General features: G+C 44.2%; 190 protein-coding genes, 7 tRNA genes and 1 pseudogene (2 of these 198 running past the window's edge). 85 read left to right on the top strand and 113 right to left on the bottom strand.

All coding sequences use genetic code 11. From position 1 onward, the window contains the following. On the top strand, positions 1-3,788 hold the 3' portion of the coding sequence (locus IP510_RS04600) for an Rne/Rng family ribonuclease (protein ID WP_194363594.1). 499 nt of this gene lie to the left of the window's left edge; only the last 3,788 of its 4,287 coding nucleotides appear in the window; its start codon lies beyond the left edge, outside the window; it ends in the stop codon at positions 3,786-3,788. A gap of 116 nt (positions 3,789-3,904) precedes the next feature. Here the strand turns inward: IP510_RS04600 and IP510_RS04595 are convergent, their stop codons facing one another. After that, positions 3,905-4,834 carry a DUF808 domain-containing protein gene (locus IP510_RS04595; protein ID WP_194363593.1) on the bottom strand — a complete coding sequence of 310 codons (930 nt, stop codon included), beginning with the start codon at positions 4,832-4,834 and terminating at the stop codon, positions 3,905-3,907. Positions 4,835-5,240: 406 nt separating this feature from the next. Here IP510_RS04595 and IP510_RS04590 point away from each other — a divergent pair, with 406 nt between their 5' ends. The 5 genes from IP510_RS04590 (at position 5,241) to IP510_RS04570 (ending at position 11,462) form a co-directional block, all read left to right on the top strand. Next, positions 5,241-6,095 (top strand): DsbC family protein, encoded by an 855-nt coding sequence (locus IP510_RS04590; protein WP_194363592.1) that lies wholly within the window; start codon positions 5,241-5,243, stop codon positions 6,093-6,095. A gap of 374 nt (positions 6,096-6,469) precedes the next feature. Further along, complete coding sequence (locus IP510_RS04585) at positions 6,470-7,828, top strand: homoserine dehydrogenase (RefSeq protein WP_194363591.1); 1,359 nt, start codon at positions 6,470-6,472, stop codon at positions 7,826-7,828. A gap of 354 nt (positions 7,829-8,182) precedes the next feature. Continuing rightward, positions 8,183-9,364 (top strand): thiolase family protein, encoded by a 1,182-nt coding sequence (locus IP510_RS04580; RefSeq protein ID WP_194363590.1) that lies wholly within the window; start codon positions 8,183-8,185, stop codon positions 9,362-9,364. 412 nt (positions 9,365-9,776) lie between these two features. Then, positions 9,777-10,625: a DUF2382 domain-containing protein gene (locus IP510_RS04575; RefSeq protein WP_194363589.1), complete on the top strand. Its 849-nt coding sequence runs from the start codon at positions 9,777-9,779 to the stop codon at positions 10,623-10,625. 261 nt (positions 10,626-10,886) lie between these two features. After that, the gene (locus tag IP510_RS04570) at positions 10,887-11,462 is read left to right on the top strand and encodes a YsnF/AvaK domain-containing protein (RefSeq protein WP_194363588.1); all 576 of its coding nucleotides are present in this window, start codon (positions 10,887-10,889) and stop codon (positions 11,460-11,462) included. Between the two features lie 264 nt (positions 11,463-11,726). On the opposite strand, the gene IP510_RS04565 is transcribed toward IP510_RS04570, so the two are convergent. Both IP510_RS04565 and secA read right to left on the bottom strand, forming a co-directional pair. Next, the gene (locus tag IP510_RS04565; protein ID WP_194363587.1) at positions 11,727-12,008 is read right to left on the bottom strand and encodes a hypothetical protein; all 282 of its coding nucleotides are present in this window, start codon (positions 12,006-12,008) and stop codon (positions 11,727-11,729) included. 325 nt (positions 12,009-12,333) lie between these two features. After that, positions 12,334-15,141: a preprotein translocase subunit SecA gene (gene secA / locus IP510_RS04560; protein WP_194363586.1), complete on the bottom strand. Its 2,808-nt coding sequence runs from the start codon at positions 15,139-15,141 to the stop codon at positions 12,334-12,336. A gap of 432 nt (positions 15,142-15,573) precedes the next feature. Here secA and mutS point away from each other — a divergent pair, with 432 nt between their 5' ends. Beyond that, positions 15,574-18,552: a DNA mismatch repair protein MutS gene (gene mutS, locus IP510_RS04555; protein WP_413786458.1), complete on the top strand. Its 2,979-nt coding sequence runs from the start codon at positions 15,574-15,576 to the stop codon at positions 18,550-18,552. 92 nt (positions 18,553-18,644) lie between these two features. Further along, positions 18,645-18,968, top strand: coding sequence for a ferredoxin FdxA (fdxA, locus tag IP510_RS04550; protein WP_194363584.1), 324 nt, complete (start codon positions 18,645-18,647; stop codon positions 18,966-18,968). A gap of 287 nt (positions 18,969-19,255) precedes the next feature. Here the strand turns inward: fdxA and IP510_RS04545 are convergent, their stop codons facing one another. The 22 genes from IP510_RS04545 to IP510_RS04440 form a co-directional block, all read right to left on the bottom strand. After that, positions 19,256-20,770, bottom strand: a complete 1,515-nt coding sequence (locus IP510_RS04545) for a PglL family O-oligosaccharyltransferase (RefSeq protein WP_227669503.1) — start codon at positions 20,768-20,770, stop codon at positions 19,256-19,258. 69 nt (positions 20,771-20,839) lie between these two features. Next, positions 20,840-21,268, bottom strand: a complete 429-nt coding sequence (locus tag IP510_RS04540) for a pilin (protein WP_194363582.1) — start codon at positions 21,266-21,268, stop codon at positions 20,840-20,842. Between the two features lie 631 nt (positions 21,269-21,899). Then, complete coding sequence (locus tag IP510_RS04535; RefSeq protein WP_413786450.1) at positions 21,900-22,337, bottom strand: type IV pilin protein; 438 nt, start codon at positions 22,335-22,337, stop codon at positions 21,900-21,902. A gap of 22 nt (positions 22,338-22,359) precedes the next feature. Further along, entirely contained in the window at positions 22,360-22,923 is a 564-nt protein-coding gene (locus IP510_RS04530; protein ID WP_194363581.1) for a type IV pilin protein, read from the bottom strand. A 29-nt stretch (positions 22,924-22,952) separates the two neighbouring features. Beyond that, a complete protein-coding gene (locus tag IP510_RS04525; RefSeq protein ID WP_194363580.1) occupies positions 22,953-27,023 on the bottom strand; it encodes a PilC/PilY family type IV pilus protein in 4,071 nt (1,356 codons plus the stop codon). 41 nt (positions 27,024-27,064) lie between these two features. Then, positions 27,065-27,922 carry a PilX N-terminal domain-containing pilus assembly protein gene (locus IP510_RS04520; RefSeq protein ID WP_194363579.1) on the bottom strand — a complete coding sequence of 286 codons (858 nt, stop codon included), beginning with the start codon at positions 27,920-27,922 and terminating at the stop codon, positions 27,065-27,067. 12 nt (positions 27,923-27,934) lie between these two features. After that, positions 27,935-28,930, bottom strand: coding sequence for a PilW family protein (locus IP510_RS04515; protein ID WP_227669469.1), 996 nt, complete (start codon positions 28,928-28,930; stop codon positions 27,935-27,937). Further along, positions 28,930-29,613 (bottom strand): type IV pilus modification protein PilV, encoded by a 684-nt coding sequence (gene pilV, locus IP510_RS04510; RefSeq protein ID WP_194363578.1) that lies wholly within the window; start codon positions 29,611-29,613, stop codon positions 28,930-28,932. The genes IP510_RS04515 and pilV overlap by 1 nt, the downstream gene beginning before the upstream one ends. Then, positions 29,613-30,110: a GspH/FimT family pseudopilin gene (locus IP510_RS04505; RefSeq protein ID WP_194363577.1), complete on the bottom strand. Its 498-nt coding sequence runs from the start codon at positions 30,108-30,110 to the stop codon at positions 29,613-29,615. The genes pilV and IP510_RS04505 overlap by 1 nt, the downstream gene beginning before the upstream one ends. Before the next feature lie 341 nt (positions 30,111-30,451). Next, positions 30,452-31,285 carry a ComF family protein gene (locus tag IP510_RS04500; RefSeq protein WP_194363576.1) on the bottom strand — a complete coding sequence of 278 codons (834 nt, stop codon included), beginning with the start codon at positions 31,283-31,285 and terminating at the stop codon, positions 30,452-30,454. 34 nt (positions 31,286-31,319) lie between these two features. Then, positions 31,320-32,798 carry a phospholipase A gene (locus tag IP510_RS04495; RefSeq protein ID WP_194363575.1) on the bottom strand — a complete coding sequence of 493 codons (1,479 nt, stop codon included), beginning with the start codon at positions 32,796-32,798 and terminating at the stop codon, positions 31,320-31,322. A gap of 372 nt (positions 32,799-33,170) precedes the next feature. Continuing rightward, complete coding sequence (dsbD, locus tag IP510_RS04490; protein WP_194363574.1) at positions 33,171-35,315, bottom strand: protein-disulfide reductase DsbD; 2,145 nt, start codon at positions 35,313-35,315, stop codon at positions 33,171-33,173. A gap of 47 nt (positions 35,316-35,362) precedes the next feature. Beyond that, positions 35,363-35,929 carry a protein-disulfide reductase DsbD N-terminal domain-containing protein gene (locus IP510_RS04485; RefSeq protein WP_227669468.1) on the bottom strand — a complete coding sequence of 189 codons (567 nt, stop codon included), beginning with the start codon at positions 35,927-35,929 and terminating at the stop codon, positions 35,363-35,365. A gap of 325 nt (positions 35,930-36,254) precedes the next feature. After that, a complete protein-coding gene (gene gspG / locus IP510_RS04480) occupies positions 36,255-36,692 on the bottom strand; it encodes a type II secretion system major pseudopilin GspG (protein WP_194363753.1) in 438 nt (145 codons plus the stop codon). A 493-nt stretch (positions 36,693-37,185) separates the two neighbouring features. After that, the gene (gspF, locus tag IP510_RS04475) at positions 37,186-38,388 is read right to left on the bottom strand and encodes a type II secretion system inner membrane protein GspF (protein WP_194363573.1); all 1,203 of its coding nucleotides are present in this window, start codon (positions 38,386-38,388) and stop codon (positions 37,186-37,188) included. Between the two features lie 167 nt (positions 38,389-38,555). Beyond that, positions 38,556-39,620 (bottom strand): hypothetical protein, encoded by a 1,065-nt coding sequence (locus IP510_RS04470; RefSeq protein WP_194363572.1) that lies wholly within the window; start codon positions 39,618-39,620, stop codon positions 38,556-38,558. 276 nt (positions 39,621-39,896) lie between these two features. Then, complete coding sequence (locus IP510_RS04465) at positions 39,897-40,832, bottom strand: AraC family transcriptional regulator (RefSeq protein WP_194363571.1); 936 nt, start codon at positions 40,830-40,832, stop codon at positions 39,897-39,899. A gap of 687 nt (positions 40,833-41,519) precedes the next feature. Next, positions 41,520-41,595 (bottom strand) — tRNA-His (locus IP510_RS04460). A gap of 41 nt (positions 41,596-41,636) precedes the next feature. Further along, positions 41,637-41,713 (bottom strand) — tRNA-Arg (locus IP510_RS04455). 107 nt (positions 41,714-41,820) lie between these two features. After that, positions 41,821-41,897 (bottom strand) — tRNA-Pro (locus tag IP510_RS04450). Positions 41,898-42,128: 231 nt separating this feature from the next. Further along, positions 42,129-43,607: an McrC family protein gene (locus tag IP510_RS04445; RefSeq protein ID WP_194363570.1), complete on the bottom strand. Its 1,479-nt coding sequence runs from the start codon at positions 43,605-43,607 to the stop codon at positions 42,129-42,131. 79 nt (positions 43,608-43,686) lie between these two features. After that, positions 43,687-45,189 carry an McrB family protein gene (locus IP510_RS04440; protein ID WP_194363569.1) on the bottom strand — a complete coding sequence of 501 codons (1,503 nt, stop codon included), beginning with the start codon at positions 45,187-45,189 and terminating at the stop codon, positions 43,687-43,689. Between the two features lie 262 nt (positions 45,190-45,451). Between IP510_RS04440 and IP510_RS04435 the strand changes: the two genes are divergently transcribed. Both IP510_RS04435 and IP510_RS04430 read left to right on the top strand, forming a co-directional pair. Next, entirely contained in the window at positions 45,452-46,234 is a 783-nt protein-coding gene (locus IP510_RS04435; RefSeq protein WP_194363568.1) for a DUF4442 domain-containing protein, read from the top strand. A gap of 142 nt (positions 46,235-46,376) precedes the next feature. Beyond that, a complete protein-coding gene (locus IP510_RS04430) occupies positions 46,377-46,841 on the top strand; it encodes a RidA family protein (RefSeq protein WP_194363567.1) in 465 nt (154 codons plus the stop codon). A 33-nt stretch (positions 46,842-46,874) separates the two neighbouring features. Here IP510_RS04430 and gspE read toward each other — a convergent pair whose 3' ends face one another. Then, positions 46,875-48,422 carry a type II secretion system ATPase GspE gene (gene gspE, locus IP510_RS04425; RefSeq protein ID WP_413786457.1) on the bottom strand — a complete coding sequence of 516 codons (1,548 nt, stop codon included), beginning with the start codon at positions 48,420-48,422 and terminating at the stop codon, positions 46,875-46,877. A 420-nt stretch (positions 48,423-48,842) separates the two neighbouring features. On the opposite strand from gspE, the gene IP510_RS04420 reads away from it, so the two are divergent. Then, entirely contained in the window at positions 48,843-49,664 is an 822-nt protein-coding gene (locus IP510_RS04420; RefSeq protein WP_194363565.1) for a thiazole synthase, read from the top strand. Positions 49,665-49,803: 139 nt separating this feature from the next. After that, positions 49,804-51,231: a WS/DGAT/MGAT family O-acyltransferase gene (locus IP510_RS04415; protein WP_194363564.1), complete on the top strand. Its 1,428-nt coding sequence runs from the start codon at positions 49,804-49,806 to the stop codon at positions 51,229-51,231. Positions 51,232-51,301: 70 nt separating this feature from the next. Here IP510_RS04415 and IP510_RS04410 read toward each other — a convergent pair whose 3' ends face one another. Together IP510_RS04410 and dxs are read right to left on the bottom strand one after the other, a co-directional pair. Further along, on the bottom strand, positions 51,302-52,129 hold the full coding sequence (locus tag IP510_RS04410; RefSeq protein WP_194363563.1) for an inositol monophosphatase family protein: 828 nt from the start codon (positions 52,127-52,129) through the stop codon (positions 51,302-51,304). A 363-nt stretch (positions 52,130-52,492) separates the two neighbouring features. After that, entirely contained in the window at positions 52,493-54,562 is a 2,070-nt protein-coding gene (gene dxs, locus IP510_RS04405; protein ID WP_194363562.1) for a 1-deoxy-D-xylulose-5-phosphate synthase, read from the bottom strand. Between the two features lie 728 nt (positions 54,563-55,290). Here dxs and ribA point away from each other — a divergent pair. The 3 genes from ribA (at position 55,291) to IP510_RS04390 (ending at position 57,870) form a co-directional block, all read left to right on the top strand. Then, on the top strand, positions 55,291-56,022 hold the full coding sequence (ribA, locus tag IP510_RS04400) for a GTP cyclohydrolase II (RefSeq protein ID WP_194363561.1): 732 nt from the start codon (positions 55,291-55,293) through the stop codon (positions 56,020-56,022). A 7-nt stretch (positions 56,023-56,029) separates the two neighbouring features. Then, positions 56,030-57,022 (top strand): oxygen-dependent coproporphyrinogen oxidase, encoded by a 993-nt coding sequence (hemF, locus tag IP510_RS04395; protein ID WP_413786449.1) that lies wholly within the window; start codon positions 56,030-56,032, stop codon positions 57,020-57,022. Between the two features lie 365 nt (positions 57,023-57,387). Further along, positions 57,388-57,870, top strand: a complete 483-nt coding sequence (locus IP510_RS04390; protein WP_194363560.1) for a c-type cytochrome — start codon at positions 57,388-57,390, stop codon at positions 57,868-57,870. A 124-nt stretch (positions 57,871-57,994) separates the two neighbouring features. Here IP510_RS04390 and IP510_RS04385 read toward each other — a convergent pair whose 3' ends face one another. From IP510_RS04385 to IP510_RS04375, 3 genes are all read right to left on the bottom strand, one after another. Then, positions 57,995-58,951, bottom strand: coding sequence for a mechanosensitive ion channel family protein (locus IP510_RS04385; protein WP_194363559.1), 957 nt, complete (start codon positions 58,949-58,951; stop codon positions 57,995-57,997). 94 nt (positions 58,952-59,045) lie between these two features. Next, positions 59,046-59,615, bottom strand: a complete 570-nt coding sequence (gloA, locus tag IP510_RS04380) for a lactoylglutathione lyase (RefSeq protein WP_194363558.1) — start codon at positions 59,613-59,615, stop codon at positions 59,046-59,048. A gap of 221 nt (positions 59,616-59,836) precedes the next feature. Continuing rightward, entirely contained in the window at positions 59,837-60,475 is a 639-nt protein-coding gene (locus IP510_RS04375; protein ID WP_194363557.1) for a carbonic anhydrase, read from the bottom strand. 401 nt (positions 60,476-60,876) lie between these two features. Here IP510_RS04375 and potA point away from each other — a divergent pair, with 401 nt between their 5' ends. The 4 genes from potA to IP510_RS04355 all read left to right on the top strand — a co-directional run bounded on the left by potA (position 60,877) and on the right by IP510_RS04355 (position 64,797). Next, positions 60,877-62,118 carry a spermidine/putrescine ABC transporter ATP-binding protein PotA gene (potA, locus tag IP510_RS04370; RefSeq protein WP_194363556.1) on the top strand — a complete coding sequence of 414 codons (1,242 nt, stop codon included), beginning with the start codon at positions 60,877-60,879 and terminating at the stop codon, positions 62,116-62,118. Continuing rightward, positions 62,118-62,996: a spermidine/putrescine ABC transporter permease PotB gene (potB, locus tag IP510_RS04365; protein WP_194363555.1), complete on the top strand. Its 879-nt coding sequence runs from the start codon at positions 62,118-62,120 to the stop codon at positions 62,994-62,996. Before potA ends, potB begins: the two co-directional genes overlap by 1 nt. Beyond that, positions 62,996-63,802, top strand: coding sequence for a spermidine/putrescine ABC transporter permease PotC (gene potC, locus IP510_RS04360; protein ID WP_194363554.1), 807 nt, complete (start codon positions 62,996-62,998; stop codon positions 63,800-63,802). The genes potB and potC overlap by 1 nt, the downstream gene beginning before the upstream one ends. 104 nt (positions 63,803-63,906) lie before the next feature. Continuing rightward, positions 63,907-64,797: a LysR family transcriptional regulator gene (locus IP510_RS04355; protein WP_194363553.1), complete on the top strand. Its 891-nt coding sequence runs from the start codon at positions 63,907-63,909 to the stop codon at positions 64,795-64,797. A 205-nt stretch (positions 64,798-65,002) separates the two neighbouring features. On the opposite strand, the gene IP510_RS04350 is transcribed toward IP510_RS04355, so the two are convergent. Beyond that, positions 65,003-65,371 carry a hypothetical protein gene (locus tag IP510_RS04350; protein ID WP_194363552.1) on the bottom strand — a complete coding sequence of 123 codons (369 nt, stop codon included), beginning with the start codon at positions 65,369-65,371 and terminating at the stop codon, positions 65,003-65,005. Positions 65,372-65,577: 206 nt separating this feature from the next. On the opposite strand from IP510_RS04350, the gene IP510_RS04345 reads away from it, so the two are divergent. Further along, positions 65,578-66,108, top strand: a complete 531-nt coding sequence (locus IP510_RS04345) for an ankyrin repeat domain-containing protein (protein WP_194363551.1) — start codon at positions 65,578-65,580, stop codon at positions 66,106-66,108. 149 nt (positions 66,109-66,257) lie between these two features. Here IP510_RS04345 and crcB read toward each other — a convergent pair whose 3' ends face one another. From crcB to IP510_RS04325, 4 genes are all read right to left on the bottom strand, one after another. After that, on the bottom strand, positions 66,258-66,629 hold the full coding sequence (gene crcB, locus IP510_RS04340) for a fluoride efflux transporter CrcB (RefSeq protein WP_194363550.1): 372 nt from the start codon (positions 66,627-66,629) through the stop codon (positions 66,258-66,260). A 43-nt stretch (positions 66,630-66,672) separates the two neighbouring features. Next, the gene (gene tsaD, locus IP510_RS04335) at positions 66,673-67,731 is read right to left on the bottom strand and encodes a tRNA (adenosine(37)-N6)-threonylcarbamoyltransferase complex transferase subunit TsaD (RefSeq protein ID WP_194363549.1); all 1,059 of its coding nucleotides are present in this window, start codon (positions 67,729-67,731) and stop codon (positions 66,673-66,675) included. 168 nt (positions 67,732-67,899) lie between these two features. Further along, positions 67,900-68,403 (bottom strand): c-type cytochrome, encoded by a 504-nt coding sequence (locus tag IP510_RS04330; protein ID WP_194363548.1) that lies wholly within the window; start codon positions 68,401-68,403, stop codon positions 67,900-67,902. A 21-nt stretch (positions 68,404-68,424) separates the two neighbouring features. Continuing rightward, positions 68,425-68,793 carry a hypothetical protein gene (locus IP510_RS04325; RefSeq protein WP_194363547.1) on the bottom strand — a complete coding sequence of 123 codons (369 nt, stop codon included), beginning with the start codon at positions 68,791-68,793 and terminating at the stop codon, positions 68,425-68,427. 372 nt (positions 68,794-69,165) lie between these two features. Here IP510_RS04325 and rpsU point away from each other — a divergent pair, with 372 nt between their 5' ends. Together rpsU and IP510_RS04315 are read left to right on the top strand one after the other, a co-directional pair. Next, complete coding sequence (rpsU, locus tag IP510_RS04320) at positions 69,166-69,381, top strand: 30S ribosomal protein S21 (RefSeq protein WP_010195908.1); 216 nt, start codon at positions 69,166-69,168, stop codon at positions 69,379-69,381. Between the two features lie 141 nt (positions 69,382-69,522). Next, positions 69,523-69,975 (top strand): GatB/YqeY domain-containing protein, encoded by a 453-nt coding sequence (locus tag IP510_RS04315; RefSeq protein WP_194363546.1) that lies wholly within the window; start codon positions 69,523-69,525, stop codon positions 69,973-69,975. A gap of 101 nt (positions 69,976-70,076) precedes the next feature. Here IP510_RS04315 and IP510_RS04310 read toward each other — a convergent pair whose 3' ends face one another. Further along, the gene (locus IP510_RS04310; protein WP_227669467.1) at positions 70,077-71,774 is read right to left on the bottom strand and encodes a M48 family metalloprotease; all 1,698 of its coding nucleotides are present in this window, start codon (positions 71,772-71,774) and stop codon (positions 70,077-70,079) included. A 383-nt stretch (positions 71,775-72,157) separates the two neighbouring features. On the opposite strand from IP510_RS04310, the gene IP510_RS04305 reads away from it, so the two are divergent. The 4 genes from IP510_RS04305 (at position 72,158) to thiS (ending at position 74,438) form a co-directional block, all read left to right on the top strand. Next, on the top strand, positions 72,158-72,619 hold the full coding sequence (locus IP510_RS04305) for a sulfurtransferase TusA family protein (RefSeq protein WP_194363545.1): 462 nt from the start codon (positions 72,158-72,160) through the stop codon (positions 72,617-72,619). Positions 72,620-72,860: 241 nt separating this feature from the next. Next, positions 72,861-73,724, top strand: a complete 864-nt coding sequence (rpoH, locus tag IP510_RS04300; RefSeq protein WP_197175000.1) for an RNA polymerase sigma factor RpoH — start codon at positions 72,861-72,863, stop codon at positions 73,722-73,724. A 45-nt stretch (positions 73,725-73,769) separates the two neighbouring features. Next, the gene (locus tag IP510_RS04295) at positions 73,770-74,144 is read left to right on the top strand and encodes a DUF423 domain-containing protein (protein WP_194363543.1); all 375 of its coding nucleotides are present in this window, start codon (positions 73,770-73,772) and stop codon (positions 74,142-74,144) included. Positions 74,145-74,237: 93 nt separating this feature from the next. Further along, entirely contained in the window at positions 74,238-74,438 is a 201-nt protein-coding gene (thiS, locus tag IP510_RS04290; RefSeq protein ID WP_194363542.1) for a sulfur carrier protein ThiS, read from the top strand. Between the two features lie 223 nt (positions 74,439-74,661). Here the strand turns inward: thiS and hpf are convergent, their stop codons facing one another. Next, entirely contained in the window at positions 74,662-75,042 is a 381-nt protein-coding gene (hpf, locus tag IP510_RS04285) for a ribosome hibernation-promoting factor, HPF/YfiA family (RefSeq protein ID WP_194363541.1), read from the bottom strand. A 384-nt stretch (positions 75,043-75,426) separates the two neighbouring features. Next, positions 75,427-77,094: an RNA polymerase factor sigma-54 gene (rpoN, locus tag IP510_RS04280; protein ID WP_194363540.1), complete on the bottom strand. Its 1,668-nt coding sequence runs from the start codon at positions 77,092-77,094 to the stop codon at positions 75,427-75,429. Positions 77,095-77,381: 287 nt separating this feature from the next. On the opposite strand from rpoN, the gene IP510_RS04275 reads away from it, so the two are divergent. Beyond that, positions 77,382-78,281: a carbon-nitrogen hydrolase family protein gene (locus IP510_RS04275; RefSeq protein WP_194363539.1), complete on the top strand. Its 900-nt coding sequence runs from the start codon at positions 77,382-77,384 to the stop codon at positions 78,279-78,281. Between the two features lie 36 nt (positions 78,282-78,317). On the opposite strand, the gene IP510_RS04270 is transcribed toward IP510_RS04275, so the two are convergent. From IP510_RS04270 to lptM, 4 genes are all read right to left on the bottom strand, one after another. Continuing rightward, entirely contained in the window at positions 78,318-79,337 is a 1,020-nt protein-coding gene (locus IP510_RS04270) for a tyrosine recombinase XerC (RefSeq protein WP_413786456.1), read from the bottom strand. Between the two features lie 52 nt (positions 79,338-79,389). Next, positions 79,390-80,277, bottom strand: coding sequence for a diaminopimelate epimerase (gene dapF, locus IP510_RS04265; RefSeq protein ID WP_194363537.1), 888 nt, complete (start codon positions 80,275-80,277; stop codon positions 79,390-79,392). A gap of 198 nt (positions 80,278-80,475) precedes the next feature. Beyond that, a complete protein-coding gene (gene lysA, locus IP510_RS04260) occupies positions 80,476-81,852 on the bottom strand; it encodes a diaminopimelate decarboxylase (RefSeq protein ID WP_227669466.1) in 1,377 nt (458 codons plus the stop codon). 186 nt (positions 81,853-82,038) lie between these two features. Continuing rightward, entirely contained in the window at positions 82,039-82,338 is a 300-nt protein-coding gene (gene lptM / locus IP510_RS04255; RefSeq protein ID WP_194363536.1) for an LPS translocon maturation chaperone LptM, read from the bottom strand. Positions 82,339-83,024: 686 nt separating this feature from the next. Here lptM and IP510_RS04250 point away from each other — a divergent pair. The 13 genes from IP510_RS04250 to IP510_RS13700 all read left to right on the top strand — a co-directional run bounded on the left by IP510_RS04250 (position 83,025) and on the right by IP510_RS13700 (position 98,466). Beyond that, a complete protein-coding gene (locus IP510_RS04250) occupies positions 83,025-84,257 on the top strand; it encodes an acetate/propionate family kinase (protein ID WP_194363535.1) in 1,233 nt (410 codons plus the stop codon). Between the two features lie 132 nt (positions 84,258-84,389). Next, a complete protein-coding gene (pta, locus tag IP510_RS04245; RefSeq protein WP_194363534.1) occupies positions 84,390-86,537 on the top strand; it encodes a phosphate acetyltransferase in 2,148 nt (715 codons plus the stop codon). A gap of 177 nt (positions 86,538-86,714) precedes the next feature. Next, positions 86,715-87,656, top strand: a complete 942-nt coding sequence (locus tag IP510_RS04240) for a nicotinate-nicotinamide nucleotide adenylyltransferase (RefSeq protein WP_194363533.1) — start codon at positions 86,715-86,717, stop codon at positions 87,654-87,656. Between the two features lie 131 nt (positions 87,657-87,787). Next, positions 87,788-88,201: a ribosome silencing factor gene (gene rsfS, locus IP510_RS04235; RefSeq protein WP_194363532.1), complete on the top strand. Its 414-nt coding sequence runs from the start codon at positions 87,788-87,790 to the stop codon at positions 88,199-88,201. 175 nt (positions 88,202-88,376) lie between these two features. After that, entirely contained in the window at positions 88,377-89,156 is a 780-nt protein-coding gene (locus tag IP510_RS04230; protein ID WP_194363531.1) for an MOSC domain-containing protein, read from the top strand. A 157-nt stretch (positions 89,157-89,313) separates the two neighbouring features. Further along, the gene (locus tag IP510_RS04225) at positions 89,314-90,669 is read left to right on the top strand and encodes an APC family permease (protein ID WP_194363530.1); all 1,356 of its coding nucleotides are present in this window, start codon (positions 89,314-89,316) and stop codon (positions 90,667-90,669) included. Positions 90,670-90,713: 44 nt separating this feature from the next. Further along, on the top strand, positions 90,714-91,610 hold the full coding sequence (locus IP510_RS04220) for an N-acetylmuramoyl-L-alanine amidase (protein WP_194363529.1): 897 nt from the start codon (positions 90,714-90,716) through the stop codon (positions 91,608-91,610). Positions 91,611-91,660: 50 nt separating this feature from the next. Continuing rightward, positions 91,661-92,401, top strand: coding sequence for a pyridoxine 5'-phosphate synthase (locus tag IP510_RS04215; RefSeq protein ID WP_194363528.1), 741 nt, complete (start codon positions 91,661-91,663; stop codon positions 92,399-92,401). 234 nt (positions 92,402-92,635) lie between these two features. Beyond that, a complete protein-coding gene (kbl, locus tag IP510_RS04210) occupies positions 92,636-93,826 on the top strand; it encodes a glycine C-acetyltransferase (RefSeq protein WP_194363527.1) in 1,191 nt (396 codons plus the stop codon). Positions 93,827-93,903: 77 nt separating this feature from the next. Continuing rightward, the gene (gene tdh / locus IP510_RS04205; protein ID WP_194363526.1) at positions 93,904-94,929 is read left to right on the top strand and encodes an L-threonine 3-dehydrogenase; all 1,026 of its coding nucleotides are present in this window, start codon (positions 93,904-93,906) and stop codon (positions 94,927-94,929) included. A 117-nt stretch (positions 94,930-95,046) separates the two neighbouring features. Then, positions 95,047-95,238 (top strand): hypothetical protein, encoded by a 192-nt coding sequence (locus IP510_RS04200; protein WP_194363525.1) that lies wholly within the window; start codon positions 95,047-95,049, stop codon positions 95,236-95,238. Positions 95,239-95,379: 141 nt separating this feature from the next. Further along, positions 95,380-97,182: a DEAD/DEAH box helicase gene (locus tag IP510_RS13705; protein WP_227669465.1), complete on the top strand. Its 1,803-nt coding sequence runs from the start codon at positions 95,380-95,382 to the stop codon at positions 97,180-97,182. 39 nt (positions 97,183-97,221) lie between these two features. After that, on the top strand, positions 97,222-98,466 hold the full coding sequence (locus IP510_RS13700; protein ID WP_227669464.1) for a hypothetical protein: 1,245 nt from the start codon (positions 97,222-97,224) through the stop codon (positions 98,464-98,466). Positions 98,467-98,665: 199 nt separating this feature from the next. Here the strand turns inward: IP510_RS13700 and IP510_RS04190 are convergent, their stop codons facing one another. Both IP510_RS04190 and purL read right to left on the bottom strand, forming a co-directional pair. Then, positions 98,666-99,064 carry an ACT domain-containing protein gene (locus IP510_RS04190; protein ID WP_194363524.1) on the bottom strand — a complete coding sequence of 133 codons (399 nt, stop codon included), beginning with the start codon at positions 99,062-99,064 and terminating at the stop codon, positions 98,666-98,668. A gap of 290 nt (positions 99,065-99,354) precedes the next feature. After that, on the bottom strand, positions 99,355-103,353 hold the full coding sequence (purL, locus tag IP510_RS04185) for a phosphoribosylformylglycinamidine synthase (protein WP_194363523.1): 3,999 nt from the start codon (positions 103,351-103,353) through the stop codon (positions 99,355-99,357). Between the two features lie 433 nt (positions 103,354-103,786). On the opposite strand from purL, the gene IP510_RS04180 reads away from it, so the two are divergent. Next, positions 103,787-104,281: a pyridoxamine 5'-phosphate oxidase family protein gene (locus IP510_RS04180; RefSeq protein ID WP_010195997.1), complete on the top strand. Its 495-nt coding sequence runs from the start codon at positions 103,787-103,789 to the stop codon at positions 104,279-104,281. Positions 104,282-104,380: 99 nt separating this feature from the next. Here the strand turns inward: IP510_RS04180 and IP510_RS04175 are convergent, their stop codons facing one another. From IP510_RS04175 to IP510_RS04130, 10 genes are all read right to left on the bottom strand, one after another. After that, positions 104,381-105,154, bottom strand: a complete 774-nt coding sequence (locus IP510_RS04175; RefSeq protein ID WP_194363522.1) for a hypothetical protein — start codon at positions 105,152-105,154, stop codon at positions 104,381-104,383. 225 nt (positions 105,155-105,379) lie between these two features. After that, positions 105,380-106,060 carry a CDP-diacylglycerol--glycerol-3-phosphate 3-phosphatidyltransferase gene (gene pgsA, locus IP510_RS04170; protein WP_194363521.1) on the bottom strand — a complete coding sequence of 227 codons (681 nt, stop codon included), beginning with the start codon at positions 106,058-106,060 and terminating at the stop codon, positions 105,380-105,382. A 695-nt stretch (positions 106,061-106,755) separates the two neighbouring features. After that, positions 106,756-107,958, bottom strand: coding sequence for an NAD(P)/FAD-dependent oxidoreductase (locus tag IP510_RS04165; protein WP_194363520.1), 1,203 nt, complete (start codon positions 107,956-107,958; stop codon positions 106,756-106,758). A 288-nt stretch (positions 107,959-108,246) separates the two neighbouring features. Further along, on the bottom strand, positions 108,247-110,208 hold the full coding sequence (gene acs, locus IP510_RS04160) for an acetate--CoA ligase (protein ID WP_194363519.1): 1,962 nt from the start codon (positions 110,206-110,208) through the stop codon (positions 108,247-108,249). Positions 110,209-110,707: 499 nt separating this feature from the next. After that, positions 110,708-111,940, bottom strand: a complete 1,233-nt coding sequence (locus IP510_RS04155; RefSeq protein ID WP_194363518.1) for an ABC transporter substrate-binding protein — start codon at positions 111,938-111,940, stop codon at positions 110,708-110,710. Positions 111,941-112,070: 130 nt separating this feature from the next. Further along, positions 112,071-114,041: an AMP-dependent synthetase/ligase gene (locus IP510_RS04150; protein ID WP_194363517.1), complete on the bottom strand. Its 1,971-nt coding sequence runs from the start codon at positions 114,039-114,041 to the stop codon at positions 112,071-112,073. Positions 114,042-114,046: 5 nt separating this feature from the next. Then, complete coding sequence (locus IP510_RS04145; protein ID WP_037032897.1) at positions 114,047-114,841, bottom strand: ABC transporter ATP-binding protein; 795 nt, start codon at positions 114,839-114,841, stop codon at positions 114,047-114,049. Between the two features lie 47 nt (positions 114,842-114,888). Further along, positions 114,889-115,656, bottom strand: coding sequence for an ABC transporter ATP-binding protein (locus IP510_RS04140; protein WP_194363516.1), 768 nt, complete (start codon positions 115,654-115,656; stop codon positions 114,889-114,891). After that, positions 115,653-116,750 carry a branched-chain amino acid ABC transporter permease gene (locus IP510_RS04135; protein ID WP_194363515.1) on the bottom strand — a complete coding sequence of 366 codons (1,098 nt, stop codon included), beginning with the start codon at positions 116,748-116,750 and terminating at the stop codon, positions 115,653-115,655. The genes IP510_RS04140 and IP510_RS04135 overlap by 4 nt, the downstream gene beginning before the upstream one ends. A gap of 60 nt (positions 116,751-116,810) precedes the next feature. Then, complete coding sequence (locus IP510_RS04130; RefSeq protein WP_194363514.1) at positions 116,811-117,689, bottom strand: branched-chain amino acid ABC transporter permease; 879 nt, start codon at positions 117,687-117,689, stop codon at positions 116,811-116,813. A 348-nt stretch (positions 117,690-118,037) separates the two neighbouring features. On the opposite strand from IP510_RS04130, the gene IP510_RS04125 reads away from it, so the two are divergent. Both IP510_RS04125 and IP510_RS04120 read left to right on the top strand, forming a co-directional pair. Next, a complete protein-coding gene (locus IP510_RS04125) occupies positions 118,038-119,396 on the top strand; it encodes an NAD(P)/FAD-dependent oxidoreductase (protein ID WP_227669463.1) in 1,359 nt (452 codons plus the stop codon). Positions 119,397-119,510: 114 nt separating this feature from the next. After that, a complete protein-coding gene (locus IP510_RS04120; protein WP_194363513.1) occupies positions 119,511-120,470 on the top strand; it encodes a pirin family protein in 960 nt (319 codons plus the stop codon). Between the two features lie 146 nt (positions 120,471-120,616). On the opposite strand, the gene IP510_RS04115 is transcribed toward IP510_RS04120, so the two are convergent. Further along, complete coding sequence (locus IP510_RS04115; protein WP_194363512.1) at positions 120,617-121,723, bottom strand: alkene reductase; 1,107 nt, start codon at positions 121,721-121,723, stop codon at positions 120,617-120,619. 223 nt (positions 121,724-121,946) lie between these two features. After that, entirely contained in the window at positions 121,947-122,876 is a 930-nt protein-coding gene (locus tag IP510_RS04110) for a DMT family transporter (RefSeq protein WP_194363511.1), read from the bottom strand. 451 nt (positions 122,877-123,327) lie between these two features. On the opposite strand from IP510_RS04110, the gene IP510_RS04105 reads away from it, so the two are divergent. Next, positions 123,328-123,744: a hypothetical protein gene (locus tag IP510_RS04105; protein ID WP_194363510.1), complete on the top strand. Its 417-nt coding sequence runs from the start codon at positions 123,328-123,330 to the stop codon at positions 123,742-123,744. Between the two features lie 53 nt (positions 123,745-123,797). Here IP510_RS04105 and IP510_RS04100 read toward each other — a convergent pair whose 3' ends face one another. Further along, positions 123,798-124,388, bottom strand: a complete 591-nt coding sequence (locus IP510_RS04100; protein WP_194363509.1) for a hypothetical protein — start codon at positions 124,386-124,388, stop codon at positions 123,798-123,800. A 230-nt stretch (positions 124,389-124,618) separates the two neighbouring features. Here IP510_RS04100 and IP510_RS04095 point away from each other — a divergent pair, with 230 nt between their 5' ends. Then, entirely contained in the window at positions 124,619-125,653 is a 1,035-nt protein-coding gene (locus tag IP510_RS04095; protein ID WP_194363508.1) for a lipoate--protein ligase, read from the top strand. 223 nt (positions 125,654-125,876) lie between these two features. Here the strand turns inward: IP510_RS04095 and IP510_RS13695 are convergent, their stop codons facing one another. Together IP510_RS13695 and IP510_RS04090 are read right to left on the bottom strand one after the other, a co-directional pair. Then, positions 125,877-126,101, bottom strand: coding sequence for a hypothetical protein (locus IP510_RS13695; protein WP_227669462.1), 225 nt, complete (start codon positions 126,099-126,101; stop codon positions 125,877-125,879). After that, on the bottom strand, positions 126,059-127,093 hold the full coding sequence (locus IP510_RS04090) for a serine hydrolase domain-containing protein (RefSeq protein ID WP_227669461.1): 1,035 nt from the start codon (positions 127,091-127,093) through the stop codon (positions 126,059-126,061). The genes IP510_RS13695 and IP510_RS04090 overlap by 43 nt, the downstream gene beginning before the upstream one ends. A 591-nt stretch (positions 127,094-127,684) precedes the next feature. Between IP510_RS04090 and IP510_RS04085 the strand changes: the two genes are divergently transcribed. Continuing rightward, positions 127,685-128,101, top strand: a complete 417-nt coding sequence (locus IP510_RS04085; protein ID WP_194363507.1) for a VOC family protein — start codon at positions 127,685-127,687, stop codon at positions 128,099-128,101. A 129-nt stretch (positions 128,102-128,230) separates the two neighbouring features. Next, entirely contained in the window at positions 128,231-129,004 is a 774-nt protein-coding gene (locus IP510_RS04080; protein ID WP_194363506.1) for a lysozyme inhibitor LprI family protein, read from the top strand. Between the two features lie 401 nt (positions 129,005-129,405). Here the strand turns inward: IP510_RS04080 and IP510_RS04075 are convergent, their stop codons facing one another. Further along, positions 129,406-131,541 (bottom strand): NADPH-dependent 2,4-dienoyl-CoA reductase, encoded by a 2,136-nt coding sequence (locus IP510_RS04075; RefSeq protein WP_194363505.1) that lies wholly within the window; start codon positions 131,539-131,541, stop codon positions 129,406-129,408. Between the two features lie 461 nt (positions 131,542-132,002). Between IP510_RS04075 and IP510_RS04070 the strand changes: the two genes are divergently transcribed. After that, positions 132,003-133,667 (top strand): AMP-binding protein, encoded by a 1,665-nt coding sequence (locus tag IP510_RS04070; RefSeq protein ID WP_194363504.1) that lies wholly within the window; start codon positions 132,003-132,005, stop codon positions 133,665-133,667. 214 nt (positions 133,668-133,881) lie between these two features. On the opposite strand, the gene IP510_RS04065 is transcribed toward IP510_RS04070, so the two are convergent. From IP510_RS04065 to hemA, 4 genes are all read right to left on the bottom strand, one after another. Beyond that, on the bottom strand, positions 133,882-134,301 hold the full coding sequence (locus tag IP510_RS04065; RefSeq protein WP_194363503.1) for a DUF6691 family protein: 420 nt from the start codon (positions 134,299-134,301) through the stop codon (positions 133,882-133,884). A 95-nt stretch (positions 134,302-134,396) separates the two neighbouring features. Beyond that, positions 134,397-134,834 (bottom strand): YeeE/YedE family protein, encoded by a 438-nt coding sequence (locus tag IP510_RS04060; protein WP_194363502.1) that lies wholly within the window; start codon positions 134,832-134,834, stop codon positions 134,397-134,399. Between the two features lie 224 nt (positions 134,835-135,058). Then, positions 135,059-136,192 carry an aminotransferase class V-fold PLP-dependent enzyme gene (locus tag IP510_RS04055; protein ID WP_194363501.1) on the bottom strand — a complete coding sequence of 378 codons (1,134 nt, stop codon included), beginning with the start codon at positions 136,190-136,192 and terminating at the stop codon, positions 135,059-135,061. A gap of 485 nt (positions 136,193-136,677) precedes the next feature. Then, positions 136,678-138,099: a glutamyl-tRNA reductase gene (hemA, locus tag IP510_RS04050; RefSeq protein ID WP_194363500.1), complete on the bottom strand. Its 1,422-nt coding sequence runs from the start codon at positions 138,097-138,099 to the stop codon at positions 136,678-136,680. 590 nt (positions 138,100-138,689) lie between these two features. On the opposite strand from hemA, the gene IP510_RS04045 reads away from it, so the two are divergent. The 10 genes from IP510_RS04045 to IP510_RS04000 all read left to right on the top strand — a co-directional run bounded on the left by IP510_RS04045 (position 138,690) and on the right by IP510_RS04000 (position 147,631). Continuing rightward, entirely contained in the window at positions 138,690-140,618 is a 1,929-nt protein-coding gene (locus IP510_RS04045; RefSeq protein ID WP_194363499.1) for a tetratricopeptide repeat protein, read from the top strand. Between the two features lie 144 nt (positions 140,619-140,762). After that, positions 140,763-141,395: a lipoprotein insertase outer membrane protein LolB gene (gene lolB / locus IP510_RS04040; protein WP_194363498.1), complete on the top strand. Its 633-nt coding sequence runs from the start codon at positions 140,763-140,765 to the stop codon at positions 141,393-141,395. 72 nt (positions 141,396-141,467) lie between these two features. Next, on the top strand, positions 141,468-142,433 hold the full coding sequence (ispE, locus tag IP510_RS04035; RefSeq protein ID WP_194363497.1) for a 4-(cytidine 5'-diphospho)-2-C-methyl-D-erythritol kinase: 966 nt from the start codon (positions 141,468-141,470) through the stop codon (positions 142,431-142,433). A gap of 166 nt (positions 142,434-142,599) precedes the next feature. Beyond that, positions 142,600-142,675: transfer RNA gene (locus IP510_RS04030), tRNA-Gln, on the top strand. A 244-nt stretch (positions 142,676-142,919) separates the two neighbouring features. Further along, positions 142,920-142,995: transfer RNA gene (locus IP510_RS04025), tRNA-Gln, on the top strand. Positions 142,996-143,105: 110 nt separating this feature from the next. Then, complete coding sequence (locus IP510_RS04020) at positions 143,106-144,053, top strand: ribose-phosphate pyrophosphokinase (protein WP_194363496.1); 948 nt, start codon at positions 143,106-143,108, stop codon at positions 144,051-144,053. Between the two features lie 449 nt (positions 144,054-144,502). Next, entirely contained in the window at positions 144,503-145,183 is a 681-nt protein-coding gene (locus IP510_RS04015) for a 50S ribosomal protein L25/general stress protein Ctc (RefSeq protein ID WP_194363495.1), read from the top strand. 170 nt (positions 145,184-145,353) lie between these two features. Then, entirely contained in the window at positions 145,354-145,935 is a 582-nt protein-coding gene (pth, locus tag IP510_RS04010; RefSeq protein WP_194363494.1) for an aminoacyl-tRNA hydrolase, read from the top strand. A gap of 100 nt (positions 145,936-146,035) precedes the next feature. Continuing rightward, on the top strand, positions 146,036-146,416 hold the full coding sequence (gene panD / locus IP510_RS04005) for an aspartate 1-decarboxylase (RefSeq protein WP_010196068.1): 381 nt from the start codon (positions 146,036-146,038) through the stop codon (positions 146,414-146,416). Between the two features lie 234 nt (positions 146,417-146,650). Then, entirely contained in the window at positions 146,651-147,631 is a 981-nt protein-coding gene (locus tag IP510_RS04000; RefSeq protein WP_194363493.1) for a calcium/sodium antiporter, read from the top strand. 57 nt (positions 147,632-147,688) lie between these two features. Here IP510_RS04000 and IP510_RS03995 read toward each other — a convergent pair whose 3' ends face one another. The 3 genes from IP510_RS03995 to IP510_RS03985 all read right to left on the bottom strand — a co-directional run bounded on the left by IP510_RS03995 (position 147,689) and on the right by IP510_RS03985 (position 149,022). Then, positions 147,689-148,342, bottom strand: a complete 654-nt coding sequence (locus tag IP510_RS03995) for an RDD family protein (RefSeq protein ID WP_194363492.1) — start codon at positions 148,340-148,342, stop codon at positions 147,689-147,691. Between the two features lie 327 nt (positions 148,343-148,669). Then, positions 148,670-148,746, bottom strand: a tRNA-Arg gene (locus IP510_RS03990). 186 nt (positions 148,747-148,932) lie between these two features. Further along, a tRNA-Ser gene (locus IP510_RS03985) sits at positions 148,933-149,022 on the bottom strand. 365 nt (positions 149,023-149,387) lie between these two features. Between IP510_RS03985 and IP510_RS03980 the strand changes: the two genes are divergently transcribed. Further along, positions 149,388-150,182 carry a hydroxymethylpyrimidine/phosphomethylpyrimidine kinase gene (locus IP510_RS03980; protein WP_194363491.1) on the top strand — a complete coding sequence of 265 codons (795 nt, stop codon included), beginning with the start codon at positions 149,388-149,390 and terminating at the stop codon, positions 150,180-150,182. Between the two features lie 87 nt (positions 150,183-150,269). Here IP510_RS03980 and IP510_RS03975 read toward each other — a convergent pair whose 3' ends face one another. From IP510_RS03975 to ppx, 5 genes and pseudogenes are all read right to left on the bottom strand, one after another. Then, a complete protein-coding gene (locus IP510_RS03975; protein WP_194363490.1) occupies positions 150,270-150,839 on the bottom strand; it encodes a YggT family protein in 570 nt (189 codons plus the stop codon). A 162-nt stretch (positions 150,840-151,001) separates the two neighbouring features. After that, positions 151,002-151,835, bottom strand: coding sequence for a pyrroline-5-carboxylate reductase (proC, locus tag IP510_RS03970; protein ID WP_194363489.1), 834 nt, complete (start codon positions 151,833-151,835; stop codon positions 151,002-151,004). Positions 151,836-151,983: 148 nt separating this feature from the next. Continuing rightward, on the bottom strand, positions 151,984-153,597 hold the full coding sequence (gene tilS / locus IP510_RS03965) for a tRNA lysidine(34) synthetase TilS (RefSeq protein ID WP_194363488.1): 1,614 nt from the start codon (positions 153,595-153,597) through the stop codon (positions 151,984-151,986). A 167-nt stretch (positions 153,598-153,764) separates the two neighbouring features. Next, positions 153,765-154,568 carry an acetyl-CoA carboxylase carboxyltransferase subunit alpha gene (locus tag IP510_RS03960; RefSeq protein WP_057758024.1) on the bottom strand — a complete coding sequence of 268 codons (804 nt, stop codon included), beginning with the start codon at positions 154,566-154,568 and terminating at the stop codon, positions 153,765-153,767. 288 nt (positions 154,569-154,856) lie between these two features. Then, a pseudogene (gene ppx / locus IP510_RS03955) lies at positions 154,857-156,371 on the bottom strand (exopolyphosphatase); the annotation flags it as partial. 460 nt (positions 156,372-156,831) lie between these two features. Here ppx and IP510_RS03950 point away from each other — a divergent pair. Then, on the top strand, positions 156,832-157,167 hold the full coding sequence (locus tag IP510_RS03950) for a DUF962 domain-containing protein (RefSeq protein WP_227669498.1): 336 nt from the start codon (positions 156,832-156,834) through the stop codon (positions 157,165-157,167). A gap of 109 nt (positions 157,168-157,276) precedes the next feature. On the opposite strand, the gene IP510_RS03945 is transcribed toward IP510_RS03950, so the two are convergent. Then, a complete protein-coding gene (locus IP510_RS03945) occupies positions 157,277-159,040 on the bottom strand; it encodes an AMP-binding protein (protein WP_194363485.1) in 1,764 nt (587 codons plus the stop codon). A gap of 283 nt (positions 159,041-159,323) precedes the next feature. Between IP510_RS03945 and IP510_RS03940 the strand changes: the two genes are divergently transcribed. Continuing rightward, the gene (locus tag IP510_RS03940) at positions 159,324-159,722 is read left to right on the top strand and encodes a lysozyme inhibitor LprI family protein (protein ID WP_194363484.1); all 399 of its coding nucleotides are present in this window, start codon (positions 159,324-159,326) and stop codon (positions 159,720-159,722) included. 119 nt (positions 159,723-159,841) lie between these two features. Here the strand turns inward: IP510_RS03940 and hemL are convergent, their stop codons facing one another. Beyond that, positions 159,842-161,143, bottom strand: coding sequence for a glutamate-1-semialdehyde 2,1-aminomutase (gene hemL / locus IP510_RS03935; RefSeq protein ID WP_194363483.1), 1,302 nt, complete (start codon positions 161,141-161,143; stop codon positions 159,842-159,844). A 115-nt stretch (positions 161,144-161,258) separates the two neighbouring features. After that, positions 161,259-161,612, bottom strand: a complete 354-nt coding sequence (locus IP510_RS03930) for a zinc ribbon domain-containing protein YjdM (protein ID WP_227669460.1) — start codon at positions 161,610-161,612, stop codon at positions 161,259-161,261. Between the two features lie 299 nt (positions 161,613-161,911). Between IP510_RS03930 and IP510_RS03925 the strand changes: the two genes are divergently transcribed. Further along, positions 161,912-162,664 (top strand): YgfZ/GcvT domain-containing protein, encoded by a 753-nt coding sequence (locus tag IP510_RS03925; protein ID WP_194363482.1) that lies wholly within the window; start codon positions 161,912-161,914, stop codon positions 162,662-162,664. A gap of 91 nt (positions 162,665-162,755) precedes the next feature. After that, the gene (locus IP510_RS03920; protein ID WP_194363481.1) at positions 162,756-164,081 is read left to right on the top strand and encodes a D-amino acid dehydrogenase; all 1,326 of its coding nucleotides are present in this window, start codon (positions 162,756-162,758) and stop codon (positions 164,079-164,081) included. A 112-nt stretch (positions 164,082-164,193) separates the two neighbouring features. Here the strand turns inward: IP510_RS03920 and IP510_RS03915 are convergent, their stop codons facing one another. Next, entirely contained in the window at positions 164,194-166,368 is a 2,175-nt protein-coding gene (locus tag IP510_RS03915) for a molybdopterin oxidoreductase family protein (protein WP_227669459.1), read from the bottom strand. 157 nt (positions 166,369-166,525) lie between these two features. Continuing rightward, positions 166,526-167,224, bottom strand: coding sequence for a TetR/AcrR family transcriptional regulator (locus IP510_RS03910; protein ID WP_194363480.1), 699 nt, complete (start codon positions 167,222-167,224; stop codon positions 166,526-166,528). A gap of 210 nt (positions 167,225-167,434) precedes the next feature. Between IP510_RS03910 and IP510_RS03905 the strand changes: the two genes are divergently transcribed. The 5 genes from IP510_RS03905 (at position 167,435) to IP510_RS03890 (ending at position 171,339) form a co-directional block, all read left to right on the top strand. Next, positions 167,435-168,673, top strand: coding sequence for an NADH:flavin oxidoreductase/NADH oxidase family protein (locus IP510_RS03905; protein ID WP_194363479.1), 1,239 nt, complete (start codon positions 167,435-167,437; stop codon positions 168,671-168,673). 478 nt (positions 168,674-169,151) lie between these two features. Beyond that, positions 169,152-169,355: a CsbD family protein gene (locus IP510_RS03900; protein WP_194363478.1), complete on the top strand. Its 204-nt coding sequence runs from the start codon at positions 169,152-169,154 to the stop codon at positions 169,353-169,355. Between the two features lie 780 nt (positions 169,356-170,135). After that, entirely contained in the window at positions 170,136-170,381 is a 246-nt protein-coding gene (locus IP510_RS13690) for a hypothetical protein (RefSeq protein ID WP_227669457.1), read from the top strand. A 279-nt stretch (positions 170,382-170,660) separates the two neighbouring features. Then, complete coding sequence (locus IP510_RS13685; RefSeq protein ID WP_227669456.1) at positions 170,661-170,804, top strand: hypothetical protein; 144 nt, start codon at positions 170,661-170,663, stop codon at positions 170,802-170,804. Positions 170,805-170,958: 154 nt separating this feature from the next. After that, positions 170,959-171,339 carry a hypothetical protein gene (locus tag IP510_RS03890; protein WP_194363477.1) on the top strand — a complete coding sequence of 127 codons (381 nt, stop codon included), beginning with the start codon at positions 170,959-170,961 and terminating at the stop codon, positions 171,337-171,339. Between the two features lie 143 nt (positions 171,340-171,482). On the opposite strand, the gene IP510_RS03885 is transcribed toward IP510_RS03890, so the two are convergent. From IP510_RS03885 to IP510_RS03850, 8 genes are all read right to left on the bottom strand, one after another. After that, positions 171,483-171,794, bottom strand: a complete 312-nt coding sequence (locus IP510_RS03885; protein ID WP_194363476.1) for an NGG1p interacting factor NIF3 — start codon at positions 171,792-171,794, stop codon at positions 171,483-171,485. A 54-nt stretch (positions 171,795-171,848) separates the two neighbouring features. Continuing rightward, positions 171,849-172,481 carry a DNA-3-methyladenine glycosylase gene (locus IP510_RS03880; protein ID WP_194363475.1) on the bottom strand — a complete coding sequence of 211 codons (633 nt, stop codon included), beginning with the start codon at positions 172,479-172,481 and terminating at the stop codon, positions 171,849-171,851. A 546-nt stretch (positions 172,482-173,027) separates the two neighbouring features. Further along, on the bottom strand, positions 173,028-173,942 hold the full coding sequence (locus IP510_RS03875; RefSeq protein WP_194363474.1) for a lantibiotic ABC transporter permease: 915 nt from the start codon (positions 173,940-173,942) through the stop codon (positions 173,028-173,030). Positions 173,943-174,104: 162 nt separating this feature from the next. Continuing rightward, the gene (gene purC / locus IP510_RS03870) at positions 174,105-174,818 is read right to left on the bottom strand and encodes a phosphoribosylaminoimidazolesuccinocarboxamide synthase (RefSeq protein WP_194363473.1); all 714 of its coding nucleotides are present in this window, start codon (positions 174,816-174,818) and stop codon (positions 174,105-174,107) included. 133 nt (positions 174,819-174,951) lie between these two features. Then, the gene (locus IP510_RS03865; protein WP_227669454.1) at positions 174,952-175,260 is read right to left on the bottom strand and encodes a hypothetical protein; all 309 of its coding nucleotides are present in this window, start codon (positions 175,258-175,260) and stop codon (positions 174,952-174,954) included. Positions 175,261-175,386: 126 nt separating this feature from the next. After that, the gene (gene dapA, locus IP510_RS03860) at positions 175,387-176,292 is read right to left on the bottom strand and encodes a 4-hydroxy-tetrahydrodipicolinate synthase (protein ID WP_194363472.1); all 906 of its coding nucleotides are present in this window, start codon (positions 176,290-176,292) and stop codon (positions 175,387-175,389) included. Positions 176,293-176,743: 451 nt separating this feature from the next. After that, a complete protein-coding gene (locus tag IP510_RS03855) occupies positions 176,744-177,946 on the bottom strand; it encodes a hypothetical protein (RefSeq protein ID WP_194363471.1) in 1,203 nt (400 codons plus the stop codon). A gap of 229 nt (positions 177,947-178,175) precedes the next feature. Further along, positions 178,176-179,567 carry a Do family serine endopeptidase gene (locus IP510_RS03850; RefSeq protein WP_194363745.1) on the bottom strand — a complete coding sequence of 464 codons (1,392 nt, stop codon included), beginning with the start codon at positions 179,565-179,567 and terminating at the stop codon, positions 178,176-178,178. A gap of 848 nt (positions 179,568-180,415) precedes the next feature. Here IP510_RS03850 and IP510_RS03845 point away from each other — a divergent pair. Continuing rightward, a complete protein-coding gene (locus IP510_RS03845; RefSeq protein ID WP_194363470.1) occupies positions 180,416-182,710 on the top strand; it encodes a cation:proton antiporter in 2,295 nt (764 codons plus the stop codon). A 174-nt stretch (positions 182,711-182,884) separates the two neighbouring features. On the opposite strand, the gene tmk is transcribed toward IP510_RS03845, so the two are convergent. Together tmk and mltG are read right to left on the bottom strand one after the other, a co-directional pair. Continuing rightward, positions 182,885-183,595, bottom strand: coding sequence for a dTMP kinase (tmk, locus tag IP510_RS03840; RefSeq protein ID WP_194363469.1), 711 nt, complete (start codon positions 183,593-183,595; stop codon positions 182,885-182,887). A gap of 111 nt (positions 183,596-183,706) precedes the next feature. After that, positions 183,707-184,996, bottom strand: a complete 1,290-nt coding sequence (gene mltG / locus IP510_RS03835; protein ID WP_194363468.1) for an endolytic transglycosylase MltG — start codon at positions 184,994-184,996, stop codon at positions 183,707-183,709. A gap of 169 nt (positions 184,997-185,165) precedes the next feature. Between mltG and IP510_RS03830 the strand changes: the two genes are divergently transcribed. Then, positions 185,166-185,930, top strand: a complete 765-nt coding sequence (locus tag IP510_RS03830) for a DpnI domain-containing protein (RefSeq protein ID WP_194363467.1) — start codon at positions 185,166-185,168, stop codon at positions 185,928-185,930. Here the strand turns inward: IP510_RS03830 and IP510_RS03825 are convergent. Further along, positions 185,927-186,421: a hypothetical protein gene (locus IP510_RS03825; RefSeq protein ID WP_194363466.1), complete on the bottom strand. Its 495-nt coding sequence runs from the start codon at positions 186,419-186,421 to the stop codon at positions 185,927-185,929. The genes IP510_RS03830 and IP510_RS03825 overlap by 4 nt on opposite strands. Before the next feature lie 195 nt (positions 186,422-186,616). Here IP510_RS03825 and IP510_RS03820 point away from each other — a divergent pair, with 195 nt between their 5' ends. Both IP510_RS03820 and IP510_RS03815 read left to right on the top strand, forming a co-directional pair. Next, positions 186,617-186,790: a DpnD/PcfM family protein gene (locus tag IP510_RS03820; RefSeq protein ID WP_194363465.1), complete on the top strand. Its 174-nt coding sequence runs from the start codon at positions 186,617-186,619 to the stop codon at positions 186,788-186,790. Positions 186,791-186,873: 83 nt separating this feature from the next. Then, positions 186,874-187,587, top strand: a complete 714-nt coding sequence (locus IP510_RS03815) for a DNA-methyltransferase (protein WP_227669453.1) — start codon at positions 186,874-186,876, stop codon at positions 187,585-187,587. Between the two features lie 5 nt (positions 187,588-187,592). On the opposite strand, the gene IP510_RS03810 is transcribed toward IP510_RS03815, so the two are convergent. Together IP510_RS03810 and IP510_RS03805 are read right to left on the bottom strand one after the other, a co-directional pair. Further along, positions 187,593-188,576, bottom strand: coding sequence for an aminotransferase class IV (locus tag IP510_RS03810; protein ID WP_320154171.1), 984 nt, complete (start codon positions 188,574-188,576; stop codon positions 187,593-187,595). A gap of 3 nt (positions 188,577-188,579) precedes the next feature. Then, on the bottom strand, positions 188,580-189,251 hold the full coding sequence (locus tag IP510_RS03805; protein ID WP_194363464.1) for a hypothetical protein: 672 nt from the start codon (positions 189,249-189,251) through the stop codon (positions 188,580-188,582). Between the two features lie 323 nt (positions 189,252-189,574). Here IP510_RS03805 and aroE point away from each other — a divergent pair, with 323 nt between their 5' ends. Further along, positions 189,575-190,438: a shikimate dehydrogenase gene (aroE, locus tag IP510_RS03800; RefSeq protein ID WP_194363463.1), complete on the top strand. Its 864-nt coding sequence runs from the start codon at positions 189,575-189,577 to the stop codon at positions 190,436-190,438. A 57-nt stretch (positions 190,439-190,495) separates the two neighbouring features. On the opposite strand, the gene IP510_RS03795 is transcribed toward aroE, so the two are convergent. After that, positions 190,496-191,617 carry an FUSC family protein gene (locus tag IP510_RS03795; RefSeq protein ID WP_194363462.1) on the bottom strand — a complete coding sequence of 374 codons (1,122 nt, stop codon included), beginning with the start codon at positions 191,615-191,617 and terminating at the stop codon, positions 190,496-190,498. Between the two features lie 393 nt (positions 191,618-192,010). Between IP510_RS03795 and IP510_RS03790 the strand changes: the two genes are divergently transcribed. Further along, entirely contained in the window at positions 192,011-193,831 is a 1,821-nt protein-coding gene (locus IP510_RS03790; protein ID WP_194363461.1) for an acyl-CoA dehydrogenase C-terminal domain-containing protein, read from the top strand. A gap of 152 nt (positions 193,832-193,983) precedes the next feature. On the opposite strand, the gene IP510_RS03785 is transcribed toward IP510_RS03790, so the two are convergent. Further along, complete coding sequence (locus IP510_RS03785) at positions 193,984-194,352, bottom strand: 5-carboxymethyl-2-hydroxymuconate Delta-isomerase (RefSeq protein WP_194363460.1); 369 nt, start codon at positions 194,350-194,352, stop codon at positions 193,984-193,986. Positions 194,353-194,435: 83 nt separating this feature from the next. After that, positions 194,436-194,924 carry a Cys-tRNA(Pro) deacylase gene (gene ybaK / locus IP510_RS03780; protein ID WP_194363459.1) on the bottom strand — a complete coding sequence of 163 codons (489 nt, stop codon included), beginning with the start codon at positions 194,922-194,924 and terminating at the stop codon, positions 194,436-194,438. Between the two features lie 247 nt (positions 194,925-195,171). Here ybaK and plsB point away from each other — a divergent pair, with 247 nt between their 5' ends. Then, the gene (gene plsB / locus IP510_RS03775) at positions 195,172-197,943 is read left to right on the top strand and encodes a glycerol-3-phosphate 1-O-acyltransferase PlsB (protein WP_194363458.1); all 2,772 of its coding nucleotides are present in this window, start codon (positions 195,172-195,174) and stop codon (positions 197,941-197,943) included. A gap of 113 nt (positions 197,944-198,056) precedes the next feature. On the opposite strand, the gene ettA is transcribed toward plsB, so the two are convergent. Then, positions 198,057-199,718, bottom strand: a complete 1,662-nt coding sequence (ettA, locus tag IP510_RS03770) for an energy-dependent translational throttle protein EttA (RefSeq protein ID WP_194363457.1) — start codon at positions 199,716-199,718, stop codon at positions 198,057-198,059. A gap of 447 nt (positions 199,719-200,165) precedes the next feature. Here ettA and IP510_RS03765 point away from each other — a divergent pair, with 447 nt between their 5' ends. The 4 genes from IP510_RS03765 to IP510_RS03750 all read left to right on the top strand — a co-directional run bounded on the left by IP510_RS03765 (position 200,166) and on the right by IP510_RS03750 (position 203,930). Next, positions 200,166-201,398: a flavin reductase family protein gene (locus IP510_RS03765; RefSeq protein WP_194363456.1), complete on the top strand. Its 1,233-nt coding sequence runs from the start codon at positions 200,166-200,168 to the stop codon at positions 201,396-201,398. Positions 201,399-201,557: 159 nt separating this feature from the next. Then, positions 201,558-202,985 (top strand): fatty acid desaturase family protein, encoded by a 1,428-nt coding sequence (locus IP510_RS03760; protein ID WP_227669452.1) that lies wholly within the window; start codon positions 201,558-201,560, stop codon positions 202,983-202,985. 203 nt (positions 202,986-203,188) lie between these two features. Next, entirely contained in the window at positions 203,189-203,482 is a 294-nt protein-coding gene (locus tag IP510_RS03755; protein WP_194363455.1) for a GNAT family N-acetyltransferase, read from the top strand. Between the two features lie 154 nt (positions 203,483-203,636). Further along, the gene (locus IP510_RS03750; protein WP_194363454.1) at positions 203,637-203,930 is read left to right on the top strand and encodes a 4a-hydroxytetrahydrobiopterin dehydratase; all 294 of its coding nucleotides are present in this window, start codon (positions 203,637-203,639) and stop codon (positions 203,928-203,930) included. 79 nt (positions 203,931-204,009) lie between these two features. Here IP510_RS03750 and IP510_RS03745 read toward each other — a convergent pair whose 3' ends face one another. Continuing rightward, positions 204,010-204,165, bottom strand: a complete 156-nt coding sequence (locus IP510_RS03745; RefSeq protein ID WP_194363453.1) for a DUF1328 domain-containing protein — start codon at positions 204,163-204,165, stop codon at positions 204,010-204,012. Positions 204,166-204,628: 463 nt separating this feature from the next. Here IP510_RS03745 and IP510_RS03740 point away from each other — a divergent pair, with 463 nt between their 5' ends. Together IP510_RS03740 and IP510_RS03735 are read left to right on the top strand one after the other, a co-directional pair. Next, positions 204,629-205,915, top strand: a complete 1,287-nt coding sequence (locus IP510_RS03740) for a saccharopine dehydrogenase family protein (RefSeq protein WP_194363452.1) — start codon at positions 204,629-204,631, stop codon at positions 205,913-205,915. Between the two features lie 603 nt (positions 205,916-206,518). Continuing rightward, positions 206,519-207,115 (top strand): hypothetical protein, encoded by a 597-nt coding sequence (locus IP510_RS03735; RefSeq protein ID WP_194363451.1) that lies wholly within the window; start codon positions 206,519-206,521, stop codon positions 207,113-207,115. Between the two features lie 106 nt (positions 207,116-207,221). Here IP510_RS03735 and IP510_RS03730 read toward each other — a convergent pair whose 3' ends face one another. Beyond that, on the bottom strand, positions 207,222-209,759 hold the full coding sequence (locus IP510_RS03730) for a Tex family protein (protein WP_194363450.1): 2,538 nt from the start codon (positions 209,757-209,759) through the stop codon (positions 207,222-207,224). Between the two features lie 396 nt (positions 209,760-210,155). Between IP510_RS03730 and ompR the strand changes: the two genes are divergently transcribed. Further along, positions 210,156-210,914 (top strand): two-component system response regulator OmpR, encoded by a 759-nt coding sequence (gene ompR, locus IP510_RS03725; RefSeq protein WP_194363449.1) that lies wholly within the window; start codon positions 210,156-210,158, stop codon positions 210,912-210,914. A gap of 76 nt (positions 210,915-210,990) precedes the next feature. Continuing rightward, the gene (locus IP510_RS03720) at positions 210,991-212,214 is read left to right on the top strand and encodes a CobW family GTP-binding protein (RefSeq protein WP_194363741.1); all 1,224 of its coding nucleotides are present in this window, start codon (positions 210,991-210,993) and stop codon (positions 212,212-212,214) included. A gap of 181 nt (positions 212,215-212,395) precedes the next feature. Here the strand turns inward: IP510_RS03720 and IP510_RS03715 are convergent, their stop codons facing one another. The 4 genes from IP510_RS03715 to ubiG all read right to left on the bottom strand — a co-directional run bounded on the left by IP510_RS03715 (position 212,396) and on the right by ubiG (position 215,438). Beyond that, positions 212,396-212,662 carry a DksA/TraR family C4-type zinc finger protein gene (locus IP510_RS03715; protein WP_194363448.1) on the bottom strand — a complete coding sequence of 89 codons (267 nt, stop codon included), beginning with the start codon at positions 212,660-212,662 and terminating at the stop codon, positions 212,396-212,398. Positions 212,663-212,847: 185 nt separating this feature from the next. Then, positions 212,848-213,684, bottom strand: coding sequence for a YciK family oxidoreductase (locus IP510_RS03710; protein WP_194363447.1), 837 nt, complete (start codon positions 213,682-213,684; stop codon positions 212,848-212,850). 106 nt (positions 213,685-213,790) lie between these two features. Further along, positions 213,791-214,501 (bottom strand): HAD family hydrolase, encoded by a 711-nt coding sequence (locus tag IP510_RS03705; protein ID WP_194363446.1) that lies wholly within the window; start codon positions 214,499-214,501, stop codon positions 213,791-213,793. 88 nt (positions 214,502-214,589) lie between these two features. Then, on the bottom strand, positions 214,590-215,438 hold the full coding sequence (gene ubiG / locus IP510_RS03700; RefSeq protein ID WP_194363445.1) for a bifunctional 2-polyprenyl-6-hydroxyphenol methylase/3-demethylubiquinol 3-O-methyltransferase UbiG: 849 nt from the start codon (positions 215,436-215,438) through the stop codon (positions 214,590-214,592). Between the two features lie 491 nt (positions 215,439-215,929). Between ubiG and IP510_RS03695 the strand changes: the two genes are divergently transcribed. Beyond that, on the top strand, positions 215,930-216,550 hold the full coding sequence (locus IP510_RS03695; RefSeq protein WP_194363444.1) for a thiol:disulfide interchange protein DsbA/DsbL: 621 nt from the start codon (positions 215,930-215,932) through the stop codon (positions 216,548-216,550). 100 nt (positions 216,551-216,650) lie between these two features. On the opposite strand, the gene yjgA is transcribed toward IP510_RS03695, so the two are convergent. The 8 genes from yjgA to mazG all read right to left on the bottom strand — a co-directional run bounded on the left by yjgA (position 216,651) and on the right by mazG (position 224,423). Next, positions 216,651-217,163: a ribosome biogenesis factor YjgA gene (yjgA, locus tag IP510_RS03690; protein ID WP_194363443.1), complete on the bottom strand. Its 513-nt coding sequence runs from the start codon at positions 217,161-217,163 to the stop codon at positions 216,651-216,653. A 46-nt stretch (positions 217,164-217,209) separates the two neighbouring features. Then, positions 217,210-218,133, bottom strand: coding sequence for an RNase adapter RapZ (rapZ, locus tag IP510_RS03685; RefSeq protein ID WP_194363740.1), 924 nt, complete (start codon positions 218,131-218,133; stop codon positions 217,210-217,212). Between the two features lie 206 nt (positions 218,134-218,339). Beyond that, positions 218,340-219,245: a pantoate--beta-alanine ligase gene (gene panC / locus IP510_RS03680; RefSeq protein ID WP_194363442.1), complete on the bottom strand. Its 906-nt coding sequence runs from the start codon at positions 219,243-219,245 to the stop codon at positions 218,340-218,342. A 49-nt stretch (positions 219,246-219,294) separates the two neighbouring features. Continuing rightward, positions 219,295-220,095: a 3-methyl-2-oxobutanoate hydroxymethyltransferase gene (panB, locus tag IP510_RS03675; RefSeq protein ID WP_194363441.1), complete on the bottom strand. Its 801-nt coding sequence runs from the start codon at positions 220,093-220,095 to the stop codon at positions 219,295-219,297. Positions 220,096-220,187: 92 nt separating this feature from the next. After that, complete coding sequence (gene folK / locus IP510_RS03670) at positions 220,188-220,700, bottom strand: 2-amino-4-hydroxy-6-hydroxymethyldihydropteridine diphosphokinase (RefSeq protein WP_194363440.1); 513 nt, start codon at positions 220,698-220,700, stop codon at positions 220,188-220,190. 31 nt (positions 220,701-220,731) lie between these two features. Beyond that, complete coding sequence (pcnB, locus tag IP510_RS03665; protein WP_194363439.1) at positions 220,732-222,999, bottom strand: polynucleotide adenylyltransferase PcnB; 2,268 nt, start codon at positions 222,997-222,999, stop codon at positions 220,732-220,734. 166 nt (positions 223,000-223,165) lie between these two features. Beyond that, positions 223,166-223,558 (bottom strand): ComEA family DNA-binding protein, encoded by a 393-nt coding sequence (locus IP510_RS03660; RefSeq protein ID WP_320154170.1) that lies wholly within the window; start codon positions 223,556-223,558, stop codon positions 223,166-223,168. After that, complete coding sequence (gene mazG, locus IP510_RS03655) at positions 223,542-224,423, bottom strand: nucleoside triphosphate pyrophosphohydrolase (RefSeq protein ID WP_194363438.1); 882 nt, start codon at positions 224,421-224,423, stop codon at positions 223,542-223,544. The genes IP510_RS03660 and mazG overlap by 17 nt, the downstream gene beginning before the upstream one ends. Before the next feature lie 187 nt (positions 224,424-224,610). On the opposite strand from mazG, the gene IP510_RS03650 reads away from it, so the two are divergent. Beyond that, a complete protein-coding gene (locus IP510_RS03650; protein WP_194363437.1) occupies positions 224,611-226,095 on the top strand; it encodes a phosphomannomutase CpsG in 1,485 nt (494 codons plus the stop codon). Positions 226,096-226,210: 115 nt separating this feature from the next. Here the strand turns inward: IP510_RS03650 and IP510_RS03645 are convergent, their stop codons facing one another. From IP510_RS03645 to galE, 4 genes are all read right to left on the bottom strand, one after another. Beyond that, entirely contained in the window at positions 226,211-227,608 is a 1,398-nt protein-coding gene (locus tag IP510_RS03645; RefSeq protein WP_194363436.1) for a UDP-glucose/GDP-mannose dehydrogenase family protein, read from the bottom strand. Between the two features lie 40 nt (positions 227,609-227,648). Continuing rightward, on the bottom strand, positions 227,649-229,370 hold the full coding sequence (gene pgi, locus IP510_RS03640; RefSeq protein ID WP_194363738.1) for a glucose-6-phosphate isomerase: 1,722 nt from the start codon (positions 229,368-229,370) through the stop codon (positions 227,649-227,651). Then, positions 229,363-230,235 (bottom strand): UTP--glucose-1-phosphate uridylyltransferase, encoded by an 873-nt coding sequence (locus IP510_RS03635; RefSeq protein WP_194363435.1) that lies wholly within the window; start codon positions 230,233-230,235, stop codon positions 229,363-229,365. The genes pgi and IP510_RS03635 overlap by 8 nt, the downstream gene beginning before the upstream one ends. 80 nt (positions 230,236-230,315) lie before the next feature. Then, positions 230,316-230,686 carry the 3' portion of a UDP-glucose 4-epimerase GalE gene (gene galE, locus IP510_RS03630; RefSeq protein ID WP_194363434.1) on the bottom strand. 718 nt of this gene lie beyond the right edge of the window, so only the last 371 of its 1,089 coding nucleotides appear in the window; its start codon lies beyond the right edge, outside the window; it ends in the stop codon at positions 230,316-230,318.

Below are 230,686 nucleotides of genomic sequence, written 5' to 3'. Positions count from 1 at the left end.
CCGCTGGTATTGGTAAAACTCAAGAAGACTTACAACACGATTTGAACCACTTGCTTAACATCTGGCAGGCCATCCAAGAACAAAACCAAAAATATCCATCGCCGCGCTTGGTTCATCAAGAAGCGGGCGTTGTCACACGTGCTGTTCGTGATTACCTGCGTGATGATATCGCTGAGATTTGGATCGACAACGAAAACGCTTATATCGAAGCCGCTGGCTTTATCGATGCTGTGATGCCAAAGCAAGCAGAAAAATTGCGCAAATACACCGATTACGAGCCGATGTTTTCGCGCTTTAACATCGAAAAACAAATCGAAACCGCCTATCAGCGTGAAGTTCGTCTGCCATCAGGTGGTTCAATCGTTATTGACCAAACAGAAGCATTGGTATCTATCGACATCAACTCAGCCAAATCGACTAAAGGCTCAGACGTTGCTGAGACCGCTTATCACACCAACCTAGAAGCTGCTGACGAGATTGCCCGTCAATTGCGTCTACGTGATATGGGTGGTTTGATCGTTATTGATTTCATCGACATGAATGATAATAAGCATCAAAAAGAAGTCGAAAAACGTCTAATTGATGCCACCAAATATGACCGTGCACGTGTGCAGTTTGGTGATATTTCTAAATTCGGCTTGATGGAGATGAGCCGTCAGCGTCTACGTCCTTCACTAGAAGAGTCAACGGGTTATATCTGCCCACGTTGCCACGGCAATGGCATGATTCGTGACTTGCGCTCTTTGTCGCTATCGATTATGCGTCAGATTGAGCAAATCGCCTTAAAAGAGCGTCAAGGTGAAGTACAAGCAGAAGTTCCAACCGACATCGCAGCCTTCTTGTTAAATGAAAAGCGTGACAGCTTGGTTTATCTTGAGCAGGACAGTGGCACTCGTATTACCATTTTGCCGCATGCTCATTTAGAGTCGCCAAACTTTAAGCTTCACTTTAACCGTGATGGCTTTGCCCCATCAAGCTATGAGCGTATCACTGATGCTCAGGAACAAGAGCACAGCGATCTTGGCTACAATGTTGACTGGCAAACGGCTGAAAAAGAGCGCCCAGAACAGCAGCCTACTCGCCAACCACGCCAGCAGTCGAGTGACAATAGTAGCAAACCAAACAGCCCTGCAAACGCGCAGCAGAGCACCGCAGCGACCTCGCAAAACAGCACTGTCAATCATAGCAATGATCGTCGCACTCATAACAATCATAAAAGCGCCGCTGCAGCAGCGCCTGTGCAAGCACCGCAAGTAAATAACACTCAGAGTGTTGTTGCACCAGTAGCGACGCAACCACAAAGCGCTCCAGCGCCTGCCCAGCCGCAAGCTGTCGCTTGGTTGTCTAATCTGTTTGCGCAAGCACCGCAAGCCACAACGACACCTAACGTTAGTAGTCGTGATGCCGCAGAAGCGATTGAAGCACTGGTAAATACTGGCGCGCAAAGCCTAGGCTCATTCGGTCAAGTGGATAGCAATGCGCTCAATAACGCAGGCTCAAGTAATGCAGCCACAAACAATGAAAGCCCTACCCAATCAACTGGCAATCAAAAAAATGACAGCCAGCAGTCAGACAATCAGAACAATCGCCAACAGGCCCGTCGTAATAACGATGGCGATGCTGATGAGGGTAGCAGTGATGACAGAAGAAGACGCAAACCGCGTAAATCTAGATCTTCTAAACCGCGCCCAAGAAAAGACGCAACTGATGAGATAAGTAATACTGTTGATGACAGTGCCACTAGCAATAGCAGCACCTCAAACACTACTGATGACAAACCGTCTGACACGCAAGACCAACGTCAGCAAGACAAGCGTCAACAGGATAATAGACGCACAAACGATCGCAATCGCAACAACCGTCAAGACACCAATCGTCAGGATAGCAGTCGCAACACAAGCGAGCGTAATGAAGCTGACAACGAAGACAGCGCTAAAACCGATGAGCAAACGCGTGCTAAGCGTAAATCGCATAGCCAACGTGGCTCACGTGGCAAGCTAGAGCGCGGTGAGACGCTGACAGCAGACAGTGTCAAGCAAGGCAAGCAGCAGCAAGCTAGAAGCCATGATGCAGCCAATAGCAAAAACCAATCTAGCTCGCGCCGTAGTCAAGACCCTAACGAAGTCGTGCTTCAGGTCAATGAAGCACCGACTCAGCTAAAGCCGTCCGAAGTTGTGCACTTGTCTTTAGATGATAGCAAGTCTACGCAGGCAAAACCGCAGGCGACTGAAAAGCAGAGTACAGCAAACGATGTGGCAAAAAACGAGCGCTCGAAAGATCGCCCTGCGCCGCATCCTGCTCAAAAGACCAATGTTGACGAGCAAAGCGCTGACCAACAGGTTGAGCAGGAAAAAAGTGCTGTAAAAACTCCTGATGTGAAAACTAGCGAAATAAAAGCCAGTGAAGCCAAAGGTGATGCAAACCAGCCCGTGCAGAACGAGGCACCTAAGCGTGAGCAAAACACTGCTGACGAAAAACCATCGGTAGACGCGCCAGCAGCCTTTATGAACAGTGCTGACCTTGATGCAGACAAGCCTCTAGATAACGTACCATCAGTAGCGACTGATACAAGCGTGACCACTGCTGCGACAGCGCAACAGCCGGAAGTGGCAACTGCAGAGGAAAGCAGTTCAAACGAAGGCATTGCCAGTCAGAGCGTAGAGGAAAGCAGTCCAGACCAAGCTAGTAAAGTCAGTGATGCTGTCAGTGCTCAGGCCGATGACAGTAACGCCAAGGCTGTTGATGCCAGCAATACCAGTAGCTCAGCACTTAAGCTGACACACGAGGCATTGTTTGGCACACGCTACGTAACTGCAGAAAAGTTCGGTCAAGCCAGCAACGATCCACGCGTGATTCGTAGTCAGCAATTGCAGACAAAGCAAGCGTCTAAAGTTGAATCACAACCGGCTGTGAAAATGGCAGCCATTGGCAGTAGTGTTGGTACGTTTATCCGCGCAACGTTGCCAGACGCGCAAAATCGCTTGGAAACTGAGGGCGTTATTAATTGCTTCATCGCGGCGATTGCCTTGCATAAAGACCAAGCGCAAACGACTGATGATACTCAAAGCATGGTCAGTGACAACAACGATGATGCTGCGAGTGAGAGCTTTGACTTTAGCAACTATGGCTATCAGCCATTGGCGGCAGATTACTTGACACGCTTTGAAACGATGACGCAAGCCGTCAGTCAGTTCGCAGCGGCTCAAGGTAAAACAGACGTTGAATTACCTACTGTCAGTAAGCGTGCTGCCAATGATCCGCGTGGCCAGCATCCTGACTATCAGGAACCAGCAGTCTTGAGCGTACCTGCAATACAAGATGCTGAAATGAGTGCAGAATCAGCAGTGGATTCTGAGCCAGCCGATAGTGAACTAGACGCTCATGTTATTGAAGCCAGTGCACTGGTCAATAAAGCACAAACAGACGATGTCAGTGCTGACAGCGAGCAATTGCTAGAAGTTGAGCAAGCGCAATCAGCTGCCAAGCAGGTAGACGTTGAGGCTAGTGACATGCCACAGGCGAATGTAGAAGAGGCTGAGCCAGCAATTGATTCTACCTTAGAGCAACCGACTAAGGAAGAGAGTCAGGCAGCAAAATCAAAGACTACCATCGCCAGTTATAAGAACATGATCGAAAATGTGGCTGAGCAACTGCTGCCGCAAACTGGTATGTTTAATTTGACTACGCCAAAAGTGCCTAAGGCTCGCAGCCGTAAACCTAAGACAGAGCACAAAAAACCCACCCAAGCTGAAAAGCTAGCCTCTGATGAGTCAGACAGCGAAAGCTAGTCATTAAGAGTGCAAACAAAAACCCCAAAGCTGCTAGCAGCTTTGGGGTTTTTATGTTGAGACAGATAGAATTAGCGTTTTATTCGTCAAGCAAATAGTGCTCAGAAACTATCATTTTAATGTGCAGAAGAGGCTGTATCATCTTTGCCACGCATTTTATTGATAACAGTCAAAAGTGCTACGACTGCTGCCCCAATAACAAAACCAATAACACCATTAAGCAAAGTCGTCGTCAGACTTTCAAATATACCTGTCAAACCTGCTAAGTCCTCGACACCATGATGCAAGAAGCCAATGCCGTGTACTAAAATACCACCACCTACCAAGAACATTGCCAACGTACCCGCAATGGATAAAAACTTCATTAGCTTAGGTGCAGCAGCAAACATAAACTTGCCCAGTTTTTGTTTAAAGGCGCCGTCCTGCTCCATCAAATGCAAACCTGCATCATCGATCTTTACGATGCCCGCGACCAAACCATAAATACCAATCGTGATACCAATCGCTAGGATAGATAGTACCAGACTGCGTTCTAGTAGTGTCGCCCCTGCGGTTGCCCCTAAGGCAATCACAATGATCTCAGCGGATAAGATGAAATCAGTACGTATCGCGCCTCTAATTTTTTCTTTTTCAAAGGCAACCAAATCTACTGTTTCATCCGCATTGGCTTTTCGGCGTGCGTTCTGCTCTTCATCGTGTGGCAATGCATGCGGCCAAAAACGATGTATGACTTTTTCGGCACCTTCATAAACCAAGAACAAACCACCACACATCAGTAGAAAAGTAACGAGTGGCGGATAGATTGCACTGATCAGCAGTGCGGCTGGCACTAGAATGAGCTTATTGACGAACGAGCCTTTGGCAACCGCCCAAACGACTGGCAGCTCTCGATTGGCTTTAACACCAGTCACTTGCTCAGCATTTAGCGCCAAATCATCGCCCAATACACCAGCGGTTTTTTTAGCAGCGACTTTGGTCATGACGGATACGTCATCCAATATCACACTGATATCATCAAGTAGAGTTAATAAACTGGCACCTGCCATGTGTGCTCCTTAAAGCAAATTTGTTAAAGTAAGTCGTTATCAAATAATCAAAACAAAGCATTTTATTCAAATTGTTATAAAAAATATGCTGTTAGCGATAGATTACAAGGGCAAGCCTATATATTACATAGTACAAATGTATCTTATTTTCTGAATTTGTATTGATAGCTATTCTTTAAAGTTGGTAGTATCTGCATTTATTGGATGATGTACTTGAGCTGTCAGTTGACATAAATATGGTAATATAGAGAAGATGACTCTTCACCTTTTATTATCAATAAGTTATACAAACATCTTCATTGTTAGACCTTTAAAACGCTGCCAAGACACATTACTATATATAAAAGTTTCTAGCGCTTTTATATAACGAACTCATGATTAGGCGCGATGCCTATAGGAAACCCGTATGCCGTTCCCCACGATCAAAAATACCACCTTGCGTAACCCTCTTTCACGTACTGTTTTATCTCGTTTTATGATGAGTGCGCTACTGGTTGGTATCGCTGCTGGCTGCTCAAACAATGCCGCTGATGCAACCAGCAATACCAGTGTTGTCAACGCAGCCCAGACTAAAACCACTCCTACTAAGACCTCAGCTGGTAATGATGCAACCGTGGTGAAGGACTTACAGGCGAATCTAAAGGCCTCTGGTATCGAGGAAACCATTATTTCGGCCGTACCGACAGATATGGATGGCATTTATTGGGTGACCGCTGAAGGTCTGCCTTCTTTCTTTACGGATAAAGCTGGTAAGCATATTATTCAAGGTCAGATCATCGCTGTGGGTGATGCCGCCCCAGTTGATATCAGTGCCGCATTGGTTGCTAGTACAGCACAAGAAGCGCTAAAGGCCGTCGATAAAAAAGACATGGTGATTTATCCAGCAAAAGGTGAAACCAAAGCCGTCATATATGCGTTTACAGATGCTGACTGTGGTTACTGCCGCAAACTACATTCAGAAATGGATGATATTAATGCACGCGGTATCGAGGTTCGTTATCTGGCATGGCCACGTAGCCAAGAGTCTGTACCAAAGATGGAAGCTATCTGGTGTAGTCAGGATCGTAAAGCTGCGATGGATCAAGCAAAAATCGGTGCCAATGTACAAGCGCCTAGCTGTGCCAACCCTGTCCAAGAACATATGGCTCTAGGCTCAAGACTTGGTGTGCGCGGTACGCCTGCGGTCTTTACAGAAGCTGGACAGCAAGTTGGCGGCTATCTACCTGCAGCAGAATTGGCACAAGCAGTAGGCGCTAATTAATAATTTGAGTTATCAATATTAGTGACTCATATCAGCAACCAAGCATAAATGACATATGCATATGCCAAACAAGATTGAAGCTACCGCTTTTCTATCATCGTAAGCTGATATAACCTTGATGATGTTGTCTTTATAGCATTGGCCTTTATGACATTGTGTAGACGCCACAACGCCTTATCGGTATGATACGATAAAGCGCAATGCAACATGAGCAATACCCCTTTTATTTGAGCTTTTTTTATTCAACTATGATGAAGCAGATAAGCAGGCAGGACCAGACAATGCGCACAGATATTATGTTTGATGCCGCAGACTCATGTCACACTGTCACAGCATTTTACTGGCTTCATTATATTTAACCTCTTGAGGATACTGTGAGTAATTCCATCAAACTAGCGATACTTGGTCTGGGCACCGTCGGAACGGGCGTGATCAATCTGATCAATGACAATTTAGATGAGCTAAAACGCCGTAGCGGACGCGACATTATTATTACCGAAGTGGGTACGCGTCGTCAGCGTGATGATATTGATGCCAATATCATGCAAAACAGCGATCTGATGGCAATTGCCGCAAGTGATAATGTCGATATTGTTATCGAAGTGATTGGTGGTACCACCTTAGCCAAAGACATCATTATGCAGGCCATTAAAAACGGCAAGCATGTGGTCACGGCAAACAAAGCTCTACTCGCTGAGCATGGTAATGAGATCTTTGCATTCGCTGAAAAAAACAACGTCCATGTTGCTTATGAAGCAGCGGTAGCAGGCGGCATTCCAATTATTAAAGTCATGCGTGAAGCACTGGCTGCCAACAAAATCGACTGGCTGGCTGGTATCATCAACGGTACTGGTAACTTTATCATGACCGAAATGCGTGACAAAGGTCGCCCATTTGCCGATGTATTAAGCGAAGCGCAAGAGTTAGGTTATGCAGAGGCAGATCCTACTTTTGATGTTGAAGGTATCGATGCTGCTCATAAACTGGCACTACTTGCCTCGATCGCATTTGGCATTCCGCTACAGTTTGATAAAGTATACTGTGAAGGTATCACGGGCATTACACTACAAGACGTCAACTATGCCGAAGAGCTTGGTTACCGTATCAAGCACCTAGGGTTTGCCGTACGCCGTGATGGTCAAGGCAATGCTGATGATGCTGGTATCGAGCTGCGCGTACATCCGACGCTGATTCCGCAAGACGCGTTGCTTGCTAACGTCAATGGCGTAAAGAATGCGGTATTGGTTAACTCACACCCACTTGGACAAACGCTGTATTGCGGCGATGGTGCAGGCGCTGGTGCAACTGCTTCTGCGGTGATGGCTGATGTCATGGATTTGGTCCGCGTCCTAGGCAATACCGACTGTGACGATCAAGGCAACAGCAATAAAAACAACCATGGTCATCATGTGCCGCATCTTGCGTTTATTCCTGAACAGCTATCAGATACGCCGATATTGCGTGCTGAGCAGATGATCACTGGATACTATTTACGGGTACATGCTAGTGACAATCCAGGTGTACTCGCGGATATCACTCGTATCTTGAGCGATGCTGGCATCAATATCGATGCGATTTTACAAAAACCTGCTCATAAAGTAGGTCAAGTACCTGTCATTATATTGACGCTACCTGTGGTCGAAAGCCAGATGAATCTGGCGATTGAAAAAATCGAAAAACTAGAGACTATTACTGATAAAGTAGTACGCATTCGCTTAGATGAGCTGGCATAGATAACACAAGCTTGGCGGCCAACGAGCGTTTGACCTTAGGGCCTGTTGAACATTCAAATATTAGGGCTGCTGATCGCTAAAATTGCACCCAACTAGGCGCAAACCGACGATAATGTCGAGACCTTAGCTAGGCTTGCAACAACGTTTGGGGTGATTTTAGCATCAGCCTTTCATGGCAGTACTATTTTTTGCCAATATATGGCGAAATTGTTTAACCTAGAATGACTAGGCATCAAAAATTTCACTGCATATTGTCTAAAAAATAGTGACTGCCAGCACCACATTTGAATGTTCAACACGCCCTAATCAAAATAAAACACTTTTATTTAAAATACGTGAAAAGGAATAATAACGATGTCAAATGATGCAATTGTAATCTTAAACAGCGCTCGTACACCAATGGGCGGTTTTCAAGGTGTCCTAAAAGACATGAGTGCCACCGATCTTGGTGCTGCTGCCATCAAAGCCGCGGTTGAGCGTTCTGGCGTTAGCGCTGATAACATTGATGAAGTCATCATGGGTTGTATCTTGACCGCAGGTTTGGGTCAAGGCCCTGCCCGTCAAGCGATGCGTAAAGCAGGTCTGTCTGACGCAACTGGTGCTGTGACGATCAATAAGCTGTGCGGCTCAGGTCTGAAAGCAGTCATGCAAGCACATGACGGTATCAAAGCGGGTAGCTTCAATGTGGCTGTCGCAGGTGGTATGGAATCAATGACCAACGCGCCTTATCTCATGCCAGGGTCACGTGGCGGCTACCGCATGGGTCACAAAGAAGTCAAAGATCATATGTTCTTAGATGGTCTAGAAGATGCAGAAACTGGTAAACTCATGGGCATGTTTGCGCAAGAAATGGCAGATGAAAAAGGCTATACCCGTGAGCAAATGGATGAGTTCGCCATTGAGTCATTGAACCGTGCTCTCACTGCTATCAAAGATGGTCACTTCGCAGACGAGATCGAAGCTGTTACCTTTAAAACTCGTAAAGGTGAGCAAACGGTTGATACTGATGAGCAGCCAGCACTTGCCAATGCCGATCGCATCCCTACTCTACGTCCTGCCTTTGCAAAAGAGGGTACGATTACGGCAGCAAATGCCAGCTCAATCTCTGATGGTGCCGCTGCTGTTGTCGTGATGAAAGAATCACAAGCGAAAGCGGAAGGTTTGGATTATCAAGCTCGCATCATCGCGACTGCTTCAAACTCACGTCACCCAAGCGAGTTCACCATTGCCCCAATTGGCGCAATCGAAAAAGTACTAGCAGGTGCAGGTTGGTCTGTAGCAGATGTTGATCTATGGGAAATCAATGAAGCATTTGCAATGGTCACAATGGCCGCTATGGACGAGCTTAAAATCGATCATGCCAAAGTAAACGTCGAAGGCGGTGCTTGTGCGCTTGGTCACCCAGTTGGCTGCTCTGGTGCTCGTATTCTTATCACACTCATCAACTCTCTCAAACGTACTGGTGGCAAAAAAGGCGTCGCCACGCTATGTATCGGTGGTGGTGAAGCGGTAGCAGTCGCTATTGAATTGCCTTAAATATCTATAGATTTTGAGCGTATTGTTTTAAGACAATATAACGTGCAAAATATTTGATGATAACCTAATAGTTAGTATGTATTTAAAAACCGCATGGCTTTTTGCTTTGCGGTTTTTTTGTGTCTAATCATAGGAAACAATCGTTCAATATTTCTCTTTGTAAAGCTGCGTCAACTTATACCCCCCTCTCTGTTATAGCGCTTACAGCCTATTACACGCAATTACGCCAAGTGCACACTTCGCTACCTTGCTCATATATATCACTCAGAATCATGATGTTAGGATAGCCACAAGTTGATGCAAAGACTGTCTACATCGTTTAGCACTCGATTTACTTTATTTTCAGAAATCCAAAAACAACTACTAAATATTATAATTAAAAGCAATTAACTCACAAAAAAGGAAGACAATAATGAGCCAACTAATCCGTTTAAAAGATATCCAAGCAACACACCATGACCTAATCGGTGATGACTATTATGATCCAACAAATAAAACAGCTTACGGTGTCAATGAAGAAAAAATCGGTAAAATTGAAGGGGCTTTGGTAGAAGATACTACTGGTCGCATTCGTTACCTCATCGTTGATGCAGGTGGCTGGTTTAGTTCAAAAGAAGTATTGGTACCAGCAGGATTAGCACGTATTGTTGGTGATGATGTTTTCTTTGATAGTTTGACTAAAGGACAGGTCGAAGCTATGGAAGTCTACGATCATGATTATCAATACAGCTACAAAGATCAGTATGAAAAAGACCGTCAAGCATTCTCATCTGATATCGTTCCTGCCACAGAGCGTATGGAAATTGCAGATCATGCCTATGATGCACCGAACACGTTAGAGCTATTAGAAGAGCGTCTAACTGTTAATAAAGATCGTATCGTAGCAGGACTAGTCAAAGTCGGTAAGCATGTAGTCACTGAAGAGCGCAACGTCGATGTTGAGCTTGAAGAAGAACATGCCAATATCCAGCGTACCAATGTAGATCGTCCAACAGATCGTCGTATCGGTGATGTGAACGGTAACGAAGCGATTGAAGTTGAATTACAAGCTGAACGCGCCCGTGTCGGTAAAGAAACCTACGTATCAGAAGAAGTCAATGTTGGCAAAACAACTGAACGCCATACTGAGACCATTATTGAAACGATCCAACGTGAAGAATTAGATGTCAACGATGATGGTCACGTAGTTGATCGCGAAGGCAACATCGTAGACCGCGATGATATCACTGCTGAAGATGTACGCCACGCTCGTGGTATGTAACATGCTCATACGTCACATTTCTAATAAGAGATATTTTTTAGACCATTAGCGTAAGATTATTAGCAAGTGTGACAGTATTTATTAGCTAGTTGATATTTAGCTAAACGCATTTATTAGATTAAGATCAGGGCATGTCTCTGGTCTTTTTTGTATGAGTAGTTTGAGTAAATGGTCTATAGTAGAGATAGAGAATCAGACATCTAGCTGTATGACATTTTTAGCTTTCATGATCCAATATTTTATAACTATAAGGAGATAACCATGAGCATTAATAAAGAAAATAACCTACCTCAAAATAGCTTAATTAATGAACAAGACGCATCACGTAACCAAACGAAAAACATGGTCAATATTGGCCATCTCGAGCTATTAGAAGAGCGTCCCGTCATCAATAAGGAAAGATTGGATGTTGGTAAAGTGACGGTCACCAAACATGCCCGTACTAAGACCATAAATGTCCCAATTGAGCTTGTCGAAGAATACATCACCATTCGCACCGACTATCATGATGCGGAGAGTCAAGACTTACTCTCTGGTGATTACGACGAAAAAGACATATTACGCCATGTTGAGCCATCACTAGATAGCAAAGCCGTCGTGACCATCAATGGCAAACAAATAGAAGTCGGCGATGATCCTATCGAAATCGTGGTATCGCGCCAAGTAGCCACCATCACCAAAGACACTTATGTCATTCAAGAAATTGATATTGATAAAAGCACGCACGTACATACGGATAGCATACAAGTAGAACTCAAGCACGAGGAGTTAGATGTGACTGAAGAAGGGTTTCTAGCGCATGGGTCGCGCGGTAAAGACGTGACTCCATCAGAGTAGATGAGAGGTTGGTTAAACTGAACACATGGCTATTCCCATGATTATGAGAAAATGCTGAGCTATTGGATATTTCATCATGGTATAGATATCAGATGGCACTGATGTAGAATGGCGCTGATATAAAATAGTACAGATATAAAAAAGCAACGCGAGTATCACGTTGCTTTTTTTGCTCATCGCATGGTCATTACTTTTTATTGGTTTAAGTGGCGCTGACCTTTACTTCAGGAGTGCATAGATAAGACCTTTGCGTCTCGCTACCATCTACTGAGCCATTGTCTCACTCTCTAATTCATCACTCGCTACTTCATCGCTTACTACTTCATCGTCCGCTACTTCACTGACTGTCGTGTCTTCAGTATTGACGATGATATCATTGGGTTCAGCCGGTTCAGCTGACATTGGTACAACCTCTTCAGTATTAGCCCCCTCTTCTGACCCTGACTCCGTTTCTGACTGCTGACAAGCGCTGAGCGTTAACGCACCAGCAAGCAACCCTACCAACGATACGGAGGTACGTAGCTGTTTTAACGACACTAAACTCATAACACTCTCCAAAATAAATATGTTGAACACTATAGCCTGTCCATAAATTCACGCCTATGCTGAATTTGTAAGCAATCAATACAACAGGTTTGCAGGTTTTATAAGCGTATAGTCAATCTTCTATAAAAGAGTGACAGCGTTAACCTCGCTTGAAGTATCTCATATACATCTACACTCGGTTGCCTTGTCTCTCTATTAAACCAAATCAACTATATATTCTGTTTCTAGAAAGATCGTTCGATGAAGGTAAAAAGCCCTTATCTAAAATAGACAAGGGCTTTCTTATACTTCTCAGCTTATGAGTACAAACTGATGGCAATAAAAACTAGATTTTACCATGGCATTGTTTGTATTTGAGACCCGATCCACAAGGACACGCGGCGTTGCGACTGATATTCATACCTGCATATGGATTAGGCTCACTAGCACTAGCATTGTCACCACTACCTGATACACCTGTACTCACGCCAGCTGCGGCGATACCGCTATTGATACCTCGATTCTGTGGGTTTGGCTGAGCAGCTGTACGGTTCGCACCACTGTCCAAATTATCCACATCATCATGTTCAAACTGCATTTGCATATGTGCTGCATTCTCACGCTGCTGGATTTCCAACGCTTCTAGCTCTTCTTTGGTTGGAATATGCACACGTGACAGATCTTGCACGGTCTCAGACTTAATCGCACCAAGCATCATCTGAAACAATTCAAATGACTCACGCTTGTACTCTTGTTCAGGGTTTTTCTGTGCATAGCCGCGCAGATGAATACCTTTACGCAGCTGATCCATCTGAGTCAAATGCTCTTTCCAGTGCTTGTCTAGGCTTTGGAGCATAAAGTGACGCTCAAGCTGTGCAGCATCTTTTTCACCCATTTGTTCACGGCGCTCATGATAACGAGCGACAGCGGTTTGGATGATTTTTTCGCGCAATCCCTCTTCATCTAGACGACGATCTTCATCTAGCCAATCATTGATCGGCATCGGTATCTTAAACTCATCTTCTAGCTCATCCTCTAACCCATCGACATTCCATTGGTCATCGATAGAACCTGGCGGAATAAACTGGTTGATCAGGGCAGTATAGATTTCATGATGCATAGTCTCAATGGCTTTTAGTAAATCCATCTCAGCCAGTAGGTCATCACGCTGTCCATAGATGACTTTACGCTGCTCGTTGGCAACATCATCATATTTGAGCAGATTTTTACGGGCATCAAAATCGCGACTCTCTACTTTACCTTGAGCGTTCTCAATAGATTTGGAAACCATCTTATGCTCAATGGCTTCGTCTTCTTTTAGACCCATAGCACGCATCATGTTGACCACACGATCGCCTGCGAAAATACGCATCAAGTCGTCTTCAAGCGATAAGAAAAAGCGCGACATACCAGGGTCACCTTGACGACCAGCACGACCACGTAACTGGTTATCGATACGGCGTGATTCATGACGCTCAGAGCCAATGATATGTAGACCACCAGCCGCCACGACTTGGTCATGCTTGATTTGCCATTGGGCTTTTAGGCGCTGCATCTCTTCTGGACTGACTGAGTCAATATCTTCGATAAATGACTGCCAGTTACCACCTAGGATAATATCCGTACCACGACCTGCCATGTTGGTGGCAATGGTGACAGACTTAGGGCTACCTGCCTGTGCGATAATTTCGGCTTCACGCTCATGCTGCTTGGCATTTAGAACATTATGCTTAACGCCTTCTTGATCGAGCAGATAAGACAGCTCTTCACTGGCTTCAATTGTTGCTGTACCAACCAGTACTGGCGCACCTTTGGCTTGAATGTCTTTGATCTCGCGGATGATGCCTTTGTATTTTCCTAACTTGGTCAAGAAAATCTGGTCATCCATATCGATACGAGCAATCGGCTCATGCGTTGGAATAACAATGACATCCAAATCATAAGTCGATTTGAATTCTGCCGCTTCAGTATCAGCCGTACCGGTCATACCAGACAATTTGTCATACAGACGGAAAAAATTCTGGAATGTCGTTGTCGCAAGCGTTTGGTTTTCTGCTTGAATCTCGACATTTTCTTTGGCTTCGACTGCTTGATGTAGCCCTTCTGACCAGCGACGACCCGGCATGGTACGACCAGTGTTTTCATCAACGATGACCACTTCGCCTTCATCGACAATATAGTGAACGTTTTTGACAAAAACGTGATGCGCACGAATGGCCGCTTGAACGTGTGCCAATAGTGGCAAACGACTTGGGCTGTACAAGCTTTCGTTTTCGCCCAGCTCGCCCACTTCGATTAGGAAGCGCTCAATTTTTTCATAGCCTTTTTCGCTGATCTCAATCTGGCGATTTTTTTCATCAATCCAGAAATCTTCTTCTTCATTGTTCTTGTTTGCTTCTTCGTCCTTTGAACGTATCAGCACAGGAATAATGGTGTTGATAAGCGCATACATGCGTGATGAATCTTCAGCTTGACCTGAAATAATCAGTGGTGTACGAGCTTCATCAATCAAGATTGAGTCAATCTCATCAATAATACAGAAGTTTAGCGGACGCTGTTTTTTCTCTTTTAGACTAAAAACCATGTTGTCGCGCAGATAATCAAAGCCGTACTCATTGTTGGTACCATAAGTGATGTCTGCTTGATAGGCTGCGATTTTCTCTAATGGTGGCTGCTGTGAGTAAATCACCCCAACAGTCATACCCAAAAATCCAAATAATGGACGGTTCAATTCAGCATCACGCGCTGCCAAATAATCATTGACCGTGACCAAATGCACGCCTTTACCACTGATCGCGTTCAGATACATGGCCAAGGTTCCCATCAGGGTTTTACCTTCACCAGTTTTCATCTCAGCGATTTTGCCTTCGTGCAGAGTGATACCACCGATCAGCTGCACATCATAGTGACGCATACCATTGACACGTAATGATGCTTCGCGGCAGACGGCAAACGCCTCTGGCAATAGCGCATCTAAGCTTTCGCCTTTTTGATGACGTGCTTTAAATTCTTCAGTTTTTTGTTGTAGTTGCTCATCAGACAGGGCTTGTATTTCAGCCTCTCGTGCGTTGATCTTGCTGACCACTTTACGCATGCGTTTTAATTCGCGGTCATTTTTGGTGCCAACCACACTGCCTATAATCTTTGATAACATAATTTTTTGACCTATGGAATATTCGATAATTAGTGCGCATTAGCCAAAGCGTAGCTCTTTGCCTTGTCATCACCCGACTAAGTACTACCTAATTTAGTATCGCCCAATTAAGTGTGCCGTCATTATATATGGTTATGGCGCTGATGGATACAAGGGCAGCGAGTAGATATTTGTCGCCCTAAAAACGCTGTAAGACGTGTTAAAATAGTGCAGTTAATCTCAAGATATTATATTGATAAAACCCTATCTAAGTACCAAAAGAGACTCTGCATGACCGTAAAGCCGTCCATTCAAAATAGCAACGCTAATCCTGCGCCATCAAACGATACTGTTTCAAACGGTACTTTTTTAAACAATGCTGTGTCAAAACAAGACAGCGATAATCGCTTAAATGTCGGCGATACCGTCTATCACTTAGCAGATCATACGCCAATGATGGTGCAATATCTGACCATGAAAGCCAACTATCCACAAGCACTGCTGCTGTACAGGATGGGCGATTTTTATGAGCTGTTTTTTGATGATGCCAAACGCGCCGCACAGATATTAGATATCACCTTGACTCGCCGTGGTACGGATAAAGCGGGCAATACTATTGCTATGGCAGGTGTGCCTTTTCATGCTGCTGATAGTTACATGGCACGCCTGATTGCTGCTGGGCAAACGGTGGTCGTCTGTGAGCAGATAGATGAATCAACCACTGGTAATAATACCAATGACAATACATCCAGTCTGCCAAATATGGGTGACAAACAAAAAAAGAATAAGGGCAAATCGGCAGCTGGCAGTATCATGCGCCGCGAAGTGGTCAAAACGCTTACAGCAGGAACCATCACCGATGATGCATTGATTGCGCCCAATCATACGCCTACGGTCGTCGCCATTGATATTGCTATGCCTAAGGCAAATAGCAAACAACCCATACAAGCGGCTGTCAGTCAACTGGACTTGGCAGCTGGCACGCTGACGACACAGACTTTTCTTGCCAGCAGTGATGATACTAAAGAGCTGCAAGCCCAAATGCTCACCGTGTTGGCGCGCTTTGCTCCCAGTGAATGCATCATTAGTGAAGCGCTCAGCGATAGTATCAGTGATATTGGCGGTACTGATGCAGAGTGGATAGTGTGGCTGCGTCAAAACCTTGATTGCCCTATCATAGAAGTCGCGGCAAATGACTTTCATCGCGAGCATGCCAGCGACACCCTTTGCCAACAGTTCGAGGTACAGCGACTCGATGGACTAGGTATCCACGAGGCTCTACTTGCGCAGACCAGTTGTGCCGCGCTCATTCACTATGCGCGCCAAACCCAGCAGCGCCATGTGCCACAGGTCAATCAGCTCATCGTCGAATACAGTGACGATTACCTCATTATCGATGCCAATAGTCAGCAAAACCTTGAACTATTCACCCCTGTGAGTAGCAGCGGCACCTCATTGATATCTGTGCTCAATCACTGTCAGACACCAATGGGCAAGCGACTACTGGTGCAGCAAATGAAGCGCCCACTGCGCCAACATGCACGTATCAATATGCGCTTGGATGCGATTAACCATCTATTACATACAGAACAGTCGGCAATCGAAGCGGATGCAGACTTAACACACAGCTCATTAGTCACAAATCTACGCGACACCCTAAATACCATTGGTGACATCGAGCGTATTAGTAGTCGCATTGGTCTGATGAGCGCCAAACCTCGTGACTTACGTAAGCTCGCCGACGGTATCGCCAGTAGCGCGCAGCTTACTACCCTACTCATTGCGTCAGGCATCAGCCATGAACAGGCTGGATTATTGCCAATGCTCATGCAGCAATTACCCGCTCAGCTATCTGCCGTCCAATCGGTAGCCGAGTTGATTGAGCGCGCCATTATCATTGAACCGCCAGCACATATTCGTGATGGCGGTATGTTAGCCGCAGGCTATGATGATGAGTTTGATCGTCTTACTCACTTGCATGACAATATCCAATCGACGCTAGATGAGATGGTCGAACGCGCCCGTCAAGATAGCCAACTGCCCAGTTTAAAAGTAGGCTTTAATAAAGTCAGCGGCTTTTATTTTGAACTGCCCAAGATGCAAGCAAAAAATGCCCCTGCTCATTTTATCCGTCGGCAAACGCTCAAAAGTAGTGAGCGTTTCATCACTGATGAGTTAAAAGACGTCGAGACAGAGTACCTAAGTGCACAGTCTTTGGCATTGGCTCGTGAGAAGCAGCTGTATCAAGAGCTATTGAACCAGTTAAACGAACACTTGGCTGAACTACAACAGCTGAGTGCTGCTATCGCCCAAATAGACGTCTTAAGCAATTGGGCACAGCTTGCGACGACCTATCATTGGCAACGTCCAATCATGGGTCATGAGGCAAAAGATCAGAATGAGGCGATAACTACTGAAACCAGCATTGATATTCGTCAAGGTCGTCACGTCGTGGTCGAGGCGGCACTGAATCCTGCTAATACGAATACCAAAACTGTAAATAACGCACATAAGAGCCACTTTGTCGCTAATGACTGTGCGCTAGGCAGCCTCGAAAATCCTGAAAGACTATTGATGATTACTGGCCCTAACATGGGTGGCAAATCCACCTATATGCGCCAAACGGCGCTGATAGTCTTGCTTGCTCATTGCGGCAGCTTTGTGCCAGCTGAGCATGCGTATATCGGTGATATCGATCGTATCTTTACACGCATTGGCTCAGCCGATGATTTGGCAGGTGGCAAATCGACCTTTATGGTGGAGATGATCGAGACTGCCAACATCTTGAATCAAGCAACTAATAAGTCATTGGTACTGATGGATGAAGTCGGACGAGGTACAGCCACCACTGACGGTCTGGCCATTGCCCATGCTTGTGTCAATCGCTTGGCAGAGATTGGTTGCCTGACGTTATTTGCTACTCATTATTTTGAGCTAACGCAATTGGCAGAAGATTTAACAGAGAACGGCAAAACTCATTACGCTAACATTCGTAATGTCCATGTCGCCGCCAGTGAAGTCGATGGTCAGTTATTGTTACTTCATCAAATCAAGGAGGGCGCAGCTAGCTCCAGCTTTGGACTGCATGTCGCAAAAATGGCAGGTATTCCCACGCAAGTGTTGGATGATGCCAAACGCTACTTGGTCAATCATTTAAATATAGACACGATTACAGCCGAAAACACCAAAATCATTGATGACAAAAATGAATTAGCTAAGTCAGTAACGGATAAACGGCAGGGAGTATCTCTATATAATGGGCAAACATTAGATACTATCAATGTTAATGAAGGTCTGAAAAATTATAGCATTTCAGAACAAAATCAACTGTTTAACCTACAAGATGAGCTAGAGACTATCGATCCTGATAGCTTAACGCCAAAGCAAGCGCATAATTTATTATATCATCTGAAAAAGATCATGAGTCATTAAAGAGAATTGTCAAACCGTCGTAAAGGCGCTAAAATACGAGTTATTTTCTAGCGCTTCTATTTAGCCCCATCCAATAACAGGTAGACCTCACTATGACCTTTGTCGTTACAGATAACTGCATTCTTTGCAAATACACCGACTGTGTGGAAGTCTGTCCTGTGGACTGCTTTTATGAAGGCCCAAACTTTCTCGTCATCGATCCTGATGAGTGCATCGATTGTGCACTATGCGAGCCTGAATGTCCGGCCAATGCTATCTTCTCAGAAGATGAAGTACCAAAAGATCAAGAAATGTTCACTCAGCTAAATGAAGAGCTGGCGCAAAAATGGCCAAACATCACTGAGATGAAAGGCCAAATGCCAGAAGCCGCTAAGTGGGATGGTGTGGAAGGTAAGATTCAGTACTTAGAGAGATAGTTAGTGGCTCTATACTGATTATCATTACATAAAAAAGGCTGTCGCTTTGCTACAGCCTTTTTTATGTTTTATAGGTCATTAAAACTAAGCTTCGCTAATAATTTAGACCATACCGTTAGCTTTTAGCCTAGCGTTTTTTTATATTATTTTACTTATCTAAGACAGCCTCTTTAATATTATAATATTACACAAAATTATACTAGATTTTAAACTCAGCCTAAATAATTCAAAAATATAATGTATGGAAACGTTCCAAATATATTCCTTAATATTCAACAGCTAAAATCCTATAAACAATTATTTTTTAATTCAGAAATTGAACTTATGTTTCTAAACCTTAAACCTGCATACTTCATAGGTTTATTTATATTGCCTTGGCTATAAAGCTCTGATTTATAGTACATAATTAAATTACTATTTGTAGGATAACTATAAAAAGCTCTCTCTATGTTTTTTGGTTTACTATTATTTAAAACATAACACTCATCTAAAAACATAATATCATTATTGATATCTAAAGCATCTAATAGCAGTATTTTAGAAGATACGGGCTTTACTTTTTGAGAGAATAAGTTCTCAGAAGCATAAATAGCCTTTTTCTTGTTAAATACGAAATAATCTCTTGTGACAATTGACACTGAAATAGTCAAAAGGCTAATCAAAAAAATAATTAAAGCATTTACCTTTATCGCTTTAGCATCATATATTTCTCGATGTAAAACACCGATATAAAAGCCGATCGGTAATAAGAAATAGGCGTATGCAAACGGATATTCAAGCATGCAATGTATAAAAAAAGCAGTAATTATAAGAAAATACATCAATTGATTTGATGTATTGATTCTTATAAACGTTTTGAACAACCAAATACTTATAATAATAATAATTGATACACCTATAGGTATACCAGTCCATACGATAATATCTAAAAATAAATTATGAGAATATTCAAACCATCTAATTAAGGGAAATTTTAGAGATGCTGATGTTTGCGCTACCGGAGTTTGATTCCAACCGTACCCAAACCATGGTCTATCCATAATGGCGATGAGCATTTGTTTCCATATATGGAGTCTTGTAGAGTCAGAACTGATTCTTTGAGTCACAGTCAGACCTTGATCATGGAAGAACAAAGTTATATAGGGTAAAGTCAAAACCAAGCAGAAAAATAGTACAGCACTTCTTAACAAAGTACTAAAAATGTTCCACTGCTTCTTGAAAAGAGTTAGAAGTAGTATTGCAAAAAATACTACCCAACTCGTTCTAGACTGAGTGAGTACTATCCCTATCATTAGAGCAATACTTACTATGTAATAGAATTGTACTTTTATCTTATAATTTTTAAATAAGATAATATTAGAGAAAAACCCTATAAATAGCAGAGTTGCTAAGTTATTAGGCTGACCTAAATTAGCGAAGGGTCGGCGCGAGGTACTATCTAATATCAATACCGAATGGTACAGACCGCTCCACTGTATTAGCTGTAGTACTACGCATGATAAACTTATGAATACGAAGAAAAACGATAACCTTTCAATATCTTTAAACAACTTATTGAAATTCGCACCACTAATTATACCTAGAAAAAAAACACTGATATAGATAAGTGATAAGACTAGCTCTTGAGTGAAAAATAATATTCCAAATAAATACTGAACTAGAGGAATAAACGTTATACATCCAAAGACATATATGATTCTTTTATCAACTTCGACCTTATTTTTATATATTCGAAAAACTAATAATATAATTAGAGCCGAGATAGCACATAAATCTTGAAATCCGCTTACCCATGGCTGCATAAAAATAGGGCTAAGATAGCTTAGCCCTAAAAGTAGATAAAATATATTTGTCAGCATCAGTAAGTACTATTAAGTAGCAGTGCGACATTCAGCTGGTACAAATTTAAAACTCTCAGCAGTTGTAGTACATGCCCAAGTTACATTATTACCCGTATAAGTAGGCTTTAAAGTAAGTGGTACTGATTTGGCTGCTGCTGTTGTCGTAACTAAGATAACGCCATCTGTACAAGTCGATGAAGCTACGTTTTTGGTGGCATTTGAAGCACTAACAAGAGCTACTCCTGAACAGGCTCCAGCCGTATTAATAGCAGTACCACCAGCACTAATAATATTTTCAGATATAGTAGTTTTCATAGCAGATGCAGTAGTCAATGCTTCTGATACACGAGCGCGAGTCGTATAATCAGTATAAGCAGGTATAGCAATCGCAGCCAAGATACCGATAATAGCGATAACGATCATTAGTTCGATTAGGGTAAAACCTTTTTGAGCGTTCATAAGCATGTCCTTTAGAGTAAGGTGATAACAAATCGGTTGATACGCTATTTGGTATCACTATCTGCCATCTATTATAAATATAGGGTTTGTTAGTTTGAGTAGTTACTGAACTTGCTCATCTAACTGTCTTGTTATTATTGTTGCAGGTAGCGTGCCAACTTTTCAGTCTATCTTCATTTTTTACTACAAATATATTGCTACTGATAATTGAGCCTGTTTACGGATAATAGCTGTCTATAGCCTATATGTACTTATTTTATAGTATGTGAAGGTACGATAAATAAGGTGTTGAACAGCATTCGTCCTAAGATTAAAATGAATGTAACAGCCATAAATTGACATAGTTAAGCTGCTGACATTTTTTGTCTACTTATTATTGTTACTGAAGACCTACTAAAAATCGTCAGTTTGATTGAGGATTAAGCGGATAAGGTAACTAACATGACATTTTTTGTCAGGCGACTGGCTATTTCTTATTTTGAGAGCAATAAAAAAGAGCCATCCTAAATTAATATAGGATGGCTCTTTTTTATTGCTTTGTCCCGTCCTAAAATGAGTTGAGACAGACTTGGTAGTTAGCAAATAATATCATATAGATTACAACGCAACTTTTTTATGAGTAATAACTCTCTTAATCGTTCCACCTATCATCCGTTCCACAGTTTTTAGTATTAATATTAACGATACGACATTTAACGCCTTGGTAACTGAGACTTAAGTTGCCATCATTAGCCATTTGCGTACCTGGTATAGGTGACGCAGTGATAGTCCATTGACTGGTCAATGGGTTGGGCGTTATCGCGACAGTATATAGCGCCGTACCTTGTCTAGGATAGTTGACGGTTAGATCTGTCACGACCATACCTGCATAGCGCCCTTGTGCCAGCTTACGGTTTTGAACCTCAGAGGCGATATTGTGCATTTCGCTCATCATATCAGCACGTTTAGACTTGATAATATACTGCTGATAGCTTGGATATGCAATAGCAGCAAGCACACCAATAATGGCCAATACAATCATCAGCTCTATTAGGGTAAAGCCTTTTTGCTGTCGTATCTTCATATACATTTAGCCTTATTTATCACTCACACTACCACGGCGTTTGACCTGTGCCGCAGTCTGTTTTTTTAATATCAATAGATAGGCTGTTTTGACAACTCAAACCCGTACTTGTTAACACCATGTAGTGAGCAGTACTAGTGATACCTTTCGTATTGGGCGTCGCTAGCATTTTCCATGTACGACCAGTAACGATACCTGTCGCTACAAGCGAGCTACCTGTGTCAACACCATCTACCAGAGTAATGGCATAGCGATGGGTAGTGGCATTACTACCATCAGGGACATAGATAGTTCGATTGTTTGTCTCACTATAATTATAGGACACGCTGTTATCGCTACTATTGATCACTTCAGGGGTAAAACCTTGATAGCTTAGAGATCGTGCCCGCCAACGCTCTAGCTGAATTTGAAGCTGAAGCATCTTGGCTTGGGCTTCTCGTTCAGCATTAGCGACTACATAGCGGCGATAGCTTGGAATAGCAACAGCTGCCAATATAGCGACAATAGAAATAATAATCATGAGCTCAATAAGCGTAAAGCCTCGAACATTATCTTTATATGCACGCGTGTTTGCCACTATTGAATCTGTCATCTTCGATATCGCTTTATCAGTTATGTTTCTCACTGAACACGCTCATACCAGACTCTAGGCTGAATAGTATAACGCTCGTTAAATATATACTCTGAGGCGCTACCATCGCCGCCTCCAAGATAGTTAACTCTATTATCCGCTTTGATGCGCTCTGCTAGGGTGGTTGTGCCGACTAACACTTTTAGATTGGTATTGTCTTTATTAAATGCTCCCAGTGTGAGCTCTTGAATGCCCTGACCTGCAGGTATAAAGCCCCCTGTCCCTGTTATAGAAGTGGTGTCCATACACACACCATAAGGCAAGCAATACAGCTGACGTTCAGAGCCACCTCTGATTTTAGCCGTACAACTATTCACACTGCCGTATTGCTTATCAGGATTATAGACAGTCGTAAACAGTAAGCTATTGATAACCGCGCTATCGCCCAAGCTCTTGTTGTATTTTACATTGGTTTGTCCATCGAAACGGGTCAATGGGTAATACCAACCTTTTTTCGTACCCGCAATCATACCCGCTTTAGCAGTATTTTTGACAGCCTCAGTTGGCGTGTTTCCAAGAGCTGTTGACAGGTTAGTTAAATCAGTCTCTGTGATGTCTTTGGTATTAAATGTCGATGTTGTATAAAGATCACTGCGTGTCAGGTCAGTGTCTATGATGCCGTAGACACGATTGGCATAAGTATTATTATCTCGTAATTTGGATAGAGGAGCACTTCGATTACCTGAAACCACATTAACAAGCCCAAAGAGCTTACCGTTGTCAGGCCCACTCTCTCTACGATAAAAGCTGATGATTGGACGCTCATAAAAACGGTAAGCAAAATTATCACCTACACTACCACTTACTATGCTCGGTTTGGTATTCAATATACGTATAGCAGGCTTAGTGCTAAAGTTCGTCACTTCTGTAAATCCGTACTGTGTAGTACGCGCATTTTGAAAATCAACGCGGAAAACCTGTCCACCCAAATCAGCTGCATAAATATGATCGGTCAGTCCGTCGTTGTCTCTATCAAGCACGGTAATTTCACCCACGATACTATGAATCATCTCAGGTTTTATGACATTGAGAGCTGCACTCAGTCCAACACCAGTTGCACCACTCGTTGACCATATTAGCTCGCCAGTTTTGGCGTTAATCATATAGATAGCATTACCTTTCGCAGGAGTCAGCGTAGTAGGAGTATATACTTCACTCTCGTAACCCATATCATAACCACCACCGAAAACAAGTACATCTGTCGGCTCAGCATCACTCGACTTCAAACGAATTTTAGCCGCTGTTGGTTTGCTCCAAGTCTGCCCCAAACGCTTGAAGTTGTTAGATGCCGTATAGTTAAGCCCATCTGGGGTAATCGTAAATTCAATTTTTGGAACAGAGCTTTTGGTGATATTTATACCATATAAGGCCTCGCCACCCATACGTAGACCACCATAAGCAAACACACCTTTGCCAGTGGCACTATCAACTGTTACTTTTTTATTATCTAAATCATATTTATAGTCTGTGGTCACAAGCCATGGCGCATCGACACCAAAATAAGGCTGGCCAATCTCAGTTCTGGTCGAGTTACTGACTAAGGCATCTGGTTGATTGATTAACATAGATCTTGGTATGACAGCAACGGTCTCTTTACCATCTTTGCCATCTACTAGGTGTAGAGCACCATCCATAGAGCCAAATAACACATAATCATCACGAGGATCAGTGATACGGCCATTGATATCTAATGCCGCCCCATAAGAAACAGCAGTTGGCGTTGAGTGTACGACACCGCCTAGTACTTTAGTGTCTTTGTTAGGCTGAACCAAAGTAAGATCGCTTGTCACAACATCAGACAAAGCCACTCCGCTACTGACCACTAGATCTATCTCTTGCCCATTTGTTTTAATGGCTTTGTCGAACCCTAAAAAGTTAAGCAAACGGCGCTGATTTTGTTGCGTATAAGTCGCCGTATCGACCAATAGATTAAACCCTATTGGTTTACCAGCGCTGCTGACACTCAGTTCTCGTAATACTGGTTTTTTATTTCCGGCTGTGTCGTAGTCGTAGTCTTCAACATATATTTTTCGCACGCTACCACGATCTGATTTCGGTGTACGTAGCTGCGCGTATACACCGCCTGCATTGATGTCGTTATTGGCAGTACCACCTTTCGTATTCAAATAATCTGCTGTCTGCCAGATGTCTTGCGTCGTTGTACTCAGATCACCTGCAACGTTATTGTATAGACGGCTATCACTCTTGCCAAACAACGTACCTTGGTCTAGGTTGTATTTCTTTAGATTGCCTTTCCATATACTGTCGTTTGAGCTTACGTTAGGAGCGAGCATTGGTAGATAAGCATATGCCAGCTGATTTGAGGCTTGATAAGGATCTTCTGGCACAGTAATAGTACCTGAAGGTGCAGATGGTAATGTTTGATCTAAGTCATCTACAAAAGTAGTAATACTCTTGACAATATCATCTGTAGATTGCGCTGAATAAAATCCACCTTCACCATAACCGCCAACTTTTGCTGTTAAATCAGGATGTGACTTTGCTCCCCAATTACAAGCATTTTTTGCATCTGTATCTGCGATCTTCTCACAGTTATAATACTCACGGGTTGTCTGATTACCCAGACGATCGGTATAAGAAAAGCTGCGAATCACTCTATCTCCTTCAGGTTTCGCCGCATCTGCTACTTTATCAACATCGAATACCGATCCAAAACCAACCACAGCTGTCAAAATATTGACACCCAATGGATTTTTGGTCGGATCACGTAAAGCTTTAGCGAATGCACCTACTGCAGGCATACCACTAGTTGCTCCACTACTACCATTTGGTAAGAAATTAGATGAAGGCACGCTAAAGGAATTATTGCCTAAGGCAGATCCCATCAAAGGTAAAGGTGCAGGAGAGCTATTCGGCTGGCCATCTGTGAGGAAATATATACCTTGGCCATCACAAGCCGCTGTCGACGTTAGCGGACTTTTGTAATTAATGCTACTAGTCGCTTTAGAAGTAGTAACAGACTTAGCGAAACCACTATATCCTAGTTCTTCTGCAGTTTTTGTAGTCGGTGTTAATGTTAATAAACAAGTTAACGAACTGGCATTTTGGCACGATGCAGTTGTAAAACCGGCAGTACTAGTAATATATACATTAATAAGATATTGCGTGCAATCTAAACCACTACTACCCCAGGTTGAGCATTTATAGTATCTATTGTTACTATCTATTTTAATGTATTCTTCTTTAAAGGAAGAAATCAAAGCAGAGGTGTTTTTGCCCAACATATAAGCACCAGCTTCAGCATAAGCATTTGCAGTTGGTGTACCGTTTTCACCTTTTAGAGCCGCTACTGCTGTTTTGATAGTAGTGCGTTGTGCTGTAGTTAATAACGCAGCAGGGACGACTATTTTGCCACTACTGCCGTCACCACCGTTGTATGTGTTACTACTATTACTTTGTGAAGAAAACTGGCCAATTCCAATAGCTATTTTACTAGAGTCTAATTGTGTGCTGTCCATTAAAGTGAAGATAGCATCTTTAAGACGAGTTAGACGATCATATGCTTTGATAGCGCCAGTACTAGACTTGTAGTAATAATCATTGTTGCCAGTACTAGACTCTTTAGTATACTGTAAAAGCGTTGTAGCACTAGGTTCACTAATTTCATCGTCACAGATACTGCTAGTAGCGCTGGTACTACCTTCGCTACCACAACGATACCATCTATTATTGCCACTGCTTGTCTTATTACGATAAAAATATTTTTTTTCGCCTGCAGTCTCACAGTAGTATCTTGGATACGGAATGACGATAGGTTCTACACCTTTCGTAAAAGACGTGCCACTTGGTAAATCACAAGCGTAGTCGGTATTACTACTAGTTAGACTTATACTCATACTGCCCGAAGTGTCTAACATCATCATGATGGTCGTTTTACCACCTTCAGCTGCTTCGTATATCTCTAGATCACCGATTTTCTTTCCATTGGTAGCACTATATGCCAAGGTACTGATAGCTGTAAGACCAACTAATACCGCTGCTGACAAAGTCGTAATACGTAAAATTCGATTACCAGACTGTCTATCTTGTGGGTGTTTCATGATCTTATCCTTATGCTATCACTACAATTAGAGAGCTGTATTTATGTTGACGGTATTAGGCTACACAGTAGCGCAAGCTCGGTAGTCAACTTACCACTTCCTTTACCGAGCTCAACACACTTGGTACGTTGAGATTGGTTTTCAACATTGGCTATCTCATACAGAACGGTACTTGGTACACCAGCTTTTGCCATACAGCCTGCAATGGTCTTTTCTTTATCAGTGACGCTTTCGTACTTGCTGGTCATTTTTAAGCAGTCTCTAGCCGCATCTTCTGCCCCTGCATAAGCGGGTAATATTGCGCTGCTATTGATATCAAAAAGATAGGCTTGGCTAGAGCTACTGCTACCATCTTGACCAATTGTATAATTCCGAAAGGCTTCATATTTAGGACTAGGGGGTGTCAAAGAAACATTGACTTGTGTCATGCTAGCATTACGCTGACTGACATAATCATCTGGCTCGGCAGGATTACAGTAGCCGTTGTTATTACCCAATACATTGCCACCACCTGCTACCGTTATGGTTGCTCGATTGATATTAAAAAACTGACCGCGTGGACGAAAACAAAAAATATACTCATTATTAATGCCACCAGTCTTAGACATAAAATGACCAAAAGGGCCGCCACTAGAGGTCATAGCAATATAGATATCACTACTACTATCGCCATTGATGGTTTGTTCTATATTTTGATTGGCGTTATCCGCTGACTGTATGAGTAAGGTATTGACCTGATCACTGGTTGCAAGACGTAGATCAGTGGTGCTGTTTTTGACCGCAATCACGCCACCCAATATAATCAATACTAAAAACAACAACACCACTATTAATACTGCACCTTGCTGAGCATCTGATGACTGCATTTTTGGGTATGGATACTTTTGATGATTGAACATATTACCCTCCAGCTATGGTGTTGTGGTTGCAAATTTTGGTGATGTTGCGGTAATGGCCATCAGCCGAGCATTACGCAGTAGCACAGTAGACTCATAGCTACGACGATAAAATTTTCTGCGTACAGTATCTGTTTTTAGATTTTGGGTCACGCCTAGAACAGTGAATATTTCTTGATCAGCGCTCGTTATCAGTGGCGTCGTGCTACGGATAATAGTGCCTACTTTTATCGTTGTGATTGGCGGTTTATCTGCCAGTTCGAGGTAAGTACTAGGTGCTAAATAGGTCAGTTGATTGATACCTATTTGAACGCCTAAAAATACTTTGAATTGATCAACTGCTGGTACAATAACTTCACCATTTCCATTAAAATTAGTTAAAACAGCACCTTCCTCACTTACTCGACCTGCGGCGCAGACTAATGATAGCTCTTGCACTCCCGTACTAGCAGTAGCACCTGTGGCTAAACGAACAAAATAACGTTCCACCACCCAATTAGCACTATTAGCAGCGATCTCAGCCCCTTGGCAATCATACAAAGGACTGTTCGTGATGTTTTTGTACTGTATCGTCAGCTGATCACTCATTATATTGGCTATGTTTGATACGCCAGTAAATCCTGCGGAACCTGCGCTATTGGTAAGTAATGTAGTAACTGTAGCATTGGCCGTACCCAAATTTGTTGGCGTCAATACGATCCCGCCATGATTGCTCGTACTGCTGATACTCGTAATAGGATTGCCTAAATTGGCCAGACGTATACGCTTCTCTAGCCCTTGTAAGGAAAATATACTGCTGTCTTGTACCTCTGAAGCGCTTTGCTGAATGGTAATGGTACGAGTATTAATAACATAAACCTGTATAACAGCTGCTGATATCAGTAAACCTAACACCAGCGATATCATCAGCTCAATTAAAGTAAACCCTGCCATCGCCTTAGCATAGTGATTCATATCATTTTGCCCGATAGTATTTGTTACTCGCTGAGCTTTCAAATTAGCAGTAGTCATTAGTAAGCCTCCGAAATCAAGCATTGGCTACCATTTTTGTAAATACCTTTACTATTGGCACAGGCATTGGCATTAATGCCCGTACTTGCATCAGTTAACAGTGGCTCAGTATCATTCCATGCAGCAACCACACACATTTGCTGCTGAATAGTCGCTTGGCCAGCATCTGCAGGGCATCTGATGACAGCGATTTTGATGTCTTCTTCCCGAGCTATCTGTTTGACTAATAATATGTCGCGAGCAGCGAGTTGATTGATACTACAAGATTGCGTTGGTACTTTTTTGCTATCGACAGTTTTTGTACCCGTAGAAAGACAGTTGTTAGTGCCGTTTATGGTAATAGGTGTTCCATCGATAGTCGCACTATAAACTCCACTCGCACTACTCGCCAACGATGGAATACTCGCAACGGCCTGAACCAAAGGAATCGCGCCAGTTACGTTTGATGTGCTAGTTGTAAAAGCTGTACCACTACCAGTGACATAGGCATCAGGATAGGCACGCATCACTTCTGCCAGATTACGTACTAATGTCAATGACTTGGTACGCACAAGACTCTCATCGGTTGCACTAACTGCACGTACTTGTAGTGCACTAAAGCCTAAGACAGCAATGGACAATAATAGTACGGCTACCATCACTTCGATCAGCCCGACTCCATATTGATGACTAAGCTGACGCATTAGCACGTACCTCCTATCTGACTGGTCACGTTGGCAATAGCACTGACCACAATTTGACGAGGACTGGCCACGTTATTACTATCACAAATAGTGAAAGTACGCCCTGTAGTGACACGTTTGCTGGGCTCAAAAATAACTGTAGTAGTACTTGATGAAGGTTGTATAGTACTTTGGGCAGCATAATTATAAGTGGCTATCACACTTGCTTTTGAATCTGAAGCCGTAAGCGTAATTACTCTAGGGTCACTACCATTATTGTAACTCAAAGTCACATTTTGACGACGGATAATACTTTCAGCTTTGGCCTCTTTCAGTGCATTAACTAAAGTAGCCGTTGTCGACTTCACGCGCTGATTGGCAAGCTGCGTACTAATACTTGGTGCAGCAATACTCACAATAATAGCAAGCACAGCAATCGTTACCATCAGCTCAATTAAGGTAAAGCCTGAGCTTGTTGTATGAAGCTTAAGTGGTCGACTGTTTAGAGATGCGCTCACATCATATTCCTATTTATAACTGCCATTATGTATCTGATATCGTGATTGATTTAGAGCCAATAACAAACATGTTTTACTTTATAAGTATTACTTATTTTTATGCTGACTTACTAAATAACCTGCAATTTTTGTTCCATCATATTTAATGATGATATTGTCCATAAATTGCTGATGATAAGAATATTAGCAATATCGTTAAAAATTACTGTCTTAGCGAGACGTCTCGCCTATAGGAGCATGCAAGCTCAGCTGTATTAATAACAAATTAATATATATTATTTTATTAATATAGCGTTAAGGTGATGTATTAGCAATATATTGCACTCTATAGATAGCTTTTATCATTGGCTACCATGTGCTAACGCATAGGCAGAGACACGATAGCCATTTTGATGCTTAGGATTCATTATCTCTGTCATTTCAGTTGAAATGAGTACACGTGCTAGCGCCTGTAGGCTGGCTCCCGTGGTGGAAACATCGTCGAATAACAGTAAGCGCTTTACGGGAGGCTTTTCGGTCAGGGCAAAAGCATTGTCTAAATTGCTCAAGCGTTCAGCGCGAGTCAGTCCTTGCTGGCTAATCGTATCATCGATACGTCTAACGCCGTGCCATAAGGGGATATGCCAATGCTTCGATAGTTGTGCCGATAATATACTGACAGGGTCAAATCCACGCTTAATCAGTCGCTGATCCGTGGTTGGCATTGCGACAATGACACTATTATTGTAGTAGCAGCCATGTGGACGTGGCAGTTGACGTATAGCGTGTAATAGTAGTGGCAACTTGGTCATGTCTTCATGATGCTTGAAAGACCGAATTGCCTGACGCATTGGGTAGTCGTAGTAGGTTGCCGCTTGGATCGTCAACGAGGTGCCAGCGGCAATATCAACCTCAAAAGATTTTGGTAACCATATAATACTGTTGTGGCAGTCAGCACAGAGTAAGCCTTTGTTTAAGCGATGACTTATCCGATGACGAATATTGGCAAATATGGTGTTATTTAGTGAGGGCTCAAACGTAGCAGGCGCATTGGTTGAGTGCTGGATATGAGAGGGTGAATCGTACTGTCGTAGCTCAGATTGTGGAATACTACGATAGGTGCGGCATAGTTGGCAGCGTACATATAGGTACTCTGCCAACCACAGTCCGGATTGATAAGGTGCTAGACGAGGCATCGGCTGTCATAAGTCAGGGTAGATGCTACTGATATCAAAGCCCTTTCCAGTCGTTGAGTACGATACCGAAGCCAATAGAGGTGTTTTCATGGTTATAATCGATGATAGATTCGCCATAACCTTGGAACAACTGCACCATCCCGTTAACGTTTTCTGACAACGGGTAAATATAGTCAAGCTGTGCCGCACCTTTATTAGTGCTTGGGTTATAACGCAATGTCCCACTGAGGCTCTGCTGACCTGGCAAGTCATATAAGAATTTGATATCACCATAGCCCATGTAATCTTCGATATCTGGGTTATCATCATCGCTATTACTGTCACTATTTACTCGAGCCCACAGACGCGGTATGACTGAGAGCTTGCCCCACTCTGCGCCTGCCATCAGATAAGCGCGGTTCCATGAACGTGACAACGGATCATCTTGTCCATTAGAGTGATGGACAGCACCTGCACCGAGCATACGTAAACGTCCGCCAAACGGTAGGTCGGCCGTCACAGGCTGTGTCAAAAATATTTCAGGCTGATAGTCTGTGGCACGAAACGGTCGTGAATTATCTTCATTATAAACCTGCCAATGCGACTCTTGGGTATAACCGAACCACAAATCAGCACTGGTATCGAATAAATCTTCTGCAACTTTTGTCTTTAGAGATAGCTGGAATTTTAGCTCAGTTTCACGCATCTCGTTAGTGGTTAAAGATTCAGTCTCTTGTGATGGTGTACCTGGACTCAAATTAGGATCAAAAGTATAGAACAATGGCAGCAAATAAGTCGGGCGATACGGTCTTACTGTCCATGTACCACGCTCACTGTTTTTGTCTAGGTCATAAGATAGACTGAGTGGCGAGAATTTTTCGATGTCTGTTTGAGTGACACCTACATTTTCTAAAATCTGTGCTTCATTATCTATTTCTATGTTGCCATTTGCCTTCAATTTGCTAGCTGCTGTTTGCTGATTGCTCATTAAGATGGTATCGGCATCTTCAACTGTCGTACCACTCATTGACGTTTGAGACTCAGCCAATATCACTTTTGGATTACCTGAGACCGTACTTTGAAATGTCTTTGCCAAATCAATTGGTTGTTTGGTTGAGGTATAGCTTGGTGTTTTACCTTGTTCAGCTACCTTATCAAAACAGGCCAAACGAGCACTACTGCTCTGTACTTGCGTACACTCCAAAAACAGCTTGGCTTGCTGTGCAACAAACGCTTTGTCATTCAGTTTTTCCATTGGCATGTCTACATTTGAGTCAGCTTTAAGACCGCCACTCTTTTGCGACGCGTCCAAGCTTTCGTACTCAAATGCAGCCTCTGCTGCTGGTATCTCATTATAAGTTTGAGCCGTGTCAGCAGCTTGTGCTTGTACTGCCGTAAAACTCAAGGCAATAGCGACTGCCATACTCAAACAAGTGTGCATACCTTGATAGGATATTTGGTGCGAGCTATCAGCTTTACGACTCATTGTATTGGTACGTTGTGGTTGACGTTGAGCAGTGATATGGGCAAACATAGATGTCCTTTATCTAACCGACGTCGCCGCCAGCAGAGTATATAAGATAATTGATATAGCCATTAGCGTTGCCGCTAAAAATTAGATGAAAAATCAATAACTGGCCAATACGAGAGGGAATCATTACAGACTGTAATGCACCTTCAATATTGTTACGTTATTGTAATGAAAATATGAACACTATACTAGCGTTATTGACAGATAAAATACGCATGAATCAGCATAAATCATACTAAACCAAATACTTAGAAAATATTCTAAAAAAAGAATAAACCGCACCAAAAAAGCCAGCGTACTGACATAACAGTACACTGGCTTTTTTATTCGTTAAGCAAAAAATCATGGGTTAGTAACTTTATTAAGTCCTAATTATCAATCATTCAGCGCATCCAACGTCTGCTCAAACTCTGCGCGACCGATCTCACCGACTTGTTTCTGTGTCAGTTGCCCCTCTTTATAGTAGAGCAGCGCGGGCGGACCGAACAGCTTATAACGTGACAAAATGGCTTTTGAGTCTTCGGTTGTCTCCGTGATATCGAGCCTCACTAGCTGCCAATCTTGCATCTGAACTGGACGATTATGAAACAGGTTCTTGTCCATAATGCGGCACTCAATACACCACTCTGCTGTCAGATCGACGATGACATTTGGATTGGCTGCTACAATGGCATCTAACTCAGCCAGCGTGGTGATCGTCTTATCAGTGGTGCTATCATTATTCCCTGGTTGACCCGAGGTTGACTGTACCATCATCGGTGCGGCACTCAATGATGCTAAAGGATGCAAGCTATCGTCGTTGCCCAGTGCTGCGCCAATTATCAAGCAAGCCGCCCAAATACCAGCCATTAGACTGATCGCTTGGGTCAGCATACGCGCTTTGCCAAGCCAGCTCCATGCCCATGTGGCCACGACCATAAACCACAGCGCCCATACCATCAGCATAACTGGTGATATAAAGACGCGTTCAATCAATAGCAGTGCCACGGCAAATAATAATAAAGCAAAGCCCTGCTTGACCCAGTTCATCCACTCCCCTGCCTTTGGCATAATTTTGCCTTGGGTCGCACCAATTAAAATGAGCGGTGCGGATAAACCAAACCCTAGCATAAATAACGCCACAAAGCCCAGTAGCGGATTGCCAATAGTAGAGACGGCTAGCAATGCCCCGAATAATGGTGCGGATACACAAGGTGACACCACGAGTGCAGATAAAAACCCAGCGACTAAACTGCCGCCCGTACTACCCAGCTTGCTATCCCCTGCTTGGCTCAAGCCTTGCATTTTGCGACTAATGGTTTGTGGCAAGCGAACCGTGAAAAAACCGAGCATGTATAGTGCTAGCAAGACAAAGACGATAGCGAATCCAATGAGAATAATAGGATTTTGTAGCCAACCAATAATACCCAACGACTCACCAAACACAGCAATGATCGCGCCCAAAACACCATAAGCCGTCGCCACACCAATTGCATAACTGGTGGTCAAAATGACGCCGCGCTTGACCGTGGGGTTTTGCTCACGAGCCACGATATTGGCAACGATGGGTAGCATGGGCAATACACATGGGGTCAGTGCCAAGCCTAAACCTGCCAAAAACAATAATACCAAGGCAAGCCATGGATGAGAGGCTAAGCCAAAAGGATCACCATCGACCAACGGCTCTGACGTTGTCTCATGGCCATTAGCTGCGCCATTTACGCCACTTTTTTCACCAGATAGCGTGTCTGTCGTCGTACTACCATCTAACGACTCATACTCCAAGCTATCGCCATCGATTAAATCATAATCAATGACCTCTTCATCAGCGGGTAATTGTTCTGTATCAAGCGTAGTGTTATCAATATTGGCTGTCGCTGATTGAATTACTGTGCTGTCGGCCATAGTATTTGCGCTATCACCTTTCTCAGATGATGCACTAGCAGCTGCACCATTCTCAGTTGTTGCCTGTGCTGACACAGTTTTGATATCGACCGTGGTTGTGATTTTTTCTGGTGGATAGCAAAGGCCTGCTTTGGCACAGCCTTGCCAACCAATGACAATTGGCACATCCAACATGCTTTTACCATTGCTAGTAGTCAATGTGGTGGTAGCGACCATATTGGCTTGATCAAACACCAGTACCTTTCCAAAAGTAGGATCATCAATCGAGTATGGTGTCTGGCTAAAAGTAAAAGGGGCTGCCGTCACGCCAGCCGGTAGCGTCAGTTTAAGCTGCTTCTTATAAACGTAATGCTCAGGCGTGATATCAAAGTTAACCGCTAAGCGTGTACCAGACTTGACTGGCGTAATACTACTACTCACCTGAAAAGCTTGATCGACTGGCAAAAACTTTGATTTCGACGCGCTTTGACTACTGCCAAACAGATCGCCTAGCCCTGCAGCATGAGCGGTCGTTGATGTCACTGGTAGCCCAGCAAGCAGTGAGCTACTCGCAATCGCTAGCGCGAAAACATAGGACTTATTTAAATAACTATTTGCCGTGAGCGATTGAGATCGTTGTGGCGGCTTGATTGACATAAATAACTACCTATTATTACCAATATTTGAATCGACCTGCATACTATTTATTTTCGTGTCGCTGCAATATCTACCTTGGTTTTTATTTTTTCGGGTGGATAGCACAGCCCTGCTGTTGCACAGCCTTGCCACTCGATAATCATTGGTGCATTTTTTGCGCCCTTGCCATTACTTGTGGTCAACGTCGTGGTTGCAACGACGCTCCTTTGTGTGAATACAGGCACTTGACCGAATGTTGGATCATCAATTGAGACAGGCGCTTGATTAAACGTAAAAGGCGTTGCACTCACGCCTTTGGGGAATTTCAAAGTCAGCTTGTTTTTATAGACATAATGACCTGGAGTGATTTCAAAACTTATCGACAACCGTGTGCCTTTGGAAGTCGCTTTGGTATTACTGACCACCTGAAAGGCTTGATCGACTGGTAGAAATTTTGATTTGACTGAAGCGTTGCCAAACAAGTCATTTAGACCTGCAGCCTGTGCGTTGATAGATATCATAGACAGCCCAGCTACCAAGGAGGCACTAATAACAGCAAAGGCTTGTGCGCGTCCATTTTTAGAGATAGGTTTTATGATAGCAATGGGCGATGTATTTGACATGTTGATTGACATAAGTATTACCTTGAATGGCAGGTGTAGTAGCAGATAATAAAAGAGCGACTATATCGATATATAAGATGGTTATACGAGCATGCAGGCGTGGCCTCTATCAAACATGGCCGTTATCAAAACTAGTAGCTATCAAGTACGGTCATTATTAAAAACGGCCATTATCAAGCACAGTCGCTATAAAATCGTACTGTGAGAAAAGGGTTTTCCACATTACTAAAAGTGTATTCATAAAATATATTGATAAAAAACATCAACCAATAGAGCCTTATTGGTTGATGTTTTATGAGTGCTGTTTGCTTGAATAGCTTAACGTTAACATTGAGACTTATAGCTGGGCATAAAGGTCTGTGTCCTGACCTTCACCGCCTTGTTGTCCATCTGCCCCTAACGAAAATAAATCATAAGGACGACCTTCACTGCCTGGCGCGACATACTGCATCTCGTTTTCCCAGCCATCAGTTGGGTAGCCACCTTTGATATAACCACCTTCGGGATAATTTTTTGCATCAGCAGGCGGTGTGGTCAACGCTTCTAAACCTTGAGCCGTGGTTGGATAACGTGAGTTGTCAACTTTATACATATCTAGCGCATTGGATACGGTGGCAAGCGCTGTCTCAGTGGTTTTGACGCGCGCTTTGTCGCTTTGTCCGACTACTTTTGGTACCACCAGTCCAGCAAGAATGGCTAGGATAACAATAACGACCATAATCTCAATAAGAGTAAATCCTGCTTGACCAGATTTCATTGCCACACTGCGCTGCATGGCTGAAGAAGCAACCTTAGGGTCATTTACAATATTTGAATGGGATTGCGTATTCTGAATAGCACTTTTTGGCGTCATATTTACTTGGAATTTGTCAGTCATAGTCATCGCTTTGGTCATCACAGTTATGTAAATAGTAAAAGTGGCGTTCTATCGTGGCTCTCATCAATGATATATCAATGAGCTCTGAAACTGTTGTCACTATAAACCATGGTTTTATTTTTATCCAGCGCTGCGCCCAGTTTGAGTTTGCTATTTTAGCCAAAGTGAACTGTTAGCTGACACCAAATGTATGACTATTGATCCATGCTTACTATAGCGCGGCGCTTGTGTTTGCCATAGCAAAAATAGCGTTCGTTCAACAATATACAACAGTAAGCAAACCTTAAGAAAGCTAATCCATGGTTTAGCAAGCAAGATAGCTGATATGAATAGAATAAAGGAGAATTAGAGAGAGGTTTTGAAGACAGGAAGCTAGGGCATTGACTTTAATTTAACCTGCCAAATCATTCATATTAACGATTGGCAGCATCACCGCCATGACAATAATCATTACCACCACACCCATCAACACTAGCATCAACGGCTCAAGCAATGACAGTAAGGTACTGATAAAGTTGGTCGCCTCAGCCTCTTGCATATTGGCGGCACGGCTTAGCATGTTTTCAAGCTCGCCTGAGTTTTCTCCACTTTTTATCATCTGTACCATCATCGGTGGGAAGTAAGTAGATTTCTCTAACTGGCTAGACAAACTAGAGCCTTCTGTGACTCTATCGGCCGCAGTGATAATAGTTTTTTGGATGTGTAGATTGGTCGTTACCGCAGCCCCAATATGTAATGCCTCAATTAACGGCACGCCTGAGCGTACCAATATGGCCAGCGTACTAGCAAAACGCGCCGCATTGAGTCCTTTGGACAGTCTGGCCAATATAGGCAATCTCAATACAGTACTGTCTATCGTCAACTTACCAGCTTGCGTTTGGGCAAAACGGTAGAATAAAAATGCGGTACTTGCCAATACTAATAGTATCAACCACCACCACTGGGTGATGATATTCGATAAAGCCAGAACGATTTGGGTAATCAGCGGTAGCGCTTGCTCAGATTGCTCGAATACTTTGACAATTTTGGGCACCACAAAGCTCATCAGTCCCATAATCACGCCAATGGCCATGACCATCAGCACAATCGGATAAACCATAGCGCCTTGGACTTTCTTCTGGAGGGCAAAGCGGTTTTCGGTGTAGTCTGCTAGCTGATTGAGAATGAGGTCTAAGTGACCAGATTTTTCGCCTGCGGCAATCGTGGCGATATACAACGGCGGAAAACTGGCGGCTTGTTGTAGGGCACGCGCTAAGCTCAAACCCTCTAGGACATGCGAGCGTACTGCCAGCATCAGAGATTTGATATGAGTCTTTGGTGATTGTTTGGCGACAGCGGCCAACGTTTCTTCGAGCGGAATGCCTGCGGCGAGCAGTACAGATAACTGACGTGTTAGCAGTGCAAGCTCATAGGCAGAAGGTTTTTTGTAGCGGTTTTTGCTTTGGCTCTGTCTGTCATTGACCGCACTGACCTCAACCGGCGTCCAGTGTTTATCACGCAACTGCTGACGGACTTGCCGCGCAGAGTCGCCTTCTAGCAAGCCTTTTTGGACACCACCATGGTCATCAAGCGCTTTAAAATGATAAGCGGGCATAGCAGCGGATATCCTAAAAAGGTCACAGACAAAAGGTTGTAGTATTTACTCAAAAGCTCAGGTTTTCAAAAGCGTAAATGCTTAAAACTTTCAATACTTTAAAAATTTCAATGCTTTAAAAAGCACATTGCGTAGATAGTGTCATCATTTATACGGCAATGAGCCTATTAAAAAAACGGTGTTGAGTCATTACTGTCAGGCATCAAGCCCTGCAGCAGTAATACATCTAAATGCTGCTGCTGGATTTTTTTATCAAAATCATTGACCTCAGCAATCAGCATTCTCTCGATACGTTTGTCACTGGCAAACATACTAAGACGCGCACAGATCACAGCCAACTGATAAATGCGTTTTTTGCAATAACCATCTAGCCCTTGTAGCAGCCTAACCATATGCGGTGTCTCAAGACTGGCATAGTCATAATCAGTGATTACCTGCTGACCAAGCGCCCTGACACCATAGCTGATCGACAAGTGCGCGCAAAAATAACAGCTGAACAAATACCCAATCACATGACCGATATAATAGCCTCGATCATAGGTAAAGCTGCTTACACCAAAGTGACCGAGTACATAACTATTTAGACTGCCTTGATCCTGAATTGGTTTACCATGCTTTAGTTTACCGACAGTGGCAAAGCATAATGGGTTTTGTCCGTCCTGAGTGGTCAACTGCCAACCTGCAGGCTGCTGAGCAGGCATATGACGCACAATATCATCGATAATATCGTCGATGACGTGCAGCTGCTGCCAAAGCCTATCAAGCGCCTCGGTGTCCATAAGACCACGCTTATCAAGCTGCTGAGCCAGCAGATACTGCTGATACTCTACAAACTGCGACTTGAGCGTTTGCACAAGATACGTGGGACGCGTATTGGCAGATGCCATATATAGCAGTCGAGTGCGCTCATGCTGAGTACGATAAAGCGCCACACGCTGCGCGGCTACACTCTCTTCACTAGCAGCAGGAATTACTGTTACGGCGTTCGCATCGGCTCGTTCAGGAGAAGCGACTTCTGCGGCGCTGACTTCCTTAGTGTCTGATAATGTAAACAATGTCAGCAAGGCCGCTTTGTCAGGCATTTCTACTGCACCTTCTATCTGAGCAGCTTCGTTCCTGCTTTGACCATCTCTGATAGTTTGCTTATTAGGCTTGTTTTCTTTTTTAGCAGTTGCAGTAGTGCCTTGATGGCGATTGGCTTCTGTACTTGGCTTTGCGGTCGGTTCAGTCATAACACACCATCAGCAGCAAAAATAAACATCGTCTAGGTTTTTTATAGGACTGTCAATCAGTGACAATCAATACGCCAAAAACGCGCGCTCATACCTTGACGATTCATCGTCCCATAGTACCTGAACCCAATCACATTGTCAGCTGTACCTGTTCAAAAGAGCTCGCGTCAATATCAATGATACGACACTTATAAACCTTTGATACTTGAGAACTAAAAAAGCGTTAAGAACACATTGGCATCCTTAACGCTTTGAATAAAAAAAATATGAGCTACCTTAGGCAAGGACTTGCTTTTGATACTGCTGACGATAGGCTTTTGGTGAAACCCCATAAACCCGCTTGAATGCTTGGCTAAAAGTAGAATCTGAGGCATAGCCTACCATCTGGCTGATACGGCAAATGCTATTTTGCTGCAAACGCAAATAGCGCGCCGCTAAGCGTAAGCGATAGTCAATCAGATAGGTCAATGGCGGCATGCCAACCGTGTCTTTGAACCGCTGCGCAAAGCTAGAACGGGACATCCCTGCTACCTCTGCAAGCTGATGTATCGTCCAGTTTTTACTGGGTGCTCCATGCATTGCGGCAAGCGCCTTGGTCAAAAATGGATCTTTCATTGCCTTGAGCCAACTCTCTGTGGCTTCAGGTAAGCTCTCAATATATACGCGTAAGCATTCAATCATCATGATGCTGGCCCAATGATTGATGACCGCTGTTTTTCCCATACGCTCACGCTCAGCTTCGAGTGTCAGCAGCTTAATCTCTACATCGATGACCTCAAACCGACCATCATCTTTATCATTAATTTCGGGCAATATAGGTGGCAACACAGACAATAAAGGATGAATCATCTCTTTATCATATTTGCACTCAATCAATATCAAAGAGGAATTGGGATCACCGTCGCCATTGATATCGAGCGTACGCTCTTTACAGTTGAGCAATAAGTCATCAAGCGATTCGGCGACATCGCCATTATGATTCAGCGCATAGCTCACATGCTTATGCGCGTTCGGAATCATAATCATATCGCCAGTACGCGCCTCTCGTAGACCATTCCCGACATCAATACAAAAGCCGCCAGACATCACTAGATAAAACAAAATCGTGTCTTTTCTAGTGATTGAATAAGACCAATTGCCAGCGCCATTTAAGCGATAGTACTTCGTCTCAAATAAATGCACGTTTTGTAGCAATACGCTCAGTGCGTCCATCCATCATTTCCTCAATAATACAGGGTCGATACCAACCAATCTCACAAAAACATGCACAGTATTAAACATATCGCTTCAAACTTACCCAATAGACACAGTAATTCGTCCTAGCTGACTTTTGCTAGAGCAGGTCATCATTTCGAAATCATGATAAAAATGATTTAAATACCAATGGCTGTCATTCAAATCGACAGTATCACGCACTATTTATCATGCAGGGTGGTATATCACTCTTTGATCAATAGTATGCATGCATTAATTTTCTAAAGCGTATTCTGACTTTAAACTTGCCAATCAAATGAGACCCATCAGGTTGTTTAGTATTACTTAAAAACCTTCGATTATAAGTATCTCACTTAGGTAACTATTATCTAAGTCAGGAACACGTCTTCTTATAATGCCGAATTTAAAACCTATTGTCTATTTACTTATAAGAAATCCTAAACAATAGTATGCTTAATAATTTTATTGAAGTAATTCTGAAGGATTTAGGATAGAAGTAATGAGGCACACAGAGTCAATTGACCCTCAGATAATCAAGGTCTGTTAAAGTCATTTGGTAAAGCGTCATAACACAGAAGAATACAAAACAAGCAGGCACAAAAAAACGCCAACGTTGGCGAATACAGTTACTTAAATAGGTTGGGTAGTACAGGATAATAAGGAGAGATACTGCAGAATAAAATATGGGGCGACTGATGGGACTCGAACCCACGACAACCGAGATCACAACCCGGGGCTCTACCAACTGAGCTACAACCGCCATAACTATTGCCAATAAAAAGGCAAGATCTTCAGGCTAAATGGTGCGCCTGGCAGGATTCGAACCTGCGGCCACCTCCTTAGAAGGGAGATGCTCTATCCAGCTGAGCTACAGGCGCTCTTAGAGGACTTTTATATATCAAATCCAGTTTATAATATAATGTTCACTATATCAAAAACTAAACCATTATACATAAAAAAAAGCCTGTAAGGCTCTTAAAATAGATGGTCGGAGTGATAGGATTCGAACCTACGACCCTCTGGTCCCAAACCAGATGCGCTACCAAACTGCGCCACACTCCGAAATTCTCTATTATCTCGATAATTTGTTGATTAACTCGTCGTTGGCAATGCCTCTAACTTGTTAATGTTCCTCGCTATCGAGGTGCATATATTAAGGGAAAACGGCGATGGTGTCAACACCTATTTTCAATTAATTTAAAATAATTGCGATTTTTTTTAAATTAACGTTCGTTTTGCAAAAATAGCGGCATCGAAACCCTTTATCAGTAACAGCTACTGCCACTACCGATATCATTGTGATTTGCTTAACTGTGATATCCATTCACCGTTGATCGTACCTGTCAGCACATTAAACGGCATCAACCATAAATGTGCAGGGCTTGAATCATCTCTATTAGTTTCGCTATCAGCGTCATTATCATCATCATGATGAATTTGCTGCTTCAGTGCAACGGGTTGTCGCTCAACTCCTAGCACTGGATAGACGAGCCATACCTGCCCTGCTCGATACGCTTGTGCATAGCTGGTCAACTGATACGCGTCGTTTGCACTGATAGACCCAGCACTCGGTAAATGCTTCCATTTCATATCAATGACATGACTGTAGCGCCTGACTCTTTTCGCTCTTATGTTTGCTTCAGTATTTACACCAGCGTTTGTTTCGACAGGCTCTCTATTATTGCTTTGATTGTGAGCACTATCATCATAGTCAACATTATATATTAGCAAATCTGGCCGTATAGATAAGCATGCTTGTCCTGTATCATCGTTTAGCCACACGCTTTTGGTTTGATAAAGAGGGCGATAAGTATCACTGACCTGCTGAAACATCGTGGTGATACACAAGCTTGCCCATTGCTCAAACGCTTGATTCATATCAATCAATAAACACAAGCGCGGCTTAGATAGGCTTTGCTGAACAGGGTCAATCCCATTGCCTGTCGCCGTATTTGATTGCTGCAATAACCAATATGCCAAATTCAATAACTCTTGAGCGGCTTGTAGTTGTTTTCGTTGCAACGGCTGAATGCTCAATTGTCGCTTTGCTTGATGGTATGTCGAGTTTAGTTGCAGCATCTCACATTGATTCAGCGTAGGTAGTCGTTGCCACAGTTGCAAATATGTTGAAAACATAGGTGGAGGCAATAAAGGTGTTAGGTGTATCAACGCACTTTTGATTAATCGATTGGCCAATATATCTGGACTCAGCACACTGCTCTCGCAGACAAACTTGTGCGGCTGCATAGCGTTGTGGCGCAGCTGCTCTTTGATGAGTAAACGGCCTTGTAATGAGGAGTGATTATTGGTCTGTGTCTGATACTGTTTGGTTGGCTGATAGCCTGCCACTCGCTGCAAAAACTGTGCGACTAACCAATCTGACAATGGTAGTGCTTCTATCGGCAGTGGCACGGTTTGATGACTGAATTGATTGAGGTTTTTTGTGCTTGGTAGTCTACCGTTTTTATGGGTATCAAGGCGGGTCAAGTCAGATAGCATGCTCTGTACCCAGTGACGAGTCTGTACGATATCGTCATTTTGAGTAGACTGGTTCAGCTTGGGCAATATCTCAAGTGTTATGCCACTGGGCAATAAAATAATCCCAATATAGTGTCCGACTTTGAGTTGCCACTGTCCTTGTCGACGCTTGATCGTAAATACATCAAACTCTTTTGCCATTAGCCAATGAAAATCTGACACCTGCAAAAAATCATAGACCGTGAGACGCTGATGCTCAAACACAGTGATAACACGCTGACTAGATGGATGCATAAACCGACTATCTACACGGGTGTGTGAATAGTTAATGTCGTACTGTTGTCGTTGATTGCTTATCACCTCAGTCACCCTGCTAATACAAACGCTGATAGACAGCGGCAGTACTAAACGCGCCTGTCTTATCTACTAGGTCTGCATTCACGTTATAGCCAGCCATATTGGCCGATTGACCCATCAAAAAGCCCGGCTCTGCAAACATTTGATGATGCGCATTCGGATTATGATGGTTGCTAGTTGGGCCATGTGTGTCTTGATTGGTCATCATTTGACTGTCCTGAATAAACTGCAAGCTTGTCGGCTGCGACTCATCTCTAAATATATACTGCAGGACGCTCACTTGATTACCCGCGGCTTGCGCCAACTGTGGAATGATTTGCTCGATCAGACTTGTTTGCAATTGCTCTAGATTATCCACTGACAGCAAAAAGGCGTGACCCAATTGCGCCTCTGACCCTAGCGTCTGTACGATACGCGTGTTCAATCCTATTAGCAGTTTGCCCAAGTCTACTGTGTCACTGTCATTAGTACTAAAATCATCAGTGCCGACATTATTAGTGCCTAGCTGTTTTGGTAAGCCCATAGCGCTGCCAATAACGGGTAATAGTTCAGGCTGCGGTGGACAATCAATGAATCGAAAACGTCGACGTAGCGCCATATCTAATGGTGCTAGAGAGTGGTCTTGAGTGTTCATCGTCGCATAGATATCGACATTGTCAGGGACACTAAAAGCGCGTCCAGAATAGGCCAGATGGATCGTCATCGCGTTTGGCATGCCCGCGCGCTTATCTGACTCAATCAAACTGAGTAATTCACCAAATACTCGTGACACATTGGCGCGGTTGATCTCATCAATCAGCATGGCATAGCGATGCTGAGGGTCGCGTGCGGCGCGCTGACATAGCTTCAAAAATGCGCCATCTTGCACAGCGTAACTCATTTGAGCGTGGTTAGAATGACTATGGTTGGTCTGAGTAGTGCCGCTCATCACAGGGCGAATGCCTTCGACAAATTCCTCATAACCATAGGCCTGATGGAAGCTCACCATGCTAAAACGCTGCTGTGCAATATTCTGATTTTGATCAGTTTTGCACTCATGCTGCGCCTGCTGAAACTCTGCCAACTGCTGTGACAATCCTGACAGCAGTTCCATACTCTCAGGTAACAAGTACCACCCGCCGCTATTGTCTTTATCAAAATAAGCTTGGCTGGCTCTGTTTTTATAACTGACGGTACCTGAGTTGGCTGGACTGTGCATTTGCAGTACCGACCAAGCTGTATTGCTTAAATTTTTCTCTCGGGCATTCTGTGTCGCTTTGGCCGTAAAGAAGTTATGATTGACCAATTCAGGGACTTTGACCAAGTCTTTCTTATTTCGTTTAAAGTCTAAGAATATTAGACAGACCACCTCTCGCCAGCTTAAGTCCTGCAGCAGCTGTCCAAGCAGATCTTCTTCATTGGCAGTAGGAAGGAATTCGGTATATTGCTTAGCGATTTGTAGCAATCGATAGGTTTTACCCGTACCCGCGACGCCGGTATAAATCATATTAACAGGCTTGTGGGTCGTCGTATCAGGCATAGCGTCATCCAGCATTAAGATTCATAAGATAGGTCGTGCTAAGGCGTGTCATCATACTATGATAACGCGGCTGTTTTGTAATCGCAGCAGTTCATGCTAATAATAGTCGCAGAATCATGGTTGATGTACCATAGTGATGATAGTAGTCATCATGGCTTTGGTCATCACTACTCTCAGGCTCAACTTATATAGCGGTTATAGCAACCACTATAAAAATCATGCTAAAAATGCCATTCAACACATTTATGTTAAGGAATTTTGTATGTCAGGACTATTAAAAAAACTGCCCGCCAAGCTGACCAAAAAACGATCAGCCAAAGCATCTGACAGTACAAGAGCACCTACCGACAAACCCAGTAGTACTCTAAAACCAATCAGCAATCAATTTACCAAACTGCTATCAGTGACCAAATACTTACCTGCCGGTGCGCGCTCCAGTATTTTGTCCAAAGCCTTTGGCAAAGTCGTACCTTATGTAGGCACCACAGGTATCTACTATGAAACGGTCGAACCCAATCAAGTGGTCGTCAGTTTAAACAATAATAAAGCTGTCCAAAACCACATTGGCTCTATCCATGCTGTCGCCATCACCTTGCTAGCAGAAACGGCAACAGGCTTTATTTTAGGTCTAAACTTGCCCTCTGATCGTATTCTGCTGATCAAGTCTTACTCCGTTAATTTTTATCGTCCAATCAAAAAAGGCCAGATTGCCGCCGTATCTAGCCTATCTGATGAGCAGCGCCTGCATATCTTAAACACCCCAAAAGGTGAGATGGTTATCCCGTGTATCATTGAAGATCGTGAGTCGGACAGTGACCGCGACCCCATCGTGGTCGAGATGACATGGGCTTGGATTCCAAAGTCTGAGCTAGAAGCCCGTCGCCAAGGCAAAGCCAACGACAAACCAGTAGATAGTAACCTTGTAGATGACCGTACTGGTGCAGAGGAAACTGGCGCAAACGATGCCAATTCAGATAACGATACCCATGCAGATACTAATGCAGATGATACGAATATAGACAATGCTAAGAGCACAGCCGAATAAATCGCTGCATCTCTTAGCTCCTCAATCTGAGCATAAAAGCACGAAGCGCAAATTATTGATTGGATTTAAATAGGACACGCTATTTCTTTTTTATAGCGTGTGCCGTATATTTGCGTTCAATAAAATCAATGAGGAAATAGTGATGTCCAAACTTAGCAGCTACGTATTTATGGCATCACTGGCTGCCCTAGGCTCGTTGGGTTTTGCGATAAATGCTGGTGCTAGTGTAGCCACCACCACAAACTCTGGCCCTGTGTTTTTAGGTGATGGCGTCGCTTATCCGTTTTCAGAGGCGGTACAAGTCGGCAATACGCTATATATGTCAGGGCAAATTGGTTTTAACAACGGTAAACTGGTCAAAGGCGGTATCAAAGCTGAGACCAAGCAAGCGCTAGACAATATCCATACGACCTTACTAAAATACGGCTATCAAAAATCTGATATCGTTAAATGTCTGGCGATGCTCACAGACATGGATGACTTTGATGATTTTAACAAAATCTATAAAGCAGAGCTGACTGAACCTTATCCCGCACGCTCCGCCTTTGGTGTATCAGAACTGGCAGCAGGGGCGAGCGTTGAGATTGAGTGCATCGCAGCAAAATAATAGCGTTATAGAATGCAATATCCACTCAAGCGCTTAGATTAGTATTGCATCACCCGTGAGTGCGCTTTCTTTGGTGACTCGCAGCACCTCTTCTAACGTGGTTCGTCCTTCTATCACTTTACGTAGGCCATCTGCACGAATTGACGGTGTCTGCTGACGTGCATACTCTTCTAGCTCGTACTCAGCGGTATTACTGTGAATCATACGGCGCAAGGTGTCATCGACTGGCACAACTTCATATATTGCCGTACGCCCTTTAAACCCTGACTGATTGCACTTATCGCAGCCGATAGGTTTAGGCAGACGAATCGCGTCATTTATTATATTTTCAGCACTTCCCGAGACTGGCTCGATACCGATTTCGGTAAATAGCTTGGCTTGCTCGCTGTCCGCATCCTGCCAACCATGACAATGTGAGCATAACGTACGCACCAAGCGCTGTGCCACTACGCCGATGAGCGAGGATGATAATAAAAAGGGCTCAACACCCATGTCCTGTAAGCGAGTGACCGCACCAATCGCTGTATTGGTATGAAGTGTTGATAACACCAAATGCCCTGTCAAAGAGGCCTGTACTGCAATCTCTGCTGTTTCTAAATCACGAATTTCACCAACCATCACCACGTCTGGATCTTGACGCAACATCGCGCGCAGACTCTTGGCAAAGGTCATATCGACTTTATTATTGACCTGCGTTTGTCCGATACCATCGAGCTGAAACTCAATCGGATCTTCAGCAGTCAAGATATTACGGGTTTGATCGTTCAGATCAGTCAGCGCTGAGTATAGTGTGGTGGTTTTACCCGAGCCAGTCGGCCCTGTCACCAAGATAATGCCATGCGGACGATGAATCAGACGTTTTAGCTCAGTATAGTCATTATCAGACAGCCCCAAATACGTCATATTGAGGCGACCTGCCTGCTTGTCTAACAGACGCATCACCACACGCTCACCAAAGCTCGATGGTAAGGTCGATACACGTACATCCACTTCACGGCCTGCCAGTCTGAGACTGATACGACCATCTTGTGGCACCCGTTTTTCGGCGATGTCTAATTTCGCCATTACTTTAATACGTGACACCAATAATGGTGCCAATTGGCGTTTGGGTGTGATAATTTCTTTTAGCTCTCCATCGACACGAAAACGCACAACCAAGCGTTTTTCAAAGGTCTCAATATGGATATCTGAGGCACTCAAACGAATGGCTTCAGACAGTAATGCATTGATCAGACGAATAATGGGCGCATCGTCTTGCTGATCCATTAAGTCTTCAGTTTCAGGGACGCTATCGGCGAGACTGTCAAGATCAGGATGATCCTCTAGCCCAGCTGCGATGTGCTGCGACTCGCCTGTGTTGCCCGCATAAGCAGCATTCATGCGTTTTTCAAAATCGTCTGAGCTGACACTGTCATAAGTGGGTATGCTACGAATGCCTTGCTGCTGCAAAAACCTCACCGCTTCATTAATCGCTGGCAGTGGCGTGGCTTTGGTCAGCACCAATGTCGGCGGCAACTCAGGATCAATCGCAAGTATGACCAAAATCTGATGGCGTTTTGCAAAACTGTACGGCAACTGCATCATAAGAGCGACCTGATAAATAAAGAGAGTGACAGAAAAGGGAATAATAGCAAAACGTGCTGCATGCCCTAAGCTAATTGCCTAACTGGCTAAGCCAAAAAAGAGTACAAGTAAGCGGGCATGAGTTTGTTATAATAGCATTTTGTTTTAAACACGTATTATTTTATGCAGTTGGCGGCTCATGCCTATTGCTACTCGCTGAGTTTTATTGCATAAATAGTCAGTCTATAATCAAGTCATTATGAAGAATGACAACACTGACGCTTTTTTAAATGGAACCAGCTATATCAGACTATTTTCGATTTTTTTGTTTGGTTGACAATACGTTGTTATTACCCGCGTCGCTCATTTTTATACCGCTCAAACGACACATTATATTTTGTTTGTTCCCTCGCTCATTTGCTATTAGGATTTTCAGTTATGTCAGATAACGCTAGCACTACCAACCCATCACTACTTTTGCAAGATACTTTTACTGTCGGTAGCCGTACGTTTTCCTCTCGCCTATTGGTCGGCACTGGTAAATACAAAGACATGACTGAAACTGGCACGGCCATTGCCGCATCAGCCGCAGAAATTGTCACTGTCGCTATTCGCCGAGTCAATATCGGTCAAAACCGTGATGAGCCTAATTTGCTTGATGTCATCTCTCCTGATAAATACACAATATTGCCTAACACCGCTGGCTGCTTCGATGCCGAATCTGCCATTCGTACTTGTAAGCTGGCTCGTGAGCTATTGGGTGGCCATAACTTGGTTAAGCTTGAAGTGCTGGGTGACGAAAAAACCCTTTATCCTAATGTGATTGAGACCTTAAAAGCAGCTAAAGTACTGATTGACGATGGTTTTGAAGTCATGGTCTATAGCTCAGATGATCCTATCGTCGCACAAGAATTAGAGAGCATGGGCTGCGTTGCCATCATGCCACTTGGTAGCTTAATCGGCTCTGGACTGGGCGTGCTCAATCGCCATACGCTAAGCCTTATCATCGAAAATGCCAACGTACCAGTGTTGGTCGATGCAGGCGTCGGTACCGCTTCTGATGCGGCGATTGCGATGGAGCTTGGCTGTGATGGTGTACTGATGAACTCAGCGATTGCCAACGCACAAAATCCAGTGATGATGGCTCATGCGATGAAGCACGCTGTTTGGGCAGGTCGCGAGGCGTTTTTGGCAGGTCGTATGCCGATGCGTAAGATGGCCACTGCCAGTTCACCGCAAACAGGATACTTTTTTCAGTAACCTGCTAAACTGATAACGTCCGACAATGCGCCACTTATAAAATAATAAAATAAAGCATTGCTCAGGGCGTGTTTGATACTCAGGCATGACCCTGACTATCGCTTTTGACTCATTACTTATCGTCATAAAAGGATTTATTATGCGACTTCTCACCGCAGTCGACCAGTTATTTTTACTTCTTGAGTCGCGTAAGCAGCCGATGCATGTGGGCGGAATGTTCTTATTTGAATTGCCAGAGAACGCCGATAGTGACTTTGTCTATCAATTGGTAAAGCAGATGCAAGACTCCGATGTCCCGCCAAGCTTTCCTTTTAATCAGGTCTTGGAACATCTAGTGTTTTGGAAAAAAGATAAAGACTTCGATGTTGAGCATCATTTTCATCATGTCGCATTGCCAAGCCCTGGACGTATTCGCGAGCTCCTCATGTACGTGTCAAGAGAGCATGGTCGTCTACTAGATCGCGCCATGCCATTATGGGAATGTCATGTGATTGAAGGTATTCAACCAGAAGTTGAAGGCGGTCCTGAGCGGTTTGCATGGTATTTCAAAATCCATCATTCTTTGGTGGATGGCATCGCCGCCATGCGCTTGGTACAAAAGTCACTGTCACAGTCAGAGACCGAACCCGTCACGCTACCTGTTTGGTCGCTCATGGCACGCCATCGCAATCCAGTTGACGCTATATTGCCTGCCGAAAAATCCATCAGACGTCTGTTAAAAGAGCAGTTTTCGACCATCAAACCTGTGGTGACAGAATTGCTGGACAATATAAAAAACCATGGCGATGAGGGTTATGTCGGCACCTTTGATGCACCGATGAGTATTTTGAACAAACGTATCTCAGCATCACGGCGGATAGCGGCGCAATCTTATGACATACAGCGATTCAATGATATCGCCGATAGGCTCAAAATCAGCAAAAATGATGTGGTATTGGCGGTTTGTGCAGGTGCTATTCGTCGTTATTTAATATCAATGGATGCCTTGCCTAGCAAGCCTTTGATTGCGTTTGTACCGATGTCGCTACGTACAGATGAGAGCATATCAGGCAATCAGCTGTCGTTTGTACTGGCGAACTTGGGCACGCATTTGGACAATCCATTACGCAGAATAGAGTTGATTCATCGCAGTATGAATAATGGCAAGCGTCGTTTTCGCCGTATGAATCAAGCTCAAGTCATCAATTACAGCGTCATCGCCTATGCATGGCAAGGCATCAACTTGGCAACTGGATTGTTTCCAAAAAAACAAGCCTTTAACCTGATTATCTCTCACGTGCCAGGGTCTGAAAAACCACTATACTGGAATGGCGCGCGTTTGCAGTCGTTATATCCTGCGTCAATCGTATTTAATGGGCAGGCCATGAACATCACTTTAGCCAGTTACTTGGACAAGATTGAGTTTGGTATTACCGCTTGTGGCAAAGCCTTGCCACGTGTGCAAGACATGCTGATGCTCATAGAAGAAGAGCTGCAGCTGTTAGAGACTGTCAGTAAAGAGTTGGCATTTAAAGGCATTACCGTTCAAGATAAAGCCGTTAAGAAAACAAAAAAGCTGGCTCCATAACGGAACCAGCTTTTTGATATTGATGAGTCTCAATAATAATAGCGAACGTCAATCAATTACAGCGTATTAATTAGAGCGCATCGCCCCACGCTGGGACAACCATTTGCATCAATGGCTTCAACAATTTTATATTACAAGCAAAGATAGAGCCTGACGTTGCTGAGTTGTGCGCGCCAGTATGATCAACCACCACACCACGTGCTTCGGTCACGATAAGCTCACCCGCTGCGATGTCCCAAGGCTTGATAGACATCTCAAAATAACCGTCAAAACGACCAGCAGCTACGTAGCATAAATCAAGTGCTGCTGAACCCATACGACGGACTTGACCACCGGCTTCAGAAACCTTTTGTAAGCTCTCAAAATGCTCCTTGGCATAAGAGATAACTTCGCCATTACGCTTGCGCTCAAGTGGATGACCGGTCGTAAAGAACCCACCATCAATCGTTTTACGTTCGCTCACTTGCATACGGCGATTGTTCAGACGTGCACCTTTACCGCGGCTCGCTGAGAACATCTCGTCACGAACAGGATCATAGACCACGCCATGTTGAGTAACGCCTTTATGCTGTACAGCGATAGACACACAGAACTGCGGTACACCGTGAACAAAGTTTTTAGTACCATCTAGTGGGTCGATAATCCAGCACCAGTCAGCGTCTTCGCCGCGACCTTCTTGCATACCAAACTCTTCACCCAAAAACGAATGATTCGGATAGCTGGCTTTTAGCGTCTCAATCGTCAGCTCTTCACTGAAACGATCGATACGAGTGACTAGGCCATCAAGTCCTTTCGACTCGATATCTAGCTCAATTTTGTGACGGTTTTGATGCGCATATAAAATCTCTTTACCAACTTTTTCAGCAGTACGCGCTGCGATGACGACCATGGGTTCCATAAATAACCTATTTGCTTGATGAATGAATGTAACATTTACTTGATAAATGAATACCAAAAATAAGACTAACTCTGTGCTCACAACATGCCAATCAGCCGCCGCATCACACCACATCTATGCGATTTAAAAAACGTGTCATTTATAAATAAAAACTTATAAATGACAACCGCATTATACTAAAATTGTTCGATAAAAACGAAAAAACCGTCACGCTGACCCAACCAATATATTGGTGATCGAAAACACTGCGCAAGTTGTAAAAAAGTAAGCACCTACGGCTAGCAGGTGTTTGCTCTACATAGAGAGCTAATATCTATTATAAATAAGCGGTTCAGAGTAATAGTAAAATCTGAGAAGCATCAACTATGACAAGAGTAACTTAATTTGTCTGACCACACCATCGACATCTAAGCCACAATCCGCTAGTTGCTCAGATTGTGAACCATGCGCGATAAAACGATCTGTAATGCCAATATTGCGAATCATCGGACGATGCTGCTGATAAGTCTTAGACTCGTTGAGCAAGTATTCATTTACTGCACTACCCGCGCCGCCCATAATCATGTGCTCTTCTAGAGTCACGACATGCGTCACGCCTTGTGCTAACAGACTGTCAAGCATTGTAGTATCTAGCGGCTTCACCCAGCGCATATTGACCACATGCATCTGACAATCCAGCGTTTTCTCTTGAGTGATATGCTCTGCAGCACACTGCGCGGTGGCAACCATCGTACCAAATGCTAGTATGGCTATCTTGTTAGGTGCATCTACGTTACCCAATACCGACTCTATGACGGCTTCGCCAACTTGATAATTTTGAGCGGGCTGTTCTATAACTGCCCCCGTACCAAGGCCACGCGGATAACGAACTGCCGTACATCCTTGATATTCATAACAGGTATTGAGCAAGTGGTAGCATTCGTTTTCGTCTTTGGGCGCGGCAATCACTATATTCGGCACGCAACGTAAAAAGCCAAAATCAAATACGCCCGCATGCGTGGCACCGTCTTCACCGACGAGGCCTGCTCGGTCAATGGCAAACGTGACATCGAGATTCTGCAAAGCCACATCGTGAATCAGCTGATCATAACCACGCTGCAAAAACGTCGAGTAAATCGCCACAATCGGCTTGACGCCCTGAGTTGCCATACCAGCCGCTAGTGTGACAGCGTGTTGCTCAGCAATGGCTACGTCAAAAAAGCGTTCTGGAAAATGACGAGCAAACTCAATCATGCCCGAGCCTTCTTCCATGGCAGGAGTAATGGCAAGCAACTGATCGTCTTCGGCCGCTTTATCACACAAAAACTGTCCAAACACTTGCGAGTATTTCAACGCAGTCTTTTTGACTGGGTCTTTGATAACGGGCTTCGGCTCTGTTTTCTCAGTACTCTGAGAGTCGCTATGACTGTCAGCAGGTAGTTTGCTGATTGCATGATAGCCGACTGGGTCTAATTCTGCTGGCGCGAAACCTTTACCTTTGGTCGTATAGATATGTACTAGTACTGGGCCTTTTACCTGCTTTGCCAGTGATAACACACGCAACAGCTCAGGAATATTGTGCCCATCAAACGGACCAAAGTAGGTAAAACCTATCGCCTTAAATAAATTGTCTTCTAGCTGCGGGACGTCACGCATCTCTTTGTGGCGTTTGCGTCGATCAAACGCTTGCATGTCAGGGCGTTGGCACAGAATAGGCTGGCCTGACTCAGAGATATCCACCTGATAGCCCAATTCCCACAGCATCGCTAAATGACGCGAAAAGCCGCCGATAGAGCATGATATTGACATATCATTGTCGTTTAGGATGACCAACAGATCCGCATCTTGCTGTACTGCGTCATTCATGGCCTCAAATGCCATACCGCCTGTCATTGCGCCATCGCCAATGATACAAGCAACGGTCTGCTCGCGGCGCTGATAGCGCAGGGCTAAACTCATACCCAGACCGGCTGAGATTGAGGTTGATGAATGTCCAACCCCAAAGGTATCGTAGACGGACTCGGCGCGCTCTGGGAATGCCGTCAAACCATCTTTAGACCGGATAGTGCTCAACTGATCACGGCGACCTGTCAATACTTTATGGGCATAGGCTTGATGACCAACATCCCAAACGATTTGGTCGTTTGGCGTGTCTAACAAATAGTGCAGTACTATGGTTAATTCAACCACACCCAAGTTGGCACCGAAATGCCCACCGCTCTGACCGGCTGAATACAACAAAAAAAGACGCAGCTCATCAGCCAATGTAATCAGCTGATCTTTGCTCAATGTGCTCAGATTAGAGGGCGTATCGATTGCATCCAGCAATGGCGTATCAGGACGCACGCGTGGAATCTCAGTGTAGGTCTGCTGTAAGCTCGATAGCTGGGCAGCAGAATCAAGCACTGATGCAGATAGAGACTGAGACTGTAAAGAATGAGGTGACTGCTGCATAAAACGTACGATACCTACCAATCTGCTGACAAGACATATCCTCAGCATATAGCGGTCACTATAGCCAAGGGGTGTCAATAATATCTACATCGTTATTGATGTAATCGACCATATAATTATTCATGCAACTTTTGCGGTATATAACTATGTAATGTTGCTACATACCATAGCAGCGACACTGTCTGGATAACCGACGCGCCAATACTACGCTGAAACGCTAAGGGATAACATTATGCCTTATTATTTTGCATCAATATCAGATGTTAATGACGACATAGTAGTGCAAGGATAAAGACTTGTCACTGTATCCATCAAAATAGTATGGCATAATAGCATTTTTTTTTAATTGTCGCTTTAATCATCGTGCATCGTCTGTGAACTTTGTGTGTTTTTATAACAAATGCGATAAATACGCGGTACTGGTAAACAGGTTATACTGCTGCCGTTATGTTTTTGGCAATAGGCTGTGATGACACAGTGCCTCGATGGTCTATCGTCATTTATAATCTGATGCTAAATATAAGATCAGCGGCCGAAAAAACAAAAAATAGATCGTCACACGTATAAACCTAGTGACAATGAACCTAGTGAAAAGTCTCTAATGACCATTAGTAAAATTAAGCCCTTTTGAAATCATTAAATGTAGGTGCGTGTTGTCTGATAACACGCTCTCAATTCGTTATAACAAACCCTCTACCGCCACAACTGTAGGCTTCTGTAGGACAGTAATGTCATATCAATTTATCACCAGTGCCAAATTACCCACTCGTCACGGCGAGTTCGATATTCATGTGTTTGAAAACGACGAAGGCCAAGAGCATGTCATGCTGACTGTGGGTCTCTCTGCGGTCAAGCAGCATAGTACAGCTGAAGCTGAGTCAGACTTAACTAACCCAGCAGTGATCCCGTCAAGTGATACCTTATCTCAGCGTCCAATGCCATTGATTCGCATTCATTCTGAGTGCCTAACAGGTGACTCGTTCAGCTCATTGAAATGTGACTGTGGACCGCAGCTAAATGCCGCAATGCAAGCCATACAAGAATCAGGCTGCGGCGCTATCTTATACCTGCGTCAAGAAGGTCGCGGTATCGGACTGACCAATAAGATTCGCGCTTATGCCCTCCAGGATCAGGGGCATGATACGTTAGATGCCAATCTTATGCTGGGCTTGCCCGCCGATGCCCGTATCTATGACATGTGTGGCCCGATGCTTGCCCATATTGGTGTCGATGCTGTCAGACTCATTACTAATAATCCAAACAAAGTCGCTTATTTGACTGAGCATGGTATTGACGTTGTCGAACGTGTGCCACTATTGGTAGGCGTCAATGATATGAATGCTGAATATCTAGCGACCAAACGTGACCGCATGGGGCACTTGTTTGATAAAAATATCGCGCTTGATACAGAACTCCATCTCGATACAGACCTTAATACCGCCATACACCTGAATAAATAGATATCTTATGAGTATTTCAAATACAGATAACCAGACAAACCCGTTAGATTCAACGACCATACCAGCCCATAGCGACATCATGCGTGTACGTGAGTTTTTAGTTGATTTGCAAGCACGTATCTGTGAGGCTTTAGAAGCACAAGAGCGTGATGGCGGCGGCACTTCGACCTTCGTTCCTGATGATTGGGAGCGTCCTGAAGGCGGCGGTGGTCGCTCATGTGTATTGGCAGGTGGCAAGGTCATCGAAAAAGCGGGCGTGATGTTCAGCCATATCGAAGTACATAATCTACCTGCCTCTGCTACTGCACGCCACCCTAATATCGCTGGGCGCAAAGCTCAGGCAATGGGTGTGTCTCTGGTTGTCCACCCCAAAAACCCCAACGTTCCGACCAGCCATGCCAATGTGCGTTTGTTTGTCGCAGAAGCAGAAGGCGAAGCACCTATTTGGTGGTTTGGTGGTGGGTTTGATTTGACACCTTTTTATCCCGTATTAGAGGATTGCGTACACTGGCATCAGGTTTGTCATGACCTATGTGCGCCATTTGGTGACAATATCTACGCTGACTTTAAACAGTGGTGTGATGAGTACTTTCATCTACGTCACCGTGATGAGCAGCGCGGTATTGGCGGCTTGTTCTATGATGATGTCAGTACCGAGAGTCGCGGCTGGGAATTTGAGACCTGCTTTAACTTTATGAAAGCTGTCGGTAACGGCTATCTTGACGGTATATTACCGATTTTTGAGCAGCGTAAAAACACGCCTTATACCGAAGCGCAGCGTGATTTTCAGCTCTATCGTCGTGGGCGCTATGTTGAGTACAACCTCGTTTACGATCGCGGGACTTTATTTGGTCTTCAAAGCAATGGACGTATCGAATCTATCCTAGTCAGTATGCCGCCGCTTGCCAGTTGGCATTATCGTTTAGAGCCGACCGAAGGCACACCTGAATTTGAATTGACCGATTTTTATCTAAAACCACGTGACTGGTTGACTCTATAGCTTATCTGCATATAATAAAATTGGGTGGTTCATTCTAGACAATAATCTAGAAAATTTAGACAAGGTCAGCTGCTATCGCTGGCCTTATTCATATAAGACTGTTGAAAGGACGATCGGTTGAATTGAGCCCACGTCTAAGTTCAACATTGTGTTTTGGATTGTCATTTGACAATATTACGATGATATAACAACTATCTTAACTATAACTACGTAAATAGTGGTTACAATAGAAATTATATTTTTGAAAAGTTATTTAGAAGCGAACGCGTTTCTAAATAGTATGAATAAATTGCTCTATTTATATCTTGTTCAAAGCCAGCGTTTGCATGCGCATACTATTAGCAAATTTTAAAGGAATAATCTATATGACAAAGGCTCATTCTAACAAATTTTTAAAATCCTTCTTCAGTGTCACCTTGATGGCAGCAGCGCTAGGTCTAACGGCTTGTAGTACTGCCAATGATGCTGACTCAAACCCTGACGTACAAGCCCGTCAAGACAGTATGAAAAACTGGGGTGATTCAATGGGCGTGATGGGCGATATGGCAAAAGCGCCTGATACGTTTGATGCAGCTGTGTTCAAAGAGCAAGCAGCATTTATGGCAGAAGATGCCTCTACACCATGGAGTCATTTCGAAGACCCAGAAGCGGTAGGCAATGCTACTGAAGCAGTTTGGTCTAATGCTGATGGTTTCAGTGCAGAAGCCGAAAACTTCCAAAAAGTCACTGCTGAGCTGAATGCTGCTGCGCAAACCGCCACTAGCATGGACGATGTTAAACCTGCCTTTGGACAAGTTGGTGCAAGCTGTAAATCATGCCATACCGACTTTAGAGCAAAAGATGAATAAAAATTTGTGCTTATAGTAAGTCGACAAGTAAAAAAAACCGCCAAATCAAATGAGATGGCGGTTTTTTATTGCGTAAAAAATATCACGTTAAAGGCAGTCCTTTTAAAGTAAGGCCCTAAGCGAATTACTCTGTCGCAGCTTTATTAACATCAATCACTTGTTGCTCATTTATCTTATTGACGATGGATTTTACCGAAGGGTCACTCAAATCTATCGTGCGTATCGGGAATGGAATATTGATCTCTGCTGCATCAAGCGCATTTTTAATCTCTACAATAACTTGATGAATTGAGGCGACCTTATTGGCCTGCGTACCATCTTCAATAAACCAGCGCACCATCAGATCCATAGACGAGCCGCCAAACCCAGTGGCAATCACGCTTGGTGTCGCTTTTTTTGATACGCTATCGACTTTGTCTAGCGCTCGTAGTATCTCAGCTTTTGCCGCTTCGATGTCATCTTCATAACCGATACCGACCGCAACTTGCAAACGGCGCTGCTTATAAGCAGTATTGACCGTCAGTGCTGAGGTGTACAAATCAGAGTTGGGAATTACCACTTGCCGACCGTCATAAGTCCTGATGGTGGTCGCGCGAATTTTAATGTCTTCGACTGTGCCTTCATATTCACCAGATACGATCTGATCACCGATACGAAACGGCTCTGAGATCAGTAGTAAAATACCGGACAGCAAATTTTGAAAGATATCTTTAAACGCAAAACCAATCGCGACCGAACCTATCCCGAGTGCACCAATAAGTTTAGCAGGTGTGAACCCTGGAACAGCAACAACCATCGCTATCATAAAACCAATAAACAGAATGAGTGCCCCACCTATCCGCTGAAACACCTTGACCAAGTTTTGATGACGTACGCGCGATCCTAAGATTTTATGCACCGCTTTTTTGAAAAAAATGGACAATAACCAAAAAATACCCAAAACAATGAGCGCCGCCACAAAATATGGAATGCGCTCAATAAAGCCATTTGCCAAATCTTGGGTGGTATAGACCACTTGCTGATAGATGGTCATACCATCAGCTACTGTGTTCGATAGGCGGCTCACATCAGGGGTGGGCATAAAGGGATTGCTCCTATTGCTATGTTGGCGCATCATTATAAATAAAGGGTTTAGTTCCAAAGCGACTCGCTGCGGCTCACTGAGAATATACCAACTAAGACATCAAGTTTGCTTGGACGATTTCGATCCAGTAGCCATCTGCATCCTTGATAAAGGCAATGTGTTTCATACTGCCCTCTTCTGGACGTTTTTTAAATTCGACGTCGTTTTTATCAAACCAAGCAACGGCTTCTTCTAAATTCGGTACGCTAAAGCAAATATGACCAAAACCTTGTGGCTCTTGATTGCCATCATGATAGCTAAAATCATCCTTGATTTCGGTACCATAATTATGGGTCAGCTCTAAGATACCGCGTTGTCGGAAGGCAAAGATTTCCAAGTCGTCGCCTGTAGGCAGGTTGTCGCGCTCGCTCTCAGTCAGCTGTGCCAAAAAGTACAGATCAAACCCCATGTCAGGGAATTTTTTGACCGCCAGTAACGTCATACCCAAGACACCAGTATAAAATGCCAATGATTTGACTGGGTCTTTGACACGGAGCATAGTGTGGTTAAAAGTAAAACCTGTCGTCTGAGCGGCAATGGGCTGCACACCATCGGTATGCACACTGCTGATAGGCTGAGCTATCACTGCGTCATTTTTATTATCGGTAGATACGTTAGACATAATTATCCTAATAGGGTTCATAAGATAGGTTGATAAGCGCGCAAACCACCTTGTCGTGATTTGCGCCGTTTACTTATCATAATAAAAAATGGCGAGGTAATTGATAGGGTTTTGTAAGAAGCTGAATAGGAGTTGTTAAGCTATCGATAACCATAAAGTCTGTCAATAATTTAACAAATGGCTCAACGCTGCCTTAAATATGGCTTAATTGAGGACATATCCTAGCTGTCTAAGAAACGCACTTTTCCAGTTTCTAAATCATACTCTGCACCCACTACCAGCAGCTGGCCGCTATTGGTTAAGTCCTCTAATGCCCGAGAGCCATGCTTTAGCTGACTGACTGACATGCGCACGTTTGCACGGATAGAGCGGTCAACCAATTCATCTGCATCGACGTCTTGACCATTGGCAGTTGCCAGTTCGTGCAAGTTATAAACGCTTGGACGAATACGATCTACGATGGACTGCAAGTTAGGTGAATAGTTTTGTTCAGGATTGATCAGTGTCTCAACGCAGGCCGTGACAGCGCCGCATTTTGAATGTCCAAGTACCACTACCAATTGCGTGCCAAAGGCTTCGGCTGCAAACTCAATTGAACCAATCTGCGATGGTGCAACCACGTTACCCGCAACTCGTATAACGAACAAATCTCCCAAACCTTGATCAAAAACAATCTCAACTGGTACTCGTGCATCTGAGCAACCCAAAATAATAGCCAATGGATTTTGATCCTTGACCAACTCTGGACGGCGCTGCATATACTCATCGGTACTGGTGAGGCTATCAACGTAGCGTGCATTACCTGCTTTTAAAAGCTCAAGCGCTTCTTGACCTGTGGTTGGACGTGTATCGGTAGACATGAGAGATCCTTTATCATCAATAATATGAGAGTTATAAATGGCATTACATTAGGTATGCAAACATAGATTGGCTAGTGGCTACCAACCTATCGGGCTCGTGATATTTGTCAGCCATATCGTGATTGTATAGGAATAAAGGCCAAAAATCGGTAAAAAAATTTGTCTAAATGTCGTGAGGTAAATATAGTCGATACCAAAAATACAGCCGTACCCATCATGACCATGACCGTATGGCTCGCATAACTTATAACTAACTTGCACTGATTTATATCAAGGGTTTGTTATAATACGCAACAATCAGGCAGCAATCAGATCCTGCTTACGCTCATGCCAATCTCTTTGATGACAGTGATTTACCTAGATAACTGTATTGATATATTGGACGCTTAGGAACAGATATTATGGCCAATCCCTCTCCAAATACACACAACACCTCTGCGTCACCTCATGATGATCAGGTGCTACTGAAACTGACTGGTCTCAAAAAAACCTATGATCAAACCGAGGTCTTAAAAGACATCAACCTTGATATCAAACACGGTGAGTTTTTGACACTGCTTGGGCCATCGGGCTGCGGTAAGACAACCTTGCTACGCTTGATTGCAGGCTTTGAGCAGCCAAACGCTGGGGCGATATATTTGGATGGCGTACAGATGGCAGGCTTGCCCGCTGATAAACGTCCGGTGAATACCATATTTCAGCAATATGCGTTGTTTCCTCATATGAGCGTCGCCCAAAACGTCGCATATGGCCTAAAGCTAAAAAAAGTCCCGAAAGATGAAATCCAAAGACGCGTCAGCGAAATGCTAGCGATGGTACAGCTAGAGCATTTGGCCAACCGTAAACCGCAAGATTTATCTGGTGGTCAGCAGCAGCGTGTCGCGATTGCACGCGCGGTGATTAACCGTCCTAAACTTCTTTTGCTTGATGAGCCATTATCCGCACTCGATCATAAACTGCGCCTGCAAATGCAATCTGAGCTAAAGCGTCTGCAACGTGAGCTTGGCATTACCTTTGTCTTTGTCACTCATGACCAAGAAGAAGCGCTGTCGATGTCAGACCGTATTGCCGTAATGAAAGACGGTACGTTTCAGCAAATTGGCACGCCTATCGAGATTTATGAAACCCCTGCCAATTTATTTACTGCCAAATTCATCGGCGAGACCAATTTATTTAGAGCTGAGGTCAAAGGTGTCCATCCAGATCACCCCGATCGTGATGGCAAAGTGACTAATGGACGCATCGAGGTCGAAGTTTGTGAAGCGCAAGCACAAGACGGTCCAACCACATTGCGTAATTTACGTCGTCCTAATTTTGCCAATGATGTGCAGGTAGGTGATATCGTTAATTTACTACTTCGCCCCGAAGACCTACGAATATATGATCCGAAAGACAATGAGCATAGCGGACTGTTAGGCCGTGTCATCGAGAGTAACTATAAAGGCAGCACCTTAGACTCGATTATCGAATTGGCAAATGGTCATATCATCAAAGCCTCTGAGTTTTTTGATGAGGATGACCCGAGCTTCGACTATAAACTAAATGAAGGCGTCAAAGTCTCATGGGTAGATGGCTGGGAATGGGTATTACCAGAAGACTCTGAAACTGTGCCAGACATAACTGCACAAAAGGATGGTAGCTGATGGCCCGCAACCACTTAGGCAGTAAAAGCCCATTTCGTACCGCCACGCTTTGGCTAATCTGGGGTTGGCTACTGATATTTGCGCTGTTGCCAAATATCTTGGTCATTGCTGTTAGTTTCTTGACCCGCGATAGTAGCGCCTTTATTAGCTTACCTGTTGGCATCGACAGCTATGTGCGGATGATTGACCCGTTGTATTTTGAGGTATTTGTCCACTCATTATGGATGGCAGGTATCACTACGGTTATCTGTTTACTGCTTGGCTATCCTTTTGCATGGCTGATTTCCAAAGCAAAAGTGCGCTGGCAGCCACTGCTCATGATGTTACTGATACTGCCGTTTTGGACCAACTCTCTGGTGCGGACTTATGCATTAAAACTACTATTTGCCAATAACGGTTTGATTAATAAATTGCTATTAGCAATCGGCGTCATCGATACCCCTATCGATATTTTATATACGCAAGGTGCAGTGATTGCAGGTTTAACCTACTTGTTATTTCCGTTTATGGTACTGCCGCTATATGCGGTATTTACTGACTTACGCAATGATATGCTATTGGCTTCGCAAGATTTGGGCGCATCTAAAACGCAGACCTTTTGGCATGTGGTATTGCCGTTAACGACACCGGGGATTATTTCTGGTGTACTGCTCGTGTTATTGCCTGCGATGGGCATGTTTTATGTGGCGGATATCTTGGGTGGTTCGCGTAATTTACTGGTTGGTAATATTATCAAAAACCAATTTTTGGATGCGCGTGACTGGCCCTTTGGTGCTGCGGCCAGCGTTTTATTGACACTGGCGATGGCGGTATTATTACTTGCCTACCGTGCCAGTAGCCGCCGCATTGGCAAGACTGACTTTAATGAGGTGGCCTAATGTCTTATAGCTCACCGAACAAAAAAACTCGTCCGATCAAGATTGGTAGTATCGCCGCCAAAGGTTATCTCGGACTGATTTATACCTTGTTATACCTGCCCATCATCGTCTTGGTGGTGATGTCGTTTAACAAATCAAAAATCGGCTATAACTGGGGCGGGTTTAGCTTAAAGTGGTACGAGTCACTGTTTAACAACCAAGCGATGCTCGATGCATTTTGGCACTCGATTGTCTTAGGATTGGTGGCAGCCACTGTCTCAACGTTGATAGGGACACTCACCGCACTAGCGCTACACCGTTATAATTTTCGTGGTAAAGGCTTACTAAACGGGCTACTGTTTGTACTTATGATGTCGCCTGAGATTGTACTCGCTATCTCATTGCTAGCACTGTTCTTACTGATTGGTTTGCAATTGGGCTTTGTCTCGCTACTATTAGCACACATTACTTTTTGCCTACCCTTCGTCGTCATTACCGTTTTTGCACGATTGAGCAGTTTAGATGAGCGCTTGATGGAAGCGGCACGCGACTTGGGTGCCAATGAATCAACTATGGTGCGCACCGTATTGATTCCGGTTATCTTACCAGCAGTCATGGCAGGCTGGTTGCTGGCTTTTACCCTATCGCTAGATGATGTGGTGGTCTCGACGTTTGTCACTGGGCCTAGCTATGAGATTTTGCCGCTGCGGATTTACTCGATGGTTCGGGTAGGACTCAAGCCAGAAGTCAATGCGATTGGTACATTATTGCTGGTTGCCTCGCTGATATTGGTGGTTATCTCACAGCTATTATTACGCAAGCGCTAGATATTGATTGCTTATTAACTACTCATTAATAACGGACTATGAGTGAAAGTCAGCGCTATATTGACTATAATGAATTTTTCTCACCTTAGCGGTTAGGTTATATTATGCTTGAGCTACGTCATCTTAATACATTGACCGCGCTACGGGCGCATGGTTCACTTGCAGCAGCGGCAGATGAGCTACATGTCACAGCTTCTGCTGTCTCTCATCAGCTAAAGGAGCTTGAGAACTATTACGATATCAGCTTGGTCAATCGCCGGACGCGCCCGCTCAGCTTCACACCAGCGGGTAAAGCAGTACTGGCGTTAGCAGACAGTATCTTGCCGCAAGTGACCCGCACCAAAGCCAACCTAAAGCGCTTGGCACACGGTCAAGCAGGCAGGTTACGCCTCGCATCAGAGTGCCATAGCTGCTTTGATTGGCTGATGCCGATACTGAATCACTATCGCCGTGAATGGTCGGATGTTGAGCTGGATTTTGCCACAGGGTTTGAGCCTGAGCCGCATCATCTACTCATGGAAGGCGATATTGACCTGCTCATTACGACCAGCGATTTGCCGCTCGACGGTATCAGTTATCAGCCGCTGTTTGAGTATGAGAGTCGCTTGGTGCTGTCACCCACGCATGATTTAGCCACTCAAAAGTTTATTGACCCTGATGATTTGATTAATGAGACATTAATTGCCTATCCAGTAGAGGCCAAACGTCTCGATATCATTGCTAATTTTATGACGCCAGCACAAGTAAGCTTTGAGAGTGTTCGTACGACAGAGCTGACCGCGATGCTGATTCAGTTGGTTGCTAGTGAACGCGGCGTAGCGGCATTGCCTGATTGGGTGGTAGCTGAATATGAGAAAAAAGGTTGGGTCGTCTCGCGACCACTAGGTGATGGCGTACATTGTCAGCTATATGCCGCGACGCGTACCTCAAGTAAAGATACGGCGTATATGCAGGGATTTGCGAGCTTATTGGAAGGGATAGTGAAGCCGTTGTAGTTTCATTACTAATCACTTTTTTATAGTGATGAAATATTATTCACCTTTTCATATCGTAATGAATGTTATGGTAAATAATGGTTCCCTAGTGAGGACTTGAATCTGTGGCTGTGGGCTAACGGTATCAACGTTTTAACTCGCTGAGATAGTCTCAGTGTACTTCATGGTGTACAAAACGTTAGATTATCAAGCTTAAGATTAGCTATCACCAGTAATCCTGCTCAGCTTTAGTAAGCCATTCATTAAAATTCTCGAATATCATGAATGAAGGCAAATCAGTAAGATCAACTACTATTACTCTTGGATCACCTGAACAATCATCGCCATCAAAGTAAGCCATCCATTCGCTGTTTTGAGCGAATGGAATTAAGTTAAAATCCTTAATTTTATTGTTTCTAAGACTATATGTTAGTTTGGCTCCTTCAGTTGTAGAGTTTAAGAACCACCATTGAAAATATTCATCAGACTTGACTGTTTCTGTATTTTTTGTCAATTGGATGTAAGCAGCAGGATAAACGAATCCTACTGGTAATATTTCTGATGAATAAGGTTTAAAACTTTTTTGTTTGATCATTACTTTATTACCTCTGGGTCATATTGATAGATGCGCTATACAGGAATCTAACTTCTAGTGCTAGAAATAACTTCAATGACTAAGGAATTGATAGCATAGCTTAATATTAGTCATACTGATGAGATGGAAGGCAAAGATATTCCACAAGAACTAACAGATGAAATGCAAGAATTTCTTAATAGCAATAGAAGTAAAGAAAAATAATTATGAATGAATACAAAAAACTACGAATGAAAGTTTTTAGGCTTTTTAAAGAAGGCCTGATAAAAGAAGCTTCTGAATTATTCGAAAGTAACAATATGGATTACTTTGAAACATCTCCAACTGATAAATGGAACTGGCTACATCAGCTCTCAATGGGATTTAACCCAAAAGAACCACCGAAAAAAACTATTGAGTTTTTTATAGAAAAAGGTGTCCCAATCAATGCTCAAGACAGTTATGGCATGACACCATTGCACTATGCAATGCGAGGAGAAAATGCAGAAGCCGCTATTGCCTTATTAGAAGCAGGGGCAGATCCAAACATTACTAATAGAGATAACCTTATACCTCTGAGAATGACTTTGCTGATGCCTGATAGGTTAGATGTACTAGAATTGATGTTAAAAAATGGTGGGGATGTTAACTACTATAATGGAAAAGATTACTTACTTGAAGCAATTAAAGGCTTTCGAGGTGATCATCCTGATTTTCAAGAATTAATACAAATGCTTGAAAATTATTCAGGTGAGTAAAAAAATTGTAAGAAAAATGATTGAAAATAGGTATACCCCAAGGGAACCAGATAATTCACCTATTAAACCTATTAACAGACCACTTAAAATAGACTGATATGGTGGAACCACTTATAACAGACCATTAAACGATTAATATCTACCAACGGCTACAAAACCAACTTAAAGAAATAAAAGCCAAGCGCGGTTGCCAGTAACGTTAGCCCAACGTGCAGGCCGATGAGCGTCAAACCTGCTAGCAACCGCCCGTCATGAATAAAGCCAAATACCTCTGCACTAAACGTGCTAAAGGTAGTTAACCCACCTAAAAAACCCGTAATGACAAACACGCGTACATGATCGGACAAATTGCCTCCCATACGCTCGAACCACACTAGCGCCAGCCCTATCAGCAGTCCACCCAAGATATTAGCGCTCAGAGTACCGAGCGGCACCCAACCATGTAGAGCATTAAAACGCGATAACCAAGCTCGCAGACAAGCACCGAATGCTGCGCCCAAACCAATAGCAAACCACTGCATAGACTGTCCTTAATCGTATAAATATATTGAATAAAAGGCTCAGTTAGACGGCTGGCAACTCTGTCATCGGCCAACGCGGAACACAGCTCACGGCCAAATCATCGGACTGTCCTGCCTGCAAACGTTCAAAACCTGCATAAGCAATCATCGCGCCATTGTCCGTACATAGTGCAGGCGGTGCATAATGAACCGTCGCATTGATTTTAGCCAGCTCCGCCTCTAGCGTCTCACGCAGATGAGTATTGGCACTGACCCCGCCCGCAATCACTAAGCGACTCATATCTGCTTGCTTGAGTGCTTTAACGCACTTCTTCACTAGCGTATCGACCACTGCATGTTGAAAGCTGGCTGCGATATCCGCGCGAACTTGTGGGTCGCTATCAGATTTATGACCAGAACCGCCTGACAGTGGCGTATCTTTAATCAGATTATGTACGGCAGTTTTCATACCACTAAATGAGAAATCTAAACCACGATGTAGCATCGGTCTTGGCAGCGAATACGCGTTAGGATTACCTGTCTCTGCAAGCTTGGCAATATTGGGGCCACCAGGATAAGGCAGGCCTAGCATCTTGGCGGCTTTATCAAAGCACTCACCCGCTGCATCATCTATCGATTCACCCAATATCTCATACTGCCCTACGCCATGGGCGGCAATCAGTAACGTATGCCCACCAGATACCAATAGTGAGACAAAAGGAAAGGCCGGAGGATTTGCGCCCATGAGCGGTGCCAATAGATGCCCTTCCATATGATGAATACCAATTGCTGGAATATCTAAACCATATGCCAAGCTGCGCCCAAACAGTGCACCCGTCATCAAAGCACCAATGAGACCAGGCCCTTTAGTATAAGCAATCGCATCGATCTCGCTTTTTTTCGTATCGCACTGATCTAACAGCTCATTGAGTAATGGCACTAGCTTACGAATATGATCGCGGCTGGCAAGTTCAGGCACCACGCCGCCATAGAGCGCATGTAGCTCAATCTGAGAGTACAGCACTTGACCGACCAAACCTTGATTGTCGCTGTTTATTTGCTCGCTATCAAAAATCGCTAGTCCTGTCTCATCACAAGAGGTCTCTAAACCCAATACTTTCATATTTTTGCCTTTATACCTTTGTTTTCATACTGTTTTCGTACTGTCTTTTCAACCATGTTATTCGGGCGTGCGCTGATAAAAAGCATGCATAAAAAAGCCGCCATTGTCAGTCACAATGACGGTCAGTTTAACAAATTTCAATGGTCAATATACGCTATATGTACCGTATCAGCTTACCGACGCCAGCATATAATCGACAGCGGCTTTAACCTGTGCTTCAGTGACGTCATTTACCGCCTGTGCTGGCATTTTGTTAAAGCCTTTGGCCGAGTGCATATATAACGTTTCTTTGTCTTTAGTCACTCGAGCTGACCAAGCAGCAGTATCACCATATTTTGGTGCGTCTAGCAAACCAGCCGCATGACAAACCTTACAGTTTGACTCATACAGCTTGGCACCTGCATCTACGGCCAACACTTCAGGCTCAGCAGCCACTTCAGGCACTATCACGTCTTCAGCAGCAGACTCTGACTGGCTAACAGTATCAGGCGTAGCGGTGGCAGGTTCTACTGCTGGTTCAGCCTCTGCCACTACGGCTACATCGGTAGACTCATCGATATCCGCCGCCTTGTCAGTAGGCGTGTTATCACTGCAAGCACTCAGTGCGAGCAACATACTCAGACTAAGTATAGACAAGCTCAACTTATGCATATGCTGCGGTATACCAATCATCTCTCACCTCTAGCGGATAGATTATTCAGCGGCTGGAGCAGCTGCATCTTCAGTCGCCATGTCGGCGCTGTCAGTGGCAGCAGGAGCGGCATCTGTGTCCGTACTATCCGTCGTTGCTGCCATATCAGCATCAGCCGTACCTGCTTCAGCAGTTGCCGTACCGTCAGCATCTGTAGCGGTTGCATCAGCAGCTGGCATTGGTGCCGCTTCTGGGAACTTCATCTCTTCAGCTGGTGGGCCATTTTTGATGGCCAATGCAGCGGCTTCATCAACGCGATCGATTGCCATTACTTCTTCATGCTCTTCGCCGCCACTACAAGCGCTCACGCTCACACCCAAAGCCATAATAAGTGCCGTGCTCAATACCGCGTTAAATACTGTTTTTTTCATTCCAACATCCTCAATAAAATACACACAAACCGGTTCATATGCTTACTACAATATGGAAATTATCATAGCATAAACTCCCGCTATACCGTTATAGACCGTAGGGACTTTTTATTCACGATGGTTTTTCTCCTTTGACTCGCTCTAGAACAGCACAGGTAAGCTCAAATGTTCTGACAAACAAATGATAAATAGACAATAAACACCTAAAATCATTGACTTTGTTGGTATTTTTTATTAAAATACCTGCCCTTGTGCTAGTGCGCAAGATTATCCTAGTTTGAGCTGATGCCTGTGATCTTGAGATATCGCGGCTAAATACTAATACACAGCCAAACTAATGCCCTTATATCTCATCCTAATCGAGGAGTCTTCATGCCTGCAGTTAAGGTTAAAGAAAACGAACCAGTTGATATCGCTATCCGTCGTTTCAAACGTGCTTGTGAAAAAGCTGGTGTATTATCAGACGTACGTAAGCGTGAGTTTTATGAAAAACCAACGCAAGTACGTAAGCGTAAAAAAGCTGCTGCCGTAAAGCGTTATAAAAAGAAATTACAACGCGAAACTATTCGTACCACTCGTATGTACTAATCAGTAATCTGATTTAGTTACGTACAAGCGCTACACTAACGCCACTGTTATCCATTGATATCAGTGGCGTTTTTTATGCTACAATTTTTATTATTGCTCAACATTTGAACAAATAACTCTTAACAAATAAGGATAATAACAGTGAGCCAACTTAAACAGACTTTATTAGACAATATCAAAGTATCCATGAAAGCACGTGAGCTTGAGCGCGTTAAGGTACTGCGCAATGTGCAAGCGGTCGTCAAACAAATCGAGATTGACCGCCGGATAGAACTCGATGATGCCCAAGTATTAGAAGTTTTACAAAAGCAGCTCAAGCAGCGTCAAGAATCACTCACTATTTTTACCGAAAACAACCGTGATGACTTAGCGACCAAAGAGCAGTTTGAGATTGATATTATCAATGAGTTTATGCCAAAGCAGATGGATGATGACGAAATCATCGCATTGGTGAACGCTGAAATCAGTGAGCAAGGTGCTACGTCTATGCGTGACATGGGCAGCGTCATGGGTATACTAAAAAATAAAACCGCAGGTCGTGCTGATCCTGCTCTTATCTCTAAATTGGTCAAAGACGCCTTACAAGGTAAGTAGCTTGTAAGGTGAATAATATGTTTGCTATTGAGTAGCGCCTCTTACTCTGAAACAACACCCTACTGTCATAGTAAGCAAAGCTAGTACTATAAAAATACCGCCTAAGGCTTAAAGTCTTGGGCGGTTTTTATTGCTTTAATTTCAGCATCGATATTGGCCAATAACGGACGGGCACTACTGGCCTGAGCCGTGGTTTGCAGATTTTCGGTGAGTTGCTTGGCCTGCGTCAATGATGTCAGCGCATGCTCGTAGCGTCCATTCCATAACTGATCTTGACTTCGATAACGCAGGGCATTGATGGTTGCGATATTGGCCAATTGCAGTGATGCTGTGGTTTTAGCCAGCTTTTCATTCGCCAATTGCAGACTTTGCCACGCGTAGCGATCGCTTGGCTGCTGTTCGGTCAATGGCTTTAGCAGTGCTTGTGCAGCTGCCGGTTGGTTACTGTTAGTGAGCGCTTCTGCCAAATAAAGACGCAAATCACGACGCTCAGGGTACAAACGCTGCTGGTTTGCTAAAATCTCTGCTGCTGGTTGCCACATTTGCTGTTCGCTTAGCAGCTCACTGTGCGTAATCGCAAGCAGCGGTTCTAAGTTTTGACGTTGCGTGATGGGTAAGGCGTTCATCTGAGTCAATATATCATTGGCATCCTTAAAACGCTGCTGCTCTGTGTACCAGCGTACGAGAGCCAGTTTGGCACCCAGACTGTTCTTGGCTGCTGTTGTCAGCACTGTCTCAGACGCGTGTTTACCTGTACTTTGTACTCGCCAGTAGAGCAGATCAAATAGTGCTTGATGACGCTGCTGCTGACTCAGAGATAGTACTGGATAACGCTGCGCACGACTTTGTGACTCACTTAGACGCTCATTACTCAGCGGATGCGAGCGCACAAAACTGGGTAAAAATTGATCTTTCACCTGATTCAGCTGGCTTTTTTGATTCATCGTGGCAAAAAACCGTGGCATCGCTCGAGGGTCGTAGCCTGCTTGGGTCATGATTTGCATCCCGACTCTATCGGCTTCACGCTCGTTGCTGCGGCTAAACGCCATACTGCTGTTCATAAAGGCAGTTTGGCTACCCATCATCACCGCTGCTGCTGCATCACCATCCACTGCTGAGGCGGCGATCGCAGCCAACATACCGCCCAGTTGCATCAGTAGCGCCTTTTTACTCTCCTCTGCACTATACTCGTAGTGATGCTGACTGATATGCGCCACTTCATGGGCGATGACGCTTGCCAACTCATCCATACTACTGGCGGCCAGTATGGTACCTGTATTGATGCCAATCACCCCGCCAGGCGCAGCGAACGCATTGATACTAGCATTATCAATGATGACCAAACCCAGTGGCGCTTGCTGACGCACTTGGGCATTGAGTCGCCACGTCATGTTTTTGACGGTTTCTTGCACCCAAGGGTCGTGCTCCATTTTGACGCGACCATTGATGTTTTGTAGCGACCACTCACCCAGCATCTTATTTTGATACTGCTCAGCAAAGCTCAGCCCTTGACCGCGCAGATTTGGCAACTCTAAGGTTTGCGTATCTGGGTCTTGCCACGAGCTATTGGCAAATCCAACGTCTTGGTTATCATTGCCATAAGCACTGGTCACTGCTGCTAAGAGCACAACTGACACGCCACGCTTAGCAGTGCTCAGTAAAGACCGCTTGGGGCATTTGTGATAGATTTTTGGCTGCGATATTGGCTGTAATAAAAGTGGCACTGCCCTAATAGCCAACTTAGCTGTCAGGCGCGGCTCATGGTTATTCAGTCGTGGTGGTCTAGTAAAATGAGACAAGTGCGTATCCTATCGTATTGTTTACCCTGTATTTTTGACTATACGGGCTTGCAGGCATGTGGTCAATTTTACTATGCCTCTGACTACCAATCACGCAGCCATCCGTCATTATTGTGCAACATGGTTGTGTGATTCTAGTGAACCGAACACAACGTTGACTATATTCAACTGCAATTATACATCGGCTATTTGGTATAATGACGGATAACAAAGGTAAGCTGACGTTAAGAGGGCAGTAACTATCGCAGTAACTATCAGATAAATTCGCTTATCTCAAACGTCAATGTCTAGATCGAGTATGACTGATTACAGACACTCTTTGCATAAAAAATATTTGCTTAAAAATAGCACCAAACCATATATCGATATCTACAAGGTTTTTTATGTCTGCTGATACACCGTCAATCATAAACCGTATGTCTCACGCTATCAGTTTATCAGCCAACTTATCTGATACCGAACAGCACAGTATAAGCAGTTTGATGGATCTGCTGCCAGCAGAATGCGCTGATTCAAAGAGTGTCACAGAACAAACTGTATTAGATATCAAAGGCTTTGTTGATGGTTGTGGTCTTGCTTGTCCCATGCCATTGTTAAAAACCAAAGTTGCGCTACGAGGGGTGTCCGTTGGGGAGTCGCTATATGTGGTCGCAACAGACCCCAACTCGCGAGCAGACATTACTGCTTTCTGTCGACAAAGTCAGCAAGCATCCGCATCGAGCCATTTAAACTTAATCGTTAATGCAGCAACTGAAATCACCGAATTATCAGCCGTAAATAGCACATCATCACAGCGTTTCGATACAATATATCACTTCATCATTACCAAAACTGATAGCAACTAAACGGCGCTATCCTTTACAATTACAATCATAAAGCGTTTTATCTGACTATTTGCTCAACCATTTAATCAAGGTCAAGAATATGGCTAATACTACTACTGACGCTGCAGATACAAACAAAAAAGACAGCGTAACTCCTATAAGAAACGACGCACGTGATGCGGCACTCAAAGCTGCTGCACAGCGTCCGCCTTATGATGCAAGTGCATTAGGTGATACCAGTACACGTGATTTAGTACCGGCCATGCCAACGCATTTATCTGCACCAGGGGTCAACTTAGGCGCTTATATCAACACTGTGCACCAAATCCCTATTTTGACTCCCGTGCAAGAGCAAGAGCTTGCGCATCGTTATCATGACGAAGGCGATGTTGAGGCGGCGCGTTTACTCGTGATGTCACATCTGCGTTTTGTGATTCACATTGCCCGCAGCTACTCAGGCTATGGACTGCCGCAGGCGGATCTCATTCAAGAGGGCAATCTGGGGCTGATGAAAGCGGTCAAACGCTTCGATCCCAATAAAGGTGTGCGCTTGGTCTCCTTTGCCGTACATTGGATCAAAGCTGAGATTCATGAGTTCGTGATTCGTAACTGGCGTATTGTCAAAGTCGCCACTACCAAAGCCCATCGTAAGTTGTTCTTTAATTTACGTAGCCTAAAGAAAACCAACAATCAGCTAACGCTAGAAGAAGCAGATGCGATCGCCAAGGACTTAAATGTCACACGTAAGCAAGTGCTAGAGATGGAATCTCGTCTGACCTCTTATGATGCCTCGTTTGAAGCGCAGTCGAGCGACGATGATGACGGTCGCTATGCACCCCAATTGTTTTTAGAAGATGGCATCGATCCTGCCGAGCAGTTAGAAGAAGCAGATTGGGAAGAAAACAACTCATCAGCTCTGATTGCTGCTATGGGTACCTTGGATGATCGTTCACGCGATATCGTCGAGCAGCGCTGGCTCTCTGAGCAAAAATCTACCTTGCATGAGTTAGCAGCGGTCTACTCTATTTCCGCCGAGCGTGTGCGTCAGATCGAAAAAAATGCGATGGATAAAATTCGTGACGCCATGACCATTGATAGTGTGATTTTGCCAGATGATATTCAGTAATATCTATCACGTTATTCGCGCCTGTAAGCCATTGCGAGTTTTATCATGCTGAATTGGATTGGTATTGCTGCATTGAATATGGCAGTAGCCGTTGTCCTAGGAGCATTTGGTGCTCATGGCTTAGAAGCTATTGTCAGTCCTCAGCAACTTGAATGGTGGCATACCGCAACTTTATATCTGTTTATACATGCACTTGGGCTGCTGCTAGTGGGTTTACTGATTCGCCTGAAATACACCACCCAAACCACGGCTTGGCTACTACAAATCGGCATCGTCATTTTTGCTGGTAGTTTGTATGCGATGACGCTTGGCGCACCGCGTTGGTTTGGGGCGATTACTCCTATTGGCGGTATCTTTATGATTGCGGGTTGGCTATGGCTGGCAGTATCGACATTTAGATCAAAAGACTCGATCAACTAATCAAAACCCAGTTAATCAATCTAGAGGATGTCATCTACTCAAGCATTCATATTTTTGAGTACAAGGAAATCTAAATTATTAAGGAGCGCAATTATGAGCAATATTAGTGTCAATGGCAAAACCTTACAAACCACCCATCAGACAGTGCAACTAGTCATCAATGAACTTGGTCTGAGTCAAGGTCGTTATGCTGTCGAAGTCGATGGGGATCTGATACCCAAAAGTGAATTGGCTCAATTGCGCATTGCAGAAGGTATGAATATTGAAGTGGTACAAGCAGTTGGCGGCGGTTAGAATCATTTCGCTGTAAATGGTTTATCGCTTTATTCGGCTTTAAACCTGTATGCGATTTTTATGTGCTTATTAAAAAAGACCTCAACATAGGATATGTTTGAGGTCTTTTTTCTTTTGTTAGTCATGGCTTGATAGATTGACTGTTTATTGTCTTTTTGGTTTTTAATATATCTATCAATCCAGATGACTGTCGTTGCTTATTTAGCACCATGTGGCGTTATTACTAAGCTGCTGGCACTGCTTCAGCGGGCGTCAAATCTTGATAGCGTCCTTCGCGTCCAGCACCCTGAGTCTTTTTACGCTCTTGGCGGGTTTTATACTTACGCACTTGTCTATCAAGTTTGTCTGCCATCTCGTTAATGGCTTTATACATATCATCTTCAAGGGCTTGGACAAACATTTCTTGACCTGAGACGCGCATAATTGCTTCAGCCTTATGGCTCTTTTTGCCGCCGTCACTGGCACCGCTATTGTCTAGCGATAATATCACTTGAATACTCTGTATCTGATCAAAGTGACGTTCTACTTTTTCAAGCTTTTCACGAACCGCTGTGTCCATAGCTTCAGTAACGCTGATATGATGACCACTGATAGAAACATTCATATTATTGTCCTTTTATTTATAACTTACAATCAACAGATGAGGTCGCATTCCTGCTCTTGTCATCCTGCCTTACCAATCATCTATCCAATGCCGCTAGTAACATGTCGACGTATCCTTTTATCGTCTCCTTTATCAGTTATGAGTAAATACTATAAATCGGCATTAAGATTTTGTGGTTGGTATGGCTCTAATTTGTCATGAAAACCAAATAGTAGCAAGCCATTAAATTGTAATCAAGTGTAACAATAGCTATTATTTCTACTAAGTTTCTATATAATCAAAAAATTTTATTTTTATAACTGTATAGAAACATAGGCTAACTATCCAGCAGCTTCTGTGTTCTCAGTCAAATAAATAGCTAATTAAATTTCTGCGGTCAAATCACTAGTATTTTTGTTTGCGCTGAGTAGATGAGCCAATATTCATAGCCTCACGGTATTTTGCGACCGTTCTACGAGCAATATCGATACCATCAGCCAATAGCTCGTTCTTTAAGCGGCTATCCGATAATGGTTTTTTGGGATCTTCATCGGCGATGAGCTTTTTGATCATGGCGCTGATAGCAGTCGATGAGATATCCCCATCGTTGCTGCTGACGTGTGACGAAAAGAAATGCTTTAACGAAAACATTCCCTGCGGCGTCAAGATGGTTTTACTGGTGGTCAGTCGCGAAACCGTTGACTCATGTAAATCAACTTCTTCTGCAATGGCTTTTAAGATCAGCGGCTGCATAGCCGTCGCGCCATGCAACAAAAACTCTTGCTGATAACGTACGATACTGGTCGCGACTTTTAACAGGTTTTGATTGCGCTCTTCGATGCTACGGATGAACAGTCTCGCGTCGGTGAGATTTTCTCGCAGATATTGATTGTCAGGACTGTCATCACCGCGTTTGACTAGATTGGCGTATTCTTGATTGACTCGCAGTTTTGGCAACGTGTCAGGATTAAGACGTACATGCCAGCCTTCATCTGCAGCATTGGGCGTCCCGTCATGGTGCCTGATGGGCGAGACTAACACATCTGGTATGTCATAACTGTTAGGCTGCTGAGTGTAGTCAGGTTGACTGATTTGAAACAACAATCCTGGTGACGGGTTGAGTGTGCGCAGTAAAGTAATCGCAGGCGTGATGTATTCAGGGGCAAGACCCGTTAGTTCCGTCAGCGCTTTGATGTTATTGCTGACCAAATGCTCACTGGCTGATAGTAGCGCTTTTGCTTCTTGTAGATAAGCTGTGCGAGCATCGAGCTTGGATAGCTGAATCGCTAAGCACTCACTCAAGTGCCGTGCACCCACACCAACAGGATCACAAGATTGAATCATGCGTAGTACCGCTGTAATCTCATCATGCTCAACGCGCTCATCCCACTGATAAAAGCTGGCCATAGTATCAAAGCTCTGTAGCAGCTCATCTATATCCAACCGAATAAACCCCATGTCATCCATGGAGTCTATGAGATATTCTGCGATCAGCGTGTCTGTCTCCGACAAGCGCTTAAAATTAAGCTGCCAGCGCACATGGTCTTGAATGGTCGAAGAAGTACCACCTTGATAGCTATCAAAGTCTTCGTTATTATTACTAGAGCCACTCGACGCAGAGGCATGGTTACTATAATCAAAATGCTCCGTATCACTATTGGCATCAAAATTATCAGTGCTACTGTCCATCGCGCCATCATCGATACTGGTCTGCTGCAACTTGTCCAAGCTATCGATTGCTTCATCACCGTAATCTGTGTTGCCCTCAGTTCCTGTACTAGACCCTGCTGTATTAGAAAAATCACTGCTGCTTTGGTTCCAACTATCCAAGGTCAATGGCTCGTTTGACGCATCACTTTTATCGTCAGAGCTTTCATAGTCGCTATCATCGCTATAGTCATCATCGCCATCGTCTTCGATACGTTCAAGCAGCGGATTACTGTCCAGCTTGGCCTGAACCTCTTGCGCGAGCTCAAGACTAGAGAGCTGCAGCAATTTGATGGCTTGCTGCATTTGCGGGGTTAGTTTTTGCGAGTTGCTCAGCGTGGTCGCCAATCCGAACGACATACTCATGGTCGGCTTATTACACTCCATTCTTGATGCTATTATATTTATACTGCCAATTGAGGCCGTGATTTATCCTTATCTGGACATGACGATAGCATTTTTTGCCACAATTTTGCTATGATAATTTACACCCTGCCCAGATATGATGGTGATAAATACTGGACACCTTTATCATTTGACACGTCATAACCCGCCCATACATATGAATAATCTGTTCATAATTATAAGAATTTTATAATAAAGAAAACCTATTAAACGACCGATCCGTCTTAACATTGAATGAGAATACTGCCATGAACAACAAAATAAACAATCTTGGATTTGGCATCGCTGCCATCCAAATGAACAGTCAGCAAGATATCGAAAATAATTTGACCACTATAAAAGCAGCCGTTATTGACGCAGCCTCGCAGGGTGCCAAGCTCGTGGTCATACCTGAAAACTGCTGTAGTATGGGACAGCAGTTTGCCACTGCAGAGCGTTTTGATGCGCTCTCAGCGACGATGGCAGAGTATGCCCGTACCTATGGTATTTATCTGCTAGTAGGCTCACTGCCCTGCCCTTATCGCCCTGATGGGGTTATCGTACCAGATGGTAGACTGCGCCAAGTCAGCCAGCTGTTTGCCCCAGATGGTACGCTGGTAGCACGCTACGATAAGATTCATCTGTTTACCGCGACTGTGGCCGACAAACAAGGCAGTTATAATGAGGCGGCGACTTTTGAGCCAGGCACACAAACTGTCGTCACCTCACTTGAGATAGACGATGCTGTGTATAAACTGGGTATGATGGTTTGTTTTGACTTGCGTTTTCCAGCGTTGGCACAGCGCCTACGTCAAGCAGGCGCAGACCTGCTAAGTGCGCCTGCGGCCTTTACCTATCTGACCGGACAAGCGCACTGGTCACTGTTGTTACAGGCACGGGCATTAGACAGTCAATGTATGGTCATTGGCGCAGCGCAAGGCGGCTATCATGCGTATAAAGACGGCAATACTCGCCAGACATGGGGACATACAGCCATTACTGATTTTAATGGCAGTATTATTGCTAGCCACGATAGTAGTGAGCTAAACACCTCTGCCACAGCTGAACCAGATAAAGGATACGCCATTGTCATGGCCTCACTAGACAAGCAGGCACAAATACAAGGTCGACAGAAAATGCCGATCTTTGATTGCCATCGTTTGGCGTAAATCAAATTGCCTTGTGACAAGTTGCTCTACTAGAGACTAGGTAGAATTGCTATCATTCTGAGCATGAGTCGCTCGTGGATGGGCGCGATCATAGACCTGTGTTAACTTAGCAAAATCGACATGGGTGTAAATCTGCGTGGTACTGATATCACTATGGCCCAGCATTTCTTGCACGGCGCGTAGGTCTCCACTACCTGAGAGCATATGTGAGGCAAAACAGTGACGCAGTAAATGCGGATACATGTTTTGCGCGATGCCTGCACGAGTCGTCGCGACTTTGAGACGCTGCTGCACCGCTCGCGTTGAGAGTCTGGTGCCGAGCTTTTCACTAATGAATAATGCACTGTCCATCTGCTCAACCCATAGATTGCGATGCGGCAAATAACGTGCTATCGCCTCTGCCGCCTTTACACCTAACGGTACTAGGCGGGTTTTATTGCCTTTGCCTGTGACTCGCACACGCAAATCAGACAAGTCCACATCTGCCATATCGAGCGCGACCAACTCCCCAACACGTAGACCGCTGCTATAAAGCAATTCAAACATGGCCTTATCCCGTAACCATAAGCGGGCCTGCTCTGGGGTATCCGGGATGGCCTGGTCTAGCAATTGAGTGAGTAAATCTACATCGGCAATAGACGGCAGTGGTCTAGGACTGCGCTTGAGCTGATAGCCAGTCGTTGGATTAACACGTGCCAGATCCTCCTCTATCAGCCACCCATAAAAATGACGAATCGCTGACAGCTCTTGCTGAACGCTCGCCAGTGCAAGCTTGTCTTCATCAAGGCGCTGACTGATATGCTGAGCCAGTTGGCGTTTATCACAGCGCGTCCATGTCAAACGCTTGCCGCGTATATATAGCGCCAACTGATTGACACCCGCAAAATAAGCGGTCAACGTATGCGGCGAGTGGTTACGCACGGCCAGAACATTAAGCCAACGATGGACAGGTGCTAATAACGCTCGTAACGCAGTGTCTGCCTCTACAGTGGCTGCCAACTCAGCTGATAGCCAAGGCGTCATCTGTGCAGATTGACTGTCTTTATCAGCGGACATCACCATAGTAGAAGCACCCGTGCTATTTATGTCATTTACCCAATGTCAGCTCTTAGCCTTCAGAATTGGGCTTGATACCGGCTTGTGCCATCAAACCATCTGGACTAAAGACACCTTCATAAACAAAGGCTGTCGGACCCGTCATCATGACTGAGTAACCTGGCTGCCACTTGATAATCATGCTGCCACCATAGAGCTGCGCGCGGATCTCTTCGCCCTCATCCAACCAGCCCTCACGTATACCGACCGCAACAGCAGCACAAGCGCCAGTACCGCATGCTTGGGTCTCACCCACACCGCGCTCATAGACACGCAGTCTAATATGGCGCTGGTTCATCACCTGCATAAAACCCACATTGACGCGAGCTGGAAACGCAGGATGCGATTCGATTGCCTTGCCTAATTTTTCGACCTCAGCATCGAGTACGTCATCGACTTTGATGACAGCATGCGGGTTGCCCATATTGGCAACATACAGCTGTACAGGCGTACCATTCACATCGAGATGGTATGTGTTTTGGATTTTGGTCGTGGCTCTTGGGCTAAATGGAATCTCATCTGGCTCAAACTTGGGTTTACCCATATCAACCTCAACCCAGCCATAACGATCAGTCGTCAATGAAATAATACCACTGGCCGTCTCTACACGTAGACGCTGCTTAAATGACAGTTTGCGCGCTTGCACAAAACGGGCAAAACAACGTGCGCCATTACCGCACTGCTCGACCTCGGTACCATCAGTATTAAAGATACGATAACTGAAATCCACATCAGGGCGCATGGGCGGCTCTACCACCAGCAATTGATCAAAGCCAATGCCCAAATGACGATTTCCCAATAACGCTACTAGTTCCTTGGTCAACTCTAAGCGCTGGGTCACTAAATCAATGACCATAAAATCATTGCCCAAACCATGCATTTTAGTAAATTCTATTAGCATATTTTTGATGTCCTATCCTATTTTTATATATGTCTTATATTAGCACGCTGTCAGATACAATCATAATTATCACCGCTATCAAATACCAAGTTATCGTCATAACTCAAAACCGCTGCATTCAGTCAGCGTTTGCCATAAAAAAACCCACTGTTATCATCACAGTGGGTTTTTTATGCGTCAAGTACCGCTCTGACCGTTCTATTTATCCTGCCACAATGTTTCATCGGCATATAAGGCTTCAACCGTTTCGCGCTTACGAATGAGCTGATGATGCTCACCTGCCACCATCACTTCGCTGGCACGCGGGCGCGAATTATAGTTACTGCTCATGGTAAAGCCGTAAGCACCCGCACCAGTGATTGCTAGCACATCACCTGTGGCCAATGACAATAAACGGTCTTTTGCCAAAAAGTCACCCGTCTCACAAATCGCACCAACGATATCCCATGGCTGCGTACCATCCGTATTGATACCATCGCTAGGCAGTGTGCTTGGAATAACAGCCATTTCAGCCTGATATAACGCAGGGCGAATCAAGTCGTTCATGGCCGCATCGACGATGGCAAAATTCTTGTGCTCAGTCGGTTTGAGTACATCGACTTGGGTCAAGAGCACGCCAGCATTGGCAACGATACTACGACCCGGCTCAAAAAATACTTTTAAGCCAAGCTCGCTAAGTTTTGGTAATAAGGCTTGGGCAAACTCATCGATAGTCACAGGCGTCTCATCGATGTAACGCACACCCAGTCCGCCGCCCAAATCAATATGACATAGCTCAATGCCGTTATCACGCAGACTATGTATTAGCTCAATGACTTTATCTAACGCTGCGACAAATGGCTCTACCTCAGTCAACTGCGAGCCAATGTGACAATCAATACCAACGATATCGATATGTGATAGCACTGCCGCTTGCTGATAAACCGCTAGGGCATCTCCGTGAGTGATGCCGAACTTGTTGTCTTTGAGACCGGTCGAGATGTACGGATGAGTCTTTGCATCGACATTTGGATTGACGCGCAGCGATATCGGCGCAGGCTTATCAAGTGACTTTGCGACTTCATTGATTAAGGTCAGCTCGCTAATCGACTCAACATTGAAGCAACCAATACCTTGGGTCAGCGCGTATTCGATGTCGCCATAAGTTTTGCCAACGCCTGAGAATACCACGCGAGAGGCAGCGCCACCAGCAGCCAGTACACGCATCAGCTCACCGCGAGAAACGATATCAAACCCAGCACCTGCCTCTGCCAAAACACCAAGCACTGCAAGGTTAGAGTTTGCCTTTACCGCATAGCATACTTGATGATTTAGACTGGCGAAGCTGTCCGTGTATGCTTGGTAAACGTCCAATATCGCCTGCTTTGAGTAGACATAGCAGGGCGTGCCATATTGTTTTGCCAATGCATTGATACTGACCTGCTCCATATATAGCGAATCGTCGCGGTAATTCAGCGCAGGTAAATAAGTAGTCAAAGCTTCAGGGTCAATATACAACCCTTGCTCAGTTTGAGTGGTGACTGATTCGCCAGTGGTTAATTCAGTGACGTCAGTAGCTAATTCAGAAGAACTCATATAAAAATCTCTAATCTAATCAGGTTATAAAAGGTAATAATAAATATGGGTGTCAAATGTGTGTGTGGATCCAAGCAGTTTAATCAAGCCTACTCAGATATTGCCATTGTCTCTTAACGCGGCTTAATTCAAGCATTAGTATTTGATCCAGTTAAGCGTTAATAGTTAGTCATTCGTAGCCACGTGCTAATAATCGTTCGGGTCTTCACTAGGCTCTGGCAAAACCATCACATCTGTGTTTTGGTCATTACCATCAAGACCAGCAAAAGCGGCGTCTTGTGGATGACTAGTGCTGTCAAGCATAGATGAGCTGCCCTCAATCGTTTGGCTAGCGGAATCTACCAAGTATAAATCACCTTTTTGACCGCAACCTGACAACCCTGCCATAAGGGCACTACCAATGATGAGCGCGCCGATAGTACGGCGATGGCTGCCAACCAATAAAGAGCTATCGTCAGTTTTTGAGAGGCGGTATATAGTAGACATAGAATGGGCAACCTGTGAGCGTATAGTCATGTAAGGGCAATAATAATTGTGATAAATAGACAGCTAAAAAGGCAGTCAAAACGCTGCTGAGATAAGCATTTCAATCATAGCATTATTACACAAAGCTGTACGCATACTGAATATGATTGACTCATAAACTTGATTATTATTCGGCATTTTATTGTATTTCGATTGAGTTATTATCATGATAACGAGGAGTAATTTGATTGCGAAACGCGATTTACGGGTATTTGGACAACATTTCTTACAATTTGTGCCACTAATAATTCGCTATCACCATATGCCTTAATTCTATGCCAACTTATTTAAAAATTGCTGATGGTTATTAGTCTATTTCTGTGTCAATCGCTTACTGCATCACATTCTCAAACATTTGGGCTATTGCAGTACAGATATATGAATAGACAGCAATATCTTGGCAATCCGCGCTCATCATAGGGTTTTGGCCTGTGATTCATAGACATTCGCCGATAATAATAGTATAAAAGTACCGGCTTAAATATAAATAGAATCGGCCATATACCTGCGTGGCACATGAGATATCAGCCATCCAAAAGGATTTGTACTGACGACGCGCTAGTATAAAAGACACATTACTAAAAACATTTTTTATATTTCACAAACGATTTGATTCACCTCCATAAAAACCAATCTAAGGATAGAGTATGAGCGCCACCCTAAGCACCACTTTTGATGATAAGAACAGTGAAACATCAACCCTGACCAGTCCGACTTTAGTGCTAAACTGCGGCTCGTCTTCCATCAAATACGCGTTGATTAGTGATGACAACTCTACTCGTATCACCGGTCTTGCCGAAAACTTAGGCCTCGATACTGCCCGTATCAAACACACGACCTTAAATGGTGAGAAGCTTGAAATATCTATCCCTGGTGGTCGCCATAAGCTGGCGCTACAAAAAATCCTTGAGCTGTTAGAGCAGTATCATTTCATCGCGGTCGGTCATCGCGTGGTACATGGTGGCCGTGAATACTCTGAGGCGGTACGAGTTGACGATCATGCACTCGCAGAAGTCAAACGCCTCAAGATACTGGCGCCACTACACAACCCTGCCAATGCGTTGGGTATCGAAGCGGTGCAAGCCATTTATCCTGATATGCCGCAAGTCGTGGTGTTTGATACCGCCTTTCACCAAACGATGCCGCCCGTTGCGTTTCGCTATGCCCTGCCAAAGTACCTATACGAAGAACACAAAATCCGTCGTTATGGTTTTCATGGTACCTCTCATGCCTATGTCTCAGAGCGTACGAGCCAAATCACGGAGGCCAAAGGGCCACATGGTTGGCTAACAGCACATCTCGGTAATGGCTGCTCGGTGGCTGCCGTGTACGATGGCAAGAGCCTCGATACCAGTATGGGTCTGACCCCACTCGAAGGTCTAATGATGGGTACGCGTAGTGGTGATGTCGACCCTAGCTTGCACATGCATCTAAAGCGTCATCTCGGTATCAGCCTAGAAGAGACGGACAAAATGCTCAATAGTGACAGTGGACTGCTAGGCATATCAGGCTTGTCTAACGATCTGCGTACCATTGAGCAAGCCGCTAGTGAAGGTCATAAAGACGCGCAGCTGGCGATTGATATGTTCTGCTATCGCGCGGGTAAATACCTCGCCAGCCTAAGCTGTGCATTGCCTGAATTTACCGGCATTGTTTTCACTGGTGGTATCGGTGAAAACTCAGTGACCACACGTGCCAGCATCTTAGCAGTGATGCGTCATTTTGGTATCAAAATAGATGTGGACAAAAACGCGGATTTGTCCCGTGGCAAAGAAGGCAGCTTCCATACCGATGACAGTAGTATTGAGCTGTGGGTCGTACCAACGGATGAAGAATACCGTATCGCGCAAGAGACGCGTCAGGCCTTGAATTTGGTATAAGCTTATTTAGATATTATACTCAGCGTTTATCACTCTTGATGGTTGTAAAAAACATAGAATAAAACGCTCGGTATTCTTTATGCTGCCAATAATAAATCGAAGTCTAAAACAAAATAAATCGTAGGAAACCTTATGCAAACCATTTTACTTGTTCCCATCAGCCGCGGTATTGGTGTGACGTCAGCGGCGCTCGGTCTGATTCGTGCGTTTGATTATAACGGTATAAAAGCCGGCTTTATGAAGCCGTTTTTGCAAGATGATACACTCGATAAGCAGCACAGCTTGGACAGCTCAAATGCGCTCACCATGCATGCGTTTGGTCTCAAGCCGCCCAAATCTATCAGCCGCCAGCATGTCGAACGCATGCTGGGCGATGGCAATCTTGACGACTTGATGGAAGAAGTGATCGCCAATTATCATACGATCGATGAGGGTCATGAGGTCATCATCTGCGAAGGTCTCGTGCCGACTACTGAAACCTCTTATGCCTCACAAATCAACCGCGCGCTTGCCCATGCGCTAGATGCCAAGATTATATTTGTCAGTACCGCTGATATCAATCAGCCTGCCTATTTAGCAGATAAGCTCGATGTCCATGCACGTGAGTTCGGCGGCGTCATTGATGCACGTACGCTCGGCGTGATATTGATGCGCGTACAAGACGTGCCCAACACCTTTGAAAACCAACCAGTTGCCCCTGGTGAAGCGGTTGTCAGCTTAGATCAGAACTTTATGCAGGCAGTTCAGCGCTTATCTCCTTCATTTAATACCGAAGCATTTCGCCTGATCGGTGTGGTGCCCTTTAGTGACTCGTTATCAGTACCGCGCACGTGGGATATCGCGACCGAGCTGGACGCGACATGGCTCAATGTTGGTGAAGCAAAGACACGTCGTATCAATCGTATCAGCCTAACTGCCCGTTCAGTAGCACGTGTTAATGAAGTCTTTAAGCGCGGTACGTTGATGGTGGTACCGGGGGATCGTGACGACTTATTACTCGCTGCTGGCTTGGCCTGTATCAATGGAATTCCGCTAGCAGGTTTGGTATTGACTGGCGGTATTATGCCAAGTGCAACGGTCGCTGAGCTGTGGCAATCAGCGCTCAAAACGGGCATCCCTGTCATGAGTGTCGAAAGCGACAGCTACGAGACCGTACAAAGCCTAATGCACATGAGCTCTGAGATTCCAAATGACGACACCGAACGAGCGGAAGAAGTGGCTCGCTATGTGGCCGCGCATTTGGATCTGAGCTGGATTAAAGAATACTTCAGCCGCAATCACGAGCCACGTTTGTCGCCGTCAGCATTCCGCCATCAGTTAGTCAAAAAATCACAGCAAGCCAAAAAACGCATCGTACTGCCAGAAGGCGCTGAGCCACGTACCGTGGAAGCGGCTTGTATCTGTCAAAGCCGCGGTATTGCCAATTGCGTATTACTTGCTAAGCGTAGTGATGTTGAACAAGTCGCTAAAAACCGTGATTTGACGTTGCCTGAAGGGTTAGAAATCATCGACCCTGACAGTCTAGATATGAGTAAATATATCAAAGCAGTCGTTGAGCGCCGCAAGGGTAAAACCAATGAAGATGTCGCCGCTGAATATCTAAAAGACACTGTATACCTCGGCACCATCATGCTACAGATGGATGAAGTCGATGGTCTGGTCTCAGGTGCGATTCATACGACTGCCAATACCGTACGCCCAGCATTTCAGTTGATTAAGACCGCACCGCAATACTCGCTCGTGTCGTCAGTATTCTTTATGCTGTTGCCTGAGCAAGTGGTGGTCTATGGTGACTGCGCCATCAACCCTGATCCTAACGCTGAAGAGCTGGCTGAGATTGCCATTCAATCAGCTCAGTCTGCGGCGGCCTTCGGTATCGATCCAAAAGTCGCGATGATCAGCTACTCTACTGGCTCATCAGGGACTGGCGCAGATGTCGAAAAAGTCGCCCGTGCAACCCAAATCGTTCGTGAGCGTGCACCAGACCTCAAAGTCGATGGCCCACTACAGTATGATGCGGCATCGGTCATGAGCGTCGGTAAGCAAAAAGCGCCTGATTCGCCTGTCGCTGGTCAAGCCAATGTCTTTATCTTCCCTGATCTCAATACTGGTAACACGACGTATAAAGCGGTACAGCGTAGTGCCAACGTCGTCAGTGTCGGCCCAATGCTACAAGGCCTGAACAAACCAGTGAATGATTTATCACGTGGTGCGTTGGTCGATGATATCGTCTATACCATCGCGCTGACTGCTATCCAAGCGCACAGCGATCTGATTTAATTATCTTAACGTTTGTATAATGCACACTTATAGATAACCGACTGTCATGATGATGGTCGGTTTTTTATTGGTGCCTTGGTGACAGACAGTGATGACAAGGGCGCGCTTGCCCTCTACAATGGCGCTATCTTCTCTAGAATCAACCAACGTATTATTAATCCTTTTACACATTTATTTATGCCAAATACGAGCACTAGCCCTCAAGAAAAAACACCTGCGCCTGCCATTCGTGCTTATCTTGGCGGCTCGTTTGATCCTGTACATAACGGTCATCTAGAAGTAGCGATGTCGGTATATCAACATCTACTCCCAATCGCAAAGCAGCAACAGCTCTCGTTGCACGTGTCATTACTACCCAATGCGCGCTCGCCATTTAAGACCCAAAGTACAGACCCTAACCATCGTTTAGCGATGCTAAAGCTAGCGACGGAGAATACGCCGATACAGATTAATGAGCTGGAGCTGTGGCAAGCGCCGCCTGTCTATACGATCGACAGCGTACGTACATTGAGGCAGCAATATCCTAATGACAGTTTGATATTTATCATGGGTATGGACAGTGCCCATAGTTTGGATAAATGGAAAGAGGGATTACGACTCACCGACCATGTCAATCTGTGGGTGTTTAATCGTGACAGCTGTACTGATGGTGAAATGTCTAATAGCACTATATCTTCTGAAAACAATACAGCAACTGCACAAGATGTTACTTTCTTAAAATCGCAATTGCCGTTGTCATTGCAGCCCTATATAACGGACTCACCGAGTGCGCTACTGACCCCAACTACTCAGCAACTAATAGATAGCTCGAACTCAAATATCACTGATCCGGATAGTATTGACTTGAAAGCTGACTTGAAAAGCACCAATCAAGGACGCATTTATATAGACCCGCGACCCATCACTGCCGTATCAAGCACGCAAATACGTGAGCAACTACAGAGAATAGACAATCAAACAAATAAAATGCCAGTCACCCAAAGGCAAATCACATCTATAGCACCAATAAATGATATCATTAGCAATACTGAATCTAATCCATTAGCTAAATGGCTAAATCCTGCTGTTTATCAATATATTATCGCCCATCAGCTATATTCTGCTGCTCAATTCCGTTAAAATCGCCTTATCTGTGTCATTTTGCCTATCCTGTCTCTATGCGTGACTGACGACATATGATGAGTCGGATAAGACAAATTGACGTTTTACCCCTTTATTTTATATATTTACGATTCAAGAGATTAAAATTTATGACCAACACCATGACTGAAGAACGCCTAACAGAATGTTTGACCATTGTACAAAGCGCTCTAGATGATATGAAAGCAAAGAACATCACTGTAATGAATGTAGAAGCATTGACTGACGTAACCGAACGCATCATCATCGCTGATGGTACGTCTAAACGCCACGTACGTGCGATGGCTGATAGTGTCGGCGCTGAAGCTAAGCAAGCTGGCTTTATGCCACTTGGCCGTGAAGGCGGTATCGACTCTGACTGGACGTTGATCGATTTGGGCGCAGTTGTCGTCCATATGATGACGCCTCAAGCTCGTGAGTTCTATGACTTAGAAGGCCTATGGTCATCACCTGAGCAGTTGGCTGAGCTGGTCGCTGTACCACGTGAAAAGAAAACGGCCGGTCGTCGTAACAAAAACAAATAAGACTGTTGATTACGACAATCGTTCAACATTCAAAAACGTATTACCAAAAAGACCAGAATATCTATTCTGGTCTTTTTTTGTGTGACCTCTGAGGTGGCAAACCCGTATAATAAAATAGAAATCAAACCGTCCTCGCCCACTTATTAGTATGAACACCTATATTCTAGGAAACCTTATGAGCGCAGCATCAGTCACGCCAACAGTTGAGAAACCCCAAAAAGACTTTAACCAAGACCTGCCACTACATATCGCCAACTTAACCTGCGTCCGCACTGGTAAAGCTATGCCATTTGCGCGCGAAGAAATGAGCGCCATCGATAAAGCACCCATCAAAGCGCCGGTCGCGGTCAACTTCATGGGCCTCGCCACTGATGAGCAAGCCGATCGCAAACATCATGGTGGCCCGCTAAAAGCCGTGCATCAACTGGCACCTGCGACTTATGAGAGAATCAATACAGAGTTTGGCCTAAACGTACGCGTCGGTACATTGGGTGAAAACCTCACGACCGAAGCCGTCAACGATCTACCAGAAATGACTGAGTCTACGGTTTGCATTGGCGATGTTTTTCAGTACGGTGGACATTTTGAAAACGGTTTAGATACTAGTAATGATGGTGCTAGCGTTCAACTACGGATTGTCCAACCACGCCGCCCTTGCTACAAAATCAACGATCAAATTGGTCAATTTACCAAAGTACCAAATATCGCGGCATGGGTCAGCAAGCAAGGTATCTCTGGCTGGTACTTCCAAGTCGTCCGTGATGGCATTATAGACGCTGATTTACCTGTGTATCTGGTTGAGCGCCCTTATCCGTTTGCGACATTAGAGACGCTATGGCAACTGGCAAACTCAAAAGAAAAGTTTGACGCTAATGTGATTGAACCGTGGCTCGCGATTGACTGTTTAGAGGACAGTTGGAAAAAGGTTCTGGCTAAAAAAATCCAACAGGATTGAAAAGGTAACACTCAACAAAAACCTTTAATATGACTTTCCTACTTATAAAAGATAGCCACTACCCTGCGTAGTGGCATCACAAGGTTTTTCATGTCCTGCATTCACCTTTTAATAAGCACTCCCTCCTTCTCCATTTTTGATCGTGAAGGAGTATTCTATGAGTGAAAAAACAGAAAGTATCAGCTATCTACAAGCGATAGCGATTAGCGTCGGTGCGATTATTGGTTGGGGTGCTTATGTCATGCCAGGCGATTTGTTTTTGCCGCAGTCACAACTATTAGGCTCTTCTGTCGCCATTATTATCGGTACTTTGGCCATTTATATGGTCGCACGTGCCTATATTCATTTGCTAACTCAAACACCAGAAACTGAATCAGGCGGTATATATTGGATTGAAAAATACATCAATAGAAAACACGCCTATATTTATGGTTGGGGCGTCACGATAGGCTATATCTCCATTATCGCACTCAATATCTCAGCTGTCGCTTTGCTGTTGCGCTATCTTTTGCCTAGTGGTCTACAATTAGGCTATCTGTATACGATTGCTGGTTGGGAGGTCTACGCTAGTGAAGTGTTTCTATGCAGCGCAGCTATTATTTTGTTCAGTTATATCAATTTAAAGGGCGTACGAGTCGGCGCAAAAATCCAACTCTATATCGCCCTTTTTATGATTCTGTCAGTCACGGCGCTGTTTTTTGCCTCGCTTTGGATGGCACCAACGAGCCAAGCGTTTTTGCCAACTGATATGTCTAGCGGCTCTATCACCAGTTTGGCATGGTTACCTATTTTGGCTGTTATGCCATGGGCGTATGTCGGTTTTGAGACCACACCGCAAATTTCAAAAGCCATTAGCGATTCAAAAACCAAGACCAAAAGTATTATCCTAATTTCACTCATCGCAGGTATTTTGTTTTACTTTTTAATCAACTACTTTACCGCGCTAAACATGAGCTTTGACTATCAAGCCATCAAAGACAGCCACTGGGCGACAGGTGAAGGCATAGACAATCGTATTGGTAGCATCGGTATTTGGCTACTGTCGATCGCTATGATCGGCTCGATAATGAGCGGTATCAATGGCTTTATATTGTCGTCGGTTAAGCTCTTAGAATCTATGGGCGACACTTCATTATTGCCCAATGTATTTACGGATAAAAACAACCAATTCAGTAAGCAAAAAACCGTTACATTGATATGCTTGGTGTGCCTACTTTCTCCTTGGCTAGGTAGAAACTACCTACTCGATATCGTAACAATGGCGTCCTTGGGTATCACTGTTGGCTTTGCTTATGTCACGACCGCTGACCTCATCAATGAGCGAAAAAAGAAACAGGCAGGTCTGCTAAATTATCTCTCTGTATTAATCAGTGTGGTCTTTATATCGCTGTTGCTGCTACCATTTTCGCCCGCGGCATTATCATTTAATGCTTATGTCTTGCTAGGATTCTTTATTGTCTTGGGCATGATAGGGTATCGAAAAATAATGCCTGTGCAAAAAGTAGCACCGTAGCGCATAATATCAGCGCATAACTTCCCAGCTATATAGAGCAATTTATGGCAAAAAGTATTATCTCTTTAGCATTGGCGTCAGTATTAACATCGTGCTTAACCATGTCCCTAATTGGCTGCGTAACCACGACCTCTCCAGTAGCAAGCACTGAGAACTACATCGTGGATAGTAAAGCCTATCAAGCCACTGGCAAAAGCGAACGTATCAAAACCATTGTGCTGCACTATACGGTTTCAGACAATGACCGATCTATCAACACACTGACCACAGGCAAGGTCAGCGCACACTATCTAGTGTTAGATAATAACGATGATAAAATTTATAATTTAGTACCAGAAAATGAACGAGCTTGGCATGCGGGTGATGGCGGTTTTGCAGGTAGAACCATTTTGAACGATACTTCTATCGGCATAGAAATCGTCAATGCAGGGATTGCGCCTGAGTATCAAAATGCCCTAAAAGACGGCAAGCTAGCATATCATCCTTATGAGCATTATGTGGCTTTTGATAAGTTGCAGATTAAAAAGGTCGCGGAGCTAGTACAAGATATCACCGCCAGATATGACATCTCACCAAAGAATATCATCGGTCATTCTGATATGGCACCCTCACGCAAAATAGACCCCGGTGCCAAGTTCCCTTGGCAGCAACTGTATAAGCAATATGGCATCGGCGCTTGGTATGATGACGCTGATAAGCTTGCTTTTATGGATATAGACGCATTTGCAGCGGCAACGATACCTGAGATCAAGCAGCAGTTTAGTGACTATAGCTATCAGATCAATGATAGTGACGAATGGGACAAAGCCAGTCGCGATGTCGTCTATGCGTTTCAGCTACACTTTCGACCTTTAAATCCAACAGGCGAAATAGATTTAGAGACTTATGCTATTTTAAAGGCATTGAATAAGAAGTATGCTGATACCAATGATTTTTATTAGCCATTAACAACCAAAAATCTATCCATAACAACAATGAAAAAGGAAATACTATGAGCACATTGTTTAGCGTAAATTTGAATAAATTGGCTTTAATCCGTAACTCTCGCGGTACTGACTACCCTAACCTGTTGACCTTTGTAAAAAAGCTGATTGACCTAGGTGTCAAAGGCTTTACCGTACACCCGAGACCCGATGAGCGTCATATCAGATACCAAGATGTCTATGATATCAGTGCATTCTTAAAGGACTATCCAGAGATTGAGTTCAATATCGAAGGCAATCCGAATGAGCAGTTCTTAAAGATTATCCGTGAGGTAAAACCGCATCAATGTACGCTCGTGCCAGACAGTGACGATCAGCTGACCTCCGATCATGGCTTTGATATCATTAAACATCATGAGTTTTTATCAACATTGAGCAAAGAGCTAGAAGCGTTTGGTACGCGCTGTGCGGTGTTCATCGACCCTGATATCGAACAAATCAAAGCGGTCATCGAGAGCGATGTACAGACGATCGAGATGTATACCGAAGAATGGGCGCGCGCTTACAGTAATGGTAAGAGCGGCGACCAGTTCGATGAGGTACAGCAACGCTTTAGCGACTGTATCACCCTTGCCAATCAAAACGATATCCGCGTCAATGCGGGTCATGATTTGAATTTGGATAATTTGGCTGATCTGCTCGCGCTTAGTGATATCGCTGAAGTATCGATTGGTCATGCCTTTACGATTGAGTCATTGGAGCAAGGCATGGATAATGTCGTGCGTCAGTATTTAGCAATTTGTGGATAGTCCATACTAATAAGCAAATAGTCTATTCACTTTACACTCGATGCGGTGATGCTGGGATATATTTTATGCAGCCTCTGTCAGCGTAGACACAGCAAGCAAGTAAAATTTATACCAGTAGCATGGCAATATTGGCGTATCAATTTTATTTTAAAATGACTACAGTTTGGTTCTATCAGCAGTCCTAATATCTGCATTATCAATAAAAATGCTAATAATATTAAAACAGGAATCTTTATGTATCAAGACTTTCAGAAACACCTACAACAAGAAATCAGCGACATACGCGCAGCAGGACTGTATAAAAACGAGCGCGTGATCACCTCTCCGCAAGATGCGCTCATCAAGATTGCCGATGGCCGTGAGATGCTTAACTTCTGTGCCAATAATTATCTTGGATTGTCTGACCATCCTGAGATTAAAAAGGCGGCGATCAAAGCCATCGAAAACTCAGGTTATGGCATGTCATCGGTGCGGTTTATCTGTGGGACGCAAGATTTGCATAAGCAATTAGAAGCGGCGATTTCTAAGTTTTTTAATACCGAAGATACGATTCTTTATGCGGCCTGTTTCGATGCCAATGGCGGTGCCTTTGAGCCACTGCTAACTAGCGAAGATGCCATTATTTCTGATTCGTTAAATCATGCCTCAATCATCGATGGTGTACGCCTGTGTAAAGCCGCGCGTTATCGTTATGCCAATGCGGATATGCAAGATTTAGAGGCGCAGTTACAAGCGGCGCAAGCACAGCGTTTTCGCTTAATTGTCACCGATGGTGTGTTTTCAATGGATGGTAATGTCGCACCAATGGATGCGATTTATGCGTTGGCACAAAAATATGATGCCATGGTAATGATTGATGAGTCGCATTCAGCAGGCGTGGTCGGTCGCACTGGTGGCGGCGTGACTGAATTGTTTAATCTGCGTGGTGATATTGAGCTGATCACTGGTACATTGGGCAAGGCATTTGGCGGTGCTATTGGCGGCTTTACCACGGGTAAAAAAGAAATCGTTGAGATGTTGCGTCAACGCTCACGCCCGTATCTGTTTTCAAACTCTATTCCTCCTATGGTGGCTGCCGCTGGGGTAAAAGCGTTTGAGATGCTATCGCAAGACAATACCCTACAAGACCAATTACATGAAAATACCGCCTATTTTGTGAAAAAAATGCAAGATGCAGGCTTCGATATCAAGCCTACCGAATCGGCGATTTGTGCGGTGATGCTTTATGACGCTAATGTCTCCCAGAAAATGGCAGATGCACTGCTCGAAGAAGGCATTTATGTGATTGGTTTCTTCTACCCTGTCGTACCCAAAGACGAGGCTCGTATCCGTGTCCAGCTCTCTGCCGCCCATACTCGCGAGCAGCTAGACAAGTGTATCACTGCCTTTATTAAAGTCGCCAAGCAAATGAAAGTGATTGATTAAGCGTCGTTCGGTATTTGTTCGGTATTCACTCGCTAGATTCAACCATTAAGTACAGCACCGTTAAATAAGAGAAAAGTATGAAAGCACTGGTTAAAGCCCATGCCAAAAAAGGCATTTGGATGCAAGACATGCCAGAACCTATGGTTGGCATCAATGACGTTAAAATTAAAATTAAAAAAACTGCTATTTGTGGTACAGATTTGCACATTTACAAATGGGATGAGTGGTCAGAAAGAACCATCAAGACGCCGATGATCATCGGACACGAATACGTCGGCATCATTAGCGAAATGGGCGATGGTGTGAAGCATTTTGAAGTGGGCGACCGAGTCACTGGCGAAGGACATATCGCTTGCGGGCATTGCCGAAACTGCCGCCGTGGTAAGCTACATGTGTGCGAAAACACCATCGGCGTGGGCGTCGACCGCGATGGTGCGTTTGCCGAATATTTGGTGATACCTGCCGATAATGTCATCAAGCTCGATGAGCGTATCAGCGATGAGATGGCAGCCATTATGGACCCCTTTGGCAATGCCACGCATACTGCCCTTTCATTTCCTGTCCTTGGTGAAGATGTGCTGATTACGGGTGCGGGGCTGATTGGTTCTATGGCAACAGCAATTTGCCGCTTCGCAGGGGCGCGTAATATTGTGGTCAGTGATATCAGTGATTATCGCCTAGAACTTGCCAAAAAAATGGGCGCGACGATGACCATCAACCCAGCCAAAGGTGAAACCATCGAAGGCGCCATTGCTGAGTTAAAAATGCACGGCTTTGATATTGGGCTTGAGATGTCAGGCTCGCCTCAGGCTTTTGACTCAATGATTAGCAATATGTATAACGGCTCTAAAATCTCTCTCTTGGGCATTTTGCCTAACACCACCACGGTGGATTGGAGCAAGATTATTTTTAAGGCGTTAACCCTAAAAGGTATTTATGGCCGTGAGATGTGGGAGACGTGGTATCAGATGGAGCAAATGCTGATTAGCGGTATTGATCTGTCGCCCATCATTACCCATCGCATGCACATTGATGACTTCCAAGAAGGCTTTGATATTATGGAAAGTGGGCAGTGCGGTAAGGTGATTTTAAGCTGGGATTAATTTTGGCGATTCAGCATTTGAGGAGTCGTGGTTAGGGTTTAAATTATCACGACTGATAAAACGGCACTGATTTCAGTGCCGTTTTTTATATGGTAAAAATTATATGGGGGATAAACTATGGGCGATTCTGAAGCCGATAAACTTGAAAAGTATTTAGCAGAAAAAGCCAAGCAAGATCAGGAAAAAGAACAAGCGTCTGAGCCGCTTTCTGCTTATGATGCTTGTGTGCTAAAGGAAAGTGCTAAGATTCATGAGTTGATTGCTGAGGCTCGGAAAGAAGGTAAAGATAGTTATTTAAAAAATGGTTAGACTTTAAACGAATTGACGTCCTTAATTTCAGTAAAGAAAAGAGTCACTCTTCTTATAGATTGGCTCTTTTTTTGTAGTAAACTTAATAAAGATAAAAATCTCGAATAATGTAAGTAATCTCATTAGTTTAAAAGGACTACTATGAATATAAGTGAAGACGTTATTTCAAGATTGAGAGATTGTCAAAAGAAAAGCATAGATACTGTATCTACATACCTTAACTCACGGAGTAAGAAGGCTTGTCTAATCAGCTTACCAACTGGAGCCGGTAAAAGTGGCGTAATTTGTGTAACTAGCCATAGCTCTAAATCTAAACGAGTATTAGTTCTTACTCACAGAAGAGCTGTTTGCGACCAGTTGGTAAAACAACTGAAAGGTGAGTTTTATAAAAAAATTCTAGATGATGTAGCTGATATACCAAATCTTAAATCTGTATTCAAAAATATCAATAGCTTCCAAAAAGAAGGTATTTACTGTACTACAGTCCAAATGATTACAGCGCTTTCTGAATTGGAGTTAGACTCCATAAAAGATAAGATTGATTTAGTGATATTTGATGAAGGGCATGCTGAGCCAGCTTCGAAATGGAGCAAAGCTGTTAGAAAATTTAAATGTAAAAAGTTAATTATTACAGCTACACCCTATAGAAACGATTTATTTAGCTTCGATATTGATGTGAAACACCATTATATATATACGTTTAAAAATGCGGTTAAGAATCACGATATTGTAGATCCAAACTTTGAAGTAGTTAATAAAGATAGGTTAATTGAAAGAATTAAAGAGATAAAAATCTCACAACCAGAATCAGTATGCATAGTAAAGTGTAAAGAACTTTCAGATGTCGAACATTATTTAGAGTTGTTAAAAACCGAATTCAATGCTGTCGCAATCCATGATAGTTATGCAAAATCAGATAATAAAAATAAATTACAGAATGTTCCTGCAAATATTCATGAAAAAGACTACGAAGTAATAATTCATCAAAGAAAATTAGATGAAGGTGTTGACTTACCTCAAGCTAAAATACTTATCCTCACTTATCCTGTAGCTAGTGGTAGAGAGTTAGTTCAAACAGTAGGTAGAGTAGTAAGAACATACAAACAATATCAACCTTATATTATAGGACTGGATAATAACAATAATCTGGATTTATGGAGCAATTTTAAAATATTTGACGAATATCTATCTAATGAAAAAAATGCTAAGAAGTTTATTAGAACGCTAGATACGGCTATTCTAATTGAAACATATATCGATGAGTTTCCTGAACATAGTTATTACAACTCTGGCTTTAAGAAAAAATTTGATTTTAAAGGATTTAATCCTGTTGAATCTCTTGAAATTCCATTGGCATCAGTTTGCTTTTACAAAAAAAATCCAGAGTTTGATTTAGCTGATTGTTTGGATAAATTATATTGGGAATTTAACCGTCAAGGTGCTCTATCAAAGTATGACTCTGAATTTGGTGTAGTAACCTCAGTAACATTTAACAATTCAAAGTTTTTAAAAGATAGTCTGTTCTTTGAACCATCGTTAGAAATAATGGTAGTAAAAGAACTAGGTCAAGAATATATAGCTGTTTTCGACAGTCAAGGCAGAAAATTTAGTGATAATAAGGAGTTAGAAATTGGAAGTGCAGTAGACATGGATACATTATTTAAAGTGATTTCACATCCTGATAAAACAACTTTAGCTAAGCAAGCTAATACTAGGGCTTTACAAACAAGTAACTATAGACCTGAAGGTATTTCTTATATAGGTAACCTAGAAACTATAAATCATCCTGCAACTAACTCTACCTATGCTATCACAACAGGTAAATTTAATAATGTTAACAATCTAAACCAGAAAATTGACGACTCATATTACTTAGGAGTAGGTTCTGGCAGAATTTCTGATCAAAAAAATCGTAAGTTTAGTTATCAAGAATTCATTGACTGATTGGATGATATATATGATAGGTTTCAGAGTAGCTATGCATTGCAAAGCGATTTCGTAAGCTCATTTGCTAAGCCTGCTGACTCTATCCCATTAGAAGAACCTTCTGCATGTATCTTAGATTTTAGTAATTTAGAAAAAATTTCTTTCAAGTACAATAATTTTACATACCTAATTGATAACGATTATATCTTTACAGAGTACAATTCAGGGTTTTCATTTATAGAGATTGTTAACACAAATTGTACATCTAAATATGACGTAATTTTACAGGATTGTTCAAAAATTGTATTCAAACCTTGTATAGATAGAAATAAAGCGAACGGGCTAAAGGTTAAATTCTTATTTGATATTAAGAGTAATCTAAGTGTGGATGTTAGCGATGAGTTAAGTTTCTACAAAGAAGGTGTTTTACTAAAGCCTGATGATATTCTAAATAAGGAGACTGTAAAGCTACTATACACTAGCGGTGTTACTTTCTTGAAAGGGCAGTTTTTTGAATCCAGAATGCCAACTGAAAGTGGAAAGCTAAACAGAAATTTAATGTCAAAAATAATTCCTTTGGATTGCCTTTTGGAAGATAAGTTATCAGAAAAAGATGAGAGAAATACAACTGCAAATGATTTTGGGGTGGACTCAATATTCCACCAAATTGATAAGCTATCAAATATAAAATATAAAACTCCCTCATTAGCAAGTTTAGGCAATTTTTATCAGTATTTACCAAATGTAGATCTTGTATTGTGTACAGATATGGGGACGGAACCAGCTGATTTTATCCTATCATCAAAAGATAAGTTAATTATGGTTCATGTGAAATGTGGAGATGCTAAAAATAGTCCTAAATCTGGTGTTAATGCAATAGCCGAAGTAGGAAGTCAAGCTATTAAGAATATCCATGCTTTAGTGGGTCAAAAATTTGAGCGCTATTCTAACGACACATGGCTAAGAAAAAAATGGAAGGTTAGCAATATAAACTCTAACAAAGTCGAGTTAGATAACCGAATTAGATTATTTAATGGGTTTTATGATTTAAATATATTCCAGAAACCTGATACCCTTAACGAAGTTTTTGAAGAAATAGACAAGCGACGCAAAGATGTATTAGTTAGAAAAGAGATGTGGATTATTATTGGTAACGGTTTTTCAGCAAGTCACTTTAGACTACAAATGGAAAATATATCTACTGCTGCGGGTGAAAGCAAGCAAGCTTACCAACTAATTGATACATGGTTAACGCAACTTTCAAACTATGAAGTAGATTTAAAGATATTTGTATCTCATTAATTTTCAATCTCAATAGTTATCCGAAGGCGCGGTTTAGCCCCGACTGTAACGGTATCCTGCTGGTTTGGGCAAGTTGCGATAGCTAGGTTTTGGGGTGTCGACGCGAAGCAAGCGACGACCCAAACCGTAGCTAGCGCCGCGCCCAGACTGGCAGATACAAGTGGAAGGCGGGAAATAGCTCACCTACTTATAAAAAACGTTATACATCACTCAGCTCTTTTAACGCTGATAGCGCCTGCTCCGCCTTATCATCCGATACAAATATATGGTCATGATAATAGGCAGCGATTACATTGGCACTGATACCCTTTGAGGTCAGTTTGGTTGACACGGCTGCGGTTAGACCTACCGCTTCTAAACTTGAATGCACCGTTAGAGTGATTTGTCGAAACACGCCTTCGTAATGCAAACCCGCCTCATCGGCGTTGTCTTTTGTCAAAACCAAAGTCAACCCTTCTGTCTCCACAAACGTCGCGATTGGCGCTAGGTTTACGTATTCTGCTAGCTGCCCTGTGACGGTACAAAACACAAATGACTCATCAACCAATGCTGGCTGCATCGAACCCAATAGCTCATTGATATCTGTAATTCCTGACATGTTATTCTTCCTTATTTTGCTTAATGCTAATCTTTGTTGACCGCAATTTTAGCATGGGTGTCACCACCTATACTCGTGAAAACACGGTATAAAGGCTAAGCCTTATTTTTAAAATCTTAAATCGTAAACACAAAAAAGGTGAGCCTAAGCCCACCTTTTTATTTTAAAAACAGCTATCTAAAACTATAAGCAATTGCTAGAGGTTTGAGTAGCGAGGAAAACATGCGCAAGCACTACATATCGTAGGCTCAGCAAGTTTGACGAAGCTAATCAAACATCTAAGTTTGCGACTAACGCAACCAAGCACGAGCGTTACGGAACATACGCATCCACGCGCCGTCTTCGTCCCACTCTTCTGGTTTCCAGCTGTGGTTATAAGCTTTTAGGTTACGCTCAGGATGTGGCATCATAATCGTCACACGACCATCAGTGCTACACAGACCCGTGACACCACCGACAGAACCGTTTGGATTGAGCGGATAGGTCTCGGTTGGATGACCTTGGCTATCGACATAACGCATCGCAAGCTGACCGTGTTTAGCCATACCGTCGATTTCGTTGTTGTCTAGTGTGGCATAGCCTTCACCATGCGCCACAGCGATTGGTAAGATGCTGTCTTGCATGCCTTTGAACAGGATAGACTTGGTACGCTCGATTTTTACATTGACCGTACGCGCTTCAAAACGAGCCGATTGGTTGGCGATGAAGCGTGGGAAGTTGTCCGCACCTGGGATGAGGTCTTTTAACTGAGCCATCATCTGACAACCGTTACAGACACCTAGTGAGAAGGTATCAGGACGGGCAAAGAAGCGGACAAACTGCATGCGTAACTCGTCATGGAACAAGATAGAGTTCGCCCAACCAGAGCCTGCGCCCAATACATCACCATAACTAAAGCCACCACAAGCGACCAGACCGTCGAAGTCACGTAGATTAATACGGCCACTGAGTAGATCGCTCATGTGTACATCGACCGCTTCAAAGCCAGCTTGCGTAAAGCCTGCTGCCATTTCTGTCTGACCGTTGACGCCCTGCTCACGCAAGATGGCGACTCTTGGTTTATTCTCACGGCTAGCCAAGTATGGCTCTTCAACTTTTTGATTCAGATCAAAGTTTGGCGCGGCGATTAGACCTTTATGGCTCGCATCAGCAATCAAGTCATACTCTTGCTGTACGCACGCAGGGTTATCACGGCGACGCGCGATTTGATAGCTGACCTGCGTCCATGCTTGCTGCAATTCAGTACGGCTAAAGCTGAGAGTGTCATCGCCCATGAGCGTTGGCGTTTGAATAAGTAAGCTGTCTTCTTCAGAGCTTTGACCAACAAGGCTTAGCATGTCGCTCACGTTATGCTGATCTGCCAGCTCCATCAAAGTAGCGACGTTTTCTGGTAATACTTGAATGACTGCGCCCAGCTCTTCACTGAACAGTTGACCGAGTAAGTTATCATCGGTCAATGACAGCTTGATACCTTGACGGCTGGTGAACTGCATCTCAGCGATGGTCGCTAATAGACCGCCATCACCGATATCGTGATAAGCACTGATGACGCCTTGTGCATTACCTGCTTGGACAAAGTTAAAGAAGTCGACCAAGTCGCTTGGCTGCGCTAAATCTGGGCAATCATTACCCAATTGGCTCAGCGTTTGCGCAAGGATTGAACCGCCTAGACGCAATTTGCCTTTAGATAAGTCAATACGGTAGAACGCGCTGTCACCATTGATTAGCTCAGGGGTTAGCGTTTTTGCCACGTCAACCACAGGGGCAAATGCAGTAATCACAAGGCTCATTGGTGATACGACTGATTTGTCTTTGCTGTCGCCATTGTCGTTGTCAGTCCAATTGGCACGCATCGATAGCGAATCTTTACCGACTGGGATAGCAATACCCAGTGCTGGGCACAGCTCTTCGCCGACTGTATATACAGCGTCAAATAAAGCTGCGTCTTCGGCATCATCACCACAGGCGGCCATCCAGTTCGCTGACATCGTGATATCAGACAACTGAGCAATGCGCGCACCAGCAATGTTGGTAATCGCTTCGCCAATTGCAAGTCGTGCTGACGCTTGTGGGCTGATTAGCGCAACTGGTGTACGCTCACCGATACTCATGGCTTCACCGCTCATCACTTGACCATCTAGCGCAATTAAGCCTGACGCTGTCACTGCACAATCCGATACTGGCACTTGGTAGCGACCAACATACTGATCACGCACCACCATACCAGTGATAGAACGATCACCAATGCTAATCAAGAATGATTTGCTAGCGACGGTTGGGTGACGTAATACATCAGTAATAGACTCGGCTAAATTGACTTCGCCTAACTCTAATGCAGGCAAGCTGGTTTCATGACGCTCAAAGCTACGCTTCATCTTCGGTGTGCCACCGAGCAATACTTGCATCGGCATATCAACAGGCTGCTCAGCGAGCAATGTATCATCAACGACTAGCTGACGCACATCCGTGGCTGATCCCAAGATGGCATACGGGCAACGCTCACGCGCACAGATCGCATCGAATTGTGCTTCGCTTTCTGGGCGAATCGCGAGGACATAACGCTCTTGCGCTTCGTTTGACCAGATGGCCATTGGTGACATGCCAGCTTCTAACGATGGAATTTTACGCAGATTTAGTACCGCGCCCATTTCATGATCATTGACCAATTCTGGCATCGCGTTAGAGATACCGCCCGCGCCCACATCATGCAATGACACGATAGGGTTGCCGTCTTTGCCATTATTGCTCGCATCGACATCATTACCGGCTAGTGCCCAGCAGCGATCCATCACTTCTTGGCAACGACGCTCCATCTCAGCATTGTCACGCTGGACTGAGGCAAAGTCTAAGCCTTCATCGAGTGAACCACTATCGACTGAAGATGCTGCACCACCGCCCAGACCAATCTGCATCGCAGGGCCACCAAGGACGATTAATAAATCACCTTGTTGAATGGCGTTTTTTTCAATGAGGTTGCGTTTGATATTGCCGTAACCACCTGCCAGCATGATTGGCTTATGATAGCCGCGCATCTCGCTGCCGTCTTTTGCCGCTGAGGTGTCCAACTGGAAACTACGGAAATAGCCGCATAGATTAGGACGACCAAACTCGTTTGAGAAGTTGGCTGAACCGAGTGGTGCTTCCGTCATGATCTCCAGACTGGTTGCCATACGATCTGGCGTGCCATAAGCCTGAGTACTCAACTGACCTGACTGCTCCCATTTTTCAGCGAGCTCTGGGATATGTAGGTGTGATACGTGGAAGCCTGTCAAACCTGCTTTTGGTTTACCGCCACGACCTGTTGCGCCTTCATCACGAATCTCACCACCAGCACCTGTTGCAGCACCCGCATACGGCGCGATAGCCGTTGGATGGTTATGCGTTTCAACTTTCATCAGAATGTCGATTGCTTCTTGATGGAAGTCATAAGGATGGGCAGAGTTTGCATCCATCGCATCGGTCGGAATGGGGTAAAAACGCATGCCGTCAGACCCTGCCATCACAGCAGCGTTGTCTTTATAGGCAGACAAGATACCTTGTGGATTCGACTGGTAAGTATTTTTAATCATTTGGAACAGTGATTTTGGCTGTACTGCACCATCCACTGTCCACTCAGCGTTAAAAATCTTATGACGGCAATGCTCTGAGTTTGCCTGTGCAAACATCATCAGCTCAACGTCAGTTGGGTTGCGCTTTAGCTCATTGACATAAGCATTCATCAAATAATCAATGTCTTCACTTGATAATGCAAAACCAAACTGGGTATTGGCAGACTCTAGCGCTGACTGACCTTGTCCGATAACATCAATATGATTCAATGATGCTGGTTGCTCATCATCAAACAATTTGTTCAAATCATTCAAATCATAGACCAAGCTCTGCGTCATACGGTCAAACAACAACTGCTCAGCGGCGGTTGGTAGTTTTTCGCCTTCGTCACCCTCAATAGTTAACGTATAAACAACCACACGCTCAACACGGTTAAGCTCAATTTCACAGTTATTAAAAATATCAGTCGCTTTACTTGCCCATGGCGAAATCGTGCCAAAACGTGGACCAACGATGACTTGTATTTGATTGTCCTGCGTGCCAGTCAGTACTGTCGCACTGTCAACAGCGAGTAGGTCTAACGCCTTTTTATGTTCATCACCTTCGAGCTTGCGTGATAGCACATACACTTGCTGGGTACTTATTTGACTGACATTGAGCTCGGTTTTTTGCTGGAACTGACTGATGAGTTGCTGCGTCTGAAAATCGGTAAGAAACGGTTGTCCGGCGATGGTCATCATAAAGGCATAATCCGTAAGATCAAGGCATCTCTGCCATGCTAAGTAAATGGTCTGCGTATTATAACAAGAAGCCCTGTAATAAGCAGGTCTAAACCAAGATAAATTGCCGATAAGTTGCGCGCTGCTGCTATCAGATATTTGCAGAATAGCGAGCTTGCGCTGACCTCTAGTCGCTATCCTTTTAACTTTGCACTGGATAATCAGACAGCAAAAATACACAGCGTCACACTTTTTACCTAACCCTCATACTCCTTACAAACTCTCACATCGCATTACTGGGCACCTATATAAATGTATGGGTACAACTCGGTATTCTAGTCTGAGTTGTTAAGGCGACAATCGTTTTTGATCTTTCAAATACGCTTTGTCCGAATAAAAATTACTACTATAAGAACTCAACTACCTAAATATTTTAAAGAAAAGGAAATCAATTATGAGCAGACAAGACCACATCGATAAAGTACAAGCACTGGTAAAAGAAGTGAAATTTGCCATGATGACCACTCGCACTCACGAAGGCCATTTACATGCCTGCCCAATGACAACGAGTGAGACAAGTATTGGCGCAAAAGAGATTTGGTTCATCGGTGATAAGACCACTGAAACCGTCAGCGATATCCAGAAAGACCCACAAGTGAACTTGGCCTATGTCAGCCAAGATGCAAAAGACTATGTCTCAATCAACGGTAAAGCAGAGTTGGTCGAAGACCAAGAGAAGCTCGATGAGCTATGGTCACCAATCTACAATGCATTCTATGAGCAAGGTAAAGAAGATCCAAACGTCCAATTAATCAAAGTCGTACCACATGGTGCCGAATATTGGTTAAGTGGCAGCTCAGTCGTCAATATGTTTAAGATGACAACTGCTGCAGTCATGGACGGCAAAAAAGCGACTAATCTAGGCGAAAACAACTCTGTAACGCTATAAGAATCTGTTATATGAAAGCAAAATAGTAGAATACAAAAACGCCAGTGGCTAATGCGACTGGCGTTTTTATATGATTTATCTATTATCTATTGATAGGCATTATTGTGGTGGTTTAGCATAGCCATTATCTGCTGGATACGCTTGCGGTTGCTGAGACTTAGGTTTAGCAGGATCATATAGTCCATAGATGGCCGTACCAATCACACCCGTATTGTTGATAGAACCCGAGCTGGTATTGGCAGCATAAGCACTTTCTGGATTGCTAAATATAAAGGATGCCACTGCGCTTTGGCTCTTGCGAAAACCCTCAATCACCAAATCATCATTGGGACGTAGCACATATCCGCTGTCCTGACGACTGGCAGCACTACCATCGATGACATTTATACCATCCACACTAGCGACAATCTCATACGTGTTGGGGCTGTTATTGTTGTACACCAAACGATAGGCCTGCCCTGCTTGACCTTGCACATAATAATTGCCTGAGTCTCGATATAGTGACAGCTCACCCGTATCCGTCTCTATCGAAAAATCAACCTTCCCTGCCAGCAGAGACATGCTATTAACCGCACGTCCTTTGTAAGACTTATCTGCATAACGCACCTGCATTTGCTCGATAGGCTGACTACTCATGCGACGCAAATCAACCGTTGTCACTTGAGAATCAACGTCATCGCCCCATTTGGTACCCAAACGTTCTGACTCTGTCGCGTCTTGAGTGGCCGACATTTTAGACGACTCTGCTTGGATAGACTTATCTTGCTGAATCGTTGGGGTGGACGACTCCTGCATGCTTGGCCCTGATGAGCAGCCCGTTAGCAATGCCAGTAATAAAATGGCAGCACCTGACTGTTTTTGATGTAACGTCATACCGATCTCCCTATTTAAATGACATATGGCCACACTTCAATCAACTTCCCTGTGTTTGCTCTTTTATATTTTATCTACTATTTCTGAGTATATAGAAACGATGCAAACAATCAATGGCTAAAATAAATCGGTCAAAAACTACTGTTTACAGTCAGCCATAAAAAATACCAGTGGCTCATGCGACTGGTATTTTTTATGGCTGCTAAGGTAGGTTGTACTACCACGCTATCCGCTTTGCTTTAAATATGGCCAAGCCGCTCTGAGATAAATCATCATCGACCATAATGTCAAAATAACAGCGGCAACCATCAGCACATAGCCAATCATTTCGAGCGACTGCCAATTGAGCAATAGCACCGTGATGGCGACCATCTGAAACGTAGTTTTTAGCTTACCCACATATGAGACTGCCACGCTGGTACTTTTGCCCAGCTCTGCCATCCACTCACGCAGTGCAGATACAGCGATCTCACGCGAGATGATGACGATAGCGGCTATCGCCATAATAATATTGGGATGCCACTGTACTAGGATTATCAGCGCTGCCGCCACCATGAGCTTGTCCGCGACTGGATCCAAAAAACGCCCAAAGGCTGACATGACATTGAGCTTACGAGCAAAATACCCATCGAGCCAGTCGGTAATCGCGGCAATGATAAAGACGCCAGTCAATAGCAAATGGCGTAATAGGCTGTCGCTAAACTCGCTCATCCCTACTCGAGCGATGACATTGTCTGAGATGGCTGGCATGCCAATACCCATCGATGGTGGCCAATAGGCAATCGCGACAAACAATGGGATCATCAAGATACGTGCAATAGTCAGATTATTAGGCAAGTTAAAAATACTCTTGGTATTTTGTGAACTTGGCGGCTCCTGCGTATGCAAATGCGTGCTGTCAGTCATGGCAAACCCAGTTTAATATAGACGTAATAATGGCAGATAGCTTAGCATTTTTCGGGCAAGGCGTCATGCCATCTCTGTAGCAGCTCAGTTATTGATTCAATTACTGACTCAGTTATTAATAATATCAACATGAAGCGTCTGTACAAAGTAAAAGATAGTCTCATCGCTATCTTTTACTATTCGTCATAAGCTATTAAAAATATTAAGCGCTTTTATCCATAATGCTAATGCAAGACACTGACATACGTTTATTGACAGAATCTATCACTATTCAAGCAAAGGATAGGCCAATCTCCATATCACTTATAACGTAATATACTGTAACCACAGCCCCTTATCGGGCAGCAGTTGCGCTATGATGGTGACTAGAAAAAACACTTGTACACTTAAATATGTAAGCAAACATGTACGCCCATTGTACTTATCAAAACTGCCCTAATAGATATTAGTTGTAGAACCTATAATTATAACAAGTTACGCCCACGGCCTCTGTAGTCACCTACACTATCCGTTTTCCTCAGCCCACAGTACCTCCTCTGTGGGCCTTTTTTTGCGTGCTTTTTATGAAGGTGTCTTTTACTTACTCAAAAACTGGTTGCCTAAACTCTGAAGCGCCCACATATGTTTTGGACAATCAATATCATAGGGCAGTACTGTAGTTATAAACAATACTGAGGCTATAGACAGCACTGGGGTTATTTCGTTTTCCAAATAGCATCAACTGTCTGTTGTGCCATTTGATAGCAGCTTTCAATATTGCCTTTCGCGCACCAGTCGCCACTGACGATCCATTGCTTGGTTTCATCGACCAAGATGCTTAGCTCTTCCCTGTCCTTATGTACGATAGTAGCTGCATAACGCCAACGATGACAATCTGTCTGGCTAGGTGTGCTGTCCTCGTCCCAATTTAATGACTGCTTTGCTGCCTGCAATAGTTGTTCCTTGACTGACTCCATATCGTCGTCAACGTGCGCTTGCGACCAGTCATTACGGGCATGAATGGTCACACTGGGTAGCAGGTCATCATGGACGGGTTTTTGATGTTCAATAAATATTCTATCGATGATAGCACTATCCACATAAGCCACATCCCACTGTGGTATTGCCTGATGATTGAATGTCTCAGGCAATGGTTGTGATTTATCCCAACCAAGCATCAGCGTATAGCAAGCCTGCATTTGCGCCTGCGTAATTTTATTTTTTTCACTAAATCCACTGTCTGCCATTAGCTCCACTGCCTGACCGTTTGGCACTGTACAGATCACCCAATCAAACCATCCAAGACTGGTTCCTGCCTCATCGAATAACTCTGTTTTTTGACTGTCCGAATGAAGAGTGTTTTGATGCTGGATGTTTTGATAATGAGAGTATTGAGCGAGCGTTGCCACACGAGTCTTAAACGCGATGGTTGTGTGCTTAAGCGCAGCGGCAAGCTCACGCCCCCAACTGGTCATTTTGGGTGTACTGATATAACGGGCATGGATGGTATCCCACTGCTCCTTATTTTGGATATCGGGAACTTGGATATCAGGTGCTTGAATATTCGCATCCACTGGCGTGAGTTCAACCACTTTGGCGCACCACGGCTGTAGCAAACCTGTCTGCAACCACGGCGCAATAAACTGTTGAAAGCTACCCGTCTTGGCTGTAAAGAACTGCGCGCCGAACGACCATTGCCAGTTTTTACCAGTTTCACTATCGCTGCGATAACGCGTCGCCAAACGACCGACACTGCGCGACTTTTCAAAGATAGTGATTTGCGGATTCTTAAAGGGCGTTTGGGTTTGATTCGATGCGTGCTCTAGCAAAGTGGCAGTGAGCAGTCCTGTTAGGCCACCACCGATAATGGCAATCTTTGGAGAAGGTTTATCAGTTGAGTATAAAGCGTGGTCAGTCATAATCACAATAAGCCTTATTAGGTATGTGGCAAAAATTTATGAATCGCGAGTGTAGTGTGTTAAATGTTGTTTTATGATGGATATTGAACCGTCAAAACAACTTAATATCAATATCATCTACGTAAAAAAAGCCATGCTATTCTCGATAGCATGGCTTTTTGGACTTCTATGAACATAGATTAATAGTTGCCCTTAATCTGAATAGATAGCCCATTGATCAGGCAATCAATCAGGTTATCAATCAGGTTATCAATCAAACTATCAATCAAACTATCAATCAAGCTAAGGTTAGTCTCCGCGACCTGCTTTGACAGCATCGACCAAATCATTAATCACTGAGCTATCTGCCAATGTGGACAAATCACCCAACCCGACATATTGTCCAGCAGCAAGATTACGTAGGATGCGACGCATGATTTTTCCTGAACGCGTCTTTGGCAGTGCATCCACTAGATAAATGGCATCCAAGGTAGCAATTGGGCCAATCTCAGCACGCACATGGCGTTTTAGCTCGGCTTTTAGATCGTCTGTTTTTTCTTCGCCAGACTTTAGAATGATAAAAGCACAGATGCCTGTACCGCGAATCTCATGCGGCATTCCAACAATTGCAGCCTCAGCAGTGGCTGGGTGAGCCACGACAGCACTCTCAATCTCTGCCGTACCCAAGCGATGTCCTGCGACATTGAGCACGTCATCGACACGACCTGTGATCCAGTAATGTCCATCTTCATCACGTTGGGCACCATCACCTGTGAAGTAACGACCTGGATAATCACTAAAATAGGTTTTCAAAAAACGCTGATGATCATTATAAACGGTACGCATTTGCCCAGGCCAGCTACTGCTTATCACCAGATTACCTTCTGCTGCACCCTCTAGTGTTGCGCCTTCACTGTCTACGATTTCTGGTTTGATACCATATAGTGGCAACATCGCAGCACCTGGTTTTAGATCCACTGTACCTGGAATCGGTGCCATCAAAATACCACCCGTTTCAGTCTGCCACCACGTATCAACGATTGGGCACTTACTGTCACCGACAACATTATGATACCAATCCCATGCTTCTGGATTGATTGGCTCTCCGACCGAACCAAGCAGGCGTAGGCTGGAGCGATCTGATTCTCGCACAAAAGCATCGCCCTCTTTCATCATTGCTCGAATGGCTGTCGGTGCTGTATATAAGATAGTCACGTCATGCTTGTCGATGATGTGTCCGATACGTGCCCACGTTGGATGCTCAGGTACCCCTTCGAACATCACAGTCGTCGTACCGTTGGCAAGCGGTGCATAGGTCGAGTACGTGTGCCCTGTAATCCAGCCTACATCGGCTGTACACCAGTAGACATCGTCTTCTTTGATATCAAACACATCGCGAAAGGTAGACAAAGCATAAGTAATATAGCCGCCCGTGGTATGCACAACGCCTTTTGGCTTACCTGTTGAGCCAGAGGTATATAATAAGAAGAGCGGGTCTTCGGCATTCATCACCTCAGGCTCACAATGCTCTGACTGACCATCGACTAGATTATGATACCAAACATCACGGCGACCACTCATCGGTATCGAGTTACCCGTACGATGGACGACGATGACTTTTTCGACACTGTCAGTACCATCCATGTCCAGCGCTTGATCGACGTTGGCTTTGAGCGGTGTGTGTTTACCGCCGCGCAGGCCTTCATCCGCAGTAATGACCACCTTTGAGCGACTGTCTATCAATCGATTGCCCAAGCTCTCGGCAGAGAATCCGCCAAACACCACCGAATGTACCGCGCCAATACGAGCACATGCCAGCATCGATACCATGGCTTCCGGTATCATCGGCATATATAGCGTCACGCGGTCGCCTTTCCCGACCCCAAGCTTACGCAGCGAATTACCTAGACGGCAGACGGCTTCATGCAGTTCTTTAAACGAGATAATTTTGTGCAATGAGGGATGATCGCCTTCCCAAATAATAGCGGGTTTATATGGGGTTTTTTCGAGGTGACGATCGAGGCAGTTGACTGAGATATTCAGTTGACCATCTTCAAACCATTTGATGCGAAAATCGTCTAAGTCATAATTGACGTCACTGACTTTGGTGGGTTTTTTTATCCAATCGATAAGCTCAGCACGTTTCGCCCAAAAGTCATCGCGGGTTTCGTTAGAGTTGATAGAGTGATGGTAGTCTTTGAGATATTGATCAGCATTGGTATTGGCAGCAGCCATAAATTCGGCTGTGATTGGAAATGATTTTTGCGTCATAGTATTCGTCCTTTTTAATTATTACAACCTAGGTAGATAGTTGTCTAAAACGATCATCTATATAGGTAATAAGAGTCATCTTCCATAATGTGTGACACTCGTTTATAGTTTGACAAATAAGCGTGACGGTTGCAAGGCATCAAACGCCAAACATAACAATTTTACTGCACATCTATATACTTAGGTACAGATAGTCCCATCCTCACAAAGCGACTAGTTTGTTCATCCCAGTTAATTTCGATTCTCTACAGCTTATTGCTTATTGTTATATTAGGTATGGATTTTAGACTTATAAAAAACGATAGACTATAGTCAGTTCAATATAATTTCGATACAAGGAAACCGAGTGCAAGTTATACATTAGTATGCTTAGCGAGGATGACGATGTAGCGGATTTATATAGACTTGACTATATAAAATACAAAGTTCATAAGCGAGACAAGCCATACAACTGTACGGCTTGCTGCTATCAAAATTTCACTAAATGAATAATGCGTACTTATTTGAGCTGTGTGACGGTTTTCCATGCGCCGCTTTGTACTTGCGACAAGTACACATCATTAAAGGCAACATGGCTCTCAGGCGTGATGGCGACAGTAGATCCTGTGATGCCATCTACAAAACTCACCGTTTCCATACCTTTATTGAAGGTATCGGCATTTAAATCTTTGCCGGCCGCTTTAAGTCCTTCAACCGTGATTCTTGCTGAAGTATAGCCAAGGATAGCACCTGCTGATACATCTTCCCCTGTGGCTTTTTTATACTTTTCAATAAAAGCCTTGGTCTCAGGCTCATTCGCTCTCAAAGCCAAGTCGTTATAATAAGAAACCGCATATAGGCCTTCACTTGCACCGCCCGGTGCCTCAGCCACTGCAGGATGAAAACCTGTTGCAGGAGCGATGAATTTCACGTCAGTCCAGCCCATAGCGTTCGCTGTTCCTACCGCAGTGATGGCACCACGTATCGTAAGAGATAGGCCGATTAACTCACAATTGGCTTCTTTTAATTTGGCGATTGCACCAGCAAAATCTGTTTCATCAGGACGATGCGAGCTGGCCTGAACCAGCGTGACGTTAGGGTTGTTATCGCTGATATCCTTAGCCGCCTCATTGGTCTCTTCACCATAGTCTGAGGGGATATACATGACGCATAAATTTTTAATATTATTTTCGGCAATTAGGTATTCCATACCCATCTTCATGGAGTCGTAATAGGTACTACCCATCGTATAACGGCGATTGAAAGCCCCTTCTTCTTGCATAGGTTTTGCAAAAGTGATCGGCATAATATTAGGGACATTAGCGCGATCCATAATAGGGAAACTTGCTAAGTTATGCGGCGTACCAAGCGACATCAGCATCCCAAATACTTTATCGCGGCTAACGAGCTTATTAGCAGCCTGTACCGCCTTTGGTACTTGATAAGAATGATCCTCGACGATGTAACGAATCTTTCGGCCATTGACACCGCCTGCCGCATTGACCTCATCAAAGTACATATTGGCACCCGCGACCGCCGGATTACCGAATCCTGCAAACGGACCTGATAGATCATTGGCACCGCCCAATAGAATCTCCGTATCCGTAACACCTTGTACCGGAATATCGCTAGTAGTAGCAGCGGCCTCAGTATCTGTACCAGCTTCGGCAGGCGTTTCGGAATTGCTGCAGCCTGCTAGACCTATCGTACCAACAGATAGTGCCAGTAGCGTCGTCTTGAATGTCCATTTCATTGCCTTTCTCCTTGCGACTCAGTCGCTGTTAGTTTGATGCTTTTGAGATTAATACTGTCGAGATTGATGCTTTCAAGGTTGAGATAACGTTAAAAAATCTGAACGGTGCTAATTGATGACACGCCACAGCTCAGTACATAGAATCGATAAGAGCATGATGCTTTTTCTCAACCAAACTTCTTTTTAATTTCATAGTGGCGGTCAATTCGTCATCTTCAGGACTGAGCAGCACATCAATGAGCCTGAAGTGCTTGATGGTTTCCACCTGAGCTAACGTCTGATTGGTAGATTGGATAACCTCATCTATCAAGGCGATGACTTCTGGCGCATGACACAGCGAGCGAAAATCTGAGAACATCACTTGATTGTCTTGCGCATACTTTTCGACATTTTCCTGATCGATCATAATCAGGCAGGTCAGATATTTGCGTCTATCGCCGATGATGACGGCGTCTGAGATATAAGGCGAGAACTTAAGCTTGCTCTCAATCGCAGCTGGTGTGACGTTTTTGCCACCTGCGGTGATAATGATGTCCTTAATACGGCCCGTAATGAATATATAGCCCTCTTTTATTTCGCCGACATCACCAGTATGTAGCCAGCCATCCCGTAAGTCCTCAGCGGTTTTTTCGGGCTTATTCCAGTAACCTGCAAACACGTTCGCGCCTTTTACGAGTATCTCCCCGTTGTCGGCGATACTGACTTCAGAATCGGGTAATGCCTTACCTACGCTGCCGGCCATTTGTGCTTCAGGTGTATTTACCGATATCACACCCGCACTTTCAGTCATGCCATAGCCTTCATAGATAGGCACGCCTATCGCATGAAACCAGCGGATAATATCTAGCGATATGGGCGCGGCCCCAGTGGTGGCACGGCGAATATTACTCATGCCTATCAGGTCACGAATTTTATATAGCACCAGCTTGTTCCAAAACTCGTAACGCAGTCGTTGAGCTGTCGTGGGCGTATTGCCTGCCATCACGATATCAGCGTGGTTATGACCTGCTTTTATGGCCTGATCAAATGCCCAGCCATTAAGCGCACTCGCGTCACTACGCATATTACTGATGGAGGCGTACATTTTTTCCCATAATCTAGGCACGGCGGTAAAGGTATCAGGCGAGACTTCTTTCATATTTTCAAATACCGTCTCTGTGCTCTCAGCGAAGTTGACGATACAGCCTCGATGAATAGGCAGATCCACTGACGTTAGCCGCTCAAGAACATGGCATAAGGGCAAAAAACACAGCTGCTCATCAGTAGGCAATATAGGGAGAATATCAATGCTTGTCTTTAGCTCAAATAGGACATTGGCATGCGTTAAAATCGCGCCTTTTGGGTTGCCTGTCGTGCCAGACGTGTAGATTAAGGTGCGTATATCGTTCGCCGTGCCTTGATCGATATAAGCGCCAAAACGCTCTCTGGCATTTTCAATACTTCGACCGATCGTATATAGATCATCAAGGAAAACAACCTGATCATCCTCTAGGCTACGCAAACCTTTACGCTCAAAGACAATAACCTTTTTAACGTTAGGCGTCTGTTCACGAATCTCTAAAAACTTATGCAATTGCTCATCGTTTTCTACGATCAAAAACTTAGAATGGCTATCATTTAGTATATAAGCAAGCTGCTCGGGACTGTCTGTCGTATAGACACCATTGGGTATCCCGCCGACGGCGCAGATGCCCATATCACAATAGAGCCATTCTTTATTGTCTTCGCTCAAGATAGAGACGGTATCGCCTTTACTTAGACCAAGCTCGATCAGTGCCATGCCGATATCGCAGCCATGATGATAATAGTCAAGCCAACTGTAACTCTGCCAAATACCAAAGCTCTTTTCACGATGCGCAATCCTATCGCCTCGGCTCAAGCAAACCTGTCGCCAGAGTTTGCTCAGCGTATCGCACCCTTCTAGGATTTGGGGCGGATGATCGAAAGGCGCATTGCGTATCTGTTGACCAGTCTCGTCATCATGATTGTCGGAGTAATCGTGAGACGATACTGGCGCGGCAGATGTGACTTTCGTGACCGCCGCATCAGTAGGAGAAAGTGAAGTATTGTTTTCAGTAGGAACATCAATAGAGGTCGTCATGATTATTATCGCCAAGTCTTTTTGCGTTTCCACCGAGTGGCTTCCGCAGTGTTGTCTTTGGTTTGTCCCAAATAGAACTCTTTAATATCATCAGAGTGCATCAGTTTGTCCGCTGAGCCTGCCATGACAATACGCCCTGTCTCTAACACATAACCGTAATCCGCAGCTGCCAAGGCAACTCTGGCGTTTTGTTCAACCAGTAAGATGGTCACGCCTTGCTCTTTATTAAGTCTGCGAATAATCGCAAATATCTCCTGTACCAATAATGGCGACAATCCAAGAGACGGCTCATCAAGTAGCATGAGAGAGGGTCGTGACATCAGTCCGCGACCGATAGCGAGCATCTGCTGCTGACCACCGGACATCGTGCCCGCTGCTTGAGTGCGGCGATCTTTTAAGATGGGAAAATACTCATAAATCATCTCGACATCGCGCTGTATCTCAGACTTGTCACGCCGAGTATAAGCGCCCATCGCCAAGTTTTCGGCGACATTCAAAAAGGGAAATACCTCGCGCCCTTCGGGTACGTGCGACAGTCCTTTTTTGACCAAGCGATCAGGTTCAGTGCCATCGATACGCTCGCCGTGGAACCACACTGCTCCTTTGCGAGGGTTAATGACACCAGAGATAGTCTTCATTAACGTCGTCTTGCCCGCCCCATTAGCGCCCAAAATAGTGACAACCTTACCTTCGGGCACCTCTAGACTCACGCCTCTCAATGCCATTACCGGACCATAAGCGGATTCTAAATTTCGCACCTCAAGCACGTTGTTTTTTACTTCAGAGTCGACCAAATTCATTTCAGTAGCCGGCGCGGCAGAGGATAGTGATTTTTTGATAGATGACATTACACACTCTCCTGTCCAAGATAGGCTTCAATAACCTGTGGATTGGCTTGCACCTCAGCTGCCGTGCCCTGAGCCAAAAACTTACCTTCAGCGACGGCCAACACTCGATCTGACACCCGATTCACAAGACTCATGTCATGCTCTACCATCAAGATAGTCAGGCCAAGATCCTTTTGCATGTCTTCGATCCACCATGCCATCTCGGACGTCTCCTCTACGCTGAGACCAGAAGCAGGCTCATCGAGCAAAATAAGCTTGGGGTTAGCGGCTAATGCGCGCGCAATCTCGACCACCTTTCTAATGCCATAAGGTAAACCTGCGATCAGCTTATCTCGATAAGGCGCTAACTCTAAAAAATCGATGATTTTTTCAACTTGTAGACGATGCTCACGCTCACTACGGCGCACCTTTGGTAAAAACAATACGTCCTGTATCCATGATGTATTACGCTGCGAATGTCGACCGATAAGCAGGTTTTGTAACACGCTTGAGTGATCAAACAACTCGATATTTTGAAAAGTACGGGCAATGCCCAGTTTTGCGATATCGTGAGCAGGCAGCTTGGTAATATCAGTCCCATCAAAAGTAATACGACCACTAAGCGGCTCGTACAGGCGACTGATTAAGTTAAAAATCGTGGATTTACCAGCACCATTAGGCCCTACGATCGTGAATACTTCGCCCTCGTTTACCTCAAAGCTAATGTTATCAACGGCTTTGACACCACCGAACGCGATAGATAAGGAGTCAACTTTTAATAAGCTCATCGCATACGCTCCGTTTTCAGATAAGTTTTAGAACGGCGGAATAGTCCTTTTCGATATAACGGAAACATCTGGAACCAAGTCCGTATCTTTATCCAAATACCGTATATACCGCGTGGCTCATAGATGATCATGACAACAATGACTAAAGCAAATAGCGCCGTATCAATACCAGGAACACTCGTGATACTAGAACCCGTACTTTGACCGATGACATCGCCTAAGATAGCAATCACTTGTGGTAATAAAACAACGACGACCGCACCAAAAAACGCCCCATGTATCGAGCCCAAACCGCCGATGACAATCTGCAATAGTATGGTTATAGAGATGATAACGGTGAAGCTCTCATAATTGACCGCTTGCACAAAGTGCCCGTACATCGCACCGCCAACAGCAGTAATCGCACAAGATATGCTAAAAGCGAGCGTTTTGGCTTGTGGTACATTGACGCCAAGCGCGCGGGCGGAGACTTCGCTGTCTCTGATGGCTAAGAACGAGCGCCCAGTGCCGCTTCTGAGCAAATTGATATACCCTAAGGTCACCAGCACTACGAGCGCAAGGCACAAGTAATAAAAGGCCTTTGGCGTGATATAGCGATCGATGGTGTAGCCAAAGAGGTTAATGGGAGAAGCAAAGGTACCAGAGATGCCGCCAGTAATAGGCTCAGCCACGATAGCGATGTCTTCGACGATAATACTAAGCGCCAAAGTCGCGATGGCTAAATAGATACCGCTGGTTCTCAAGATAGGTCTGGCAATGATAGCGCCGATGACTCCAGTGATGAGCGCACAGGCAATCAAGGCAGGGAAAAAATTCCACCCTCGCGCCATCAGTGCCATGTGGCTAAAGGCGCCTATCGCCATAAAGGCGGCATGACCTAAGCTGACCTGTCCTGTATGCCCCGTCAAGAGCATCAGACCCAGTCCAGAGATAGACCAAATCAATATGGCGCTGAGCTCACTAATGTAATAGTTGCTCAGTAGCCAAGGCGCCATTAATAGTAGCAAGAGGAGTACTCCATACTTTATGAGTTGGCGTTTGTCATCGAAGATATTGATATCTTGATCATAACTGTGTTTAAACTGGGCTTTCATGGGCAGTACTCATCCTTGAAAAGGTTTGGAGGCCGCTTTGTCATCCTTGAATCAAAGCTTCTATACTTTTTTCTGTTTTACCTGAGAAAAAATACCGCCTGGACGTACAATTAGTACGATCAACATAACCACATAAGGCGCAATTTGACTTAGGCCTAGCGGTAGATAGCGACCAGCAAAGGGCTCTATCACCCCTACCAGCAACCCGCCTGCCAGCGCACCAGGCAATGAGCCTAATCCGCCAATCACGGCAGCGGCAAAGGCCTTGATACCGAATAGTAGTCCGACAGAAGGCTCGATCGCGCCTTTGGCGGCAAATAGTATGCCGGCAAGCGCCGCAACCACCCCTGACAATGCCCAAACGATACCATTGACGCGCTTAACGGGAATGCCCATATAGTAGGCTGCCATTTGGTTCTGGCTACTGGCTTGCATCGCAATACCGAGCCTAGTGTGGGCAAAAAAGAAGTATAAAATGGAGGTTAATGCGATGGTAGATATGATGATAATGATGTCAACATAAGCGATACTCAGCGAGCCTAATGCCAACATTTTGCCTGAGAATGGTGTCTGTAGTGAGACTGGGCTATGTCCCCATATGAGACCTGCGACAAAGCGCATTAAGAATCCAAGTGAGATGGTCAGGATGACCATCGCAAATTGCGGTTGACCAAAAATACCACGTAGGACAAAGCGATCGAGTAAGTAACCAAATGCGCCCATGATAATAGCAGCAAAGGTGATACCTAATAAGAAGGGAAAGTTTGCCTGATCGGCATTAATGAAAGATATGCCTAAAAAGGCACCGAGCATCAGCATGTCGCCTTGGGCAAAGTTTACCGCCTCTGAGGCTTTGTAGATGAGTACAAAACCGAGCGCTAACAGCCCATATATACAACCATTAGCAATCCCGCTAATGAGTAGTTGTAGGATATCCATAAATTCCCTTTTGTCTTAACAGTGTCATCCGTGACAATGTTTGAATAAGCGGTTCAGTCGGCTGGCTTTTAATGCACCTACTTTTGAAGACATTCGTTTTCTTCAAATAAAACGACTAAAATTGTAATCAGTCATCAACGTGGCAATAGTGGCAGCGGGTAATATTCATATTTTTACATTATACTAACTATGAATTATTGTCTACATAAAAAGTAAAGTTATTCAATGATTTATAGCAATTAGGCTAAAGCTATTTATATTACTCGCCCAAAAACACTGCCATTATTGCCATGGTATAATTGGGATAGTTTATATCGTTTATCCAAACCTATTCTATAAGTCATCATCATGAGTCAAATGCCAAAACAAGCAAAATCAGTGAAGCCAACCAATCCGTCAGTGGCTAATCCATCGTCAACCAAAAAGTCCAATGATAGCCAATTTGATGTCATCATCATCGGTGCTGGCGCTTCAGGATTGTACTGTGCGCTTACAGCTGGTCGACGCGGTCGACGCGTACTAGTGCTAGACCACGCCAATAAAGCCGGCAAAAAAATCCTGATGTCGGGTGGCGGCCGTTGTAATTTTACCAATTACTTCGTTGAGCCAGAGCACTTCATTGGTAATAATCTTCACTTTTGTAAATCTGCCCTGAGTCGCTACCCAAGCTGGGAGTTCATCGGTATGGTTGAGGCGCATAAAATTGCTTACCATGAACGTGAACATGGCCAACTGTTCTGCGATGACTCAGCACAAGACATCTTGACCATGCTGCTAGACGAGTGCGCGGCGGTCGGTGTGCAAGTGAAACTGAATGCTCAAATTGAAAGTGTGCAAGCCATCGAAAATGATAAAAATGCACGTTTTGAATTATTGACCACCAAACAACTCAGTAAAAAAGAAAAGCAAGAGAGAAAAGAAACCGCCAATCAAACCAAGCTTGCGCAAACACGCTATCGCTGTGAGTCGTTGGTGGTCGCAACAGGTGGTCTGTCCATTCCAACCATGGGGGCAAGCGGCTTGGGTTATGAAGTGGCTCAGCAGTTTGGCCATACGCTCGTGTCAACTGATGCCAGCCTCGTGCCGTTTACCTTTACGGACAAAACAGGTGAGCTTATCCGTGCATTGGCCGGTATCAGCCTGCCCGTTATCGCCAGTAACGAGCGGATTTCTTTTAAACTGCCTGTGCTATTTACCCACCGCGGCCTCTCTGGCCCTGCCATGCTACAGCTATCAAACTATTGGCAGACGGGAGAAACCATCAGTCTTAATCTGTTGCCTGACATTGATGTCACTGACTTGTTGATTGCTCGCAAAAAATCGCATCCGCGCCAACTGATACGTACCGTATTGGCAGACAACATCGACAATGCCCTACCCAAAAAACTACTAGCAGCACTACAGACGCACCTGTGGGAAGACATCAAAGATACCGAGCTTGCCAACATCAAAGATGAGCGTTTGGCAGAACTCGGTGCAAGCTTGAATGGCTGGCGACTCAAGCCCTCTGGCACGGAAGGCTATCGCACTGCTGAGGTCACACGCGGCGGTGTCACCACTGACGAGGTATCGTCAAAGACCATGCAAAGCAACTTGCAGGATGGGCTGTATTTCATCGGGGAAGTACTCGATGTCACAGGTTGGCTTGGCGGTTATAATTTCCAATGGGCATGGGCCAGTGGTTTTGTGAGTGGCGAGGTTGTCTAATAGCAGCTCGCCAATTGTGAGATAACGCGCAACGTAAGCGTCTTTCACTGTAGACTTACTAAACAGTATTTGTTTTATTAAGATTTTGGTTACTTAAATTTATGAGGTATCTCAATGCGTGCCATTCAATATATTCATGGTGATAAAGCACCGCATTGGGTCGGTGATGGTTTTTATGTCAAAACCTTAATCAATCATCTCGAGGACAACCCTGACTTTAACTATAACCATACCGATCCTTTTTTATTGTTTGATTATGGCGAGCCGACGAGGTTTTCACCCAATCCTGATTATAAATTGCAGCCGCATGGCATCGGACAACATCCGCATAAAGGCTTTGAAACCGTTACGCTTGCTTATGATGGTGAGATCAGCCATGCAGACTCGACAGGCGGTCGCGGTGATATTTTGGAAGGGGATGTACAGTGGATGACCGCAGGACGCGGTATCTTGCATGAAGAGTTTCACTCTGAGGCATTTGGGCAGCGCGGTGGCATCTTCAGTATGGTGCAGCTGTGGGTCAATCTGCCAAGTAAACACAAGCTGACCGGTCCCAAATATCAGTCTATCAAACGGGCTGACATGCCTATCATTGAATTGATAAATGACAGTGATGCTCAGAAACAAACCATCATCGGCCAAGTCGCTATCATCGCCGGTGACTGGCACGGCATAACAGGTGCAGCAACGACATTTACCCCAATTAATATGTGGGATGTCGCGCTACATGCCGCAGGCACGACCTCAATACAAGTCCCAAACACACACAATACGCTGCTACTGATACAAGAAGGTCAGCTGCTGGTCAATGGCACAGCCGTCAGTGCAGGCGACTTGATTCAGTTTTCAGCGCCTATCCATGTCAATACAGAGTCTGAAACTCCCTCTCATTCGACTACTGATAGCATCGAGCTCACCTACTCTAGAGACGCGCAGGGAATCGTCAAACTGCTACTGCTAAGCGGCGAGCCTATTGGAGAACCCGTCGCAGGTTATGGTCCCTTCGTGATGAATACACAGGAAGAGCTACGACAGGCCTTTCGCGACTATCAGATCGGTAATTTTGGTAAGTAAAAAGCCAATGTAAATAAACACTTCTGCTAAATAAGACATTCTGCTAAACTTTAACGCTCACGCACAAAAAAACCACCTAACGGCTATCGTCAGGTGGCTTCTTTTGTACGTCAGTGATTACTCAATCATCAAAGCTGATGACTAGATTACTGCGCCTGCTTTAGAAACGGATAATCGGTATAACCTTCTGAGGTGCCGCCATAAAAGCTTTCTGGATGTTGCTCATTCAGTGCAGCATTTTCACGGATACGTTCAGGCAGATCAGGATTGGCGATATAGTCACGACCAAACGCAACAGCATCGATGTAACCTGCTTTTACGTTTTTCTCAGCTTTTTCGGCTGTATAGCCACCAGCTGCGATAATGGTGTTATCAAACGCAGCACGGACACGCTGACGGAAATCTTCGCTATAAGGCGTACCACCTGCCCAATCTGGCTCTGACAAATGTAGATACATCAGACCACGTTTGTTGATCTGCTCGATCATCCAAATGTTTTCTTCTTCGTTGTAACCTGCTTCTACATTGTTAAACGTACCCAGTGGTGAGATACGAATACCGACATGATCGGCATCCCAAGCGTCTACGCACGCGTCGATAACGTCTAGCGTCAAACGTGCACGGTTTTCGCGGCTACCGCCGTACTCATCATCACGCTGGTTGGTTTGCTCAACCCAGAATTGATGCAACAGATAACCATGAGCACCGTGAATCTCTACCCCATCAAACCCTACTTCTTTGGCATTTTTGGTTGCTTGAGCAAAATCAGCGATGACTTGTTTGATTTCATCAAGTGTAGCTGGGCGCGGTGTCGTTGCTTCAACACGGATGGCTTGATTGTTGCTATCGCGCAATGAGGTACGGATACCAACATGAACGTCTGACGCAGAAATTGGCGCTTTGCCATCAGGCTGCACGCTCTCATGAGAAACCAGACCGGTATGCCACAGCTGTACGACAATTTTACCGCCTTTGGCATGGACATTATCTACAATGGTTTTCCATGCAGTGCTCTGATCTTGAGTATGGACGCCCGGCGCGCCGGCATAGCCTTTTGCTTGGAACGAGACTTGTGTTGCCTCAGTGATAATAAGACCCGAGCTTGCACGCTGTGAGTAGTATTCACCAGCAAGTGCTGTTGGTACATCACCTGGCTCAACCGAACGCAGACGCGTTAGCGGTGCCATGATGATACGGTTCTTTAGGGTTTGGGTACCCATCTCTACGGTTTCAAATAAATTATCGTGTGCCATAAAAAGCCTTGTTTGTTGTTTTAAACCTACATGATAGGTTTAGTATTTATTGGTCAATAGCGCTTGGTTTTATTGATTTAATTTACCAAGCACATTACTCATAAGCCGAGTTCTTTATAGGGGGCAGATATGATTATTCCAAGCAATATTTACAAACAGAAACACCAATATTCACATAGTTAAATCTTTGTGAGGCCTTACTACTAATACTATTTAACAACGCTTAAACACTTTTCGCTCGAGTTCCAGTTTTGGACTGTAGTATCTTTTTGATAGACAACTCTAATGACAGATATGTCCCAAACAATATCACCATCGAACCGATAATGGCTTGGATATTTAGGGCTTCACCAAGCAGCAGATACCCCAAGATAATGGCAAAAATCGGAATCACCAATGTAATACTAGTGGCACGCGTCGGCCCAATATTTTTGATCAATTGATTCATAAAAATAAGCGCAATGGCGGTCGAAAAGACCCCAATACAAATCACTGATACCCATGCTTTTATGCTGATTTCTTGACCATAAGGAAACTCATTGTAGGCCACTGGCAGCATGATGATGCTACCAATGATGAGCGATCCTGCTGTGATAGCGACCGGCGAGACATCGTATAGGTAGTTTTTGGTGATATTAGCACCGACGGCATAGCCGACACAGGCCAGTAGCGCATAGCCCATCGGTAACAATCCCTCGACCAAGCCTTTGCCCTGCTCGCCGCCACCAAACAAGCTCTCACTCATTAATATAATCACTCCGACCACACCGATGACCAACCCAAGCGCTTGTTTTTTTGACAATCTATCTTTAAAAAACACACGGGCGATAAAACCACTCATCATTGGTACAGAAGCGTTTAACACAGCTAGCACACCTGCATTCACCGATTGCGCAGAAAATGAGAACAACACAAAGGGTAGCGCTGCGGAAAATAAGCCAACGAGCGCGAGCATTTTCCAGTGCTCCTTAATACCGACTCTGTTTTTCTTATTTAGTAATACAAAGACCAACATAACCAGTCCGGCGAATATCACGCGCAAACTGGCAAACGCCAATGAGCCAAACTCAGGCACGCCAATGCGATAAAACACAAAAGAGAGTGACCACATAAAAGAGAGCGTCACAAAGATGATGAGGTCACGGTTGGTCATTGAGCAATCCTATTAAGCGTATCGACTAAACCTGCCAACTCGTATCGGTCATAAGCATCTGGTTAGTCAAAAATTATCAATTTATAAAATCTTACGATGATAACTTTTAAATGGTGCGATGGGGAGTGTTTTATAAGATTTCTGACCGTTTATTGTTTACCAATACGTATTATGCAAAGCAATACTTTTATGTTGAGCGCTTCTTATAATAAGGTGCGGTGGCAGTCTAATTCAATAATATCTATGACTAAGCAGGCTCTTATCGGTGATATCTATGTTTTTACTTATAATAATATTTATAACGCCATTAGTTGATTTTTGTTTACTAAATAATTATAGTTTGTGAGTCTGATGTTTTATTGCTGGTGGTGCAAAAGTATACACGGCAAATATCCACTTCTGACGGATTTACTTATCAACTATTAACTTTGTCATTTATTGAGGGAACATTATGAAAAGGATAGCGTTATTCATCGGTAGTATGTCAGTGGCGACGGCAGGATTTTGCGGGGTTGGGCAATACTCAGATTCGACCGTTTGCTACATTTATAAGCAAGATAAACTGCAGAAAAAGCTAAACTGTCAGTACGATGTGGTTGAGGGGGCGTCAATGAGCTATGCGTTTAGACAGGCTTCTTACACCCTGCCAGGGTTTGGTAAAATGGCCACCTCTAACAGTGCAAACTATAATGATAGTGGCGATGTGACAGGATGGACGACCACCGTCAATGATGAGCCAGCGATTATCAGATACCGTCTGCCGACCAATCAGCGCATCGTCAGTGAGGCCTACGCGCAGTCTGGTAAAGAGATACTAACCTGTTATGTCAGTAAAAAGTCAAAATGGGAAATCTGTGCTGAACAGTAGTTTTGAAGGCTAACAATTACTTATGCAAGATATCTGACATTTATAAATGAAATTCAAATCTCTTCTGAACCTAATTTTTTGATAGCCTTATCAATATTTTGTAATTGCTCATTAGTCTTTATTAGAGTTTCTGAGATTTTTCTATCCCAATTCAAGTCAGAAATATCTGTTTGATAAAAGGCTTCAACGGAAAGCTTGGACGAGCTAGACAGTTGGTTAAACCAGAACTTCGCATTAGCTCTTCCATACTGAGCTGTTACCACAATGCTGTTTCCACCGATATATTTTTTTAATCCTCCATATTGCCCCCAAGTAAGAATTATTTTCTGATTAGGAGCTAAAAAAGGTATCCCATTTATAATAGGTCCAGTTGACATCGTGTTTGGCATATTTCGAGGTTCTTCTATACTAAATGCTTTCTCAGGTAAGCTTCTTGATGTTTTAAAACTGATATTCTCTGCTGGGCCTTTACCTATATTCTCAATAATTAGAATTATAATTGAAGGACGTTTTTTATCTGTATCAGCATAAACGATAACTTCTGGATCAGTTGATGAGCGATAGACAGCATAAGTAATAATAGTCGACGCCGTCGCTATCAACGCCATAAACACAGATATCCAATTCACCCATTCTATTTGCATGAATATGACCTCAAAAAAACCAACGTTAATAGAAAAAATTTAACTTCTAACTACTTTATCAGCTTGTTAAGCTTTACACCTTAGTTTTTGAAAATACGCTCAACTTATTCCAAGCATAAAAATCCCCTCCCTACTAGACAGCCATTGAATTCCAGCTCCGCATCGGTAAGAATGTCTGTATCTATTTATAACGCTCAATCTATAAAAACTATTCTAAAAAAGGATCAGTAATGAAACTGCGCATCTTAAAATCTGCCGTGACCAACCCTTGGTTTAACCTTGCGACTGAGGACTGGATATTTCAAGCGCTAGGGACAGAACAAGAAGGAACAGAGCAAGCAGCACCAGACACGCATACCCTATTCTTATGGCGTAACTCTGAGACCGTGGTCATTGGGCGCTCACAAAACCCATGGGTAGAGTGCAAGACGGATAAGATGGAGGCCGACGATGTGTTTTTGGCGCGGCGTCAGAGTGGCGGTGGCGCGGTGTTTCATGATTTGGGCAATACCAATTTTACTTTTCTGTCCCCAAAGCACGCTTACGACCAGACGGCCAACTTTACCATCATCATCAATGCGCTGAAAAAATTGGGCATAGACGCCACCCTATCTGGTCGTAATGACATGCAAGTGGGCGACCGAAAAATATCAGGCAGCGCCTTTAAACATGCTGCCGATCGCAGCTTTCATCACGGCACATTACTGGTCAATGCCAATATGCAAAAACTTGGCGACTACCTAAACCCGCATCCATTAAAACTCAAAGCAAAAGGCATTAAGTCGGTGCGCGCACGCGTGGCAAATTTGGTAGAGTTCAATGATGCCATCAAACATGAGACGTTATCTGATGCGATTATCGAGGCATTTTGTGACTACTATGGAGAGATTGCGGCAGTTGAGCAGCTGGATGAAGCTAGCCTTGCCAAGCAGCCGACGCTAAACACCTATTATCAGCAGATGGCGGATTGGGATTGGCGTTTTGGCAAGACGCCTGAGTTCACTCATCATATCGAGACGCGCTTTGATTGGGGCATGATGGATGTACATATGGATGTGAAGCAAGCCACAATTGCAGAGGTTGTCATCTTTTCTGACGCGCTAAATGTTGAGCTGATTGACCTACTCAAAGAGACATTGACGGGTGTTAAATACAATAAGAGCAAGATTCAAGATAATCTTGATCACTTAGCAAAAGCGCAACCTGAATTGGCAGCGCAAGTAAATGATTTTAAAGATTGGTTGGTTGGCGAGATGGAAGGTTGATGTATAAATCAGTGCTTTTGAGTGATTGCTAAGTAAGATATGCATCCAAAAATAAAGGGTATAGTCGGTTCAATATAACTTGGATACAAGGAAGTTGAGTGAAAGTACTACAAGTAGTAGGCTAAGCGAGACTGACACCGTATCCAATTTATAGAGGATTGGCTATGACTCTGTAAGATAGCTATCTTATAGAGTTATCCTATTCATCCCTTTAACAACACGCTCAATCTGTCTTGGGCAATGTAGTTCGAGCAGGTAAATTATCTAAAATAGTTTTTACTTCAGTGACATATTGCCCCAAATCTGGCTCTAAATGGAAGCCTTCTACCGGAGTAGGTAAGCCTTTTTGCTTGCCTAATCTGACGATGATCGCATTCTCTTCGGGTAATACCAATACTCGCTGCCCTAAGTGACCAAGCATGGCATAAAAAGGAATCGGACTGTCCATACCGAATGACCATATACCTGCGCCTGACCTTCTGTGAACGCGGCTGCATTTGGCGTAACCATCCATTCCACATGCGCTTTACTCAGTAGCTGCTCGCCTTGCCACTCGCCGCCATTCAATAGCAATTGTCCAAATTTTGCAAAGTCCAGCGCACTGGCATTTAAGCAGCAATAAACCTTTTCAATATTTTTTGAACCATCAAGTGACCAGTGAGCATCACCCTCCATCCCTAGTGGCTGCCAGAATTTTTCTTCTAAATAGCTAGAAATAGTATAGCCATGTGGCTCTAGCGCTCGCGACAGTGCAATGCCAAGCATCTGTGTATCGCCTGATGAGTACTCAAATTGGCCACCGCACGCCTCTTTAAAATCGCGATTGACCATTTGCTTGACCAAGTCATGGCCATAGTAGGACTCTGCTGTAGGATTGATAGGAAAGTAATAATCCTCGGTCCAATCGTAGCCTGACGTCATCGCTGATAAATCTGCAAGCGTGCAGTTCTGTGCGTATTGATTTTCTGCGTATTCTGGCAGCCAAGTAGTAATTGGCTCATCAATGCTGTCGATATAGCCGTCTTCTACCGCTTTAAGATATAGCATAGTCGTGACGGTTTTTGCCATAGAAAAGCTATTGGTATGTGAATCGCTACTGTAGCCCTGCCAGTAATTTTCGTATAGTAGCTTGCCGTTTTTAATAATAGCAAAAGCAACCGTTTGGTCGGTGTCCAAGGCACTTTGTAAGGTAGGTGTGAGTTCAACTTGCTCGAAGTTGGGATCTTTGTCCCATTTGATAGGATCTTTGGCACGAATCGTCCGATTATCAAAATCAACATAATCATCGATATTGGCAGTAGCCTCACCTTTAAAATAAGTGAGCTGTAACCCGCGAAAGATATAGGCATTGCCTGTCACAACCAAGCCGAGGCTAATAACCACTAACAGCCCTATGATAGGCAGCACTATCCATTTAAATAATATTCTTAATACAGCCATCGTAAAATCCTTTTTATATGGCGTGATAGTTAAATATTCTGAATACGAATTAACATAATATTGATAAGAGATTTTGGAATATGTTTGGCTGAAGAATCAATAGACATTTCCACATGCAGCTCTTATTTCTTGTATCTCATTTATAATCTGTAAGCAATATTCTAATAATATATAATAAAAATTATTCAGTAAAAAATACCGTACTGGTCACTTATATAGCATATTTAATTAAAGGTCTAATTATGAAGAATTGGTATAACAGTTTAACCAAAGGACAATTAATATTTTTATACGTAATATCTGTATTATTAATTCTTTTTTATGGGATTGGTTTGATTCCTTTAGCACTACTTGTATTTTTAGCACTAGGAAACAAATAACATTGTAATAGATGACTGACAATATTTGAGATTTTACCGATAGTCAATCAATGTTAAAAATGATACAAGGCAGACGAGCGCAAGTACGACAGTAGTAGGCTAAGCGAGTCTAACGCCGTAACACTTTAAGAGTGGTTCGACTATATTAATGATGCATGACAAGCACCCTACCATTACTCCATTTTTTATAAAAAAATATTAAGGTATTTTTATGAAGTACTTACATGCAATGATTAGAACCAACAAATTAGAAGAAACGTTATCTTTCTATTGTGATCTTATGGGCTTACAACTGCTAAGAAAGAGAGACTCTGAATCTGGCAGATTCAGCTTATATTTTTTAGCAACGCATGAGGGTGCACCAGAGATTGAGGTAACGCACAACTGGGACGAAAAAGAGTATTCCAATGGCGATAATTTTGGGCATTTTGCCTTTAGAGTCGACAACATATACGCGCAGTGTGACACCTTTATACAGGCAGGGATCGAGATATTAAGACCACCTAGAGATGGTCATATGGCTTTTGTTAAAGACCCTAACAATATCTCGATTGAGCTGCTACAAAGTGGCGAAGACTTAGAGCCTATTGAGCCTTGGATTTCGATGGAAAATATTGGCAGTTGGTAAATGAGTGAGGCTAGCTAGCTGGGCTAGGATCGATGGACTGATTCGTTTTTTGCAGAAAGTGGTGATGACACATATATCGCAGTTATAGCTTTCCTAAAATACAATCAAGCTTTAAAAAATGAGGATAATATGAAAAAGTTATGCATCACTACCATCAGTATTTTAGGCGCTTGTCTACTCTCCACTTATGCCAATGCAGCAAGTTTTGATTGCAACAAGGCGGCTAGCTGGGTAGAAAAAACCGTTTGCGACAGTCCTGAGCTTTCTAAACTTGATGATACCATGGCAAAAAAGTATAAAAGTAATCTTGCCACTTCTTCTGACTATGAAGACAGCCAAGCTTTCAAAAGTAGGTTCATTGCCAATCAACGCACATGGCTTACGTTTCAGCGTGATACCTGTAAAATTGAAGAATGTCTGATACGTGAGTATAAAGAATATATCGAAGAGCAAGCCAATTACGGTGTGGCTTGGGATTTTTCAGATGAGTTACGTCCTTCTGATTTACCGAGAAAAAATGCATTTGGTGAGTTTTCTCAAAAATCTCAAATCTCACTATACAATTCAGACACTCAGCGTTGGGAGGATTCAGGAGAGACAACAAACACGGTATCGATTCATAGTGTCGCTAATAAGCCTTATCTTTCCATTATAGAGGGGGTTTTGATTTTTACCAATGCTCATACCTGCGACTTGGGAGAGAGTAAAGCCATATGGTCAGAAAATCATTGGGTCATCAACGATGATCAGCCAGATAAATCTGTTGAGCTGCGTTTATATCCAGCACCTTATAAAGGTAGGACTCAATTGTTATTAAGAGACATTGATAATCAATACAGAGAACTGCATTGTGGTATGCGAGGGTATTTTGACAGCATTATATTAGAGCGTGAGGGGCGTTAGGTTTTCAAGATTCGAAGCAATGATAGGCTAGATTTTATCTCAAGCGAAATAACAATCTTGTGCTAATTTTAGGGTCTGTTGAACATTCAAATATTAGGGCTGCTGATTGCTAAAATTGCACCAAACTAGGCGCAAACCGACGATAATGTCGAGACCTTAGCTAGGCTTGCAACAACGTTTGGGGTGATTTTAGCATCAGCCTTTCAGGGCAGTACTATTTTTTGCCAATATATGGCGAAATTGTTTAACCTAGAATGACTAGGCTTCAAAAACTTCACTGCATATTGTCTAAAAAATAGTAACTGCCAGCACCACATTTGAATGTTCAACAGACCCTATATTCTAAACAAAAAAAACGGCAAGATAATCAATCTCGCCGCTTTGATATTTAACTTAAAACCTTAAATCGCTGCTGCAACCTCAGCACCATCACGAATCGCACGTTTGGCATCTAATTCAGCTGCGAGCTTAGCGCCACCGATTAGATGATATTGCGCGTCTGGCGCATCACCAACATTTGGCATCAGCTCGACCACAGACTCTTGACCGGCACAAACAACGACGCTATCGACACGTAACAGCTGGCTTTGACCTTGTGCATTAGTTACCCAGATGCCTTCGTTAGTGATTTTGTCATACTGCACGCCAGCCACTTGGATGACGCCGTGAGATTTGATATGCGCGCGATGTACCCAGCCTGAGGTTTTGTTTAGACCACTACCTAGGCGGCCTTTGCTACGCTGCATGAGATAGACTTGGCGGATTGGCTTGATCGCGTGCGGTCTGACCAGACCACCATCACTTTGATAGTCGGTATCATTGGTCACGCCCCATTCTTCGCGCCATTCGCTAATAGACTGTGGCTCAGGACGATAGCTTGGGTCTTTTAGTCCATCAGGGCCGATCTCATCAAGCGACTGACCATGATTGGCCGTTAGATACTCACTGACATCAAAGCCAATACCACCTGCACCAATGACTGCTACTGTGTTGCCTACTGCTTTTTCGCCAGAGAGCAGTTCAGCATAGCTGATCACTTGTGGTAGATCAGCACCTTCAAGCTTACCTTCTAAGCTTCTAGGTACGACGCCTGTTGCGACGATGACATGGTGGAACTTGGCTTTTTCCAGCATGTCCTTATCAACTTTAGTATTCAATTTGATCTCAACGCCTAAGTGCTCAAGCTCATTGATATAGTAGCGAACAGTCTCAAAAAATTCTTCTTTACCTGGGATGACTTTGGCATAGTTAAACTGACCACCTAGCACGTCCTTGGCTTCAAACAAGGTCACCTTATGACCACGTAACGCCGCCACATGAGCAGCTGACATACCAGCGACACCGCCACCGATGACGGCGACTTTTTTCGCTTTTTTCGCTTTTTTGTAGACCAGTTCAGTCTCATAGCAGGCTTGTGGATTGACCAAACAAGTTGAGCGTTTGTTTTCAAAAGTATGATCTAGGCACGCTTGGTTACAAGCAATACAGGTATTGATACGATCTGTCTGACCGTTTTTGGCTTTATTGACCCAGTGTGCATCAGCCAAGAATGGACGCGCCATCTGAATCATGTCAGCTTGACCATTGGCAACGATCTCTTCTGCTGTCTCTGGCATGTTGATACGGTTGGCGGCCATCATTGGGATACTGATGTGCTTTTTGATCTCAGCAGTGAAATCAACGAAAGCTGCTCGTGGCACACTGGTTACGATAGTCGGCACACGCGCTTCATGCCAGCCGATGCCCGTATTCATGATGGTCACGCCCGCTTCTTCTAGCGCTTTTGCGACAGTGATGACTTCATCCATAACGTTACCGTCTTTGACCAAATCAATTACTGACAGGCGGAATAAGATAATAAAGTCTGCGCCCACAGCTTCGCGAACCGCTCTCACCACATCCACGGCAAACTTCATACGACCATGAATATCACCGCCATAAATGTCTTTACGCTTATTGACGTGACTTGATAAAAACTGGTTGAGCAAATAGCCCTCAGAACCCATGATTTCAACACCATCATAGCCTGCCTGCTTGGCAAGTTTGGCTGAGCGTGCATAGTCTTTGACCGTCTGCTCAATATTCTTAATACTCATCTTACGCGGTTTGAACGGTGAGATTGGGGATTTGATTGGGCTAGAGGACACAGCAAAAGGATGGTAGCCATAACGACCACTGTGCAATATCTGCATGATAATTTTGCTGTCGTGCTTGTGCGCGGCACGAGTGACACGCTGATGATTGATGACGTCGGCCTTGGTATTCATCGTCCCGCCAGCAGGCAGCAACCAGCCTTCACGATTGGGCGAGATACCACCTGTGATCATCATCGCCACGCCACCTTTGGCACGCTCTTCAAAATAAGCCGCCAGCTTGCCATAATTATAAAAACGGTCTTCAAGACCTGTGTGCATAGAGCCCATGACCATACGGTTTTTTAGCGTCGTAAAACCTAAGTCTAGTGGCTCAAATAAATGCGGATAGTATTCATTGGTGCTGGCAGTGTCAATTGTATTGTCAGAGCGGCTGGCGGACATATCATTTTCCTTATGAATGGTTTTTTGGACTATTTCTGAAGAACCGTTGTGCTATGAGATTTAGCGTTACTGGTATCGTAACACACCGCGATTATTGTCAGCTATGCAGACAAGCGACTGATGAGTGAGCACTATATTGATTGCAATAATAAATGGCGCGGTCTATTAGACTAAAGAATGGCGTATTATTAAACCGACATTAAACCATCACCAAAAATCAGGCCAGTATCGTAGGCGGCCTGTTTATAATAAATGGCTGCCTATAATAAACGACTACTTATTCGTCATAATACGATAGGTATGCTTATAAACATTGTATTACGATGATATATTTTAATCGATAAATATCGACTCACCCAAATAATTTCTGTGCTAAATTATAGTGTCGAATGATGCTGTGAAATCGCGGTTCTATATAATAGTGCTACCAAATATTAGAAATACGATAAAGGATTATCACCATGACAGACTTCCACACGGGTCTTGGCAAAAATGCCGCCAACCATCAACCGCTGACCCCTATTGACTTTATCATTCGCAGCGCTCAAGTATATCCCAACAAGACTGCTATCATTTATGACGACCTAGCACACAACAATCTCACTCAGACGTGGCAACAGACCTATGATCGCTGCCGACAACTGGCTGATGGTCTGCGTAAACTAGGTGTGGATAAAAACGACACGGTCGCGGTCATGCTACCGAACACGCCAGCGATGGTCGAATGCGCCTTTGGCATTCCGATGTCAGGCGGCGTGCTCTGTACGTTGAATACCCGTCTCGATATCAATGCACTGACGTTTTGTTTGCAGCACTCAGAGGCAAAGGTTCTCATCTTAGACAGCGAGTTTGCTGACTATGCCGATATCATTAATGAGACCTTTCCTCACTTACTCGTCATTCACTCGACCGACAAAGCTGTCGATGTCGAGCGCTTTGGGCAGATGAGCTATGAGGATTTGGTTGCCAGCTCAGACAGCTTGGATAATTGGGAGATGCCGACAGATGAGTGGGATGCGATTGCACTCAATTATACTTCTGGCACGACAGGCAAGCCCAAAGGCGTGGTCTACCATCACCGCGGCGCTACGCTCAATGCAATCTCTAATATTTTGGATTGGGATATGCCAAAGCATCCGATGTACCTATGGACGCTGCCGCTGTTTCACTGCAATGGCTGGTGCTTTCCGTGGACCATCGCCGAGCGTGCGGGGGTCAATGTTTGCTTGCGTAATATTGATGCCGATTTAATACTACAGCTGATTGCCAAGCATCAGGTCACCCATTACTGTGCAGCGCCTGTCGTACACAATATGATTGCTGGCGGCAAACCTGAGTATAAAGAAGCCATCACCCATACGGTCAAAGGCTGGGTCGCTGGTGCACCGCCGTCTGAAACCATGCTAGCAGCGATGGAAGCAATGGGATTTCATATCTCTCACGTATATGGTCTTACCGAAGTATACGGACCGGTGACAGTTTGTGCTGAGCAGGAAGAATGGAATGAAATCGATGTGGCGACACGCGCTCAAAAGAAATCGCGCCAAGGTGTGACGTCACATTTGATGGCAGGGTTCAATGTATTTAAGCAAGGTACGACTGAACCCGTTGCTGCCGATGGTCAGGAAATGGGCGAGCTGGCGCTACGTGGCAATATGGTAATGAAAGGCTATCTAAAAAGCCGCCAAGCGACTGACGAAGCATTCGCTGATGGTTGGTTCCGCACGGGAGATTTGGGCGTCAAATATCCTGATGGCTACATCAAAATCATGGACAGACTAAAAGACATCATCATCTCAGGCGGTGAGAATATCTCTAGTATCGAGGTTGAAAACGTCTTGTACAAACTGCCTGAAATTCTGAGCTGTGCAGTCGTCGCTGCGCCTCATGATAAATGGGGCGAAGTGCCCGTTGCCTTTATCGAAATCCATGAAGGCAATACCTTACAGCGCGATACTGTGATGGTGCACTGTAAGCAACACTTAGCAGGCTTCAAAGTGCCCAAATACATTGTCTTTGCAGAAATACCCAAGACCAGTACAGGTAAAGTGCAAAAATTTGAGCTACGCCAAGCAGCAAAGTCATTGGCACACGAAACGCCAAAAGTAACGGCCAGTGCTAAATAAAACGGCTATTTATTAAGTCATGTCATCAATTAATACTCATCAAAAAGGTCAGCTATATATAGCTGACCTTTTTTTGGGCGCTCGCCTATAGTCAAAGAAGTCTAAAACGGGTACAAGGCAGCCGACTGCATATTGTACAAATAGTACGTCTAGGGAGGGTAACGCCGTAGCCGTTTAGTAGTTCTCTGACTATATTTATGGAGAACTAACTATATCAACCAAGCTTAGGCTCAAGCCACTGATAGACTAACATTCCTATTATCATCGCTGGAATAAATACATACGCTTGCCACTGCCCCGTACCGAGCAAGACGATTCCTGGCCCTGGGCAAATACCAACCAGCCCCCAGCCGATACCGAACAACATCGCACCAATCAGCAACTTTTTATTAATGACAGTTTTGCTTGGCATATCAATCGGTGTACCAATCCAGCTACTTTGTTGACGCTTTGCCAATCGTACACCAAAAAACGCCATTATCAGGCCACCACCCATCACAAGAGCAAGGGAGATATCCCATGCGCCAAATACATCCAAAAACCCTTGTACCTTTACAGGATCGGTCATACCTGACACCAGTAGTCCAAGTCCAAACAGCAGTCCTGCCAGCAATCCGATTATATTTTTTAGCATCGTCGTATCTCGCTATTATTATCTTTTATTAATCATATATCGTTCACGCGTGAGCCAAATTATTAGCATTCATCTGGCCATATGCCATGAATTAGCTATAGCAGGCCTAGTACATGACGGCCGACATAAACGGTCACAATTCCAAACAGCATAAAGGTGACAGTCGCTGCCAATGACCGTGGAGACAGACGCGCATTACCACAGATACCATGTCCACTCGTGCATCCTGAACCTAAACGCGTGCCAAAGCCGACCAATAACCCTGCACCAATTAATAATGGCAGAGAGGTACTGATAGCTACCTCAGGTAGCGGTCTTGCCAACTGATATAGTAGCGGTGAGATGACCAAGCCCAATATGAATAGCACCTGCCACATCTCGACACGCTTGGGTTTTAGCAAGCTGGAAAAAATACCACTGATACCTGCGATACGACCGATACCCAACAGCAAAACAACCGTCGCTACCCCCAACATCAAACCACCTACTAAGGAGATCGGCGTAAATGCTTGCCAGTCTATTTGTATGCTCATAACGGACTACCCAATTAGGTTTATTAAATACGTGCTTAAATATTAATTTATAAAAAAACATTATATTATAAAATATAATAAAAAGGTAAAAAAATACTGAACCATTAGCATTATGCTGGGTTCAGTATTTTTTAAATACTGTTAGGACTATACTGTAAAGGCTTTAAAAAAGGCTTAACAAGCTATCCTATTAATATCTTTATCAGCCCTCTTAATGCCTATAACTACTGGCTCAGCACTTTATCAAGTGCCGCTTCAAAACGCGCTACGGTACCATCGATATCGGTTAATTTATCCAAACCAAATAAACCTAAACGGAAAGTTTTAAAATTATCAGGCTCGCCTACTTTTAATGGTACGCCAGCAGCGATTTGCACCCCGATTTCAGCGAAGGCACTACCTCTATGCATGTCATCACGATCGGTATAAGACACGACAACACCCGGTGCTTTAAAGCCTTCAGCAGCGACGCTCTCGACGCCTTTAGCTTCTAATACTTCACGAATACGCTTGCCAAGTGTCCACTGCGCCTCACACAACTTATCAAAACCAATTGCTTTGGCTTCATTAACAGCATCACGGAATTGACGCAAACTGTCTGTCGGCATCGTTGCATGATAGGCATGACCGCCGTTCTCGTAGGCACGCATAATGTTTAGCCACTGCTTTAGATCGATACTAAAGCTATCTGACTCAGTGCTGTCTACTTTTGTGACAGCCGCATCGCTTAGCATGACCAAACCAGCGCTCGGTGTACTGCTCCAACCTTTTTGCGGTGCGCTAATCAGTACATCAATACCCAATGCTTTCATATTTAACCATACGCAGCCTGAAGCGATACAGTCAATGACTAACAATCCGCCAACGCTATGCACAGCCTCGCTCAAGGCTTTGATATAGTCCTCTGACAAGATGATGCCCGATGAGGTTTCGACATGCGGTGCAAACACAACAGCTGGCTTTTCTTCTTGAATCTTCGCAACTGCTTCGTCAATGTCCACAGGTGAGAACGGCTTTTCAGCATTGCCTTCTTCACGATGCGCTGTCAAAACGGTAGTCGATTTTGCAATTTTTCCTTTTTCTAAGATTTGCGTCCAGCGATAGCTAAACCAGCCATTACGAATGATTAGGCAGTCTTCATCATTTGCCAACTGGCGAGCGACTGCTTCCATGCCGTAAGTACCAGAACCAGGAACGATCACCACTGCGTCCGCGTTATACACAGATTTTAGGTCACTAGATAGATCGTTCATCACTTGCTGAAAGGCTTTTGACATATGGTTCAGCGCGCGATCGGTGTAAACCACTGAATACTCTAATAAGCCGTTTGGATCGATATCTTGACGTAATGCAGGCATTGAACACTCCTAGTGTATGGGTAGATAATTAATGGCTCTTCACATCTCATATCATGATGTCTGAACATGCAGATAATAGGAATACCCATATTGTCAGATATCATTGATGGTTGAAGGACACAGAATATAAGGCTAACGAAAAAGATTTGCGTCTATGTAAAAGAGTGAGAATGCGACCGAATACAAAGGTATCAGTCATGACTCAAGTGAGATAGACGCTATCACTCTTTTATAGTGGATTGACTACAATACGTTAACCAAGCCATTTGTGAGAGCTTGATATTAGCACTGATGCTGAGTGTTGACAACGACACGCGCAGGCAACGATATGGCTTGCGCTATTAGGCATTTATTGATAAGAAGCTTTTTGATGATAAGGAGTTTATCAATAGGAAAATACTAGTAGGTATGAATGGTTAACGCTACTTGAAGCGTTGATTGATACGTTGATTAACAGACATCAACTGACCGCGGCAGCGAGACAGTCAATGCCCTCGGTGAGCGTCTTGCAATCCTGATACCACAAAATCGAGCAGATCACTATCTCCCTCACGAGCCGCTTTGCGCATCAGCTTCGACGGCGCATGGGTCAATGTTTGGGTCAGACGCCTTGATAGCTCGGTAATGATATCTTCTGGGCTGGTATTGTCCTGTTGCAGCTGAGCAATAGATTCCTGCAGCAGTTTCTCGACTTGACCCTGAGTACAAGCACGATACTGCTGGATATCTTTGCCCACTTGGCGCACCTGAAAACGGCGATCAATCTCAACAATCAATTGACTGACCAACAATTCAGCATCGACTGCTGCTTGGCGACGTTGTTCGATATTGCCTGCAATCACGTGCTGCAAATCATCGATAGAGTACAGATAGATATCATCAATACGGCTGATGGTCGAGTCGATATCACGCGGTACCGCCAAATCTATCATTAGCATCGGCTGATAACGGCGACGCTTCAATGCCTGTATGGTCATAGGTTTATCAATCAATAGATCCATACTGCCACTACAACTGCTGACAATATCTGCTTCTGATAATAATTGCGGCAATGCCTGCAACGGGTGTACTTCTATGCGCCGGTCAGGATGATGCAGTTCAGCCGCTAACGCTTCCGCGCGCTCAGGATTACGATTGCAAATAATAACGCGCCCCACCCCAAGACCTGCAATATGGGTGGCGACCAAACGATTCATCTCGCCTGCCGCGACGACCAGTAACGTACGACTGGGCAGATCATCAAATATCTGTGTGACCAGTTTGGCTGCGGCAAAGCTGAGTGATACTGCCTGCGCCCCCACTTGCGTCTCGTTACGCACTCGCTTGGCAGCGGCAAACACCTGGTCGACGATCCAGCCAAGCTGATTACTCAATACTTTTTGCTCTTGGGCCAGATGTACTGAACGCTTGATCTGACCAAGGATTTGTGGCTCGCCCAATATCATGGAGTCCAGTCCCGCGGCTACTCTAAGCCAATGCGTTAATGCATGAGTGTCGCGGTGTACATAGAGATAAGGGTCAATATCAGCAAGCGGCAGTTTTTTAAAATCAGCAAGCCAAGTCTTAATCTTAGTGATATGATTGCTCATAGCAGCAGCAGAAACGTTGGTGCTGCTGACAAAGTTAGACAACGACTGCTCAGCAGATTCGGCGGCTTGGCTATCTACTGGCTGACTGCCCGATGATGACGAGCCCGATATCTGTGATGCCGAGCTTTGATGGGTTGGATTCTGCGGTACCAGCGCATAAATCTCGGTACGATTGCAAGTGGAGACAATCACACTACCATCTGTAAAGGTCTCTATCTGCTCAAGTGCGACATTCACATCGTCACCCACAAGTGCCAAGCGCTCTCGCAGAGCGACTGGTGCAGTTTTGTGATTGACCCCAATGACCACTAATCTCATTATCGATAGACCATAAACATAATGCTCATCTGCCTCTGACGCTATCTTATTATTTTTAAAAGACAGTCTTTGATGACAGCGTTAAAAGGAAAACCCTAAAAACCGCCTATTATATCATTATTGCTAGCTTTAATTAACACTCACCCAGCTATGATGACTATTTGTCTGTATCTGGGCATTACTGTAACAAATCAACTACTCATGTGATTGATAAAACCAATGGTTGAATTTGAGCAAGTCCTCAGTCAGAGCACATTAAATCATTCGCTTACTGAACCATAACTTGTTATATTTCCATAATATTCTGTTCAATATGCTTATCTGTTTTTGATCGTCTTTTAATTGCTATCACTATAAATGTTGAGACATTCCCTGCCAATCGTTACAGGCTTTTAAAACAACGCTAGTCACTAGATGGCTAGTATTAACTAAATAGCTGCCACTATCTGAGTAACACGGACACTATTGTATAGATTGTCTGTCTACTCTTATAATGTCTGTCATGGGTAATCGTGGTTACCATTTTATTTGAAATGATTAAGATAAAATTGCTTTTTATAGAGGCAAATCAGGGGCGAATACGGTTGTCTATGGTTTTTTTCGGATCATTATTTCGAGCAAGTCCTCCATATAGCGAGCAACACAGCCTCCGTGCTCTGTTGCAGGTCGTTATCGAGCGTCTATGCCAACAATATAAGCTGGCGCTATCATTGGCAGTTTGCCTGTGCCTGACGGTACCTGCCTATGCCAGTCATCCTGATACCTCAGTAGAAGCACAAATCCCAAAGATACCCGTATCTAATAGCGTTATTAGACGAACTGATAGCGGTAATGATATTGTTACATCCGACGGCGGCGACAGCCAAGCCAAAGATTATGTGACCAACATCGATGGTTTAGCACCCACCAGTTTATGGCAGCCAGAGCTCAATGAACCTAGTTTATATGCGCTATTGGATGCAGAGTTTTCTGCTGATCGCAATGACAAGCAACGTGCGATTGCGATCTATAAGCAGCAATCTTTTAAAGAGGATGCCACTGCAGTATTTGAGAGAGCCCTTAGCCTCTCGCTGCGTAGTGAAAGAGTTGAGGATTCATTACAATTTGCCAAGTCATGGCAAGATCAAAACCCTGATCACGTGCCTGCTTGGTTTTATGTCGCGCATTTGGCATTACGGGCGCACGATTACATTCTAGCTGGCGAAACCTTAAACCGTATCTTGCGTTACGATCCGCGTGCCGATTTGAGTGAGATTTTGATTGGTATTTATCCCAATGATGACGAGGATAAGCGCGAATTACTCGCCGCCTTGCAACCTCTAGATAGTGAGCAAAATGCGTCATTATCTGTACTAAAAGCCGGCTTACTCTATCAATTCAATGAGCCTGAGATTGCTATTGTCCATATCAATCGTGCGCTAGATCGTCAGCCCGATTACGTACCCTTTATCACTTTAAAAGCCGATATATTACGTAAAATCGTCACAGCAGAGACGGTTCTCAAATATATCAGTCAAGCACGTTTGCGCAACACTGATAGCAAAAGACTGTATTTATACGAGATTCGCTACCTACTCGACTTAAAACAAAGTAAGCAAGCTTGGGAGTTATTACTCGAGGCGCATGACGGCTTCAGTGATGACGCCGAGATTACCTTGCTTGCGGCATTGGTAAGCCTAGATATCGAAGAATATGCGAGCGCTGACAGCCTGCTAAATATGCTCGCCAAGAGTCCGACTTACCTGAACCAAGCTTATTACTATCTTGGTATCAGTGCAGAGCGTCAGCAGCGTTTTGAGCAAGCCAAATACTATTTCAATGGTGTCATGCAAGAGGATTTGGTATTAGAGGCTCGTAGAAAGGTGGTCGCTTTTGAATTGCTCAATGACAATGTCGATGCGGCCATTGCGACGTTAGAAAAACTGCGTAAAGACTTTGCAGTGTTTGCCCCCGATACCTTTGTGATGCAAGCCGATATTCTATGGCAGCAAAACGACTCCGCAGAAGCGCTGCGCTTGCTCACGCGAGCTGCTCGTAAATACCCTGACAATGAAATGCTGATGTTTGCACGTGCTCAGCTCTTGAATGACAAAGACGACTATATCGTCAAACGCACCTTGCTCAATCATTTGCAGGCACTAGATCCTAGCAATTTGTCCTACCAGCTTAGCTATGCAGAGTTATTACTGGCTAATGAGCGCAGCTATGAACAAGGGCTGACACTCGCGACATCGATTATTAAAATTCGCTACGATGACCCTCGCTACGACAACGAACTGCATTTGCAAGCCCTTAATATATTGGCAGGTAACGCACTGGCCAAAGAAAACTATCAGCAAGTCATTGACTATCTGCAGACGCCTTATGATGTCCTTCCAACGCTGCGCTCAGGTACGCTCTTATTGCGTGCTTATCAAGGGCTGGGCAATAATGACGAAGTCGAAGCTCTACTGACAGATTTGCAGCAGCGTTTCTCATTTGGCCAGCACAATATCAATGACCGCATACAACTCTATTGATAGTAAATCCTTCCTGTTCAGCCTTTTGATCCGTGTTTACAATGCGCTTATAAGATACTAACAGCCGGGCATAACCGAGCAACAAATAACGCTTAAGCTAAACGCTTTGATCATTTGCTCCTTTTTCTATTGCGAGAACACCTTATGTCAGCATCAATCACTGCTTTGAAACCAAATAAACTGGCGCTATTTAGTGCCATGGCCGCAGCGATGGTCATCACATCGGGCTGCCAGTCACTAAAGACAGCCAATGCGACAAGCCAGCCTATGACCACCATACAAGCTCAAAACGCTGAGCAGCCCAAAAAGTTAGAGAGCTTCAATATCACCGGTAAGATTGGCGTCACGACAGCGGCTAATGACTCAACTGGTGCTCAAGGCGGTAGTGCGTTTTATGCATGGGGTCAGCAAAACGACCGTTTTGCGATCGAGTTGATTGGCGCACTAGGTATTGGCAAAACCAACATTGAATACAATGGTCAGACAGCGACTCTCGTCAGCGAAAAGACCGGTACCTTGACTGCTGCTGATCCTGAGACACTGCTCAAAAAAGCGACTGGCTGGCAAGCGCCGATCTCACAAATGCCGTATTGGGTATCTGGACGTCCTGCACCTTCAGACAGTGCGCCAAAGCTAGATAGTCAAAACCGTTTGGTCAACTCAGTCAATGGTGACTGGAGTGCCAGTTTTACTTATAAAGGTGATGAGAAACTACCAAGCAAAATCAGTGCTGTACAACCACAAGGCAATAAAGTTGTGATGACTATTAATCATTAATGATAAGATTTTGATTGCATTCCTTTGCTTATTAAAACAGCCATCCATGACTGAGATTTATGGTTAAAATTTATGACTGAAATTTTCGCCGTTCGATCTACCTCTACCATTACTCGCTTATCCCCTGCAAAGATTAATCTGTTTTTGCACATCATGGGTAAGCGCGATGATGGCTATCATAATTTGCAAACCGTATTTCGCTTGCTTGATTGGGGTGATTATTTGCATTTTTCGGTGACCGATGATGCAGTGATTTATACGGATAATGATAAATTAGATGCTAATAAACTCTGCCATCAGCTGCTGACATTGGCTGGTGCAGAGGCTATTACTGCTAGCGTAGAAGACAATTTAATCTTCAAAGCGGCACGCGCATTGCTCTCTGCTGCCATGCAGTCGAATAGTTTTCCCAAGCAGTTGGCACGAATAGCTGTCACTGTAGACAAGCATTTACCAATGGGCGCAGGATTGGGTGGTGGCTCCTCTAATGCTGCCACTACCTTATTGGTATTAAATGAGATTTGGCAGTTTAATTTATCCAGTGATGCTCTCATAAAAATCGGTGCGACAGTGGGTGCGGATGTGCCCATATTTATCTTTGGCCAAGATGCTATCGCGATGGGTATTGGTGAGGAGCTGACAGCGATTGATTTGCCAGAGCAGCAGTATTTAATCTTAACGCCTGATGCCCATGTCAATACTGCAAAGCTGTTCGCGCATCCTAAATTACAACGTGATATTGCTGTGATATCGGTTGAGACGATTAAAAATCAGTCCAATGACTATGTACAAACTCTGACCAACCCCTATCAAAATATTTTTACGCCAGTGGTGACGAGCCTCGCACCTGCTGTTAGAGAAGCATTGGATTACTTGCAAGGATTAGAGGCGCAAGCACTAGGCACAGCACGAATGACTGGCTCTGGTAGCGCAGTGTTTTTGCCATTGCATGCAAGCGTGGCTACTGACAAGACACTTCTAGCAAAGTGGGTTGCAGAAGCACCTTGCGCAGGATATATGGTAAGTAGTCTGGCATAGCATTTGCGGTGCTAGATATTTTCCTTTTAGTACAATAGCAGGGAAAAATGCAGGTGTCGTAGGGTACTAAAACGATGCTGTCTTCCATGATTTGTGAATAAATGCCATAAAAAGCCGCAAAGGACTTGCAAAATCTGAAAATTTACTTATAATAGGTCGCCTCAATAGGGGTATAGCCAAGTTGGTAAGGCATCAGGTTTTGATCCTGACATCCGTTGGTTCGAGTCCAGCTACCCCTGCCATTTTTAAGTTCAAAGCGTTCGATGTGCATACAATATAAGCAGTATTATACATACCCGCTTATCGTATTGACATTGACAACGTTATCCCAGTTTCGGTATAGTTCGCAATGAGCACCGTTAGGGAAACGTTATATTGTAAATGGTTTATCCGTTTATAAAATAGCGAACAGGTTGTGACGTTATACTAACAATGACTTTTATCAAAAGTTTCCGTTAATATCGACGTACACTATCTAGACATTACAGGGGTATAGCCAAGTTGGTAAGGCATCAGGTTTTGATCCTGACATCCGTTGGTTCGAGTCCAGCTACCCCTGCCATTTTTTACTGTAATAGTAGTCATCAATCTTTTTCACCACTCTTTTCTGAATTTGAGCAGTTTGACACTGCTTAGCGGTCGCTGCTTGAGTCAATCAATAGGACTTCTGTCATGCCTTATTTGGCGATTTTTACGGGCAATGCCCACCCAGAATTAGCAAAAACCGTAGCCGATCATCTCCATATACCTCTTGGTAAAGCTGACATCACGCGTTTTTCTGATGGCGAAATTGCCGTGGAAATCAAAGAGCACGTGCGTGGTAAAGACGTGTTTATCATGCAGCCTACTTGCGCTCCGACCAATGACAACTTGATGGAAATCATGATGATGGCAGACGCTTTGCGTCGCTCTAGTGCTGGTCGTATCACAGCTGTCATGCCTTATTTCGGTTATGCGCGTCAAGATCGTCGTCCTCGTTCGGCGCGTGTGCCTATCTCTGCCAAAGTCGTCGCTGACATGCTAAACATCGTTAGTATCGATCGCGTAATGACTGTTGATTTGCACTCAGATCAGATTCAGGGTTTCTTTGATATCCCTGTAGACAACATCTACGGCACGCCTGTGCTATTGAATGACCTACAAAAACAAGATTATGACAACATCATGGTTGTCTCACCTGATGTGGGCGGCGTGGTTCGTGCACGTGCAATGGCCAAGCAGTTGGGTGATACCGACATGGCAATTATTGACAAACGCCGTGCGCGCGCCAACGAATCACAAGTGATGCACATCATCGGTGATGTTCGTGACCGTGATTGCGTCATTGTTGATGATATGGTTGATACCGCTGGTACGCTATGTAAAGCTGCTGAAGCATTGAAAGCAAATGGTGCACGCCGCGTTCTTGCTTATATTACTCACCCTGTCCTATCTGGTAATGCACTCAAAAACATCAATGAATCTGCATTAGATGAATTGGTTGTGACTGATACCATTCCACTATCTGCTGAAGCCAAAGCCTGTAGCAAGATTCGTCAGGTCAGTATCGCGCCAATGCTTGCTGAAAGCTTACGCCGTATCAATAACGAAGAATCTATCAGCGCCATGTTTGACGCTTAGATTTTATTGAGTATTTGTCATCCTTCTCTTTGGCAATGCTAGTCATAAAATACTGCTTAAGTTTAAGAAAAAGCGTCAAGTACTCTTACTTGGCGCTTTTTTTGTTTGGTCGCTTTGATTACTGATTCTACACAGTCATTTTGCGTAGGTCTTTATTATTGCTACAGAATCACGTATAATGCGCGCCTGTGCCGACTGTTTGTCTGATTCAATCAGGTTGGCATCATTCGAAGTGCTGATCATGCCCAAAATAATGCAGACAGTGATAGTAATTATCATAAAAGCCTTATTGTGAGCAAACGGCTAAAGTCGTGCCTTATGACGGTTATGAACCATAACGACTATGAGCAATGACACTTTTTAGCCATCATCACGTCTTAGTGGATTGGTCGCAAATCCACTTTTTTATGACCAGACACTTCTCCATTCTTTTTATTAGGATTACATCCATGAGCATTAACCATTTTGAGCTAAACGCAGTTGATCGTTCTGCTGACCAACAAGGTAAAGGTGCGAGCCGCCGCCTACGTAAGCAGAAACTAGTTCCTGCTATCATCTATGGTGGTAATGAAGAGCCAACGTCTATTTCTATCAAGATTAACGAATTGGTAAAATCGCTTGAATTTGAAGCGTTCTTCTCACACATTTTGACCATCAATGTTGACGGCGTAGAGCATCAAGCTGTTATCAAAGATTTGCAACGCCATCCTGCTAAAGGTTTCCCAATGCATGCTGATTTCCAGCGCGTTGTGAAAGGTCAGAAAATCACTATGAACGTTCCTGTTCATTTTGCTGGTAAAGAAGAAGCGCCAGGCACTGCAAAAGCCGGTGTTTTGTCAACGCTAGTATCTGACATCGAAATCTCTTGCATTCCATCACTACTACCTGAGTATCTAGAAATAGACGTATCTGGTATGGAAATAGGTGATTTGCTTCGTTTATCAGACATCAAACTTCCTGAAGGCGTTGTTATCAACGAACTTGAGTTAGAAGATGGCCATGACCGTACTATCGCTAACATGATGCCACCAACAGTTGAAGAAGTTGATGCAGACGCTGAAGTTGATGCAGCTGACGTACCAGCAACTGAGCAAAACGCTGACGCTGAAGAGAAAAAAGACGACGAGTAATATAATATATCTGTATGGCTAATGCCGTACAGTCATATGTTCGTTTAGTCAACAAGACAGCAGGTGATGAATATCTCCTGCTGTTTTTGTAAGTAAAGTTTGAAAACAAACGATTTATCGATGTTTTTAGACCCTACCCGTCATTTATCAAATTCAAGCAAGGTATTTTTATGGCCATAAAGCTTATTGTCGGTCTTGGTAACCCTGGTCAGCAGTATATGTTTACGCGTCATAATGCAGGATTTTGGTTTGTCCATCATTTGGCTCAGCAGTTCAACATTACGCTCGCGCCTGACAAAAAATTTCATGGCGTCACTGGACGCGGACAAATTCACGGACACGATGTTCGTCTATTAATGCCGCTCACGTTTATGAATAAATCTGGTGAATCTGTGGTACCAATGGTAAATTTCTATGGTATCCAAAATGATGAGCTACTGATCGCCCATGATGAGCTCGACATTGCAGCGGGCAGTATCAAACTTAAAACTGCTGGTGGTCACGGTGGTCACAACGGCTTACGTGATATCACACCGCACATTGGCAGCGACTTCCATCGTCTGCGTGTGGGCATCGGTCATCCTGGACACAAATCCAAAGTCAGCGGACATGTGCTGTCTAAAGCATCGCCTGATGAGCAAATTGCTATCGATAGTGCACTGACAGCCGCCTTTGAGGCGCTGCCACTACTACTAGATGGTGATGTCGAAAAAGCCCGCTCACAAATCAATAGCTTTAAATTACCTGAATAATATACCGGCTCTATTATAATAGCCTTTTATTTTGGCAACTTTGTCCCCATTAACCTTTTGATTTCGTTAATTAATATCAGTTACGCCAAGGAACCAACCTATGCTACTTAATATGCTTAAATGCAAATTACATCGTGCTCGCGTTACTCATGCCGAGCTTCATTACGAAGGCTCATGTGGCATCGATGGTGACCTATTAGATCTTGCAGGTCTACGTGAAAACGAGTCTATCGATATCTACAACGTGACCAATGGCAAACGTTTTCGCACTTATGCTATCCGTGCAGAAGCAGGCTCCGGTATTATCTCGCTAAATGGCGCGGCAGCTCATATGGCAGATTTGGGCGACATCGTTATTATCTGTGCGTATGCTCATTTTGACGAAGTGGAAGCGTCAACCTATCAGCCAAAACTGGTCTACTGTAACGAAGACAACACGGTAAAAGACACGGCCAATATCATTCCAGTACAAGTGGCTTAAGAACATTGCTTAAGTAAATCACTTAAAAGCTTGTTACATAAAGTATGAGTAAATGCGTCAACATACCATTGCCGTTGTTATCAAACTCCCATTAAAATACTTGTACTTATATCGAAGCTGAATCCAGATTGTGATTCAGCTTTTTTTTATGCCATTTTTATGCCATTTTTATGCGATGTAAGATTATTCAAAACCCAATAGCTATTTTTTATCCCTAACAAAGGAGTTATCTACATGTGGTTGGCAGTCATTGCAATTTTGATTGGTCTAGCAATTTTGGTGTGGAGCGCTGATGTTTTTATCGATGGCGCAACAGCATTGGCAAAAAAGTTTCGAGTACCCAGTTTCTTAATTGGTGTGCTTATTTTAGGTATTGGTACCTCAGCACCAGAGATGGTGGTGTCGGTATTAGCCGCGTTAGATGGCAGTCCTGAGCTGGCACTAGGCAACGCGTATGGCTCAAACATTATTAATATCGCCTTGGTACTGGGTGCAACAGTTCTTATCAGTCCTATCATCATCCGTAAGGGCATCGTAAGGCGCGATCTGCCACTGCTGCTGCTAGTCACTGCCACAGCTGCTTGGCAACTGCGTGATGGCTTACTCAGCCAAGCTGACGGTATCGTACTACTGCTGCTATTGGTTGCCGTGTTGGGAATACAGATCGTCATGAGTATCCGCGAAGGCTATCATGAGCATGAAGATGATGTGGTTATAGAAAATGCAGATCCAGATGATGTAGAGCTGAGCATAGCGCGTGGTCTTGGAAGCTTACTGCTTGGTATGTTAATGCTGGTACTCAGTTCACGTGCTATCGTTTGGGGCGCCGTGGAGTTAGCAACGCTCTGGGGGCTCAGCGAGCTTATCATTGGTCTCACGATCGTCGCGGTTGGTACGTCACTGCCTGAGCTGGTATCGAGCTTGTCAGCTGCGCGTAAAGGCGAGCATGATATGGCGCTAGGCAATATTATCGGCTCTAATGTTTTTAATACCCTAGCAGTGGTCGGATTGGCGACCATCATTGCCCCTATCACTGTTAGTCCTGTGATTTTGTCACGTGATGTATTAGCAATGGGATTGATAACGGTGTTACTCGTCGCCCTCTGTGTCTTTGCATTTGTGACCAAGCGTCAATTTGGTCGTACTTCAGGCGCCACGTTGATACTGTTTTTTGTGGGCTATACGGGATGGCTGATTCAAACTGCTAATATGTAACGATCAAAGGGCATCAAAAGACAATGTGTCCAAAGGCGATGGCGATGGCAATGCGATTTACTTTCCTTGCTTGCGGTTTCTAATCACCCGCCATAGTCCTTCATTCTCTGTTTTTGGCATTTTTAATGTGATGGTATTCGATAACATATCCTGTACTGCGAGGCCACGAGGGTTAAAGAGGCAAAACGCATAATTAAAAACGAAGCCCAAAAAAGCACTGGTTAGCAAAACAGCACGCGAGCCATCGATGACACTACCAATCACACCAAAGACAATAGGCATAATACTGGCAGCCAAAATCCGTTTGAATGACTGTCCCCACGTCAGCAAATGACCATTATTATTGACTGTCTTTAATCTCCAAGTCTGCATACCCAATGTCTGTCCACCACGGCGCCAAAATATCCCGTAAAATCCCACCAACGTCAGTATAAAAGACGGCGTCATAATGACGTTTTGATACCAGGTTGGCAGTGACTGGGCTTGCGAAGAGTCTGTACCAGTATTCATGGTCAGCAGTGTGCCAATCACAGTCAGAATAGTCCCTACCAAAAATAACAACGCTAAAATCAACATACCATCATAAAGAATCGCTGCCATACGGGTACCAGCTTTGGCAATCGTTGGTTCTTCAACGTCAGAGGAATGATTCGCTGAGACTGTTTTTTTAGTAGCAGATTTGGATGGGCGTTTAGGTAAACTTTTTGACATGGTACAAGCTCATAGCCAACAATGAATAATGGCTCTATTGTACCGTAAATGATGGCTTTATCGTACATTATCCTAAACGATGGCTCAATCGTATCAGCACCAAACTTAGCGGCCAATCACAAACGAGAATCACAACAGACAGTCATAGAATAAAAGTAATTAATACTACCAGGCAAAGAGAGGCTGCACAGAGCAAGGTGAGACAGACAAAAGCATTCAGTAGAGTCAAAGCTCATAAATTGCAGACATAAAAAAACCGCCAATTGTCATAAGACAGGCGATTGATTTAATGTTTTCTTTAGACTGGCTAAAGAGTGATGATGCAAATGGTGCGCTTGGAGAGATTCGAACTCCCGACCCCTTAGTTCGTAGCCAAGTGCTCTATCCAACTGAGCTACAAGCGCGTACTTTGCACATCATTTACTGAATTGTTAAAAACAATTGCAGCAAATTAGGTTGGTTATTATATAGATAATTTCGCTTGTGTCAATATCTTTTTTTATTAAAATCAAATTATTTTTTGCTTTAATAAAACAGAGGATAATTAACGCTTTTATATGGCGTCACTACTCTACTAAAAACCGAATAAATGGAGGTGAAGGAGGGATTCGAACCCTCGATACGCGCAAACGTATGGTTCCTTAGCAGGGAACTGGTTTCAGCCACTCACCCACTTCACCAAACGACGTAAGACTTTTTAAGTTCTAAAAAATAGTATTATTGCTGATAATACGTCTTATCCCGTGGGCGAGTATTATAGCAAAGCCGAAACGAATTGCAAGCGTTGTATATAGATTTAATGCGATTTTTATCATATTTATTTATTTATAGAGTCTTATGCCCTTTTGAACGACCAAAACCTCAATAAAAGCCAATAAAAATGGCATTTAAACCTGCTTGCAGGCTCTGAGTAACTGTTTGTTGATGAATGAGCTATTTACAGACGACCTCGCGCCTACTATGGCTTTTTTAGTGCTGGGTGTCTATAGTATTTGTCACCGAGTTAACATACTTAAAAATCAAAATGTTTAAAAAAGGAATGATTATGCGACCTGTCGTACTGTGCTTTTCAGGATTAGACCCTTCAGGCGGTGCTGGACTACAAGCAGACATCGAAGCCATCGGACAGTCAGGTGCTCATGCTGCTATTGCTTGTACGGCAGTCACTATACAAAGCTCACAGCAAGTATTTGGTTTTGAGGCGTGTGCGGCAAGCCTAGTGAAAGATCAAGCCACCGCAGTGCTAGATGACCTACCTGTTAGCGCCATCAAATCAGGCATGCTGGGCACCACTGACAATATTGCGATGCTGACACGCTTATTTGCTGAGCAAATCATTGCAAAGGGGATGCCTTTTGTCCTAGACCCTGTATTGGTCGCCAATAGTGGTGGCAGCTTGGGTGATGAAAAAACGCTCGTCAGTGCATTTAGGCAGCTACTGCCCTACGCCACCTTGATTACGCCAAATACCCATGAGCTTCGAGCGTTAAGCGGTGAGCAAGACCTGCATATTGCTGCAAAAAAACTGTGCTCACAAGGCGCTAATGCAGTACTGGTAAAAACCTCGCACGACTTTGATAGCGGCGATATCGAGCAGTACCTATATATACAAGGCGAGATGGTGCACCAAAGCACTCTGCCGCGCCTAGATGGCGAGTTCCATGGTTCAGGCTGCTCGCTTGCCAGCTTTATCGCTGGTCGCTTGGCAATGGGCGATACGCTCATCGATGCGGTAAAAGCTGCCGATAGCTGGATTACCCAAACCTTGCGCGCGGCTGACGCACCGCATCCTGACAATGCTAAAGCGCAATTGATACCCAACCGCTTTATAAAGGTTTAACGTAAGATACAAATGATAGATATAAAAAAGGCGCTCTATGTTTTTATAGAGCGCCTTTTTCTATGGCAGATTTCTAGCTTGTTAAGACTAACCTAACATTGGCAGCACACTCGCGGCCAAACCACCGATGAATATCTCAAGCAAATAAAAGGCTAAGAAAGCGACCATAGGCGATAAGTCGAGCATACCTAGATTTGGCGTGATACGACGAAATGGCGCTAGAACTGGCTCTGCTAAGTTAATAATAATGCCAATAATAGGATGCTCAGATCTGGTAAACACCACAATCCAGCTCACGATGATAGAACCAATCACCAAGTAGCGACACATACGCAAAAAATCTAATAGTAAGCTGGTCGTACCTGTAAAAAACAGTGGTACAGGGGCAATGCCTTTATGCGTCAATGCCGCTTTTCCAGAGATATCAATCAGACGAATCAGAAACATCAGGATAATAGCCGCAATACTGATCCGACCTTGTGCTACGGTCGGAAAGATACGCCCAAACACATCGACGATATGAGTCGCTTTATAAGCAGGTGCAATCATAGGATTGCTCGCGTCCATCCCTGCAAACTGCAACATAAAACGAATAAACACCAGCATCATAGCGAATGTGGTGACCAAATCAAAAATTTGAAATAACATGTTGTTCATGAAGTGCTACTCAATGTGACGTTATTAACAGGTTATAGGATGACAAATGTCACTATCAGTTGCTGATGACCAGATACTGATGACCAGATGCTGATGACTATACGATAGGTGACGTTATAAGACAGCTCATGGATTTTGTAGCATAAGCTGTCTTATAGTGAACTACTTGCTCATCTCTTCACTCAATGCTTGGCTGCGATCATAGCAAGCTTGCATGGCTTCACCGATCTGGCGGCCGATTTCATTGGCTTGCATTGATTCAACGGCCGCTTGTGTTGTACCGTTTGGTGAGGTGACCTTGCGGCGCAGCTCGGCGGGTGCATCATCACTATTCATTGCCATTTTTGCCGCACCAATCATGGTTTGCATCGCAAGCGCTGAGGCCTGCTCTTTATCTAGCCCTAAGCTCACGGCGCTATCGACCATCGATTCAATGAAGTAAAACATATACGCGGGCGCTGACCCTGATACAGCGGTGACTGCATGCATATGCGCTTCGTCATCGACCCACATAACCAAACCTGATGCTTCCATCACCGCAGTTGCTAATGCTTTTTGTTCTGCTGAGATATTATCTGTACCATAAAGACCCGTCGCACCCATCTGAATCATAGAAGGCGTGTTTGGCATTGCACGGACGATATTGCCATAACCGCCCATCATGTTTGATAAAAGATCCGTCGACAAGCCTGCCGCCACTGAAATCACTAGCTGGTTGTCTAACGCATCTGCAAAGCTACTGACCACTACTTTCATCATTTGTGGTTTTACTGCCAGCACCACGATGTCTGCACCGATCACAGCAGATTTAGGATCAGCCATTGGGTCAACGGTATTTAGACCTTTGGCGGCCAATTGCTCACGTACATCACTGCTAGGATCAGCGACGGTAATGAGACTCGGTTTGATGCCGCAGCCAACAAGACCACTGATGAGCGCTTGCGCCATGTTTCCGCCACCAATAAAACTGATTTTCTTATTATCTAATACCGACATACTTGTCTCCTAGTCACAACATTCAAAGGTATTCAACTTAACGTATTGATATATAAAACGACACTCAGTTTATCATACTGCCACTATCCTCGTTTGATAAATTCGAGATGTCACTCCAAGACATCGCTCATCGTATCAAACCAAAAATTCAATGAGGATAAACAACGCTATTAAGCTGTTTGGCAAGTTGATCGGTATCGATCGTTATACTTACCTGCTCAGCATTTACATTTTTAGTATTCAAACCACTGCTACTTAATACCCAACGCTCAAATGGCGATAGTAACAAGACAGGTATGTCATTTATCACACTCTCTTCAGCATCATCGTTATCTGAAAAAGCGATACTAACCACGACTAAGCTCTCTCGTAGCCACAGCGGAATACCAAGCGTTTGATATAGTTTTTTGCCTGCTTGTGGGCGCACAGCCATCTCGGTCTTTAGCCGTTGCTTACGGTTTAATGGCGCTACCTTTAACATGAATTGAGATAGTATTTCGCTTGTATCGTTTTTTAGCGGCTCTATAAATGGTATCAGTACATCCGGCATAACTTGCAGCTGCCAAATATATTTATTGCTGCTACGTAGAGTAAGTGATGTCAGATCATGATCAGCTGAATGGTTAGATAAAGTTATTCTAGCTAGTGTTAGCTTATGCTCGATCAGTGGTATCTCTAGCCAAGACAGCAAGTCACCACTCAAACGGTACAACTGCTGACGATAGCGGCGAATGGTATAGGACTGCTTACGACCTTGCCAAAACAGCTCTGTCTGATGATCTTGATCTTCACGTTGGCTTAGCGTTAGCACATCATCCACAAGCTGCTTAGCAGGTGGTAATGGCTCATCTTGTCCCAACCAATAGTGCAATAGTTGCCGCTGACGATAAATGGGTAGTGCTTGTAGCGCATCGATATTCAATACACGCTGTGCGGATGAAAGTTGCAGATCTGCATTAGCTGTCTGCTGCATATCCTGCATATCCTGCATAGCTTGAGCATTGACTGTTTCCTGCGCATCATTCAACAGCTGCGCACTGCGAGCGATATTATCAATCACATTGGGGTTATACATAGCCAGTATTGGCATGATATCGCGGCGCAGTCCGCTACGTACGTTATCGCCGCTGTTATTAGTAGGATCATCTATATAAGGCAGCTCTAAACGCTTGGCATAGGCGCTGATAGTGGCTCGCCTGACAGTGAGCCAAGGTCGCCACAGGATATTGCGGTGCGCGTCCTGCGTTTGCACTCGCCATGGCTGCATACCAGAGAGACCATTGACGCCAGCGCCTTGGATTAGTCGCATCAATACTGTTTCGGCTTGGTCATCAGCGTGATGTGCTAATAGCAATACATCGTCTTGATTGATATGTGCGCGCATGACGTCATAACGTGCCTGCCGCGCAGCTTGCTCATCATGTCCGTTCACTTGTGCCTGTAAAATGCGACAAGGTATCTGCTGTACCTGTGCCCAATTGGCAACATGCTTGGCCCAGTGCTGACTATCCGCTTGTAGCCCATGGTCGACGTGTAAGAGCTGCGGCAAACATGGCAATCGTCCTTGCCTATAGAGCTGCACACACAGCGCCGCAAGTACCAATGAATCACGCCCACCACTACAGGCCAGCCAAAGACGGCGACCATGCAGCTGATCACTATACTCAGACATACTGCTCAGGAAAGCTGTCGCCAGAGTCTCATCAACTGGCAAATCGGCAATTGATTTAATGGGATGCGGGATGATTGCATTGCTGGTCATAGTCAGCCTTATTTTTAGTTACGTTAGATCCTTTATATACTAACAGCCATAAAAAAACGCGCCATTAAATGACACGTTTTTATTTTAGCATCAAGACTTAGACTCTAATATGAAAAGCCAGCTATTAAATAATAGCGGCTTAATAACAGAAAAATCCTATTAACCAATTAAGCAGGTAACATCACTTCTGAGTTAAAAGACTTTAGCTTTTCATAACGTAGCTCACAACGCTCTTGAGGATCTAAATCTTTAATCTCATCAAGCTGTTCAGTAATCAATGCTTTAAGGGCATTCATCACCGGCTGTGGCTGAATATGTGCGCCTTCACCTTCTTCGATAACGGCATCAATCAAACCCATTTGATACAGGTTGATGGCGTTTAACTTTAGCGCTTCACTAGCGTCTTGTGCTTTTTCAGCGGTTTTCCATAGGATAGAAGCACAGCCTTCAGGAGAGATCACTGAGTAAATGCTGTTTTGTAGCATATTTACTTTATCACCGACACCAATCGCCAATGCGCCACCTGAGCCGCCTTCACCAATGATAGTCACAATCACAGGAACTTTAAGGCTAGAAAATACAGCGATACTCTCTGCAATCGCTTGCGCCTGTCCGCGCTCTTCTGCACCAATACCAGGATAAGCACCTTGGGTATCGACAAAGGTCATTACAGGAATATTAAAGCGCTCAGCCATTTTCACCAAACGAATGACTTTGCGATAGCCTTCAGGATTGGCCATACCAAAGTTATGAGCAATACGCTCACGGGTGCTACGACCACGATGCTGACCAATTACCATTACAGGCTGACCGTCAAAACGCGCAAGACCACCAAGTATTGCTTTGTCATCGGCAAAAGCACGGTCGCCATGCAACTCGTCAAATTCGGTAAAAAGCTGATTAACATAGTCCATAAATAATGGACGCTTGGCGTGTCGTGCAAGCTGCACACTATCCCAGACAGTGCTCATAGACGCTTCCCTTTAATAATTATACTTAATGTATTTATGTTTAAGAATAATATCGTTATCCGTATTCAGATAATGAAAGTACAGTTGTAAACTCAATAGGAGCTATAGTAGCACATCTTATATAGCATGACATTATCGACAACGCCGCTTTTGTTACGTTAACCTTTAACTCGGTAATTACAATGGTAACTGCTCAATCTCTTGCGGCTCAGCGCTCATTGCTGCTGCCTTTTGCATATCAACGTCTTGAGTCTCAATCTCTTGAGCTTCAACCGCTGGCGTCTCAACCACGCTAAGCTTTATGCCCCACTTAGCGAATTGGTCAATCTCGGTACGCAAATCCGCGAGCAAGAACGCGTAATGCTCACTGCTATCAGCCAAGGTAATCTGCCAGCTGTTTTCAGCCACTACCTTTAGTTCTAGCTCTGGTAGCTCATAATCGCTGCGACTATGATGCGCTAGAACGGCGAGGCGGAGCAAGAGACACAAATAAACCAGCTGGTCGCCGCCAATCTGACAGGTTTGCTCTAGCATATCGGCTTTGAGCTTGCGACGATGATTGAGCATCAGCTGCGCCATGCGCTTTTGATCCACTTGCGAAAACCCTGGAATGTCAGAATACTCCAGCAAATATGCACTGTGCTTGTGATAGCTACTGTGACTGATTGCTAGCCCTATCTCATGTAAGAATGCTGCTCGTCTGAGCAAATCACAGTCATCATTGGTCAGCGTGAGCTTATCTTTAACTTGTTCAAATAAATAACGGCTGGTTTTTACCACTTGTTTGGCCTGTTTTTTATCCCCTGAATAACGCTTGATGAGTGCCAACACACTGCGGTCACGCACATCTTCGCTAGCAAAACGACCGAGCATGTCATACATGACGCCTTCACGCAATGCACCATCTGAGTAGATAATGGTCTCAACGCCCAACACTTTCATCACCGCACGCAGCACTGCCACGCCTGCAGGGAACACGGCTTTACGATGTTCTTTGACTCCTTCTAATTCAATATCATCAATATTGCCAATCTTAATCAGCAACTTCTCTAATTTTTTGACACCTTTATAAGTGATGCGCTCTTGCTCATCAGCCCAGCCTTTTGACACTAGGACGTTACGTACTGCTTTAATTGTGCCACTTGAGCCAACCACACTGCTCCAGCCTGTCTTTTGGTAACGACCATTGATGGCTAAGACTTCTTTGCGCGCGCCTGAAATAGCACTGTTGAAAGCTTCTTTGGTGATTAGCCCATCAGCAAAAAACTTTTGGGTAAAAGACACACAGCCCATCTGTAAACTCTCTGTCAATAACGGGTCAAACTCTTGACCAATAATGAACTCTGTTGAACCACCACCAATATCCATAACCAAGCGTTTATCACTACTCTCATTGGTATGTGAGACACCCAAATAAATCAATCGCGCCTCTTCACGGCCAGCGATAATCTCAATAGGCTTTGGCAAAATTTTATTGGCACGGGAAATAAAGTCATTGGCATTTTTGGCTTGACGCAACGCATTGGTCGCAACCACACGAATACGCTCTGGAGGCACTGAGTCCAAGCGCGCTACGAACCGACTCAAACAGTCCAGACCACGCTGCTCGGCTGCTGCGCTTAGAATGTTATTCTCATCTAATCCAGCGGCGAGCTGTACCTTTTCAGACATAGAGACTACTTTTCGCACTTCCCCGTGATCAAGACGAGCAATGGCCAAATGGAAACTGTTGGAACCAATATCGATGGCTGCCATCATTTCATCATCGCTGAGAGGCGGATTTGTAAGATAGTCAATAGGCATAGGACAAGTCATCACCGTGTTAGAGAGAGTGGATAGTTTACCAAAATCACGTGCTATATAGTTATAAAATCACATGTACAGAGAAAAGTAGCAACCACAGAAATCAGGGCAATTTTGTCATTAAAGCATTTATACTAAACACTCGCAAGCGATGCAAAACTGTAGCGGGGACATCAAGAAATAACCTATGATCTAAAAGGTGTCGGCTCAGCATCTAGCGCTTGTGTTACTCATATCGGTTTGCTACATTGAAAGCTATCAATATCATGATAAAAAACCGTTATTTACAGATGTTCTACCTGTACAACTTACTTCAAAAGTCACCAGTTAATCGATTAACAATCATCTGTAAGTAATAGTTATCAAACCCACCAGCAAGGAAGCTAGTCACATGAATCAGACTACCACAAAAGACGCTACCCAAAATACTGAGACCCCTATCAGCAGCGCTAAAAAGGACATGGTAAAAACCGAAAAAGTATCGGAACAGCCATTTTATGATTTCTATTTGAACGAGCATCAAAACATGGCTTGCCGTCGCTTGCACTTCGCAGGCAGCAGTTTTGGATTATTAGGATTGGCTAAGTCTGTCAAAACTCGTTCTCCCAAACCATTACTTAAAGGTATTGCCGCAGGATACGCTTGCGCGTGGGTCGGGCATTTTTTCTTTGAAAAAAACAAACCTGCCTCTTTTAAGTTTCCGTTAAAAAGCTTTGCCAGCGACTTCCGAATGTATGGCGATGTGGTACGCGGCAACTTAAGCTTGAGAGATCGCAAGTTTGATAAAGCGCGATAAAAAACATGTGAAATCGCAAGTTTATAAACGATAGCTTTATAACTAATAAAGGCATGTTAGACCCTCACAAGCTTATGAAGGTTTAACATACCCGAATTAAAAATCCAATCTAGCGTAGCTCTTTACGTAATATTTTACCGACTGCCGTTTTAGGCAGCTCGTCAATAAACACATAAGACTGCGGACGCTTATAGCCAGTCAGACGCTCAATAGCAAAAGCCACTAGCTCATCAGCCGTTAAACTTGGATCTTTTTTGACCACGAAGGCTTTGGGTACTTCACCGCTGTGCTTGTCTTCGACACCAATGACGGCCACTTCTAGCACTTTTGGGTGCTCAGTTAGTGCAGCCTCTACTTCATTAGGATAAACATTAAATCCTGAGACCAATATCATGTCTTTTTTACGATCGACAAGTGTCAAAAAACCATCGTGATCCATGACGCCAATATCGCCAGATTTAAAATAGCCATCTTTAGTAAAGGTATCTGTATTGTCTTTCTGCCAATAGCCTTGCATCACTTGTGGTCCTTTGATACCGACTTCTCCAGGTGTTCCGATCGCACATGAAGCACCATTTTCGCCAATGATTTTGATATTCATCATTGCTAACGGCAGACCAACGCTACCATTAAAACTCGTAATCCCTGGTGGATTGAACGAGATAACCGGTGCGGTCTCAGACATCCCATAACCTTCATGAATCATCATGCCCGTCACTTGTTGCCACTGATCAGATACCGCTTTGATGATGGCGGTGCCACCACCGATTGATAATGCCAATCGACTAAAATCAAGGTCTGCAAATTTTGGATGATTGAGCATACCAATAAACAAGGTATTCACAGAAGGAATGACATGCGGACGATGCTGCTCAATAGTATTGACTAACCCATCGATGTCACGTGGATTGGTAACCAATATATCTTCCCACCCACCATATATACCGAGCAAACCGCAAACGGTAAATGAAAAAATATGATAAAGCGGCAAAGGATTCAGTATTTTGATCTGCTCACTACGACCCGCTTCAATCGCCCTGCCAAACATCGCATAACACTGACAGATATTAGCCATGACATTATAGTGTGTCAGCATGGCGCCTTTTGGCTTACCAGTCGTGCCGCCTGTGTATTGTAATAAGGCCAAATCCTCACGCTTGATAGTCACAGGCTTATATCGCTCAGCGTGGTATGTATTTATAATATGCGCAAAGCTTATAGCCTGCTCTGAGATATCGTTTGTAGCATTATCGTTTGCAACATTATCGGCTGTGGTTTGGTTGGTTTGGTTGAATTGACGAGTAGTATCAGCTGAGGCTTCAAGTTGGGTAAGTAAGGCAATATCGTTATCAGTAGGTTCAGCATTCGGATTGACAGAACAATGTACGACCAGTGACAGCTGCGCTTTCACTGCATCGTCTAATTGATCGAAAGCGGCTGTCATTCCATCAAGGACAACCAGCACGCTAACTTGAGCATCCGTCAGTTGGTGTGCCAATTCATAATGGGTGTACATCGGATTGACATTTACCAGTACGGTGCCTGAGCGCAAACAGCCAAGCAGCACGACTGCATACTGCAATATATTGGGTAATTGTACAGCGACACGATCGCCTTTGCTGATGCCTTGTGCTTGCAAAAAAGCAGCAAAGCGGCGACTGGCAATATCCAATTGTGCAAAGGTAAGCGTAGCGGGCCCCATACTAAAAGCCACAGAATCACTATGTTGATCTATCTTCGGTTGCAACAAATCTAGCAGATTATGCTTGCCCTCTAACACATCTAGATTATTTCTTAGCCCGTGTTTCTCATACGAGGCTTGCCATAACGGTGGCGTATTACTGCTAGGCATATTATTGGTGCTGGTAGTCATGAGTTAGCGTCCTTGCTGAGTATGTTTTTCTCAGCATAGCACACTCTAATAACGATTTTCTAAGCGGCTGAGTCACTTTATGGGCTCTGTTATTAGTAGTATTTTTTGGGCCATATGCATCGCTTTTTATGACCAGTATATAGAACAAAAACTTGGCTCGACTAGCTTAAAAATGTAGGTGCAATCACATACGCACATTTACCAAACCCTTCATAAATTCGAGACATAGCTGAGATATAACCATGTTATGCTAATCGTCCGTTCATACTAGTAAAGAGGTTATATGATTATCATGAGCCCTATTAAAAAAGTCGGCTGTCTTGCTTTACTGTCAACAGGACTATTTGTCAGTGCTCAAGCGTCTGCAGCAACCACCTGCGACAACGCCTATACTCAAACAGATATGAATAAGTGCGCTGCAGCTAAGCTAGCAGTAGAAGACAAAAAACTGAACCAGTCTTACCGTGATTTTCAGCGCTTGCTTAGTAGCTCTGAGAAACAACAATTAAAAACGGTGCAATTGGCATGGATTGATTTTAGAGACAAAGCTTGCCAGTTTTCTGCCAGTCCAGTTCGTGGCGGTAGTATTTATCCAATGGTGCTAAATGACTGTTTGACCACTTATACACAACAACGACGTGTGCAGTTAGACGCCGATATTAAAAACATCAAAAGTAAATAGATAACTGTAGAAAATAAATGGCAATAAAAAAAACCAGCACCTCTTAAAGTACTGGTTTTTTATTGCTAGTTTTTCTATTGCTTTGATTAAGGCTACTTATGACTTTGAGTCAGAATAAATTAAACGCTGGCCATTTCTGCAAATATCTCATCAGCCGCTTTGATCGACGCATCAATATCTTCATCGCTATGCTTGATAGACATAAAGCCTGCTTCATAAGCAGAGGGTGCAAGATAAATACCACGATCTAGCATGCCATGAAAGAAGGTATTAAATACCGTCATGTCACACTCTGTCACGTCATCAAAGTTCTGAGGTACAGCAGTCTCATTGTCTCTGACGAAGAACATACCAAACATACCGCCCAATTTATTGGTACGAAGGTTAATACCATGCTTGTCAGCCGCTGCTTGGAAACCGTCTACTAAACGATCAACTTTCGCTGCTAATTCGTCATAAAAACCGTCTGCCGTTAAGTCTTCAAACATCGCAATACCAGCACGCATCGCGAGTGGGTTGCCTGATAACGTACCAGCTTGATAGACACCGCCAAGTGGTGCGATACAAGACATGACTTCTTTTTTACCACCGAAAGCGCCAACAGGTAGACCTGCACCGATGATTTTGCCAAAGCAAGTTAAATCAGGATCGATGCCGAAGTGGGCTTGTGCACCGCCAAGTCCAACGCGAAAGCCCGTCATAACTTCATCAAAGATTAATACCGCACCATTGGCAGTACACTCTGCACGCAACGTATCATGGAATTCTTGTGTTGGAATGACCATGTTCATGTTGCCTGCGATTGGCTCCAAGATAACGCAAGCGACTTCTTCGCCCCATTTCTCAAAGCAATCTTTGATCGCTTGCGGATCATTATAAGGAATCGTAATCGTGTGCTTAGCAAAATCAGCAGGTACGCCTTTAGACGTTGGTTCACCGATATCAAGCATGCCTGAACCTGCTTTTACTAACAGACTGTCTGAATGACCATGGTAGCAACCTTCAAACTTCACAATTTTGTCACGTTGGGTATAACCACGCGCTAGACGAATTGCACTCATGGTCGCTTCTGTACCAGAGCTGGTCATACGAATCATTTCAACACTAGGCACGATTTCGCAAATCTTATCTGCAACTGTCGTCTCGAACGGTGTAGGCGTGCCAAAGCTTAGACCATCATCAGCGGCTTTTTTAACCGCATCAATAACTTTTGGATGCGCATGACCCAAAATCATCGGGCCCCAAGAGCCGACATAATCGATATAGGCATTGTCTTCGGTGTCATAAATTTTGCTACCATTGGCACGGTGCATAAAGATTGGCGTACCACCAACTCCTGCAAAGGCGCGGACTGGCGAGTTGACACCGCCTGGAATATGTTTGCTGGCTTGGGCAAAGAGCTGTTCGTTTTTAGTACTCATAATTATTCTCTACTTATAGCGACATTTATATTGGCATTTATAACGACAATGTTTTGTGATTAAACGTCTGCTTTATATTTGTTTATTATAAAATTTTTCAAGCATATCTGAAACGCTAGGCTTTTTTCACGACAGATGACTTAAGCTTCATTGGCCCGTAGCCATCAAGTTTGCAGTCGATATCATGACCGTCAGTAGCATCCGGCAATAGACGAATACTTTTCGCCTTGGTACCTACTTTAATCACGATTGAAGAGCCTTTGACTTTTAGGTCTTTGATCACAGTCACCGCATCACCGTCTTGTAGCTCGTTGCCGACAGCATCACGAATAACTGCATCTTGCTCTTCAGCTTGCGCAGCATCGGTCTCAGCCACCGTCCACTCATGAGCACACATTGGACATACCAGTAACGCACCATCTTCATACGTATATTCAGCATCACATTTAGGACAATTTGGTAAGCTCATTATTTCCTCGGCAGCCATGACAGATTAGATTTTTACTAGAGCCAACATTGTACCGTAACTGATCATTTTTAACCAATTTGTACGGTTGAAAACTGGGTGCTGAGCCCAATTTAATGCTTAACTCACCACTCAGTGATGACGTTTTTTATGACCGTGTTTTTTGTGGTACTCTTCTTAGCCTCATTTAGATTTATGTGCACATATACTGTCAATGATAAAAGCGCCCGTATAATTTTTTATCGCTTCGATTTACCCACTATATTATTAATAAATAAGCTCTCATCAGAAGGATAATAACAATGACTCAGTCTCCAGACACATCAGCACTGCCGCAGTTTTCACAATTGACCATTCAAGGCGAAGACGCCGAAAAATTCTTTCAAGGACAATTGACCTGTGATGTTACCAAACTTGGGCTTAGCTATCAGGCAGCCGCCATCGGTAACTTAAAAGGCCGTATTGAATTTGGTATTTGGATTAAGAAACAAGCAGAAAAGCAGTATGATGTAGTCATAAGTAGCGACTGCGCTGAGTCATTGCAAGCACACCTTAAAAAGTATGGTGCATTTTCAAAGTTTGAAACCAGTGCACCAGTCGCGATTTATCCTTGCGTACTCGATAATGTGCCAACCTTTAGCCATAAAGACGATCATAATACGACTGAGGATACTCAAGCTTGGATGCAATGCAGTATTGCCACTGGTAACTATTGGATCGTAGCCGCCACTCAAGGCGAGTTCCAACCGCAAGAGCTGCGTCTGCATCAGCGCGGCGGTATGGATTACGACAAAGGCTGCTATCTGGGTCAAGAAGTCATCGCTCGTATTTATTTTAAATCAGCACCCAAAGCATTTTTGCACTATGTACAAGGCACCGGTGAAGCACCAAGCGCAGGTGACAAACTTGATAAAATCCAAGTGGTCAATGCCATGAAAAATGACGAGGGTTTTATAGCTCTTGTCGTTGCTCGCCCTGAACAGTTAGCAGAAAGCGATTTGAGCATATTGGACTTGCCAGCTGCTCTACAGGTAGATGTTGCACGTCCAAAATAAAAGTAAATCGGATCAAGCAAGCGACGCAGCAAAGGTGATGGTAGATTAATACAGCGCTACCATCATGATTAACATGAGCATAGAGAATCCTATGACACATATTGCGGTACTCGGAGCAGGCGTGGTGGGTGTAACCACTGCATGGTATCTACGTCAAGCAGGCTATGATGTGACCGTGATCGAGCGCGAATCAGCAGCAGGTATGCAAACCTCGTTCGCAAATGGTGGTCAAATATCTGTCTCACATGCCACGCCTTGGGCCAATCCTGCGACCCCGATGAAAGCGCTCAAGTGGTTGTTTAAAGAAGATGCCCCGCTACTGTATCGCTTGCGTGCGGATAAAGCGCAGCTCAAATGGGCGATGCAGTTTCTACAAGAATGCCGCGCCGATAGAGCCGATGCCAATCTCGTACAAATGGTACGTCTGGGTTTGTACTCCAGAGATGCTTTGCAGCAGCTGCGTGCAGATATCGGTATTAATTACGAGCAGCAAACACGCGGTATCATGCATTTTTATACCAATCAGGCAGAGTTTGATGCGGCTATAGAACCAACCGAACGCATGCAAGCGCTTGGCTGTGAGCGCTACGTGATTGATATCAATAACGCCGTCAATTTAGAGCCATCGCTTTACCCAATTGCTCATAAGCTGACTGGAGCAACCTATACCAGTCGTGATGAGTCTGGCAATGCCCATTTATTTACTCAACGTTTGGCGCAGCGCTGCATCGATGCTGGTGTACAGTTTTTATATGATACTGAAATTTTGGCACTCAATACCGATACAGACTCTTCGCGCCCGCACGTGCACAGTGTTACCATTCGCCCGACAGGTGAAAATGTCCAAACCTTTACTGCAGATACTTATGTGTTGGCGCTTGGTAGCTACAGCGTGTCATTACTAAAACCTTTGGGCATACACGCACCAATATTTCCAGCAAAAGGCTATTCGGCTACTTATACTGTCAACCCACGAGCGCCGCATCTAGCACCTTTTGTGAGCCTGATTGATGATGAGTTTAAACTGGTTACCTCACGATTGGGTGACCAATTGCGAGTGGCTGGCACCGCAGAGTTTAATGGCTACAATTTAGACTTGAATACCACTCGCTGTGAAGCCATTACTCGGCGTGTACAGCAATTATTTCCGAAAGGTATTATCGCAAACTCGGTACAATATTGGACAGGACTGCGCCCGATGACCCCATCGAACGTGCCCCTTATTGGTCGTGCACACTGCGGTCAAGTCAAACACGGCAGCCATAATGCCTCAGCTACTTTTGACAACTTATGGCTCAATACTGGGCATGGTACGCTGGGTTGGACGCATTCTTGTGGTTCTGCAAAAGCCCTTAGTTTATTAATCCAAGGCGAAACCCCTAACGTTGATTTTGACTTTGTGGGTATGAGCACTTAATCAAATAAGCGATAGATTAAGATTTCGTGCAAAAAAGAAGGCGCTTACCTATAGTAAGCGCCTTCTTTTAAATTTAGGGAAAGACTTATATTACTGTGCTACCCATTAAGATTTATGATGCCGTAGCCAATACGTCATCTGTTACTGATTCAAGCGCTTCTAACTGCACAGGCACACCATTGACTGCCGCGTTGCCACTCAGCTGATCGATTAGGGTATCATCTGTCAAATCATTCACACTCACCCCCGCATGCGCTTGGGCAATCTTTTGCTTGACCCCTTTACGTCCATGACCAAAGCCGTGCGGGATACTGACCACACCTGGCATCAGTTCATCCGTCACTTCTGCTGCAATGATCACACTGCTGATCCGCGAGGTGACTTTTACAGATTGACCATCAACGATACCATGCTGCGCCGCTGTGTCAGGATGCAACATCAATGTACAACGAGATTTACCTTTTACCAATCGATGGCTATTGTGCAACCATGAGTTGTTACTACGCACATGACGACGGCCAATGAGTAAAATCTCATCATCGTTATACTGCTGTACCATCTCTCTAACCCGTGCCAAATCTGCTTGATAAAAATCTACATGAAGATGAATCTGCTTGTCTGCATGCTTGATAGCGTCTGGCAACATACTGTGCAATGGCCCTAAATCGATACCATGCGGGTTTTCCATGAGCACATCTAACGTGACCTCTTTATAAGGTCCATACTTTAGACCTTGCTCTAAAACAAATTTCGGCCCAAATGCTTTTATCGCTGCACGCTCTTTTTGCGTTGCTTCTGGCGCATCTTTATCCAAGCGTGCTGCCAGCTCTAAATAAATCTCCCAATCATGTCTCGTCTCTTCTGATCTCTCAAACAAGGCTGGCGAGTATTTGGCGACATTGTGCACTGCAAATCCATTAAACGTCACATCGTAATGGTCACGCTCTAGTGGCGATACAGGCGGCAAGATAATATTGGCATGACGACTGGTCTCGGTCACAAAGTAATCAAGTGACACCATAAACTCTAGTTTTGACAGCGCTTCGTCTAGCTTTTCACCATTTGGGGTACTTAGCACAGGGTTACCTGCAATAGTGACGAACCCTTTTAATTGCCCCTCACCTTCGACCAACATCTCATCTGCCATCGCGACCACGGGATACTCACCATTAAAATCAGGCAAGTTACTCACGCGGCTGTGGCGTTTACCCAGATAGCCTGGACCTGAGCTGTTCACAACATCCATTGCAGGGTTGGGGAACATCAATCCGCCCACTTCATCTAAGCGCCCTGTGACGATATTAATGACCATCGACAGATACTGGCTCAATAGGCCGAACTCTTGCACCGAAATACCCATTCGACCATAGCAAACCGAGCTTTCCGCTTCGCAAAATTCTTTGACAATACGTTTGATTTCAGATGCAGTAATACCTGTAATAGCAGCGACTGTTTCTGCCGTGTACTCTTCGGCAAACAGAGCAAGTCGGTCAATTTCTGGAGCTAAATTAGCAACCTTGCCATCTAATTTAGCATAGCCTTGCGCATAGATTTCATTGAGCATGGCAAGTAATAGCAACACATCTGTCGCAGGACGAATAAAATGATGCTCGCTAGCGATATCTGCAGTTTCTGTGCGGCGCGGATCAATCACCACCACTTTGCCGTCACGGGCTTTGATGTCTTTTAGCTTTTGGCGCATGTTCGGGGCAGTCATGATACTGCCGTTAGAAGCTAGCGGATTGCCACCGATAATGAGCATGTATTGGGTGTGGTTCACATCAGGAACTGGAATACGTAGCATATGGCCAAATAGATGCATGCTGACGATATGATGTGGCAGTTGGTCAATAGAGGTGGCAGAAAATCGACTGCGGGTTTTTAAGCTGGTGAGTAGCTGTTTGATAGTCAGCATACCGCCCATGTTGTGTACGTTGGGGTTACCAAGATAAACCCCCAATGCGTTTTGGCCATATTTTTGCTGTACGGATTGAATACCTGCGGCCACTTTATCCAACGCTTCTGGCCAACTGAGCGTTTTCCAGCCATCGGCCGTTCTCTCGACAGGCTGACGCAGACGGTCAGGATCTTCATGCAAATCCTGCAAAGCGGTGGCTTTTGGGCAAATATAGCCTTGAGAAAAGGGGTCGTTTTTATCCCCTTTAATCGATAAGACTTTTTCGCCGTCGTGCTTTATTTCAACTCCGCACATGGCCTCGCACAATGTGCAGGTTCTAAAATGCGTTTGCTCTTCGCCTAACGTTGGTGTAGCCATGGTTGTGGCCATAATAACTCTCCCTGTTGTGTTTGATTAATCCTAGTTTTTACGATAGCCGTCATGAATGGACATAATTACCAGACGTCATCACCAAACATCGTGATTAAATCTAATGATTAAGTTTAATGAGTAAACCTAAAAACCCATTATCACTACTTTGTTATCGTTACTTGCTCTGATTGCTTCCGTGCAAAAAATTGGCGAACAGCGCATCGAAGCTGCTGCTTAACGTATCGATCGCTTGTTGTCTTGAGTAGCGCTGCTGATGACAGCCCAATATCAACTCGTGTACTTGTGCTGCTGCCATATCGACACAAAGATTGATAGCCGTCCGCTCAACCGAGCGATTCGATAGCTGCAATCCTTGAATAAATATCTCTGTCCACTCTACTTGTATCTCGGTGACTAAATTGCCCAGTCCGTTGTTCAACGAAGATTGGTTTTCTATATTGGCACTAAACCGTGGACGGTCTTCTAATAGGTGCTGAAACAAGGCAATGTTTTGAAAGGCAGAGTCAAAAATCATCATCAGACAGTTCTGACACTGCTGAGCAAACTGCACTTCGCTTAGGACATCATAATCCTTGAGCATATTGACCCACGCCATACGCATGGGTGATAGGTAGTTGTCTTTTAGCTGAGTACTCAGCTCGTTTTGTAAAGCGTCCAAGCTGTCAAAGTGATTATAAAAACTAGGCTGCGCAATGCCAGCACCTTTGGCCACTTTATTCATACTCATACCCTGAGCACCTTCTAAGCTGTACAGTCGTAGCGCACTTTTTAGCAGCGCACGTCGCGTCTTTGCTTTTGCCAGCTCGCGCTTTGACTCTATGGGTGCGGTGGTCTCTTGGATTAGTACAGTCACGACAAAGGTATCCCTACTGGTTAAACCATTTATTCTACACGTCAGTAATTTATCTACAGTGCTATTGCAGCAAAAAAATGTGATGATAATACTCAAATGCTGACAACTATTATTTCAACTATAAGATTATAGCCATTTAAACAATAAGTCTATAGTCAAACCCATAGCAGAACTCATGCTTCACAAAACAATATTTTTGAGGTTACTATCATGACATCTCCCGTTTTTTCACCTTTTACATTACCGTGCGGCATCACGCTATCCAACCGCTTGGCAAAGGCGGCCATGGAAGAAAACATGGCGGACACAGGCCAGATTCCAAGCCCAGCTTTGTTACGTCTGTATCAGCGATGGGCGAATGGCGGTGCAGGATTATTGATTACAGGCAATGTCATGGTCGATGGTCGTGCGATGACTGGGCCTGGTGGAGTCGTATTGAACAAAGATAGTGATATAGCCCCTTTTAGAACGTGGGCACAGGCTGCCAAGCAAAACGACACACGCGTTTTAATGCAGCTCAATCATCCGGGTCGCCAAGTGTATGCGGCGATGGGCGGTGATGTATTGTCCCCTTCTGATGTGGCTATGGATTTGGGCAAATACTCTCATTTGTTTAGCAAGCCTCGTGCGATGACCCAATCAGATATCGATCAGTTGATACAACGGTTTGCTGATACAGCTGTAAAGGCTGAGCAAGCAGGTTTTGATGGTGTGCAGATTCATGCCGCCCATGGCTATCTTATTTCACAGTTTTTATCGCCACTGACCAATAAACGAGACGATCAATACGGCGGCTCGATTGAAAACCGAATGCGCTTGCTCATTGAGGTTATCAAGGCAGTTCGTGCTCAAGTCTCGCCCAGTTTTGCGGTTGGGGTAAAAATAAATTCGGCAGATTTTCAACGGGGCGGATTTGATGCCAAGGATGCAAGGCAGGTTGTTTTAGCCATGAATGAGTTGGCGATTGATTTGGTCGAGCTGTCTGGTGGCAGTTATGAAAGCCCCGCTATGCAAGGCAATACAGCAGATGGACAGACTCTGCAGCGAGAAGCCTACTTTTTAGATTTTGCAAAAGAGATTGCGCAGGTCGCTACAATGCCTGTCATGACTACTGGCGGCGTTAGACGATTGGCTGTTGCAGAAGACGTGTTGGCTCAAGGGATTGATATCGTCGGTATGGGAACGGCTCTCGCCATGAACCCTTCCTTATCCAATGATTGGAAAAAAGACAGCACGCTGATTGCTCATGACCCCGTTGTACGCTGGAAAGACAAAACAATGAGTGCACTCGCGACCATGTCTGTCATCAAACGCCAACTACAGCGTATGAGTAAAGGCAAGCGACCGAAACCAAATGCCTCACCGATACTCTCGCTCGTCAAGGATCGTATTCGCATAAAGAGACTGACCAAACGTTATCAGCGTTATTTAGCGACTCTAGCAAAATAAAGGAATCCGTTTATTCTCAATTATGACCCATAAAAAAAGAGCAGCTGCTTCACATCCAAACAGTTGCTGTTTTTTATTGGCCATTTTCAATGATAAAATCTGTCAAAACGCTGAGCTAACTCGTCAATCATCATAACGCACAATAGACATAATTTACGATTTATGACTATAGCGACCTTCCAGATAACACACATTGCACGGTCACCATAATTAAGCAACACTATAAACATTGGATATACAGACACGATTTATAAATAAGCCTATATTTAATACCACAAGGCAGTCAACACTAGTGACAATAATAAAAAGGCACGAAAAAAAATAAGACAGTAAAGATGCCCACTAAATGCCTTTGTTTAACATTAGACTATAAAAATAACAAACAATAATAAAATATGCTCCGCCCATTCTACAGAAGTTAATAACGAAGTAAGTATCTATAAGAGTAATAAAATAACCAACAAAAAAGGAATTAAAAATGAACGAACATACGCTAAAAGGTGAATGGAACCAAGTAAAAGGGTCAGTAAAGCAGAAATGGGCTGATCTAACGGATGATGATTTGCTACATGTTGAAGGCAGCCGTGACAAGCTGGTCGGCAAAGTCCAAGAGCGCTATGGCCACAGTAAGGATGATGCTGAACGTGAAGTCGATGACTGGCGCCGCGAAAACAAGTACTAAGTAGGCTTTCTTAGAAGATAGTATTTTTAAGATGCCAAGTTTAAAATAATAAGTTTAACGTACCAAGCAGAAAACCACATAGGATCTTATGTGGTTTTTTTATGGGCGGTTAATAACGGCACACATTAAACTGAGCAATAAGTTTGATATTGGTATGATTGGATATGCAAATTAGTATCACCCAGACACGATAAAACCGCATAGCAATGAATTGTTATGCGGTTTTATTGTTAACTATCCATGTTACCTATCACGACTGCTTTCTATGCATCCTTGCATAAATATTCAGTATATTGTGATACTGGGCATCCTGCCCTTTTACTACACTACAGCGTTCAGTATTAACTGCTGCTATCAGCAAAGGTTATGTGTCCGTATTTCAGCTACCATCGTCATCCTGATTTTGGTAATTGGAACATCATTCTTGATGCGGTTAACTCAATCCTTGAGTCACATTCCCTAATGCCGTGTGACTATAATGCCAAAATATCACTGTCATGTTAAGTCGCGTAAACGTCATTGTGTGTAAGCATATGCTTACACGGTTTTAATTATCTCAATGATTACAACTTGTTAACGTAAAAGACACTTAATATAAAGCTTTGTGTCTTACTATGGAGAATGTAAGAAAATATTTCCGAGAACATAATCTCTGACATTATTAACAATAGAGACTTATCAAACTATTGCTATATCAAGACAACCTACAACCTATCATGCGGCGAGTGATACTAATGCATCTATCGCATGCTCTCTGAAAACCTTATAGGATATTGCATTATGAAACCTCTAAAGCCGTTCTCATTTAAGACAACTGTGTCTGCTGGTCTTATTATTGCATTATTGGGTACGACTGTCGGTTGTACCGTAGTAGGGCCAGGCTATGACAATCAGTCTGTGTATCGCAGTGATAACAATCGCCAAAACGATAGCTTTAACCGTGTCAGCCAGCAGTTAAGTCAAGACTTGCGCCGTAAAGGCTATCAGGTCATGGACATTAGATCTGACAGTTATCGTGGCGATTGAGCCATCACTGCCTTTGCCAAAAAGAATAACCAAGCTTATGAGCTCAAATATACCTACCCAGCTCTCAGGCTCATCAGCTCAAATAAAAGAGCATGGTCTAATAACTGGGAAGATAAAAAGTATCAACAAGATAATGACCGTGATAAGAAAGATAAGTATAAAGGTAATGGCAAATACAAGAATGACAAGCGCTATAAAAAAGACGATGTAGAAAACAATATTAAAAGAGAGTCACGTTACCCAGCGATTCAGCGCCGCGCTGTCAGCAAAGTAAGGTCTATGGGCTATCGTGTCGACAGTATCGACCTTGAAGAAAAAAATAAGCGCGGTGTATTCGAAATTGAGGCAAAACGTGGTTCACAAAAATATGAGATATTGCTCAGCTACCCAAATCTAGACGTTATCAGAGTTAAAAAAGATTGATTACTTTAAAGCTTCTTTGATCAGAGCAATGTTGCAAGTCCGTGCTTTTAAGCCATAGTGCTTCGTCAATCTTATCTATTTATGTCTTTAGCCAATTACTTTACAATGCTCAATCCTTGGTTAGCGGCAGTGCATATATTATGAGGAAATTTTTATGAAAAATTTATCAGCTTTAACGCTCAAAACTGTCGTATCTAGCAGTATTATCGCCGCCCTATTAACCGTAACGACTGGCTGTGTTACCACACCTAGCGGCTACAACGTCTATGATGACATCTATGGAGATGTCCACAAAGATGATAAAGAGCATAAGAAACACAAAGACAAGCATAAAAAAGCAGATAAAGATGTTTACTCAGCTACCATCGAGCGTCGAGCTGCTAATAAAGTTAGCAGCATGGGATACCGTGTCAAAGACGTGAAATATAAAAAAGGCGATCGCAAAATCAAGGTCGAAGCTGAGCGTGGTCGCGATGATTATAAAATCGAGCTTGGCTACCCAAGCTACAATGTGCTTAAGATCAAAAAAGATTAGTGACGTTCTAAATACTTATGATCTCTTTTAATTTGTAGTTAAGACGTCGTAAGCTTTAAAGCCCAATAGGTCGCTTAATGGCTTGTTGGGCCTTTTTATAACCAGTTTTTCATGTTGTGAGCTGATGTTTTAGCTTTATCAACTCAAAAATCTAGCACCTCGATGACATCATATGCTGGTGTCTCATACGGGTGTGCTGCTTTTAACGCGGTGATAGCCGCAGTAATAAACGCGGCATCGACCACCATCTCAACTCGCCATTCATTGACCCTCTCTAGACTGTCGTGCTTGCCTATGTGCGGGTTACTGCCTGCCAATGGCATAAACTGCCCGACCCCTTGAACTTGCCAACAACACTGCTCGTAATCGCCAATGCTGCCAGCACCAGCCGTGAATAAAGCAGACTTCACTTTGTCTAATGCCTCATCAGGAATAAAAACGGTGAGCTTATACATGGTCTTGCCTCATAAAACTTGCCTCATAGAATAGGTTTAAAAAAAGTTAAACTGCTACTTTTTCGACAGTGAAGGATGATCAGTCCATATATAGCGTAATAGCCAGTCTTTGGCATCGCCTGCATAATCGATACCAATACGTGGACGAAGTGACACGGGTGGCTGGCAACCATCGTCTTCGACCCAAACGTTTGAGACTGGCGTGATAGGCTTGCCATATAAATCACGGTCAATTTGCAAACGCTTTGTCAGTTTCCCAGGACCTGCAAACTGCTTAGGATGTGTAAGCTGCTGATTTGAGATCAGCTGCTCTTCTTCAATCAAGCGATCACTATCATCCGTCAAAAACCCAGCGCGAATTAATACCGACTCAGGCGACTCTGAATGGCCACTGATGAGATTTAACATATGATGCACACCATAGGTCAGATAGATATAGAACACACCGCCTTGCTCGTACATAATCTCTGTGCGTGCTGTACGTGACCCTGCATGCGAATGACAGGCTGGATCGTCTTGACCAATGTAGGCTTCGGTTTCGGATATGCGCATGCGGAGTATTTTTTCTGATCCATCGCTGTCGGTCAGCTTTCGACACAAGACTTTGCCCACCAAGTCAGCCGCGACCACACAGGTAGGACGAGTAAACCAACTAGGGTCTAAAACAGTTGATGAGGTAGTAGACATTAGCAAAACCTTTTCTTATTTTTATCATCTGACTGATATGACCAAATATTAATAAACTAGTATTAGGGCGTGTTGAACATTCAAATATTAGGGCTGCTGATTGTTAAAATTGTACCAAACTAGGCGCAAGCCGACGATAATGTCGAGACCTTAGCTAGGTTTGTAACAACGTTTGGGGTGATTTTAGCATCAGCCTTTCAGGGCAGTACTCTTTTTTGCCAATATATGGCGAAATTGTCTAACCTAGAATGACTAGGCATCAAAAATTTCACTGCATATTGTCTAAAAAATAGTCACTGCCAGCACCACATTTGAATGTTCAACACGCCCTAATAAATTAGCATAAAAGTAAGGCAAGGTATTGAAGACAATGTTGCGCTATGTTTGATTTTTTATACAAGTTAAGTGACAAACTTTTGCTTAAAAGGATGATGTTCACAGCGTGTAGTGAACATCAATAGTTATGGCTAGAGAGGATTTTATCACTAAGCATTATTAGCAGATGGATCAGAATCGCAAGCTGGCTTTAAATTCATAGGTCGAGTTTTATGTTGTATGGCGTTTTGCCATGTATTTGCCCAGTAAGGGTAAGCAAAATGCTGGTAATTGAAAAGCACCCAGTAACGGTAAAAATACCGCACCCATAAACGGTGCCGTTATGGTGTAAGCAAGCAATACATTGCGTCCACCGCACACTAATGCAGCGATAATGGCATTTTCATAGCCAAAACGTCGATATATGATATAAGCCGTAAAATAAAACACCAATGCCAATACTGAGCTTAGTACTAGTAATAACAAGGCTTGCCACGGATTATGGTCAAAGGTGTCACGAAATCCTGCCATCAGTCCCAGTGGAAACAACATCAGCAGTAAGATATTAAACTGTCCAATTTTGGGATAATAACGTGACAAAATAGTAGGTGAAACGAATCGTCGCACCCCTAACGCTAGCACCATGGGCATAGCAATATAGACTAGCAAACGATTGATATAAGTGCCAATGTCTACATGCGCATTTTTATCGCCTAATAGCCACAATACGCCCAATAATGTACATGGCATAATGAGCGTGGCAGCGATGGTTTTTGCCGTCGCCAGTTGTGCATCAAACCCCACTGCATTGACCAATGCACCACTGCCAAACAATGGGGCCGTGGCACCAAGACCTGCAATAGCCAACAGCCAATCGCCACGTACACCGAGCGCATAAGCAATTAGTATTAAAACCAGACTCATACCCCCGCTTTGTAGTAGGGCAAAAACCCACACATAGCTTGTCGCTATACGCTTTAACAGCGCATATTGGTCAATGCCTAATAAAGTAAAAAACATCAAGAAGAACAGTATTTGGGGTAAATATACTAATACTGCGTTGGACAAGTTGGGAAAAACAAAGCCCACAATTGCACAAGCTGGCATAATTAATGTGCTATGACGTGCAATAAAACGAAGAAGCATGACCTTTCCTAATAAAAATATTTGCAAAAAAGCGGGTATTACTTCCCTTTCTTACCATCCGTTATGCAAATAATCCCCACTAGGAAACCCAAACTAATATGACGCCATAAAAAAACTGAGCACATGGCTCAGTTTTTTTGCTTTACGCTAAACATTGACTGCTTAGCTCAGTGGCACACCAATACGGTCAGCGACTTCTTCATAAGCTTCAATCACATCACCTAATGACTGACGGAAACGGTCTTTGTCCAGCTTTTTCTTGGTATTCTTATCCCAGATACGGCAACCATCTGGTGAGAATTCATCACCTAACACGATGCGGTCATGGAACACGCCAAACTCAAGTTTAAAATCAACTAGGATTAAATCACCCTCGTCAAACAATGCTTTTAGTACATCATTAACTTGATAAGTAAGCTCTTCCATCTTAGCCAATTGCTCTTTGGTCGCCCAACCAAGCGAGATTGATAAAGACTCATTCACCATCGGATCACCGAGCGCATCATCTTTATAAAACAGCTCATAGGTAGGAGACGTCAATTCTTGGCCTTCTTCTAAGCCCAAACGGCGTACCAAACTACCAGCAGCAAAGTTACGGACCACGCACTCAACAGGAATCATATCCAAACGTTTGACCAATACTTCATCGTCAGATAATTGCTTTTCGAAATGCGTTTCGATGCCCGCATCAGACAGTTTTTGCATGATAAACGCATTGAAGCGGTTATTGACCACGCCTTTACGTGCCAATTGTTCGATACGTTTGCCATCAAGCGCCGAGGTATCGTCACGGAAATGTAGAATCAGAAGATCGTTGTCTTCTGTTTCATATACAGATTTGGCTTTACCTTTATACAGCATTTGTTGCTTTTGCATTATGGGGGTTCCTGTTCGTTCAAGCTTATGTGGTAAAAACGCGCAGCTACCACTGACTTTTATTTGATGCTGTCGATCTGATTGTCATAAATAATGATTACGTCAGTAGTATGGATAAGTTTAATTTGAAGGGTTACTGGTTACTCACAGCACGCTGAGGCTTTGGCAGTTGGTACTGGTTGCCTGATTCGTTCTGTAGCGTGAGGGTATTTGCCCCAGCATTGGGTGTTGAGTATAAAGGGACAAATGGCGCTGTTTCTTGAGCTGCAGGCAACTCTATCGGTGCAAGCTTTTTGCTTTGCTGATAGTCAAGACTGCCGTTATCACGTTTACCAAGCAAGTTTTTGGTGCTTTGGCAACCGCTCAAGACTAAAGTGCTACCCAAAACTAAGGTCAGCATTGCAGGAAATATCTTTGCCGTTGTTGATGATGTTTTCATCATAGTGTCTCTCTGAATTAGCAGTGATGGCTCATTTGGGCGATTGACTTATCATGATAAGTTAACTTGCTGCTGGCTTGAATATTGACAATCGAGCTTGTAGCAAGTCTAAAATCGCTGAGTATCAGTTTATAGTATGTTTGCTCGGATCAATGCTTCATCAATAGTTGCATGATACTGCTCCGCGAGCCAGACGAGTGGCAGACGGATACCTTTATCGATAATGCCCATTTTATGCAAAGCGTACTTAGCAGGAATAGGGCTTGATTCGATGAACAGATCGCGATGCAGATGTTTGACCACGTCATTGATTCTATCTGCAGTATCAAAATCCCCGCGTAAGCCTGCAGCAAAAGTCTCGCTCATGGCTTTGGGTGCTACGTTGGCGGTGACCGAAATATTGCCTTTGCCGCCTACTTTCATTAATTCAAGCGCTGTACCATCATCGCCAGATAGGATGACGATTCTATCGCCTACGACTTTGATTAATTGCTCGCCGCGGCTGACAGAGCCTGTCGCATCTTTAATCGCCACGATATTATCGATATCAGCCAAACGTTCTACTGTTTCTTGAGCGATATCAACGACTGTACGTCCTGGCACGTTATAGAGCATCTGCGGAATGTTCACCGCTTGGGCAATGGCTTTATAATGTTGATACAGGCCTTCTTGAGGCGGTTTATTATAATAAGGCGCAACCAATAATGCACAATCTGCACCAGCGTCTGCTGCATCTTGAGTCAGCTTGATGGCTTCCATCGTATTATTAGCACCCGTACCTGCGATGACTGGTACACGACCTTTGACATGCTGCACAAAATAGCGAATGACATCGCTGTGCTCTTGCATAGATAGTGTCGCCGACTCACCGGTAGTACCGACAGCGACAAGGGAATGGGTGCCTTGCTCAATCTGCCAGTCTATGAGATCTGCCAGACGTTTATAATCAACCTTACCGTCAGGGTGCATGGGCGTTACCAAGGCTACCATTGAACCTTGTAATCGGGTTTTGATCTCGTCGTATGCTGTGCTCATAGCCGTGCCTTACTATATTATCCTAGCTTTTATCAAAGCTGTCACATGATAGGTCGTATGCAAGTGCCAAAAGTCGCTTATGCATTGATAAACGGTCATGGCCATATCTTGCCTGATGATGATGCTACGTCTTTATTGACTTATATCTATTTATAATAATGACAAAGATACTCCGTATCCACGTCAATATCGGCATTGTCTGTATAGATGACTGCAGGTATCTCTCAGACGGCCAAAACATAATCATAAAAACGCCTGTTAGTGTAGCATATTTTGGTTTGACCGCTATCAATCAATTGATACGCAATAGATAAATTGCATGCAAAAAAAGCGCAGTGATCTGTATACCAAGAGCCACAAATATTCGACCAAACCCTTATAGCTAAATGGACTTATGCATGGGCATCAACGTCGCATCATACACAATCTCTGATGAGACTTTTGAATACGATTAACGAATCGTCAACACGTCGATCGTGGGGCGATACAGACGAAACGGTAAACCACGTGTGCCAATGCCACTGCTGACAAATATTTGTGCACTGGCATGCTGATATAAACCGTGCGGTTTACCCATGCGACTATTATTAAGAAGCGTCGACTGCTCATGACTACGCTGGATGTCTTTTTGTTTGTGTGCCAGCCATATGTTCTTTTGGATGGCTTTTGCAGCACCCGTAATCAACAATGGACGTGGCTGTAAAGCTTTTGGTAAATCGCTAACACTATCAAATCGTGAGCCCAAAATAATGACAGGATTGGTCGCATTGGCAATTTCGGCACCAAGCGTGGCTTTGTCAGTCGTGCTTGCCGCTTCACTATCCTGATTGGTATCCGGGAAATCTTGCCAGCCGCACAGTATCGCGACCATCGCTCTGTTTAGATTGTCCTGCTCGATGAGACCTTTGTCATCTGATTTAGCGCGTGGATTCACCACTGATTTTTTATGGGCAGATTCAGCAGACGTAAGTGGCAATGAGGTACATTGCTGACCAATATAGTTGATATCTAACACATCAAACGTACTGGCCAAGGTATCTTCTAATAATGGCTGACCTTGCTTGGTCGTATTTATAGACTGATAGTTTAAATCAGAAGTACTCATCACGGTATAAACAGGTTTATTCACCCCTTTAAACAGCATGAGCTGCCCTACCAGATCGGCACTTGGGTAATACAACCAGTCACCAGTAATCAACACCGCATCTGCCGATATGGCATTAATAGTCGTCACAAGCTTACGAATATGGCGCGGCTTGCCACCATATATACCGATGCGTAAGTCTGACAATACCGCTACCTTAAGGGAGGTCGATAAATCTAAATCAATGGCATGATGCTCTAACCGTAAGCGATTGGGCTGTATCACCACAGTGTAAAAATATAAACCCATCAGTGAGAGTGCTACCAACAATAGCGATAATGGCATTTGACCCAATGCTGACACTGAGTCTTGCGACCACACCAGAATCAATAACACCGACCAAAAAGGCATAGTATAGGCAGCATAATACAATGCCAACTTGAGCCAAATACGCATAAAACGATTGGTCGGATTGGCATTGAACGTTTGTAGCCCTGACCACAGTACGGTATACGCTAGCAATGCTGCTGACGTGTAGACAATGAGCGTGTGAAGTGCGGGGTCAGTCATAATTACCTAGCTGTTGCATAGTGCAATGAGCCTATCTAGAGACTCATTGCACATGAGAGCGTGTTGAATGTGCCATACCTCACCCAAATAATGGGTTGTGATATAAGAGACACTCTCAGCCATTTTATAAAAAATCAAACATTATAGAGGTCGAGCTCTACGATAGACAAGTACAATTGTTAATAGCTACCGTCATGCTTGCTGTTAAGTAGTGTACTCACCAGTGTCGCTATTCAATGCGCAGGCCAATAATAGCAGGGATACCTTGGCGGATGATTTCGATGGTGACCACGCCTTTTTGGGGAAGTGATGAGATTGCGCCTGAAAAATCCGTGACTTGTTTAATAGGTTTTTGGTGAAAATTGGTAATCACATCTCCAGCCAAAATGCCTGAGCGTGCTGCCAATCCAGTCGGATCGACCATCGTCACCAGAATGCCTGTCTTATTATCGACGGCAATCTCTGCTTGCTCATCTGGTGTCAAATCACGCAAACGTAACCCGAGCTGCACATCATTACTCTGCTGATCGCCACTTTGTGCTCGGACGTCATCAGGGGCATAAGTGAGCTTACCACTGACTGTCATTTTTTTACCATTGCGCTGAATGTAGGCTCGAAAGGCATCATTTGGACGGGCGCGATTCAGTAGGTTTAATAGATCAGCGGCTTGCATGATCTGCACATCATTGTATTGCAAGATAACATCGCCAGGTTTCAGTCCTGACTTTTGCGCTGGCGAATCTGGCGAGACACGAGTCAGTAGAGCACCTTGAGGTTTATCTAACTGATATGCCTCGGCCAGATTACGATCGATATCTTGTGGGTAAATACCCATATAGGCACGGGTCACTTCACCATTAGTCTTGAGCTGCTCATAAATGTCCATAGCCGCATCGATTGGAATAGAGAATGACAGCCCCATGTATCCGCCAGTCCCACTAAAGATACGCGAATTAATACCAATCACCTCACCGCGCTGATTGAATAAGGGACCACCTGAGTTGCCAGGATTCAGTGCCACATCTGTCTGAATAAAGGGCACACTGGTCTCGCGCGAGAAGCTACGAGATTTTGCACTCACGATACCGGCGGAGGCTGAGTAGTCAAAACCAAAAGGTGAACCAATCGCTAAGACTGGCTCCCCTACTTTTAAAACATTCGAGTCGCCAATTGGTAATGCCGGGAACTGTTTGCCCTCAACCTTCAATACAGCCACATCTGAGCGCTCATCGCTCCCGATTAACGTCGCATCAAGCTCTGTTCTGTCATTGAGGGTAACGGTTATTTTGTCAGCGCCTTCGATCACATGATGATTGGTCAGCATATAACCATCCGTTGTGACAAAAAAAGCCGTCCCGTAAGCATGCTCAATCGCTGGGGTGGCCGCTCGATCAGGGATACGTACACGATCTCCAAAAAACTGTCGTAACAACTCTGCCGTTTGCGCCTTGGCAAGCTCAGCCTCACTCACGGTTTTAGTGACGTTCACGCGAGCAACGGCGGGCGTGACCTGTTGAACCAGACCAGAGAAATCAGCCGTGGTCACCGCTGCCTGCGCACTGTTTATCGTCGTGACATTGATACCAGCAATCATCGCCGTACTGACAGTAAGTGCCAGCATACTGCGTTGTAGCCAGTGCTGTATCCCGACAGCACTCTGTCTGTTAGGCGTATTGATAGGCATCTCGTCTTCCTTATGAGTCATCGTTGTTATGGGTGATAGCCACAGCTCTATTGATAGCGATAGGCAGTTGAACTTGCTACAGGCATTCTGATTTCTACTTACTGGCTTACTGATTGCTACTTATTGACAGTCATCGCTTGCAGCGTGCATGACAAACGCCGCTACTGTATGATGAATAAAAACGTTATCTCGAGCTGTTCTCTATCATGCAGAATAACCCAAGGCAAAGTGATTTCATACTGACTTTGTATAACTTTATGGCGACAAGATAATATCGCGGCCAGCGCTGTCTACATAGGGATGAAATAAAACCGTGCTATGATGACAAGCAACACCATTAATTAAATAAACAAAAATCAGCTATTTAATGATGCGGTTGGTCATGCGTTTATCTAACTGATTGACACCGGCTTTATTTTCTCTCTTTTGTATTTTTAGAGCCGCACTATTTATCTAGCGGTGCTTTTGTCTTTGCTACTTTATACCATATATCATATCTGGCGAATATTGTGTTTCATAATAGTCGGTCGTCTCATAGGTCATGGACAAATGCTCTCAATAACAGCTCATGATTGAAAACTATCGCTGATTATATAATAAAGAGTGTCATTACCATTGAGCACCTATATCGAGCGCCTATATAGTTATGAAACGTTACGCCAAATGAATCTGATCGCTTTTTCATAATGAGTGCACTGTTTTATAGTGGGTTTGACTATAAATGACCATTTTACAGGTTCTATTGCTAGATATAACATATGACAAGATTATAAAAGGATTAATTTATGGATACCGCCCTACTGCTATCCGGCGTGGTTGGGATCGGCATTGCCGCCCAATGGTTGGCTTGGTATTTGAAGCAACCATCCATTTTGTTTTTATTACTGATTGGTATCGTCATCGGACCAGTCCTGGGGGTATTTGACCCTGATTTGGTATTGGGTGAGCTGATGTTCCCCTTTATCTCTTTGGGCGTGGCGATTATTCTGTTTGAAGGCTCGCTCACCCTAGAGTTTGACGAAATCAAGCAACACGGTACCGTCGTGCAAATGTTGGTATCTGTCGGTGTGCTCATCACGATTGCTATTGTAGCGTTGTCGACTTATCTATTGTTTGATGTCGATCCACTGATTGCACTACTGTTCGGGGCGCTGGTCTGCGTCACTGGCCCAACGGTGATTATGCCGCTGCTGCGGAGTGTACGCCCCAATAAAACCATTTCTAACATCCTAAAATGGGAAGGCATCATCATTGATCCAATCGGCGCGATCGCCGTGGTATTGGTGTATGAGTACATTATCTCAGGTGGAGAGGCCAGCAGTATCTTACTGTTTGCCAAAATCGTCGTATTGGCAACAGCCATGGGCATGGCAGGTGCCTGGGCACTCGCGTTCCTCATGCGTCGTCATATGGTCCCTGAGTTTTTGCGCAATGTGTTTACGCTTGCCTTTGTCTTGGTACTGTTTTCGGTATCGAACCATCTAGAGCACGAATCTGGGCTACTAACGGTCACCGTACTGGGCGTCGCCTTGGCAAACTGGCCAAAATTCCCACGTGAGACCATTTTAGAATTCAACGAATCATTGACCGTTCTACTCATATCCGTCCTGTTTATTATTCTTGCGGCACGTGTGGAGCTGGCAAGCTTAATGAGTGTGGGTTTTGCAGGCTTAGTGCTACTTGCTATCGTGATGTTTGTGGCGCGTCCACTGTCGGTCTGGGCATCCGCTATCGGTTCAAACCTCAAGACCAACGAAAAGCTCATGATCAGCTGGATTGGGCCACGTGGTATCGTTGCCGCTGCGATCTCGTCACTGTTTGCGATTCGTCTGCAAGAGTATGACATTCAAGGCGTTGAACTGCTTGTGCCTCTCGTATTTATGGTCATCATCGGTACGGTCATGATTCAGGGTCTGGGCGCAAAAATAGTCGGTAACTTGCTGGGTGTTCGTGAGCCTGAAACCAATGGTATTCTGATCGTTGGCTCAAACCCTATTGCACTACTCATCGCGACGTCGCTTAAAGATCAAGGCTTCGATGTTATCGTCGCGCACAACAACTATACCAATATTGCGCGCGCACGCATGAGTGGTCTGCGTACTTATTTTGGTAACCCTATCTCCGATCACGCCGACCATCACCTTGATCTCATCGGTATCGGTCGTCTGTTTGCCATGAGTATGGACAAGGAGATGAACACCTTATCCGAGATTCATTATCGTCATGAGTTTGGCGAGCGTAAACTATATCGTCTCAAATTCAGTGATGAAAAGGTCAGAAGTGAGCGTGAGGACAAGCAATCAAACTTTCATTCGCAGTGGCTGTTTGGCAAAGACGCTACTTATACCAAGCTTGCCAGCATGCTATCTAAAAAAGCACGTATCAAAATCACTAATATCACGGATAGCTATAGCTTTGAGCAGTACAAAGCGGACAACAAACAGTTTGTACCGCTTTATACGATAGACAAGGAAGGCAAGCTACATGTCATCACCGACCAATTCGATGGCACTGTACCCCGTGATCGTAAACTTATCTCATTGGTCGTAGAGGATGAGGTGCAACCAAAGCCCGTCGACGTGACCTCTAAGCAGGAACAAGCACGTATCGCCGCAGATGCTAACTTTGAGTCCAGCTCAAAAGCCCCTGATAAGCGTAAAGAAAAGGAACTGGATGATAGTGACACTTCAGATAACTCTACAGATATTGATAAAATGAGTGATAAAAATGTAGAGCAAGATACGAGCAATCCAGCGGCGAGCAATAAGTCGTTAGATAACCAAAGCAAGAGCATGGACTCTACTGCTTCATCTGATGCACTTGGGACAAAGACGGTAGCGCCAGAGACAGCAACGACCAGCTCAAATAATAAAGGCGTGATGTCTGCAAACGCAACAGCAATGTCAAAGACCCAAGCCTCTACTAGCAGCCATACAAACGGCAATGGCAGTGCGCCTAAGACTAAAAAGGGCGCGCTTGACCCCAATCGTTTGCCAGATTCTGGACAGGATGCTACTGTTAATAAAAGTCCTGACAGTGATACCACTGATATCGCTAAGGATACGAAGCAAGATAGCTAATACAGTCAGAGCAGTTGCAAAATACCTCAATTTTATGAAGTAGCTGCTATTATCTTAATCGCTCATAAAAAAGCCCCAACACGATGTTGGGGCTTTTTGTCATTGCTATTGTCATCTATAGCGCGTCAAGCTCACGTGTCATCAGTGAGTGGATGAGCGCTCTGAGCAAACAGACTATCGAATATTTAGCTTATCTTGCACCACCTGCCATATTCGCGCACTGACTTCATCGGCGCTGCCAGAGGCATCGATACGCTGTATACGCTCAGGATACTCGGCAGCAAGCGTACTAAAACCGGTATGCACCCACGTAAAAAACTCAATCGCTTGCTGCTCAAAACGATCGGCAGCACCGCGCTTATTGGCGCGTGCCATCCCTTCTGATATAGACAAATCTAACCATAAAGTCAGCTCTGGCAACTGCGGTACAAACTGACTGATAAGCATGTCAATCTTAGCTCGGGCAGTGACATTACCATGCGCACGTCCAAATCCTTGATAGGCGATAGTTGAGTCCGTGAATCTGTCACATATCACCCATGTACCCTGCTGTAGCGCAGGTAGAATCACTTGCTGCATATGATCACAGCGCGCGGCAAACAGCAGCAACAGCTCAGCATCATCCTCGATATCCGTTGTAGGGTCTAATAATATAGCTCGCAAGCGCTCCGCAAACGGACTGCCACCTGGCTCACGCGTACGAATATAGGGGATGCCACTGTACTCTAGTCGCAAGCACAGCTGCTCAATCGCAGTGGTTTTCCCCACGCCTTCTGTGCCCTCAAAGCTGATAAAACGCCCTGTGTTAGGCGTGCTAGTCGTAGGAGAGGTATTTGATTGTTTTGGATTAGAAGACGATAAGTTGGTGTGCACGGGTACTGACATGATATGACCTTATGTCATCGATGAGCGCTATGGATAGATGATAGCAGTTAGGTTATAGCGCTCAATAAACGATAGGTTTTAAAAAAGTAGAGGTGGTGCTTTTATAAACAGTTACTGCGCTGCTGCTTGAGATTTTTTCTCACGCATGACGCTCAGATAGTCTTTGACCGCTAGATTGTGTGCCGCCAAGCTGTTGGTAAATTTATGCCCGCCGTTACCGGTTGCCACAAAATAAAGCGCGTCACTATCGGCAGGGTGTAGCGTCGCTTCGATAGAGGCCGCAGACGGTAGTGCAATTGGCGTAGGCGGCAAGCCATCGATTTGATAGGTGTTATAAGAGGTTTTTTCATCGATATCTCTACGGCGGATATTGCCATCATAACGACTGCCCATGCCATAGATGATGGTCGGATCAGTCTGCATGCGCATCCCTTTATCCAAGCGGTTTCTAAACACCGCAGAAACGATAGGACGCTCCTCTGATACGCTGGTTTCTTTTTCGATAATAGAGGCCATGACCAGTGCTTCGTAAGGCGTCTTATAAGGTAGGTTTGGCGCACGATTTTCCCATGCATCGGTCAGTGCTTGCTGCTGGCGCTTGTATAGGTCGGTGAGCACTTTCTTATCCGTAGTGCCTTCACTATAGTAATAAGTATCAGGAGCAAACCAGCCCTCGAGATTATAATGAACAATTGGATCGCCACTGTTCGTCACGCTATCTGGCAATATACCAGCCAACTCCAATGCGCTAGCAATACTGGCATTGTCGCTCTCTGCGGTCAGTACTTCTTTTTTGATCTTGTCATTATCACGCAGCACTTGATACAAATCTTTAGAGGTTTTGCCTTCGATAATCTGTACCTTTATGACGGCAGCTTTGGCACCTTGCCCTAATATCTGTAGCGCTTCTGTGATGGTTGGGTTCTCTGGTAATTGATACGTCCCTGCATGCAAAGACCCCGCCATTTGCGATTTGATATACAGCTTGGCCACGCTTGCTGAAAACAGTGGGATTTGCTGTTGCCACTGCGGCAATAGACCATAGTAGGTCTGCCCTTTTTCGATAGTGACCATTTGCTTGGGTTGTTCAATACGCCCAAACAATGTCTGATAGACCATCACTAATAAAAATGCAGCGATGAGCCCCAGCACGAGTAACACTTGATAGCCGCGCTGCATAAAAAACGAAGGGTTGTTCACTCTATAGCGACGAGGTTTATTTTCACCACTGATGAGTGAGACATTGGTCGCTGGCGTTGCTGATGTTTCTTCCACCTCATCTACCACTGGCTGCGTGTCTGGCAATGTGGTGTCGACACGCTCCTCAACTGTACCATCTTGGGTATTTGATGGCGACTCATTGGGACGTTCAGGTGGTGTATTGGGTGTAGGTGTGCTCATGGCAACTCGCGAGGCAGATGTTTGCTAGAATTTAGCACTGAACCGTTCGATTTTCAATGGTATTTGCTTAGCTTGTGAATTATCTTGGTGCTGAGTCTCATTTATATGGCTTAATACTCAGACACTTTTTCGATATTCTTAGCTTATCTATCAACAATGAAAACATCTTATGAATCTACATTTCAATCAAAGTCTTGCTAAAAACTATAAATCACCTAGCCAGATAATTCGAGTATTGAGTGAAAACTGGGTCGCAACCAATAGCTACTGCCCTAACTGTGATACTCAACCATTATCAGAATTTACGAACGGCAAACCTGTGGCTGATTTTTATTGCGAAAATTGTAATGAGCAATATGAGCTAAAAAGCAAAAAATCCAAATTAAGCAACATCATTAATGATGGTGCTTATAAGACCATGATTGAACGCATCAATAGTGCAGACAATCCCAATTTTTTCTTCCTGACATATTCAAAAGAATATACCGTGAATAACTTTTTGATTATTCCTAAGCAATTCTTTAAGCCCGATATTATTATCAAGCGTAAGCCGTTATCAGCGACTGCCAAACGCGCAGGTTGGGTCGGCTGTAATATCGACTTACGCCAAGTACCAGAATCAGGCAAAGTATTTTTGGTCAAAAATCAGCAAGTCATACCACGAGATGATGTCAGCCAACAATTTCAAAAAACCTTATTTTTACGAAAACAGTCTGTCGCTTCTCGTGGTTGGACACTCGATATTTGGCAGTGTATCGATAGGCTTGATACTCACTTTTCGCTAAAACAGGTTTATGCTTTTGCTGACGAGTTAAAACTTAAACATCCAGACAATAGCCATATTCCAGCTAAAATCCGTCAGCAGCTACAGACACTACGCGATAGAGGAATTATTGAGTTTGTGAGCCGTGGTCATTATCGGAAATTATATTAAAAACAATTATCATCCCATAATGGCAAATCTTTGGCAGCAACCAAACGACCGTAAAATTTATGAGGCGGGTAATCTAGCTCTAGCTCATCATTCACTTTAAAAAAGTTTTTCACATTGCCCTCGAGACAGGTATACACTCGATTTTTTACCTGTTTATTCCAGCTCATTAGTAATCCTAACGGAGTGCGAGAAGCTTTAGTAAAAGCTTGTTTTTCGGTTGTAATTGCACACATCACAGTGTCTTCATGAAATTGTTTATCTACACCTTGTTCGATGACTTCTTGACGGGTATGCGCATACCTAAACACACTCCCGAATGCTGTGTATTTTTTATCTTTATTAGAATAAACAACACTAAATGCTATCTGTGAATAACAAGGTAAGTGAATCACTTCATCAGGATTTCTTTTCGCTGCACAGCAAACTTTATTAAATATCATCAAGCGTCTGATTTGTACTGGAATTCTTGTCTCTTCATATATTGAACGCATACGATACTGTCCTTTTAACGGTTTCTACTGAAAAAGGATCATTGATCGATTTGCTCTAAGACACAAGTCTAGGTAACAAAAGACGATCACTTCTTTTGAGCGCTTTTGCTAATCTAGTTGGTATAGATAACAAAAATAGATTTTGAATATGACAACTTGTAATTGTTGAGAATAGTTATGATAAGGACAGACGGTTTGAATATTTATCAAATAGAAGTAATCGAAACGATGAGTGCACTTATAGAAGTGGTTGCTGAAGATGGTGAAACTGCTCTGCTAAAAGCGCGAGAAAAATATAGAAGCGAGAATATTACTTTAGAACCTGATGAGATGCTTGATACTCAATTTATTATCTTTGGCGTAGAATGAGTGACTAGTTCAATCCAAAAGCAGCTCTCACTGCTTCCAAGCTTTCATAGATAAGCTTATGGACAATAAAAGAGCGCTGGCTCTTGAACAGTAAATTCAACGATGGTCTAACAGTCAAAAACGGTAAAATCCAGTCAGTCAATAAAGGCCAATGGGATAAGCTTGTCAGTGACGATGACGCTTATACATTTACCTATGAATGGCTTTCTGCTGTACGTGAAAAAATGGCAGATAATGCAACCTTATGGGTCAGCGGTACGCACCATAATATTTTTACCTTGGGACGTATCCTACCGCAGCTTGGTTTCAAAATACTTAACGTTATAACTTGGGAAAAAACCAACCCACCGCCTAACTTCTCCTGTCGGTTTTTCACTCATTCTACAGAGTTTATTATTTGGGTAAGAAAACACCCTAAAATACCCCACTACTTCGATTATGATTTGATGAAGCGGCTCAATAACGATAAACAGATGAAAGATGTATGGCGTTTACCCGCTATTGCCAAGTGGGAAAAATCTTGTGGCAAGCACCCAACGCAAAAGCCGCTAGCGTTACTAGCCCAAATTATTTTAGCATCCACTAAAAAAAATGCTTTGGTTCTCGACCCTTTTGCTGGATCTTCGACAACAGGTGTTGCAAGCAACGTCTTAGGAAGGCGCTTTATTGGTATTGAGCAAGAAACTGAGTATTTGCAACTTAGCCAAGCGCGCTACGAAGATCTACAAGACGCTGGTAGGAAAGAGTTTTTCAAACAACATTTTTATCGTTTATTAAACAAAGAAGATAAAAGCTAGACGGATTAAAAATCCACAACCTCACCTGACAGCAACGTCAAACTGCTCATTGGCATGATGCCGCGCAGCGCATTGCAAAAGAATAACTGCGTTAATCGAGGCAAGTCCTCATCTGCTAACGGTCTAATCTCAACTGGACAAGCCGTACTTGATAAAGCATCAATAAGCACTTGCCGCATGACACCAGCGACACCCGATTGCGCCATAGAAGGTGTGTACCACTGACCTGTAGTGAGCGTAGTTAGATAGTTGTCATTATTTTCATAATCGTTAGAGAGTTTTGTAGGTTCTGATAATGACTTATCGGCTAATTGATAAAACACATTGCTCATCGTCCCTTCCACCCAGTGTCCGCTCATATCACGTAGCAGTCCTTCACTGAGGGTTTTTGCGATAGCAGATGCTAGTGGCTCAGCCTTTATCTGTTGTAACTCACCACTGGCAAGCACATTGTCTAGACGATTTAGGGTTTTGAGTCCTGCCAGCGTGGATGGCAGGCAAGCAATTTGAGAAGACAGGCATATCGCAGCAGCAGCGGGCTGCATCGGTACCAACGCCCCATCAGGCAGCGTCAATTGCAGTGCAGTAGACACTCGCATCACAGAAGGCTTTAACCATATCTCACAAGCACTACCAAAGACAGTTGGCGTATAGCCATAGCCTCTGATATCTTGCGCAGCGCGCGTCACTATCAGCTTGAGCATACCCTGCTCTAACTGCTCAGCATATAGTGTGAGCACAGCCATCAGCTCAGACGGATTGATATCGAACTGCAAAGCATCAGAGTGAGAGACAAGGCGCTGATAGTGGTAGTCGTCCCACAGTATCTGTCCATCGATGACACCCATAGTGGTAAAGAACCCATCAGCATAGGCCAATCCACGGTTGTCTGGCGACACAGCTACTATTGTCGATGCTTCGATAGCTGCCCTATCGTTCTGTGGATAGAGACAGACCCAGTGGTTGGGCAGTGGTATCGTGGCGGTCACTGATTAGCTGTCATCTGTTTGAGCAGCAGATTTATTGATGACCAGCATACAGCTATAAAACTCACATTTGGCCAGCTCGACTTTTTGTCCACTGACGACTCTGTTTTTGATGATTTGGCTATTGAGCATATCAGCCACCAGTTTGCCGCCGTCATCACCCATCAGCTGACGTGATAGCTGGTAGGACTTTTTGGCATGGCTTTGGCTCAGCTCTTTTTCTTTGTCTGAGTCGGTAGGATTGGCGTAATACCAGCCAAGCTCTAAATATTTTTCGGAATCGATAATATCCAAATACGGTGCATCGTTTTTCATAAAGCGATATTTGGCAGCAGGGTTACTGGCATAGTCTAGGCTGTTTTCGTCGGTGCTCATGACCTTACCAAATGCGGACTGAATACTATCTAGCTCAGTGGTGTTCAGTGGCGCGGCCGCATCAGTGCTCCATGCTGCGACATCATATTTGACAGGCGTACCTTGCTGCGCCGTTGCCCCGTCCAAATCAGGGTTATCGGCAGTACTGTCTTGCACTGGTGTATTCGTCACTGCCTGCTCATTACTCTCAGCGTTTGCATCTGGGTTTTGAGCCTCTTCTTTTGTGCTGTCACAGCCACTGAGTGATACACCAACTGCTATGATCGTAGCTGATAGAAGGGTTTGTAGATTATGATTCCACATGAATAGTTTACTCACACTTTTAGTTGATCTCAAAATATTAAGAAGCTGGCAAAATGCCGCTGATAACCAAAAATTTAATAAAGATAGAAGGCTTATGATTTATAGTTTACCCAACTGCTTAGTACTTGACTAGCTTTTACGTTACACAGAACACGCCCAGAGAGTACAGATTTGTTAACTATATCACTGGCCAAAAACCCTCTTTCATAAAAGGTTGCTTGGACGCGCGCTTGATTTGTCAATCATAACATTATCGCTTATGATGACCGCGTATCTGTTTTTTACTGCTCTATCTCTTGTCACCTTTCGCCACCGGACTTCTTATGACCCAACACTTTATCGTTATCGGCAACCCCATTGCCCACAGCAAATCTCCTGAGATTCATGAGCAGTTCGCGGTACAAGCTGGCATCGATATCAGTTATCAACGTCAGTACTGTCCTGATGATACTGCCAGTTTTATCGCAGTGGTGGAAGCTTTTTTTAATGGTGGCGGTGTGGGTACGAATGTGACGGTACCATTTAAACAAGTTGCTTATGATTGCTGCGCGGCACGTGGCGGACTATCCGCGCATGCCAAAACCGCAGGCGCTGTCAATACGCTAGCCATCAATCAAGAGATGCTGCAACAAGGCGCTTCATTAACAGAGGCGCTATACGGTGACAATACCGATGGACAAGGGCTTATTAATCACATGAATAGCTTGGGCTGGCCGCTGACCGGTGCTCGTGTGGCACTGATTGGCGCAGGCGGCGCAGCACGTGGTGTCATATTACCGCTTATTGAATCGGGTATAGGTACGCTCACTATCGCCAATCGCACAGAGAGCAAAGCGACCAATTTAGTAGATGAGCTGAGTACCGCGAGTGAGACTATCGGTAAACACAGTATCGAAACTTGTGCGACCAGTGAATTGACCGGACAATTTGATATCATTATCAATGCCACGTCTATCGGCTTATCAGGCGACACATTGCCACTGGATAATGATTTAAACTGCCACTACGCTTATGACATGATGTATGGACGTCCGCTGCCATTTTTGCAGCACTTTGCCGCGCGTGACGCGCAAACATCAGAAGGCTACGGCATGCTCATCGGGCAAGCAGCGCTCAGCTTTGAGCGCTGGACTGGCTACCAAATCGATGTTGCAACAGCCACTGAAGCATTGCGTCAAAATAAATAACACAGACTATTGAGCAATATTCAGTGTAACAAGCAGTGTAAAAGCAGCGACTGGCTATCAACTAAAGCGTGTCAGCAGCCAGTTCTCTAAACGTCGCAGCGGTACACGTAATCGCGTGGAGTGTATCGCTAACCCACCACCCAGACCAATCGCACAGCCAAGTGCAGTATCGATCATGCGCGCGTGAATGATAACGCCAGCCACAGGCGCTGCAAGCATCGTACTGCCATATTCTGCGATAAATATCGTCAAAGGCGTGATAAATATCACCGCCATGCCATAATGCCGATCGACAAACGACTCAATCAACAGCATCATGAGTAGTATCGAAATGGCAACGCCCCACACCGACAGCCCCCACGATAGCATCCAACCAGCGACGCCCATTCCGACCAACGTGCCCAACAGACGATGTAATTGCTTGATCCATATTGTCCGCATCTGCATGCCTTGGATAATAATAAAGCAGCTCATGGCCGCCCAATACGGATAAGGCATCTCTAACAATACGGCGATTACCAGTGCCAGACTGACAAAACTCACCACGATGAAACTATCACTGAGCATCTCTGGCTCATAGCAATAGGTAGGTGCAGAGACAATAGGGCGTGTCGCGAGTAAAAATAGCGTATAGAGCAACGCCAATAACATCGACGAGCCGCTACCCAACAACACAAGCCCGATCGCTGAAACCACATCCTCAAGCGGCACAGGGATAAACAGTGCAATCGCACCCGCCATCAATACAAATAATCCCGCTGGTGGCGGCTGTCGATAGTAACGACCCAGCATCACCACACCAAAACCAATCAGCATAAATACAGGTAGTCGCAGGACAGACAACTGCTGTGCCATAAGCCCCAGCGCAAAACTGAGAATCATAGCAAACCCCCACGCCATGACCGTCACCAATCGATAAGGCAGGGCACCGACCAATGGCAAGTTCAAAATAATCATCGACCCAAGCGAGGTTTTGATGCCAGAAGATAAGTCGCCAAAGTAAGCACCCACAAACACTGGAAAGCTGATAGCAATCGCCGCAATAATCGGCATATGCCACGGTCTTTGACTACGATTGACGGTCAGTAAATGATTCAGCTCACCATCGATAAGCAATGTCATACGTTCTAATAACACGGACAACCATGACACTCGTTTCTGTTTTTTTACTACAGTCATAAATGGCTTCCTTTGTATGATGAGTCCATTTTTTTGACGCTTTGTTTATTATCAATCGTCCATAATACATAAATGAAAAGCGCTGATAGCTAGTATTAAGATAAAACTAAATGTAATGTATAATATTGTTATACATGAATAATAGTTATTAATTGTATATTTGTCACTCTATAAGATTTATAATCATATCAACACCATAATAGCTGGGGTGACCAAAGTCACCTTAACTCATGGCACTCAATGCTAATAGCAAGAAGCGCCGTGTTTTCGCCAGCCCACATAATAATCTGTATTATCTACTACATCCAAAATAAGTGAACGTCGTTTACCTAAGCTGTGACTCATATACTGCGCCATAAGCCTATGATAGCGAACCAACCAAAGAGAGCGATTATGTTAACTTACAAAGCACCTCTACGTGATATCAAATTTTTGATTAATGATGTATTTGATTTTCAAACTCACTATAAAAGTTTAGATAACGGCGAAAACGCTGACCCTGAAACAATCGATATGATTTTGCAGGGTATGGCTGACTTTGCTGAAAACGTCCTTGCCCCTATCTATCAATCAGGTGATGAAGAAGGCTGTCATTTCGAAGATGGCGTAGTCACCACACCAAAAGGCTTCAAAGAAGCGTATGCCCAATTTGTAGAAGGCGGCTGGCAAGGTATCTCATACCCTGAAGAGTACGGCGGTATGAACCTGCCAACGTCAATCAACCTAATCAAAGCTGAAATGATAGGTACGGCTAACTGGCCTTGGGCGATGTACCCTGGCCTATCAACAGGCTGTATCAACACCCTACTCCAATATGGCAGTGACGAGCAAAAAGCGCTGTATTTGCCAAAACTAATCGAAGGCTCGTGGGCTGGTACCATGTGTCTGACTGAACCACAATGTGGTACGGACTTAGGTCAAGTTAAGTCAAAAGCCATTCCACAAGATGACGGTAGCTATAAAATCAGCGGTACCAAAATCTTTATCTCAAGCGGTGAGCATGACTTAACAGACAATATCGTTCATATTGTTTTAGCACGTCTACCGAACGCACCAGAAGGCACGCGCGGTATCTCGCTATTTATCGTACCAAAATTCACGCCAAATGCGGAAGGCGAATCTGGCGAGCGTAATGCGGTAGTCTGTGGTTCAATTGAACACAAAATGGGTATCAGCGCGTCTTCAACGTGTGTATTGAACTTTGATGGTGCTACTGGCTACCTGATTGGTGAACCGCACAAAGGCCTAAAAGCCATGTTCACCTTTATGAACACGGCCCGTATCGGTACTGGTATCCAAGGTCTGGCGCATACTGAGTTGTCTTTCCAAAACGCGTTACCGTATGCCAAAGAACGTCGTTCTATGCGTACGCTATCTGGTACTAAAGATCCTGAAAAAGTAGCAGATGCCATCATTCATCATGCTGATGTACGCCGTATGCTATTGACGCAAAAAGCCTTTGCTGAAGGCGGCCGCTCGATGATTTATCACTCAGCACGCTACGCCGATAAAATGGCACAGGGCATCATCAATGGCGATGATGAAGAGTTTGAAAAATGGGATGATAAATTAGGCTTCTATACGCCTATTCTAAAAGGCTTCTTGACTGAGCTAGGTATCGAAGCGGCCAAACATGGTCAGCAGATCTATGGCGGCCACGGCTATATCAAAGAGTGGGGCATGGAGCTGATCGCTCGTGATGCACGTATCGCAACGATGTACGAAGGCACCACTGGTGTACAGGCGCTTGATTTGTTAGGTCGTAAGGTTATCTTGCAATCCAAAGGTAAAATCATCCGTGATTACACCTCTAGCATCATGAAATGGTGTGGCGAGTATGCGCTTGATAAAGACATGCGTAAATTCGTTTGGGCGCTAACCAAACTATGTGCTGAATGGAACACCTTGACCGTACGCTTGATGCTAATGGCACGTAAAGATCGTGAAATTATCTCAGCGGCATCAGATGACTTCTTGATGTACTCAGGTTATGTGATGATGGGCTATCATTGGGCACGTATGGCAGCAGTGTCGTACGAAAAACTCAAAAATGGTGGTACTGAATCACCAGAGTTCTACAAAGCCAAAATTCAAACAGCTGAATTCTACTTTGATAAATTATTGCCACGCACTTCAGGCCATGCCGAAGCCATGGTCGCACCAAGCGATAGCATGACCTCTATGGAAATTGAGAACTTCGCTTTCTTAGACTAAAATATTTCTTAGTCTAAGATTCAATAGAAATTAATCAATAAAAAAGCGCCTATTATGTAGGCGCTTTTTTATTGTCTGTCCAAAACCAATCAAGCTACTTTTGAGCTGCACAGGGTATTAGAGTGAGCTATCTGTATTATTAAGGCCGTTTATTAGAGCATTTTTTTATGATAGACCGCACTAATCTCTTCGACTTCGACACATATTTGCAATGCGACTCGGCCTGACTGCTCGGCACCTAGTATATCTTCTATGGCTGTCGTCAGTAGCTCTGCCAACTGATTGCGAACGGCGATATCGCGTCCCGTCATCATCTTTAAATGGGCATAAATAAATCCATTGGCCTGTTCATCATCTTCTACACCCACCAAAAATGTCTGAATAGGTAAGATACGCGCTTTGATATCAGTTTGTTGTTTGAACTGACCACTGTCCCATAGCACTTTATTGAGTGACTTAAGCAATGATTCTTCATGAGCAATACTGACGTTAGGCGTCACTTGAATGGTTAAATGCGGCATCGGTATGTCCTTATTAAGTATAGATAAAAAGTAATGGATAATCGGGTATGGCAGTTTACGTTTACTCTCACTGCCGTAAAAACTTATTCGTCAGTAATATCTGTAAAGACAGCAGCCAGTGTATTGGCCAGTTGCATCGGTGGCAGCTCAATCTCTAGGCCACGGCGACCGCCGCTCACATAGATGCTTGGCTGCTCTTGAGCGGTCATATCTATCACTGTTTTTAGACGCTTTTTTTGACCCAATGGACTGACGCCGCCTAGCACATAGCCTGTACTACGCTCTACCTGTTTGGGATCTGCCATCTGTACTTTTTTGCAGGCCAGCAATTTATGAGCCGATAAGGCTTTGGCCATTTTTTTAAAGTTAAGCGTTTTATCCACTGGCAATATCGCCACCGCAAGCGCGCCTGTGTCCGTCGCTACAACGAGCGTCTTGAACACTTGTGTCACAGCCACGCCAAGCTTTTCAGCGGCTTCTAAGCCAAACGAGGCTGCATGGCTGTCATGAGTGTATTCGTGTACTTGATAGTCAAGCCCAGATTTTTTGGCAAGGTCAATAGCTGGCGTCATAAGGTTTTGTCTTCATCAAATAGACATAAAAGAATAGATATTAAACTGAATAATTAGCAATTATGCAAATGTATTATTGCGCCAAACGCGTTAACTTTCAAACACCTGAGCATGTGTAAGATTGACCACTCACTGCAGCGTAACTAGGACGTATTAATATTGGCAGTATGTACAGACACTATATATCGCTTTGATAGCTTTTATGGCATCATAAGCGCAACATATTTGACTAATTTTGATATCCATTATGATACCCAGTTTCTTAAAGAATAAGTTCCTAAAAAAACGGATTTTTAAAGCGCCCGTGGCGACTGATAGCACCGCTGAAACGGCGACTGATTCAGCTGCCATCAAGCCTTATGCTAATGCGCCGATCAATCAGCTCTACCGTAAGCTATCGGGTCAGCTACTCGACGTCGCCGTCAAGCCTAAGCTATTAGGTGAGTTGCCTGAGTTCGATAATGACGATCAGACAATCAGATTTTATGTGTTGCAAGATTATTCTCGCTCCAACAGTATCTTGATTGACTTACAGACACAAGAGCATAAATTACCACCGGCACTGGTTGGGGTATATGATGCCGCGCACGATATCAAAGAAAATGCGGCCATTATATTTTTGAATCATCCACATGCCAAAGACAGCCAGCTATCACCTCGCCTGTCTCGTTTGGTCTCTGCGGTACTGCAAAACCCTGAACTAAAGGTACATCTGGTACCGGTATCTATTCTTTGGGGGCGCGCACCTGAAAAAGAGGACTCGCTGTTCAAACTACTGACGGCAGACAACTGGCAAGACCCTAGTATCACAAAACAGCTATTTAATATCGGTGTGATGGGCCGCGATACTTTTGTACAGTTTCATCCACCGCAGGATTTGCGCACGCTTATTAATAGTCATCTGAGCGGTGACGTAGAAGGGCCTGCTATTTTTGATTCGGTTGCGTCTGACACGCAAAAGACAGCACCAACCAATACGCATCCTGATTCATCAGTGCAAGCTGATGAGTTACCCAGCTATGCATTAGTCGCAGCAGCGGATAGCAACCGTGAACTGGTCCGGGCTCTACAGCAGCAACTATCGACTTATTTAGATAAGCAGCGTGCCAGCATGCTCGGTCCTGACCTATCAGACAGACGCAACTTGGTAGACAAACTGGTGTACTCGCCTGCCATCAAACATGCGATAGAGATGGAAGCCGCCGAGACCGGTACCAGTGTTCGGGAGGCTCGCAGTCAGGCCAGAGGCTATGCCAATGAGATGGTCAATGACTATTCACATTCTATCATTCGCGGGTTTTATAAGTTTTTGACTTGGTTGTGGACGCAGTTATACGATGGCGTCGAAGTACATCACTTTGAGCGCGTACGTGATCTTGCGACCGATTATGAGCTGATTTATGTGCCTTGCCATCGTAGCCATGTTGACTATCTATTACTGTCTTATGTCATCTACAAGCGTGGCCTTAGCATCCCTTATGTGGCAGCAGGTGATAATTTAGATGTACCTGTATTGGGCCCACTATTGCGCGGTGCAGTCGCTTTTTATATACGTCGTAGCTTCCGTGGTAACGCGCTGTATACTGCGGTATTGCGTGAGTATATGCACACCCTCATTACTCGTAATACACCGATTGAATACTTCATCGAAGGTGGTCGCTCACGTTCTGGTCGCTTGCTACCACCTAAGATGGGTATGCTGGCGATGACGGTACACAGCCAATTGCGCCAAACCAATAAACCTGTGGTGTTCATTCCAACTTATATTGGCTACGAACGTATTATGGAAGGTGGCACTTATATTGGTGAGCTCAAAGGTAAGCCAAAAGAGTCAGAGTCTCTCATCGGACTGCTCAAAGTGGGTCGTAAGATTGAGCGTATCTTTGGCAATGTGCATTTAAGTTTCGGGACACCATTGCACCTCACCGAATTTATGAAAAAGTTTGATGTGCCTGCCAGTAGTTTGCCCTCAGATCGCACGGACTCGCCACTCGATGAAAAAACCAGCGCCATGGTGGATAATATCGGCGTAAAAATCATGCAGCATATCAATAAAGCTGCGGTTGTGACGCCAGTGTCGCTGCTATCATTGGTCCTACTATCAGCACCGAAAGCAGCACTGGATGAAAATAGCTGCCGTGAGCAAATCGCACTGTACCAAGGTCTGGCGCAGCAGCTTGCTTATTCAGATGATACTGTCATCACCGATATGACACCGCAGCAAATCATTGATTATGGTATCAAGCTCAAGCTTATCGAGCGCACCCCGCATATCTTGGGCGACATCATTCAAGTCGCAGGCAAGCAAGCGGCACTACTGAGCTACTTCCGTAATAATATTTTGCATGTCTTTATTCTGCTATCTTTCTTATCGGCGCTCGTGGCACGTAACGGTCGTATCAAACGCAGTCGTCTAGATAGTATCGCCGAGCAGTTGTACCCGTTCTTGCAAAGCGAGCTGTTTTTGTATTATCCAGCGCATGGCCTAGCTGAAACCCTCAACAAAAAAGTCGATAGTCTGCTCTCTCATGGATTGATCGTTGATCTGGGTGATGACGTACTCAGCGTTCCTGAGTCAAACAGCAAGTCTTATCAGCAGCTACAAGCACTGGCAACACCTGTTGGACAGAGTCTTGAGCGTTACTTTATGACGCTTGCCCTACTCGCGCAGCAAGGCTCAGGTAATTTGACCGAAAATGAAGTCGTTGATCTGTGCCATTTGCTCGGACAGCGTTTGTCCGTGCTCTACGCAGACGACATTCCTGACTTCTTTGATCGCGCCTTGTTTACCAGTTTCATCGGCGCTCTGACCCGTCTCGATTATCTACAAAAAGACGAGGCTGGTGTGTTGACCTTTGATCATCGTATCAATGACATTGCGCATCACGCCAAGTACGTCCTAACGCCTGATATGATGCAAATCTTGCAGCAAGTTGCCAGCTTAGATGAAGATGAAATCACTCACGCCATTACTGAAATTAGCAATAAAAAGCAGCGTAAATTTGGCCGCAAACGCTAATTAACTCCTAGCTATATTTAGTAGATTAAGCACAAAAAAAGACCTCTAACGATTAGAGGTCTTTTTATTGCATTTGAATATCCTAAAGAACAGTAATAGTCTAAACAGCCGTATTAGTTGGTAATTTTCTTATACTTGGCACGTTTAGGACTGGCGTCATCACCCATGGTCTTTTTGCGATAGGTTTCAAACTCAGAGTAGTTACCATCGTACCAAACAGGGCCTTCTTCTTCGAATGCCAAGATGTGGGTCGCGATACGATCAAGGAACCAGCGATCATGCGAGACGACCATGACGGTACCTGGGAATACTTGAATCGCATCCTCTAGCGCACGTAAGGTTTCGATATCCAAATCGTTTGATGGTTCATCGAGTAGCAATACGTTTGCACCCTGCTTTAGGGTTTTTGCCAGTTGCAGACGGTTACGCTCACCACCTGATAGTTGGCCGACACGTTTTTGCTGATCTGAGCCTTTGAAATTAAAGCGGCCGATATACGCACGGCTAGGCGTGGTGTAATCACCAACCGTAATGATGTCAAGACCGTCAGACACTTCTTCCCAAACGGTTTTGCTATCATCTAAATGATCACGTACCTGACCGACATAAGCAACTTTGACACTTTCGCCCAAATCAACGGTTCCAGTATCTGGGGTGTCACGCTCAGTAATCATGTTAAATAGTGTGGTTTTACCCGCACCATTTGGACCGATGATACCGACGATCGCACCAGCTGGCACGTTAAAGCTTAGGTTTTCATAAAGCAAACGATCGCCAAATGATTTAGAGATATCGTTAATCTCAATAACCTTGTTACCCAAACGTGGACCAGGTGGAATATAAATTTCAGCCGTCTCATTGCGCTGCTGGAACTCGGTTGAGTTCAACTCTTCAAAACGCTGTACACGAGACTTAGATTTGGCTTGTTGGCCTTTTTGGTTTTTGCGAATCCACTCAAGCTCTTTTTTCAGCGCTTTAGCAAACGATTCTTCTTGCTTGTTCTGCTGCTCTAGACGCGTGTTCTTTTGCTCGAGCCACTCAGTATAGTTGCCTTCATATGGATAGCCATGGCCACGGTCAAGCTCTAGAATCCACTGAGCAACATTATCCAAGAAATATCTATCATGGGTAATAGCAACGATGGTACCACTGTAGTTCTGCAAGAACTGCTCTAGCCATGCGACGGATTCTGCGTCCAAATGGTTGGTCGGTTCGTCAAGTAATAGCATGTCAGGGCGAGACAATAGCAAACGGCACAGTGCTACACGGCGTTTTTCACCACCAGACAGTTTGCTAACGTCCGCATCCCATGGTGGCAGACGTAGCGCATCGGCTGCTTTTTCTAGCTGATTGTTTAAGTTATGCGCATCCCAAGCTTGGATGATGTCTTCCATCTTGCCTTGCTCTTCAGCAAGCTTATCAAAATCAGCATCAGGCTCTGCATATTCTGCATAGATAGCATCTAGACGTGCGAGTGCATCTAATGCTTCACGCATACCGTCTTCGACATTACCACGAACGTCTTTACTGTCATCAAGCTGTGGTTCCTGCGGCAGATAGCCGACTTTGGTACCAGCTTGCGCACGTGCTTCACCACTGAACTCAGTGTCGACGCCTGCCATGATGCGTAGCAACGTTGATTTACCTGAACCGTTGATACCTAGGACACCAATTTTGGCACCTGGGAAAAACGACAGATTGATATTTTTTAAAATTTCACGCTTAGGGGGAACAAGTTTTGACACGTTGTTCATCGTGTAAATATATTGAGCCATTAACACTCCGATAGACTGCATAGAAGAGAACAGCAAATGCAACTCGGCGATGATGCCAAGCGTGCCGTACCTCAAAATCAGGGTTACAAATTATAAGCCATTATCGCATTGTGGCGCATACCCTGCAAGCTGACAGGTTGTTTTAACACCTGTTTTGCGACTTTTGTCACCGTCAGCGGTAGTTTATCGCTAAAAGCCACTAAAAACCTATAGTGCCACTGACATGGTTAACATTTTGATTCAATACTGTTTTATAAAGCCCACAAAAAATAGCATCAAAACTTTCGCAAATTTAATCAATAGCCGTTAGCATGTTAGGGTAACTTAATAGACGTGAGCAGATTGAGTTGAGATACAGTCGATAAAGTCATCGATACTCTGACTGAAAATTTGTGACGCACACTACTTAACAACCCATTTAATAGCATTCATAAAGGTATGAATTATATGGCCACCGGCTACCGCCCTGAAATTGTTCAACGTGCGTTTGTCGATTTTATCGGGTCGCGCTTGCATCCGTTTCGGTCATTGACCACACCAAAGCTGCGCCTCGTTGCGCGGTATGAGCTAAGTGACGACCTGATAGCGCTTCGATTTGAAACCAATAGAGCCTTTAGGCAGCAAACGAATGGCGCAAAATCAGGCTGGCAAGGCGGTCAGTATATTGATTTGCGTGTTTTGATTGATGGCATTTATCATCAGCGCAGTTATTCGCTGGTGGGTTTGGCTAATCGGCCCCTATGGTGGCACGATGCCATTGTCGATAGTGCTCCTATCAAATCTAAGCGCCATACGGTGACGATTGCGATTAAGGCGCAGGGCATGGTCTCCCGTTACTTAACCAAACATCTACCGATTGGCGCGACCATCAATACGAGCGTCCCACGTGGTCATTTTACGTTAGCACAGTCATTGATGACCGCGCAGAGAGAAGCTTCGAATAGAGAACACTCAGACAAAGACAATTTTCAGAAAAACACTTTGCTATTCATCGCAGGTGGCAGCGGTATCACCCCCATGCTAGGGCTCATTACTCAAGCATTAAACAATCAGCATCAGGTCGTACTGCTGCATTACAACCGCACTGAGTTGGCTTCATTCACTCAGCAGTGGCAGCAGCTGCATGCAGCATATCCAAACTCATTTAGGTATCATCTGATTAACACCGAAGACCAAAACAGCTACTTGTCAGGTAGTCGACATTTAACGACAGACAGCTTATTATCATTAAACCTACCATGGGCAGATACGCAGATATTTGCGTGCGGCTCACAGGCATTATTGGTAGGTTTATACCAAGCAGCGACGGACATCACACTACCGCAGGGCAGATATCTGCGCGACAGCATTACGATAGAAAACTTCGGCAGTGCGTTGGCTGATATTAGTTTTGACCGTCACCAAACTGGCGATAAAGCAATCAATGTACAAGAGCACACTATTTACCTGCGAGCGCGGCAACGGCAGTTTAGCAGTGACACGACTTTGCTCGCGGCGGCTGAGCGTGAAAATATACGCTTAGCCTATGGTTGCAGGCAAGGTGTGTGTCAATTATGCCGATGTAATAAAGTGAGCGGCGTGGTCAAAAACATCCAAACCGGTCGGCTAAGTGGCGATGGTTATGAGCCGATTCAGACTTGTATCAACATCGCGATGACTGACGTGGTGTTGGATATCTAGGACATACGATTGATTAATTGCTAGCCAGTTTAACAGCCCTTTGCTATTTCATATGATGTGCCCAACTCTGTATCAACGCTGTCTGTGTGAACACTCAGCCGACTCATTAAACCGAACTCAGTACTGCTTATTCGTGCCATGTCGGTTAAGGATTTATTTATGCGCTTATTACCCCCTATTATGACACCGAAATCTGCTGTACCGATTTTTACTCCGTTGTCGGGCATCCAACTGGCAAGTCAGGCACGTGTGCCACTCGCGCCAAAAGCACCTTACGCTCATGATAATGATGCCGCCGATGACAGCACCAAGTCCAATCAGACTTTATCGTCAGTTCGGTATCCAACGCTGACAAGTGCACCCTTGACCAAAGCACAAAGCGATGCGCTAGCCGTAGAGCTAAACGAGATATATGCAAATGTGATGGACTCATTAGGTAGCGACGATACCAAATACATTCAGCGGGTTTATGCCACAGTGGTCTATAGTGAAATTATCGCTCGTGGCCTGCTTGCAGCAGCTGGGCGTATGCCATCGAAACGCAGTCTAGCCGCTACTTGGCTATTCGGCACCTCTCTACTGAGCTTCAGTAAAATTTTGAATAATATGGAGCTTGGACATAACGTCATGCACGGGCAATATGACTGGATGCAGCATCCCTATCTCAACAGTCAAAAATTTGATTGGGACATCGTTTGCCCTGCACCGCTATGGCAACACTCTCATAATTATTTGCATCATACCTTTACCAATATCGTAGGCCGCGATCATGATGTGGGTTACCATTTAATTCGGGTCACTGATGAGCAGCCTTGGGTGCCAGAAGACCGTTATAACCTGCTTAGTACCGCAGGATTAGCACTTGGCTTTGAATGGGCCGTTGCTTTTCATGACATTCAGATCAGTGCCGATGAGTATGCAGACTCACCTGATTTGCATGACATCATGCAGCAGAAATCTCGCGCACTGTTTGCCAAAATTGGTCGTCAAGTAGGCAAAGATTATGTTGCATTGCCAGCGATAGCAGCAGTGACACTAGGTCATCGCAGTGCACTAAGCACATTGGGTGGGAACATGACAGCCAATACTGTCCGTAATCTATGGACGTGGGCGGTGATTTTCTGCGGGCATTTCACTGAGCAGGCACATATCTATACCCACCTTGATGCTGATGAAACCAAAGGCGACTGGTATGTACGCCAGATATTGGGTTCTAGCAACATCAAAGGCAGCAAATGGTTTCATATTATGACAGGCAACTTATCCCATCAGATTGAGCACCATATCTTCCCTGATATGCCAGCCCGCCACTATGCAAAGATTGCGCCGCAAGTGCAAGCCCTATGCCTTAAGTATGGTCTGAGTTACAACACAGGCAGCTTTGGTACGCAGCTTCGACAAGTCATTGGTCGTATTCACCACTTTAGCAAACCTAGCGTAAAAGAGCGGCAAGAGTATGAACAGTCTATCGTAAATGCTGATAATACTATCCGCCACAGTGCCCAGACAGAAATCCAAGCGGAAGGTGGCCTCAGTCGGTTTTTGCCACCAGTGGTTCAAAAAGCCATATCCTATGCATGGGGCTAGGATAAAAAGTCACTATTTATGATATAGATGAGATTAACGATTGCCCTATCTGTTATTACGGTAAGGGTCTAGATTGTTTGGCCTTGATGCTACATACTAAACTAGCAACATAGGGTTTTATGGACCGATACTGCTAGAGCATCAAAATTTAGAAAATACTTAATTTATAATAAAAATTCGATAATAATAAGGGGAGTTTATCAATGAGCACTCAAGATTCTAAGCAAAACCTAGACATTACTCACAATGAGTCAGCAAAACGTTTTGAGACAAACATCGACGGTCATACAGGTTATATCAGCTATCAGAATAATGGGGATAAGTTGGTATATGATCACACTATCGTCCCCGAGCAATTGGGCGGACGCGGTGTTGGTTCAGCATTAGTGAAGCATGCATTGAACTATGCGCGTGAGCAAAATAAAAAGGTCATGCCTCAGTGCTCATTTGTCGCCTCGTATATCAGCAAACATCCTGAATATCAGGATTTGGTTTAGACTGTCACGGTTCTGTATTTAATAGCATCGAGTACGCCCAACATTGAGCACATTAGAGATATAATATATCTATCTTGGATTAGGAGAGACACGTAGCACTACCCTAGTAGCACTTTTAATAAACCAATTCGACATAACAATAAAGGTTATTAATATGAGTAGTTTATCTGACAAACAAATCAATATGCAGCTAGAAGATCTGCCGGGCTGGCAGCGTGATGGCAATAGTATTGTCAAAACCTATCACTTTAGCGATTTCATTGAAGCCATGAGCTTTATGAATCAAGCAGCATTTCATGCTGAAGCAATCGAACATCATCCTGAATGGCGTAATACGTATAACATAGTAGAGGTACGCTTAACCAATCAGGATACAGGCGGTATCTCTAGTTTGGATATTCGCTTAGCGAAGCGCATGGAACATATCGTTCAGCCAAAGCGTCTATAAAAATCTAAGCATAAAAAAAGCCCTCAATTGAGGACTTTTTTTTGCTTGAGATATATTTTCTTTAGAACGTACTTCCAAGTTACATCTTGCGGCTGACGAACGCGACAATGAATAAGATCACTGCAACTGCTAAAAAGATATATGCCAAATTAGCAGATAAGCCAGCCACGCCGCCAAAACCTAGGAAACTTGCCAACAGCGCAACCACTGCAAAAATAATAGCCCAACGAAACATAATATTCTCCTCAAATAATTGTTAAAAAACCAGATAGTGAACTTATATAGTATCCATTTAACTTTTTGTTTTTTTAATACTAGTCATATCTGTGTACAAACATAGAGTAGCAATATTTTTTTCTAAAAAACGTGCACTTTAGTAATGATGTCGGTAGGTTATGTAAACTTTGTAGCAAGTCGTCATACCTTTTATTTTTTCTTGTCTCGGTGAGTGCAAGTTATACATTAGTATGTTTGGCGAGGATGACGATGTAGCGGATTTATGTGGATTTAACTATATTTTATAATGCCGTATAGATAACTCTAGCGTTGTCTATCGACACTTTAGCATCACGATAGCTTTTTTGAGACATAAGTTTACCAATGGAAACTGTAGCGACCCCATAAACTCCTAACGTATCCAAACAACTTGGTTTATAGTTTACTGTCTATTCATCATAAATTTATTAAGGACAATACCTATGAATACCGAGACGGATACTGCAGACTCAACAGCACAGAACAGTAGTGAAACACGCCCTTATGCCGTTGTGTTATACGGTGCAACCAGTTTTGTGGGACAAATCACCGCCCATTATTTGGCCACGTTTTTGGCTGATGCCAAAAATACAGATGGCTCTGCTGTCACGTGGGCGATCGCAGGGCGTGACGAAGACAAGCTGAATAAATTGCAGTCCAAGCTTGATAGCCAAGTCGATATGATCATTGCCAACAGTAAAGACGCGGCCAGCCTAGATGACATGACCAAACAAACTAAGGTCATCATCTCAACCGTAGGGCCTTATCTTAAATACGGTGAGCCTTTAATTAAATCCTGTACCAAAAACGGTACCGATTATGTCGATCTGACTGGCGAGGCGATATTTATCAAAGATATGATGGACAAATATCAAGACGCTGCCAAACAAAGTGGCGCACGTATCGTCAACTCATGTGGGTTTGATTCTATTCCATCAGATTTGGGCGTTTACTTTACGCAAGCCAAAGCAGAAGAAGCATTTGGTGAAACCTGTAATGTGATTAACATGCGTGTCAAAGCAGCCAAAGGCGGCATCTCTGGCGGCACTATCGCCTCGATGGCAACTATCTTTGAAGAAGCTGGTCAAGACAAAGCACGTCGCAAACAAGTCGCCAATCCTTATCTGCTGAATGATGACACCGATGCGCCAAGCGTGCGTCAGGACAATGTCAGCAAACCTTTATATGACAGCGAGCATAAACGCTGGCTAGCGCCTTTTGTCATGGCAACCATCAATACGCGTATCGTACATCGCAGCAATCAATTGCTAGGGTATGACTATGGTCGCGACTTTAAATACGATGAAGCCATGTGGATGCCGGATGGTATCAAAGGAAAAGTCTCAAGCTATGCCATGAGTGCAGGTTTATTGGGTTTTGCCACGGCCATGATGATCAAGCCGAGTCGTGAGCTACTGTCCAAGCATGTACTGCCAAAAGCAGGCTCAGGCCCCTCTAAAGACGATCAAGAAAATGGCTTTTTTGATATTCGTCATTTTGGCCAAACCACCAAACATGACACCATCACCGTTAAAGTGACAGGTGATCGAGATCCTGGTTATGGCAGCACCTCTCGTATGCTGTCACAAGCGGCACTGTGTCTCGCGCTAGATGTCAGCAAAGAAGAGGTCGGCGGTGGATTTTGGACACCTGCTGCTGCTATGGGTGACAAGCTCATTACTCGCTTAGAAGCGCATGCTGGTCTCAGCTTTGAGGTAATTGACAGCTAACTGATTAGCCTTTTCTTTTTCATCTTTGAATACCGTGTCTTAGCAATGAGACACGGTTTTTTATTGGGCAATACTTATCATGACTTTAGCAGAAGTTCATAAAGCTCAATATCGTATTTCTTTGGTGAATAGTGTTGCGCTTTTCTGACTTTTTAATACGTTGTACATTGGGTTTTTTGTCGAAAAATAATAATACCTGTTGGCACGCCATACAGACTCGAGTCATTATTAAATTAATTCAAATAATGGAATATATAAAAATTTTATATGACAGGCTTACCTAATAGAAACAGTCGCTCATATTTATTATAGGTAGGTATAGGTCGGTCAATTGAAATATACAGATTAATATCGATGCTATTTAAAACGAAAGCCGATAGTGGACGATTGCACAACATCACAATAAAACATCAAGCTGTTAGAACCGCAATGAGTTTACTACTGAATCACAAGACCTATAACTGTTACTTTCCCTACAGCATTTTTGCACAGCGCAATAATAAATAATCCTAATAGAAAACTGATGACAGGTCAGCATTATTATTTAAGTACTGAATCACAGTTTCTAATCATTACCAATTTTATATGTTTTGGAGTTTTATCATGAAGAAAAATATCTTATCGTTAATCATGGGTGCCACGCTTGTATTACCAACGATGGCTATGGCTATGCCAACCAGTCATGGCGACATGATGCCGCCGAGTATGCCAAGCGTTTCTGCTAAGAGTACAGCACAGGCTAATATGCAAAGCCCTAGTGCTAAGCCAATGGCTCACCAGTCTAATGCAGTTGATATCGATGAATCTGATGATATGCAGATGGATGACGAATCAGGTGATATGGACGAAGACACTAGCGACATGAATTATGAATCTGGTGATATGAACAATGCACCTCATGATATGAATAAGCAAGCTAGCCCTGTGAATAACAATAATACGGCTGCAATGACACGCGCTGCAACAACCAACGCTACCACTGCTCGAGCACCTGTACCAAACACTCAAGCACCTAATATGCAGCATAGCAATGCAGACTATCAGCCATTAATTACAGGCGAAGCTGCTGCCGAAAACAAAATGGCCAATACTGCTAGTACCCTGCAAGAGAAAACAAAAGACAAGCGTGGTGAATTGTTAGCCACTCAGCCAGCCAATGTACAATTCAAAGAAAACCGCCGTATTGCTGTGTCACGCTAAAAACAGTTTTTGTAAAGCATGATTTTTATAGCGCTATGTTTTAACGCTTTATTTAGCACAAAAAAAGGCAGCCTTATGGCTGCCTTTTTTTGTGTGCTACTAATGATTATTTCTTGTTTTTGGTCACGCCAGCTTCTTGTAACAAGGCGCCAAACGTACCTAACTTGCTAGGTGCTTCTGCTTTTTCAGTTCTTGGTGCTTTAGCATGACTGCTATTAGCGTTGTCTTTATCCTGACGCTTACCACGCGGCTTAGACGGACGTTTATCCGCAGCTGGACGATTGCTACTTGGACGGTCACTACGCGAGCGAGCACCCTTCTCATCAGAACCCGCATCTTTAGTAGTCGGTTTTGCTGCTGGACGTGCTGACTTTTCAGATTCAGGCTTCATGCTAAAACCAATGCGACCTCGTTTTTCGTCAATAGAGATGACACGAACTGAGATGATATCGCCTGGTTTGACGCGATTCATCGGATCTGCGACAAAATCATTGGCCATTTGTGAGATATGTACCAGACCATCTTGGTGAACGCCAACATCGACGAAACAACCAAAGGCCGTCACATTCGTCACAACGCCTTCCAAGGTCATGCCTTCGCTCAAATCTTTGATGCCATTCACATCATCACGGAAATTAGCCGTTTTGAACTCTGGACGTGGATCACGTGCAGGTTTGGCAAGCTCTTCCATAATGGCTTTGACGCTGACATTGTCATCGTTAGCAGCCAGTGCAGTGGTATCGATAGTGTTTAGCACACCATCGTTACCGATCACTTCTGATAATGGCTTGTCAGCTTGTACCAATAAGCTACCCACTAATGCATAGCTTTCTGGATGCACACCGGTCGCATCAAGTGGATTGCTACCATTATGAATACGTAAAAAACCTGCTGCTTGCTCAAAAGTCTTAGCACCCAAGCGCGGCACGTTTTTGAGCGATTCGCGGCTATCAAAAGCACCATGCTCTTTGCGATAGGTGACGATTTGCTGTGCCACATTGCGATTAAGACCAGCAATGTGAGCTAAGATAGCTGGGCTTGCGGTATTTACATCGACACCAACCGCATTCACGCTGTCTTGAGTCACTTTATCGAGACTGTCTGCCAGCTGACTTTGGTTCACGTCATGCTGATATTGACCCACACCAATGGCTTTTGGATCTACTTTGACCAATTCTGATAGTGGATCTTGCAAGCGACGCGCGATAGAGACGGCTCCGCGTACAGACACATCCAAATTACCAAGCTCATCAGTGGCAAGCTCGCTGGCTGAATAAACAGAGGCTCCAGACTCATTGACGATGACTGCTTTGGCTTTTAATGCATCATTCGCGGCCAAAATCTCTTTGATCATTGCATCTGTTTCACGGCTTGCCGTACCATTACCGATAGCCACTAGATCCACATTATAAGTGCTTAATAGCTCATCGATGACTTTTTTGGCTTCACTCATCTTATTATCAGGGGCAAACGGATAAACGGTCGCGATGACAGGTTTCTCTTCGTTGTCTGACATAACATGACCTTGCGCATCGACGATGGCCATTTTGACGCCATGACGAATACCAGGATCGACACCTAAGATAACTTTGGGGCCTGCAGGCGCTGACATCAGTAGATGCTGTAAATTGCTAGCAAATACATCGATGGCATCGGCTTCTGCTGCCAAACGCTTTTCAGTTAACAGGCGATGCTCAATATGCGGGCGCCACTTGTCTTTCCACAAGCTACTGGCTGCTTCTGACAAAAACTCACTACGTTCAGAAGGTGCTTTAGCAGTAATCTCAAAATGCTGAATGATTTTGTCGATAAAAGGGGTATCTTCACCTTCAATCTTTAGACCTAAGACGTTTTCTTGACGACCACGTAACATCGCTAATAGGCGATGGTTGGGCAGACGCGCCAAGCTTTCGCTATGCTCAAAATAGTCTTTAAATTTCTCACCGACTTCACGCTTTTCGTCACTGGCAACGCTCGATACGATACTGGCGGTTTTGGCAAAACCATTGCGCAAGCTATCCAATAAGCCCAATGCTTGTGTCCATTCATCAACGATGATGGCTTGCACGCCGGCCAATTGTTTTTCGATGTCGCTAAAATCAACCTCGATCTCATTACCATTATCGTCAGTAATCGTTGACTGAACTTGGTAATCAGCCAGTGCTTCTGTTGGCGTAATCTCTTGCGTCAATACCGCCTGAGCAGCCACATCAAGACCAGCAGCACGAGCTTTGGCAGCTGGCGAACGACGACGTGGACGATATGGCAGATAGATATCTTCAAGCTCAAGCTTAGAGGTCGCATTATCAATACGCGTCTGTAGCTCATCGGTCATATTGCCCTGTGTGCTCAGCAGCTCAGTAATTTTGAGACGACGTGTGGCCATGTCACGCTCATAATTGAGTGACTTCTCTAAAGCACGCAACTGCGCATCATCAAGATTCTGGGTTTTCTCTTTGCGGTAACGCGCAATAAAGGGAACGGTCGCACCTTCATCGTAAAGTTTGACAAACGCATTGACTTGAGCAGTCTTAATGCCAAGCGCGCGAGCAAGCTTGTCGTGAATATTCGCGTGTGTGGTTGCATCCAAAACCTGTGCATTTGTCGAGGTTTGAGATGACGTTAAGGTATCAGTGCTACTCATATACGTATCAATCGTTGAGAAATGTAGCTTTGCATTATAGCAAAAGCTGCATGAATAAAAATCCTTTTTATCTTTTCGTTATTTATCGGCTGTTTTGCGGCTCAAATCGTTTTATATCATGCGTTCTGTCGCATCGTTAAACAAACGCATACAGCATTTATCTTTATGAGTGATGCAATTGGCCGTGCAATCTTATACACTAAAGTATCAATAGCGCGAATATTGATAGGTGCTGCCATATTGAACAATAGTCTTTGATTTTATGACGTACTTATTTTTGACCCATTATTAAATAATAATACTTGGTTAGCAGTCATTTTTACTCATGGCTTTTTATTTATAGTCTCTGCTAACCGCCGTTTTTGCTAACAATAATTTTTATAAGAGGATGCCTGTATGCCTGATAATAACAGCCCTGATACCTTGACCCAGCGTATTTTGGTCGTCGATGATGATGCCCGCCTACGCTCTTTGTTACAGCGCTTCCTAGAAGACGACGGCTTTGTGGTTCGTACTGCTCATGATGGCGGCCAGATGGACAAACTCATGCAGCGTGAGCTTTTCTCACTAGTGGTATTGGATTTGATGCTACCAGGCGAAGATGGCATCAGCATCTGTAAGCGTCTACGTGAAGACAACGCTGACATTCCAATCATTATGCTTACCGCTAAAGGTGGCGATGCCGATCGTATCGCAGGCCTAGAAGCTGGTGCAGATGATTATTTGCCGAAGCCTTTTAATCCAAAAGAATTGTTGGCTCGTATCAAAGCTGTACTGCGTCGTCAAAATCGTGAGCTACCAGGTGCACCAAGTCATCAGTTAGAAGTGGTTGAATTTGGTCCGTGGACGTTAGATCTATCGACTCGTACTCTCAAACGTGATGGTAATGTGGTCACGTTGACAACAGGTGAGTTTTCAGTATTAAAGGCATTGGTGCAACATCCACGTGAGCCATTGACCCGTGACAAACTGATGAACCTTGCTCGTGGTCGTGAATGGGGTGCGATGGAGCGCTCTATCGATGTACAGGTATCACGCCTGCGTCGACTGATTGAAAGCAACCCTTCACAGGCACGCTATATCCAGACCGTATGGGGCGTGGGCTATGTGTTCGTGCCTGACGAGACCGAAGTAGAAACTGCCAAAGGTGAGTAATTCTCGCTAAATATAAGTGTTGCCTAAAGCCTATCGTTAGGGCGTGTTCATGACACGCCCTAATATTTTCAAACACATGAGCCTACCTTTGAAACCATCTACTATTTTTCAAAACATACCCTGCACGTTAGTGACAGGGTTTTTGGGTGCTGGAAAAACCACTGTGATTAACCAGCTGCTTGCCACGAAACCTACTGACGAGCGCTGGGCTTTACTCATCAATGAGTTTGGTCGTATCGGTATCGATGGTGCGTTGCTAGCAAGCTCACAAGACAACACCGCTGAGCAAGACAGCATTGCGATTCGAGAAGTCAGTGGCGGCTGTATTTGTTGCACCAGTCAATTGCCTTTGCAAATCGCGATCAGTCGTCTGCTGAGCGACCACCACCCACAGCGCCTACTCATTGAGCCGACTGGGCTTGCCCATCCACGTGAACTGATACGACAACTGAGCGCTCCGCATTGGCAAACCGCTTTGAAAATGCAGGCGGTGATAACTGTACTCAGCGGCGTACAGTGGCAGCAGGTCAAGTATCGCACTCATGAAGGCTTTCAAGCGCATGTCCGTGATGCCGATGTACTGGTGGTCAATCGCTATGACCAACTGAATGCGAGCGAAAAACAAGCTTTGATAGAATGGATAGCCATGCTAAATTCGCAAACAAGCATCATTTGGGCAGTATCTGAGCCAATGACCACTGATACAACCGAGGCATCAGGTGTTGGTCTGGCAGAGGCTTATGCCGCAGCACTAAGTACCCAACTGAGTAAACCTAGCCAAGTTATCTCAGCACAGCGCAAAGTGGCTATTGCTCGCCCTCAACGGTCTACTGTCAGTTTACGACCGCAGACCAACTCTCTCGCAATGGCACCATCAGCGAGCACTGCTATAGATGAGAGTGATACCCAAAACATCACTGATACTGACCTGCCCTATCGTTACCATGAGAATCAGCAAGATTTGACCTTGGCAGGATGGCGACTGCCAGCAAGTTATAGGTTAAACGCTGATGATTTACAGAACTGGTTACTGGCGTTACCAAACTGGCAGCGTATCAAAGGTGTGGTACATACGTCTGATGGTTGGCTACAGATCAATTTCACCCCTGATAGCCTCACCACGAGCACAGTTGACGCACAGCCTGATAGCCGTTTAGAGATTATTTTGCAGTTAGAGGATATTTCCGATACTGCTGTGGAAGCCACAGACCCTCAGTATCCACCTAAATCATCAACTGCGATAGATTGGGAAGCTTGTGATCGTGAATTGATGGCCATGGTTATAGTCAATCCTCTATAAAAGAGTGACAGCGTTAACTTCACTTGAGGTATCCCATATACATCTGCACTCGGTTGCCTTGTCTCTCTTTTAAACTGAATCAACTATATAGGTAAGAACAATAACCTATGTTATCAATGTATAAATAATATCTACCACAAAAAAGCGACCCTGTTATGTTCATAACAGGGGCGCTTTTTGATTAACGTAATTGGCTGTCTTTACTACCGCGCCGGTTAAACAGTTCAGTGGCTTTTGCCTCTTGTTCAAGCTCTGTCTGACAACCAACGCAGTGCTGGATGCCAGGCACCGCTATCCGCCGTGCCTCCGGAATAGGATTGCCACATTCATCACAAAACTCAGCACTGACGCCCGTCGGTAATGAACGTCTCGCTCGCTCTAACGCATCATTTACCGTCGCATCCATCTGTTCGTGCTCAGCACCATCTCTTGACCAACCACCTGCCATAATTTTATCCTATTTATTATCATTAGATATTATAAATTGCTTTAATAACAGATAGATGGGGTTATATTGAGTCAATTACAAGCGATTAACGGCTATATAAACCATGGTTAATTAAGCATAAAATCAATACGTTACTGTTAGTGTTTTCCAACTAGCATTTTTTGTCCCCTAACAAACCGACGCTATTAACCTTTTGGCTGTAGCTCAACCACTTGACCGCGCACACCGATACTTTCATCACTCATCAGACAGACGTACCCTGCCATAATATCTTCAGGAGTTTTAAGGCTCATCGGGCTTTCTCCTGGGTATGCATGGGCGCGCATATTGGTACGAGTGCCACCAGGATTGATACAATTAAAACGCAGATTCGTGGTGTTTTGCGTCTCTTGAGTGAAGATATCGCTCATCCCTTCCACTGCTTGTTTTGACAGTGCATAAGCACCCCAAAATGCACGCGGATGTGTGCCTACCGTGCTAGAGGTAAAGACGATAGAACCCTGCTCGGCATCTTTTAGCAACGGTAGCAGCGCTTGGGTAAGCATAAAGGTCGCGGTAAAATTGACTTTCATGACTTGAGCAAAGGTATCGATGTCATACATCTCAAGGGGTGTCAGCTGTCCGAGCACACCTGCATTATGTAAAATACCATCTAACTGACCGACCTCTTTATCGATCAGTCTTTCTAATTGCTGCATTTCAGCATAACTGGCGCCTTCTAGATTCATGGGTAACATGGCGGGCTGCTTACCACCGAGGCTTTCGATCTCATCATAAACATATTCAAGCTTACTACTGGTACGTCCCAATAGCAGTACTGTGGCGCCATAACGGGCATAAGTCAGTGCGGCCACACGGCCAATACCGTCGCCTGCACCAGTCACCAAGATAGTTTTGCCATCTAGACAGTTTTCAGGTGGTACAAAGTTGCGAATATCGTCATGAGTCAAAGGTTGAGTAAGACTTTGAACGGTTTTTTGGTTGTCTTGCTGATTGGCCAGCTGATTAATATTGTCACTCATGGCATTACTCACTACTTATCATTGAATCGTTGGGGATAGGTGCTTATCGTTGCGGATTTAGTATTACTAATGCTGCTAATCTACTTACTACTCATAAAATAGACGTTTATAAATATTCAAATTTACCAGAAGAAAGCAGCAACTTATTTAACTGCTTTGGCGTATCAGTGATATAGTCTGCGCCCCACTTTTTGAGGGACTTTTGCTCATCGCTCGGGATATAACCATAAGCAGCCAAAATTGTTGGCATACCAGCAGCATTACCTGCTTCGATATCACGGATATGGTCACCGACATAGATGACGCAGCCTGCAGCGCCCCGTGGTATCGCAAGCTTCTCTAACGCCATATACATTGGTTCTGGGTCTGGTTTTGAACGTGACACATCATCAGGACACACCAAGGCAGCGCAGCGTTCATCCAATTGCATTTGGCCTAGTAGTTTTTCTGCCAAATAACGCGGCTTGTTGGTGACAATTCCCCATGGCACGCCTTTTTGCTCAAGCTCGGTTAACACTTCTTCAAGCTCAGCGAACACACAGCTATCGACACAAATATCTGCTTCATAATCGTCTAAAAACTGCTGACGAAAATTAAGCAAATCCTCTTCACTGACATCAAGTTGGTCATTATGCCGCAGCATTAATTGCACCATAGCAGAGGCACCTGCAGAGACTTGCTCTCGGATGTCGGCTTCAGGCGGTGCTTGCCAACCGTTTTCGAGACTCATCTTGCCAATGATACGAACAAAATCAGCAGCAGTATCGATTAATGTCCCATCAAGGTCAAATAAAACAGCTTTTACAAATTGGGTCATAGTGAAATGCTCTTGAGTTTAAAAATGTGTTTGATGAACAGGCGAAAATGTTGCCATCATCGCATTCGATTGGCACCATCGCATTCGCTTAACGCAATGGTTTTTGTACTGCCATCATATAGTTGACATCGACATTTTGAGCGAGCCAGTAGCGTTTGGTCAACGGATTATAATGCAAACCAATAATATCCTGACGTACAAATTCAGCAGTGATGGCCATTTTGTCTAGCTCAGCTGGGGTGATAAATTTGGCATAATCGTGTGTGCCGCGATCAAGCAGTCGCAGTACATACTCTGCCCCAACGATGGCAAACAGATATGATTTTGGGTTTCGATTGATGGTCGATAACACACAGACACCGCCCGGTGCCAACAGCTCGAAACAGGCTTGCACAATCGAGCTTGGATCAGGCACGTGCTCCAGCATCTCCATGCAAGTCACCACATCGAACTGACCTCCATGCGTCTTTGCCAGCTCTTCAACTGGGATATGCTGATAGCGAAGCGTATTTTCTAGGCCACTTTGCTCTGCATGCACAGTAGCTGCTTTGAGGTTTTCAGTACCCAAATCAATCCCTGTCACGTCAGCACCGCGACGCGCCATTGACTCTGCTAAGATACCACCGCCGCACCCTACATCGAGTACTTTTTTGCCAGTTAGTCCTTGCTCAGCTGTTTTACGGGCAGTCTCATGAGGGACGGTATTAGAAATTACATTGTCACTTTGATAGCCGCGCTTTACGTTTTCTTCTATCCAGTTCAAGCGTAGTGGGTTGATCTCGTGTAACGTGGCAAATGCGCCCGTGTTGCTCCACCACTCACCAGCCAAGTTATTGAATTTTTCTACTTCGCTGGGATCTACATTGATGATAGTATTTGGTGTATGGTCGAGCGTGCTGCTTGTCGTATCGTTCGAAGAGGATAAAGCTTGGCTCATAGCAGGTTTCCTTGATTGTCTTTCTTGATTGCTGTTATCGTTGTTATGTTGTTATCGTCTACATTTCGTAGTCATGTATTTAATATTAGCATGAGCACAGTGGTTTTGCCGTAAGTACATCGTCACCGATTGTGAATAGTTTTAGCAATGTTATGTTATCTTTAAAGCTAAATAACTTCAAAACAAGCGAATGAAAAATTAACCGATAAGAAAATAGTCATCATTAGCCTAATGGCCCATGACTGTTTATGCTCTAAGTAAGACGCCTTAAATAATAGCTAACAGCTTTACAACTATCGGTTAAGAATCCGATTCACAGTCACGTATGTTTTACGTTATCATAGTCGATACTTGAGTATCGTTGGATTATACTCGACGCTGCGTCATGTAGGCACTCTAAAAACTATATATTTAGAGATTGCATGCTTTAAAGATCATAGATATACCAACCTCTTAACCAATTCTAAATCCCCACATCTCAAGGATAAAGTATGAAACGTGTCATTACACTGACTGGTTTGGCCATGGCCATTGGACTTTCCTCTATGGGCGCACAGGCTGCGGACTATGTCGCTGGAAAAGATTATCGCGTGATAGACAACCCAGAGACCATCAGCGGTGATGCTATCATTGTTCGTGAGTTTTTCTGGTATGGCTGCCCGCATTGTAACGCGCTCAATCCGCATATGGAAAAGTGGGCAAAAACCAAAGATAAAGATGTCGCATTTTTCAAAACGCCAGCAGCACTCAACCCTGTTTGGGAAGCCAATGCTCGTGGTTTTTATGCAGCACAGTTATTAGGTTTCGAGAGCAAAACGCATGATGCGCTCTTTAATGCTGTACATAAAGATGGCAAAAAGCTATTTGATCAGTCTTCACTCAGCAAATGGTATGCAACCAAAGGCGTGAATGAAAAGAAATTCAACAGTCTTTATAACTCATTTGCCGTTGGTACAAAAATCGGTCGCTCACAAGAAGGTGCCAAACGTTATCAAATCACGGGTGTCCCATCTGTCGTCGTACAAGGCAAATATGTGGTCACAGGCGAAGATGCTAAAGTGGTCAAAGTTGTCGATTACTTAGTTGATAAAGTACGTGCTGAAAAGAAATAATATCAATATAAGTTACATATCTTCCTATTGATTATAGAAAATTATGACACAAAAAAGCCAATCATTCAGTGATTGGCTTTTTTATTTGGGTGTATCGCTGTTATTTCTTTAGCTGTGACAATATAGCCACTTCACGAATATAACTGGCCAAATCTGCTTTTGACTCAGACATCAGCTCCTCATCATTAGTATGCTTGGCATACTCAATCCAGAGTAATAGCTGATACATACTATGGTGCTCAGAAGCTTTGTATTGTTTGACAAATTGCTTTAGCGTACCTTCATCGTTGATGTTTAAGCGATCGTACCAGCTCTCTATTTTTGAGACCTGCTCTTTAGGGAAAAACGCATCGAATAATGCCTTTATCAGCTCATGGCGATTTTCTTCAATCATAAGCTTGCCAACACGTTTGGTCTGACGATTACGTGCATTGGCGCTGGTGATATCAGCCAGTGCCATTAGCTCTGCCATAAAATAATCACTGGCAGGCAAGGCTTTTAGCTGCTTTTTCGATAAACTAGCAAGCGGTATCGATAACTGCTGCAAGCGCTCATGGGCTTTTTTGAGTTCGGTGCGCGAGACGCGCATATCCTGTTCTTTCCAGTCGATCATAAAAGCTTTCCAAAATAATAAATAATAAAATGAATAGTGTCTGCTGTTACCAGCGACTTTTTTCGCGATGTTTAGCCAACACCTTGATGCCTGCTGGCATCGTATCTTTAAGACGGCGCTGCAAATGATCAGTGATAAATACTGAACGATGCTTGCCACCTGTACAGCCAATGGCCACAGTCACAGTGTGACGATTATTGTGTAAAAATTCTGGTAGCCAACGTGTCAAAAATCGATTGATATCGTCCGTCATCTCAGCCACTTCTGGATAGTCAGCAAAGAATGCCCCAACCTCAGAATCAAGACCCGTCGATGCACGCAGTTCAGGATTCCAGTGCGGATTGGGCAAAATCCTGACATCGAAGACAAAATCAGCATCGATAGGACTGCCATATTTAAATCCAAACGACAGTAGATTGATAACAATCTGATTGTCAGCACCGATATATTCACGCAAACTGTCTTTTAATTGGTGAATATTCAGACTGCTAGTGTCAATTTTAATATCAGCATGGCCCGCAATTGGCTCTAGTAATTCAATTTCTTTTTTGATCGCAGCTGGCAGGTTGAATGCGATGTGTTTAGCGTTATCACTGTCGACATCTTGCGACATCAAAGGATGCACACGGCGCGTCGCATTAAAACGGGCAATGAGTGTACTCTCTTGTGCGGTCACATAGAGCACTTGAACCGCATCTACGCCATACGTTTTTTTGAGCAGATCACGTGTTTGGGCAAAGTTGGACAAATCAGCACGCGGCGTGCGAATATCGACACCAAGTGCGATGCGATGAATACCGCTTTCGTTGACCAATTTATGCGCCGCATCAGGTAATAAAGACAGTGGCAGATTATCAATAGAATAATAGCCCAAATCCTCTAAAATATTCAGGACCGACGTCTTTCCTGATCCTGAACGTCCTGACACTACCAAGATACTAAGCTTATCGCTTGATACTTGGTCTGTCATCACCGTATCTTTACGAACGTTTTGATCTTGACTCACATTCATGACTTGCCCATTCCATTTCACAGCGGTTAGTACGATAAGGGTATAACAATACTGACTCGCCCATGCTCATTTATGATAGCTCATTCATTGATTATAATTAATCGACTGCTACTAACAGATTATCACTAACTGATAGTTAATTAGTGACAGTTAGTTAGTGATAGTTAATCAGTGATAGTGACTAATTGATTGTCCAGCAAACGTGCCTGTCCCAACCAAGCAGCGACTAAGATCACAACGTTTTTGCTGTCTGTATTAAAATCTGCCATATCACTGACGACAGGTGTTAGCGCTTCTGTCTTTACGGCCAAGTAATCAATGGTAAAGCCAGCATCGCTTATACGAGTTCGCATGTCTGCCAGTGATTTCTCAAATGCTTGCTGACTCAGCTTGCCAGTCTCTAACTGCTGTGCCAATACTTGTAGTGCTTGATGCAGTGTAGGTGCTGTCTGCCGCTCAGATTTGCTTAAATACTGATTGCGTGATGAGAGCGCCAAGCCATCATCAGCACGTACAATAGGTGCCCCAATGATCTCAATAGGATAGCTCAAGTCGCGTACCAGCTGCTTGATAATAGCGAGCTGCTGATAGTCTTTTTTTCCGAATACTGCCACATCTGGTTGGACAATATTGAATAATTTAGAGACAACAATCCCAACACCATCAAAATGTCCAGGACGTGATTGACCACAAAGTTGCTCAGTAATAGCGCTAGCCAATACAGAGGTAGGCGGCGGCAATACTGGATACATCTCATCGATGCTTGGCGCAAAAACATAGTCCGTGCCGACAGTTTTTAGTTTGGCGACATCTTCATCTAACGTACGTGGGTAGCTGTCAAAATCCTCTCCGACCCCAAACTGCGTAGGATTGACAAAAATACTTACGATCACCACGTCAGCATGCTGCTTGGCGATTTTTACGAGTTCAAGATGGCCATCATGCAGATTGCCCATGGTTGGTACTAGAGCAATACGCTGGATTCCATCTGGTTTGTCAGTTTTTTGACCACGATAAGGCTGCAAAGCGCTACGTAGTGAGGAGATATGATGATGAATAATAGGAGACATGATTACGGTTCTTTTTCAGACATTCATTGGTTCAATGGCTTGTATGAGACTAGCTAAATTGGTGTTGTTCGGTTGGAAAACTGCCTTCTCTGACCGACTGCTGATAGAGCGCAAATGCGCCCTCAATACTACGCTCGGTATTTCGCTCATCCGTCAAAAAGTCATGAATGAAGCGCGGAACACGGCCATGAGCCATGCCGAGCATGTCATGCATGACTAACACTTGGCCATCAGTATCTGCACCAGCACCAATACCAATCACGGGTACGGCAACGGCTTCTGTGACTGCTTTTGCAAGCTCAGCAGGGACACATTCCAATACTAACAGTGCCGCACCTGCCGCGACGACAGCCTTAGCATCAGCAAGCAGTTTGTCCGCGGCTTCATCACCGCGACCTTGAATCTTGTAGCCACCAAAGACATTGACCGACTGCGGGGTCAGACCAAGGTGTACGCACGTTGGTGTGCCCGCTCGCGCTAAGGTCGTGACCAATTCACAGAGTTCACTTCCACCTTCGACCTTAATCACATGTGCGCCCGCTTGCATCAACTGTCGACTATTAGCGATGGCTTCTGGTAATGTCACATAACTCATGAATGGTAGGTCAGCTAAAATGAGCGCATGTTTATTGCTACGCGCGATATTGGCAGTATGATAGGCCATATCATTGACTGTCACCGGTAACGTTGACTCATGTCCTTGCACAACCATGCCCAAGCTATCGCCAATCAGAATCGTATCAATCTGCGCGTTTTCCATCATACGTGCAAACATCGAGTCATAGCACGTCAAACAAGTAAACTTGGTACCGTCTTTTTTAAATTTATTTAAAGTAAATAACGTTGTCATAGGACCCTCAATTATTCTGCTGTGCGGCTACTCATTAATATCGTTCATAAGTCATTAGTCATGCTAACGACGACTGTTCTGACATTTAAAAATCATGCGTCGTTTGACAGTAGCTTTAAGCCTGTCCAGTCATAACTCTGTGGATAGTCGGCTATTGGCTTGTTCATAATCATTAGATTTGGCGCCAGCTCACGTAACGGCACCAGTACAAAGTTACGCTCACATAATCCCGCATGCGGTATCGTGAGTTGGGGCTCGGTTATCTGCAGCTCACCATATAATAAGATGTCCACATCTAGGCTGCGCTCACCCCAGTGACGTAAGCGAGCACGTTTGGCCATCTGCTCCAATTGCTGACAAAAGCTAAGCAGCTCAAATGGCGTCAATGTTGTCTCAAAACCTGCAACGGCATTAACGAAGTCCGGCTGATCTTTTGGCCCCATAGGATCTGACGCGTAAAGTGAAGATACGTCAACATTGCGTATTTTTGCATGTTGACGCAGGCTCTTGACTGCTTGCTGCAAATGCTCTGCAGGTGAGCCCAACTCATTGGTCAGGTTACTGCCCAAGCCCACATAGCTCATAAACCAAATCGGCTCATCCATATCGCTTTACCCAACTGTCTATAGATCGTAATTAAGCGTTATCCGTACTTGGCTGACGGCGACGGCGCTTCGATGGTACAGGACCTTTATTGTCTGCCACTTTGATAGCAGGCATCTGACTATTCGCTTGCGCGGTTTGATCAGGCTTCGCGGTAGTCGCTTTGACTGGTTTTTTAGCTTTTGTAGCAGTCGCTCTATTTTTGATTGCTTTCGGCTCTACAGACTTAGCACCTTTGACATCAGCTTGATTGTTTATCTGATCCGCTGGTTTCGGCGCTTTTTTGGCATACAGCTTAGTAGTCTGCTTTCTCTCACTGCCACGTTCATCAATACTGTTTTTCACTTCAGCACTGTTTTTCACTTCAGTGCTTTTTTTTACTTCAGTACTGCTATGTGCTTCGACAGTGCTGCTAGTATCCACGGTAGGCTGACGGCGGCGACGCTTATACGGTACCGGCTCGTTGTTCATGCTCACTAATGCAGGCGATCTTGCAATAGAGCGCGTAGGACGTGCTTCATCAGATGATGGCGCTGCCTTTGACTCATGAGCTCTAGCAGATTGAGCGTTGTTTGAACCAGTGACTTTAGCCGTTTTCGATTGTGCTGCTTCGCGCGTCGCTGACTGATTTTTAACAGGCGCAACCGTAGGCTTTGACTCGTCACGATTCGATAACTGCTTTTGTAGCGGCGGTACGACATTGCCGTGCTCGATCACAAATAGTGGCGCAGGTTTGGAGTGATGGCGCTTGTTCGATGATGGCTGACTATTCGCAAGAGACAACTGCTGTAGCTGAGCGAGCTCATGACTGTCTTGTGTAACTTGCTGCCTATTGTTATCTTTGCTGTCGTTTTGAACAGGTTTAGAATGACTGGCTGCGCGGCGACGGCGTGCTGGTATATTGGATGAATCATTCACTATGCTCTGACCATCTCTGCTGTTTTCTGCACTATCCGCTACACGATGCTGCTTAGTGTTACCCTGTTTGGCTGTCGCATTGTCGATATTTGCCTCAGGCTTTTGACGATTGCGCCCACGACCACGCTGTCCTTGCTGCTTGTAGGCACCACGGCGGATATTCTCATCAAACTCATCAACAGCCTGCTCTTGGTCTCGCTCAGACAGTGTCTGATACGTCTGCCACCAGTCACCCATGTCATTGGTGGATTCTGACAGTGGATGCTCAGCATCACCGCATTGCTCACGCAGTAATAAAAAGTCAAAGCCAGCACGGAACCGTGGATGCTCAGAGAGCTGTACGATTTGTTTGCTACGCGGCGCTGCCAGTTTTGGCTGCAATATCCAAATGTCACGGATAAACTGCTCTGCAAACTTTGGAATCGCGGTTTTGATACGCTGACGATCAATCACTTTGCCCGCGGCATGCATTTGCGCTTCAGCAAAAGGCATATTGCGTTTTTTGGCTTTTGCCAATTGATGCAGATAGTTTTCCCACAGTAACGCCGCATAGAAAAATGCTGGATTGATACTCTTGCCTGATGCGATACGTTTATCAGTATTGATGGCCACTTGGTTGACTAAAGCGCTTGGCTCAGCCGGCGGATAGATAATCAGGCTATCAATCGCACCTGATTCAAACAATAGCGGCAACAATGGCACAAGATAGCCACCCGTAAACATCTTTTGCGTTTCGTCATAGAGCCGATGTGGTGATATTTGCTCAAGCAATGCCCAATTACCATCATGGAACTGATCAGCCAACGCCGCATCAAACTCAAAACCTAGCTTGGCTTTGAAGCGCAATGCACGTAACAAGCGTACTGGATCTTCTTCAATACGCACAGGCGCATTACCCAATAGACGGATGATTTTGTTATCGATGTCATCAAGTGCATCGCAAAAATCATGGACAATGCCTTTGAGCGGTTGATAATAAAGCGCATTGATAGAAAAGTCGCGACGGGAGAAATCTTGTTTGATGTCACCCCAAACATTGTCGCGCAAAATCATACCGTCTTGATTGGTATTGGCATCATTGGTTGGTGGACCACGAAAAGTAGCCACTTCTATCAATTCACGGCCAGAATAGACATGTGCCAACTGGAAGCGGCGACCGATAATGCGGCAGCGCTTGCCAAAGACGTCTTTAATCTCATGTGGCTTGGCATCAGTGACGGCATCGAAATCCTTTGGACGTAGGCCCAATAAGGTATCACGCACGCCGCCGCCGACGATATAGGCATCAAACCCAGCTCGGGTCAATGTGGCAATCACTTCAGTAATGGAATTGGGTAATTCAGATTTGTTCAGTTCTAACTGCTTGGCGGCACGCTCGGCCATGCATCTACTCCTCGCCGGTATTCTTTGACCACCCCTGAATAACACAGCGTTTATCAGGCGGATGTACCTGCTAGTTTAACAAATTTTGTGCGTGGTGGGTGTGTTATGACATTTACTTACATGCTATTTTGTCAAAATTGGGGTTGATTGACACAAAATCCCGTCATTAATCTTGCACACTCAACCGTCTTCGATTTTTCTCAACCGTTTTTTCCCCGATACCTTTAACTTTTGATAACTCATCAACTGTGGTAAAACCACCAAACATCTCACGATACAGGATAATTGCCTGCGCTTTGCTACTACCGATACCATCTAACGAAACCAGCTCGCCTTCGTTTGCTCGATTGATATTCACAATATATTGCTCACGTGCTTGTGTGACAGCATTTTCTTTTGCGATCAAATACTCATAGGCCTTTTTCGGGCTATCAAAACAAGGGGCAGCATGACTGTTAGTAACTGCCATAGTCGCCAATATCGAGCAAACAACAACACGTGTCATCAAGCTAATCGGTATACTCAAGCGAGCAAATGAAACGTTATGAGGATCGTTCATGTTGTTTGGCTTGCTCCCACAGTGCTTCCATTTCAGTTAAGTCGCTGTCTTCTAACTGCTTGCTAGCGAGCTCCAGTTGCTCCTCAATATAACCAAAGCGTGACTTAAATTTATGGACACAGGTTAAGGTTGCTGTCTCTGCATCCAAATTTAATTTGCGTGCGACATTGACCAGCGCAAACATACAATCACCCAGCTCTTTTTCAATATCAATAATATTGGCTTTGCTTATGTCATATCCAACAGCAGTTGTAGAACTATCTGTCAGCTCATGCTTTAGCTCAGTAATCTCTTCATCCAGTTTATCAAAAGCACCGCTAACACCTTCCCAATCAAATCCCAATTTAGACGCTTGCTTTTGCACATTTTGCGCTTGCATCAATGCACTGCCCGCTTTGGTATTGTCTAATCGACGTTTTGGTTTGCCACGTGCCGTGCGCGCTTGTTGCTCCTCCGCTTTAATCTCATCCCAACGTACTTTTACCGCTGCATCGTCTTTCAAGTTTTCGGCCTCAAACACATGCGGATGACGACGAATCAGCTTCTCTTGCAAAGTGGTAATGACGTCGCTCAGATCAAAGCGCCCTTGTTCAGCATACATCTGACAATGAAACACCACTTGTAGCAGCACGTCACCCAGCTCGCCTTTGATGTCCTCATCATCATCGGTTTGCACCGCCTCACCAAGCTCATAAGACTCTTCAATGGCATACGGAATCAGACTGTGATTGGTTTGTTTCTGATCCCACGGACAATCAACTCGCAGCCGCGCCATCAATGCTAAAAGATCATCAAGCTGGCCTGTGGCTTCTGGTGTTCCTTGTACTGGTACAGGCACTGTGATTTTATTGTCGAGAGTATTCATAAGGGAGGCTCTTATCGTTTTGTTTGTTATTTTATTCGGTGGCTTAGTATAAAGTTAATCAATAACTATTAGCGCGGGTTTGATTCATCATTGAGTGGTTAGTGTATCATTGAACCCTGATTGGCTTATAATTGTGCTATCTATTTTATTATTTCACCACTGCTCACGCGCAAGGAATTTTCTTATTATGTCCACTTCTACGACCATTAGCTATCAGCCAAAAACTGAATTCAATCCTATTACGATCAGCTCATTCAAAGCTTATGATATTCGTGGTGAGCTTGGCGTTAATTTGGATGAAGAGATTGCTTACCGTATTGGACGTGCCTTTGCGCAGATTTTATATCAACGTTATCATGCCGCTAGTACTCAGACCAATGACACAACATCACTACAGCCTGCTATCGTTATCGGTAGCGACATTCGTCACTCGAGTGAGCAGTTAAAGCAAGCGGCGATCGCAGGTATTCTCGATGCTGGTATTGATGTGATTGATTTAGGTATGACTGGTACTGAAGAGGTATATTTTGCCACCAGTCACTATCAAGCATTGGGCGGTATCGAAGTCACTGCCAGTCACAACCCCATCAACTATAATGGCTTAAAACTGGTTAAAGAACATTCAAAACCAATCAGTGCCGATGATGGTCTGGCAGAAATTCAGGCGCTTGCTGAGTCTGGGCAATTCACGACTGACAACCCATCAGGCAAATTACGATTATTGACTGATAAAAGTGCGTATATTGACCATGTCATGACATTTAGCGATACTAAAAAACTACAACCGCTCAAGCTAGTAATCAACTCAGGTAACGGTAGCGCAGGTCCTGTGGTTGAGTTATTAATCGATAAATTGATGCAAGCTGGTGCACCAATTGAAGTAATCAAACTACACCACACTCCTGATGGTAGCTTTCCCAATGGTATCCCCAATCCCATGATTGAAGCCAATAGAGTCGCGACTCAGCAGGCGGTATTAGAGCATAAAGCCGATCTTGGTATTGCATTCGACGGGGATTTTGACCGCTGCTTTTTATTTGATGAAAAAGGCGAATTTATTGATGGAAGCTATGTGGTCGGTATGCTCGCGCAAGCCTTTTTAAATAAGTACCCTAACGAATCTATCGTCTATGATCCACGAGTAATTTATAACACCGAAGCCGTTATTAAAGATCATGATGGCAGCGCTGTCATTAGTAAATCAGGGCATTCCTTCATCAAACAGGTCATGCGTGACTCTGGTGCTATATACGGTGGTGAGATGTCTGCCCATCACTATTTTCGTGACTTCTTCTATTGTGATAGCGGCATGATTCCGTGGCTACTGACTATTGAGCTACTGTCTATCACGGGTAAAACCTTATCAGAGTTGGTCGCAGGTTATATCGAGGCATATCCTAGCTCAGGTGAACTGAACTTTCGCCTCACCACTCACGATGCGCCAGCTATCATTAACGCGATTGAAAAGAAGTTTAGCGTGCAGAATCCAGTCAAATCAACGCTAGATGGCTTAAGTCTTAATTTTGGAGAATGGCGCTTTAATTTGCGAGCATCTAACACAGAGCCATTGATCAGGTTAAATATCGAAAGTCGCGGTGATAGGAAATTATTGGTTACTAAAATACAAGAAATTCAACAGTGGCTAGCAGAACAAGGTGCTGTAACAGCATAAGACTATAACTTTGAACAAAGACAGTTTGGGTTATTAATCGAAAAAAGCTCGCTAAGTATTATTAGCGAGCTTTTTTAATGATAAAAAATCTTGAATAATATTTTCTTATATAAAGCTATTTGGAACGACCAACACCCGTGTAATCACCTACTAGGCTATCTATCTGCGACCGAGTAAAAATATTTTGTGCATCAAATACTGGCATGGCATGCTGATTGATTTTAGCAATATCCAACTGATCTCTGGGCGACCAGCTAATGATAAAAATAGCCTGAGCACTATCCAACTGCTGATAAGGATGATCAACCAGCTCAAGCAGTGGTTGCTGCGTATAAATAGCGGCAAGTTCATTCTGTGCTTTATCGCTATAAACGAGCGTACGGATATTATAAGACCACAATAGTGCGAGTAATGGATGGATAGCCGAGCCTGCTGTACGCCCCGAACCAGCTTTGTAACTACCGCCCCAGATCATCACGGTCTTATTATCAATGAATCCATCGAAGTACTGCCAAAACTTACGGAAAATCAGCTCTTTTTGGTCTTCATTGATATGCATAATAGACTGCAAAAGTGGCATATCTAAACTGTGCGTTTGGCTTGATTGCTGCAGTTTTGCCAATTCAGTCGGTAGCGTATTGCCACCAAAGCCCCAACCTGCCTGCAAGTAGCTGCTACCTACTCGCGCGTCCAACCCCATGATACGGCTCACTTGACTGATATCAACCTGCTGACTATCAGCCAAGCGTGACATCTCATTCATAAAGCTCACTCTGGTCGCAAGCATCGCCATGATACTACTACGAGCAAACTCTATCGTAGCGATATCTGCATGATGGGCGGCGCGTGCATGCTCAATTAGTGGCTTTAAAACATCTAAATGTTGGCTACTGTCTGCTGTTTTTTCGCCGAGTAACCACAGTGAAGGATTTAACATCGAACTATAAGCATCACCGTCTTGCAAAAAGACAAATGGCAGATAGTACACCCAAGCACGCTGTAAACGCTGAGCAAGTGCTGAGACAATACCCAGCTTTTCGATACCACTCATCACGATAGGCTGCGTTTGTTGATGGCTGTGATTGAATGCCGTAATCCAGCTCGCCTCTGTCCATACGGGTTTGATACTGTCCAAAAACAGCCAATACAGCGTGACGGTATTCTTTGCTTGTAGATTGCTACCACGAAGGTCACTATTACTAGCGCGACTTTTCGTTTCGTAGTGCTGTATCAGCATATCAGGACTGTCTGGCAATGCTTTACTAATAATAATCTGCTGCTGCTCATACATCTGCCACAGCGCTTGCAAATGATGCTCAAAACCATACTGTTGTATCTGCTGACCCAATTGATCAAGATCAGCATACAGGTGCACGTGTTGACCCAAGCTTGCCAGTACCACTGCACTAGTAATAGCCTCAATGCTGTGGCCGACAAGCACACAGACTGGATGGCTTTGAGCATTTCGTGATGTAGTTTCATGCATAGTATTGTTTACAGAATCAGCGCTCATGAGCTTACCTTTTTACTTTATTAATGTATCGGTAGCAGTATTAAGACAGCTGTTTAATATGCTGTAGCAATTGGTCAGTGGAGGTGTCGAATTGTCCTTGCGACTCTTGCTGCGTGTGCTGCATCGCTTGATGTACGGACTCTGCCATTTGCTTACCCATCTCAACGCCCCATTGATCAAACGGGTTGATATCCCAAATACTGGCCATGACGTAGACTTTGTGTTCATACAGCGCTATCAAAGATCCCAAACTATGCGGTGTTAGAGCATCGATAAGCAAGGTGGTTGACGGCTGGTTACCATGATAATGTTTGTACTTCTCTTCTTTCGACTCACTTTGATCATCCATGCTTTTAGTACTATTAACAAGTGCTTTGGCAGCGTCTATAGCAGGACTTGCAACCGCGTCATTGCCAAAAGCTAGGACTCGACTTTGAGCCAGACAATTGGCCAAAGACAGTTCATGCTGCTGCTGTAGAGAACTGTTTTGCACCTCGTCACTATAACGACGTACACAAGCAATAAAGTCACAAGAGACCTGCTGCGTACCTTGATGCAATAGTTGATAAAACGCATGCTGAGCATTGGAGCCAATTTCACCCCATAGAATAGGACAAGTATCATAGTCGATATGATCGCCATGCTGAGTCACGGACTTACCATTACTCTCCATCTCAAGCTGAGTCAGATAGCTTGGTAGATAGCCTAGCCTACCATCATAAGGCAGTACCGTATGCGCGTTTACCTGCAAAAAAGTACTGTTCCAAACAGCAAGTAGACCGAGTAACACGGGCAAGTTGTCTGAAAATTCTGCCTGTGCAAAATGCTCATCCATACTATGCGCACCAGCCAGTAGCTCTTTGAACCCTGCCATACCGATACGAATAGCAATGGCCAGTCCAATCGCTGACCACAAGGAAAACCTGCCACCAACCCATTCCCACAATTGCAACTGATGCTCAGGATGGATACCCCAAGCACTCATTTTTTCACTATTGGCTGAGATACCAATGAAGTGTCGGCGTAACACGCTGTCTTCAGTACCTGCCCGTAGTTTTGCCGTCGCGAGCAGCCACGATAATGCAGTCTTAGCATTAGATAATGTATCGACCGTACCAAAGGATTTGGATGAAATGATAAATAGCGTGGTCTCAGGATTTAGATGTTTGAGTAAGTTATCAAGCTGAGTACCATCCATGTTGGATACGAAATGCACTTCTATCTCAGTATCCGCCCACTCATCAAGTGCGCTAGTCGCCATAAGTGGTCCAAGATCAGAGCCACCAACGCCAATGTTGACCACATCGGTTATGGCTTTACCTGAAAACCCGCGCCATGTGCCTTGACGCACACGCTCAGATAGGCGCGCAACTTGTGACAAACTATGATGCACATCAGCGACGACATTTTGCCCATCTACATCTAGTTTGGCAGACTCTGGCAATCGTAGTGCTGTATGCAAGGCAGCACGCTCCTCGCTAGTATTGACCATCGCGCCTTGCATGAGCGCATTAATACGCGCACTCAAGTCGCAACTGTCCGCCAAGTTTAGTAAACTGGATAACACCGTTGTATCGATGCGCTGCTTGCTATAGTCCATATACAGCGCGCCAGCTTGCAAACTAAACTGCTTAGCACGATTGTCATCCTGTGCAAACAACTCAACAAGCGACCACGGCTGCTTAGCAAGCGTCCGCAGTTGCTGCCAGTATTTGGAATCACGTGCGCTGTTATAGACAGTACCGCCGTTCATATCATTCATCATCAGCTAATTGCTGCTCGGCGAAATAGATAAATGCCTGCATATATGAGCGCATATCGCCTGCATCATAGCTATTACCACGCATCGTCGTGACATTCACTCCGTATTCACTAATTAACGCATCAATAGCATCGGTCAGCTGAATCTCACCACCGACTGACGCTTTGGTATTGGCCAAATAATCAAAAATCTTATTGCTGAACACATAGCGTCCAACGACTGCTAGTTTCGAAGGAGCATCAGCTAACTTAGGCTTTTCGACAAACCCTGCGACTTTAAAGCTAATGTTAGTATCTGATTGCTCATCAATATTACTGGCATCGCTCAGCTGAGCAATACCGTATTTATGAACATCTGCATCTGCTACATTATCGACCAATATTTGTGAATGATTATCTTTGCTAAAAGCATCAATCATAAAGGCTAAATTATCAGCAGCCATATCGCCAGTAAATGGATCAAGCACGACATCTGGGAGCAGAACGGCAAAGTCATACTCACCGATGATGGGTCGAGCCGCCAATACCGCATGCCCTAAACCTAAAGCTTTGCCCTGACGTATCATCGACACCGTCACATCCTCTGGTAGCCAGTTCAAACTATCAGCCAAGGCATCTTTACCTTTTGCACGTAGTTGACTGTCTAGCTCTACATTAATATCAAAGTAGTTTTCTATCGCACTTTTTTGTGCATGACCGACTAACACAATATGCTTAATACCCGCAGCGATAGCCTCTTCGACCACGTAATGAATAGCAGGGCGATTGCCAAGCGGTAACAACTCTTTTGGTACGGATTTGGACAATGGCAACATGCGTGTACCAAAGCCTGCAACGGGGATAACAGCGTGAGTAATTTTTTTCATAAAGATAGGACTGTATTAGAGATTAATTAAAATAAAAGTAGTCAGGATTTGCTATCAAATCATAGTGACTCGATAAAATATTACGAAATATTATAACCATTCGGGTTCATGCTCTGCCAACGCCATGTATCTTGGCACATGTCGGTGATAGGTAGCTTTGCTTGCCAGCCTAATGACGATTTCGCTTTATTAGCACTGGCATAACAACTGGCAATGTCACCCGCACGGCGAGCAGTAAACTGGTAAGGAATAGCCTGTCCAGACACGTCAGAAAATGCAGATATCAATTCCAATACAGAAGTACCTTTGCCCGTCCCTAGATTAATGGGTAAGAACCCTACTGAACTAGATTTAGAACTGGTTTGCTTTGTACTAGCCGTATCCAAACAACTTTTTTCTGGGCTCGTTTGTTGCTCTAAATAATTCAGTGCGGCCACATGACCTTGCGCCA

This window comes from Psychrobacter sp. NG254 (assembly GCF_015277735.1).
GTDB lineage: Bacteria > Pseudomonadota > Gammaproteobacteria > Pseudomonadales > Moraxellaceae > Psychrobacter.
The sequence above is the reverse complement of the archived record's forward strand: the minus strand, read 5'-3'. Positions and strand labels throughout refer to the sequence as shown.

Excerpts from the sequence above, each read along its gene's own strand:
- purL (WP_194363523.1), bottom strand. The coding sequence starts at position 103,353 with ATGATGACCATCGCCGGACAACCGTTTCTTACCGATTTTCAGACGCAG.
- acs (WP_194363519.1), bottom strand. The coding sequence starts at position 110,208 with ATGACGCAAAAATCATTTCCAATCACAGCCGAATTTATGGCTGCTGCC.
- IP510_RS04090 (WP_227669461.1), bottom strand. The coding sequence starts at position 127,093 with ATGGCTGTATTAAGAATATTATTTAAATGGATAGTGCTGCCTATCATA.
- IP510_RS13690 (WP_227669457.1), top strand. The coding sequence starts at position 170,136 with ATGAAACCTCTAAAGCCGTTCTCATTTAAGACAACTGTGTCTGCTGGT.
- pgsA (WP_194363521.1), bottom strand. The coding sequence starts at position 106,060 with ATGACTGACAGCACGCATTTGCATACGCAGGAGCCGCCAAGTTCACAA.
- IP510_RS04355 (WP_194363553.1), top strand. The coding sequence starts at position 63,907 with ATGCTTGAGCTACGTCATCTTAATACATTGACCGCGCTACGGGCGCAT.
- folK (WP_194363440.1), bottom strand. The coding sequence starts at position 220,700 with ATGGATGAGCCGATTTGGTTTATGAGCTATGTGGGCTTGGGCAGTAAC.
- IP510_RS04520 (WP_194363579.1), bottom strand. The coding sequence starts at position 27,922 with ATGTTCAATCATCAAAAGTATCCATACCCAAAAATGCAGTCATCAGAT.
- IP510_RS03660 (WP_320154170.1), bottom strand. The coding sequence starts at position 223,558 with ATGAACGATCCTCATAACGTTTCATTTGCTCGCTTGAGTATACCGATT.
- pcnB (WP_194363439.1), bottom strand. The coding sequence starts at position 222,999 with ATGGCCGAGCGTGCCGCCAAGCAGTTAGAACTGAACAAATCTGAATTA.
- purC (WP_194363473.1), bottom strand. The coding sequence starts at position 174,818 with ATGCAAAAGCAACAAATGCTGTATAAAGGTAAAGCCAAATCTGTATAT.
- ompR (WP_194363449.1), top strand. The coding sequence starts at position 210,156 with ATGCCTGATAATAACAGCCCTGATACCTTGACCCAGCGTATTTTGGTC.
- IP510_RS03765 (WP_194363456.1), top strand. The coding sequence starts at position 200,166 with ATGGCCACCGGCTACCGCCCTGAAATTGTTCAACGTGCGTTTGTCGAT.
- IP510_RS04075 (WP_194363505.1), bottom strand. The coding sequence starts at position 131,541 with ATGTCCGCCAGCCGCTCTGACAATACAATTGACACTGCCAGCACCAAT.
- IP510_RS04175 (WP_194363522.1), bottom strand. The coding sequence starts at position 105,154 with ATGACGTTACATCAAAAACAGTCAGGTGCTGCCATTTTATTACTGGCA.
- IP510_RS04570 (WP_194363588.1), top strand. The coding sequence starts at position 10,887 with ATGAGCATTAATAAAGAAAATAACCTACCTCAAAATAGCTTAATTAAT.
- IP510_RS13705 (WP_227669465.1), top strand. The coding sequence starts at position 95,380 with ATGAATATAAGTGAAGACGTTATTTCAAGATTGAGAGATTGTCAAAAG.
- IP510_RS04580 (WP_194363590.1), top strand. The coding sequence starts at position 8,183 with ATGTCAAATGATGCAATTGTAATCTTAAACAGCGCTCGTACACCAATG.
- IP510_RS03950 (WP_227669498.1), top strand. The coding sequence starts at position 156,832 with ATGGTAAAAACCGAAAAAGTATCGGAACAGCCATTTTATGATTTCTAT.
- IP510_RS04525 (WP_194363580.1), bottom strand. The coding sequence starts at position 27,023 with ATGAAACACCCACAAGATAGACAGTCTGGTAATCGAATTTTACGTATT.
- tilS (WP_194363488.1), bottom strand. The coding sequence starts at position 153,597 with ATGACCAGCAATGCAATCATCCCGCATCCCATTAAATCAATTGCCGAT.
- IP510_RS04165 (WP_194363520.1), bottom strand. The coding sequence starts at position 107,958 with ATGACTGACCACGCTTTATACTCAACTGATAAACCTTCTCCAAAGATT.
- ubiG (WP_194363445.1), bottom strand. The coding sequence starts at position 215,438 with ATGAGCCAAGCTTTATCCTCTTCGAACGATACGACAAGCAGCACGCTC.
- IP510_RS04595 (WP_194363593.1), bottom strand. The coding sequence starts at position 4,834 with ATGGCAGGTGCCAGTTTATTAACTCTACTTGATGATATCAGTGTGATA.
- IP510_RS03805 (WP_194363464.1), bottom strand. The coding sequence starts at position 189,251 with ATGTGGAATCATAATCTACAAACCCTTCTATCAGCTACGATCATAGCA.
- IP510_RS04390 (WP_194363560.1), top strand. The coding sequence starts at position 57,388 with ATGACAAAGGCTCATTCTAACAAATTTTTAAAATCCTTCTTCAGTGTC.
- IP510_RS03710 (WP_194363447.1), bottom strand. The coding sequence starts at position 213,684 with ATGAGTGACAATATTAATCAGCTGGCCAATCAGCAAGACAACCAAAAA.
- IP510_RS03925 (WP_194363482.1), top strand. The coding sequence starts at position 161,912 with ATGACTCAGTCTCCAGACACATCAGCACTGCCGCAGTTTTCACAATTG.
- IP510_RS03635 (WP_194363435.1), bottom strand. The coding sequence starts at position 230,235 with ATGAAAAAAATTACTCACGCTGTTATCCCCGTTGCAGGCTTTGGTACA.
- rpsU (WP_010195908.1), top strand. The coding sequence starts at position 69,166 with ATGCCTGCAGTTAAGGTTAAAGAAAACGAACCAGTTGATATCGCTATC.
- IP510_RS04225 (WP_194363530.1), top strand. The coding sequence starts at position 89,314 with ATGAGTGAAAAAACAGAAAGTATCAGCTATCTACAAGCGATAGCGATT.
- IP510_RS03650 (WP_194363437.1), top strand. The coding sequence starts at position 224,611 with ATGTCCACTTCTACGACCATTAGCTATCAGCCAAAAACTGAATTCAAT.
- IP510_RS03825 (WP_194363466.1), bottom strand. The coding sequence starts at position 186,421 with ATGCGTTCAATATATGAAGAGACAAGAATTCCAGTACAAATCAGACGC.
- crcB (WP_194363550.1), bottom strand. The coding sequence starts at position 66,629 with ATGCAGTGGTTTGCTATTGGTTTGGGCGCAGCATTCGGTGCTTGTCTG.
- ribA (WP_194363561.1), top strand. The coding sequence starts at position 55,291 with ATGTCATATCAATTTATCACCAGTGCCAAATTACCCACTCGTCACGGC.
- IP510_RS04345 (WP_194363551.1), top strand. The coding sequence starts at position 65,578 with ATGAATGAATACAAAAAACTACGAATGAAAGTTTTTAGGCTTTTTAAA.
- IP510_RS04415 (WP_194363564.1), top strand. The coding sequence starts at position 49,804 with ATGCGACTTCTCACCGCAGTCGACCAGTTATTTTTACTTCTTGAGTCG.
- IP510_RS04000 (WP_194363493.1), top strand. The coding sequence starts at position 146,651 with ATGTGGTTGGCAGTCATTGCAATTTTGATTGGTCTAGCAATTTTGGTG.
- IP510_RS03960 (WP_057758024.1), bottom strand. The coding sequence starts at position 154,568 with ATGAGCACTGTCTGGGATAGTGTGCAGCTTGCACGACACGCCAAGCGT.
- IP510_RS03875 (WP_194363474.1), bottom strand. The coding sequence starts at position 173,942 with ATGCTTCTTCGTTTTATTGCACGTCATAGCACATTAATTATGCCAGCT.
- IP510_RS03865 (WP_227669454.1), bottom strand. The coding sequence starts at position 175,260 with ATGATGAAAACATCATCAACAACGGCAAAGATATTTCCTGCAATGCTG.
- IP510_RS04130 (WP_194363514.1), bottom strand. The coding sequence starts at position 117,689 with ATGGATATCCTACAACTACTCATTAGCGGGATTGCTAATGGTTGTATA.
- IP510_RS04095 (WP_194363508.1), top strand. The coding sequence starts at position 124,619 with ATGAAACTGCGCATCTTAAAATCTGCCGTGACCAACCCTTGGTTTAAC.
- IP510_RS03730 (WP_194363450.1), bottom strand. The coding sequence starts at position 209,759 with ATGAGTAGCACTGATACCTTAACGTCATCTCAAACCTCGACAAATGCA.
- IP510_RS04080 (WP_194363506.1), top strand. The coding sequence starts at position 128,231 with ATGAAAAAGTTATGCATCACTACCATCAGTATTTTAGGCGCTTGTCTA.
- IP510_RS03995 (WP_194363492.1), bottom strand. The coding sequence starts at position 148,342 with ATGTCAAAAAGTTTACCTAAACGCCCATCCAAATCTGCTACTAAAAAA.
- IP510_RS04305 (WP_194363545.1), top strand. The coding sequence starts at position 72,158 with ATGTCTGCTGATACACCGTCAATCATAAACCGTATGTCTCACGCTATC.
- IP510_RS03880 (WP_194363475.1), bottom strand. The coding sequence starts at position 172,481 with ATGTCTACTACCTCATCAACTGTTTTAGACCCTAGTTGGTTTACTCGT.
- ispE (WP_194363497.1), top strand. The coding sequence starts at position 141,468 with ATGACTGAAATTTTCGCCGTTCGATCTACCTCTACCATTACTCGCTTA.
- rpoN (WP_194363540.1), bottom strand. The coding sequence starts at position 77,094 with ATGAGTATGTCGTTCGGATTGGCGACCACGCTGAGCAACTCGCAAAAA.
- IP510_RS04055 (WP_194363501.1), bottom strand. The coding sequence starts at position 136,192 with ATGCCTGCATTACGTCAAGATATCGATCCAAACGGCTTATTAGAGTAT.
- IP510_RS03845 (WP_194363470.1), top strand. The coding sequence starts at position 180,416 with ATGGATACCGCCCTACTGCTATCCGGCGTGGTTGGGATCGGCATTGCC.
- IP510_RS04495 (WP_194363575.1), bottom strand. The coding sequence starts at position 32,798 with ATGTTTGCCCATATCACTGCTCAACGTCAACCACAACGTACCAATACA.
- IP510_RS04250 (WP_194363535.1), top strand. The coding sequence starts at position 83,025 with ATGAGCGCCACCCTAAGCACCACTTTTGATGATAAGAACAGTGAAACA.
- IP510_RS04155 (WP_194363518.1), bottom strand. The coding sequence starts at position 111,940 with ATGAAATGGACATTCAAGACGACGCTACTGGCACTATCTGTTGGTACG.
- IP510_RS04180 (WP_010195997.1), top strand. The coding sequence starts at position 103,787 with ATGAGCAGACAAGACCACATCGATAAAGTACAAGCACTGGTAAAAGAA.
- ettA (WP_194363457.1), bottom strand. The coding sequence starts at position 199,718 with ATGGCTCAATATATTTACACGATGAACAACGTGTCAAAACTTGTTCCC.
- IP510_RS04325 (WP_194363547.1), bottom strand. The coding sequence starts at position 68,793 with ATGAAAAAAACAGTATTTAACGCGGTATTGAGCACGGCACTTATTATG.
- panC (WP_194363442.1), bottom strand. The coding sequence starts at position 219,245 with ATGTCTCCTATTATTCATCATCATATCTCCTCACTACGTAGCGCTTTG.
- mltG (WP_194363468.1), bottom strand. The coding sequence starts at position 184,996 with ATGAGCACACCTACACCCAATACACCACCTGAACGTCCCAATGAGTCG.
- IP510_RS03830 (WP_194363467.1), top strand. The coding sequence starts at position 185,166 with ATGAATCTACATTTCAATCAAAGTCTTGCTAAAAACTATAAATCACCT.
- IP510_RS03740 (WP_194363452.1), top strand. The coding sequence starts at position 204,629 with ATGAATACCGAGACGGATACTGCAGACTCAACAGCACAGAACAGTAGT.
- mutS (WP_413786458.1), top strand. The coding sequence starts at position 15,574 with ATGATGGTGCAATATCTGACCATGAAAGCCAACTATCCACAAGCACTG.
- hpf (WP_194363541.1), bottom strand. The coding sequence starts at position 75,042 with ATGAATGTTTCTATCAGTGGTCATCATATCAGCGTTACTGAAGCTATG.
- IP510_RS03735 (WP_194363451.1), top strand. The coding sequence starts at position 206,519 with ATGAAGAAAAATATCTTATCGTTAATCATGGGTGCCACGCTTGTATTA.
- mazG (WP_194363438.1), bottom strand. The coding sequence starts at position 224,423 with ATGAATACTCTCGACAATAAAATCACAGTGCCTGTACCAGTACAAGGA.
- IP510_RS04240 (WP_194363533.1), top strand. The coding sequence starts at position 86,715 with ATGCCAAATACGAGCACTAGCCCTCAAGAAAAAACACCTGCGCCTGCC.
- IP510_RS04220 (WP_194363529.1), top strand. The coding sequence starts at position 90,714 with ATGGCAAAAAGTATTATCTCTTTAGCATTGGCGTCAGTATTAACATCG.
- rpoH (WP_197175000.1), top strand. The coding sequence starts at position 72,861 with ATGCCAACGCATTTATCTGCACCAGGGGTCAACTTAGGCGCTTATATC.
- IP510_RS04015 (WP_194363495.1), top strand. The coding sequence starts at position 144,503 with ATGAGCATTAACCATTTTGAGCTAAACGCAGTTGATCGTTCTGCTGAC.
- IP510_RS04105 (WP_194363510.1), top strand. The coding sequence starts at position 123,328 with ATGAAAAGGATAGCGTTATTCATCGGTAGTATGTCAGTGGCGACGGCA.
- pth (WP_194363494.1), top strand. The coding sequence starts at position 145,354 with ATGGCCATAAAGCTTATTGTCGGTCTTGGTAACCCTGGTCAGCAGTAT.
- panB (WP_194363441.1), bottom strand. The coding sequence starts at position 220,095 with ATGACAACGTTATTTACTTTAAATAAATTTAAAAAAGACGGTACCAAG.
- IP510_RS04350 (WP_194363552.1), bottom strand. The coding sequence starts at position 65,371 with ATGATCAAACAAAAAAGTTTTAAACCTTATTCATCAGAAATATTACCA.
- yjgA (WP_194363443.1), bottom strand. The coding sequence starts at position 217,163 with ATGATCGACTGGAAAGAACAGGATATGCGCGTCTCGCGCACCGAACTC.
- IP510_RS04445 (WP_194363570.1), bottom strand. The coding sequence starts at position 43,607 with ATGCATCCATCTAGTCAGCGTGTTATCACTGTGTTTGAGCATCAGCGT.
- IP510_RS04145 (WP_037032897.1), bottom strand. The coding sequence starts at position 114,841 with ATGAATTTGGTCGACTCTGAAGTAAAAAACAACGTGCTTGAGGTGCGA.
- IP510_RS04065 (WP_194363503.1), bottom strand. The coding sequence starts at position 134,301 with ATGCTAAAAAATATAATCGGATTGCTGGCAGGACTGCTGTTTGGACTT.
- secA (WP_194363586.1), bottom strand. The coding sequence starts at position 15,141 with ATGTTATCAAAGATTATAGGCAGTGTGGTTGGCACCAAAAATGACCGC.
- tsaD (WP_194363549.1), bottom strand. The coding sequence starts at position 67,731 with ATGAAAGTATTGGGTTTAGAGACCTCTTGTGATGAGACAGGACTAGCG.
- IP510_RS04530 (WP_194363581.1), bottom strand. The coding sequence starts at position 22,923 with ATGACAGATTCAATAGTGGCAAACACGCGTGCATATAAAGATAATGTT.
- IP510_RS04470 (WP_194363572.1), bottom strand. The coding sequence starts at position 39,620 with ATGACTGAACCGACCGCAAAGCCAAGTACAGAAGCCAATCGCCATCAA.
- IP510_RS04100 (WP_194363509.1), bottom strand. The coding sequence starts at position 124,388 with ATGCAAATAGAATGGGTGAATTGGATATCTGTGTTTATGGCGTTGATA.
- IP510_RS04435 (WP_194363568.1), top strand. The coding sequence starts at position 45,452 with ATGTCAGGACTATTAAAAAAACTGCCCGCCAAGCTGACCAAAAAACGA.
- kbl (WP_194363527.1), top strand. The coding sequence starts at position 92,636 with ATGTATCAAGACTTTCAGAAACACCTACAACAAGAAATCAGCGACATA.
- proC (WP_194363489.1), bottom strand. The coding sequence starts at position 151,835 with ATGTCGGTATTAGATAATAAGAAAATCAGTTTTATTGGTGGCGGAAAC.
- potB (WP_194363555.1), top strand. The coding sequence starts at position 62,118 with ATGGCCCGCAACCACTTAGGCAGTAAAAGCCCATTTCGTACCGCCACG.
- IP510_RS04150 (WP_194363517.1), bottom strand. The coding sequence starts at position 114,041 with ATGACGACCTCTATTGATGTTCCTACTGAAAACAATACTTCACTTTCT.
- IP510_RS04575 (WP_194363589.1), top strand. The coding sequence starts at position 9,777 with ATGAGCCAACTAATCCGTTTAAAAGATATCCAAGCAACACACCATGAC.
- IP510_RS03930 (WP_227669460.1), bottom strand. The coding sequence starts at position 161,612 with ATGAGCTTACCAAATTGTCCTAAATGTGATGCTGAATATACGTATGAA.
- IP510_RS03980 (WP_194363491.1), top strand. The coding sequence starts at position 149,388 with ATGCGACCTGTCGTACTGTGCTTTTCAGGATTAGACCCTTCAGGCGGT.
- IP510_RS04230 (WP_194363531.1), top strand. The coding sequence starts at position 88,377 with ATGAGCGCAGCATCAGTCACGCCAACAGTTGAGAAACCCCAAAAAGAC.
- rsfS (WP_194363532.1), top strand. The coding sequence starts at position 87,788 with ATGACCAACACCATGACTGAAGAACGCCTAACAGAATGTTTGACCATT.
- IP510_RS13685 (WP_227669456.1), top strand. The coding sequence starts at position 170,661 with ATGGGCTATCGTGTCGACAGTATCGACCTTGAAGAAAAAAATAAGCGC.
- potA (WP_194363556.1), top strand. The coding sequence starts at position 60,877 with ATGGCCAATCCCTCTCCAAATACACACAACACCTCTGCGTCACCTCAT.
- tdh (WP_194363526.1), top strand. The coding sequence starts at position 93,904 with ATGAAAGCACTGGTTAAAGCCCATGCCAAAAAAGGCATTTGGATGCAA.
- IP510_RS04125 (WP_227669463.1), top strand. The coding sequence starts at position 118,038 with ATGAGTCAAATGCCAAAACAAGCAAAATCAGTGAAGCCAACCAATCCG.
- IP510_RS03790 (WP_194363461.1), top strand. The coding sequence starts at position 192,011 with ATGTTAACTTACAAAGCACCTCTACGTGATATCAAATTTTTGATTAAT.
- dapF (WP_194363537.1), bottom strand. The coding sequence starts at position 80,277 with ATGCTAATAGAATTTACTAAAATGCATGGTTTGGGCAATGATTTTATG.
- lysA (WP_227669466.1), bottom strand. The coding sequence starts at position 81,852 with ATGAGTTCTTCTGAATTAGCTACTGACGTCACTGAATTAACCACTGGC.
- IP510_RS04410 (WP_194363563.1), bottom strand. The coding sequence starts at position 52,129 with ATGGAACCCATGGTCGTCATCGCAGCGCGTACTGCTGAAAAAGTTGGT.
- IP510_RS03885 (WP_194363476.1), bottom strand. The coding sequence starts at position 171,794 with ATGTATAAGCTCACCGTTTTTATTCCTGATGAGGCATTAGACAAAGTG.
- IP510_RS04270 (WP_413786456.1), bottom strand. The coding sequence starts at position 79,337 with ATGTCCGCTGATAAAGACAGTCAATCTGCACAGATGACGCCTTGGCTA.
- IP510_RS04110 (WP_194363511.1), bottom strand. The coding sequence starts at position 122,876 with ATGACCAACCGTGACCTCATCATCTTTGTGACGCTCTCTTTTATGTGG.
- IP510_RS03940 (WP_194363484.1), top strand. The coding sequence starts at position 159,324 with ATGATTATCATGAGCCCTATTAAAAAAGTCGGCTGTCTTGCTTTACTG.
- IP510_RS03855 (WP_194363471.1), bottom strand. The coding sequence starts at position 177,946 with ATGACTGACCCCGCACTTCACACGCTCATTGTCTACACGTCAGCAGCA.
- IP510_RS03760 (WP_227669452.1), top strand. The coding sequence starts at position 201,558 with ATGCGCTTATTACCCCCTATTATGACACCGAAATCTGCTGTACCGATT.
- IP510_RS03745 (WP_194363453.1), bottom strand. The coding sequence starts at position 204,165 with ATGTTTCGTTGGGCTATTATTTTTGCAGTGGTTGCGCTGTTGGCAAGT.
- IP510_RS04115 (WP_194363512.1), bottom strand. The coding sequence starts at position 121,723 with ATGGCACACGATAATTTATTTGAAACCGTAGAGATGGGTACCCAAACC.
- dapA (WP_194363472.1), bottom strand. The coding sequence starts at position 176,292 with ATGAGCACAGCATACGACGAGATCAAAACCCGATTACAAGGTTCAATG.
- IP510_RS04330 (WP_194363548.1), bottom strand. The coding sequence starts at position 68,403 with ATGATTGGTATACCGCAGCATATGCATAAGTTGAGCTTGTCTATACTT.
- IP510_RS04045 (WP_194363499.1), top strand. The coding sequence starts at position 138,690 with ATGGTTTTTTTCGGATCATTATTTCGAGCAAGTCCTCCATATAGCGAG.
- aroE (WP_194363463.1), top strand. The coding sequence starts at position 189,575 with ATGACCCAACACTTTATCGTTATCGGCAACCCCATTGCCCACAGCAAA.
- IP510_RS03920 (WP_194363481.1), top strand. The coding sequence starts at position 162,756 with ATGACACATATTGCGGTACTCGGAGCAGGCGTGGTGGGTGTAACCACT.
- IP510_RS04590 (WP_194363592.1), top strand. The coding sequence starts at position 5,241 with ATGCCGTTCCCCACGATCAAAAATACCACCTTGCGTAACCCTCTTTCA.
- IP510_RS04500 (WP_194363576.1), bottom strand. The coding sequence starts at position 31,285 with ATGCCTCGTCTAGCACCTTATCAATCCGGACTGTGGTTGGCAGAGTAC.
- hemF (WP_413786449.1), top strand. The coding sequence starts at position 56,030 with ATGAGTATTTCAAATACAGATAACCAGACAAACCCGTTAGATTCAACG.
- IP510_RS03915 (WP_227669459.1), bottom strand. The coding sequence starts at position 166,368 with ATGGCCACAACCATGGCTACACCAACGTTAGGCGAAGAGCAAACGCAT.
- gspE (WP_413786457.1), bottom strand. The coding sequence starts at position 48,422 with ATGCAGTTGCCGTACAGTTTTGCAAAACGCCATCAGATTTTGGTCATA.
- IP510_RS04190 (WP_194363524.1), bottom strand. The coding sequence starts at position 99,064 with ATGTCAGGAATTACAGATATCAATGAGCTATTGGGTTCGATGCAGCCA.
- IP510_RS04295 (WP_194363543.1), top strand. The coding sequence starts at position 73,770 with ATGCTGAATTGGATTGGTATTGCTGCATTGAATATGGCAGTAGCCGTT.
- IP510_RS03720 (WP_194363741.1), top strand. The coding sequence starts at position 210,991 with ATGAGCCTACCTTTGAAACCATCTACTATTTTTCAAAACATACCCTGC.
- potC (WP_194363554.1), top strand. The coding sequence starts at position 62,996 with ATGTCTTATAGCTCACCGAACAAAAAAACTCGTCCGATCAAGATTGGT.
- IP510_RS03645 (WP_194363436.1), bottom strand. The coding sequence starts at position 227,608 with ATGAGCGCTGATTCTGTAAACAATACTATGCATGAAACTACATCACGA.
- IP510_RS04215 (WP_194363528.1), top strand. The coding sequence starts at position 91,661 with ATGAGCACATTGTTTAGCGTAAATTTGAATAAATTGGCTTTAATCCGT.
- IP510_RS04485 (WP_227669468.1), bottom strand. The coding sequence starts at position 35,929 with ATGTCAATCAACATGTCAAATACATCGCCCATTGCTATCATAAAACCT.
- ybaK (WP_194363459.1), bottom strand. The coding sequence starts at position 194,924 with ATGACGCCAGCTATTGACCTTGCCAAAAAATCTGGGCTTGACTATCAA.
- pgi (WP_194363738.1), bottom strand. The coding sequence starts at position 229,370 with ATGAATGATATGAACGGCGGTACTGTCTATAACAGCGCACGTGATTCC.
- IP510_RS04120 (WP_194363513.1), top strand. The coding sequence starts at position 119,511 with ATGCGTGCCATTCAATATATTCATGGTGATAAAGCACCGCATTGGGTC.
- hemL (WP_194363483.1), bottom strand. The coding sequence starts at position 161,143 with ATGAGTACTAAAAACGAACAGCTCTTTGCCCAAGCCAGCAAACATATT.
- IP510_RS03715 (WP_194363448.1), bottom strand. The coding sequence starts at position 212,662 with ATGGCAGGTGGTTGGTCAAGAGATGGTGCTGAGCACGAACAGATGGAT.
- IP510_RS03695 (WP_194363444.1), top strand. The coding sequence starts at position 215,930 with ATGAAACGTGTCATTACACTGACTGGTTTGGCCATGGCCATTGGACTT.
- lolB (WP_194363498.1), top strand. The coding sequence starts at position 140,763 with ATGTCAGCATCAATCACTGCTTTGAAACCAAATAAACTGGCGCTATTT.
- IP510_RS03705 (WP_194363446.1), bottom strand. The coding sequence starts at position 214,501 with ATGACCCAATTTGTAAAAGCTGTTTTATTTGACCTTGATGGGACATTA.
- IP510_RS04515 (WP_227669469.1), bottom strand. The coding sequence starts at position 28,930 with ATGACTACTGCTAATTTGAAAGCTCAGCGAGTAACAAATACTATCGGG.
- thiS (WP_194363542.1), top strand. The coding sequence starts at position 74,238 with ATGAGCAATATTAGTGTCAATGGCAAAACCTTACAAACCACCCATCAG.
- gloA (WP_194363558.1), bottom strand. The coding sequence starts at position 59,615 with ATGTCTAACGTATCTACCGATAATAAAAATGACGCAGTGATAGCTCAG.
- IP510_RS04535 (WP_413786450.1), bottom strand. The coding sequence starts at position 22,337 with ATGTATATGAAGATACGACAGCAAAAAGGCTTTACCCTAATAGAGCTG.
- fdxA (WP_194363584.1), top strand. The coding sequence starts at position 18,645 with ATGACCTTTGTCGTTACAGATAACTGCATTCTTTGCAAATACACCGAC.
- panD (WP_010196068.1), top strand. The coding sequence starts at position 146,036 with ATGCTACTTAATATGCTTAAATGCAAATTACATCGTGCTCGCGTTACT.
- IP510_RS04465 (WP_194363571.1), bottom strand. The coding sequence starts at position 40,832 with ATGGACGCACTGAGCGTATTGCTACAAAACGTGCATTTATTTGAGACG.
- pta (WP_194363534.1), top strand. The coding sequence starts at position 84,390 with ATGCAAACCATTTTACTTGTTCCCATCAGCCGCGGTATTGGTGTGACG.
- plsB (WP_194363458.1), top strand. The coding sequence starts at position 195,172 with ATGATACCCAGTTTCTTAAAGAATAAGTTCCTAAAAAAACGGATTTTT.
- gspF (WP_194363573.1), bottom strand. The coding sequence starts at position 38,388 with ATGCCCGCTTATCATTTTAAAGCGCTTGATGACCATGGTGGTGTCCAA.
- IP510_RS03785 (WP_194363460.1), bottom strand. The coding sequence starts at position 194,352 with ATGCCGCATTTAACCATTCAAGTGACGCCTAACGTCAGTATTGCTCAT.
- gspG (WP_194363753.1), bottom strand. The coding sequence starts at position 36,692 with ATGCAGCGCAGTGTGGCAATGAAATCTGGTCAAGCAGGATTTACTCTT.
- IP510_RS04070 (WP_194363504.1), top strand. The coding sequence starts at position 132,003 with ATGACAGACTTCCACACGGGTCTTGGCAAAAATGCCGCCAACCATCAA.
- IP510_RS04440 (WP_194363569.1), bottom strand. The coding sequence starts at position 45,189 with ATGCCTGATACGACGACCCACAAGCCTGTTAATATGATTTATACCGGC.
- IP510_RS04430 (WP_194363567.1), top strand. The coding sequence starts at position 46,377 with ATGTCCAAACTTAGCAGCTACGTATTTATGGCATCACTGGCTGCCCTA.
- IP510_RS04060 (WP_194363502.1), bottom strand. The coding sequence starts at position 134,834 with ATGAGCATACAAATAGACTGGCAAGCATTTACGCCGATCTCCTTAGTA.
- IP510_RS04545 (WP_227669503.1), bottom strand. The coding sequence starts at position 20,770 with ATGCAGCCATGGGTAAGCGGATTTCAAGATTTATGTGCTATCTCGGCT.
- IP510_RS04085 (WP_194363507.1), top strand. The coding sequence starts at position 127,685 with ATGAAGTACTTACATGCAATGATTAGAACCAACAAATTAGAAGAAACG.
- IP510_RS04275 (WP_194363539.1), top strand. The coding sequence starts at position 77,382 with ATGAACAACAAAATAAACAATCTTGGATTTGGCATCGCTGCCATCCAA.
- IP510_RS04565 (WP_194363587.1), bottom strand. The coding sequence starts at position 12,008 with ATGAGTTTAGTGTCGTTAAAACAGCTACGTACCTCCGTATCGTTGGTA.
- IP510_RS04020 (WP_194363496.1), top strand. The coding sequence starts at position 143,106 with ATGCCTTATTTGGCGATTTTTACGGGCAATGCCCACCCAGAATTAGCA.
- IP510_RS03975 (WP_194363490.1), bottom strand. The coding sequence starts at position 150,839 with ATGAACAACATGTTATTTCAAATTTTTGATTTGGTCACCACATTCGCT.
- IP510_RS04375 (WP_194363557.1), bottom strand. The coding sequence starts at position 60,475 with ATGTCTACCGATACACGTCCAACCACAGGTCAAGAAGCGCTTGAGCTT.
- IP510_RS03905 (WP_194363479.1), top strand. The coding sequence starts at position 167,435 with ATGACATCTCCCGTTTTTTCACCTTTTACATTACCGTGCGGCATCACG.
- IP510_RS04540 (WP_194363582.1), bottom strand. The coding sequence starts at position 21,268 with ATGAACGCTCAAAAAGGTTTTACCCTAATCGAACTAATGATCGTTATC.
- IP510_RS03900 (WP_194363478.1), top strand. The coding sequence starts at position 169,152 with ATGAACGAACATACGCTAAAAGGTGAATGGAACCAAGTAAAAGGGTCA.
- IP510_RS04135 (WP_194363515.1), bottom strand. The coding sequence starts at position 116,750 with ATGAAAGCCCAGTTTAAACACAGTTATGATCAAGATATCAATATCTTC.
- IP510_RS13695 (WP_227669462.1), bottom strand. The coding sequence starts at position 126,101 with ATGGACAGTCCGATTCCTTTTTATGCCATGCTTGGTCACTTAGGGCAG.
- IP510_RS04420 (WP_194363565.1), top strand. The coding sequence starts at position 48,843 with ATGTCAGATAACGCTAGCACTACCAACCCATCACTACTTTTGCAAGAT.
- IP510_RS03890 (WP_194363477.1), top strand. The coding sequence starts at position 170,959 with ATGAAAAATTTATCAGCTTTAACGCTCAAAACTGTCGTATCTAGCAGT.
- IP510_RS04385 (WP_194363559.1), bottom strand. The coding sequence starts at position 58,951 with ATGCCCACCCCTGATGTGAGCCGCCTATCGAACACAGTAGCTGATGGT.
- pilV (WP_194363578.1), bottom strand. The coding sequence starts at position 29,613 with ATGCGTCAGCTTAGTCATCAATATGGAGTCGGGCTGATCGAAGTGATG.
- IP510_RS03795 (WP_194363462.1), bottom strand. The coding sequence starts at position 191,617 with ATGACTGTAGTAAAAAAACAGAAACGAGTGTCATGGTTGTCCGTGTTA.
- hemA (WP_194363500.1), bottom strand. The coding sequence starts at position 138,099 with ATGAGATTAGTGGTCATTGGGGTCAATCACAAAACTGCACCAGTCGCT.
- IP510_RS03945 (WP_194363485.1), bottom strand. The coding sequence starts at position 159,040 with ATGACTACCAGCACCAATAATATGCCTAGCAGTAATACGCCACCGTTA.
- rapZ (WP_194363740.1), bottom strand. The coding sequence starts at position 218,133 with ATGACAGACCAAGTATCAAGCGATAAGCTTAGTATCTTGGTAGTGTCA.
- IP510_RS03850 (WP_194363745.1), bottom strand. The coding sequence starts at position 179,567 with ATGCTGGCACTTACTGTCAGTACGGCGATGATTGCTGGTATCAATGTC.
- IP510_RS03755 (WP_194363455.1), top strand. The coding sequence starts at position 203,189 with ATGAGCACTCAAGATTCTAAGCAAAACCTAGACATTACTCACAATGAG.
- IP510_RS04200 (WP_194363525.1), top strand. The coding sequence starts at position 95,047 with ATGGGCGATTCTGAAGCCGATAAACTTGAAAAGTATTTAGCAGAAAAA.
- lptM (WP_194363536.1), bottom strand. The coding sequence starts at position 82,338 with ATGTCTACTATATACCGCCTCTCAAAAACTGACGATAGCTCTTTATTG.
- IP510_RS03750 (WP_194363454.1), top strand. The coding sequence starts at position 203,637 with ATGAGTAGTTTATCTGACAAACAAATCAATATGCAGCTAGAAGATCTG.
- dsbD (WP_194363574.1), bottom strand. The coding sequence starts at position 35,315 with ATGTCAATCAAGCCGCCACAACGATCTCAATCGCTCACGGCAAATAGT.
- tmk (WP_194363469.1), bottom strand. The coding sequence starts at position 183,595 with ATGTCAGTACCCGTGCACACCAACTTATCGTCTTCTAATCCAAAACAA.
- dxs (WP_194363562.1), bottom strand. The coding sequence starts at position 54,562 with ATGCAGCAGTCACCTCATTCTTTACAGTCTCAGTCTCTATCTGCATCA.
- IP510_RS04140 (WP_194363516.1), bottom strand. The coding sequence starts at position 115,656 with ATGAGCTTATTAAAAGTTGACTCCTTATCTATCGCGTTCGGTGGTGTC.